This window comes from Asticcacaulis sp. W401b, from assembly GCF_046503825.1.
In the GTDB taxonomy this organism is placed as follows: Bacteria; Pseudomonadota; Alphaproteobacteria; order Caulobacterales; family Caulobacteraceae; genus Asticcacaulis.
The window spans coordinates 342,267-568,015 of record NZ_JBKFEE010000002.1; the positions used below are offsets into that span (position 1 = coordinate 342,267).

Genomic DNA, 225,749 nt, shown 5'->3' on the forward strand with positions numbered 1-225,749 from the left:
ATGACGGTCGAAGGCGAAAAGGACGACATTTCCGGCGTCGGTCAGACTCAGGCCGCCCATGAGATGTGCAAGAACATCCCGCAGGAGATGCGCGAGCTTTATGTGCAGCCGGGGGCGGGCCACTATGGCGTGTTCAATGGCCGCCGTTTCCGTCAGGAAATCTATCCACGCATCCGCGACTTCATCGCCCGCAGCGAGGCCGCGCTTTAGGTGTTGGGGCTCAAGCGGGCAAAACCGGCCTATGGGGCGGGTCAGGTCATCGACTGCGGTGACTTCCGTCTGCGTCTGAAGGTCAATGCCCGCGCCCGCCGTATCTCTTTGCGCATCGATAACAAGACGGGTGAGGCGGTGGTGACCGCGCCGCGCCCGCGTGATCTGGCTCAGGCCGTCGATTTTGCCCTCAGCCGCGCCCAGTGGATCATCGAACATCAGGCGGCGCGGCCCGACAGGCTGTTCTTCACGCCCGACAGCGATATTCCCTATCTTGGGGCGCAACTGCGTCTGGTTCACTCAGGCAATGCCGCCGCCGCGCGCATGGTGGGCGGCGTTCTGACCGCGGGCGGCGAGGGCGAGGCCTTCCACCGCCGCATCGAGCGCTTTTTGCGCAAAGAGGCGCTGGAGTTTGCCCAGACCCATACGGAGATCTACGCGCAAAAGCTCGGCTATGCCGATGTGAAGGTGTCGCTGTTCGACGCCAAGGGCCGCTGGGGCTCGTGCACGCCGGGGCGCAAGGCCATCCGCCTGAGCTGGCGGCTGATCCTCGCGCCGGAGCCGGTCTTTGCCTATGTCTGCGCCCACGAAGCCGCGCACCTACGTCATCCCGACCATTCCGACCGCTTCTGGGCCGAGGTCGAAAGGCTTTATGGCGACTACCGAGCGGCCCGCCGCTGGCTGAAGACCGAGGGCGTGCAGCTCTTTGCCTATGGGGCTTGACTCATCGTTTTAACGCGCGTACTTAACCGATAAGTTATTTAACATTTCGGTTAAGTGTATGCCTGCGTCTCCCGACCACCTGTCTGTGACCCTCAATGCCTTGGCCGATCCGACGCGCCGGGCCATTCTGGCGCGGCTGTCGCTGGGCGAAACGACGGTCAATGATCTGGCGGAACCGTTCGATATGAGCCTGCCGGCGGTCTCCAAACATCTGAAAGTGCTGGAAAGGGCCGGTCTGATCAGCCGGGGCCGTGAAAAGCAGTGGCGGCCCTGCCGGCTGGAACCGGAACCGCTGAAGGAGGTCGACATGTGGCTCGCCAAATATCGCGCCATGTGGGAGGCGCGGCTCGACCGACTGGAGGCCTATCTGACCCAGCTTCAGGCCGCCGCCGATACGCCTGCGCCGCCGGTGGTCAAAGACAAACCCGATGATACCCCAAAGGATGACCGCACATGATCACCCTGGCCCCCCGCCCCTCGGCCATGCTGTCGGATTTCGAGGTGACCTTCCCCAGCGAAATCGACATCGTGATGTTCCGCACCTTCAAGGCGCCGCGCGCTCTGGTCTGGGAGATGTGGACCAAGCCGGAGCACGTGCGCCAATGGTGGGGCCCGCACGGTTTCCACAACGACACCTGTGAGATGGATGTGCGTCCCGGAGGCCGCTTTCGCCTTGGCATGGCGGCTCCGGACGGTACGCCCTGTCCCTGCGAAGGCACCTTTGTCGAAGTCATTGCGCCGGAACGGCTGGTCTATGAAGGGATGCCGCACGTGCATCCATGCGGTTCCGGCCTGCCGCCGGAATCGCGCGTGACTATAACCTTCAAGGAGGAGGAGGAGGCGACCCGCCTGACCCTGCACGCGCGCCTTCTGTCGCCGGAACGCAAGGACGCCGCCATTGAACAGGGCTTTGCCGTCGGCTGGGCCGATGCCTTTGAACGCATGGAGACTTTGATGTCGGAACAACCCGCCGGGTTTGTGATCGTCACTTCGCACCGTTATGCCGCGTCCCCTGAAGCCCTGTTTGCGCTGTTTGCCGATCCGCAGCACCTCAAGCAGTGGTGGGGACCGGACGGCTTTACCAACTCTATCCCGGTGTTTGAGTTCCACGAAGGCGGCGAATTTCGCATTATCATGCACGGGCCGGATGGGCGCGATCACGACAATCACAAACGCTTTGTCGAGATCGTTGAGAACCAGCGCATCGTCTTCGATCACCTTCAGCCGACGCATCAGTTTCGTATGACGGTCGAATATGTCGCGGACGGCGATCATACTGACATGATCTGGCGCATGGATTTTGCACCCTCCGAACAGGAGGAACTGCTCAAGACCTTCATTCCGCAGGCCAATGAACAGAACTTCCTGCGTCTGGAGACCTATCTGAAAACCGGGAAAATCTGAGGGGGAGCAAATGCTGACATTCATTCTGGGCCTGATCGGCCTTGCCATTGCCGGGGTGTTGCTGGTCGCCGCCTTACGCCCCAACCACTTCCGGCTTCAGCGCACGGCGACCATCGCGGCATTGCCGGAGTCTATCTATGCCGAACTGGAGGACCTGCGCCGCTGGCAGACATGGTCGCCGTGGGAAGATATCGACCCGGCGCTGCGCCGTACCTATAGCGGCCCCGCCACCGGCACGGGGTCTGTCTATGAGTGGGCGTCAGATAATGCCAAGGCCGGTGGAGGGCGCATGACCATCACCGAAGCCCTTGTGCCGAGCAAGCTGGTCATACAGCTCGACTTTATCAAGCCCATCCGCGCCACCAATACCGCCGAATTCACCTTGCAAGCGCAAGACGGCGGCACCGTGGTGACCTGGGCGATGTATGGGCCATCGCCCTTTGTCTCGCGTCTGTTCGGCCTGATCTTCAATATGGACAAGATGATCGGGGCGGATTTCGAAAAAGGCCTGTCACGCCTCAAAGCGCTGACGGAAAACCGATAAACCCCAAGAGGAGAACGTGCCGTGCGTATTGATGTCTATCTGAGTTTCAATGGCCAATGCGCCGAAGCCTTCGCCTTTTATCAGTCCGTGCTGGGCGGCGAACTGATGACCTTCCCGTTTTCGGCCGCGCCCGACATGCCCGTTGATCCGGCCTTGAAGGACTGGGTCATGCACGCCACCCTGAATACGGGTGAGGGGATCATTCAGGGCGCGGACTGCCCGCCGGAATACGGTCCAGCCAACCCCTCCGGTTTCTGCGTGTCCATTCAGCCCCATACCGTCGAAGAGACGCAGCGCATCTGGGACGGCCTGACGAAAGAGGCGAAGGCGGTGAACATGCCGCTTGCGCCCACCTTCTGGTCGCCCCTTTTCGGCATGTTTATCGACAAATATGGTCAGCCGTGGATGATCAATACGGTGGCTGACGAAGCCTTCGTCGCTGCCAACACTCCACAATAACAACACTCACAAAACAAGAATCCCTGCCGCCCTTCCGTGACCCGGAAGGGGAGGGCGGCGCTGTGTCTAGAGCGGAATGATTTCTACCGGAATCATTACGCTTAAGCCGCCATTGAGGCGGCGGCCAAGGTGGCGAAGCCTCCGCCCGGCGAGGGGCTAAACAAAAATCTAGATCATTATGTTTCCACGAGAAATCATAATGATCTAAAGCGTAATCCGATAAAGTGGGCATCACTTTTCGGAAAAATTGCGCGAATAAACAAAAACTTAGAGCCATTCAGCGGCTCAACTTAGCCGACGAATGCTCTAATTCTCAAAGGAAATGAAAAATGACCCCGCAACCCGCTACTCCGATTGCCGAGCGTGAACTGGTGCTGGAACGCCTGTTGAAGGCCCCCCGCGCGCTGGTCTGGCGCTGCTGGACCGACCCGAAGCTGCTGGCCGAATGGTTCTGCCCCAAGCCGTGGTATATTGATCAGGTCGAACTGGACGTGCGCACAGGTGGCAGCAATGCCTTCGTCATGCACGGACCCAATGGCGAGATCGTCCCCAATCGCGGCGTCTATCTCGAAGTGATCGAGAACGAAAAGCTGGTCATGACGGACGCCTACGTGACGGCGTGGGAGCCCTCGGAAGCCCCCTTTATGACCGCCATCATCACGCTGGAAGACACATCTGAAGGTCATACGCGCTATGTCGCCAAGGCCCTGCACTGGTCGGTCGAGACGCGCCAACAGCATGAACAGATGGGCTTTCATGAGGGCTGGGGCATTGCCACCGATCAGCTCGAAGCCCTCGCTCAGTCCTTAAACGCATAGGTGACCCATGCGCCTTCTGCCCTTTACCTTCGGCCTTCTGGTGATGAGCGCCGGACTGACGGCCTGTTCGCAGCCGCCGGCGGAGACAACGCCAGACGCTTCCGCTCCCAAACCCGCCCCCGCCACGCCGGTGTCCAAAGACTTCCCGGCGGGTCTCTACAAACTCGATGCCTCGCACGCCAGCCTGGCCTTCACGGTCAGCCATCTCGGCTTTTCGACCTACACGGCGGGCTTCGACCGTTTCGATGCGACGCTGGAGATCGACCCTTCTCACCCGGAAGCGGCCAAACTCAGGGCCACGGTCGATGTCAAATCGCTCGACCTGCCCGCTCCGCCCAAAGGCTTCCACGACAGCCTGATGTCAGCGCAGTGGTTCGATGCGGCGACACATCCGCAAATGACCTTTGTCTCTACGAAGATTGAAAAGACCGGCGATTATTCGGCGAAGATTTACGGTGACCTGACCCTGCGCGGCGTCACCAGGCCGGTGGTACTCGATGCGGTGCTTAACGGCGGCTATCCCGGGTTTGCCCCCTATGACCCCAATGCCCGTATCGGATTTTCGGCCAGGGGTGAGATCAAGCGTTCAGACTTCGGCATGGCCTTTGGCATTCCGGAACCGGGCAGCACGATGGGTGTCGGTGACACGGTCGGCATCGTCATTGACGCCGAATTTTCCGGCCCGCCGCTCAAGGCCAAGTAGGAGGACGCCCCATGACCCGTTCGATGACCCCGCACACTATGCGCCTGACCCGCAACCTGGCCTTTCCGGTCGAAACCGTCTTCAAGGCGTGGTCGGACCCGGTGGCAAAGGCTCAGTGGTTCACCGGCCCGTCGGACTGGGAAAGCGACCCGCACGCGCTTGATTTCCGCGTCGGCGGGCATGAGCGCAGCAGCGGCGGTCCCAAGGGACAGCCGCGCCACATCATGTCGGCCGTCTTTCACGATATTGTGCCGCCCGAAGACGGGCCTCAAGGCAGAGTAGCGCGCATTATCTCCAGCTTCACCATGCACGTGGGAGACACCCTGCTCACCGCTTCGCTTCTGACACTGGAATTCAGCACCACGGCGACCGGTTCACGGCTTAGCCTGACCGAGCAACTGGCCTTCCTCGACGGCTGCGACCACATTGCCGACCGCGAGGCCGGAACCCATGCCCTGCTCGATATGCTGGAAGCGTGGCTCAATCGGCACTGACCATGACCCGATCTGTCTCTGCCATCAGAAGGTTGTTAAAGTGGTTGCGTGTTTCAGGCGCTATCGCAGCGGTTGCTCATGCAAGTGGGGTAGATTAAGGTGGTGGCTATGACCACGCCCCTTGGCCAAGCCATTGAAAATCTATACGAGGCTTTTGAGACGCCGCGCCCAAAGCATATTGACGGTTGCCCGTGTTGTTCGGATCGCAAGAAAGTACGCAATGATCACAAGCCGTTACGTGAATTAGCGGCTGACGATCTTGGCGCTTACACTGTGTCCTTGTTTCTGACAGTGGGTAGCGTCGTGGACTTCAAATACTTTCTGTCGCGGATTTTTGAAATCAGCACCACCGATGAGGATTGGTGGCCATCCGTCGAAATCGTACTCGACAAGCTGCGGCTTGGTGAGTGGCTAAAATGGCCACAGTTTGAGAAGCAAGCCATTCAGACTTTTCTCGACAGTTGGTTTCAGGAGCGCCTTGATGACACAACTGCTGAAATAGACGAGTTTAATCTGGATCAACGCCTCGATGATTTGTTGTGTGGGTTTTCAAAAGCGGGAATCGTTTTGAAGCCATATCTCAATCGCTTATCGACATATGAAAAGGCCTTGAAGACTGTCTGGCATGTGAACGCCGGTACACTCGAAAGCCATAACCGCCTATCCAATGCTTTTTGGGAGGCGGACTCAAAAGATGCCAACGAGGTCATGGCTTTCCTTAGGTCGCCTGAGGTTCAGGCGATTGTGAAAGCCTAAATCCACCCGTCGGCCTTGAGCACCTTCTGATAGGAGCGGCTGACGGGGGCTTCGATATCGCCGCGCAGGGTGAGGCTGACGCGCCCGTCCTGCCGGCGGATGTCTTCGATGGCGTCGCGGGCCACCCACCACGAACGGTGCGTCTGCGAACCTTCGATCCCCTCGAGTTCGCGGATGGCGTCGTAAAGCCGCATCAGGATCAGCGTGCTTCCCGCGCTGGTATGCACGCGCAGATAATGGTCCTCGGCCGATAGGGCATAGATGTCGGCCTTCTGATGCTTGAACGGTAAGCGCTCACGAAAAGCGACGCGCGCCGGGTCAGCCTGGCTTGCTAACTCGGCGGGCGGGGGTGGCGCGAAGGCATGGCTTTGCTGCGGTTCGCGGTTGCTCAACACATTCAGCGTCGTCATGGCGGCAGAGATCACGCCGACCGGAACAAAGAAGCGCGGATAGAGAGAAATGTCCCAGCGCATGTGGCCGAACAGAGGAGTAATCGCCCAGACAGCCAATGAGATGGACGGCGTCAGAAGCACGGTCAGCACGATACCGTACAGCCACGGACGCCCTTCCATATGCAGGCGATGGCGGATCACCTTCATGCCTAAACGATCAACGCCCACCGCCACTAGCGATCCGGCGAGCATCAACGCCGCCCAATAAAGGAAGCGCATGACGAAGGGAATCTGGCCTGTATTGAACGCATTAATCAGGCTTAAGAACAAAGCCATGCCCAGCGAGGCCGCCAGAATGCGACCGACGCCGGACAGGGTCTCTGACCATGGCAGACATGCTATTGGCGAAGCGTGAACGGTCGATCCCGTCGTTTCGCGCAGTAACGCCTTCTGTTCGCGCATCCGTCTCCCCATAGCCGATAAGCCCTGTCTAATTGCCGTGAAGCGGTCACCCCGCACAAGTCAATTTTCACGGAAACCCCTGATGTCCGCCCCTGAAACCGCCTCAAAGCCGCGTTCGGCCTATTCATTTGTCTGGAAATTCATCAGCGCCCTGATCCTGACGGGTGGTCTCATCCTGATGAGCGCCCTTGCCTCCGGCGGCGATTTCAGCGCCTTTGCCCGGGTTGTTGAGGGAGCCCATCTGCACGCCCCGAACCTGCGCGCCATTGCTGAGTCGTCACTGGCGACGCAAATCCATCTGAGCGCGGCGATGACGGCCTTTGTCATCGGCCTTTATCAATTGCTGGGACCGAAGGGGCGCACGCCGCACCGTCTGCTGGGCTATATCTGGCTGGCCCTGATGTTAACGACGGCCATATCGAGCTTCTGGCTGCGCGGGCTCAACCACGGCATGTTCAGCTTTATCCATATCCTGTCGGGCTGGACGGTGGTGGTCGCGCCGATGATCCTCTACGCGGCGCGCACCAAAAACATCAAACGGCATCGCACTATGGCCACGAGCCTGTTTATGGGCGGGCTGGTTGTGGCGGGTCTGTTTGCCTTTATGCCGGGCCGCCTGCTGTGGCACGTCTTTTTCGGATAACCGGAATAACCCGCCTTAGGCGTTTGGATTTTCAAAACGGCGTGCTAGGTTTGGTTTCGTAATTTGGCGGGACCCGCACTATGACCGATCAGACGCAACCGGCCCTTCCGGGATGGAAAACGCACCTCTGTCTGGTTCTGCTGCTGATCGTCTATATTTTTAACTTTGTTGATCGCCAGATCCTCTCGATCCTCGCTCAGCCGATCAAGGCCGAACTGAAGCTAAGCGATGCGCAACTGGGCTGGCTGGGTGGTTTCGCCTTTGCCTTCGTCTATACCCTGCTCGGTATTCCGGCGGCGATGATCGCACAGAGGGTCGGGCGGGTGCGGCTGATCACGGCGGCCCTGATTGTGTGGAGTGCAGCCACGGCGGCCTGCGGTCTGGCCACCTCGTGGCTTGCCCTGGCGCTGGGGCGGTTCGGCGTCGGTGTCGGCGAAGCGGGCGGCGTCGCCCCGTCCCAAAGCCTGATCAGTGACCTCTATCCGCCGGCCCACCGCGCCAGAGCCATGGCCGTCTTTTCGCTAGGTGTGCCGCTGGGATCGGGCCTGGGCATTATGTTCGGCGGGCTTCTGGCGGCGACCTTCGACTGGCGGCACGCCTTCGTCACCATTGGACTGGCGGGCGTCGTGTTTGCGCCGCTGTTCTTCTTCGGCACGCGCCGTCATGACGTTCAGACGCGAACCGATACCGTCCCGGCGCTGGACCGACTGCGTCGCCTGATGCGCAATCGCTCGCTGTGGCTGACTTCGCTGGGCGCTTCGCTGTCGTCCGTGATTGGCTATGGGCTGATGTTCTGGCTGCCCTCGGTCTTTATGCGTTCGTTCAAGGCGACGCTGATGTCCGCCTCTTTCAGCTTTGGCCTGATCGTCCTGATCGGGGGTGCCATAGGTATTCTGGGCGGCGGCTTTGTCGCGGATCGCTTAGGCGCAAAATCGCCACGTGCCTTCGCGCTGGTGCCTGCGGTGGCCTATCTTCTGTGCATCCCGACCTACGGGCTAGTGCTGCTGATGCCGGGTCTGGCCTTCGATACGGCGGCAGGGTTTGCTTTGCTGATCCTCGCTCAGGCGCTCGGTCTGGTGTGGATGGGGCCGGTGATCGCCAGCCTGCACCACGTGGTCGAACCGCAGGACCGCGCGCTGGCTTCGGCCCTGTTTCTGTTTGTCACCAATATCATCGGCCTCGGCTTCGGCTCGTGGATTATGGGCGCGATTTCAGATTATTTATCATATAATTATGCGGCAAATGCGTTGAAAATGGCCGTGACCGGCGGCCTTGTCTTCTACGCGCTGGGGGCCGGGTGCTTTCTTCTGACAGCGCTTACCCTCAGGCGAGACTGGAAAACAGCCCCGATTTCCGTCTGAGCCTGCCCCGAGCACGGCAAAAATCAGCGATCTTGCGGTTGCACAACGCCGGACGGGTCTTTATAACCCCAACCCGTCGGTGCGGGCAAAGACGTCCGTGCCCCCAAGGTCGCCGAGCTGTGCGCCGCACGGCTTGTATTTCCTCGCTGGTATCGCTAACACGGGCCAGCATCCCATTTGACAAGACCGGTTCCATGAACATTCACGAGCATCAAGCCAAGGCCGTACTCAAGGAGTTCGGCGTCGCCGTTCCGCGCGGCTATCCCGCCTTTTCGCCCAAGGAAGCCCTTGAGGCCGCCAAGAATCTGAAGGACGATTCCACCAAGGTGTGGGTCGTCAAGTCGCAAATCCACGCCGGTGGCCGTGGTAAGGGCCGCTTCGAAGGCCTGGGCCCCGACGCCAAGGGCGGCGTGCGCGTCGTCAAGTCGCCGGCCGACGTCGAAGCCAATGCCGATGAAATGCTGGGCCGCGTTCTCGTGACCCATCAGACGGGTCCGGCGGGCAAGCAGGTCAACCGCCTGTACATCGAAGAAGGCGCGGACATCAAAAAGGAGCTGTATCTGTCGCTCCTCGTCGATCGAGTCACTTCGCGCGTGTCGGTTGTTGCCTCGACCGAAGGCGGCATGGACATCGAAGAAGTCGCCCATTCGACCCCGGAAAAGATTCACTCCTTCACCATCGACCCGGCGACCGGCGTGTTCCCGACCCACGGTCGTACCCTGGCGCACGCTCTGGGTCTGAAGGGCGATCTGGCCAAGCAGGGCTTCAAGCTGCTTCAGCAACTGTACGCGGCGTTCAACGCCAAGGACATGGATATGCTGGAAATCAACCCGCTGATCATCACCGGCGACGACCAGCTTCTGGTGCTGGACGCCAAGGTGTCGTTCGATTCCAACTCGCTGTTCCGTCACCCGGACATTCAGGCCCTGCGCGACCTGAGCGAAGAAGATTCGAAGGAAATCGAAGCCTCGAAGTTCGACCTCTCCTATATCGCCCTTGACGGCGAAATCGGCTGCATGGTCAACGGTGCCGGTCTGGCCATGGCCACGCTCGACATCATCAAGCTCTATGGCGCGGAACCGGCCAACTTCCTCGACGTCGGCGGCGGCGCCAACAAGGAAAAGGTCACCGCGGCCTTCAAGATCATCACCTCGGACCCGAACGTGAAGGGTATCCTGGTCAACATCTTCGGCGGCATCATGCGTTGTGACATCATCGCCGAGGGCGTTATCGCCGCGGTGAAGGAAGTCGGCCTGAAGGTGCCTCTGGTGGTGCGCCTCGAAGGCACCAATGTCGAACTCGGCAAGAAAATCATCAACGAAAGCGGCCTGAACGTGATCGCCGCCGACGATCTGGCCGATGCGGCCGCTAAGATCGTCAAGGCTGTGAAGGGCTAAGGTTAGAGCAATGTCCGTACTGATCAATTCGCAAACCAAGGTCATCACGCAGGGCTTCACCGGCGCGCAAGGCACCTTCCACTCCGAACAGGCCATCGCCTACGGCACCAAGGTCGTTGGCGGCGTGACCCCCGGCAAGGGCGGCACCACCCACATAGGCCTGCCGGTGTTCGACTCCGTTGCCGAAGCCAAGGAACGTACCGGTGCCGACGCCTCGGCCATCTACGTGCCGCCGCCCTTCGCGGCTGATGCCATCCTAGAGGCCATCGAAGCCGAAATCCCGCTGATCGTCTGCATCACCGAAGGCATTCCGGTGCTGGATATGGTGAAGGTGAAGCGCGCCCTGTCGGGTTCCAAGTCGCGCCTGATCGGGCCGAACTGCCCCGGCGTCCTGACGCCGAACGAGTGCAAGATCGGCATCATGCCGGGCAACATCTTCTCCAAGGGTTCGGTCGGCGTTGTCTCGCGTTCGGGCACGCTCACCTATGAAGCGGTGTTCCAGACGACCAATGCCGGTCTGGGTCAAACGACCGCCGTCGGTATCGGTGGTGACCCGGTCAAGGGCACCGAGTTCATCGATGTGCTGGAAATGTTCCTGGCAGACGACGAAACCAAGTCGATTATCATGATCGGTGAAATCGGCGGCTCGGCCGAAGAAGACGCCGCTCAGTTCCTGATCGACGAAGCCAAGCGCGGCCGTAAAAAGCCGATGGCCGGCTTTATCGCGGGCCGCACGGCGCCTCCGGGCCGCCGCATGGGCCACGCCGGTGCCATCATCTCCGGTGGCAAGGGCGGCGCGGAAGACAAGATTGCAGCCATGGAAGCGGCGGGCATCAAGGTGTCTCCGTCTCCGGCGGCGCTCGGCGAAACCCTGCTCAGCGTGCTGAAGGGTTAAGACCTGTTATACCTCCCCAGCTTGCTGGGGAGGGGGACCGCACGACGCGCGAAGCGCTAGATGCGGTGGTGGGGGCCCTTAACGTCCCCTGACCTGCCGCCCGGCTCCCCGTCGGTGCAAGTAGCCAGAGGTTTTGTGGCTTGCCATATACTCGTCACGAAAAGCGCGTAGCCTCCGGGTTGCGCGCTTTTTTGTTGCCGCCGAGGCATGACGGGCGCATAATGTGAGCGCTAACATTTTGCCCAATAAATCGTATACGATGTTTCCGGCTTAAGAGGTTCTCAACACCTCTCAAAGAGAGTATAGACCTTCCTGTCAGGCGGTGTCGTTATTGGCCGCCTCAACCCAAGTACGAAAGGGAGACGGTGTCGTAATTGGCCGTCTCGCAAGGTATAGAATGGCGGACGATTCCGGTCGGCTGAACCAGGTTTTCGCGGAAACCTCGTTCCTTTATGGCGGCAACGCCCTGTTCATCGAACAGATTCAGGAGCAGTGGGCAAAGGACCCCAGCTCTGTCACTCCGGCCTGGCGGGCCTTCTTCGATCAACTTATGGACAACCCGACCAACGTGGCGCAGAACGCCTCGGTGGGTGGTTGGGCGCGCCCCGTCGTGGAAAAGCGCGATGAGCTGACCTCGGCGCTGGACGGGTTCTGGCCTGCCGTCGAAGCCAAGGCTGCCAAGGGTATTGCCGAAAAGAACGCCAAGGACGCCGCCGCCGGTAAGGCCGCGCCGGCCTCCGCCGCCGACCTGCAAAACGCCGCGCGCGATTCCGTGCGCGCCCTCATGCTGATCCGCGCCTACCGCATCCGCGGTCACCTTCAGGCCAATCTCGACCCGCTGGGTCTGGAGCCGAAGGGCGAGAATCCGGAACTGCTGCCGGAACACTGGGGCTTTAGCGCCGCCGACATGGACCGCCCGATCTTCATCGACGGTGTGCTGGGTCTCGAAACGGCGACGCTGAAAGAAATCATCCAGATCCTGCGCCGCACCTACTGCGCCAATGTGGGCGTGCAGTACATGCACATCTACGACACGGCCGAAAAGGCGTGGATTCAGGAGCGTATCGAAGGCCGCGACAAGGAAATCACCTTCACCAAGGAAGGCAAGATCGCCATCCTCAAGAAGCTGATCGAGACCGAAGGCCTCGAACGCTTCCTGCACCGCCGTTTCCCCGGCACCAAGCGCTTCGGCCTCGACGGCGGTGAAGCCCTGATCCCGGCGATGGAACAGATCATCAAGCGCGGTGGCAATCTGGGCGTGAAGGACCTCATTCTGGGGATGCCGCACCGGGGCCGCCTCAACGTGCTGACGGCCGTGATGGGTAAGCCCTATCGCGCCCTGTTCCACGAATTCCAGGGCGGTTCGACCGTGCCGCTCGACATCGACTCGACCGGCGACGTGAAATACCACATGGGGGCGTCTTCGGACCGCGCCTTTGACGGCAACAATGTCCACCTGTCTCTGACGGCCAACCCGTCGCACCTTGAAATCGTCAACCCGGTGGTGCTGGGCAAGGCCCGCGCCAAGCAGGCGGCGCACATCAAGGCCAAGGGTGACGGTCAGCTCGACCGCAGCCAGACCATCCCGCTGATCCTGCACGGCGATGCCGCCTTTGCGGGTCAGGGCGTGGTGGCCGAATGCTTCGCCCTGATGGGGCTGAAGGGGTACAAGACCGGCGGCACGCTGCACATCATCGTCAACAACCAGATCGGCTTTACCACCGCGCCGCGCTTCTCGCGCTCTTCGCCCTATCCGTCAGATCAGGCACTGGGCGCGCAGGCTCCGATCCTGCACTGTAACGGTGACGATCCCGAAGCCGTGGTCTATTGCGCCAAAGTCGCCACCGAGTTCCGGCAGAAGTTTGCCAAGGATGTGGTGATCGACATGTTCTGCTATCGCCGCTTCGGTCACAACGAAGGCGACGATCCGACGTTCACACAGCCGATCATGTACGCCAAGATCAAGGACCATCCGTCCACGCGCGAACTGTACGGTCAGCGCCTGATCGCCGAAGGCGTGGCCACGCAGGCCGAAATCGACGGCTGGATCGCTGAATTCGACGCCTTCCTCAACGCTGAGTTCGAGGCAGGTAAGGAATATAAGGCGACCAAGGCCGACTGGCTGGACGGCAAGTGGTCGGGCCTTGGCCTGCCCGAAGACGATGAGCGTCGCGGCTTCACCTCGGTGCCGCGTGCCAAGCTGGAAGAGATCGGTCGCAAGATCACCACCATCCCCAACGAGATCGAGGCGCACAAGACGCTGCGCCGCGTCATCGAAGGCCGCCGTCAGGCCATCGACAGCGGCGAAAATATCGACTGGGCGCTGGCTGAGCATCTGGCCTTCGGGTCGCTGCTCGACGAAGGCTTCGACGTGCGCCTGTCGGGTCAGGACTCGATCCGCGGTACCTTCTCGCAACGCCACTCGGCCTTTATCGACCAGCGCACGGAGGAGCGTTACTTCCCGCTCAACCATTTGCGCGAAGGTCAGGGCGCTTACGAAGTGATCGACTCGGCCCTGTCGGAAGAGGCGGTGCTGGGCTTCGAATACGGCTACTCGCTGGCTGATCCCAACACGCTGGTCATGTGGGAAGGTCAGTTCGGCGACTTCGTCAACGGGGCTCAGGTCGTGATTGACCAGTTCATCTCGTCGGGCGAACGCAAGTGGCTGCGCATGTCGGGACTCGTCATGCTGCTGCCGCACGGTTACGAAGGTCAGGGCCCCGAACACTCTTCGGCGCGCCTTGAACGCTTCCTGCAACTGTGCGCCGAAGACAATATGCAGGTCGCCAACTGCACGACGCCGGCCAACTACTTCCACATCCTGCGCCGTCAGATCCACCGTCCGTTCCGCAAGCCGCTGATCATCATGACGCCGAAGTCGCTTCTGCGTCACAAGAAGGCGGTTTCGACCCTCACCGACATCTCGGAAGGCTCGTCCTTCCACCGCGTGCTGCACGACGACGCCGAGCGCCGTCCCGACGTGGCAGGTGTCAAGCTGGTGGCCGACGACAAGATCCGTCGCGTCGTGCTCTGCTCTGGTAAGGTCTATTACGACCTGCTGGATGAGCGCGAAAAGAAGGGCATCAAGGACGTCTATCTGATGCGTCTGGAGCAGTTCTATCCGTGGCCTATGAAGTCCCTGCTGACCGAGCTGGGCCGCTTCAAGAACGCCGAACTGGTGTGGTGTCAGGAAGAGCCGAAGAATATGGGCGGCTGGTCGTTCGTCGATCCGTGGCTTGAACTGACGCTCGACAAGCTGAAGATCAAGGCCAAGCGCGCCCGCTACGTCGGTCGCCCGGCCTCGGCCTCGACCGCTGCCGGTGTCATGAGCCGCCACCTGAAAGAGCTGGAAACCTTCCTGAACGAGGCCTTCGCGTAACCGCGCAGGCTGCCTGAACGAAGTTTCCTGAACCCGTCCCTATGAAGGGCGCTGCCATTGAACCCTGAGCGCGCCCTTCACCCCCTGAATTTGAAAAGATAAATCGGAGCCTATACCCATGGCCGACATCCTTACCCCCGTCCTCGGCGAATCTGTTTCCGAGGCCACCATTGCCAAGTGGACCAAGAAGCCCGGCGACGCCGTGAAAAAGGACGAAATCCTCGTCGAGCTGGAAACCGACAAGGTTTCGCTCGAAGTGGCTGCCCCCGCTGACGGCACCCTGACCGAAATCCTCGCCGGTGAAGGCGATACCGTCACCCCTGGTGCCGTGTTGGGCCGTATCGGCGCCGCCGGTGCCGCCGTCGCTTCCGCCCCGGCGGCTGCGCCTGCCGCGGCTCCGGCTCCCGCAACTACGGCGGCGAGCGGTGCCCTGCTCGACGTCAAGACCCCGGTGATGGGCGAGTCGGTCGCCGAAGGCGCCATCTCGCGCTGGGCCAAGAAGGTCGGCGAATCGGTGAAGAAGGACGAAATCCTCGTCGAAATCGAAACCGATAAGGTCGCCGTCGAAGTGGCCTCTCCGGCCGATGGCGTCATCGCCGAAATCGTCGCCGCAGACGGTGCGACCGTCACGCCGGGTCAGGTCATTGCCCGCATCGCCGCGGGCGCTTCGGCGGGTTCTGTAGCCGCTGCCCCTGCTGCCGCTCCGGCTCCGGCGGCTGCCCCCGCTGCGGCCCCGCAAAAGGCCTCTGAGCACCTGTCGCCCGCCGTTCAGCGCATCGTCTCCGAAACCGGCCTGAGCACCGCCGGCATCGCCGGTACGGGTAAAGACGGCCGCATCACCAAGGGCGACGCCCTGGCGGCCCTGGCTACCCCGGCGGCGGTTGCCGTGGCTCCGGTGGCCGCAGCCCCCTCCGCTCCGGTCGCCCCGCGCGAAGTCGGCCCGCGTGAAGAGCGCGTCAAGATGACCCGCCTGCGTCAAACCATTGCTCGCCGTCTGAAGGAGTCGCAAAACACCGCGGCTCAGCTCACCACCTTCAACGAAGTGGACATGTCCACCGTGATGAGCCTGCGCAACGCCTATAAGGACGTCTTCGAAAAGCGCCACGGTGTGAAGCTGGGCTTCATGTCCTTCTTCGCCAAGGCCGTCGTCGCCGCCCTGAAGGACATCCCGGCGCTCAACGCCGAAATCGAAGGCACGGACATCATCTACAAGAACCACTACGACCTCGGCGTCGCCGTGGGTACGGAAAAGGGTCTGGTCGTGCCGGTCCTGCGTGACGTCGATGACCTGTCGCTGGCCGGTATCGAAAAGGGCATCGCCGCGCTGGGTAAGCAGGCGCGTGACGGCACCCTGTCGCTGGATCAGCTGCAAGGCGGCACCTTCACCATCACCAATGGCGGCATCTATGGCTCGCTGATGTCCACGCCGATCCTCAACATGCCGCAGGTCGGCATTCTAGGGATGCACGCCATCAAGGAACGCCCGATGGTCGTCAACGGTCAGATCGTCGCCCGCCCGATGATGTACCTGGCCCTGTCCTACGATCACCGCATCGTGGACGGCAAGGAAGCCGTGACATTCCTCGTCCGCGTCAAGGAAGGGTTGGAAGACCCGCAACGTTTCGTCCTCGATGTGTAATGTCGCGTGAGGACGTGACCTATTGGAAAGCCGTTCCGTTCCACGGGGCGGCTTTTCTTTTATTTAGAGCCGCGGTTTATCCACAGGTGGCCCCATGCTGAAACGTCTTGTCCTGATTGTTATGGCCTTTAGCCTGAGCGGATGTCTGACGCTTCAGCGCACCGAGACGGAGTACCCACGCGCGGCGGACTATCAGCCGGTGGGTTTCCCCAATGTGCGCTTTTCGGCCACCGATCCCAACATTCCCGCCCGCCTCGAAGCCGATGCGCGCAAGGACATGCAACTGAACGGGATGCAGCGCTTCGACGTCCTGGCCCTGTCCGGTGGCGGTGCAGACGGGGCCTTCGGGGCCGGGGTTCTGGTCGGGTGGAGCAAGCGCGGTGACCGCCCGCAGTTTCGCATGGTCACCGGGGTTTCAACCGGGGCTCTGATCGCGCCCTTCGCCTATCTGGGCCCCGCCTATGATGAGAAGTTGAAAGACGCCTATACCAGCGGCGTGGCCGACAGCCTGACCAAGTCACGCGGCCTGTTGTCGCTGTTCACGCCGGGTGTGTTGGACTCCAAGGCCCTCTACGGGCTCGTCAGCACCTATGTCGATGAGACCATGGTGCGCGATATTGCCCGCGAACACCTCAAAGGGCGGCGCTTGCTGGTCGGTACGACCAATCTCGATGCCCAGACGGGCGTGCTGTGGGATCTGGGGGAAATCTCGGCCATTGCCGTTCGCGACGGCTCAGCCGGCAAGATGCGCGAGGCCATCGACCTGATCCGTCAGGTGCTGGTTGCCTCGTCTTCGGTCCCGGCCGCCTTCGCGCCGGTGATGATCACGGTCGAGCCGGTGCCGGGCGGGCACGGCGTGCCGACCGGTCCGCGTCCGTTTCAGGAAATGCACGTCGATGGCGGCGTGACCCTGCCCTTCTTCATCCTGCCCGAGTCCATGATGAACTGGACCGTGCCCAAAGGCCTGATCAGTGGCGGGCACATCTACGTGATCATCAACGGCAAGATTACGCCGCAGCCCGCCATCACTCCGTACAATGCGCTGGAAATCATGGGCCGCTCGCTCGACACCCTGACCAAGGCGCAGGCGCGCGGGACTTTGATCAGCCTCTACGCCTTCGCCCAGCGCAGCCAGATGGACGTATCCGAAGTCGCCCTGCCGGATGAATTTATCGAAGGCGGGCTTCTGGCCTTTGAAAAGGACTCGATGCGCCGCGTCTTCTATTACGGCTATCAGTTGGGGGCGTCGGACAAACTATGGAAGCCAGACGCGCCAGCCAATTGAACCGAACGGGCAATCGTGTTTTAGAGCATTCGTCGGCTCAGTTGAGCCGCCGAATGGCTCAAATATTTTGTTGTGTCGCGCATTTGATTCCGAAAACCGTTGCACACTTTTCGGAATGCGCTTTAATAAAACCAAATATAATTATTCCTGTCAGGGGGAGCCTTCATGTCTGTTCTGTTCCGCGCGGCTGTGACCGCCACTGCCGCCTTTTGTCTGCTGGTGTCCCCGGTCGCGCAGGCCGCCACCAACAGCAAGGCGGGCACCTTTAATTCCGCCGCGTCGCGCAAGGCCTGGCCGCACATCCAGCGCGCCATGACCGGCGATATGGCCGACATGGCCGACAAGGCGACGGAGCTGAAAGCGGAATATGTGCTGTCTTACGGGCTGGCGCTGGAGATGGGGCGCGAACCGGTCAGCCTCACCAGCCTGCAAAAATCGCGCATCCAGAATGTGTTTCAGGACTTCCTGAACATGTACATCCGCAAATCTGACAATATCAAACTGGATGGCCGTGAAGAGGCCCTGCTGGGGCAGCCGGATTTCTGGATCATGGTGGCGCGTGAGCTGGGGCGGCCGCAAACCCTGGCCATGATGCGTGAAATCCCGCTGCCGGGCATGGATGGCATGTCGGGCAGTGGCGGTTCAGCCTTCTTCACCGGGGGCGGCGGCGTGGACAATCAGTTCAGCAAAGAAGACTATACGCTGAAAGGCGACAAGGTGCTGAACCGCTACATGGTTTATGCGTCGCAGTCCTGCGTCATCTATGCCCGCACGGCGCAACGCATGAAGCGCGTGCTGGCCATTCCGGCCTCGGAAACACCGCACCTGACGGCTGCGGCCTATAAGCAGACCTATGATACGGCGCTTATGCTCTACAAGGACGCCAACCGTCAGGGACCGCAGGCCTGCGGGTCGCGCGACTTCTATAATCAGGTCCTCACCTATGCCGACCGCAATATGGGGGGGCTGGAAAAGCTGAAGGCCGATCCGACACTGGCCGCTGCGGCCATCGGTGAGGCGGACACCTCCTCTCAGGCGAATAAGCCATAGGCAAGACCCGCCGCATGGGTTAAAACAGCGTTAACCCTGTTCTGCGGAGCGCCTGTCCATGAAGTACGTGCGTTGGTTTATCGCCCTGATTGTTGTGGCCTATGTCGGCTGGATCGCCTTTCCGGTCATCAAATCGGCCCTGACCCCCAGCTATGCACCGCAGGTTTCCATGCGGCAGGCTGATGTCGATACGCATGTCGGCGGGGCCAGTATCCTGAGCGCCGATGACTCCTACGGAGCCGATGTGACGGCCGTGCCCTCCGACTCCATTCAGGGCGAAACCGCCGTCGCGGCCATAGAGACCGACAACAAGCCGGTCATCTGGCTGTGGGGTGGGGTGATCGTCTTCTATCTGATCGCGGCGTTTCTGTTTGCCAAGGGCAATGTGCGCGCGGCTCTGGCCTATGCCGCGGCCTTTGTGGCCGACGTGGTGCTGACCTTCCTGACCAAGGGCGAGGCGGGATCGGGCCTGTTTGACCGCATCCTCGAAATCCTCTCCGGTTGGGACCCGCGCTATACGCTGACCCTGGTGGCCATGGTGCTGGGCTTCATCATCCTGATGGCGCGCGGCCGCCCGTTGCCAAAGCGCCATCTGGCTTACGAAAACTAGCGTTTCCTCTCAAAATACCCACATAGGGCTTGACCCCCGCCGCTTGGAATTTTACGGCAGGGCAGGAAGTCTTATGCGCTAAATTAAGGGCCATCGCCATGTCTCAGGACCAAAGCTTCGACGTCGTCATCATCGGGGGCGGCCCCGGCGGCTACAATGCCGCTATCCGCGCCGGTCAACTGGGTCTCAAGACCGCCATCGTTGAATCGCGCGGCGTTCTGGGCGGGACCTGCCTGAACGTCGGCTGTATGCCGTCGAAGGCCCTGCTGCACGCTTCGGAACTGTTCGAAGCCGCCCAGCACGAATTCAAGACCATCGGCATCGAGGTCCCCGCGCCGACGCTCAACCTCGTCCAGATGATGAAGGCCAAGCAGGACAGCGTGACCGCCCTGACCAAGGGCATCGAATTCCTGATGAAGAAGAACAAGGTCACCTACTTCGTCGGCTTCGGCAAGATCGAAGGTCAGGGCAAGGTGTCGGTCACGGCGCAGGACGGTTCGGTCCAGCACCTGACCACCAAAAATATCGTCATCGCCACGGGCTCTGAGCCGACCCCGCTGCCGGGTGTCACCGTTGATCAGAAGCAGATCGTGGACTCGACCGGTGCCCTGTCGCTGCCGGCGGTGCCGAAGCACCTCGTCGTTGTGGGCGCGGGCATTATCGGCCTCGAACTCGGTTCGGTGTGGCGTCGCCTCGGCGCCAAGGTGACGGTGGTGGAATTCCTCGACCGCATCACGCCGGGCATGGACACCGAAGTCGCCACGGGCTTCCAGAAGATTCTGGCCAAGCAGGGCTTTGCCTTCAAACTGGGCACCAAGGTCACCGCGGCCAAGACGGGCACCAACGGTGTCACCCTGTCGCTGGAAGCGGCCAAGGGGGGTAACCCCGAAACCCTCGAAGCCGATGTGGTGCTGGTCGCCATTGGTCGCCGTCCGTTCACGCAAGGTCTGGGCCTCGAAAGCGTGGGGATTACCACCGATCAGCGCGGCTTCATCCCGACCAACCATTTCAAAACCGCGGCACCGGGCGTGTGGGCGATTGGTGACGTGATCACTGGCCCGATGCTGGCGCACAAGGCCGAAGAAGACGCCGTAGCTGCCATCGAGCTGATCGCTGGTAAGGCCGGTCACGTCGATTATGATCTGGTCCCGTCGGTCGTCTATACCTTCCCGGAAGTGGCTTGGGTCGGCAAGACCGAAGACCAGCTCAAGGCGGCGGGCGTCCAGTACAAGGTCGGCAAGTTCCCGTTCATGGCCAACAGCCGCGCCAAGATCAATCACGAAACCGATGGCTTCGTGAAGTTCCTGGCGGATGCCAGGACGGACCGCGTCTATGGCGTGCACATCATGGGTCCGCAGGCGGGTGAAATGATTGGCGAAGCCTGCGTGCTGATGGCGTTTGGCGGCGCTTCGGAAGACCTAGCGCGCATCTGCCACCCGCACCCGACCCGTTCGGAAGCCGTGCGTCAGGCGGCTATGGGCGTCGAAGGCTGGACGATGCAGGCGTAAACTCTTTGGGGCGTGGGGCCAAAGAAAGTATCTTGGGGTCCCACTAACCTTTTATTCAAAGAAAAACCCCTTCGGTTTCGCCGAAGGGGTTTTTCTTTGAAGGAGAAGACTTGGGGCCGCAGGCCCCAAACCCCGAAACAGGTTTCAGCCCTTCGGATGCGCCGTCGCATAGGCGCTGAGCAGGCGTTCGGCATCGACCTGCGTGTATTTCTGTGTCGTGGACAAGGACGCATGGCCCAGCAGTTCCTGAATCGAGCGCAGGTCCGCCCCTGAGCCCAGCAAGTGCGTGGCAAACGAATGTCTGAGGGCGTGCGGCGTGGCGCGATCCGACAGGCCCAGCCGTGAGCGCAGATGCTGCACGCTCAGTTGCACATGGCGCGGGCTGAGCGGCCCGCCGCGCGGTGCGCGAAACAGCGCGTCTTCTGCTGTTAGCGTAAAGGGCTGGAGGCGCTTATAGGCGTCCACGGCCTCGCGCACGGCCTCAAGCACGGGCACCAGCCGCGTCTTGTTGCCCTTACCCACAATGCGCATTGTCTCGCCCAGTGGCGTGTCCTTGACCGTCAGCGACAGGGCTTCGGAAATGCGCAAACCGCAGCCATAGAGCAGCAGCAGTACGGCGCGGTCGCGCGCTGCCGCCCACTCGGACTTGTCGGCATCCAACTCGATCTCGGTCAGCAGACCCTGCGCCTGATCCTCATTCAGCGGGCGCGGCAGGCTGGTCTTCAGGCGTGGCCCCTGAGTGAGCGCCACCTGCGCATTGGCATAGCCCAGATGCAGATCAAGATAGCCGTGAAACGACTTGATGGCCGACAGGTGCTGCGCCAGAGACCTCGCCGATAAGGGCTCATCCTTGCCGCGCAGATAGGCCATCCAGCCGCGAATATCGGCAGAGGTCAGATGTGCCAGGTCGGTCAGGTCGATGTCAGCGCCTAACGCTTTGCGCAGATGGCCGATATAGAGGGCAAAGGCATGGCCATAGGCTTCCAGCGTGCGCGGTGACACACGCTTTTGCGCCTTGAGATACAGGAGCCATTGCAAACGGGCATCGTCGATGGTCATGCCTTCACTGTATAGGGCAATCGTCACCAATTATTTACCCTAACCACTGCGCTCCAGCGCCAGACTTTTCTTTGAGTTACAATACGGGCCAGCGTTCGGCGACGCGCTCAACGACGCGGGCGATAAAGGCGACCAGTTCGGCCCCCATGTCCGGGCTGAAACCTTCCCAGTCGGCAGAGCCGAAAGCGACCGCGCCGGGGCGGCCTTCGCGCCACATGGCGGTGCGGATGACGGCGGCGGATTTGATGCGGCGAACCTCATCCCCGAACAGGGCGCGGCACACCCCATCCGGCCCCAGCAGCGACAGGCCGGTTTCACCGATAATATAGTCCACGCCGCCGTAATCGAGCGTCATCCAGCCCAGCGGAATGGGGGCCGTGTCTTCCAGCGCGATGGTGGCGCAGACAAGGCCGAAGCGGTTGCGCACCTCTTCGTTGAGGCGGCGGGCCAGATCGGAATGGTTGCGCGCCTCCATCAGCGACAGGGCCATGGCGTGCGCCTGCCCCTGAGCGTCGAAATTGGCGCGGGCCGTCGCCTCGATCTGGCGGCGCATGTCGAAATCGCGTATGGCCTTGGCCTCCAGCCGCGAGAGAGCGGCCGGGCCGAAGTCGATCAGGTTGCGCGTTTTGGGCTGAAGCCCCAGCTTGTCCAGCAGTTCGCGATCCTGCTTCAGTTCCTGCACAAAGTCCGGCAGGAGACCGCGCAGGGTCTGGTAATCCATCAGGGCGGCGAGGCGCTCGGTCGTCGTCGGGTCGCGGAAATCTGAGGACATGTGGGCTATCGGGTGTGGTAAACGGCCGGTTAAACTTGGCGTTGACACAAGTGATGGCATAAAAAAGCCGTGGGGATGAGTCAATTCTATGGTTAATGCTTAAAATCTTATGGACAGTCCCGCCAACAGCCTGATCGAAGCCCCCGCCGTTGCGACCCGGCGGGCAAAGGTCGTGGTGCTGGCCCCCATGGACACGGCGCTCGACTACCTGATTGCGGACGATTTCGACATCAGTGTAGGCGATCACGTGTGGGTGCCGCTGGGCCACGCCAAAGTGCGCGGCGTGGTGGTCGAGCTGTACGACAGCGCCGAAGCCGCCAAGCTGAAACCCGTTGCTGCGCGCATCGACGACCCGCGCGTGCCGGAGGCGAGCCTGCGCTTCTGGCTGTGGGCGGCGGCCTGGACCTTGACGGCGCCCGGTACCTTCCTCAAAGGCTGCTTGCAGGCGCTCAAAACCCCCAAGGCGCAAGCCCGCCACGGCTATGTGCGGCGTGCGGTCGAAGCGCTCAAACCGACCGCCAAGCAAGCGCGCGTGCTGGAACTGGCCGTCCTGCCCCTGACAGCGGCGGAGCTGGCACAGGCGGCGGGGGTGACGCCGGGTGTGGTGCAGACGCTTGAAAAGAAGGGTTGGCTCGAAAAGGTCGAGCTGAGCCGCGAAGGTTTCGCCGCCCCCGACCCGGATCATAAGACGCCCAGCCTGAATGCCGATCAGGCCGCGGCCGACCGCCTGCTACAAAACGAATGGGAACGTCAGGGCTTTGCGCCGGTCCTGCTCGATGGCGTTACCGGTTCGGGTAAGACCGAGGTCTATCTCGAAAGCGTGGCGCGGGTCCTGCGCGATGATCCGACGGCTCAAGTGCTGGTCCTCCTGCCGGAAATCGCCCTGACCACGGCGGTGATGGGGCGTCTGCAAAGCCGTTTCGGCGTGCCGCCGGTGCAGTGGCACTCAGCCGTTTCGCCGTCGCAGCGCCGGCGCATCTGGGACGGCGTGGCCACAGGGGAGGCGCGCCTGATCGTAGGCGCGCGGTCGGCCCTGTTCCTGCCCTATACGAATCTCAAACTCATCGTCATCGACGAAGAACACGACGGCTCCTACAAACAGGAAGAGGGTGTGCGCTATCAGGCCCGTGATTTGGCGGTGATGCGCGCTCATCGTGACGGCTTCATGGTGGTGCTGGCTTCGGCCACCCCGTCTCTGGAAACCCTGACCAATGCCCAGAAGGGCCGCTATCAGTGGGTACGGCTGGAAAGCCGCCACGGCACGGCGCAGTTGCCGGATATTGCGCTGATCGACATGAAGGCCCACCCGCCGGAAAAGGGCTTCTGGCTGTCCGACCAACTGGTGGGGGAGATACTGGCCACCCTGCAACGGCGCGAACAGGTGCTGTTGTTCCTCAATCGTCGCGGTTACGCGCCTCTGGTCCTGTGCCGGGCCTGTGGTGAGCGCATGACCTCACCCAAGACCGATTCGTGGCTGGTCGAACACCGGGCGACGGGGCGGCTGGTCTGCCACCTGACCGGCTTTTCGATGAAAAAGCCCGACCGCTGCCCGCATTGCGGCGCGCTCGAAAGCCTGACCGCCATCGGACCGGGGGTCGAGCGCATCCTTGAGGAGGTGCAGGAACGCTTCCCGCACGCGCGCGCCGAAATCTTCTCCTCGGACACCACGCCGGATGCCGACTCGTCGGCGGCCCTGATCAAACGGGTGGAAAACCATGAGATCGACATTCTGATCGCCACGCAGGCCGCCGCCAAGGGGCACAACTTCCTGAATCTGACGCTGGTGGGCATTGTCGATGCCGATTTAGGCCTGAAGGGCGGTGATCTGCGCGCGGCGGAACGAACGTTTCAGCTTCTGGCGCAGGCCGCCGGTCGCGCCGGTCGGGCCGCCAAGCCGGGCCGTGCCCTGCTGCAAACCTACACGCCGGAGCATCCGGTGATGCAGGCCTTGCAGGCGCAGGACCGCGAGGCCTTCTATGCCTATGAGCAGATGAGCCGCGACATCGCGCAATTTCCGCCCTTTGGCCGGCTGGGGGCGGTCATCCTCTCGGCCAAGGACAATGGCCTGCTCAATCGCTATGCGCGCGAACTGGCCCTGGCCATCCCCAATACCGAAGGCATCGACGTCTATGGCCCCGCCGATGCGCCTTTGAGCCTTGTGCGCGGCATGTGGCGCAAGCGGTTTCTCGTCCGGGCTGACCGCAACCGCGACCTTCAGGGCTTTATGAGCGCCTGGCTGAAAAGCCTGAAAGCCCCCAATGCCGTACGCGTAGTGACCGATATCGAGCCGTACAGTTTCCTTTAATTACACCGACGGCTGGATGCGTCAGCATTTTCGGGCGTTGGTATCACGCATAAATAGCGGCGCGGGGGCCATAGACGGCGCGTTCGTCATCCAGTCCCTTGTTGAGGTCCTGAAGCACCTTGTCGATCTCCTCCATATCCTTGCCGGAGGATTTGAAGGCTTCGACCGTGTCCTTGTCCACCTTCTGAAAGGCCAGTTTGATTTTGGCCGTTTCAAACAGGTCCTTCACCACCTTCACCAGACCGCGAACCTGCTTCATGAAGTCATTGACCTCCATCAGTTCGCCCTCGGCGCGCTGACGTTCGGTCTTTACATAGGCTTCGGCGGCACCCTTTATATCGGCAGGGGTCGGGATATAGGGCGCGGGCGCTTCGCCTGAGGCATCCGTTTCAGCGGTGGACGTAGCCTCCGCCGCTGTATCCTCCGTCACGGAGTCCGTGTCGCCGCTTACGGCGACCTCTTTGGCAGCCTCCGTAGATTCGGTTTCAGCGGTCGATTCTGTCTCTGCGTCTGAGTCCGGAACGGGCTGGCTGGCCGTGCTCTGGGCCGCGCTGAAGCCGCTGACATCCATGTCGTTACCACCGGCCTTGGCGTAGTCCTTCACGGCGGCCTTCAGTTCCTTCATCAGATTGGCCAGCATCTTGGCCATGATTTTCGGATCGCTCTTGCCCAGTTCCTTGATGATCTTCAGCCGTTCGACCAGTTGCATCACCTTGGCCTTGGCGCGGGCGCGTGCATCGTCGCGCGTCTTTTTGGGCATCTCATTCAGGGTGTCAGCAGCGGTTTTCTGTGCCTGCGCCTTCTGAGCCTTGGCCAGTTTCAGCCGGTCGTTCAGGTCGGTCAATGTGGCGGACGCGGTGTTCTGACCGCTGATGCCGGAGGTGCCAATATTCATCTGTTGAGCCTTCTGCTAACGCGGTTAGCTTAACGGAACAGGCTTAACCGAGTGTTGAAGACGCAAAACGCCCCCGGCGGCGGGCCGGGGGCGGCATTCGCTGCGATTACTCTGGTAATCAGATCTGCGGATCGGGCGATTGCGCGGCCTTTTTCTTGGCGGCATTGCGCGACAGCATGTTGAGGCCTTCGACCATCGCCGAGAAGGCCATGGCGGCGTAGATGTAGCCCTTTGGCACATGGACGCCGAAGCCTTCGGCGATCAGCACCGTCCCGATCATCAGCAGGAAGCCGAGCGCCAGCATCACAACGGTCGGGTTCTTTTCAATAAAGTGGGCCAGCGGGTCAGACGCCAGCAGCATGACCATGACCGCGACCACGACCGCAATCATCATCACCGGCACGTGCTCGGTCATGCCGACTGCCGTCAGGATGGAATCGACCGAGAAGACCAGATCGAGCAGGATGATCTGCACGATGGCCGCCCCGGCATTGTTGATGGTGGCATTCTTGGCGTCCATTACGTCGTGGGTGGGGGCGGGATCGACCGTGTGGTGGATTTCCTTGGTCGCCTTCCACACCAGGAACAGGCCCCCGGCGATCAGGATCATGTCTTTCCACGAGAAAGACGTCTCGAACATCGGCTCACCGTGTTCGCCCACGGGTCCGACCAGCCCCAGATTGAACACCTCAGCCTTCAGGCCGATGATCCAGCCGATGGTCAGAAGCAGGCCCAGACGCATGATGAGCGCCAGCCCGATACCCAGGCGGCGGGTCTTCTGACGGTCCTGCTCCGGCAGTTTGTTGGACAGGATGGAAATAAAGACGAGGTTGTCGATGCCGAGCACGACCTCCATCACGATGAGGGTGACAAGGGCCGCCCAGACGGCGGGGTCAGACAAAAGGGCCATAAGGTCCATGAGAGCTTTCTCGGAAAGGCTTAAAAACGATTGCTCTTGATAAACGCTGCGACGTAAGGCGGCAATGTTTCGCGTAACTGCGAAATCGATTGCGAACGATAACATCCTTATCTTTTTGCGCTCAGGCGGCTTGTGGTTGAAAAAAGGCGACACGACCTGTGAACGGCGCATGGTCACAGAAAAGTGAAAAATGCTTTTTGGTTGGTTGCGGTGGGTCATACCCCATGCTAAGAGGCGCGCGGCTTGAAAGGCCGGTTGTTTTTGCGCGCCTGTTGTTTTTAGTGCGCCCCGCCGGCTCCCGGAAAAGCCCATTCCACTTATTTCTTTGGCTGGAAGTTATCGTGAGCGATATTTTTAGAGAAACAGAGGTCGGTGAGCGTTACGCCAAGGCCGTATTCGAACTGGCGGATGCCGCCGGTCAACTCGATGCGGTGCAGGCGGACCTCAAGACCCTGAAGGCGCTGCTGATCGAAAGCAAGGATCTGCGCCGTCTCGTTACCTCCCATGCCTTCAAGTCCGAAGACAAACTGAAGGGCCTGACCGCCGTTCTCAACACGGCCACGCCGAACGCCCTGACGCTGAAGGCGCTGGGTCTGATGGCGCACAATGGCCGTCTGGATCAGGTCTTTGGCCTCATCACCGCCTTCACCCGCCTGTACGATGCCAAGAAGGGTATCGTCTCGGCGGTGGTCACTTCCGCCACGGCCCTGACCGATGAGCAGGTGACCGGTCTTCAGGCCGCGCTGCGTACCGCGCTCGGTCAGGACCCTGTCCTCAGCCAGACGGTCGATCCGTCGCTGCTGGGCGGCCTCAAGGTTCGCGTCGGCTCGCGCCTGTTCGACGCTTCGCTTAAAACCAAACTCGACTCCCTTAAATTTGCCCTCAAGCGGGCGTAAGACGCCAAAAAGAGCATGCCAATGGACATTCGTGCTGCCGAGATTTCGGCCATCCTCAAAGCTCAGATTGCCGGTTTCGGCGAAGAAGCCGACGTTTCGGACGTCGGTTCGGTTCTGTCGGTCGGTGACGGTATCGCCCGCGTGCACGGCCTGGATCAGGTTCAGGCCGGTGAAATGGTCTCCTTCCCCAAGGCGGGCGTGAAGGGCATGGCCCTGAACCTAGAAAAGGACAATGTCGGCGTCGTTATTTTCGGCGAAGACCGCGAAGTGCGCGAAGGCGACGAAGTCCGCCGCCTCGGCGAAATCGTGCAGGTGCCGGTCGGCAAGGGCCTTCTGGGCCGCGTCGTCAACCCGCTGGGTGAGCCGATCGACGGCAAGGGCCCGATCGAAGCGACCGAATTCCGCCGCGTGGACGTCAAGGCCCCCGGCATCATCCCGCGCAAGTCGGTGCACGAGCCCGTGCAGACCGGCATCAAGGCCATCGACACCCTGATCCCCGTCGGCCGTGGCCAGCGCGAGCTGATCATCGGTGACCGTCAGACCGGTAAGACCGCCGTCGCCATCGACGCCATCCTGAACCAGAAGGCCGCCAACGCCGGCACCGACGAGTCGGCCAAGCTGTACTGCATCTACGTCGTTATCGGCCAGAAGCGCTCGACCGTCGCCCAGATCGTCAAGTCGCTGGAAGAAAATGGCGCGCTCGACTACACCATCATCGTCGCCGCTACGGCGTCGGAACCGGCCCCGCTGCAGTATCTGGCGCCGTTCGCCGGTTGCGCCATGGGCGAGTTCTTCCGCGACAACGGCATGCACGGCCTGATCATCTATGACGATCTGTCGAAGCAAGCCGTCGCCTATCGTCAGATGTCGCTGCTGCTGCGCCGTCCGCCGGGCCGCGAAGCCTATCCGGGCGACGTCTTCTATCTGCACTCGCGCCTGCTGGAACGCGCCGCGAAGCTGAACGACGAAAACGGCGCCGGTTCGCTGACCGCTCTGCCGATCATCGAAACCCAGGCCAACGACGTGTCGGCCTACATCCCGACCAACGTGATCTCGATCACCGACGGTCAGATCTTCCTCGAAACCGACCTCTTCTATCAGGGCATCCGTCCGGCCGTGAACGTCGGTCTGTCGGTGTCGCGCGTTGGCTCGGCCGCTCAGATCAAGGCGATGAAGCAGGTTGCCGGTTCGATCAAGGGCGACCTGGCCCAGTATCGCGAAATGGCCGCCTTCGCCAAGTTTGGTTCGGACCTCGACGCCGCGACGCAGCGCCTGCTGGCCCGTGGTGCGCGCCTGACCGAGCTTCTGAAGCAGCCGCAATATTCGCCGCTGAAGGTCGAAGAGCAGGTGGCGGTGATCTATGCCGGTACCCGCGGTTACCTCGACAAGGTCGCGGTGGGCGATGTCGGTCGCTTCGAGCGTGAGTTCCTGTCGCTTCTGCGCGGCAAGCACGTCGATCTTCTGACCGCCATCCGCGAGAAGAAGGCCCTGACGCCGGAACTGGAAGAGCAGCTGAAGGCCATCGTGGCCGACTACGCCGCCAACTTCGCCTGAGAATATGGCCTGAGTTTACCTCAGGCCATGACATAAAAAGTCGGATCAAATCGCAGGCCAGTTACAAGTCTTTGGCCCAAGATTTGATCCGCCGATATGAACCAAAATAAAATCGAAGATTTTGTTTTGAGGGAATCTTTTCATGGCAAGTCTTAAGGACATGCGCAATCAGATCGGAAGCGTGAAAGCCACGCAGAAGATCACCAAGGCCATGCAAATGGTCGCCGCCGCCAAGCTCAAGCGGGCTCAGGATGCGGCGGAAAACGCGCGCCCCTATGCCAAACGCATGGCCTCGGTCATCGCCAACCTCGCCAAGGGCGTGTCGGGTGATGCCGCGCCGCTGCTGCTGGCCGGTACGGGTTCGACGCAAAAGCACCTCGTGGTCGTAGCCACCGCTGACCGCGGTCTGGCCGGGGGCTTCAACTCCGCCATTGCCCGCGCCGCGCGTGACCACATCCGTGCGCTGCTGGCCGAAGGCAAGACGGTGCGTGTGATCACCGTGGGCCGTAAGGGCCGTGATCAGCTCAAGCGTCTGTTCGGCGAGTTGTTCGTCGAAAGCTTCGAGCTGGGCAAGGCTTTGGACCTCACGACGGTTCAGCCCATCGCCGAAGCCATCTTCAAGGAATTCGACGAAGGCCGCGCCGACGTCGTCACCCTTTTCTACAGCCAGTTCAAGTCGGTGATCTCTCAGGTCCCGGCGGCCAAGCAGCTGATCCCGGCTCAGATCGAAGCCTCTGCCGAAGATACTTCCGGTGGCGCGGTCTATAGCTACGAGCCGTCGGAAGAAGAGATCCTCGAAACCCTGCTGCCGCGCAATCTGACGGTTCAGATCCTGTCGTCGCTTCTGGAAAACAATGCGGGCTTCTATGCCTCCCAGATGAGCGCCATGGACAATGCGACGCGCAATGCGGGCGAGATGATCAACGCGCTCAATCTTCAATACAATCGTAAACGTCAGGCCCAGATCACGACCGAACTGATCGAGATCATCGCCGGTGCCGAAGCTCTCTAAGGACACTCCCATGACCGCTCATCAGCAAATTACGGCCGGTAAGGGCCGCATCTCTCAGGTCATCGGCGCCGTCGTCGATGTCGAGTTCGACGGCAACCTGCCGGCCATCCTGAACGCGCTTGAAACCACCAACACCGCCTCCGGCGCGCGTCTGGTGCTCGAAGTCGCCCAGCACCTCGGCGAAAACGCCGTGCGCACCATCGCTATGGACGCTACCGAAGGTCTGGTTCGCGGTCAGGAAGTCACCGACCTCGGTGCTCCGATCACCGTGCCGGTTGGCCCGGCGACGCTTGGCCGCATCATGAACGTCATCGGCGAGCCGATCGACGAAGCCGGTCCGATCGAAACCACCTATTTCAACCCGATCCACGCCGACGCCCCGGCCTTCGAAGATCAGGCCACGGCGGCTGAAATCCTCGTCACCGGCATCAAGGTCATCGACCTGATCTGCCCCTATGCCAAGGGCGGCAAGATCGGCCTGTTCGGCGGCGCCGGCGTCGGCAAGACCGTGACCATTCAGGAACTGATCAACAACATCGCCAAGGCCTACGGCGGTTATTCGGTGTTCGCCGGCGTCGGTGAACGTACCCGCGAAGGCAACGACCTCTATCACGAAATGATCGAGTCGAAGGTGAACGAGCACGGCGGTGGCGGCAATTCGCGCTGCACCCTCGTCTATGGTCAGATGAACGAGCCTCCCGGCGCGCGTGCCCGCGTCGCCCTGACCGGTCTGGCTCAGGCCGAGTACTTCCGCGATCAGGAAGGTAAGGACGTGCTGTTCTTCGTGGACAACATCTTCCGCTTCACGCAGGCCGGTTCGGAAGTGTCGGCTCTGCTGGGTCGTATTCCGTCGGCCGTGGGCTATCAGCCGACGCTCGCCACCGAAATGGGCAAGCTGCAAGAGCGCATCACTTCGACCAAGAAGGGCTCGATCACCTCGGTTCAGGCCGTATACGTGCCCGCCGACGACCTGACCGACCCGGCGCCTGCCACGTCGTTCGCCCACCTCGACGCCACGACCGTTCTGTCGCGTTCGATCGCCGAACAGGGCATCTATCCGGCCGTTGACCCGCTCGACTCGACCTCGCGTATCCTTGATCCGCGCATCGTCGGCGAAGAGCACTATCAGGTCGCCACGCGCGTTCAGGAAATCCTGCAACAGTACAAGGCCCTGAAGGACATCATCGCCATCCTCGGCATGGACGAACTGTCGGAAGAAGACAAGCTGATCGTGGCTCGCGCCCGTAAGATCCAGCGCTTCCTGTCGCAGCCCTTCCACGTGGCTGAAATCTTCACCGGCACGCCGGGCGTGCTCATGAAGATCGAAGACACCATCAAGGGCTTCAAGGGTCTGTGCAACGGTGACTACGACCACCTGCCGGAAGCGGCCTTCTACATGGTCGGCGGCATCGAAGAAGCCATCGCCAAGGCCGAACGTCTGGCGGCAGAAGCTTAATTTAAACACCTGCCTGAGCGCCGCACGGCGCTTTGGCAGGGTAGTGTGAAAGGCAGCGATTATGGCTGACAAACTTCACGTTTCGCTGGTGACCCCGGAAAAGGAACTCTTTGCCGGTGACGTCGATCAGGTTATCGCGCCGGGTTCCGAAGGTGAATTCGGCGTTCTGGCGGGCCACGCGCCGCTGATGACGACCCTGACCGAAGGCACGGTGACCATCCTCAACGGCGACCAGAAGCGCATGTTTCAGGTCATCGGCGGCTTCGCCGATGTCAATGCCGAAGGCATCACCATCCTGGCCGAACGCGCCGAGGAATATGTCGAAACGGTCCACTAAACCGTTCTGACAAGCCACTATAAAAAACCCCGTCGGATCGCTCCGGCGGGGTTTTGATTTCTCAGGCTCGCGCGCGCTGATCGAGATTGCGGAGGAAGTCGATAGAGCGGCTGACCTCGGACATGCCTTCGTGGTGTTCCTCGACGACGTGGTTGAGCCCGCCCAGCGTGCGTTCAATATGGCCACTCTGGGCGAAGATGTCCTCGATATGGGCGACCGTGTCGCGATAGCGCTGGCTTTCCTCGCCGAACTGCGTGCGCGTCGCTTCGATGATACCGCCCAGTTGCTGAAGCGAGGCTTCGATGCCGCCGATGGCCGATTGCGTATGGGTCAGGGCCGACTTGGTGTCGCTGGCCAGTTTCTTGACCTCGCCCGCCACCACCGAAAAGCCACGCCCGGCCTCACCGGCGCGCGCCGCCTCGATCGTGGCATTGAGCGCCAGCAAATTGGTTTGCGAGGTGATGGAATCGATGACCGACAGGACCTGACGCAGGTTCGACAGGGCGGTGTTCAGCGTACTGAACTCCTGCGACAATTGTTCGGTGTGGTTGTCCTGACCAGCCACGGCGCGGCGGTCACTGTCCATCGCGTGTTTGATGCCGTCCATCACCTTGCCCACGTCCCCGATCTCGGTCAGGGCGGATTCGATCTTGCCGGTCAGCCCGACGTGCTGGGCGATGGTGTCGATAACCCCGCTACGCAGCTTGTTGAGGATTTCGGCGCGATTGAGCTTGCAGCGGGCGAAATAGTTGACGAAGCGCGCATAGTGGATGGGGAAGTTGTCTATAAAGTCATCCTGATAGGCCGCGTGCCCCACATCGAAAAAGACGATGGCGCTCAGGGTCTGGTTGATATTGATGCCGAACAGTTCGCCGAAGGTCGAAAACCCGGCCACAGGGGCGGGCCAGATGCCCCCCGTCTGGCTGAGGCGGTTGTCATTGGTCACACGACGCAGGATGCAGTCATTGAGAAGGGCTCCGACGGGCTTGGGCTTGTCGCGCAGGAATTGCGCCACATCCTTGCGCGTCTGCTCCACAAAGTCGGTCGTTTCCAGAAGGATCAGCTCGTCGCCCGACCCGACATCGCAATAGAAGGTCACGCTGCCGCTGTCGAAGTCGATCTGCGCCACCGAGCGCACGAACAGCTCGCCGTCGATTTCGATACCGAAAGCGCGGCCTTCCAGCGTCTTTTGCAATTCTGACGGTTTGATGCGCAGGGATTGGCACAGGGCCTCGACAAAGGGCACCACCTGATTGCGCTGCGAATCATAGATGGCGCTGACTGTGCGCTTGTTGGGGTCGGCATCGACCACCACAAAGGCCGGTCCGATCTTGCGGAAATTCTGGCTTTTCAGCACGCCATAGCGCTTGCCGGGGGCCATGCGGACCAGGGCGAAGACCGCGTGGTTTTCCAGCACGCGTTGCCCGTCAAACAGGCATGTTTTCTGAAAGTCCATCTTGCCGCCGGCGGATCCGCCGACAAACAGGCAGGGGAAGCGCCCGCTCTTGTAGACGGCCTCCATGAAATAGCTTTCCGACAGCGAGGCGCCGTCCACAAAGGTCAGGGCGAAGGTCTCCTGCGCGCTGATCGGTGCGGTGGGCGGCAAACGGTTCAGGGCCTCGGCGATCCTGTCCACCCGTTCGGCGCGCAACAGGGTGGCGTGCCCCTTACGGATGTCGTCGCAGTAAAGTGGCACGCTATGGAGGCTGACCCCGGCGATCAGGTCCGGCGAAAAGGCCTGAATGACCACATTGTCCCAACCATTGCCGGCTGGACAATAGGGGGCTTCGCCGTTCTGGGCGCACAGTTCACCTGCGGAAGTGGAAACGATCAGCGGCGCGTCACCAGCAAGGCTTTTGAGGCGGCGGCAGACCTCTTCGAAGGTGACATGCGGCGACACAAAGGCCAGCACCAAAGCGGCGGGTCGTGCCCCGAAGCGGAGTTGTTCGGGCGCGATCTGGCTAAGACGGCTGTCGCTGCGCAGAATGCGGATGGCTTCGGAAGGCAGGCTGGACGGCGGTGGCGGGGCCGCCTCAAGGATCGGCTCAGGCGCGCGCTGCGCCGGAGTGACATTTCTTTTGAAAAACATGAGGCACTTCCCTGATCAGAACGCTTTTGGGCGTATCCTGTGCCTCAGATTATAAACAAAGGTTAACGGCGTTATGCGTAGCGGTACGCCCACACCTGTTTGCCGGTCTGGCGCACCGCTTGATGTTTATATTATTGATAATAATGGATTATTTTGTGTGCCGCATTTTGCGACAGAGCGTCGCAGGGGCTATTCCACGCCTTCGACGACGAGCATGTTGAATTCGGCGGCGTTCAGGCGGTGTTCGCGGGCGGCCTGATATTCCGGCGAGTTATAATAGCCCAGCGCGGCCTCATAAGACGGGAACTCAAGGATCACGACGCGCGGGAAACCTTCGCCTTCCAGCACCTGCGAGCGGCCCCCGCGCGCCAGCGGCGTCATGTTGAAGGCTTCGGCAGGCGCTTTGGTCCCAGCGCCGTATTTGGCGTAGGATTCGGGGTCGGTGACCTTGGCCTGAGCGATGATATAGGCTTTGGGCATGGGGGAGGCTCCTCGATTTTGGGTTGGATGCGTCCCGGTTAGCAAGAATTTCCACAAAAGCCTACATTTTAACGGGCTTTGGGACTATATAGCGGCCAAAGGCTCGCGCCCGAAAGTGGATGTCCGGTTTTGGGCCAACCGCGAGCCGTCTGACACATGACGCGCCCCTTTCTCAAGATGAACGGCCTCGGCAACGATTTCGTGGTCGTCGATGCCCGCCAGGCCCCTTTCAGCCCCTCCGCCGCTCAGGTGAAGGCGTGGGGGGATCGTGCGTCCGGCATCGGCTTCGATCAACTGATCGCGATTGAGGGCTCGGCATCGGGTGACGCCTTCATGCGGGTGTGGAATTCCGATGGCGGCACGGTGGAAACCTGCGGCAATGCCCTGCGTTGCGTGAGCTGGTATCTTGACCGCGACGCCCCCGGTGCCGACCTTCACATCGACACCCTGGGGGGGGCGACGACAGCGAAGGTGCTGGAGCGCGATGCGACAACCGGTATGGCCAGCGTCGATATGGGCGCGCCACGACTCGACTGGACGCAGATTCCTTTGTTGGAAGAGATGAACACCGAACGGCTGGAGCTTCAGGTCGGGCCGATCGACGCGCCGCTTTATCACACGCCATGCGCCGTCTCGATGGGTAATCCGCACGTGGTCTTCTTTGTTGAAGACGTGGCGGCGGTCGATGTCGAACGCACGGGCAGCCTGATCGAAAACCATCCCTTATTTCCGGAAGGGGTGAATGTTGAGTTTGCGCAGGTCATCGACCGCAACACCATCCGTATGCGGGTGTGGGAACGCGGGGCCGGTATCACCAGGGCCTGCGGCACCGGCGCGTGCGCCACGCTGGTCGCCTGCGCGCGACGCGGCCTGAGCGACCGCCACGCCACGGTCATTATGGATGGCGGCCCGCTGCACATCCTGTGGCGGCAGGCGGATGATCACGTCATCATGACGGGCCCGGTCGAGGTCGAATTCGAAGGCCAGCTCAATGGCTGATGGTCATACTCACCCTCACGAAGAGGTTCCCGCTGAACCGCCCGCCACACCCACGGGCGTGACGTCAGGTGTCGAGGTGGTGACCTTCGGCTGCCGCTTGAACTCCTATGAGTCCGAGCAGATTCGCAAGGTTGCCGCCGAAGACGGGCTCGATGGAGCCATCATCTTCAACACCTGCGCCGTGACGGGCGAGGCCGTGCGTCAGGCGCGTCAGGCCATCCGCCGCGCGCGCAAGGAAAACCCGGACGCGCGCCTGATCGTTACCGGCTGCGCGGCGCAGACCGACCCTGACACCTTCGCCACTATGGGTGAGGTCGATTTCATCATCGGCAATGGTGACAAGGCCAAGGCTGGCGCCTATGCGCTGCGGCCCGACTCGGCGCGCATTGCGGTCAACGACATCTTTTCGGTGCGTGAAACCGCCGGTCATCTGATCGACGGACTGAAGGACCGCGCCCGCGCCTATGTCGAGGTGCAAAACGGCTGCGATCACCGCTGCACCTTCTGCATCATCCCCTATGGGCGCGGCAATTCGCGCTCAGCGGCGGCGGGTGATGTGGTGGGTCAGATTTCGCGGCTGGTCGCCGAAGGCTATAATGAGGTGGTTCTGACGGGGGTCGATCTCACCTCCTGGGGTAATGACCTGCCGGGTCAGCCGCAACTGGGGCATCTGGTGGCGCGTATCCTCAAGCACGTACCGGACCTTAACCGTCTGCGCCTGTCGTCTATTGATGCGGCGGAAATCGACGACACGCTGCTGCGTCTGTTCGCCGAAGAAGAACGGCTGGCCCCCTATCTGCACCTGTCCTTGCAGCACGGCGATGACCTGATCCTCAAGCGCATGAAGCGTCGCCACCTGCGCGATGACGCCATAAAACTGGTGCAGCAGGTGCGCGCGTTGCGCCCGGATGTGGCCTTCGGGGCCGATATGATTGCGGGCTTCCCGACCGAAAGCGAAGCGCATTTCGCCAATTCGCTGGCGCTGGTCGATGAGTGTGATCTGGCCTTCCTGCACGTCTTCCCTTACAGCCCGCGCCCGCAGACCCCGGCGGCGAAAATTCCGCAACTGCCACGCGCCCTGATCAAGGACCGCGCCGCGCGTCTGCGTGGCAAGGCGGCGGAGGCCCTGACGCGGCATCTGGATAAGCAGGTGGGGCGCGAGGTGTCGGCCGTCGTTGAAAAGCCCGGCTTTGCCCGCGCAGCGGACTTTACCGAGGTGCTGTTCGAGGGAGACGCGCCAGAGAAAGTAAAGGTCGGGGGTATTGCCTCTTTGCGGATTACCGGCCATGACGGAAAACGCGCGCGGGCTGTGCTGATATAGCCCCTCACCCCGACCCTCTCCCGTAATCGGGCGAGGGGGAGATACTGATGACCGAGAAAAAACCCGGCTGGTTTTCGCGCCTGACGCAGGGCCTGTCGAAGACCTCTCAGCAGCTGACCGAGCAGGTGACGAGCGTCTTCGTCGCCAACAAGACGCTTGACGCCGCCGCCGTCGAGGCGCTGGAGGACATGCTGATCGAAAGCGATTTCGGTCCGCATATCGCCGCCTCTATTGCCGGCAAAATGGCCGCCAAGAAATTCGCTTCGACCGATGACCACGCCGTCAAGGAGGCCTTGGCCGAAGCCATTGCCGAGGAACTGAAAGGCCGCGAAGACAGTTTCGACCCGCTGTCGGGCCCCAAGCCCTATATCGTGCTGTTTGTCGGGGTGAACGGATCGGGCAAGACGACGACTCTGGGCAAGATTGCCGCCTCCCTGACGGCCAAGGGCGCGAAGGTACTGATCGTGGCGGGCGACACTTTCCGCGCCGCTGCCGTCGAACAGCTCAAGGTATGGGCCGAACGCGCCAAGGCCGACTTTATGGGCCGCAAGACCGGGGCCGATGCGGCGGGTCTGGCCTATGACGCCACGGTGCGCGCCAAAGAAGAGGGCTATGATGTCGTGCTGATCGACACCGCGGGTCGCCTTCAGAACAAGCAGCAACTGATGGACGAGCTATTGAAGATCGTCCGCGTCATCAAGAAGGTCGATCCGGACGCCCCGCACGAGACGCTTCTGGTGCTCGATGCCACGGTCGGCCGCAATGCGCTCAGCCAGGAACAGATTTTCGGGCGTCAGGCCTTTGTGTCGGGCCTTGTCATGACCAAGCTGGACGGTACGGCGCGCGGGGGTATTCTTGTGCCCATCGCCAAGGCCTCCGACGCGCCTATCAAGCTGATCGGGGTGGGCGAAGATATAGACGACCTGCAACCGTTCCGCGCCAGTGCCTTTGCCCGCTCGATGGTCGGGCTTGAGCCCCTCGGAGAGTAAAATGACCGCCCCCAAGGAAGACCCGCGTATCGAAATCACCGAGGCTCAGGCCGAGGCCCTGCCCGAAGCCATCGTGCCTGACGCCCCGGAACCGGCAGCGACCAACTGGACCAAGACGGCCATCGACTTCGGGCCCGTTATCGGGTTCGGCCTAAGCTTCTTTATCTTCCGTGCGCTGAAGGTCGGCGGCACGGATGCTACCGCGCCGATGATCTGGGCGACGGGTGTGCTGATCGTTATTTCCATCGTGGCTCTGATCGCGGCCTATATTATCGAAAAGCGCGTGGCGTGGATTCCATTGGTGGCGACCCTGTTCGCCATTCCGATGGGACTGATGACCATCTTCTTCCACGACCCTGTCTTCATCAAGGTCAAGGTGACAGTGATCAACCTGCTGATCGGCGGGATTCTGGCGATCGCTGCCCTGATGAAAAAGTACCCGCTCAAGAGCCTGATCAGCGAAACGCTGAAGCTCAAGGAAGAGGCGTGGCCCAAGCTGACCTGGCTCTATGTCGGCTTTTATGCCGTGATGGCCGTGGCCAATGAGATCGTCTGGCGCACGCAGTCGGACAGTGTGTGGGTGACGTGGAAGATGGCGTCCCTGTTTGGTGGACCCATTGTCTTTACACTGATCCTGACCCCCTTCCTGATGAAGAACATGCTGCCGGAAACGAACCCGTCCGCCTCCTGAATACACTCCGTCAGTATGCGGATGGATTTGTCGTAATTCTGTTGTATAGTGATGCTTAGATAGCGTCGTTCAGCATGGGGACGGCGCATGAAGAAGCATAAGCGTAATCATTTCGAGGGTTCGGACTTGCTGGAAAATTCGCCGTCGCATCTTCTGCATCGGGTGCTGCAAATCGCCCTTGACATCTATACCGAAGAAACCGGCGACAGCGCCCTGACGCAGCGGCAATACGCCCTGCTTCTGGCAGCGGACACGGCGGAAGGGCTGACCCAGACCGACCTGGTTAAGGCCACGGGTATCGACCGCTCAACGCTTGCCGACATGGTGGCGCGCCTGATCGCCAAGGGGCTTCTGGTCCGTGAACGCTCAGTTACCGATGCGCGCGCCAATCTGGTTCGTCTGTCCGACGAAGGGCGCGCCGCTCTCAACGAGATCCGCCCCAAGGTCGAGGCGGCGGATGAGCGTATCCTGTCCCTGCTGTCCCCGCCCAAGCGCGACAGCTTTCTCAAGCTGCTGCGCCGTATTGCCGCTGTCCGCGAAGAGGATGTTGAAGACGCGCCGCGCAAGGCGAAGGGCGAGAAGAAGGCCGACAAGAAAAAGAAGGGCAAGAAGGCCGGCAAAAAGCACAAGGAACCGTTGCCGTTTCCTGCGCTAAACGACGGCATTGCGGCGGAAAAGCAGGACGCCTGATCTTACCTCCCCGGCGCGCCGGGGAGGGGGACCGCACGAGCCGTAGGCGAGGTGCGGTGGTGGGCGCTTCAGAAACCCCGATTTCATAATTCGTACTAAATTCGGATATTGAGCAGGCTGCCCGGACGCAGCATCCGCAGGTCTTCGGGCTTGGTGCCCTGAGCGATCTCGGCAGCCTTGAAGGTGGCGGGCGTGACGCCGGCCGGTTTCGGCGCCGGCTGATCGACGGACGCCGGCTGACCTGTGGCCTGACGGAAAAAGGCCTTCTGCGCCGACAGGGCGTCATTGAAACGCGCAGAGGTATCGGTCGCCGGTTTCTGGGCTGCGGCCGGGGTGGCGGCGCGACCAAGAAGCATCTGGGACAGGGAAGGCGGTATCGTGCTCATATCGCCTTTATGCGGTGATTCAGGTATTTAAATGGTTAATGCCGGTTAAGTCTTTAAACTTTCAACTTGGGGCGCACACGGCTTAGGCCGCCGTCCACGCCCAGCACCTGCCCTGTGATCCAGTCGTTTTGCGGGTCGAGCAGGAAGGCAATGGCGCGGGCCACGTCTTCGGGCTTCCCCAGCCGCCCCAAAGCGTGCATGGACTCAGACACGCGGCGACCGGCGTCTGATCCGACCAGCCCCGCCGTCAGCGGCGTTTCGACCAGACCGGGCGCAATGGCATTTATGCGCAGATTTTGTCCCGCATAGGAGGCGGCGGCTGAGCGCGTCAGGCCAATGACTCCGGCCTTGGCCGCGGCAATGGCTTCGTGGTTGGCCAGCCCTTCCAGAGCGGCGGCCGACGACAGCAACACCACCGAACCGCCTTCGGTCATGTGCCGGGCGGCGGCGCGCACCGTGGCAAAGGCCGTGGTGAGTGAGGCGGTGATGGTGGCATCATACTGGCTGCGGCTGGTCAGACCTGCGGATTTCAGCAGCAGCGACCCGGCCAGATTGACCACCCCGTCCAGCTTGCCCGCCTTGGCAAACACGGCGTCCACGGCGTCGAAATCCGCCGCATCCACAACGTGATCCGGGGTGATCGTGCGGTCGCTGCGGGCGGCGGTGATCACCTCGTGCCCGCCCTGCCGCAGATGTTGTACAAGGCTCTGTCCGATGCCGGACCCTGCTGCAATGATCAGATAACGCGCCATAGCCGAACTCCTGTTTCCGCCTTCTACGGCGGACAGGCGGCCTCAGACCAGTCGCTTGCGCAGCGCCGCAGAGATCAGGTCGATAAGCACCACGGCGGCAACGATAATCAGGGCGATGGCCGACACGCGGGCGTAGTTGAAACTGTTGATATTGTCGAACAGCACCTGCCCGATCCCGCCAGCCCCGATCAGGCCCAGCACCGTGGCCGAGCGGGCGCTCGATTCGAAGCGATAAAGGGCAAACGATGTCCATAACGGCCCGACCTGCGGCAGGATGCCCCAGACGATTTCCTGAAGCCGCGTGCCGCCGGTGGCACGCACCCCTTCGATGGGTGGCTGATCGACGGCCTCAACCGCCTCGGAGAACAGCTTGGCCAGCACGCCGGTATTGTGCAGGGCCAGAGCCAGCACCCCGGCCAGAGGCCCCGGCCCGACGGCCACCAGAAAGGCCGTGCCGATGACCAGTTCGTTGACCGCCCGCAGCGTGTCCATCAAGCGCCGCACCGGAAAGCTGATCCACGACGGCGCGATATTGGTGGCGCACAAAAGTGAGAAGGGAATCGCCAGAAGGATCGACAGCACGGTGCCCCAGATGGCGACCTGCACCGTGACCCACATTTCGCGGATATAGTAGGCGACGGTCGAGGGATCAGACAAATCCGGATGCAGATAGTCGCGCAGATAGGTGCTGGTATTGTCCCAGTTACGCCCCAGCAAGGGCAGGTCACCCATCTGCGCGCCCTTAAAACTGAGCGCCAGCAACAGGCCAAAGCCCAGCCACAACCCCCAGCTCACAAGCTTTTCGGGCAGGGAGGCGCGCGGCGGCTGAAGCGCTTCGGGCGAAGTGGGATGAACCATTATTGCGCGTCGGGTCTTGCGCCGGGCGCAGAGTCGGGCAGGGCCTGCGGGGCAGCCTGACGCGCCGCCGCTTCGCGCGAAATGGCTTTCAGTTCGGCCTCGGCCTTGCGGATGGCGGCCGCATCCCCGGCGTTTTGCGCCTTGATCAGCGCTTCGGCGGCTTCCATCTCGCGCACGGGCAAAAGGTGGGTATCGTCCGCCGGTTTGAACACGCCAAAGATCAGATTGTTCAGTATCTTGAGCTGACGTTGACCTTCGGCATCAGTGCCGGTGCCGTAAGACAGGAAGAAGGAGCGTATCTTCTCCTTGGTCGCCGGATCGAGGTCCTTGCGATAGATGATCGGGTCTTCCGGCAGGGTGGGGGACGTCCAGATAATCTTGATCTGCTTCAGCTTTTCCGGAGAGACCTGCGCCATGCGCTCCAGCGAGGCATTGTTGTTGGTGGCCGCGTCAATCATGCCATTGGCCACGGCCTGGAAATTGGCCTCGTGGCTGCCCGAGCGCACAGTTTTGAAGCATTTGGCCGGATCGACCTTGTGCGGCAGGAAGAAGTAGGTCATCGGCGCCAGCGTGCCGGAGGTCGATTTGACATCGCCCAGGCCAAAAGTGCGTTTACCATCGCATTTCAGCAGGTCTTCGGCGGTCAGCGGGGAATCTGCGCGCGCAATGATGACGCTCTGATAGCCATCGACGCCGGACGGGTCAGACGAGCGCGCAAACACCTCGCCATCGGCGCGGCGCACGGCCTCAAGGCCGGAAGCGTTGGAAAACCAGCCGACCTGCACCTGATTGAAGCGCATGGCCTCGATCAGGGCCGTGTAGTTGGAGCCGAAGAAGGGCTTCACCTTAAGCCCGGTCTGCTTTTCCATGTCGGCCAGAAACGGCCGCCACAGGGGCTCCTGATTCTGCGCGTTTTCGGTGGACAGGATGGAGAAGCTGATTTCCGTCCGCGGACCTTTGGTTTGATTGACCTTGCCGCAGCCCGAGGTCAGGAAGGGCAGGGCGAGGGCCGAAGCCGACAAACCTCTCAGCATAGCCTTGCGCGACAGGGTCATGACGGGTCTCTCCAATAGGCCTGCTCGATCTCAGGGCCATAGATTTCGCTCAGGCGGTCCGCGCACAGGCCGTCGGCGGGACCGTCATATACGATCTTGCCGTCCTTGAGGGCCAGAATACGGTCGCAATATTTCATAGCATAGTCCACCTGATGCAAGGTGACGATGACGCCAACGCCACGGTCTTCGTTAAGATGCACCAGCAGCTCCATCACCTTGCGCGCCGTCACCGGGTCCAGCGAGGCGACGGGCTCATCGGCCAAAAGGAGGCGCGCATCCTGCACGATGGCGCGGGCAATCGCGCCGCGCTGCTGCTGACCGCCGGACAGGGTCCTGGCGCGTTGCGACGCCTTGTCGGCTATGCCGACCGTGTCGAGCGCCTGCATGACGCGCTGCTTTTCTTCGGCGGTCCAAAAGCCGAACAGGCCGCGCAAAGGCGGAATGCGCCCCAGAAGCCCCAGCGCCGCATTGGTAAACAGGCTAAGCCGTCCGACCAGATTGAACGACTGCGCCACCATGCCGAGATCGGCGCGCGCGGCGCGCACCTCAGCCCCCAGGCGACCATCGGCCTGCACCGTGCGGCCCATAACCGTGACGGGACCGGAGCCTTCGTCGCCAACGATCAGACCGGACAGGCTGCGCAACAGGGTGGACTTGCCCGACCCGGACGGTCCGATCAGGCCGATGCGCTGCGGGTGGTCCATGGTGAAGGAGATACTATCCAGCGCCTTGAAGCGACGCGTCGGTGCCTCACCCTGCGCCTTGAGCGCAAAGCTTTTCGACAGCGACTGAACGTCAACAAGGCTCGGCATATGCGCTCACGGGGCAACCCCGCCCCCCCCTGCGCCGACACCTGAACGCAGCGCGGCGTTAACAAAGATGAACGCCGGAGTTTTGCCGAAGTTTGAGCGCTTTGGCAACCATCGCCTTTGCCGCGCGCAAAAGGTCGCAGCGCTTAAGCCGCCATTTGCATCACCTGATGCTGGGTAAAGCGGAAGTCGTTGAGCATATGAACACCGAAGGAGTCCTCCCCGACCCAGATCACGCGCGCATCCACCTCGGCATCCACCAGACGGATCACCACGGTGTCGTCAGGCGTGAGCCCCGGTGTGACGCCGATACGTGCCCCGGTTTCGCTGATGTCATAGAGGCGCAGATTGTGCACCGTGCGGCCTGCCACCTCTATATCCACCGTCTCGGTCGAGGCGTAACGCGCGGCTACCCGTTTATCGACCAACTCATCCAGAAGGGACGCCAGTTCGGTTTGCATATCGCGCGAAGCCCCCGCCATATCCTGAGAAATGGCCTGCATGTCGTCGGCGGTGCGTTCCGTCCGGCGCGTGGCTTCGGGCAGCAGGTTGATAATGCGTTCGGCCTCGCGATTGCCCAGCGCGGCGCGTTCCAGATTCTGACGGATACTGTCAGCGGCCTGGCTCTGGGTCTTTACGGCATCGGCGACCGTGCGCGACGTCTGGGCCACCGACGCGATAATGTCGGTGACTTCTGACACCGAGCCGACCATGCTTTCGGCCGCCAGACGCACATCATTGATTTGGGCTTCGATTTCAGCGGTCGCGCGGCCCGTCTGATTGGCCAGTGATTTGACCTCTCCGGCCACGACCGCAAAGCCTTTGCCCGCATCGCCCGCGCGCGCCGCCTCGATGGTGGCGTTGAGCGCCAGCAGATTGGTCTGGGCGGCGATGTCCTGAATGAGGCGCGACACTTCGCCGATGCGTTCAACGGCCTGCGTCAGGGCCTGCGCCATCTCACGCGAACGCTCCAGTTCTCCGGCCACGCGATCGGTCATTTCCGCGCTTTCGCCGGTGCGACGGGCGATCTCGCCAAAGCTCTGGCTCACCTCGGCCATACTGGCCGACACGCTGTCCACGTCGCGCGCCGATGCGCTCAGACGTTCGATGGCCGCCGTCAGTTCCTCGCGCGTTGTCTTGGCGGTCTGGCTGAATTCACCGGTGGAATCACCGACCGATGAGGACAGGGTCTGTACGGCATCCATGACATCGGTGATGGCATTGCGGATACGTCCCGAAAGGGTATTGATGCGGTCTTTTTCCTTGATGATCAGTTCATTGCGTTTCACATCATTGGCCGCGTCGGCGATTTTTTCGATGGTGCGGCGACGGAAAAACTCCAGTGCGCGCCCGACCTGGCCGATTTCATCCTTGCGCGTCGCTTCGGGGAGGCTGGCATTGAGGTCCCTGTCCGCCAGATGACGGATATTCTGATCGAGCCCATTGATAGCCTTCAGGATCGAATGAGCCAGCCCCAGCGCCATAAACACCGCCAGCAAAGCCGCCGCCACGGTGACGGCCAGCAGGGTATAGAGGGTTGTAGAGAAGCCGCTGATCCGTTTCTGCAAAAGTCGATTCAGCTCATTGGCTGAGGCTTGCCACAGGGCATCGCTTGCCTTGGCGTAGGCGGTTTTGGCGCGGGTGAGTGACGTCAGATCGACGCCTGTCGCATGTCCCTGCGTCTGGATCTGGTGTGCCAGCGTCAGGGCTTCGGCTTCCAAAGCCTGCGCAGAGGCGTGATAGGCGTCGCGCTCGGTCTTGAGCGTGGACAACAGACTACCGTTGGCGGCAATCGCCTTGTCGAGCGAGGTGATCTGACCCTGCCAGGCGGCACTGAACTGCCCCACGCCCACCACAAGGTTGGTCGTTTCCTCGGTGCTCAGGGTGGCCTTGGCCTGATAGGCCGCCATGTCATGTACGACGGCAGAGATACGATTTAAGGCGTCAGGCGCTTTGAAGGCCACGGAGTCCATCACGTAATAGCTGTCGATATCCGGATCGAGCGTCAGATTGGAACGGTCGCTGAGGACGGTGAGCAGCGCCAGTGCCCCTTCGGCGTCCGGTGCTTTGGACAGGGCGTCGGCCTCGCTGGCCGCCAATGCCTTCAGAGCCGGGGCCTGCGGGTCAAGGGCCGGAAGAGGCTCCGAACCGCCGGAAAGCTGCGCGGTTGTGGCGTTCAGAACGGGCCACACGGCGCGCATGGCTTCGACGCCCTGAATTTCCTTGCGCCCGAAATTGATGTCCTTCAGCGATTGCTGCACGAACAGATAGCTCATCAATACAATCGGCACCAGAAAGACCCCGGTCATGATGATGAGCTTGCTGCGAATGCTAAGGGCGGTGAAAGGCATGGCGTAATCCGGGCAGGTAGCGGCTTACAAAACAGAACAGCGTTTTGGTTTCTGTTTCCTTAACGTCAAAGTCAGCTTTCAAATTTAAAAATGATGGCCGCGCCTGTCCCAACTGTCACAAAAAACGCCTTTACAGTCAGGCGAAAATACCCGATATAGCCCTCTTCCGGCGGACCCCGACACACAGGTCGGCGCCCTGGGGCCCCAAGAGGTCGTTTCTCGAAGGGCTGGGCGTCGTTGAAACGCTGCTAACGCCGGTCTGGGTTTAACTTAACTTTACGGGGTATTGGCAGTGGCACACTTCCAATCGGCCCTGGACCTGGTCCGCGAGCAGTCACCGGAAAAGCCCGTCGCCCTTGTGCGACGTGAGCCTGTTTCCGTCGCAGCGCAATGGTTCCAGCGCCACTTCAATGGCGATGTTTTCTACGCGGTCAAGGCGAACCCTTCGCCATGGGTGATTGAAACCCTGCTCGACGTCGGGATCGGTTCGTTTGACGTGGCCTCGATCAATGAAGTCAAGCTGGTACGCGGCCTTGCGCCTGAGGCGCGTCTGGCCTTCATGCACCCGGTCAAGTCGCGACGGGCCATCGCCGAAGCCTATTCCGATTTCGGTGTAAAGACCTTCAGCCTCGACACCCACGAAGAATTGCAGAAGATCCTCGACGCCACGGGTGGCGCGAAGGACCTCAATCTGATCGTGCGTCTGGCGACGTCGGGCGAAGGCTCCAACCTGCCTCTGACCAACAAGTTCGGCGCTCAGCCCTATGAGGCCCCGGCGCTGTTGCTGGCCGCCCGTCAGGCGACACAGGACCGCATGGGCGTCTCTTTCCACGTCGGCTCGCAATGTATGCGCCCGACGGCCTATGCGGCGGCCATGTCGGCGGCGTCGCGCGCGCTGGTTCGCGCCGGCGTGCTGGCCGATATTGTCGATGTCGGTGGGGGCTTCCCCTCGGTCTATCCGGGCATGGTGCCGCCGTCCCTGCCCGAATATATGGACGTTATCCATCGCGCCTTTGATGAAATGAAGGTGCATGAGGCGACGGAACTGTGGGCCGAGCCGGGCCGTTCGCTGGTGGCCGAATCGACCTCGATCCTCGCCCGCGTTGAGTTACGCAAGGGCGACGCGCTTTATCTGAACGATGGGGCCTACGGCAACCTGTTCGACGCCACCCACGCCAAGTGGCCCTTCCCGGTGCGCCTGCACCGTGCGGAAGATGGTGACGAGCAACCGGAACTGAAGCCCTTCCGCTTCTACGGACCGACCTGTGACTCCATCGACCACATGCCGGGGCCGTTCTGGCTGCCCGACGATGTGGAAGAAGGCGATTACGTCGAAATCGGTATGCTGGGGGCTTATGGAGTGGCTATGACCACCGGGTTTAACGGCTATGGTCAGACCGAAACCGTTTTCCTCGACGACGCGCCGATGGCCTCGCTGTTCGGTCTGGGCCCGCGTTCGCTGAACGTGCCGCGCAGCCTGTTCGGCAGCGTCGAAGAGAACAAGGTCGTGCGCCTCAACCGCCCCAAGGGTGGCAAGCGCGGCAAGAAGCGCAGCAAGTAGGCCCTGTCCGAAAACCTTGATTTGCCAAGGCGGTCCCTATGCCCTATAGGGGCCGCGAGTTTTTTTCAGCTTCTCTCCCCATCGCTCCGTCTGGGGGACAAAGAGTGCATGACGGGCGTCCACCTTCTTATCTCCAAAAGGACCAAGAGATGAACGCAACTACCCCCCAATCCAATCAAAAGGCTGCCCTGCTCCAGAACACTGTGGAGCACGTCGATATCACCTCTTACGATGCGCGTCCGATCATCGACTCGATGCGCAAGATGTCGTTTTCGTCGCGCGATACCGCCCGCGCCGCCGACATCTTCAACATGGCGCTGGAAGACAAGGACTGCTCGCCGTGGCTGATCCTGGCCGGTTCAACCTCGGCCGGTGGCTGTATGCACGTCTATCGCGACATGGTGAAGTTCGGCATGATCGACGCCGTGGTCGCCACCGGTGCCTCGATCGTCGATATGGACTTCTTTGAAGCGCTCGGCTTCAAGCACTATCAGGCCGCCGGTCCGGTGGACGATAACGTCCTGCGCGACAACTATATCGACCGCATCTATGACACCTATATCGACGAAGAAGAGCTTCAGGCCTGCGACCACACCATCCTTGAGATCGCCAACCGCCTTGAGCCGCGCGGATATTCTTCGCGCGAATTCATCTGGGAAATGGGCAAGTGGCTGTCGGAAGGTAATGCCAAGAAGGAAGGCTCGTTGATCCAGACCGCCTATGAGCACGGCGTGCCGATCTTCTGCCCGGCCTTTGTGGACTCGTCTGCCGGTTTCGGCCTCGTCAAACACCAAAAGGAACGTGCGGCCGCGGGTAAGCCCTATCTGATGCTCGACGCCATTGCCGACTTCCGCGAACTGACCGACATCAAGATCGCAGCCGGCACAACGGGCCTGTTCATGGTCGGCGGCGGCGTGCCGAAGAACTTTGCGCAGGACACGGTTGTCTGCGCCGAAATCCTCGGCGTCGAAGCCGACATGCACAAGTACGCGGTGCAGATCACCGTCGCCGACGTGCGTGACGGTGCCTGCTCGTCCTCGACGCTGAAGGAAGCCGCTTCGTGGGGCAAGGTTTCGACCACCTACGAACAGATGGTCTTTGCCGAAGCCACGACGGTTGTGCCGCTGATCGGTTCGGATGCCTACCACCGTGGCGCGTGGAAGTCGCGCGAGAAGCGCAACTGGGCCAAGCTGTTTGCTTAAACCCTGAGTAAATGACGCCGATTTTTGAGAATAAGTCTTGTTAATCGTTTGCTTAACGGTATCAAAATGCCATTAACCAAAGATTGGCGTCAGAGATCGCGATTTTTTTTTACTCAGCCTCTTCCCTTTTTTAAAATAGTAGCTATTTAGGCTCTAACGACGGTGACACACGAAATTGAGTCGCTGTCATAAGTTCGTCGCCGGGATCATCCCCCCCCCCCCTCGAATCCGGCGGCATGCGCGGCCCTCTCTGCCCCCCAGAGAGGGCCGTTGTTATTTCGGCGCCCGTGATGGGGGGATTTTTAGTCTTCAGTGTTCACAACACCCATTTTCCGTAGCCATGTCTCGACTCGCTGTGGACATTCGGAAATCGGCAGGTCCGTGGGGCGTAAGCCAAACGCATGGCCGCCCGGCGACCAGAGACTTGCCCTTGCCCGTCTGTTCGGGGCCCTTGGCTCTGGGGTTTCCCATATGGGCAGAGTCCGGCCACAGCGCCACGGTCACGGGCGCAGCCGAAGCCGATGAAGCCATGAGGGAAACGCAGAACATCGCAGTGACTGTTCTGCGGGCCATCCGTTTACGCCGCCCGGCGCAGGCGACGCGGCAGGGCGCGCAACCGCGCCCATAGCTTCTTCTTTTCCGCTTCCGGATAGGGTTCCAGATTGCGGATAAACTCCTCCGCACAGGCGCGCCACGAAAACTTTTCGGCATGACGGCGCACGTGGGCGCGATCGAGCTTCAAAGCCTCGGTAATGGCGACACTGAGGTCGTCGTCGATGACGCCTGCCCCTGTGCCGGGGATCAGGTCAATGGGGCCGTGCGCCGGGAAGGCCGCCACCGGCGTCCCGCAGGCCATGGCCTCTAGAATGACGAGGCCGAAGGTGTCAGTCAGGGATGGAAACACAAACACATCGGAATCGGCGTAGGAGCGCGCCAGTTCCTCGCCAAAGCGGGCGCCGGTAAACACCGCGTCCGGATATTTCTCCTTGAGTTCCTCAAGCTGCGGCCCCTTGCCGACCACCACCTTGGTGCCAGGCAGGTCGAGCGACAGAAAGGCTTCGAGGTTCTTTTCGATGGCCACGCGACCGATATAGGTCATGATGGGGCGCGGCAGATCGCCAAAGATCGGCTCAAGGTCCGGGCGGAACATCTCTGTATCGACGCCGCGCGTCCATGGTGAGATGTTCTTGAAGCCGCGCGCCTCAAGGTCTTTTTGCAGGGTGGGTGTCGCCACCATCACGCGGCCCGACGGCTTGTGGAACCAGCGCATATAGCCATAGCCCCAGCTCAGCGGAATGGGCAGGCGCGCCGACACATATTCGGGAAACTTGGTATGATAGGACGTGGTGAAGGGCATCTTCCATTCCATACACACCCGCCGCGCCGCAAGGCCCACAAAGGCTTCGGTGGCGATATGCACGGCATCCGGCTCATAGTCCTGGATGATTTCACGCACCTCTTCGTAGCAGCCCAGCGCCAGCTTGACCTCAGGGTAATCAGGCCACGACACCGATTTGAACTGGGTATAGTCCACGATCTTGAATTCATGGCCGAGCTTTTCGCATTCGGCGATGACTCGTTTCATCGTCGTGACCACGCCATTGACCTGAGGGTCCCACGCATCGGTCGCCAGTAAGATACGCACAATCGTTTCCGTCTGTTGTCCTGGCCCTCTTGTCTAAAGGGCATCGGACGGTCTGTGAAGCATGATTTTATTTCACACCTGCGACAGTGACCACAGCGGTGGGGGAAATCCGGGGGCTTTTGCGCAGTTGCGAACGGCAAAGGGTGGATTTTTCAGGGCTTGCCGCCGCTTTTGTGAGGAGCGGGTTGTTGCGATGCACAAAAAGGCGCGTATAATCGAGCCTATGGTACAAAGTCGCGTCAAACCCTCCAGCCCCTTGTCAACCGCGACGAATGACCGGAATGTGAGTAGCGTCCGCGCCCGTAAACAACACACCACGGGAGGCCAGCGCGCGGAGGCTGGAAGGCAGCTTATGAGCGATCGACCGAAAGACACGCCCAAGTCCCGCCGCACGCGGGTTCAGATTCTCGACACCGCCATGCGGCTGTTCGCCGAGCTGGGCTACGACCGTGCGGGCAATGCCGCCATAGCCGAAGCCTGCGGCCTGACGCGCGGCGCCATGCTTTATCACTTCCCGACCCGCGAAGCGCTGGTCGAAGCCGCCGCCTGGCATATCCACGCCGCGCGCGAAGCCGCCTTTGAAGCCGAAGCCGGCAAGCTGAAGCCCGGTCAGGACGCGCTGGACGGGGCCATTGATGCCTACTGGCGACTGCTCAGTTCGGTGCCGTTTGCGGCCTTTCTGGCGCTGGAGCGTGCCGCGCGTCAGGATGAGGATGTGGCCAAGGCCATTCGCCCGGCGCAGGAAGCCTTTGACCGCGGGGCCATGGGTCGCGCTACGCCGGGCTTTATCACCGCCGGCGTCGATGCGCGTTTTCAGGCCAGCCGTGATCTGGCTCGCTTTGCGCTGGATGGTCTGCACCGGGCCGCCCTGACCTATGATCAGCCCGAACGCATCGAAAACCTGCTCAATGTCATCAAGCGCGCCGTGCATATGCTGAACCGCAAGGGTGATGTGACGGACCTCTGGGTCGATTGAGAGCGGTCTGAGAAAACGGCTGACTTTCGGGCGCGTAAAAGATATTAGCCACGAAAAACACGAAAAGACACGAAATTCGAGCGCTCACAGGGTTTGTGCCCGAAGGGCATCGGATCGTTTTGCGACGCATACGCGGTCAGGCGCTTCGCGCCAGTCATAACCATAGCGTTCGTGTCTTTTCGTGTTTTTCGTGGCCCATCCTTTTCGAAAGTTCACCATGCGTCAGTTGCTGCGTTCTAAGATCCACAACGCCTACGTCACCGAGGCCAATCTGGCCTATATCGGGTCTATTACCATAGACGAGGACCTGATGGACGCCGTCGGCCTGTGGGAAGGTGAGCGCGTACTGGTGGTGTCCAACACGTCGGGCGCCCGTCTGGAAACCTATGTCATCACCGGTGAGCGCGGCTCAGGCAAGATCGCCATGAACGGTGCCGCCGCCCATCTGATCAACGAATCTGAACAGATAATCATCATGGGTTTTGAGCTGACCGACACTCCGATTATCCCCAGAGTCGTGCTGGTTGATCGTCAGAATCGGGTTGACCGCTACCTCAGCGAAACCCCCTCGACGATTCTCTAACAGGACTCTTTTTTAGGGGTATTTTTGCCTTTCGCGCCCAAACCCTTGTGGCGCTTGGCATAATGTTTTTTTTAGGATTTTGTTAACGAAAAACTTCGCCTCTGCGGCGACTTGGCCGTTGACGATGCGATCCGATTATGGCCCCATATAGGGGCTGACGGCGGTCTTCGACACTATATCTAGTTGTCTTGGGTCTGACCTTCGGTGCTCCGGGGGCGGAGCGGTTTTCTCAGGCATACCAGGTGAGTGTGACGATGTCGGCAAATGATGCGGCGGCGAAGGTTCAGGGTGCGGCGTCTGTTAAGGGTACGCTCAAGGTGCGTCCCAAGGAGCGTCCGGAGTTCAAGCTGATCAAGACGGTCGTGACCGATCCGTCCAAGGACGACAAGCTCACCGACTTTGGCAAGAAGACGCTCGACGACCGTTATCTGCTGGCCGGTGAAACCTATCAGGACATGTTCGCCCGCGTCGCCACGGCCTATGCCGACGACTCCGAACACGCCCAGCGCATCTATAACTATATTTCGAACCTGTGGTTCATGCCGGCGACGCCGGTCCTGTCGAACGGTGGGGCCAAGCGCGGCCTGCCCATCTCCTGCTTCCTCAACGCCGTGCCCGATTCGCTCGAAGGTATCGTGAGCGTGTGGAACGAAAACGTAGCGCTGGCCTCCAATGGGGGTGGTATCGGCACCTACTGGGGCGGCGTGCGCTCCATCGGCGAAAAGGTCAAGGGCGCGGGCCAAACCTCAGGCATCATCCCCTTCATCCGCGTGATGGACTCCCTGACGCTGGCCATTTCCCAAGGCTCCCTGCGCCGGGGTTCGGCCGCCGTCTATATCGACATCTTCCACCCGGAGATCGAAGAATTCCTCGAAATCCGCAAGCCGTCGGGCGACTTCAACCGTAAGGCGCTCAACCTGCACCACGGTATCTCGATCACCGACGAGTTCATGGAAGCCGTCCGCGACGGCGCGCAATTCGGCCTGCGCTCACCCAAGAACAACGAGATCATCCGCTATGTGGACGCGCGCGCCCTGTGGCAGAAGATCCTCGAAATCCGCATGCAGACGGGTGAGCCCTACCTGATCTTTGCCGACACGGTGAACCGGTCCATGGCCCCGCACCAGCGCGAGCTGGGCCTGAAGGTCAAGCAATCGAACCTGTGCGCCGAAATCATGCTGCACACGGGTAAGGACCATCTGGGGCATGAGCGCACCGCCGTGTGCTGCCTGTCCTCGGTCAATGCGGAAACCTTCCTCGAATGGCGCGACGAACCGCGCTTCATCGAAGACATCATGCGCTTCCTCGACAATGTGCTGGAAGATTTCATTCAGTCGGCCCCGGACGCCATGTCGGCCGCCGTCTATTCGGCGCAGCGCGAACGCTCGGTCGGTCTCGGCCTGATGGGCTTCCACTCCTTCCTGCAATCGCAGGGCGTGGCCTTCGAATCGGCCATGGCCAAGTCGTGGAACATGCGCCTGTTCAAGCACCTGCGCCGCGAAGCCGACAAGGCCTCGGTCAAGCTGGCTCAGGAGCGCGGGCCCTGCCTCGACGCCGAAGAACGCGGCGTGATGGAACGCTTCTCGCACAAGCTGGCCATCGCCCCCACCGCCTCGATCTCGATCATCTGCGGCGGCACCTCGGCGGGCATCGAGCCGATCCCGGCCAACATCTATACGCACAAGACCCTGTCGGGCTCGTTTGCGGTGAAAAACCCCTTCCTGCAAAACCTGCTGGCCGAAAAGGGGCTCGACACGCCGGAAACCTGGGACTCCATCGTCGAACACGAAGGCTCGGTGCAGCACATCGACGCCCTCAGCGAAGACGAAAAGGCCATCTTCAAGACGGCCTTCGAAATCGACCAGCGCTGGGTGGTCGAACTGGCCGCCGACCGCGCGCCGGAAATCTGCCAGTCGCAATCGCTCAACATCTTCCTGCCGGGCGATGTCGATAAGTGGGATCTGCACATGCTGCACTGGACGGCGTGGGAACAGGGCGTCAAGTCGCTCTATTATCTGCGCTCCAAGTCGGTCCAACGCGCTGCCTTCGCCGGTTCGGAAGGCAAGGCCGCCGCGGTATCAATGGCCGCAGCCGGGAAGACGGACTACGAGGAATGCCTCGCCTGTCAGTAAGCAGGGCCTCAGGCCCTGCACCCGAAACCGGGAGCAAGTTTGAAAGGCCGGAGCCCCGCTTCGGCCTTTTGCTATGGAATGTTTATGACTGAGATCATTCGCGCAGATTACCGCAACCCGGTCCATGCCAAGGCCATTGTCACACTGATGCAGGCTTATGCGCAGGACCGTATGGGCGGTGGCGAAGCCCTGCCTCTCGACGTGACTTCGGTACTGATCGAGCGTCTGGCAGCCACGCCGGGGGCGATGTCGCTTCTGGCCTTTGCCGACGGGCAACCGGCAGGTCTGCTCAATGCCTTTGCCGGGTTTTCGACCTTTGCTGCGCGGCCCCTGCTTAACATCCATGACCTGATCGTCGCCCCGGCGTTTCGCGGGCAGGGCGTGGCGCGCGCGCTGATGGCTGAGGCCGAAGCGATTGCCCGCGAACGCGGCTGCGCCAAGCTCACCCTTGAGGTGCTGGAAGGCAATGCAACAGCGCAAAGGCTTTATCAGTCTCTGGGCTATGGCGATTACGTGCTGGACCCGGCCATGGGCCGCGCCCTCTTCTGGCAGAAGAGGCTCTAAGCCACCTTCTGAACCGGGCGTTCAGTGGCATCGAAGCTGACCGTGCCCGCCTTTGCGTCGGTCTCGATACGGTCAATGGCCTGTTTCAACGCCTCAAAACAGGTCGGGTCGATGGCATCGCCGACGCTTTGCCCGATGATCTCCAGCGCCTTCCAGATCGGCAGGGCCGGGCGATAGGGGCGGTCGGCGGTCAGGGCGTCAAAAAAGTCCGCCGTCGAAATGATGCGCGTTTCCAGACTGATCTCGTCGGCGCTGAGGCCGTGCGGATAGCCCTTGCCATCCAGGCGCTCATGGTGGGCCCCCGCAATGCGCGCCAGTTCCGAAAAGGCCCCGATGCGCGACAGTATGGTTTCCGTATAGAGGGCGTGGGCCTGCATCTGCGCCCACTCTTCGCCATCCAGCCGCCCCGGTTTGTCGAGAATGGTGTTCGACACGCCCAGCTTACCCACATCGTGCAGCAGGGCGGCGCGTTTCAGCCAGCGCCGCGCGCGGGCGTCGAGCCCCATCACCTCGGCCATCATATCGGTATAGAGGGCAACCCGGGACGAATGACCCGCTGTATAGGGGCTTTTGGAATCGACCACCTGACCAAAGGCAATGGCGATATCGTCGAGATAGTCTTCATCCAGCGCGACTTCGTGGTGCGCCGGTTCCATCGACTGAATACGCTGCACCAGATCGGGTGCGCACAGCCCCTCCCAGAAGCCATTTCGCGACGCCACCTCAAAGAAGGCATCGGCGGCTTCTGGCTCAAACCAGGTCCCGGCGCGATTGAGGATTTCACGCAAGGCAGCCGCCTTGCCCCGGCTTTTGAAAAACACATCGACGCACTGACACAGAAGCGCGATGCGGGCATAGGGGGATATGGCCTGACGCCGCAGACCCTGCGGCTGACCGCGCCCGTCCCAGTGCTCATCCAGATCGCGGATACCGATGGCGACGGCCTCTGGGAAACGCAGTTGCCGCGCAATGTCAGCGCCGCGCGTGCAGCGCGTTTCGATCAGTTCGCGCGAAATCTCGCCGCCGTTCTTGAAAATATTGACCACGGCGCGGAAACGTTCGGCCAGATCGGACTTCAGCCCTGTGTGCGCCATGACAAAGCCCAGCACGTCCGACAGGCCGGTGTCGATGTCCTTGAAATCGCGTTTAAAGCTCAGATCATCGGTCAGGTAAAGCTGACAGATGCGCGCCGCATTGGATGAGCAGCCCAGATCCTTGAGCAGCAGGACGTAATAAAGCTCCCACTTCTCATCCGCCGAAAAGCCCAACTCATCGGCAATGTGCATACCGATATAGCAGCAGCGCACGCAGTGCCCTTCCGGCTGCCCTTCGGTAATGTCTAGCGCATAGGAAAAGGCGCTGATCAGTTCCGACAGTTTCAGCCGGTCAGGTGAGATTTCGGGCAGTTTCGGCGCAGGCATGGGGCCCTCGTTCTGAAGGAAGACTTATCATGGCACACCACGCTTAAGACCGCGTTGACGCCGGGCGCGTGGAAGGCTAGTCCTGCGGCACCCAAAAATGACAACAAAAGCGATTTCTAATGCCAGTGACATTGACCGCCTTCCTCGAAGGCCAGAGCGGCCTGCCGCAAAGCCTGAAAACCCTGATCGCCGCCATGGCCGAGACCTGCGCCGTGATCGGCCGCACCGTGAACCTCAGCGCTGTCAATGATCTTCAGGGCGCGCTGGAACAGGAAAACGTGCAGGGCGAGGTGCAGAAGCAGCTCGATGTCATTGCCAACGACATCATGCTCGAAGAAGCCCGCTGGAAGGGCGTGGTGCGCGGTCTGGCCTCTGAAGAGATGGACGACTATGTGGCCTTCGATAAGGGCGACTATCTGCTGTTCTTCGACCCTATCGACGGGTCGAGCAATGTCGATGTCAACGGCGTGGTCGGCACCATCTTCTCCGTCCTGCCCGCGCCGCAGGGTGATCTGAGCTTAAGCGACTTCCTGCGTCCGGGCCGCGATCAGGTGGCCGCCGGTTACGCGGCCTATGGCCCGCAGACCCTCCTCGTCCTCACCGTGGGCAAGGGCGTCGTGGCCTTTACGCCGGATGCCGACGGCGTGTGGATACAGACCAAGACCGCCATGACGATTCCGGTTTCGACGCGCGAATTTGCCATCAACATGTCCAATCATCGCCACTGGTTCCCCGGCATTCAGCGCTATATCGACGAGTGCGTGGCCGGCAAGGACGGCCCGCGCGGCGCCGATTTCAACATGCGCTGGCTGGCCTCTATGGTCGGTGACGTGCACCGCATTCTCACGCGCGGGGGTATTTTCATGTATCCGGGCGATACCAAGCGCGCCGAGGGCAAGCTGCGTCTGATGTATGAAGCCAACCCTATCGGCTTCCTGATCGAGCAGGCGGGCGGCAAGGCCACCAACGGCACCGCGCGCATTCTCGACCTTCAGCCGACCGGCCTGCATCAACGCACGGGCGTGGTGCTGGGCTCGGCCGAAGAGGTCGAGCGCGTGGCAGAGTATCTTAACGGTTGATACCAAGGGTCATTGGAAATGACTCTTGGTATGCCTTTCGAGAATGTCTCATGTCGCTGATACATATGAGACAGTCTCGTTTTTTCAACGGCCGGATGCGGGCAGCATCTTCGGCCGTTGGTAAAATCAAGCCGTAAAGATCGTCTGAAAGCCGCCATAGATCAGGCGCTTACCGTCAAAGGGCATGTCCATCTCGGCCATGCGCGGATCGGCCTGTGCCTTTTCCCAGGCGATATTACGGACCTCTTTTGACGGCCAGACGACCCACGAAAAGACCACGACCTCGCCCGCTTCCAGCTTTACGGCCATCGGCAGCGAGGTCAGCTTGCCTTCCGGCACGTCATCGCCCCAGTTTTCGACCACGGCCAGCGCGCCCAGTTCCTTGAACAGGGTGGCGGTGACCTGTGCGGATTTCAGATAGGCGTCGCGGTTTTCGACTTTGACCGGACAGACAAAGCCATCGACATAGGTGGTGGGGGTCTCAGACATGGGGGGCGTCTCCTCTGTTGGGAGGCACCAGCCTAAGGCCCTGTGGATAAAATGCCAATGGGTCTGGATCATTATGATTTCTGGTAGAAACATAATAATCCAGATTCTATTTCGCCCCTCGCCGGGCGGTGGCTTGCGCCACCTTGGCCACCGCCTCAATGGCGGCTTGAGTGGAAGGATTACTAAGAAATCATTCCGCTCTATTTTCGACCAGCACCTGAAACCCGCCATAGACCAGCTTAGCCCCGTCAAAGGGCATGTCTTCGCTGGGCTGCATCCGCGGGTCGTCCATGATCTTTTCATTGGCTTCGTCGCGCGCCTCTTTGGAGGGCCACATCACCCACGAAAAGACCACGCTGTCCGACAGCTTGCCGCGCGCCGCATTGCGGAAGGAGACGCCTTCGTCGCCTTCGGGCAGGTCGTCACCCCAGCATTCGACCACCTGAAGCGCGCCATATTCCTTGAACACTTCGGCGGCGGTTTCGGCCATCTTCTTATAGGCGGCGCGGTTTTCCTTGGGCACCGGGATCAGGAATCCATCGACATAGGACATGCTCAGGCCTTTCCCAGCAGGGTTGTCAGTTCGGCAATAACGCTGCGGTAGGAGTCGCGCTTGAAATGCACCACGCGCTCGATCACCTGATCGAGGTCGCACCATTCCCAGCGGTCAAATTCCTGCTCGCCGTGCGCCTGAAGGTTCACTTCGCTGTCGGGGCCATTAAAGCGCACAAAGTACCAGATCTGCTTCTGGCCCTTGAAATTGCGACCGATCTTCTTCTGCGCCAGCACTTCGGGCGGGAAGTCATAGACGATCCAGTCGGAGGTGCAGCCCAGTATGTCGATGGTGCTCAGACCGGTTTCCTCATAAAGCTCGCGCCGGGCGGCGGCTTCAAGGTCTTCGCCGGCATCGACGCCGCCCTGCGGAAACTGCCAGGCGTAGTCGCCGCTCATGCCGAAGCGGTGGCCGATCCACACCTTGTTCTGCGCATTGAGGACGACGATGCCCACATTGGGGCGGTACTCAGATAAATCCTTGCTCATCGCCTCATAATAGCGGAAGCGGGGGCCAGTTGAAGCCCTTTTTGTTCAAGGCTCTGCGTCCATTTGATCGCCACGGCCAGCGTGACCGGATAGGCAAAGCCCGACCCCAGGGCGCGGCCGCGCGCCTTGGCCTGCGCTTCGATGGCCGCCAGTTGCGCATTGATGCTCTGCGAATTGATCTGGGCGTCGATCACGCGATCGGCCGAAGCGCGCGTCCAGCCGCCGCCGACATCGCGCGCCTGACCGTCGTCAATAAAGGCCACGCCGCGCGCCTTCATCACATTGAGAAAGGCCGTCATCGAGCCTTTATCGCGCAAGTAAGCGCTGCCCTGATAATTCATGACGCCGAAATAGCCGGTGGCGCGCCCCATCAGCCAGTTGAGGCTGGCGTTCATATCGTCAGGACGCTGCCCGACCAAAAGCGTGCGCGGGCCGGGATCGGTGTCGGGATAGTTGGTCGGCTCCATCGGAATTTCGATCAGCACCTCATGGCCCTGCGCACGGGCGGCATCGATCCAGCCTTGCAGCCCTTCGGCGTGCGGCACGAAGGACAGGGTGACTTCGGCGGGCAGTTGCTCGATGGCGGCCTTGGTGGTGGTCGGGTTGAGCCCCAGCCCGCCGACGATCAGCGACACCATCGGCTTGCCATTCGACTTGAACGGGCGGGCATAGGCCGAGGCCGGAACGCGGCCATCCGACGCGATGGCGGGCAGCGGGCCGTTGGGGCCATTTTGCGACAGACCGGCAATCGGGGCGGGGGCGAGCGGCGAAGCGGGCAGCTTATTGGCGCTGCCGACCGTTACCGGCGCGCCGTCATTGGGCAGGGTGATGACCGCCGTGCCGTCGGCGGGCCCCGCCTCGCCATTGGCGTTGAACTGATCGGCGGAGGCGTCCTTGAACAGGCCCAGCGAATCGAGCGTGAAGGCCTGAAGCCCTGAGGCCGCGTCATCGGCGGTGGCCGCAGCTGGCGCATGGGCGTCGGCCTTGGGGGCTGCGGTGGTCGCCGCCGCGATCTGAATGGTCGGGTTGCCGGCTTCCGGATCGGACAGGCTCAAAAACAACGCCCCGCCGCCGATAAACAGCCCCAGCGCCATCAGCGGCGCGGTGTAGGGCTTTTTCAGAATGTCGAGTGCGGCGGGACCTAAGCCCTTGACGCGGCTCATCAGCCCGCCGTCCTTACGGAACAGCGGCGAATTGGACAGGGACGGGAGCTTTGGTTTGGCGAACATGGAGCGTGTGTGACCCAAATTTTTGTCGCGCTTCTTGGGTCCGAAAACCGGTGTCCACTTTTCGGGAAGCACGAAAAACCCTGCCCGCACCCACGGCGGACAGGGTTAATATGCGCTAACGGCGGTTAACAAAGCCTAACGCAATCTAAACTGCGTGAAAAATTAGCCTATGCGTTCGCAGTAGGTGTGAAGCGCGAGCCAAATTTCCTGAAACGGGGTCGAGAAACGCATTTTGCGTAAGGCCTCCATTATCTCACTGGCGGCTATCTCTCGACCAGATTCATGTTTTATGAAGCCCGTATTGAGATAAACGAGTAGGCCAAAAACACCTGAATATTTTGACTTGTTTTTTCGTTCTATGGCTTCTGCAACGAGGTGTACGTTTTCGGAAACGGTAAGCCAGTTTTCCGCTGGGTCCATCTGAGACCCTGTTTCATGCACTTCCCGAAGTTCTAAATCTCGTTTCCTATTGGGTCTTAGTACCTCTGTCGCTTCAAAAGAGTAATCCTGAGAGTCTATTGTGAGCCAGAAATCAGGAGGATCATCTCCCAGCCAAACGTGGGTGGCGTTACGTAATGGCGCGAACCGACTGGCTAAAAAAGCTTCTTTGTAAAACCCTGCTTGCGGCGTGCTGATTAGTTGAAAGCCGTATTTTGAACTTACCTTATCAACCAGAGCGGAAAAATCATTCGCACTTTGTTTGATGCTCAATACCCGCCGCATTTCTGGTGCGGCGGATCGTATAAGCATCTTCTGGTCTTCAGTAGTTTTGTTCATATCACCTGAACGGTGGCTCATCGAAGGCGCGGAGTTTGCGCGAATGCAGCTTCGCCCCGGCCTGACGCAGCAGGTTGATCGTCTCAAAACCGATGTCGATATGCTCGGCAATGGCGCGTTCATAGAAGTGGTTGGCCTGACCCGGCAGTTTCAGTTCGCCGTGCAGCGGCTTATCCGACACGCAGAGCAGCGTCCCGTAGGGCACGCGGAAGCGATAGCCCTGAGCGGCCAGTGTCGCCGATTCCATGTCGATGGCCACGGCCCGGCTTTGTGAGAACAAAAGCGCCGAGGACGAATAGCGAAGCTCCCAGTTCCGGTCGTCGGTCGTGACCACCGTGCCGGTGCGCAGGCGCTTTTTGAGGGCGTCGCCGTCCTGACCGGTGATGTTGACCGCGGCCTGTTGCAGGGCGACCTGCACTTCGGCGATGGGCGGGATGGGGATTTCGCGCGGCAGCACATTATCCATCACGTGATCGTCGCGTAGGTAAGCGTGGGCCAGCACGTAGTCACCGATGCTTTGCGACGGGCGCAGGCCACCGCAGTGGCCGATCATCAGCCACACATGCGGGCGCATGACGGCGAGGTGGTCGGTGATGTTCTTGGCATTGGCCGGGCCGACGCCGATATTGACCAGAGAGATGCCCTGACGGTCGGACGACAGCAGGTGATAGGACGGCATCTGGAATTTCCGCCAGGGCGAATTGGCGATCAGCTCCAGCGGGTTGGGCGTGTCCTTGGTGATGACGATGCCGCCGCAGCAGGACAGGGCCGTATAGGGGCTGTCCGGACGCTTGAGCTGCTCCAGCGCGTAGGCGACGAATACATCGACATAGCGATGATAGTTGGTCATCAGGATGTAGGACTGGATATGTTCGGCCGGGGTGCCCGTATAGTGTTTCAGGCGGGCCAGCGAAAAATCGGTGCGCAGGCCATCGAACAAGGCGAGAGGACGATGCCCCTCGGCATCGAGAAGTTCCATGCCGTCGGCGACTTCATTACCGATCAGGGCCAGTTCGGTGGTCGGGAAATGCCGCGCCAGATCGAAGGCCGAGACGCTGTTGAGGTCAAGGCCCGCGCCATCCAGCACGTAAGGGTAAGGGATTTCCTGATCTGAGACGCCGACGCTGATTTCGGCATTATAGTCGGTTTGCAGTAGCTCAAGCTGCGTCCTGATCTCTTCGCCAAACAGGTCCGGGCGGGTGATCGAGGAGGAATAGGTGCCGGGCCGCGAGAAGCGGGCAAAGGCGCGGTTGACGACCGGGTGGCGCAGGTGCAGCGGCGCGTCGTCATCTTCTTCATCGACGCCCTTCCACACCACGATCAGGCGCGGATAGCAGTACCGGCCTTGTTCACGGGCGGCTTTCGACGGTTTGCTGCGGTCAGTGAGATAGGCCTGAAGATCGGTTTGCAGCGCCTTGACGGCGGCGACGTAGATGTCTCTCAGGCGGGCGACGGCCTCGGCGGCGGTCAGATTGTCGAAACGGTGGCTTTCGGCGCCACGAGCCGCTTTTCTTTGCTTTTCCATATTCCATTGTGCCACGCCTTTTTCCCTGTGAAAAGACCATGGCCCACACATTTTGTAACCCGGTTACAGGCGGCGTGAGGAAGATATGGGTCGTTCTTTTTTATACCTCCCCAGCAAGCTGGGGAGGTACAAGGCGTTACAGATTCGCTTTCAGAAAGGCGGCGCAGTCGGCGCGTAGCGGGCCCTTGCCGCGAAACGGAAGGGAATAGGCCGCCGCGCAGTCCGAATGGCTCAACCCCTCATAGACGATCAGTTGCGACGATGTGCCGACCTTTTTGAGCGCCGCATCGAGATTGACCGAATTGCTCAGGCGGCACACCGTGTCGGCGCGGCTGTGCTGAAGCAGAAAGCGGGTCGTGCTTTTGGTGGCGTGCTGGATCGGCTGGGTTTCCAGCGGGCGCGCATAGCGGCCGAAGCTGTTGCGGGTGGCATCCACATCGAAGGGATAAAAATCATAAGGACCAGACACGCCGATGGCCACCCGGATGGGATTGGAGGCCAGCGGATCGAACCGCAGGAACTGCTCATCCAGCGCCAGCATGATGGCGATATAGGCGCCAGCGGAATGGCCCATGACGCCCAGACGCGCGGCATCGCCGCCCCAGGTAACGGCCTGCTTTTGCACATGGCGCACAGCGGCTGCGGCGTCCTGCATGAAGTCCGGGAAGACGACTTCCGGATAGAGGCGATAATCGGCGACGACCACCAGATAGCCCAGCGAGGCCAGCGATCGGCCCATCCAGACATAGTCGGTCTTGCTGCCCGAATCCCAGTTGCCGCCGTAAAAGAAGACCAGAACGGGCCAGCCCTTCGGTGGCTTCGTTCCGGAAGTCGGGGCATAGACGTCGTAGCGCTGACGCGCCTTATCGCCATAGGCGACATCCTGCGCCACGCGGCGGGAGCCGCCATCCTTTGGGGTCAGGGTGTTGAACGCCGACAGGGTGGAACAGCCCGATAGCACCAGACCCAGGCCGCTACCGATGACAAGGCCGCCCAGCAGCCGGCGTTTATTGAGGATCATGCGGAACCTTTGCGACGGATTTTGCGCACAGTTGCGTGAACATGCTAAATTGTGACATTGAGTGTGACCAACACTATCCTAGTATGGCCCTAAGCAGACCATACGGATTTCAGGGAGCTTTGGACGTGCATAAGCGAGACTTTCTTCTGGGCGCCGCGGCGGCGGCCTTTGCGGCCCCTGCGCTGGCGCAAACCCCTGCGGCGAAGGCCGATATCCCGCGGGAATGGATAGACGCCGACACCGGCCACCGCCTTGTGCGCCTGTCGGACGAGGATAATTCCAAATCCCTGTACTTCCATGACAACGCCTTCACGGCGGATGGCAAGTGGATGATTTTCGACAGCCCCTCTGGCATCCAGATGGTCGAGCTGGCGACGCGCAAACTGCGTCAATTGACGCCGAAAGGCTATGGTAGCCTGATGGTGTCGCGCACGAAGAACATCTGCTACGCGCGCAAATTCCCCGGCGGCGAAAAGAAGAGCGCCGACGATAAGGGCCGTGCCGGCATCGAGATCGTCGCCATCGACATGGATACGGGCAAGATCCGCACCATCGCCAAGGATATCAAGGGCTATGTGACGACGGTCAATGCCGACGATACTCTGCTGGCAGGCACCTGGGCCGAACGCGAATACCAGCTCCAGCCGGGGCCGAAGGTCGCCAATACGGATGGCGGTTACAATGCCGTCGGTCCCGACGGCAAGCCGCTCAGCTTTCAGGCCGCCAAGGAGGTGCGTATGGCCGAACGGCTGGCGCAGAACATCCCGATGGAGATTTTCACGCTGGACATTCAGACCGGCGAACGCAAGGTGGTCACCGCCTCGACCGACTGGCTCAACCACGTGCAGTTTTCGCCGACCGATCCGCACCGTCTGATGTATTGCCACGAAGGGCCGTGGCACAGCGTCGATCGCATCTGGACGATCAGGACCGACGGCACGGGCAAGGAAAACGTTCATAAGCGTATGATGAATATGGAGATCGCCGGGCACGAATTCTTCTCGTTTGACGGTGAACGCATCCTGTATGACCTGCAAACGCCGCGCGGTGAAGACTTCTGGCTGGCCAGCTATGACCTCAAAACGCACAAGCGCATCTGGTATCATATGGAGCGCAACGAATGGTCGGTGCACTTCCAGATCAGCCGCGATGGCAAGCTGTTCGCCGGTGACGGCGGCGATGCCGACATGGTGGCCCGTGCGCCGGACGGCAAATGGCTCTATTTGTTCCAGCCGGAGATTATCGACGACCTCGGCGTCTCAGCCCCCAATGCGGCGGAGCTGGTGCGGCCGGGTGTGCTGCGCGCCACCAAGCTGGTGAACCTCAAGACGCATAACTATAACACCGAGCCGAACCTGCAATTCACGCCGGACGGCAAGTGGATCGTCTTCCGCTCCAACATGCACGGCCCTATCCACGTCTATGCGGCGCAGGTGGCGAAAGGGTGAGCGATTTGTGATGTATCAGTACGGAATAGGGCGAATAGGTAGTGAAATGATTTCGCCATATTTCAAAATAGCGGGCTGTACGTCTGCACGCGCAAGTGTTTTTTGCCGCGTGGCCTCACGCGCCAATTGCACAGGTGTTGATTTCTTTTGTGGCAGATAGGTCTGAACATTCATGAGCGCATATGTGCGTGTGTCGGGGTCTTCGAGTTGATCGATAATGACTTTGGCCAGCATGTCGCTATCTTCTGCGCAAAGTAGAGCGGTTTGAAGTGGCGAGTAAGCGGCCTTGGCATTTTGCAGCATAAGGTCCAGAGAGGCTTTCATCTTGTCGGTTTCGCCGGTTTGCGCATATGCGCAAACTTTGACCCCCTCGATTGACATCTGGCCGTAAAGGTTCGCTTGATTGGCTCTGATGTTTCCGACTTCTTTCAAGGCTTCATTTGGACGTGAAAGGGCTGTGTAGAGGGCTCCGAGATTTATTCTCTGACTGACCATATCTCGGCCATCAGCAACAGATACGTCGCGCGCCATCTTTAAAACCTGTTCGGCTTCGGCATGACGTCCCAACTGCCACAAAATACGAGATTTTGTGTCTAAAGCTCAATTGAGTCGGGTGGCCACATCGTCGTAGGGCTTACGATTTACGGGGGCGCGGTCGTGTTTATTCAGAGCCTCATCAATTACTTTTAATGCCTCTTCTGGTCGATCAAGGTCGTTCAGGTCGAGCGCGACAAGATCGGGCCCGGCCAGAAGAGTCGGATTGCGGTAGGCGAAATCCCGATGTCGTGCCAGTTGGGCTTCGTAGGCCGCTGTGATCTGCGCATCCGTCACATGCCGATAAGCGTTGTAACGCTTATCTATGCGCAGCCTGATTAGACTATCGGGTTCAATTAATGCGGCGGCAACGGTTGCGGCTTTCTCGGTCTCGCCCTTTGATACGTAAATTTCAAAAAGCTCGAAAGAAAGCGATTCTACCGAATAACCACTTTCCTGAGGAGTGTAGTGGGCCGATTGCAATGCCTCAAGAAGTCTGCGTTTGCTGGCCTTTCCATCTTGGATTTCATTGCTGGAATAAACAATTGAAAAAACAATATTGCGATCTATTTCCTGAATTCTGTGGGGAAAGCGCGATGCCAAAACAGTCAGGGCCTCCACAGCATCTTGGTGCTTTTTGAGTCTGGGTGCGATGGCTAGACGTAATCGCCAGTACTCATAGTTTGTTGCATCACCGGGGACGTGACGCGCCCTTTCTAAGGCGTCATAGGCCTCTTCGGGTGCATTCGAGTTGAGAAGCGCGATAGAAAGCAGACGGTAGCACAAAACCTGAGTGTCTGGAGGCAGAGAGCCGAATTGTGCATTATCGATAATCGTCCGGAGGGATTTGATTGCCTTCTTGAAGTCTCCGGCTTGCAGATGCGAATCGGCGTCTGCAAGCCACTTTTGCAGATATTGCGATTGATCAGATACGCGCGCTGCTGTGTCCAATGCCGTAGCGCTGACGGGTATCAGCGCGGACGCGCCGACCAAGGCGGCAACAAAAAGAAACTGACGCATGGAGTCCCCCCGGATTTTTTTTAAATCCTATACTCTGTTGCCGCCTCTGTCATCCCCGGACCAGCGTGCACCCGGCGGAATAGACCAGCAGTAGCGACGGGGCCGGGGGTGTCGAGGGCAGGGGCGTGCCGTTTTCGCGATAGGCAAAGCCGCCGATGCGATAGATGCCGGTTTGGGTCTCATCGCGCTGCGCCGTCTGCGGGCGTGCCTGCCCGACGATTTCGACCAGCGCGCGGTCATAGAGCTTAAGGCCGGAAAACTTCGATTTACGCATGGACGCACTCCCTGCACAAACCGTGAACGATCAGGGTTAATGCCGGGTTAACCGACCCGCAAAGGCAGGACTTTCGGCCCGCGCAGCGACAGGCTGGGCTTGAACTGTGGCTCCGCGGTCAGTTCGAGTTTTTTGAAGCGCGACAGAAGCGTCGCAAAGGTAGCCTCCATATTCATGCGCGACAGGTGGTTACCCAGGCAGAAGTGCGGCCCGGCGGCAAAGGCCAGATGGCGGTTGGGCGTGCGTCCAATGTCGAAGTGGTCGGCATCGGCGAAGGCCTCCGGGTCGCGGTTGGCCGAGGCGTAGAGCAGGCCGATCTTTGTGCCCTTGGGTATCTCCCAGCCATTGACTTGCATGTCTTCTGCCGCAAGGCGATGGAAGAAGGGCAGGGGCGCGTCGTAGCGGAACATCTCCTGAATGGCCGTCGGCATCAGGCCGGGATCGGTGCGCAGACGCTGAAGCTGATCCGGGTGGGTCAAGAGCGCCGTCAGGCCGTTGCCCATGGCGTCGATGGTCGAGCCGTGCCCGGCCATCAGGATCAGCATACAGGTCGAGATATATTCATCCTCGCTCAGTTCGTCCGCGTCCCAGCGCCTCAACAGCCGCGAAATCAGATCATCCTGCGGGCGTTTACGTCGCTCATCAGACAGGTCGATCAGGTAGTCATAGAAGGTTTTGGTGGTGCGTTCGGCCAGCGCCTTGCGGTCATTGGTGCGGTCGATATCAAAATACTGCACGATGTCCTCGGACCAGATGCGTAACTGTGCGCAGTCTGCGTCCGGCACGCCCAGAAAGCGGCCGATGACGCGCCCCGGCACATGCACGGCCAGATCGTTGATAAAGTCGAACTCTGAGCCTACCGCGTCGAACAGCTCCGATACATAGGCCTCGGCTCCGGTTTTCAGTCGCTCGACCTGAGACGGGGTGAATTCACCGAACACCAGCCGTCGCAGGCGCTGATGCACGTCCCCATCGGAATTGAGCATCGAAAACTGCACAAAGCGCGCATGATAGGGCATGTCGTGCCAGTTCTGGGCGCGGCGGTCGGCGGCGATCTCTTCGGCGCTCAGACGATGGTCGAGCGACCGCAGCGACAGGGGGTTGAGGGCGGCGGCCTGTACGTCGGCAAAGCGCGAGAACAGCCAGATATCAAACGGCGCAAAGTAATAGGGCGCGCTCAAAGCCCGCAGGCGCGCATAGGCCGGGTAGGGGTTGCGGGTGAATTCGGGCCCCAACGGATCAAAGAGGGCGGGATCGGCGGCAGACGGATCGGGCAAACGCATCGGACAAACCTGTGCGGCGGACCAAGCCGTGTCAAGCGGTCGCGGAGGGTCAAATGAAATGGATTTGCTAAACCGTCCGAATAACAGCATATTGCGAAGTTTGAACATACCCTCAGGGCCCCGCCGGATGACACCGCCTGAGTTGCACATCCTGATTGTCGATGACAATCGCGGCGACGCGGTGTTGCTGACCCGTGCCCTCAAGGCGGCACTGGACGAAGCGGTCATTGAGACAGTTTCATCGGGCGAGCAGGCCTTGCAGCGCCTGCTGGGCGAAGGGGAATATAGCGGAAAACCTGTACCCGTGCTGGTTCTGCTCGATTGCCGTCTGCCGCGCCTCAGCGGGTTTCAGGTGCTGGAAAAGGTGCGCACCGATCCGGCTTTGACACAGGTGCGTATTTTGCTGATGTCCGGACTGGTCACGCCGGAGCATGTGGCCGAAGGCGAGCGCTGCGGTTCGGACGGCCATATCGAAAAGCCCGACACCCCGCACGCCTTTGACGATCTGGCTCAGGCTTTACGCGGGTTCACAATGGACGCCTCCGGTCGCGGCGCGCCTTTTCGTTTCCCGGACGGCCTGCCGCACACTCTCTAAAGCGATGTGCGGAAAAGTGTGAGCTGTTTTCCGCAAAAACATCGCGACAAAACAAAAATTTAGAGCGAAATGGCGTTTCCACCTAAAGTCATTTCGCTCTAAAACTCAGGCCCTGGGCAGGCTGAACGAGATGGCCGTGCCGTCATCCGATGAGCCGATACCGATCTGGCCCCCGTGCATCAGGACGATCTTGCGGGCCAGGGTCAGGCCCATGCCGGCGCCGTCATAGACATCGTCATTGTGCAGCTTGCGTAAGGGGCGGAACACGTCGTCATGGAACATCGGGTCGATACCGATGCCGTTGTCGGTGATCGAAATCCAGTAGGCCTGCTCGGTCTCTTCGCAAGCGATGTCGATGATCAGCGGCTGATTGCGACGGCGGAATTTGATGGCATTGTCGATCAGCATGTAAAACAGCTGGTACAGGCGGTTGGGGTCGCCCGTGACCTCCGGCAGGATGCCGGCGTTGAGCGTCCCGCGAATCATGTCGAGATCGGTCTGACGGTTCATATGCACGCGCGCCACGATCTCTTCCAGATCGACCTTCTGATCCAGCCGCGGCACGGTGTTGAGGCGTGAGAACTGAAGCAGGCCGTGCAGGATTTCCTGTAGCTTCTCCCCGCTTTCCAGAACCATGGACAGGTTGGTGCGCGCGTCGTCCGTTTCGGGCACCGGCGCCTGTTCGACCAGAAGCCGCGAAAACTCGACAAGCGACCGTACCGGTCCGGCCAGATCGTGCGAGACGATATAGGCGAAGTCCTTGAATTCCTCCGCCGGGTCCATCTCGGTCATGCTCCTTATCTGATATTTTTGCATGTCGGGCTCCGTGCCTGTGTGGAAAATTATACCGCTTACTCTGCTCTACCTGTTGTGGCCCTTTAATACGCCTGAACTAGGCTCATGGGTGGCTTTTGCAATCCCATGAACCGGTTACATATACGCTCTCACAACCTTACAGAGATTTAAACGCAAACTGAAAGCACATAAATTTGATTGTTTTTGTTACGGTTATTGCCTTTCATTCGCGTTTGTGAGGCAAAAAAAGCCCCGTCTGTGACGACGGGGCTCATAGCTTGCACCAGAGTGAAATAGAAATTCTATTGGGCTTTTGCCACGCTGACCTGCGGCTTCGGCGGCGCCTTCAAGCCTTCGCCGATAAAGAAGGACGGCCAGGGCGGTTGATTATAGGCGGTGTTCTGCCAGGCGATGGCGGCGCGGTATTGCGGGTCCTGCATCAGGGTGGTGAATTTGTAGGTCGTCGGAATATTAGTCGAATAGATGCGCAGCGATGTGTTGTCCTCGCTACGCAGCATCACCTCTTCGCGCCAGTCGCCGAACAGGTCCGCCGACAGGGCCGGCGTCGATTTGGTGCCGTTGTTCGACGTCGCCCCTTGTGCGTCGAGTATCACCTTCGACTCTGACGTATTCCAGTCCCACTTATAGACCTTGTTGCCGTCCAGCAGCTCGCGCAGCAGATCGCCGTCCCACCACACCATGAAGTTCATCTGGCGGGGGCGTTTGTCCGTTATGACATTACCCTTCACATCGTACAGATTGCCGCTGTTCGAGGCCCAGAATTCGGCCCCCGGATGGCGCGGGTCGATATCGCCTGCGGCACCCCGGCCGGTGTCCTTATCAGCAGGCACCTTGAAGATCACTTCGCCGGTCCGCGCATCGAGCAGCGCCGCGCCAGTATTGCCGGACATCTTCATATTCTCGTGTACGCCCCACTTTTCGAGCCCCGGTCGGTTGGGATCGAGGTCAGAGACGTGCATGGCGTCGCCGTGGCCCATGCCGGTGGTCCACAGCGGCTTTCCTGTGTCATCGAGTGCCATGGCGCCGTAGAGGATTTCCTGCCTCCCGTCGCCATCGACATCGGCGACGCTGAACTGGTGATTGCCCTGCCCGGAATAGCCGGACGGCACCCCGGCGGCTTCGGAGTCGAAGTACCAGCGATTGGTCAGCTTGCCGTTTTTGTAATCAACGGCGGCAATGGTGGTGCGGGCGTAATAGCCGCGCGCGAAGATGGCGCTGGGGTGTTGCCCGTCCAGCCACGCCGTTCCGGCCAGAAAGCGGTCGCTGCGGTTGCCATAGGCATCCCCCCAGCGCGCCGTCGCTTCGGCATCGGTGGGATTGTCGCCGTTCGGGCCGCGCGGTGACGGATAGGGGATGGTATCGACCACCTTGCCCGTCGCGCCTTCGAAGACGCTCAGATATTCCGGCCCCTTGAGCACGCGCCCGGTCAGGCGCGCCATCAGCTTGCCGTCTTCGGTCTGACGCGAACCGGTGCGGTCCTTATTCTCGATCTCACCCGAAGGGATGACCCAGTCCGCAGTGGCGTCACCGATCACCTTGCCCTGCGCGTCGGTGGTGCCGTCCGCCGTCTTGACGATCAGCTCGGCCTTGCCGTCGCCGTCATAGTCGGCCACCTGAAACTGCGTGTAGTGCGCCCCGGCACGGATATTGCGCCCCAGATTGATGCGCCACAGTTGCTTGCCGTCCAGAGTATAGGCATCGAGCAGCACCGGCCCCGTGTAGCCGCCCTGACTGTTGTCCTTGGCATTGGTCGGGTCCCACTTCAGGATGATCTCATAGCGGCCATCGCCATCGAGATCACCGACCGAGGCGTCATTGGCGGTGTAGCTATAGGCCTGCCCGTCCGGTGTCGTGCCATCGGCCGGTTTGTTCAATGGGATAGACAGATAGCCGTCGATCCGCAGGGCTTTGGAGGCGGTGCCTTCCTTGCCCGCCATGACTTCGCGCACCTCATAGGTCGCGGTATTGGAGCCCGCCTCGTCCTTGAAGCTGGTCGTTGTGGTGATGGGCTTAGTGTTCAGCTTGCGACCGTCGCGATAGATATTGAAACCCAGTCTGGCGTCATCCGTCACCAGCGCTCGCCAACTGACCAGCACGCCCTTTTCCGAGGTCACCGCGACCGCGCCACGATCCAGATATTCGACCCTGGCTTTCGGCGCGTCGGCCGCCATCGCCGGTGCTGCGCCCAGCATCAGGGCGACGCCAGCCAGAAGAGAGACTTTGAGTGTCGGGATTGTCATATGTTCCTCCGATGCGTGGCCTTGTTCACGCGTGCCGCCGCTTTCCGGGACGTTTTACGCGCCAGTCAGGCTGATCTGTCGCCAGCGATAGCACAAATTTGTGCCCTTCCAATCGAAATTGATCGAATTTGATTTTTTGAGTGACTTGAGCGGCCCTTCAAAAGCGGAGCGCTCAGCCCGGCGGGCCGGAATGCGGCTATCGCCTTATTGCCTATACAGCACATTGAAACAAAACAACTAAATATGAAAATGACAGCCGGTCAAACGCCGCCCGCAACCCTCGCGTGAGCCGCATAAATGATTGTAAGTTTTGAAAAATTTGTCCAAACGGCCTCAATTGTGTGACATTTGTGTTACTTTTGGGCGGCAATGTGACTCTATTGTCGGACTTAAGGCCAATTATGATCACATTGTGGCTTGACTTATCAGCTTCGATCAATGAGGATCAGCGTCATCCAACAGGTTGTTGCGTCAGAGGCCCGCACAAAAACAAAGGGCCCTGGCAGGGGAGTGAAAAGCCGGAAGGCGATTCCGAACTGACGGGATATGTGTGTGTGCCTGCGCCTCAAAACAAAAGGCGGGGTCTGTTCTGTCGTCTGGAGTCGTTTTTCCGTAATGCGGCGCGCCGTCGTGTGCGTCCGCACGTTTATTCCCCGTGCAGTCTAGGAACCAACACAGTTCTTAAGGGGCATGTCGTTTCGGCGGCATATCGGAGGAATAAATGCAGAAACCACCCTCAAAGTCACCCAAGTCGACTCTCGCAAAATATCTGATGGCCGGTTCGGGCCTTGCCATGCTGGCCGTCTCTGGCGCTGCCTACGCTCAGCAGGCAGCACCTGCTGCGCAAGACGACATTGATACGGTTATCGTTGTTGGCGCTCGCGCATCTCAGCAGTCGGCGATTGACCGCAAGAAGCGAGCTAAGACCGCCACGGACTCTATTGTGGCGGATGATGTTGGTGCGTTTCCGGACCGCAATCTAAATGAAGCCATCTCTCGCGTTGCTGGGACGGCGCTTGCTCGAAATGAGTTTGGTGAAGGGGATGGGGTCAGCATCCGAGGCAATAGTGCCGACCTTTCACGTGTTGAAATCGACGGACTGGGCGTGCAGAACACGGGCAGCCTCGCCTTGGGCGGCGACGGTCGAGCAGCTGACATGCGCGAGCTTCCGGCGGATCTGATTGCCAGTGTGGATGTCGTCAAAGGGACGACCGCTGACATGACCGAAGGGTCGCTGGGTGGCGGTATCCAAATCAAAACGCGCACAGCGCTGGATTTCAAGAAGCCTTATCTTTCGCTTCGCGTTGGGGGGGAGCGGAATTCCCTCGGCAAGAAAATTACGCCGGACATCAACTTGATCGCTTCGCGCAAGTTCATGGATGGCCGGTTAGGTGTGCTGTTTAATGTTTCCGCGCGTCATGTCCAAAATAATGGTCACAACATGGAAACTGTGACCAGTGGGAATGCGGGTTATGCCGCGGCTATCGATTTTGACAACTCGCCGGAAAAGACGTTTACGTTTAACCCCTCGACCGTGACCGGTGACGGCGCCAACGTCGTGATGGCAAACTCGACGGAAAGTCCACTTTCGCTTATCACGAAATCCGCAAACGCGAAAACCAAGGCTGATTGTTTGGCGGCGTTCCCGATCCTTACGACGGGATCAAATAACGTCAAAAATCAACGCGTGTATGAGCAGATTACCTGCTTGAACCAATGGAATGACTACCATCCCTCTTTGATCCGCAGCTTCCTGAATTCTCAGGAAGAGAAGCGTTTGTCCGCTGACTTCCGAGTGGACTATCGTGTGAACGATCACCTCACAGTATACGGGAAGTATGCTATCGCAAATCGTCTAGTCGATGATCAATTCCGCAACCGCAATCTCGGTGGCGTGAATATCGATGTAACGAATACGTGGTTGGCAACAACAGGCAACCCGCGGATTCGTTCGGTCAATCCGGCATATCCTTACCAGTACTACTTATATGACCCGCAATACGGCATCGGTACGTTCGGCAATAACCCGTTCCTTGGGCATACAGTTAACGTCGACCCCGCCAGTGTGAAGGTTGACGCTAACCACCACCTTACCGAGTTCAGCATTTCAGATGGCACGGCAACGATCGACCAGATCGATAACACGATCGATGTAAAGACCAACTATCTTCAGTTTGGTGGCAATTATAAGAACGGACCACTAAAAGTCGATTTCATCGTCGGCCGGTCCGAGGGAGAATCGTCGCGGACCGACACCCGTACAAGCCGCTCGACGACCTATGGACTTGCCACGCTGAAGGTGCTGCCGTCTGGCCTTTGGACCTATGATTTGCCGGCAACGTACAACGAAACCGACCCGGCGGCCTTTGTGCAGCTGTCTCCTCAGGCTGCATCCGCCGCTGTAGCCGCCACAATTAACAATCCAGCTATTCCGGCCTACACAGCCGCGCAGCGTCCGTTGGTAACGCCTAACTTCTCGATCCAGTACTCACCGCGGCTTCAGGAGACCGAGGAAACAACGGCAAAGATTGACCTAACTTACAACCTGAAGGATACGATTCCGTTCTTTACGGGTTTCAAGACCGGGCTTTCCTATCGTAATGCGGTCGCGTCTTCCTGGGGCTTTGGTGGCTACGAGGTAAAAAGCGCCTCTGGAACCTTTGGTCAGCCGGGCTATGTAGCGCCGGTCGTGGTGCCCACCAATGCGCTTCGGGGTAGCTTTAGGGCCTGTCTGCCTACCTCTACGTCGATTGAACCGTGTAACTACGGGTACGTGCCTAGCACGAACTTGCTGCAAACGCGTTACGGTGTTGATACCTTCACACCAGACCAACTTTTGGCTATCATCAGTGACACTATGGAGAAGCCGGACTCTGTCTTCTTCGATGGCTTCCCGAACCGTGGCGACCTGTTTGGAAGCTGGCAGGGCATTAATGTACAACGCCTGTTGGGCTACCTCGGTCAATCGCAGAACTTCAACTTTGATTGTTTGAAGGTCTGTCAGGGTTCAGACGGCAAGATGTATGAGCAACCCAAAGGGTTCTCGGACGAGAAGTTTACTGCCGCCTATTACATGCTCGAATTTGAGCAAGAACTGCCGTTTAACCTGAGCTTTGATGGTAACGTCGGTCTGCGGGTTGTGGACACCGAAGTCAACTCTACGGGTTTCATGACCTTCCGTTCTCGTCGTAAGACAGCTGCGTTTGATCCCCTCAATCCTTACCTCGCCGCCGGTGTTTCGGACACAATTTTCCGTCAAAACGCCAATCTAAGCCGCAAGACGCGCGATTATCTGCCAAGCTATAATTTCGCACTTTGGGTTGTGCCCGATCAGGTCGTATTGCGCTACTACACCGCGAAGACGGTGGCTCGCCCCCCAATTAGCCGCCTCCTTCCGGCCGGCGAATGTATCTTCGATGAAAGAAGCGAAGAATATCTCGCGGCAGATGGCTCAACGCTCAATGACTGCACTGGGCGCGTTGGCAATCCTGAGCTGAAGCCTTATACGGCGAAAGACTCTAATATTTCCGTTGAATGGTATCCCAATAAGGACACCATGATGTCCCTGGCCTACCATAAGCTTGATGTTCGTATCGGAGCGCCAGAAGCGACGACGGTATCCGGTGTGAAGGTCTTCGCGGGTAGTGATCAGGTTGACCCAGTAACGGGACAGCCTGTGTCGGAACTGGAGTTCGATGTGCCTACCTGGCGCAATGGCGATCCATATCAACGTACGGGTTGGGAGTTTTCGATGAAAACGGCCTTTACCTTCTTGCCTTGGTATCTTCGCTACACCGGCGCTGACTTTAACGCGTCTAAACTTGAGGCCGCCAGCAACATCATCCGCGATCCAAACTCGGGCGATGCCATGCCGCCACAGGGGCAGTCGGACTTTTATAATCTCTCGGTCTGGTATGATGACGGAAAAACGAATGCCCGTGTCTCCTACCAGTATCGCACCGAGCGGTTCGACTGCATAACCTCTTGCGGCTCAAATGCACGCAATAACTATCCTGGTCCGTTTGGTATTGCAGCGCGACCTGTACCCTATAGCCCCGGCACCCCCCGGTATATCGACGAATCGGGCTACTTAGATGCGAAGATCACGCACAAGTTGCGCCCAAATGTCGACCTTTATCTGGAGGCGCGTAACCTAACGCGTGAGAGCCAGGCAATTTCGGGTGGGAACTATGCGGGCTTTGCTGACGGCGTGGAAAATCTTTACAAGCTTTCCTACGGTGGGCGCCGCTTCCTGTTCGGTGTGACCTATCGTCTCCAGTAGGTTGGAACGAGAAACAACTTCACAGCCGCCGTCCGGGGTTCCGGGCGGCGGTTTTTTATTAACGGACCGGGTTGCGTGATCAATTTTGGACAAAATTGAGCGATAGTGCGCCGGAAACCACCGCCGTCAACGTTCAAGTCGTTGACTTTATTTAAGGGCTGGGAACCATGACCTCTCTCTCGCGCCGCCATCTTCTGCAATCCGCCGTGGCTTTGTCGGCCCTGAGCGCCCTGCCCGCCGTAGCGCAGGCCGCGGCCTCGGCCAAGGCCACGCCTGTGGCTTCGACCGATCTCAGATGGCTGGACGGGACGCCCGCGGCTTTTGAAGGGGCGACGCTGGGGGTGCCGTGGCCGCGCGGTACGGTGAAGCCTGCCAAGGGCAAGGTGCCGGACTTCAAGCTGGGTGAGGAGCCGGTACAGTCGTGGCCGCTGGCCTACTGGCCCGACGGCTCGCTAAAATGGACGGCGCACGCCGTGCCCGCCGGAACCAAACCCGCAGGCTTATCGCTCGCGCCGGGCAAGGCGGCTGCGCCTGCCAAGACCGTTAGCGTCAAACAGGACACCGTCGCTGTTACGGTGACTTCCGGTGATCTGGTGTGGGTCGTGCCGACCTCGGGTGAGCATCTGATCGCTACCGCCACCCGCGCGGGCCGCCCGACGCTTAAGGAGATGAAGCTGGTCGCCTTGTGGCAGAATGCGCCCGATCTCGACGCCACGGGCAGTGTCAGCCAGCAGAGTTTCAGCAGCAAGATCAGCAAGGTCACGGTCGAGCAGACCGGGCCTGTGCGCGCGGTGCTCAAGATCGAGGGCGTGCATTCCGGAAATGGCCGCGACTGGCTGCCCTTCTCGGTGCGGCTCTACTTCTACGCCGGTTCCGAAAGCGTGCGCATCGTGCACTCCTTCATCTATGACGGTGACCCCTTCAAGGACTTCATCCGCGGTCTGGGCGTCACCGCCAAAACCCCAATGACGGAAGAGACGCACAACCGCCATATCCGCCTGACCGGCGATGGTGTGGGCGTATGGGGTGAGGCGGTGCGGCCGCTGACCGGGCTGCGTCGTCCGGTGGGCAAGGGGCTGGGCGTCGCTCAGGTCGAAGGCAAGGCCGTGGCCGTCGCCGACATGGCCAAGCCGGTGCAGGACGGGCTGAAATGGATACCGGAATGGGGCGATTTCACGCTGTCGCAACTGACGCCCGATGGCTACACCATCAAAAAGCGCACGCGCGCCGGTCACGCCTGGATCGACTCCAATGCCGGGACGCGCACCAAGGGGCTCGCCTATGTCGGTGGGGCGAGCGGCGGCGTGGCGCTGGGCTTCAAGGATTTCTGGCAGCGCTCGCCGACGCAACTTGACGTGCGCAATGCCCATACGGAAATGGCCGAGATCACCGCGTGGCTGTGGTCGCCGGACGCCCCGGCCATGGATGTGCGCCCCTATCGCTCGGCCGACGGCATGGACACCCACCCGGAAGAGATCGAAGGCCTCAACATCACCTATGAGGACTACGAAAAGGGCTGGGACACGGCGACCGGCGTGGCGCGCACCTCGGAACTGAACCTGTGGGTGCTGGGGGCGACGCCCTCGCATCAGGTGTTCTCGGATATGGCCGAGCAGGTCGCCAATCCGGCGCGTCTGGTGCTGTCGCCGGAACGCATCCACTCATGCGGCGTCTTTGGCGACTGGGACGTGGCCAATTCTTCGACGCCGGCGCGCAAAATCCTCGAAGACCGCCTGACCTATCAGATCGACTACTACATGAAGGAGGTCGATCAGCGCCGCTGGTACGGCTTCTGGACCTATGGCGATGTGATGCACACCTATGATGCAGAGCGTCACATGTGGCGCTATGATATCGGCGGCTATGCCTGGGACAATTCCGAACTCTCGACCGACCTGTGGATATGGTACACCTATCTGCGCACGGGCCGCGCCGACGTGTTCAAATTCGCCGAGGCCATGACGCGGCAGACGGGTGAGGTCGATGTCTATCACCTTGGCCGCTTCAAAGGCTTTGGCACGCGCCATGGCGTGCAGCCGTGGTCGGATTCGTCCAAGCAGCCGCGCGTGTCGAACGTCGCCTATCGCCGCATCTACTATTACCTGACCGCCGATGAGCGCGTCGGTGACCTGATGCGCGACCTCAATGAGTCGGACTTCTCACTGAAAAATGTGGACATCTCGCGTAAGCTGCCGCCGTCGCCGGAACGCGAAACGCCAGAAGGCGTGGTAAACTCCTCCTTCGGCACGTCATGGGGCTCGTTCATTTCGGCCTGGCTGACGGAGTGGGAGCGCACGGGGGATACCAAATGGCGCGACCGGATCGTCAACGGCATGACGACAATCGGCAAACTCAAGCGACGCTGGTTCGCCTCTTCAGCCCCTTATGATCTCAAGACGGGTAAGTTCCTGGGTGAAGGCGATTATGTTGCCATCTCGCACCTCAACGGCGTGTTCGGCGTGGTCGAGATGAGTTCGGAACTGCTGAGCCTGATCGACGAACCGCTGTACCGCAAAGCGTGGCTGGAATATTGCCGCTATTATAACGCACCCAATGATGAGCTTAAGGCCTTGTTGGGAAGTGTGCCTGGTGGGCGCAATCTGCGTGATGCCCATTCGCGTCTGACGGCCTATGCCGCCTTCCATGAGAAGGACAAGGCATTGGCGCTGCGGGCGTGGAGCGAGTTCTTCGGCAAGGACGGGCGCGAATCCGATGGCGGGCTGAAACGCCGTACGCGACGCATCGACGGCCGGGCAGTGCTGCGTCCGTTGGACGAAGACCCGACCCTCTCGACCAACGGCACGGCGCAGTGGGGGCTGGCGGCCATCCAGAATATGGCCCTGATCGGCGACAGTCTGGATGAGGCGGCCAAAGCGGCCGGACTTTTGTAGAGACGGAAGCCAGCATAAAAAAACGCACCGACCGGGGAGGGGGCGGTGCGTTTTTGCCTCGTCTTCAGGGGGGGACAAAGAGGGCATGTCGGCCGGAGGGGAACTGCCATTGACTGGCGGTCAAGTCCTGGGCTGGGGGGCTGTTCAGGGGGTGGACCCGACGAACCGATCCGGCCGACACTCATCTTGTATAGGCCAATATGGGCGCCTAAACGGCTGAAATGAGGTCATTTTAGGGTGGGTTCATTTCTTTTGGAAACGTGATCGTGATGCCACCGTTTGCATGGAGCGGTGCTTCAAACCTCTTGTCTTTTTACAGGATCGGGCGACTATAAAACCTGGATTGATGGTGAGCGTCCGGCAAACTGATTTTACGGCTTTTCTTGGCTTTTGGCTTCGATTCGCGCCTGCTCTTTGGCCATTATGCGCTCGATAGCCTCTGGCTCTGAGTAATTTGCCACGAGGAAGCCGCGTAGCCCGCCGTCCCAGTTTCGGGCCTCCTCGAGCATGTCTTCGATGCACTGGATGCCTCGGTCCGTAAAGCCAGTCGCACCATGTTCGGAGCCGTCGCAGATATGGAGCATCTCGCCGTAGTCGATGTTGTCGGGATTGCACGCGATCTCTTCAATGAGTTCGATGTCCTCGTCGAGGAGGTCCGCGACGGCTTTGGTCGTAAAGACGCGAGTCGCGCGCGCCATCAGGCGGCCGCCCCTGATGCTGGTTTCGCCGGTGCCATTACCCAAGGCAACAGTTCATGCAGTCGGTCTTCCGGATAATCCCTGATCACCGTCAGAACGTGGGTGAAGTAGGTCTCGGGATTGTGGCCGTGCATTTTCGCCGTCTCGATGAGCGTCAGTACATTGGCGATGCGCTCGCCTCCCTTGTCGGAGCCGGCGAAGAGCCAGTTCTTTTTTCCAATTCCAATCGGGCGGATGGCCCTCTCAGCTATATTGTTATCGATCTCGACACGCCCATCGTCGATGTAGACACTCAACGCCTCCCATCGCGATAAGGCATAGCGCATGGCCTCCGCCAGCTTCTGCTTCTGCGGGACGGTCGGCAGCATCGCCTCGATCCAGGCCTTGAGACTATCCAGCAACGGCCGGGCATGCTGCTGCCGTAACGCCCGACGTTCCTCGGCTGTCATGCCATGGATGCGCGCCTCTATGTCGTAAAGCGCGCCGATACGGCTCAGGGCTTCCTCGGCCACAGGCGAGGCTTTGAGCTTGATGACGTCATGGAACTTGCGCCGCACGTGCGCCATACACGCCGCCTCGGTAATCTTGTTGCCATATAGCTTCTTGTACCCGCCATAGCCGTCGGCATGCATCACGCCGCTGAAGTCGGCCAGATGCGCCTCAGGGTGGATACCCTTGCGATCGGCACTGTAATAGTAGGCAACAGCCTTTGGCCGGCCATCCTTGTAGCCGCTGCCATCGAAGACGTAGACCCAGAGCCTCCCGGTTGCTGTCGTTCCTCGCCCAGGGTCCAGAACATCCACTGGGGTGTCGTCAGTGTGGATCCGGTCAGTTCCGGCGACATAGGCTTTGACCAACGTCACCAACGGCGCGATCAGAAGCGATACACGCCCCACCCAGTCGGCCATGACGGATCGGGAGATATCAATGCCCATCCGCTCATACATTTCTGACAGGCGGTAGAGCGGGATATGGTCATCGAACTTCGCGACCATGATGTGGGCCAGCAAGCTCGGCCCGGGCTTGCCCTTGGTAATCGGCAGCTTCGGCATCTCGCCCGCCACCGTGGTGTCGCAGTCCTTGCAGATCATGCGCTTTTCGATGTGACGCACGACCTTCACTGAGGCCGGAACATGCTCCATGACATCGACGACCTTATCCGCCGCCTTCAGGAACGAAGCGCTGCCACAAGTCGGACAGTTGCACGGCGCCTCATAGACCTTGTCTTCACGCGGAAGATTGCCAGGCAACGGCTTGCGCTTCGGCGTCTTCTTGTCCTCTTCCGCCTCCGGAAGATCGTCCTTGCCCGAACGTGCTTCGGCTTCGGCCTCGGCCCGCGTCGCCTCGATCTCCTCGAGCATCAGCTCATATTGCTCGATTTTACGCTCGACCTTTTCCGACGACGCCCCGTGAGTGCGATGCCGCAGCAGTTCTAACTGCCCGCGAAGCAGGGTAATGATGGCGTCCCGCTTGGCAACCTCGGCTTCGAGCGCAGCGCGATTTTTGTCCAGTTGCAGGGCCTGCTCAGCCACGAGCGCGCGCAGGGCGGCAAGCTCATCAGAGGCGTTGGCAGACATGATTTCCATGTCCGCAACACTAGCCGATTTGCGATCAAAACGCTAATGATTTCCAGCCTATTTCCCTTATAAAATAAGCGTTTCAGCCGCTTCGCAAAGGCGCCGATGTCCATGCCGGTCGACGCCAGTCTATGGCCTCGACGAGCATCGCCAACTGACCCGCCGTCAGGTGCGCAACCCCGTCCTTCGCCGTCGGCCAGGGAAAATATCCCCGCTCCAGGACCTTGTAATAAAGGCAAAAGCCCTGGGTATCCCACCATAGCAATTTTATCCGGTCAGCCCGCTTTCCCCGGAAGCCAAAGATCGCGCCCGATCCCGGATCCTGTTTGATTACTTCGCGCGCCAACGTCGCCAAACCGTCGATCCCGCGGCGCATATCCGTCACTCCACACGCCAGGTAGACCTTCACATTCCCCGACGGCCCGATCATGACGCCTCCACGCACGCGATCAATGACGACAAAAGCCCTCGATCCAGATCCGCCGGCACCTTCAGGCTGCGACCGTCGCGCACCAAGATCTCAACGATCACCGCAAATCCAGAACCAGGACCTTCAGCCACAGGTAACGACGCGCTAACAGACACGGGCACAAAGATCGGCCCAGCTGCCGCCTGCAGTTGGCGACGCCACTGATAGATCTGCTGGGGACGCACGTCGTGGCGACGTGCAACGTGCGAGACTATCGCTCCCGGCACTGACGCCTCTCGCAAAATCAACGCTTTCTCTTCGCGAGACCGGCGCCGATAGCGCTCAACCCCGCTGATAACCTCATACCGACCCATGCCGAATGCTCCGTCACAAATGAATAACTTCTGACGGAAGTTTCGCTCACAACGAGCCCTCAACAAAATGTGGTCCCCGGACGCTTACGATTGATGAGAGGTTCGCCGCATGAGCTTTCAGGATCAGGGCACAGGGTTTGTTGCCGCGCCGAAAGGGCCGGTCTTCTTTGAACGCCGCGAACTGGAGCTGATCCTCAGACTGTATGGACGTAAGGTGGCGTCGGGCGACTGGCGCGACTATGGCATAGACAGTCTGGCCGACGTCGTGGCCTTCAACATCTTCCGCCGTAGCGGCGAAGCCCCCGTCTATCGCATCGAAAAACGCCCGTCGCTGGCGCGCAAGCAGGGGGCGTTTGCGGTGTTCAATCAGAACGGCATGGTGCTCAAACGCGGGCGTGAACTGGAGCCGGTGCTGAGCGTGCTCGACAAGACGAAGCTGGATGTGATCGGGTAAATAAAAACCCCGCCGGAACATTCCGGCGGGGTTTCGTGTTTAGGCCTGAGCCAGACTTAGTCGCGACGCACGCCCATAAAGGCCAGCAGGAACTGGAACAGGTTGACGAAGCTGATGTAGAGGCTCAGCGCACCATAGTTGGTGGCCATAGCCATACCCGCTTCATTACCACCCAATTCGTAATAGGTGTGCTTGAGGTTCTGCGTCTCAAAGGCGATCAGGGCCGAGAAGATCAGGACGCCCAGACCGCTGACGATGAAGTAGAGCATCGAGCTTTGCAGGAACAGGTTGACCACACTGGCGATAATCAGGCCGATGACCGCCATGAACAGGAACTTGCCCCAGCCGCTCATGTCGCGCTTGGTGGTATAGCCGTAAAGGCTCAGCGCACCGAAGGCGGCGGCGGTGACGAAGAAGGTCGAAGCCAGAGAACCGCCCGTATAGACAAGGAAGTTAGCCCCGGTAGACAGGCCAATCAGAGCCACAACCAGCCAGTACAGGATGCTGGTCGAGGCAACCGTCGGCTGACGCATCACAAAGCCCGACCCCAGAAGGATGACCACCGGCGCGAAGGAGATGACATAACCCATGATCGTATAGCCGGCCAGACGACCATCCGCCGTGACCCGGAACATGAGGTTGGTGATTTCCGGGACGTTGGCGGCGGCCCAGGCGAGCGCGCCGGTCAGCAGAAGGCCCAGAGCCATCTTGTTATAGACGCCCAGCATGAAGCTGCGCAGGCCCGCATCGACCGACATGTCCTGTACGGTCGCATTGGCCGGATTGTGACTGCGATAGTCGTTCATTGTAAATCCCTGTGGGTTGGGCCGGTATGGCCTGTTGAGACCTAATATGAGGCTAAACCCCCATTATGACAAGGGTGAGGCCACGGCCGGAGGCGGAGCGACAATCGATTTAATTCATGCAAAAGATTGCATAATCTGAGGTTTTGGACGGCGCTCACCGGATTGAGGTTTCAGGCGTGGCCAAAGCGGCGTAAAATGCGCGCATGATGCATTTGCCGCTCCGTTCCGTCCTGTTCGTCCCCGCCGCTAATGACAAGGCGATGTCAAAAGTGGCGACGCTGGCGGCCGACGCCCTCATCCTCGATCTGGAGGACTCCGCCGGCGAGGCAGAGAAGGCTGAGGCGCTGAAGCGCGTGGTTCGCGCGCTTGAGGCCGGTGGGTTTGCCGCGCCGGTGGTTCTGGTGCGCGTCGATCCGGCGCTGAAGACGTCGATTTTGCAAGCTCTGACGCGCTTTGTCGGGCACGGGCTGCACGGCTATGTCGTGCCCAAGGTGGGTTTGCCGGTGCACCTGCACGGCTATGAAGCCCCGGTCTGGGCGATGATTGAGACGGCGAAGGGGGTGCTGAATCTGCGTGAGATCTGTACGGCACCGGGGCTTCAGGGCCTGATCGCCGGGCCGAATGATCTGCGCGCTGATCTGCGCGTCTCGGCAACACCGGAGCGCACAGAGTTGCAACTGGCCCTGTCCCACATCGTCCTGCATGGTCGCGCCTTCGGCCTCAGCGTCATCGACGGCGTCTACAATACCTTCCGCGATGAGGAGGGGCTGCGGCGCGAATGCGAAAATGGCCGCGCTCTGGGCTTTGACGGCAAGACGCTGATCCATCCGGCGCAGGTCGCCGTCGCCAATGCGGTGTTTGCGGCGACGGCGGATCAGCTCGACTGGGCCCGCGCCGTGGTGGCGGCCTTTGCGCAGCCTGAGAATGCTGACCGGGGCGTAGTGTCGGTCAATGGCGAGATGGTCGAACGGATGCACCTTGCCACGGCGCGGCGCTGGTTGGCGGCTACGGCTTTGTCTTAGAGCATTCGGCGGCTAAGTTGAGCCGCCGAATGCTCTACGTTTTTGTTTGGTCGCGCAATTCTTCCGAAACGAAGTTCGGCGAAGCCAAAAGTGCCAAGACACTTTTATGGCACTTTATCGGATTGCGCTCGGGGCGTCTCCGCCCCGAACAGGGCGCGGGCCATGACCTGATAGAGATAGGTCGAGTCCACGGTCGAGCGCACCAGATAGGCCTGCGGACCGCGCGCATAGACCGGCACGTCCTCGCCGCCGTGCGCCGCGCTCGGCATGCCGAACAGGGCCGGATTGGTGAAGCCCAGCGCCTCAGTCTCCTCTGCTGTATAGCCGCCCGTGTGCGGGTGCTCGCCGCCGGGGCCGGTGGCGTAGCTGAGCAGCGGATAGGCCTTGTCGCCCTGACCGGACACGCCGTCGATACGCCCGTCGCGCGGCGCGTAGCCTGACAGGGTCAGGCCGTGGCTGTGGTCGGCGGTAATCAGGATCAGCGTGTCCCTGGGGTCGGTCTTGGCCAGGGCAATGCTCACCGCCTTGGCCAGTTCATCGACATCGTGCAGAGCGCGGTGGGCGTCATTCTTGTGATGCCATTTGTCGATCGAGGCGGATTCGACCAGCAGGAAATAGCCCTTGTCATTGCGCGACAGGAGGTCGATGGCCTTTGCGGTCATCTCATCGAGCCCCGGCACATCCTGCGGCTTATCGAGCGGCGAGGGCAGGTCACCCTTGCTGAACAGGCCCAGAACCGGACCGGCGGTTTTGGTGTTCAGCGCCGCAAGCTGCGCCTTGCCCGTCAGGACGGCGGCGTTTTTTTGTGCCTTCCACTCAGACGTCAGGTCGCGCCCGTCCTTGCGCACGCCACCGGCGGTCACCGGCAGGAAGTCTTCGAGATCACCGCCCATGGCGACGTCAAGGCGCAGCGCCGCCGGGGCCTGCACCAGTTGCCGGGCCAGATCGGTGCAGCCCGCCGCCACCGCTTCGGGCGGCAGGTCGGCGTCCGAGCGCCAGTTGCGCGTCGAGGTGTGGCCAAAGGTGCCGGCGGGGGTCGCGTCCGTAATACCGGAAGTGGTGACGGCGCCGGCCGAGCGGCCCGACAGCTTGGCCTGTTCGGCGATGGTCAGGACGCGGGCGGCCGCGACGCCGTCGCAGTTCTTGCTCTTCACATCACCGGTCACGCCGATGGCGCCGTTGATCGTCTTGACGCCGGTGGTGATGGCCGAGATGCCATTGGCGGAGTCGGTGACCAGATTATTGGTCGAATAGGTCTTGGAGAAGGCCGTATAGGGCAGGGCTTCGAATGACAACACGTAGCTGGCCCCGTCCTGACCGCGCACCTGCCCGGCCAGTATGCGCCCGGCGGTGACCGAATTGATGCCCATGCCGTCGCCGATAAACAGGATGACGTTTTTGGCGCGGCCCGTATTGGGCATCTGGGCGGCGGCGGCCTCGATGGCGTCCTTTTGCGCCTTGAAACCGGTGTCCTGCGTCAGGTCGCGCGTGGCGGGCAGGGGAGCCGGCGCGGTTTGCGCAATAGCGGACAGCGGCAGGCTGAGCGTGGCGAAAATCAGGCTGAGGACGCGGACGGACATGGCAGGGGCCCCTGAAAGCGACGGCCCCGGAAGATAGGTGGACCGACAATGGCCGTGCCTGTAACGGCTGCCCATGACAGTCAGGTGACAGAAAAAAGGTCAGTCGGCGACTTTTTCGAGATAGGTCTGCGAGCGCATTTCCTCAAGGCGGGACACGGTGCGCTCAAACTCAAACGCCCCATCGCCCGCTGGATAAAGGGCGGCTGGCTCAGCGGCGGCCAGCACTACCAGCTTGGTGTTGGCCTCATAGAGCGCGTCGATCAGATTGACGAAGCGTTTGGCTTCGTTGCGCTTTTCCGGTCCCAGTTGTGGGATATGGTCGATAAAGATGGTGGTGAAGCGTTCGGCAATGGCCAGATAGTCCGCCGGACCGTTATTTTCGGCGCACAGCTCAGCAAAGCTGGCGCGCAACAGCGGCCCGCAGGTGCGTTTCAGTGTCAGCTTGCGTTCATTGACGCTCAGCGTGGTGGCGACCGCCTTGCCCGGCCCGACCATGTCGCGCCACAGGACGTCATAGGCGGCTTCGGACGCCGCATCGTCCGGCGTGAAATACACGCGCGCGCCTCTCAGGCGATCCAGACGGAAATCCTTTGGCCCCCTGACCTCGTGTACCGTCATCTGGCGGCGGATCATGTCGATGAAGGGCACGAACAGGTCGCGGTTGAGGCCGTTCTTGTACAGGGCTTCGGGCGCGCGGTTGGAGGTGATGACGATGGTGACCTTCTGCGCAAACAGAGCCTCAAACAGTCGCCCCAGAATCATGGCGTCGGCGATATCGGTCACCTGAAGCTCATCGAAACAGAGCAGCTTCGACTCTCTGGCGATCAGTCGGGCGACCGGGGCGACCGGGTCATCGCCCTTCGACGTGCCGAAGACCGACTGGCGTTCTTTCGCATCGCCCTGACGCCACACCTGCACCAGCTCATGCACCTTGGCCATAAAGGCGTGGAAGTGGATGCGGCGCTTGGGCTCAAAGGCGACGTGTTCGTAAAAGAGGTCCATCAGCATGGACTTGCCGCGCCCCGGCTGCCCCCACAGGTACAGGCCGTAGCACTGCGCGCCGCCAAACAGCCCCTGCCAGAAGCCGGCGCTGTCGCGTAAGGTGCGCTCCAGCTTCGATAACACGTCCACGGCTTCGGCCTGCCCCGGATCGGCGGCGATCTGACCCGATTTGATCAGTTGCTTGTAGGCGGATTTAACGGAACCGGGCATCAGGCGAAAGTGTCACGAAATTGTGATAAATGGATATGGGGCCCAAACTAGCAGACAAGTGTGGGTTTGCGGTTAAAAAAATGCTGCATAAGCGTAAATGACGCCGGATCCCTTTAGCGCCCAAGGCGTAGTGAAATCTGCTTGGCGACCTGAATGCCATGCGCCGCCGAGGTGGTCACGCACGGGTGCCAGTAGTCGGTCACCTCGCCACAGGCCCACAGACCGGAAAGGACCGTCTCGCCCTGTCGGTTTACCGCGATGAAACCGTTTTCATTTTTCAACTCAAGGTCTTGAGGCAGGCCTTCGGGCAGTTGCGCCGCAAAGCCATACATGACGCCAAAGGCATCGAAGACCTCTCCATTGACGGTCATGTGTGCCTGATCAGCGGTGTAGGGGCCAATGCGCACCTCTGCCTCCGGGATCATCTGCTGTAGTCCGATTTGCGCTTTCGGGGGCGTGCGAGAGAAAATCGTCACCGATTTTGCGCCGCGTTGCAGCACAAATCGGGCCTGGTCAAAGGCATTATCGCCGCCGCCCAGTATCGCAATTTTACAATTGCGCACCTCCAGGTTTTCCATAGGATAACCGGGTCCGACGGCGACATTGTGCGCCGGACGGAAGTGCCCTCTCACCGGTTGCGTCCCCGTAGCGATTACCAGATGTTGTGTCCCGTAGTGTCCGCGTACAGTCTCGCCTTCGACCCGAAGCCTGAATCCGCCATCGGCGGCTTCGATGCGGCTTACGCGGCTGTTGAGCTGACAGGGCACGCCGATGGCATGGACATGGCGATGCAGGGCACCGGCCACCTCTTCCCCGGTGTGGCCCATAAGGCCGGGAATCCACAAATTTTCGTAGGGGCTGCGCCTTTGCAGACCGCCCAGCGCGTCGCTGGCCTCAAGCAGCAGTGCGCGAACCCCCAGCTTATGCAGCCAGAGGGCGCAGGCGCACCCCGCCGGACCGCCGCCAATGACGATGGCTTCGAAGGCTCCGACATCGGAAGAATTCGTGAAGGACGGGAATGCGGCGGTCATGCGGCTATAAAGCGGCGAAATCACTTATCTGGCAAGGATTTTGCCGATAAATTTATCAGTACCCGTTAGGGAATTGATAGGACTTACATGAAATAAACTGTAACATGGGAGCATGTTTCGTGAGAAGAGACAGTTCCGGAGGAGCGTACCCAGATGAGACTGTTATGCGTTGAGGACAATTCCGCACTGCGTAAGATGATGGATTGCGTCCTGTCCCCCACAGGTATGGATGTGGACTTTGCCGCCAATGGGCGCGAAGCCGTCGAAGCCTATGAAATCTCTGAATACGACGCCATTCTGATGGACGTGGAAATGCCCGTCATGTCCGGTATCGAGGCGGTGCGTGAAATCCGTCAGATTGAGCAGGGTCATAATCTGGGCCATACCCCCATCCTCTTTCTGACCGGTAAGGAACAGGCACGTCTGCGCGAAGTCAGCCAGACGGTTGGCGGCGATGGCCTGTTGCCCAAGCCCTTTACCCGCGAAGCCCTGCTGTCGGCGCTGGATCGTATTCGCCACATGCCGACCACGCCCTCCTATCCGGGCGGCATGGCTGCGCACGCCTGAAATAATCTCAAAAGAAACCAGCAACTCAGTCAGGCGTCACATAAGTCTGACTGAGTTGAAGGCACAGAAAAAAGACGTTTTCCCCTCTGGCTTTCTCTGATAAGGCACGCGCCACCGGCGCGATGCCTTTTTTGTTTATTTGCGCCAACCTCACTCAGTTTTGGAGTTTTCCGATGACCTATCGTGTCGCCGTTGTCGGCGCCACCGGCGCTGTTGGCCGTGAGATGCTTGCCACGCTCGAAGAGGTGGATTTTCCGATCAAGGACATCTACGCCGTGGCGTCGCGCAAATCGCTGGGCGTTGAGGTGAGCTTTGCCAACCGCACCCTGCGTTGCGAAGACCTTGAGCAGTTCGACTTCTCCAAGGTCGATATCGTGCTGATGTCGGCCGGTGGTGACGTGTCGAAGGCGTGGTCGGAAAAGATCGGCAAGCAAGGTCCGATCATTATCGACAATTCGTCGGCCTGGCGCATGGACCCGGATGTGCCGCTGATCGTGCCGGAAGTGAATCCGGACGCCGTCTGGGACTGCAAGAAGAAGAACATCATCGCCAACCCCAACTGCTCGACCATCCAGATGGTGGTGGCGCTGAAGCCGTTGCACGATGCCGCGCGCATCAAGCGCGTCGTCGTCTCGACCTATCAGTCGGTGGCCGGAGCCGGCAAGGCCGGTATGGATGAGCTGTGGGATCAGACCAAGGCCGTATATGGCCTGGGCGAAACCGAGCCCAAAAAGTTCACCAAGCCCATCGCCTTCAACGTCATTCCGCACATCGACGTCTTCATGGAAGACGGTCAGACCAAGGAAGAGTGGAAGATGAAGGTCGAGACGAAGAAGATCCTCGACCCCGATATCGAAGTCTTCGCCACCTGCGTGCGCGTGCCGGTGTTTGTCGGCCACTCCGAATCGATCAATGTCGAGTTTGAAAACCCGCTGGATGAGGCCGAAGCCCGCGAAATCCTGCGCGAAGCCCCCGGCATCGCCGTGGTCGATAAGCGCGAAAACGGCGGTTACGTGACGCCGAAGGAGTGTGTCGGGGAATTCGACACCTTCATTTCGCGCCTGCGCAACGATCCGTCCGTGCCGAACGGTCTCGCCTTCTGGTGCGTATCGGACAATCTGCGCAAAGGCGCGGCGCTCAATGCCGTGCAGATCGCACAGCTTCTCGACGAACGCGGGGTTATCACGCCAGTCACAGCCTAAAGATCACTAACGCAAAGTGATCCTTTAGACCGGCGGACCCCCAGGGTTCCGCCGGTTTTTTCGTTGCCGCGTCATGCTGTGGCGTTAAGAAGTAAAAACTGAAACCAACACGTCTCTTTACTCCCCCGGCGTGCCGGGGGAGGTGGCTGGCCAAAGGCCAGACGGGGGGGCTCGCGTAGGTTTTAACGGGCACCGGGTGTGTTGGCACACTCCGAGCCCCCACCACCGCATCTAGCAGCGCCAGCGCTGCGTCGTGCGGTCCCCCTCCCCAATAAATTGGGGAGGTAAAGAACAGTGATTGGATGTTTCCATGACGACCTCTACGCCGACGACACCGTCTCAGCCGTTTTTCGCTTCGCCCATCGGTCTGGCCATACTGTGCTATGCCGTCTGGGGCTTTGCGCCGCTCGTCTATCTGCCGATGAAAGACTTTGGCGCGGGTGCTTTGGAGATCATGGCGCACCGATCGGTATGGGCGCTGATCTGGTCGGGCGGGCTGGTGCTGATCACCCGGCAGTTTCCGGAAGTGCTGACCATCTTCCGCACACCTAAGGTGGCGCTCACCCTGCTGGTGGCGGCGCTGATGATCGCCATTAACTGGGGCGTCTTTGTGTGGGCGGTGACCAACCACCACACCATCGAGTCGGCGCTGGGCTACTATCTCAACCCGTTGCTGAACATGGCGGCGGGGGCGATCCTGTTCAAGGAGCGCCTTGATAACTGGGGCAAGGCGGCCATAGGTCTGGCCATTGTCGGGGTAGGGATTCAGGCGCTGGCGCTTGGCCATATTCCCTACATCGCGCTCACTCTGGCGCTGTCCTTTGCCACCTATGGCATCATCCGCAAGCAACTGGCCGTGTCGGCTTTGGCCGGGCTGTTTGTCGAATGCGTCTTCCTGTTTGTGCCGTCGATCCTCTATCTGGTGTGGTTCGAAGGGACGGGGCAGGGGCACTTCTTCGGCGGCCTGTCGCACGCCTTCTGGTTCGCCCTGACCGGGCCGGTGACGGTCCTGCCGCTGTTTCTGTTTTCCTACGTGGCGCGTCGTCTGCCGCTTTCGACGATGGGCTTTATTCAGTTCATGGCCCCGACCATTGCCTTCATGATCGGCCTGTTTCAGGGCGAACCGTTCACGCCGCTGCGGGCGCTGTCCTTCGCCTTTATCTGGTTCGGCGCAGGGGTGTTTGCCTTTGGGGCGTGGCGGCGCGCCAGACAGATGCGGGTGGGGTAAAGCGGGGGATAACCCCCCTCCGCCGATTCCGGCGGTATCCCCCCTGATATCAGAGGGGACGCTTAGTTTAGCGCTGCGTACACCTCATTAATCAGCCCGACCGGACGGGGATCGCCGATCAGGTAGTGTGATTGACGGTTCATCACATAGGCGATGCTGAGGCGCTTGTCCGGGTCGGCCATTACGCACGACCCGCCCCAGCCCGAATGACCGACGGCGCGGGCATTGGGGCCATAGATGCCGATGCCGCGATTGCGCAGGAAGCCCGCTCCCCACGACAGGTCGAAGGGCAGGACGCGGTCACGCCCGAAAACCCGCTCCTTGGTAGCGTCGTTCAGCGTCTTTTCCGACAACAGCGGCTGCCCCATCAGCGTACCGCCATTGGCCACCACCTGCATCAGCAGGGCCAGAGCCTCGGCCGTAGCATGGCCATTGGCCGACGGGATTTCCATGCGCCGCCAGTCGGCTGAGCCGCGCCCGGCCGGTGAGGAGCCCTTGTCGAGGAAGGCGGCCTGTTTGATCGCATCCAGCGGGCCGAGGTCCGGGGCGCGCGTGGGTTTCCACATTTCCGAGATGCGGGAAAACTCGCTGTCCGGCGTGCCGATCATCAGGTCGAGCCCGAACGGCGTGGCGATGTCTTCGCGCAGCGCCGTCCCCAGCGTGCGACCATCGGCGCGACGGAAGATTTCGCCCAGCAGATAGCCGATGGTGATGGGGTGATAGCCGGAGCCTACGCCCGGCGTCCACAAGGGTGCCTGATCGCACAGGGCCTCCAGCAGGGCCGGAATGTCGAACCAGGTGGTCGGATCAATCGGCGGGCTGAACCCCGACAGCCCCCCCTGATGCGAGATCAGCTGCCCCAGCGTGATGTTCTCCTTGCCCTTACGGCCAAATTCCGGCCACAGCACCGAGACCTTATAGGCGTAGTCGAGCTTCCCCTGATCGACCAGCCGCGCGATCATCAGGGCGGTCACGGCCTTGGTCGAGGAAAAGACCGGTGTCAGAGTGGTTTCGGTGAAGGCTTCGGTGCCTTCGCGGTTTTTCACCCCGCCCCACAGGTCGAGAATGACCTCATCCGCCTGCACCACGGTGAAACGCGCGCCCTTTTCGCTCAGACCGTCCGGGCCGTCGGCAAAATGCCGGGCAAAGCGGTCCTTGACGGCGGCGAAGCGGGCGGGGGCGGTGCCGTGGATTTCGGTCATAAGGCGGGACTCCGAAGCATAGGCTTATGGTTATAGGGGGGCGGCTGGCCAAGGGCAATGGCCGTCGTGGCCAGTGCGCAACGGTAGCGTGACACCATGACGCAGGCGGTTTTTGCCTGTCCTTGGGCGCTGATTAAACAATTGGGTACAGGCTGTGCGGCTCACCATCCTGTCTGGAGTACCCGCATGTCAGCTTCTTTCTTTTCCGCCACCGCCCTGCACGACCCGCTGGTCGGGGCACGCCGTCTGGCGCTTTATGGCATAGACGGGGATATGTGCCGAAACGTGCGGGCGCACCGGGCGTATCTGATGGACCTGCTGCCGGCGTGTCTGGAACGCTTCTACGCGCATCTGGGGGGCTTTCCGGAACTGGACGATTTTTTCGGCGGTGAGGAGCGGACCGCGCGGCTGATCAGCGGTCAGTTAAGGCACTGGGACTGCGTGTTGTCGGCGGAATTCGACGACGTCTATTCGGCCTCGGTGGCGCGGGTGGGGGAGGCGCATTTCCGCATCGGCTTGTCGCCCAAGCTGCACATAGCTGGCTACAGCCTGATTCTGGACTATCTGTGCGCCGCCATCATGGAGACCTATAGCGCCACCTATCCGGACGCCGAAGCACAGGCCGTAGCCATTCTGATCCGGCATCTGACGCGGCTGGTGGTCTATGATCTGGAATGCGCCATGAGCGTCTATGTCGATCAGTCGTCGAGCGTTTTTATCTGAGCGTGTGCAAACGATAGCTTTGGGGCGTTGCCGCAAAAAGGCCATAATTCGCCGCACCTTGGTCGTCCATCACAGGAGGACTTCCATGCGCCCTGCCCGCACCCTTACCGCCCTTATCGCCGCGACCGGCGCCCTCAGCCTGGGGGCCGTCACGCCCGTTCTGGCCCACGAAGGCCACGACCATCACGAAGCCCACGCCAAGGCCCCGGATGCGGCGCTGAAAGCCGCCATCGACGGCGCGTGGCGTACACCGGAAAACAAGGCGCGCGATCAGTACCGCCACCCGGCAGAGGCGCTGGCCTTCTGGGGTCTCAAGCCCGGCGCCGATATTGTCGAATTCTATCCCGGTGCCAAAGGCTGGTGGACGGAAATCCTGGCCCCCTACGCCCATAAAACCAAAGGGCGCTACACCGGTGTGATGAACAACACCAATGATGCCGCCTTCTGGGCCGAGGTAGCGGACAAGTCGATCTATGGCGAGGTCAGCGCCTCCACGCTCGACGCCCTGCCGGCAGGTAAGGCCGATCTGGTGCTGATCGCGCGCGCCTTCCACAACTGGGCGCGTCAGGATGGGGCGACCGAGCGTCATTTGGAGGCCGCGTTCAAGGCGCTGAAGCCCGGTGGCATTCTGGCGGTCGAGCAGCATCGCGCGCCGGAAGGCTCAGACCCCAAGGCCGGGACGGGCTATGTGCCGGAAAGCTATGTCATTGAGGCGGCGAAAAAGGCGGGCTTCGTGCTGGCCGGCAAGAGCGAGATCAACGCCAATCCGAAGGATGATCATGACCATCCGTTTGGCGTGTGGACGCTGAAACCCATCCGCAGCAGTGGCAAGGGCGACGCCGCCCTGACGCCCGAACAACGCGCGCAGTTTGATGCGATTGGTGAATCCGACCGCATGACGCTGAAGTTCAAAAAGCCGTAACGGCAGACAGCCGCTTCGCATTGACCATTTTCAGCAATTCCGCTGCCGCCATCGCGTCCGACAGGGCGCGGTGATGGTTGGTCAGCTCAATGCCAAACTCACGCGACAGCGGCCCCAGTCCGTAGGCCGCCAGGCCCGGAAAGTGCCGTCGCATCGACGCCACGGTACACAGCTTGGGATAACGGAAGGGGCGTTCCAGCCGCCGATATTCCGCTGACAGGAAGCCGTAGTCGAAATTGACATTGTGGGCGACGAAGACCGTGCCTTTCAGAAAGGCGTCCAAGGCGTCGGCAATGTCGGCAAAGCGCGGGGCGTCCCTGACCATCGCATTGCTGATGCCGGTCAGTTCGGTGATGAAGGGCGGAATGCGGCGTTCGGGATTGATCAGGCTTTGCCAGATGTCGATGATTTCACCATTGCGGATTTTGACCGCGCCGATCTCGGTGACGCGCTCATAGGCCGCCTGTCCACCGGTCGTCTCGATATCCACCACCGTATAGACCTGATCCGGATCGGGGCGGAAGGCGACGCGCAGTATGCCGGCCTCAAATCCCGCCTGCCGCAGCAGGTTGAGCCTTGCCAGTTGATGCCGGCGCACCTGATCGCCTTCGCCCTTGACCTCGATAAATTTGACGCCGCCCGAACCGATGAGCAGCAGGTCAGGAAAGCCGTCGCGCAAGCCCTGAAAATCGCTGCACAGGGCCGCCATTATGTCACGCACGGCCTTTCGCGGGGCGGCGCTCAGAAAGTCACGCAGCAGGTTCCCTAAACCCGGCCACCAGCCGAAGACGCCATTCTCACGGCCTTCGTGGCGGGCGAGGGTATCGGCGATCAGCGGCCAGCCGCGACCCGTTTCGAGCGCATCCAGACGCTCTGTCACGGCGTGCGGGAACAGGGCGGTGAAGCGATTGTCTTTCAGGGCCTGCGGCATCCAGTCGAATTCCGAGGCCAGCGATCCCGGGTGTTCAAACAGTTCGTCCCAGAACAGCAGACCGAACAGGGCCGGCCACAGGCCGTTTTCGACGTGGTGCGCCGTCCAGCCCTGCGCCTCGTAATGGCGGATGGCCGCCAGCTCCGGCAGGCCGCGATAAAGGTCATCGGCACCGATCTCTTCACCGTTGCGCAGCAGGTCGGTAAACGCACTGGTGCGTTTCTTGCCGAACTTGCGGCGGTAAAAGTCGTCGGCGAACAGGAAGGCCTCATCGTGCGCCGGGGCGTCGAGCATGGACTCCAGCAGGCCCAGCACGCGCTCTGTCTCGCCCCGCCCGTGCAGCAACCGGATGGTGCGTTCCTGACTCTCGAACAGGCCCGATTGCGCGTAAAAACCGATGGCCTGATCCGTGTCCTTCCGGCGTTCAAAGAAGCGCCCCAGATCGTGCATCAGCCGGTCGCGCAGGCCTTCGACAAACGGCGTGGCGGGGGTGGGCAGGGTATCGGCGCGTTCGGCCAGTCGCTGATAGTCCTCTGGTGTTGCCCCCTTTAATGACCGTAACGCCTGCGTATAGGCATGGCCGCCCAGCGCCTCCTCACGGCTGACGAAACGCGCCTGATAGGCCGTCTGGCCGCGCACAGAGACGACGCCCAGATCTCGCAGGGTAAAGGCCGTCAGATTGTCGCTCAGCTTGCCGAAATAGAGGTAGAGCAGGAAGCCAACCGTCTCCCGATGCCCCGGCACCCAGGTGGTCTGTGAAAAGCCCGCAGCGAAATCGTCAAACGGCAAGGCCGCCTCGACCGCCCGTGCCACCTGGGCTTTCGACCACTGGCGCGACAGGGCGATGTCATGGTCACGCGCCATCTGCTCCAGCACGGGCCGCGTCAGGGTATCGAGCCATGACCGGTAATCTTCGGCGCAAGCGCGACGCGCGAACCCGGCCTCGGCCAGTTCCTCCAGCCGCCATTCGATCTCAGCGATCTCGGCATAGACGAGGTCAGCGGCCGTAAACACCGGCCGTTTGCGGTTCGACATGCGGATAAACAGGCACTGCGCCTCAAGGCTCAGACCCGTAAAATCCGCAATGAAGTTGTGTTCAGCCTCACCCAGTACGCTGGCATAGACCTCGCGCACAAAGGCCAGCATTTCGCTGAAATGCGCGTGGTAATAGGTCGGCGGCAGGACAGGAAAACGCGACATGATCGACCTTCTGGCGTGTCACCATGTTCTTTATATGTTCCCACCTCGCCGCGCAAGCCGTCGCGACGCCTACTTCTTATGCATCATGTCCATGATGTTGAGAATGGCCGGGCCCAGAATGACGACGAACAGCACGGGCAGAAAGAAGACGATCATCGGCACGGTCAGCTGTGCGGGCAGGGCTGCCCCCTTCTTTTCCGCCGCCGACAGGCGCAGTTCGCGGTTTTCCTTGGCCATGACGCGCAGCGCCGTTCCCAGCGGTGTGCCGTACTTTTCGGCCTGAATCATCGCCGTACAGACGGACTTGATGCCCGGATAGTTGGTGCGGCGCGCCAGCCCCTCATAGGCCATGCGGCGTTCGGGCAGGTAGGACAGCTCCGCCACCAGCAGAGACAGTTCTTCAGCCAGTTCGATGGAGGCCGAACCGATTTCCTGCGACACTTTTTGCAGGGCGGCTTCGATCGACATGCCCGCTTCGACGCAGATCAGCAGCAGGTCAAGCGCATCGGGAAAGGCGGCGACGATCGAGGCGCGGCGCTTGGAGGCGGCATTGCTGATATAGATGTTGGGTGCGTAATAACCCGCAACGAACATGGCAACGCAGATCAGCAGCTTGATGTTCTGCGGCTGACCGAAATCGTTGACCACATTGATGTAGAAGGCCGCAAACGCCCCCAGAACGAAGGGCATCAGGAAACGGAAGAAGTAGAAGGTGGTGACCGGTTTGGGGCCGCGGAAGCCCGCCATGGCCAGCTTGTCCACCACCTTGGGGTCTTCGAGCAGGGTCTTCAGATTCAGGCGATCGACGATGCGCTTATAGAGGCTTTCATCGGTTTGACGCAGGCCGCTGTTGCCGGATTGAACCATGGACTGACGGGCCTGCCGGCGCAGTTCTTCGCGGCGTTGCGCCACGGCCTTCATCCGCTTGTCCAGTTGCTCACCGGACAGGGACGAACGCATCAGCGTCAGCACGGCGAAGAACGCCAGTATCGCAACCACCACGGCGATCAGATTGGCCGGTTGCATCAGGGTGTAGGCCAGGTCTTTCATCTGAAAATCACCCGCCTTAGAATTTGAAATTGATCATTTTGCGCATCATCAGGATGCCGGAGGCCATCCACACGGCCCCGCCCAGCAGCATCAGATTGCCGCGCGGATCAGACAGAAGCGGCGCCATATAGCCGGGATTGGTGATGTAGATCATGGTGCCGACGCCCGGCGGCAGGACGCCAATGATACAGGCCGAGGCGACGGCTTCGGACGACAGGGCCTTGATCTTTTCGCGCATCATGCGCCGTGAACGCAGGACGTGCGACAGGTTGCCCAGCGCTTCGGCCAGATTGCCGCCGGTCTTTTGCTGGATGGCGATGACAATGGTGAAAAAGCGCAGTTCCGGGGTTGGCATGCGCTCGCACATTTTTTCGAGCGCCATGTCCAGCCCCATGCCGATGGCGATGTTTTCGTTCAGGCGCTGAAACTCCGGCCCCAGAGGCGCGGGCAGTTCTCGGGCGATGACCTTCAGGCCGTCATGAACCGGCAGGCCCGACTTGATACCGCGTACCAGGATGTCGATGGCGTCGGCAAAACTGGCGGTGAATTTGGTAATGCGGCGCTTGGCCAGAAATGACAGAACCCAGCGCGGCGCGCCATAGCCAAAGGCGAAACCGGCACCCAGCGCCGCCAGAGCGTTTCGGCTGACGACGAGGACGATCACCGCCGCGATCAGGCCCCCGGCAACGGACCAAATCCAGAAGGTTTTCACATTGGGGGTGAGGCCTGCGTGCTGCAAACGCGCCGTCAGTGACAGACGCGCCTTGCGTTCGCGCTGCTCGGATTCCTTGAGTTGCAGCAAAATCTGCTTGCGGCGCTCCTCAGGGGTGCGGCTGGCGGCGGTGCGCTGGCTCTTGCGCTTGGCGGCTGAGGTGGCGCCTACCGCGATGGCCTGCGCGCGCTTGGTCGCAACCTCGGAGCCGCCACCACCGGTCAGCACGAAGCCGAGCGACGCGAGGATAACAAAGCTCAGAAAGGCGATGAGGACGATCATCATAGCCGGTCACCGGCTTCACAGAAGGAGATGACGGGCTTATTCCGCAGCATCGAGCGCCTCCGCCAGTTCGCGCTCCAGACCATAATAACGCGCGCGGTCCCAGAAGCGCGGACGACCGATCCCGGTCGAACGGTGGCGACCGATGATCTTGCCTTCCTTGTTTTCGCCCTCGATCTCATACAGGAACAGGTCCTGGGTGATGATGACGTCGCCTTCAAGGCCCAGCACTTCGGTAATGTGGGTAATGCGGCGTGAACCGTCGCGCAGGCGGGCGGCCTGAACAATGATGTCCACCGAGCCCACGATCATTTCGCGAATGGTGCGCGACGGCAGGCCATAACCGCCCATGGTGATCATCGATTCCAGACGCGAAATGGCTTCGCGCGGGGAGTTGGCGTGCAGCGTGCCCATAGAGCCGTCGTGGCCGGTGTTCATGGCCTGCAGGAGGTCGAAGGCCTCCGGGCCGCGCACTTCGCCGACGATGATGCGCTCAGGACGCATCCGCAGACAGTTCTTGACCAGATCACGCATGGTGATCGCGCCCTGACCTTCGAGGTTGGGCGGACGGGTTTCCAGACGCACCACATGCGGCTGCTGAAGTTGCAGTTCGGCGGCGTCTTCACAGGTGATGACGCGCTCGGTCGGGTCGATGAAGGCCGTCATGGTGTTGAGCAGCGTCGTTTTGCCCGAACCCGTACCGCCGGAGATCAGCACGTTACAACGCGACGCCCCGATGACCCCCAGCACGCGCGCCCCTTCCGGGCTGATGGAGCCGAACTCCACCAGATTCCGCATGGTCAGCTTGTCTTTTTTGAACTTCCGGATGGTGAGCGTTGGGCCATCGAGCGCCAGGGGCGGCGCGATGACGTTAACGCGCGAACCGTCCGGCAGACGGGCGTCACAGATGGGCGAGCTTTCATCGACGCGGCGACCGACCTGCGACACGATGCGCTGACAGATGTTCATCAACTGCCCATTGTCGCGGAAGCGAACATTGGTCAGTTGCACCTTGCCGGAGACTTCGATGAAGACGCGGCCCGCGCCATTGACCATGATGTCGGCGATGTCGTCGCGCGCCAGCAGCGGTTCGAGCGGCCCATAGCCCAGAACGTCATTGATGATGTCCTGAACCAGCGCGTCCTGCTCGGCGATGGACATGGAGACGTTCTTGATCGTCACCAGTTCCGAGACGATGTCGCGGATTTCCTCTGATGCCGCCTTTTGGTCCAGTTGTGCCAGTTGTGACAGGTCGATGGTGTTCAGAAGCGCGTTGAAGATCGCTGTCTTGGTGGCGTGATAATAGTCCGATTGCTCGCGCACGATCTCGGTAACCGCCTGCGCCTTGTGCATCTGGTCGATACCGGCGGCCAGCTTGCCGCCCTTGACGGCGGGCTTGTCGCTGCTGCGGCGGTCTTCGCTGGCCTGAGGGGTGTCGGCCAAGCCCTGCGGGCGCGTAGCGATATCGCCGGCTGGCTTGGCAGGCGGTGGCGCACCCTTGATGTCCTTGGGCTTATCAGCGGAGGCGTTGCCACCACCCAGCGCCTGAGGGCGCATCTGTGCGGCGGCCTGCGCGCCCGGTGACGGGGCGGCCGCGCGCGCGGCGCCGAAGCCGGCAGGCTTACCCGATGAATCCGTGGGGCGCTTTCCGAACACCTGTCAGCCTCACTTCTTCTTCGGGAAGAATTTCCCGATCAGCGAGGTGGAGGCCGTCTTCTTTTTCGTTTCCGCAGTGCGGCCGGTGATGGTGGCGGTCAGGGTCAGAAGCGCCTCGTGCGCCTTGGACGCCGGGGCGCATTCGCCGATCATCTGGCCGTTATTGGCGGCCTGACCGAAGGTCTTGGCATCGAAGGCGATGGTGCAGGCGGGGGCAACCCCCAGGGCCGCCGTGAAGTCCTTGACCGGGATTTCCGGACGGCCCGGCATATCGACCTGATTGAGGACGACGCGCGGCGGGTTATCGTTCGGGCGGAAGGATTTCAGCAGTTCGATCAGGTTCTTGGCATTGCGCAGACTGGCGAGGTCCGGCGTGGCGACGATCACCACCTCATCGGCGGCGATCAGGCACTTTTTCAACCACGGCGTCCACACGTGCGGCAGGTCCATCACGATGAACGGCGCGACGGAACGCACCTTGCGCGTCACCTCTTCGAAGGCCTCCTCATCGGCCAGATAGTCCTGATCGAGCGAGGCCGGGGCCGAGAACAGCGACAGGCGTTCGGTACAGCGCGTCAGCATACGGTCCAGCAGCACCTGATCGAGGCGGTCGGGCTCGTTCAGAGCGTCGGCCATGCCTTGCAGCGGGTCCTGATTGAAGTCGAGCCCGGCGGTGCCAAACGGCAGATCGTAATCGGCAATGACCGTATTGGCCTGCATCACTTCCGACAGGCTGTGCGCGAAATTATGCGCCAGAACGGAGGAGCCGGCCCCGCCGCGCGCGCCGATAAAGGCAATGGCGCGGCCGACGAACGGCGTTTCCGGATCGTTGAACAGGGTAGAGATGGATTTGATCAGTTGCAGCGGCTTGACCGGTGCGACCATGTATTCCGACACACCCTGACGGATCAGTTCGCGGTACAGAGAAATGTCGTTGTGCGCGCCGATCACGACGACCTTGGTATTGGTGTCGCAGACTTCGGCCAGCCGCCCAAGCTGTTCCAGCAGACCATGCGCCGCCTGCTTCGATTCGACGATCAGCAGCGACGGAGTCGGTTCGTGCTGATAGACAGCGATGGCTTCTTCGATGCCACCGCGGCGGACCAGCGACTGGGCACGCGCCATGCGACGGTCGAGAGCCGCCGTGTCGCAGGCCTGAAGCGTTGCGTCATTTTCGGGGAAGAAGTGGATGCCGATGCGCGGGATGGATACCGCACCGAGTTCATCCGTGGGCTCGACGGCGGCGAAACTGGCGGCGGTCAGGGCCTGACGCGGCAGACCCGGCGCGGGCGTCAGCGGGTGCAGATCCTCTTCGGGCAGATCCTCGAAAGGGTCGCCCAGATCAAGGGCATCTGCCGCCTCGTAATTCTGGGTGAAGCTGTCGTCGGCGTCGTCGAAGCTGTCGAACGGGTCGGTCTGTCTGGCAGTAGAGGACATGGACGGGCTCACTTGATGACCTGGGCGACATTGCTCTTGGCGGCATCATCCTTGGCCGCCGAGGTAACCTCGCCCTTGCGATACTTGTCGATAATGATGCTGCGGCGTCCCGCGTCGCCGGGTGTCGCAGGCTGCGGCGCGGCGATATCGCGCGGATCGTCGATCTGCGCCGCCAGATTGGCATTGATGGCGCAGCCCAGATTCTGTGGCGCGGCATTGTGGCGGGTGGCCGCCAGATTTTCCCATTCCTGATTACAGTCATTGACCACGGCGCGGTATTCCCGCGTGATCAGGCTGACCACATCGGCCGGCTGGCTTGCGCTGGTCGTTTGCGATACGGCGTGGACGCTGACCTGATGGTCGTTGAAATAGGCGCGAATGGCCGCCCCGGCGCGCAGGGCGTCGGGCGTATTGGCGGTCAGGATGGTGATGTCCACCGCCTGGCCGCCGTTCCAACTGGCCTTGCGGGCCACCTGATCAAGGGCGCGGCGCTGATTTTCGGACAGGCCACTCTTGGGGTGGATCTTGAAATGCAGGGCGTCGGTGCGCGACTCGGCCTGAAGCGGATAATGGTCAAGCGGCGTCGGTGCCAGAGACTGAAGGCTGGGCGGGGTGTTTGAGGCGCAGGCCGACAGCAGGGCAGTGCCGAGGACAAGGGCGGTGAGTCTGAAGGTGGCCGGGCGGTTCATGGGCATGTCGCGGGTTCCTATTCGATCACATAGCCGATGGGGGCCTGATAGCTGCCGGCCGGAGGCGGCGCTTCGGCGACTTCACCGCGCTTGGCACGCACGGATTTGTTCAGACGTCCGAGGAAAACGGATTCGAGGTCAGAGGCGACCTGGAAATTGTCGGCCGGGGTCTGGAAGGCGTCCGGCGACTTCGCCGAAACGATATAGGGCGTGACGATGACGACCATTTCCGTTTGCTCATCGAGGAAGTCGCGTGAGCGGAACAGGGCCCCCAGCACCGGTATCGTGGTCATGCCGGGCAGGGCGTCAATGCTCTGCTTGTACTTTGATTGCAGCAGCCCGGCGATCATCAGGGAGCCGCCCGACGGCAGTTCGACGGTGGTTTCAGCGCGCCGCACCGACAGGCCGGGAATGGTGAAGGTGTCATCCAGCGTGAAGGCACCGGTATTGACGATTTCCGAAACCTCGGTCGAAAGCTTCAGTGAGATGGTGCCGTTCGACAGCACCACTGGTGTAAAGCCCAGACCGACGCCGTAGGTCTTGAATTCAACGGTGATGCGACCCTGAGCATCCTTCGCCACGGGCACGGGGAATTCGCCGCCTGCCAGGAACTTGGCCGATTCACCGGAAACCGCAGCCAGATTGGGCTCGGCCAGGGTGCGCACCAGACCGACGCGCTCAAAGGCTTGAAGCGATGCCGACAGCAAGTTGTCGGCATAGCCGATCTTCATGCCGCCCAGCGCCTTGCCATTGGTGCCATAGGTCGGCGTGTTCTGCAGGGCGTACTGCACTTCGCCGGTCTGACCGGACAGGCCGTTGAAGTTGAAGCCCATCTGCTTGATCGAGGACTTCTGGACCTCGACGATGCGCACCTTCAGGCTGACCTGATCCTTACCGGCGATGGCCAGCATGTTGATGATGTTTTCCGGCTTTTCGGCAAAGGCCACCGACAGGCGCTGAATGGCCTCGGACTCGCTGGCGTTCGCCACCACGCCCGACAGGATCACATAGCCATTGACGCTCTGCACCTGCACATCTGACTGCGGATAGAGCTTGCGCACCGTGTCCGACAACTGATCGGTGGAGACGCCAACGCGGACCTGAAGGTTGAGGATCTGACGCCCTGTGGCGTCGAAGAAGATGGCGTCCGACTGACCGGCGGTGACCCCCAGAACAAAGATGCGGCGCGGGGTGCGCAGCACGGCGTCGGCGACCGCCGGATTGGAGACGAAGACGTCGGCAGCGTCCACAGGCAGGTCGATCACCGCCGAGCGCCCTTTGGCGAGGTTGAGCACCTGTGTGCGAGCACCTGAGGTCTGGGTCTGCACGCTCATGGGACTGCCCAGCGAGGTGTAGGGCTTTGGGGCGGCCTGAACGCCGGTGGCCGCCAGACTGCTCATCAGCAGGCCAGCGGCAAAAACGGTGAAGGCGAGAGGGGCGCGTGCCATGTCAAAACGTCTCTTCATCGAAACTCTCATCGGGATACCGGCACATCGGTGCCCTGGCCATTGCGATAGACGACCACCTTGTTGCCGGCGCCGGCTGGGGAAGGCCCGACGCGACCGGAGGGGCCCCCGACATCGGCATAGGAACGCAGCATCAGCGACAACGGCCCCTGCGCCTTGGCCTGTGCCAGAGCCTCGCCTTCTTCGGGGCGAACCTCTAAGGTGGCGGTGGCCCCGATGACCGAGGGCTGATCGGACTTGGCTTCGACCGTCTGATCGACGGCCAGCACCTTGACATTGCGCAGGACCGGTTTGGCCACGTGCGAGCTTTGGCCATTATTCTGGACCTCCATCGATACGACGATATCGACGCGGTCGCCGGGCAGGATGAAGCCGCCCGCCGTGCTTTCGACGGTCACCGGCACGGCCATGGCGCGCATGCCGGGAGCCAGCATGACGGCCATGAAACCGCCCGCATCGGCGCGCACGACCTTGCGCGCCACGATCGGCTCATTGGCCAGCATTTCCTCGCGCACCACTCCGCCCAGCACGGCGTCCATGCCGCGCGTCGGGTTCAGCACCTTATCAGCCGCATCGGCAACCTTAGCGGCCCCGGTCTGGACTTTTTTGTCCAGCGCCTTGTCTTCGGCGGACTTGGCTTCGGCAGCGGCGACGGGCGTTACCGGCCGGTCGGTGAAATAGGACTCGGTGATGCCGTCTTCCGGCCACGCTTTCCACGTCAGGTCGGCTTCGGCGATGCGTTCCCCCACCTTCAGGTGACGCGCGGCGACCAGCACCTTCACGGCGGAGGCCTCGGCTGAAACCTTTTGCGAGGCATTGGCGTTGGATGCGCCATTGCCGCCGATCATGCCGCGCACGACCAGCGCCAGCAGAAGCGCTGCGACCGCGGCTATGCCCATTACGACAAAACGTGACGCCTTCATGGAGGTTCCCCTTCAAAGCCCCGGCGGCGTTCTGGCGCGCACGGATAGCCAGTCAATTGGCAGTTGCGGCGAATCTTGGCTTAACGGTGGTTAACGGGAGCCTAAAGAAAGCTAATGGCCGGACGAATTTGTGAAAATGATACCGGAAACACCCATTTGCACGTCTGATCTGCCTATCCGGCCAGCCTGTTCAGCAACGGCCACAGGTCGCTGTAGGGAATGGCCAGCAGGCCCCCGGCACAGATGGCGACCCCATAGGGGATGTCCCCTTGCGGCTTGAGCAGGGTTTGCAGCCACTGAGGCAGGGTGGGGGTATAGATTTGCAGGAACTGCCGTGCCAGCAGCAGCAACAGGGTAAAGGCCCCGCCCACCAGAGCGGTGTAGGTCAGAAAGGCCAGAACGCCTTCCGGATGAAACCACAGGGCCGTCGCCGCGAGAAGTTTGGCGTCGCCACCGCCTAAAACCTTGAAGGCGAAGGCGGCAAAGCCCACAACGAGAATGCCCAAACCGATGCCGGTATGGAGGGCTATGCTGAGGGGTGACAGGCCCAGAAGCAGGGCGGCGGGAAAAAAGACGCCGGCAAGGATCAGGCTCAGGCGGTTCGGAATGGTCATCGAACGCAGGTCGCTGATGGCCGCCCAGACGAGACAGGCCGGATAGACGACGCAGAAGAGGGCGGGGATCAGAACGGCGGGCATCGGTCAGAGGCTCTCGATGGCGATTTCACAGAGGCTCAGCCATAGACCGAACAGGGTTAAGAGAGTGTTTTACTGCAAATAGAGGCGATAAATTAAAGACCGGACCGCCGGTTCAGTTTGTCAGCGCGCCACCGATTTTGTCGCCGAGCGCCTTATAGTGTTCCTTCATGGAGTCGCCCCAGGCCAGTATAGCCGTCGATGCCACGAGAAAGATCAGGGCCGCAATCAGGGCGTATTCAAGAGCGGTTGCGCCGGTCTCATCTGTCCAGAAGGTTTTGAGCGTGGGCATCGGCGAGGTCCTGAAAAAAAAGGGCCGCAGACATCGATCTGCGGCCCTTCGCCTGGGTTGCTAAACCGCGGTCAATTAGCCGACGGCGTCTTTGATTTCGGTGAACTTGGCTTCCAGGTTGGTGCCGATGGTGGTCAGCACGCTGATCAGGACGACGGCGATCAGGGCGGCGATCAGGCCGTATTCGATAGCCGTGGCGCCCGATTCGTCTTTAGCAAAGTTCTTGATGAGGTTGGTCATGAGAGTCTCCATTAGAGTAGTATGCTAAGCAAGTGAGGTTTAACTTCGGACCGGGGTGGTGAGTTGTTTGGCTCACTTGCTCCCGAACACGAATGCAGAATATGGGATCGCAATTAATATGAAGTAAACAATGGAAATTTTATGAGATTTTTCTATAGTTAATAATGATTTACTGTAAATTTTCGTTAAGGTTAATTCTCATAAACGATGTTGTATATTGAAATTTGGTCAAATTTTTTTCCATTAATATTGCGTTCAGCATTTTTAAACATATCTTGTTTACCTGTGTTCCTAACCTGAAGCTCATATTCCTGAGGCAGGCTGGAAGCTGCGCCGGGGGCACAATCGTCCAGCGCCTTTGCAGATGGAGGCAAAGATGACGAAACAGATGATAATGGCCGCGTGTCTGGCTGTGGCGGCGCTTTTACCCGTCGGTGCGGCCGAAGCCGCCAGCAAGATCGTGGTCGAAAAAAACCACAGCGCACGGGTGGTCCTGCCGGCACCTGCCGGATCGGTGATCGTCGGAAATCCCGATGTGGCCGATGTGACCGTCGTCGATTCGCGCACTATATATATAATCGGTCGGGGCTTTGGCCGGTCTTCGGTTTCGGTCACCGACAGCACGGGCCGCAATATTTTTGACGCCGATGTCATGGTGGGCACACCGGTCGAGGGGGGCGTTACCGTTTATAAGGGCATGAAGTCCAGCACCCTGATCTGTGGTCGTACCTGCATCGAGCAGACCGACGGGATGCAGTCGTCTTCCACCCCCGCGCCGGCACCGCCACCTACCCCGGCGAGTTAATCCTCCAATTTAACCCCCTGTTGACTCCCTCTCGTTTAGGATGTGGACACAGTTCTTTTGATGGGACGGACAGGGTGCGCAGACTGCTGACCAAAACCGCGATTTTTCGCCGCCGCCCCGGAGCGCACGGCGAAAGCCGTTTCACACGTTTCGCAACGCGTGCCAGATTTGGCCTATGGCGTGACCGCCGGGGTTCGACCGCGGTGGAATTTGCCGTTATTGCCCTGCCCTTTTTTGGTTTGATCATGGGCTGCCTCGAACTGGCGATCGTGCTGGTTGCCGGCGTGTCGCTCGATCTGGCCGCCAGCAAGGTGTCGCGTGAGCTGCGGACCGGCCAGTCCACCAAGCCGACCACGTCCAGCGCCTTCATTACCAAGGTCTGCGCGGAAATGGCGTGGCTGGGGTCGGATTGCACATCCAAGATGCGCGCCGATGTCCGCACCTTCACCAATTTCAAAATGGTGACCGAAGCCCCCAACGTCATCGTGAACGGTGAATTTACCAACCTGCAATATACGGCAGGGGGCAGCAGCCAGATCCAGCTGGTGCGCGTCTATTATCCCTGGCGGGTCGTTTCGCCGTTTATGAAGCCCGGTCTCGGCGCTCTGAGCAGCGGGGAAATGGTTGTCTCCTCCACCATCGTTTTCAGAAACGAGCCCTTCTGATGCTGAGATGTCTGGGTAAACACCTGCGGTTTGGCCTCCGGGCGCAAGGCGGTACGGCAGCGGTGGAATTCGCCCTGATCGCGCCGGTTCTCATTGTCATCTACTGGGGGCTGGCCGATCTCAGCCTCGGTCTGATGGCCAGTCGCCGCACGTCGCACCTGGCCGCCAGCATGGGGGACCTGGTCGCGCAGTCCGAAAGCCTGACTCAGGCCAATGTGGACGATATTTTTGAAATCGGCAGCAGTATTCTTGATCCCTTTCCCGCCGAGACCAAGTTACATATGCGTATCTCCAGTGTAACGCGCAATGCGACCACCGGCGTTATCGCGGCGGACTGGACACCGGCTCCGAGCAAAAACTGGCAGGGCACCCTACCGTTTGATACCAAAGGCCTGACCACGGATCAGTTGCCTGCGGGCCAGACCCTGATCGTCACCGAGGTCATCTACGACTTCACGCCGCCGATCGGTAAGTTCCTGCCCATCAATACGACGTTCAAATCGACGACCTACCATCATCCGCGGTCGGGCAGTCAGATCCCGTTGAAACCTTAATATCTGCGCTCCAGCACCTGTCGGAACAGGGACAGCTTGGTTTCGGTTTCGCGGCGTTCATCGGCCGGATCGGAGTCGGCGACAATGCCGCCACCCGCACTGACCCTTAAGTGCCATTGGCCCCTTTCGTCGCGTTCACAGGCGGCCGTGCGGATCAGCACATTCGAGTCCATGGCACCCGACGCATCGACCCAGAACAGCGAGCCACAATAGGGACCGCGCGGCGCCTCCAGCGCCTGAATGACCTTCATGGCCTGCACCTTGGGCGCACCGGAAATCGAGCCGGGCGGGAAGGTGGCCAGCAGCACATCGGCGGCTGTGTGCCCGGCTTTCAGTTGCGCGGTGACGACGGACACCAGATGATGCACATTGGGATAAGATTCCAGCGCGTTCAGGGCTTCGACGCGCACCGAGCCGACCTCGGCGACCTTCGACAGGTCGTGACGCATCAGATCGACGATCATCAGGTTTTCGGCGCGATCCTTGGCGCTGTTCAGCAGTTCCTGACCCAGCTCTGAGTCAGTCTGCGGCGTGTGCCCGCGTGGGCGCGTGCCCTTGATCGGACGGGTTTCCATGCGCCCGTCGGCCTCAAGACGGATAAAACGTTCCGGGCTGTTCGACACCACGGCGCGGTCGCCAAAGCGCATAAAGGCGCCGAAAGGACTGGCCCCTGCTTCGGCCAGCGCCTGTAAAATGTGATCGGGCGTGAGGCCGGGTTTCAGAGCGCCGCGCCAGCCGCGCGCCAGATTGGCCTGAAACAGGTCACCGGCATGGATTTGCGCCACCAGCGTCGCCACCTTCGCCTCAAACTCGGCGTCCGGCGTTTCGCTGAGTAACGGGCCGTCCATCAGGGCGGTGGACCGGCGCGGGGACACCACGGTTTCGGCCTGCGCCACCAGAGCCTCGGCCCGCTGACGCGCCGCTTCGGGCGTTGTGCCACGCCCCAGAACCAGACGCCGCTTCTGATGCAGGTCAAAGGCCAGAACCGCCGAAAAACGCATCAGCACCAGTTCGGGCCACGGTTCAGCCCCCAACTCAAACGCACGCAGCGGCAGGTTTTCCAGCCGCGGGCCCAGCTCAAACCCGGCCAACCCGATCAGCCCGCCGCTAAAGGGCGGCAAATCCGCGATGTCGTTACCGTGGACATGGGTGTTACCCAACGCCTGCGCACAGGCCGTGCGCAACACCTCTTCCGGGTGGCGCGCATCGTCAAAGGCAAACACCTCTGTGTCATCGGGTGCCACACACAGCCACGACCAGCGCCCCAGCGCCCCGCCATCGGACAGGAAACCGGCGCAACGCTCCGACCTCAGCACGCTACCGAAAAAGACTTCGGGCGGCCGGTAGGGCAGCGACACAATATGCAGATGCTCAGGAAACGGGGGCGTCATTGGTGTTCACGGCGGGCGGCTTCAACTCTCACGGCAACTTGATTCGCCCGTTAAGCCATTGAGGATCATTATGATTGCAGGTTTCGCCACACAAGCCTGTCTTTTTAGACACTCTCTGGCATGTATGACGAGTGGCCTATGGATGGAGGTCCATGAGATGTATCCTGACGCCCGGTGCGACGCATCGGGCGTTTTTTTTCAGGTCTTATACGCGCTCTGCCCGTGTGCGGATGTAAAAACCCCCGCCCAAATAAAGGATACCAACGGCCGAAGATGCTGACCGCATCCGGCCGTTGAACACACGAGACTGTCTCATATGTGTCAGTGAGATGAGACCGTCTCGAAAGGCATACCAAGAGCCATTTTCAATGACTCTTGGTATGATGCGGGGGTGTCGCTTACTTCGGTTGCGCCGAGCTTGAGGATGACGACGACGAAGCGGTCGCCGTATTGGGAGCCGCCGCCGGGGCTGGTTTGGCCGGACCGGCCTTTGTCTTGCCGGCAAAGCGCTCGCTCGGCGTATCGACCAGATCGGACATGGCCAGCTTGAGGCCGCGCGGGTGCGCCGCCGCCATCTTCACGTCGCCGCCATAGTTCAGCACGTCGATGGCGCGCGCCAGTTGGAAGTCGCCGGTTTTGACGTCGTAGGAATCCGGCGGCACTTCGGACACAACGTGCGCTTCCTGACGCTTCTTGCCCTCATCGGCATCCAGCGCGTTCTTGTAATCGGCTTCGGAGAAGGAATAGGCGCGGTTGGCGATCACCTTGGCCTGATCGCGCGATTGCGCCACTTCCAGATCGGGCTCGATGCCCGTCTTCTGGATCGAGCGGCCCGACGGCGTGTAATAGCGCGCAATGGTCATCTTCACCGCGCGGTTTTCGCCCAGATTGATGACGCTCTGCACCGAGCCCTTACCAAAGGTGGTCAGGCCGACGGTCGAGGCCCGCTTGTGATCCTGAAGCGCGCCTGCAACGATTTCCGCCGCCGAAGCCGTACCCGGATTGGTCAGCACCACGATCGGCTTGCCGTTCATGATGTCGCCCTTATGGGCCTGATAGCGGGTGATGTCGTCGGGCTTGCGTCCGCGCTGCGACACCACTTCGCCACCTTCGAGGAACAGGTCGGCGACGCCCACCGACTGATCGAGCAGACCGCCGGGATTGTTGCGCAAATCGAGGATCAGCCCCTTCATCTGCGGGTTCTTCGTGCGCAGATCGCTCAGCGCCTCATAGGATTCGCGCGCCGTATTCTCGTTGAAGTTCGAGATGCGCAGATAGCCGTAAGCGCCTTCCATGCGCGCCTTGACCGACTTCACATTGATGATTTCGCGCTTCAGCTTGAGGTCGAACGGCTCGTCCTTGCCTTCGCGGTAGATTGTGAGCGTCAGGTCCGTCTCCGGCGTCCCCTTCATCTTGGAGACGGCCTCGTTCAGGCGCATCCCCAGAATCGAGGTGCCGTCGATGGCGGTGATAAAGTCGCCCGACTGGATACCCGCCTTCATGGCCGGGGTGTCATCCATCGGGGTGACCACCTTCACCGCGCCGTCTTCGGACTGCACCTCAAGGCCGATGCCGCCATAGGCGCCCTTGGTGCGTTCCTGAAGGTCGGTGAAATCATCCGCCGACAAGTAGTTGGAATGCGGATCGAGCGAGGACAGCATCCCCTGAAGCGCGGCTTCAATCAGCTTCTTGTCGTCCACCTCGACCACATAGTTCTGCTTGACCAGCGCCACGACGTCGCCAAACAGCTCAAGCATTTCATAGGTATCGGACTTGGGCGAAAAGGCTGGCTGATTGGCGTAGGCCACCGCACCGATGCTCAGGGCCAGAGCGGCGACGCCGCCCAGGAAGTAATTTCTCATATAGTCCTCGTTAGGGTCACAGACCCTGTAATGGCCACCCGCAAACCTGCGGTGGCACAGACGCTCACTACCCATACTACAGGCTTTTAATGTGGCGTAAACAGGGCCTTTACAGCTTGCTCAGATCGAAGCCGGTGGCCGGATTGACGGGGTTTTCGCCTTGGCGCAGCTCCATATAAAAGACCGTCGGCTTGTCGGTCAGATTGGGCGTGCGCCCCAGCGGCTCCCCCCTGGCCACGGTGCGGTTGGGATCGACATAGACCCGCCCCAGCCCCGTCATCACCACGTGATAGTCATTGCCGATATCGAGAATGATCACCTGACCATACCCGTCCAGCGGCCCGGCATATTCAACGCGGCCATTGCCGGGGCTGCGCACCTGCGCCCCCGGCGTGGTCTTCAGCCGCAGGCCGCGGCTGGTCTGACCGTCCACCGTCTCGCCATAGCTGGCGGCCTTTTCACCCACCACAGGCAGTTGCAGGTCGAGCGTGCGGCTCTGGGCCGGGCGCAGCGGCGAGGGCAGGCCCAGCAGGGTCCGCTGCCGCGCCTCGAGCTCCAGATTGCGCGCCTCAATGGCATCGGCTTCACGCAAAAGCTGGTCTTCCAGCGCCGCCCGATCGGCCATCAGGGTCTCTAACTGCTTCTGTTGCTCCGACACGTCGCTTTCGGAAATAAACAGCGCCTCGTTCTGCAAAGCCGCCTCGCGCCGCACGCGGATCAGGTTGCGGTTCTCCTCTGACAGCACGGCAGCGCGCTTTTTCAGCTCCGGCGTAATCTCTTTCAGCAATATGGCCGCGATCACCGCGTCATTGGCCTTGCGCGTCGAAACGAAAATCGTCGGCGGCGGGTTGCGCGAATAGATCTGCAAGGCGCTGAGCAACCGCGCCTGCTTGTTGCGCAACGTCCCCAGCCGCCGCGTCATATCGGCCTCAAGCAGGCTCAGCGTCTCCAGCCGCGCGCGATAGACCGCCGCCCGCTGCTCCGACGCCCCCTGCGTGCGGGCAATGTCGATCATCTGCGCGCGCAGCCGCTCGATCTCCTGCGCGATCTCCCGCGCCGACTGATGCTTCTGCTCGCGCTTGCGGGCATTGGCGCGCAACTCTGCCCCCAGCGTGTCCAGCTCGGTCTGCGCCTGCTTGCTTAAGGGTTTCTGAACCGGCTGCGCCCCCACCGTGCCCGTGCACAACAGCACGAGCAGCGTCAGCGCAACCGGCTTGGCGGCGCGCAGCAGGGCAGGGTAAGGGATCATCCGCTCAGGCTAACGGGAGAAGGTTAATGCGCCGTTAGGGGAGGTTAATTGATTCAAGATGTGGGGGCGCAGCCCCCACACCCCGATACAAAAAAGCGCCCTATTGCCTGACAATGGAGCGCTTTAAACATCCTGGGTTTGGGGCCAGCGGCCCCAAATCTTTATGCCTTACACATTCACGCCGCGGGTGGCTTCCGAGCGCTTTTTGAGCAGGGTATCGAAAGCGTCCCACACACCTTCGCCGCCGGTCCATGAGCCCTTGGTCGCGGCCTTGGAGTATTCGGTGGCGCGGGCTTCGAAGAAGTTGGCGTGTTCGACGCCCGACAGCAGCACCTGAAGCCAGGGCAGCGGGTTTTCCTGCACGCCGAACACTTCGGGCAGTTCCAGTTGACGCAGGCGCCAGTCGGCGATGTAGCGGATATATTGTTTGATGTCGTCCGGCGTCATGCCTTCGACGGGTCCCATTTCGAACGACAGGTCGATGAACTTGTCTTCGAGGCTGACCACGGTTTTACAGCAATCGACGATGTCATCGGCCACGGCCTTGGTCACCGCGCCGGTTTCCTTGTTGAAGGCGTGGTAGAGCTTGATGATGCCTTCGCAGTGCAGGCTTTCGTCGCGCACCGACCACGAGACGATCTGCCCCATGCCCTTCATCTTGTTGAAGCGCGGGAAGTTCATCAGCATGGCGAAGGAGGCAAACAGTTGCAGGCCTTCGGTAAAGCCACCGAACATAGCGAGCGTGCGGCAGATATCGGCATCGCTATCGACGCCGAACTTCTGCATGAAGTCGTGTTTGTCGCGCATGGCCTCGTATTCCATGAACGCGCCAAACTCGGCTTCGGGCATACCGATGGTTTCGAGCAGCAGGGCATAGGCGGCGATGTGCACGGTCTCCATATTGGCGAAGGCCGACAGCATCATCTTGATCTCGGTCGGTTTGAACACCCGACCGTATTTTTCCATGTAGTTGTCCTGAACCTCGATGTCCGACTGCGTGAAGAAGCGGAAGATCTGGGTCAGCAGGTTGCGCTCATTGTCGTTCAGCTTGGACGCCCAGTCTTTGACGTCTTCGCCCAGCGGCACCTCTTCGGGCAGCCAGTGCACCTGTTGCTGCTTTTGCCAGAAGTCGAAGGCCCACGGATAGCGGAACGGCTTATAGGCAATCGAGGGGGTAAGCAGGCCCGCCTTGGGCTGGGCACCGGGGATGATGAGGCTCATGGCATGACTTCCGAATCGACACTGAACTGAGGCCCCATATCACCACACTTTGTAGTTAACACCAGATGAATATCTACATCTTGTGTGGGCACAATGTCGCGTCTGGGGATAATTGGCCGCGCGGGTGAGTCGCCCGTCGCGCGTGCACCCTAGCACAGGCGCGGGGGCAGACAGGAGTCCCATTCTGGGGTTTTGGCCCGCATTTATCTTACGGGCGGCGCGGTTTTACAGATCACCCGCCCTTGAGGCTGTTCCAGTCGCGGGCCGGGGCCGTGGCGCCGGCGGGTTTCAGCGAGGCCTGAAGCCAGGCGAGGTTTTTATCCGCCACATCCGGCGGCAGGTCCTGCCGCAGCAGTTTTTCCGCCTCGGCCAGCTTGCCCTGCATCCCCAGAACGAGCGCCAGATTCTGACGCACCTGAATAGTGGCGCCGGGCAGGGTGACGGCGCGGCGCAGAATGGTTTCGGCCTGCGCCAGATCGCCATTGCCGGCCTTGTACATGGCCTGATTGGTGAGGACGGCGGGGTTGTCGGGCGACAGGCTGAGCGCCTTGTCCCACATGGTCAGCGCCTCTTCGCTGCGCTTGGTCTGGTCATAGGCCACGCCCAGAAGCGACCAGACGCGCCAGTCATTGGGTTTCAGCGTTGAGGCGGTTCGCAGCGGGTCAATGGCGTAGAAGGCGTCATTATTGGCGATGTGGCCGCGCGCCGCCGCCAGCAAGGCCTCGTAATTTTGCGGCGCGAACAACAGCACGCGGTGCGCCGTATCGGCGGCTTCCTTGGGGTTGCCCAGTGCGCGCTGCGCTTCCGACAGGGCCAGCCCGGCCTCAATATCGGTCGGGTCGTTGACAAATTCGCGGTTGAAGAAGGCCGCGCGCCCCAGCGGGTCGAGGCGCATCGCCGCTTCGCGTTCGGCCCTGGTCGCCTTGACCGGCTTGGGCGGAGCCGGTGTCTCCACCAGCTTGACCGATTTCAGGCCTGATTTTTCGGCCGGTTTGGCGTCTTCGGCGGCCAGAACGGGAAAGGCCAGCAAACCGCCAGCGAGCAACAGAACGGCAAGACGGGTCATGCGACACCCTGAGACGGCCGGAGGCGTTCTGGCCTCGCAAAAACGAATACGGCTTTAAGCTTTGATTTAGACCCCTAAATATATGGTTAAACCCTCTGCTGTTCCTGAGAAGACTGCCATGCCCAAGCCCTTGCCCAACCCGCCCGCCAAAACGCCGGAAAACATCATCTTCGGCCTGTTTGAAGACGAGGTAGAGGCGGCGCTGTCCGCCTTGGAGGCGACGCAGGCGGCGTTTTTGCGGGCGAAGGGCTTTACGGGGAAGGCGGGGGGGCTGGTCGTGCTGCCGCTCAATGGCGGTCTGGCGGCGTGGTTCGGTCTGGGGGTGCGCCGGGCCTATAATCCCCTGGTCTTCCGCGCTCTGCCGGGGCAGTTGCCGTCCGGCGTGTGGCGGCTGAAGGCCGATGAGGGGCTGGATCGCAAGGCCATCCATGTGGCGTTCCAACTGGGGGCTTACGTCTTTGATCGCTATAAGGCAGGCAAGGCCTTACGCGATGAGGTGCGGCTCGACACCAGCGACCTCGATGCCGAGGCGCGCGACGCCGTGGCGCTGGAGGTTTCGGCCCACGATCTGGTGCGCGATCTGGTCAATACGCCCGCCAATGATATGGGCCCGGCGGAGATTGAAGCGGCGGCGAGAGCTCTGGCTTCAGAATTTGGCGCGCAGATCAGCGTCATTACCGGCGATGAGCTGCTGCGCGAAAATTTCCCGGCGGTGCACGCCGTGGGCCGCGCGGCGGTCGAAGCCCGCGCCCCGCGCTTTATCGAAATCGACTGGACGCCGCAGGTCGAGGATATTTCCGATGTCCGCAAGCCGGTGATCGTTCTGGTCGGCAAGGGCGTGGTGTTTGACACCGGCGGCCTGAACATCAAGGGCGGGGCCGGTATGGCCCTGATGAAAAAGGATATGGGCGGCGCGGCGCATGTGCTGGGGCTGGCGCGCCTGATCATGGGGGCCAATCTGCGTGTGCGGCTGCACGTGCTGATCAGCGCCGTGGAAAACGCCATTTCCGGCGACGCCTTCCGACCGGGCGACATCATCGCTTCACGCGCCGGGCGCTCGATCGAGGTCGGCAATACCGATGCCGAAGGGCGGTTGATTCTGGCCGATGCCCTGACGCGGGCGGCAGAGCTGGAGCCCGATCTGACGCTCGATTTTGCCACCCTGACCGGCGCGGCGCGCGTGGCGCTAGGGCCGGAAGTCATCCCCTTCTATACGGACGATGAAGAGATGGCGCGGCGGCTGGAGGTGGCGGCCATTGCCGAGCACGACCCGCTGTGGCGGATGCCGCTGTGGGCCGGGTATCGTGACGCTTTGGAGTCCGATATCGCCGATCTCAGGAACGATCCGCAGGGTTGGGCGCAGGCCGGATCGGTCACCGCCGCTCTTTTCCTGCAAAAATTCGCGCCACAGACGGGGGCGTGGGTGCATTTCGACCTCTACGCCTGGAACCCGCGCGGCCGTCCGGGCTTCCCCGTCGGGGCCGAGGCCCAGACCCTGCGCGCCGTCTTCCGCCTGATCCGCGGGCTGTGACAATCTGCGCCTCGCCGGTCGTGTCATTAACTCCACATTCGCATCTTTGCGCTATGGTCTTGCTCTAAGCCTTTCTCTGTTAAGACTTTTTTACGAAGGTTAAGCAGATCAAACAGGCATGATGGTGAGTTAGAGGCAGCAGAATGGCCCACGACGATTTCGACCCGCGCATGACGCCGTTCAAGGACGGCAAGGCCGATCAGCGCCTTCAGGGGCTGATGCGCGCCGAAACCTTTGTCGTTGGCGAAACCCTCGCCTGCGCCGCACCGGTCAGCGCCATCCGCGCCGCCCCCAGCAACAGCGCCGAGCAACTGGATCAGATTTTGTTCGGGGAGCGCTTCCGCGTGATCGAACGTTCCCGCGACTATGTGTGGGGTCAGGCCCTGCGTGACGGCTATTGCGGCTATGTGCGCGAAGCCGACCTGTCGCGCGACTGGTACGTGCCGACCCACTATGTTTCGACCCTGCGCAGCTACGTCTTCTCGGAGCCGAACCTGAAATCGCAGATCGTCTGCGCGCTCAGCCGCAACGCGTTGGTCAGTGTCACGGGCACGGATGGCAATTATGCGCAGCTCAATGATCTGGGCTGGATCTACCGCGCGCACCTGTCGGATTTTACGGATTTCGACCACGACTATGTCAGCGTCGCCGAAACCTATCTCAACGCCCCCTATCAGTGGGGGGGCCGCGAAAGCGAAGGCCTCGATTGCTCCGGTCTGGTGCAGCAGGCGCTCTACGCCGTCGGTCAGGCCTGCCCGCGCGATTCGGACATGCAGTCGCATATGGGGGAGGCGCTGGACATCGGTGCGGATCTGAAAGGGCTCTATCGCGGCGATCTGGTGTTCTGGAAGGGCCACGTCGCCATCATGCGCGACGAAGACCACATCATCCACGCCAATGGCCACCACATGAAGACGGTCATCGAGCCGCTGCGTGAGGCCGTGGACCGTATCGAAGCGGCGGGCGTGGGCCGACCAATCGCCTTCCGCCGTCTGTAAGAAATCAAGAGTCTGATGCAAAAAACCCGCCGTCTCCGGCGGGTTTTTCTGTGTCTGGCTTATTGTGCAGCCGCGGGAGCCGCAGAGGCCGAGGCCGACCCCGTGGGCAGCGGCCCGCCAGCGGTCGAACCGGTCGGCGGCGTGGCCACCGCGCCTTCTTTCGGCGCGGGCTGGGCTGGAGCGGCACCCGCTGCGGCCGGGGCAGCGCCCGGCTGACGCGAGGGATCGGGGGCGGGGATCGGATAGCCGGTCGAACCCTTGGAATGCAGGTAAGCGATCAGGGCAATGCGCTCTTCCGGCTTCTTGATACCGGCAAAGCCCATCTTGGTGCCCTTGACCCACTTCGCCGGGTTGCCGAGGAAGTGATAGAGCTGATCATAGGTCCAGGTCGGCGCTTCGGCGGCGTGCGCCTTCATGCCGTCGGAATAGGCAAAGCCCGCATGGCCGGCCGTCGCGCGACCCACCACGCCCCACAGGCCTGGACCGGTCATATTGGCATTGGCCGGATCGACATTGTGGCACGAGACGCACTTGCCGAACACCTTTTCACCGGCGGCCAGATCGGCGGTCGGCAGCACCGTGCCCCAATCCGGATCAAGCTCAACGGCAGCCGCGCCGCCACCCGCTTCGGCTTCGGCCACTTCGACGGCGTAGCCTGGCTTGGCCGGCGGTTCTGTGTGGTAAAGGGCATCGACGCCCACGCGCGCCACCACAATAACCAGCGCCGCCGTGAGGCCCGCCGCCATGATCTTGTTAAACTGAAGATTACCGCTCATGCCGCCTCTGACGTCCCGACTCTATATCCCAGCGTTCAGCCGCCTATTTGACCGGACGATCCCCTCGGGGTCAATGCCGGGTAGCGGCTCTTTATCTCTGTTCTCTGACACGAAAAGGCCTCATTGCGCAAGCCGCCTTTCGCGCGGCAAAGCGTCCTCAGAGCTTCTGTGTCAAATCGTCGCAGAACCGCGAAAGCCGCCTGCGCACCTGTTTGCCTCTAAGCCAAATCGCGCCCTATTTCCAGCGCTAGATAGAAATGACTGTGAGGTGAGGGGACATTTCGCTCTAATTTCTTGTTTCACCGCCTGTATTTTCAAAACCTACCTTTCGCTTTAGGCATATAGCTTTGCGCCGAAACCCTTGAAAAACGGCGGAAAGACAGGCACAGACGGCGCTTTCTGTTGTTCAGGGTCTCTCTGCCATGACCGCTTCCCAAAAGATCGCCTATCAGGGCGAACCCGGCGCCTTCAGCCATCAGGCCTGCCGCCGCTGGTTCCCCGACTACACGCCGACCGCCTTCCCGTCCTTTGAGGCGGCCTTTGCGGCGGTGGCGGCGGGCGAGTGCGCTCTGGGCATGATTCCGGTCGAAAACGCGCTGGCCGGGCGGGTGGCCGACGTGCACCACCTGTTGCCGCATTCGGGGCTGAAGATCATCGGTGAGCGCTTCCTGCCCATCGAAATGACCCTGATGGGGACGCCGGACGCCGAACTGTCGGATATCAAGGTGGCCTTTTCGCACACCATGGCCCTGATGCAGTGCCGCAACTCGCTGAACGCCCTGGGTATCCGCCCGGAAATCTATCACGATACCGCCGGTGCGGCCCGCCGCCTCAGCGAGACGCAGGAGCGTGATCGCGCCGCCATCGCGCCGGAAATCGCGGCGGAACTTTATGGCCTGAAAATCCTGCGTCGCAATCTGGAAGACGCGCACAACAACACCACGCGCTTTCTGGTCCTCAGTGCGCAGGCCGAGGTTTCTAACCCCGCGGAGGCCGAGCGTGTCCTGACCAGCTTTGTCTTCGGTGTGCGCAACATCCCGGCGGCGCTGTATAAGGCGTTGGGTGGTTTTGCCACCAACGGCATCAATATGATCCGGCTGGAAAGCTATATCCGCGACGGCATCTTTGCCTCGACCTTCTTCTATGCCGAGGTCGAAGGCCGCCCCAGCGACCGCCTGCTCAAACTGGCCTTTGAGGAACTGACCTTTTTCGCCGAAGAGGTGGAGTTGCTGGGCGTCTATGCCATGGACCCCTTCCGCGCCTCGCAGGGGGTGTAATACCAACGGCCGAAGATGCTGACCGCATCCGGCCGTTGAAGAAACGAGAATGTCTCATATGTATCAGTGATATGAGACATTCTCGAACGGAATGCCAAGGGTCATTCTCCATGACCCTTGATATAATTAGAGCCTCATGCCGAACAGTGCCAAAACACTTTAACTAGGTGCTTTTCGGAAAAAACATGAGGCGTTAGAAATAATTAGAGCATTCGGCGGCTCAACTTAGCCGACGAATGCTCTAATTACGGCAGCTTCGTCCCGTCGCTGACGGCCTTGTATACCGCAGGCACGGTTTCCGGCACGATCGGGCCGGTAATCTTGTCGATCACCACGCCGTCCGCGCCAACGATGAAGGTCTCCGGCACGCCTGAAATCCCCAGATCGAGCCCCATCTGTCCGTCTTCGTCGGACAGTATGCGCGCGTAGGGGTTGCCGTGCTTTTCGATAAAGCTCAGCCCGTTGATCGGTGTGTCCTTATGGTCGATGCCGATAATGATGACGCCTTTGGCCTTCAGATCCATCAGATAGGGGTGCTCGGCCAGACATGGTGTACACCATGAGGCGAAGACATTGACCAGTACCGGCTTGCCCGACGCGCGCGCGATTGCCGGCAAGGAGGCCAGCGACCCGTCGTGCAGATCGGTCAGTTGCCGCGCCGGCAGCGGCTTGCCGACCAGCTCCGCCGGAGCGTAGTCGGTCTTTTTATGGAAATTGTACCAGCCGAGTATGGCCGCAAGCCCCACCAGCAGGACCAGAGGCGCGGCCAGCAGAAGGCGCTTCATGCGTCCACCTTTTGCGCCTTTTCAGCGGCCAGAGTCTCCTGCAACGCCTTGAGCTTCGCCGCGCGGTCACGATGCGCGCGCACGCTCAGCACGGTGAGGCTGAGCAGCGCCAGCGCCGTCACGCCATAGCTGCCCCAGACGAAAAAGGCGTACTTGCCCATATCCAGATCCATTACGCCCCTCCTTCGCGGAAGCCGAGACGCGCCCGCAGCCCGTTATATTTGCGGCTTAGGATTTCCGTGTCGATGCGGATCAGCCACAGCCACACGAACAGCGTCTTATAGGCCAGCGCCATCACCAGCAGCGGCCACAGCATAGCCGGCGCGACGGTGGGGCCATCCGGCCGGAAAACCGAAGCGCCCTGATGCAGGGTGTTCCACCAATCGACCGAAAACTTGATGATGGGCAGGTTGATCAGGCCGATCAGGGCCAGAATGGCGGTTGATTTGGCCGCCCGCTGTTCGTCTTCGATCGAGGCGTGCAGGGCGATATAGCCGATATAGAAGAGGAACAGCACCAGCACCGAGGTCATGCGCCCGTCCCATTCCCACCAGGTGCCCCACATGGGCTTACCCCACAAGGAGCCGGTGATCAGGGCCAAAGCCGTGAACACTGCGCCGATGGGGGCGGCGGCCTTGGCGGCGGCATCGGCCAGAGCGTGACGGAAGATCAGGCCGAAGAAGCTCGCCACGCCCATGACGAGGTAGGTAAACAGCGCCATCCACGCCGCCGGGACGTGGATATACATGATGCGCACCGTGTCGCCCTGCTGATAGTCTTCGGGCGAGGCGAAGCAGAGATAAAGCCCCCACGCAAACAGCACGAGGCTCAGCCCCGCCACCCACGGGCGCACGGGGGCAAACACCTTCGAGAAACGGTCCGGATTGGCCAGCCAGCTTATGATCATGGGTGTCTCACATAGGCGGTTTCACGAAGAGCGACAAGTCTGTCAATTTAACGCACTGCGCAGCGCCGCGCCCATGGCGATGGGGCCCAGCGCCAGCGCAAACAGACCGTAGGCGCAGAGAAGGCTAAGCGCCTGAAACACGGGCGCGCCGGTGACGAAGGCCTGCATCAGGCCCGCACCGAAAATGACCGGCGGCACATAGAAGGGCAGGACCAGCAGGGCGATCAGCACCCCGCCTTTACGCGACCCCAGAGTCAGAGACGCCCCCGCTCCGCCGATCAGGGCAAAGCTGAGCGAGCCGATGAGGGCCGCCACCAGCGCCCAACCGGCTACGCCCACGGGCGCGCCCAGCAGGATCATCACCACCGGCGTCATCAGTGACAGGATCAGGCCCGTGCCCAGCCACTGGGCCAGACATTTGAGAAAGGCTACCCATTCGAGCGCCAGTGGCCCGGTGCGCAACAGGTCGAACACCCCGTCTTCGTAATCGCGCTCAAACAGCCGTTCCAGCGACAAGAGCGAGGCCAGCGCCAGACACAACCAGGTCAGGCCGGGCGCGATCTTCGACAGGGTTTGCGCCTCCGGGCCGAGGCTGAGCGGCACCATGGCCATCAGGGTCAGGTAGAACCCGGCGGCCAGCACCGGCCCGCCGCCGCGTGCCAGAGACAGACCCAGATCGCGCTTTAACAGGGCAAGGGAAGGGGAGGGCGGTCTCGCCTTTAACTCACCCATAGACCGCCTCCATCGCCGGTGCCGTCAGTCGCAGTTCGCGCACCTCAAACGGCAACGGATCGTGCACGGCGCAGACAATCAGCCCGCCCGCGCTCAGATGCGCCCGCATCAGCTCGGCCAGCTTCGCCCGGTGTTCGGCATCGAGCGGCGACATGGGCTCATCGAGCAGCCAGACGGGGCGCTTCGCCATGATCAGCCGCGCGCACGACAATCGCCGCTTCTGCCCCGCCGACAGCATCCGTGTTTCCAGGTCCAGCAGGGGCGACAGGTTCAGCCGCCGGATCGCCTCGGCCTGTCCCGCCGCCGTGCCCCCCAGAAAGGTGCGCTGAAAGTCCATTTCCGCCCCGGCCAGACGCCCCGGCGACAGGGCTTCGGCGTGACCGAGATAATGGGCCTGCGCCGCCATTGACCCCTCCGGATCAACGCCGTCCACATAGCGCACGCGGCCGCCGTCGGGGCGGATAAACCCGGCCAGTGTGCGCAGCAGCGTCGTCTTGCCCACCCCATTGGCCCCGGTGAGGGCGACGCACTCACCGGGTGCGACGGAAAACGACAGGTCATGGATCAGATGGCGGTAGCCTTTTTTCAGGCTTAGCGCGTCCACCGCAAGAGAGAGGGCCATCAGGCGAAAACTTCCGAACAAATTCCCCACGGCGGGGGCTTCTTCATAGACGAGTAGCCGGAAGCGGTTTAGAAGGCAATTGACCGCGCCATCGGCCGGTAACCGTGCGACCCCGGACAGGACCCTGTGCGTCCGTCAGGGCGGAACGCGCGACGCCGGTTTCAGGCCCATTGGGGGCCGCGATGTTCCCACCTTACGCGGTCGGAAGGAAAAGCGACCATGTCCCTCGACAGCTTTATTTCTAAGGCCGAACTCACCGTCGGCGACCACACCTACACCTATTTTGACCTGAAGGCCGCCGAAGCCAACGGCCTGCCCAACATCTCGCGGCTGCCCGCCTCGCTGAAGGTGCTGCTGGAAAACCTGCTGCGCAACGAAGACGGCGTGTCGGTGACCAAGGCCGATATTCAGGCGCTGGCCAACTGGATCGACAATAAGGGCTCGGTCGAACACGAAATCGCCTTCCGCCCGGCGCGCGTCCTGATGCAGGACTTCACCGGCGTTCCGGCGGTGGTGGATCTGGCGGCCATGCGCGACGCCATGGTCAAGCTGGGGGCCGATCCGGCCAAGATCAATCCGCTCAACCCGGTGGACCTCGTCATCGACCATTCGGTCATGGTCGATTATTTCGGCACGGCGGATGCGGCCAAAAAGAATGTGGACCGCGAATATGAGCGCAATATGGAGCGCTATAACTTCCTGCGCTGGGGCTCCTCGGCCTTTAACAATTTCCGCGTCGTGCCGCCGGGCACCGGCATCTGCCATCAGGTCAATCTCGAATATCTGGCGCAGACCGTGTGGACCAGCGTCGCCGCCGGCGGCGATGTCGCCTATCCGGACACGGTGGTCGGCACCGATTCGCACACCACCATGGTCAACGGCCTGAGCGTGCTCGGCTGGGGCGTCGGCGGCATCGAGGCCGAAGCCGCCATGCTGGGTCAGCCCATCCCCATGCTGATCCCCGAAGTGATCGGCTTCAAGCTGACGGGCAAGCTGCCGGAAGGGGCCACCGCTACCGACCTCGTCCTGACCATCACCCAGATGCTGCGCAAAAAGGGCGTGGTGGGCAAGTTCGTCGAATATTTCGGCGAAGGCCTCACCACCCTGTCGCTGGAAGATCAGGCGACCATTGCCAATATGGCTCCGGAATATGGCGCGACCTGCGGCTTCTTCCCGGTGTCGCAGGCGACCATCGACTATCTGACGGCCACCAACCGCGAGCCCGCCCGCGTCGCTCTGGTCGAAGCCTATGCCAAACAGCAAGGCCTGTGGCTCGATCCGGAAAACGATCCGGTCTTCACCGACACGCTGGAGCTTGACCTCGGCGGCGTGCTGCCGTCTCTGGCCGGTCCCAAGCGTCCGCAGGACCGCGTGCTGCTGACCGACGCGGCATCGGAATTTGCCAAGGCCCTGAGCGGTGAGTTCAACAAGGCGGGCGATGAAACCCGCTCGGCCGCCGTCGCCGGCACCGACTACAGCGTCAAACACGGCGATGTGGTCATTGCCGCCATCACCTCGTGCACCAACACCTCCAACCCGTCGGTGCTGATCGCCGCCGGTCTGGTGGCACGTAAGGCCAAGGCGCTGGGCCTCAGCGTCAAGCCGTGGGTCAAGACCTCGCTGGCCCCCGGTTCTCAGGTCGTCACCGATTACCTCAATGCCGCAGGACTGACCGCCGATCTCGACGCGCTGGGCTTCAACCTGACCGGCTATGGCTGCACCACCTGTATCGGCAATTCCGGCCCGTTGCCCGAAGCGATTTCGGCGGCCATCAACGAAGCCGATCTCGTCGCCTGCTCGGTCCTGTCGGGCAACCGCAATTTCGAAGGCCGTGTGAACCCCGACGTGCGCGCCAACTATCTGGCCTCGCCGCCGCTGGTCGTGGCTTACGCGCTGGCCGGGTCGCTGAACGTCAATCTGACGACCGATCCTCTGGGCACCGGCAGCAACGGTGAGCCGGTCTATCTCAAGGACATCTGGCCCACCAATGCCGAGATCGCCGAGATTCAGCGCGCCAACGTCACCCATGACAAGTTCAGCGCCCGCTATGCCGACGTCTTCAAGGGCGATGAGCACTGGCAGGCCATCTCTGTGTCGGGCGGTCAGACCTATCAGTGGGACGCCACCTCGACCTACGTCGCCAACCCGCCCTATTTTGAGGGCATGACCATGACGCCGGAAAAGGTCACCGACATCGTCGAAGCCCGCGTGCTCGGCATCTTTGGCGACTCGATCACCACCGACCACATTTCGCCGGCCGGTTCGATCAAGAAGACCTCGCCCGCCGGTCAGTGGCTGACCAACCACGACGTGCCGGTGTCGGAGTTCAACTCCTACGGCGCGCGTCGCGGTCACCACGAAGTCATGATGCGCGGCACCTTCGCCAATATCCGCATCCGCAACAAGATCACGCCGGACATTGAAGGCGGGGTGACCAAGCACTTCCCGTCGGGCGACGTGATGGCCATCTATGATGCCGCCATGCGCTACAAGGCCGAAGGCCGCAGCATGGTCATCTTCGCGGGTAAGGAATACGGTACCGGTTCGTCGCGCGACTGGGCGGCCAAGGGCACCAAGCTTCAGGGCGTGCGCGCCGTCATCGCCGAGTCGTTCGAGCGCATCCACCGCTCCAACCTGGTCGGCATGGGCGTCCTGCCCCTGCAGTTCAAGATCGACGGCTGGCAGAAGCTGGGCCTGACGGGTGAGGAAATCGTCACCATCCGCGGCCTCGAAAACGTCCAGCCGCGTCAGGAACTGATCGTTGAGCTGTTCCGCGCCTCGGACGGCAAGGTGGCCCGCTTCCCCGTCCGCTGCCGCATCGACACCCCGACCGAGCTTGAATATTTCAAGAACGGCGGCGTCATGCCCTACGTGCTACGCAATCTGGCCCGCGGTTAGAATTGAAGAGAGAAGAGGCGGGGGGCTTGCCCCCTGCCCCCCGATTGAGGAGCCCCGTCGTCACCGGCGGGGTTCTTTTTTTACAGCAACCCCTCCGCCTGTAACCGCTGCTGCCACAGGTCTTTGCGGCGTTTCAGATCGTCCTTGCGCGCCATGTCGGAATAGTCCTCTGGCACGCGATCCAGCGCCTCATAGCGAAACTCTGTCTCGCCATGCGCGTTCCAGGCGGCTTGCAGGCTGGCGTGGCGATGGCTGCCCAGTCGCAACGTAAACCACAGGCCGTTCTGCTGCGCCTCCAGATTACGGCTGGCCCCCACCCACGTCTCGCCCGTGGCGTTGCAGATCACCGCATAGACCCCGCTCACCGCCTTGCGTTCCTTATAGGCCGCGATGGCCGCCTTCTTTTCATGGCTGTCCATGATCTCCTCCTTTGACAGCGGCGCTGATAACGCATAATTTTATCCGGGTAAAATAAATTCTGAGAACCTGATGACGTCCGAACCCCTCTACGCCGTGTTTCAGGCCACCCGCCGCCTGACCGTTGGCCCGCCCGCCGAAGCCGCACGGGCTGCCCACAAGGCCCTTGCGGCTCAGCCCGACGCCCCCGTTATCGTCCTTGATCGCGCCACGGGTCAGGTGATCGATCTCGACCTGCGCGGCGACGCGGCGGCCATTCAGGCGCGCTATGCCCCCACACCTGAAACCTCGCCTGAAACCGTCAAACGCGGACGGCCAAAGCTGGGGGTCGTGCCGCGCGAAGTCACGCTTCTGCCGCGCCATTGGGAGTGGCTGTCGCAGCAGCCGGGGGGCGCCTCGGTGACCTTGCGCAAGCTGATCGACGCGGCGCGCAAAGGCGGCCCGGACCCGAGGGCGCGCCTCAATGCTGCCTATCGCGTCATGGTCACTCTGGCGGGCGATCGTGAGGGCTTTGAAGAGGCGTCGCGCGCCCTGTTTGCCGGGGATCGTGCCGCACTTCGTCAGCGCCTTGCCCTCTGGCCCACCGATATTGGGCAGGAGGTTCTGGCCTGTCTCGACACCGAGCCGCCCAGCGCCTGAGGCACGCATCATGGCCAAAAGCCCCGTTCAGGAGTGAAAAACAAACTTCACCCGTGCAAATTTCTGCGCCGTTTCACGCCCATTTTACCCCTGTGGCCTATGCAAGGCTTCGCGCCTGCGATATGCGCCAAACCAAGGACTCTATAAGTCCGTCCCCAGACCCTTTCCAAAGGTGTACCGATGCTTGAAGCCTATCGTGCCCATGTGGCCGAGCGCGCCGCGCTTGGCATTCCGCCCCTCCCGCTGACCGCGCAGCAAACCGCCGAAGTGATCGAACTGATCAAGAACCCGCCCGCCGGCGAAGCGGAATTCCTCCTCGACCTGATCACCTATCGCGTGCCGCCGGGCGTCGATGATGCGGCCAAGGTCAAGGCCTCCTTCCTGTCGGCGGTGGCGCATGGCGACTTCCCGGTTGCGCTGATCAGCCGTGAAAAGGCGACCGAGCTTCTGGGGACCATGGTTGGCGGTTATAACGTCAAGCCGCTGATCGACCTGCTGGGCGACGCTGTGGTTGGTAAGATCGCCGCCGAAGCGCTGAAAAAGACGCTTCTGATGTTCGACTTCTTCCACGACGTGGCGGAACTGGCCAAGGCCGGTAATGAGAACGCTAAAGACGTGATCCAGTCGTGGGCCGAAGCCGAATGGTTCACCTCGCGCCCCAAGGTCGCCGAAAAGATCACCGTCACCGTGTTCAAGGTCACGGGCGAAACCAATACGGACGACCTGTCGCCCGCGCCAGACGCCTGGTCGCGCCCGGACATCCCGCTACACTATCTGGCCATGCTGAAGAACGCCCGCCCCGGCATCACGCCGGAAGAGGACGGCAAGCGCGGCCCGATCCAGTTCATCGAAGACCTGAAAGTCAAAGGCAACCTCGTCGCCTATGTCGGGGACGTGGTCGGCACCGGTTCGTCGCGTAAATCGGCGACCAACTCGGTCATCTGGGCCACGGGCGAAGACATCCCCTACGTGCCGAACAAGCGCTTTGGCGGCGTGACGCTGGGTGGCAAGATCGCCCCCATCTTCTTCAACACGCAGGAAGATTCCGGCGCCCTGCCCATCGAAGTCGATGTGTCGCAGATGGATATGGGCGATGTCATCGACATCTACCCCTATGAAGGCAAGGTCGAAAAGGCCGGTCAAAAGATCGCCGACTTCCAGCTCAAGTCGCACGTTATTCTGGACGAAGTGCAGGCCGGGGGCCGTATCAACCTGATCATTGGTCGCTCGCTGACCGCCAAGGCGCGTGAGTTTCTGGGCCTGCCGGCTTCGACCGCCTTCCGCCTGCCGGTCGCCCCGGTCGATTCGGGCAAGGGCTTCACGCTGGCGCAAAAGATGGTCGGCAAGGCCTGCGGTCTGGCCGAAGGGCAGGGCATCCGTCCGGGCACCTATTGCGAACCCAAGATGACCACGGTCGGCTCTCAGGACACCACGGGCCCGATGACCCGCGACGAACTGAAAGACCTGGCCTGCCTCGGCTTCTCCGCCGATCTGGTCATGCAGTCCTTCTGCCACACGGCGGCCTATCCGAAGCCGGTCGATGTCAAGACGCACCGCGAACTGCCGGCCTTTATCTCCAACCGCGGCGGCGTGGCCCTGCGCCCCGGCGATGGGGTCATCCACTCGTGGCTGAACCGCCTGCTGCTGCCGGATACGGTCGGCACCGGCGGCGATTCGCACACCCGCTTCCCTATCGGGATTTCCTTCCCCGCCGGTTCGGGCCTTGTGGCCTTTGGTGCGGCGACGGGCGTCATGCCCCTCGACATGCCCGAATCCATCCTTGTCCGCTTCAAGGGTGAGCTTCAGCCGGGCATCACCCTGCGTGACCTCGTCCACGCCATCCCCTACTACGCCATCAAGCAGGGCCTGCTGACCGTCGCCAAGGCCGGTAAGGTCAACGCCTTCTCCGGCCGCATCCTCGAAATCGAGGGCCTGCCGGACCTGAAGGTTGAACAGGCGTTCGAACTGACCGACGCTTCGGCCGAACGGTCGGCGGCGGGCTGCACCGTGAAGCTCAACAAAGAGCCGATCATCGAGTACATGACCTCGAACATCGTGCTGATGAAAAACATGATTGCCGACGGCTATCAGGACGCCCGCACGCTGTCGCGCCGCATCAAGGCGATGGAAGACTGGCTGGCCAATCCGGTGCTGATGGAAGCCGATGCCGACGCCGAATACGCGGCGATCATCGACATCGACCTCAACGACATCAAAGAGCCGATCCTGTGCGCCCCGAACGATCCGGACGATGCGCGCCTGCTGTCTGACGTGCAGAACACCGCCATCGACGAAGTCTTCATCGGCTCGTGCATGACCAATATCGGCCACTTCCGCGCCGCCTCCCTGCTGCTCAACGGCAAGAAGGACATCCCGACGCGCCTGTGGGTCGCGCCGCCGACCAAGATGGACGCCGCCGAACTGACCAAGGAAGGCCATTACAACGTGCTGGGCACCGCCGGGGCGCGTATGGAAATGCCGGGCTGTTCGCTGTGCATGGGCAATCAGGCGCAGGTGCGCGAAGGGGCGACCGTCGTTTCGACCTCGACCCGCAACTTCCCCAACCGTCTGGGCAAGAACACCAACGTCTTCCTCGCCTCGGCGGAACTGTCGGCCATTGCCTCAAAGCTGGGCCGCCTGCCCACCGTCGAGGAATACCTCTCCGACATGGGCGTCATCAATGCCAAGGGCGCGGAAGTCTATCGCTATATGAACTTCGACCAGATCGAAGAATATGCCGATGTGGCGTCTACGGTGGCGGCTCAGTAAGCCCGGTTAGATAGCGCAGGGGTCGCAGACCCCTGCACCCCGATACAAGGAGCCTCGCTGGCAACAGCGGGGCTCTTTTTTTACCTCCCCGCCAAAGGCAAATGTAGCAAAGCCCTCCGGACGACACCGGAGGGCTTTGTAATTTATCGGGTGAAGGGGCCAGTCGGCCCCTTCCTCTTTAAGCAAACCCCAAAACCTTACAGCTTATAGGCCGCCTTGGGCAGGTTATAGGTCAGGTCCTTGATCGTCTCGGCCGCGTCTTCCAGTTCCAGACGATGCTCGACCACCAGACGCGCCAGGAAGTTGGCGTCGATGCGGCGGGCGACGTCGTGACGCGCCGGGATCGACAGGAAGGCGCGCGTATCGTCGTTGAAGCCGACCGTATTGTAGAAGCCGGCGGTCTCGGTGACCTGTTCGCGGAAGCGCGTCATGCCTTCGGGCGAATCGTGGAACCACCACGACGGGCCGAGTTTCAGGATCGGATAGTGTCCGGCCAGCGGGGCCAGTTCGCGCGAATAGGAGGTCTCATCCAGCGTGAACAGGATGACCGTCAGGGTCTTTTCGTTGCCGAAAGCATCCAGCAGCGGCTTGAGATCATTGACGTAATCGGTGGCCAGCGGGATGTCGCAGCCCTTGTCGCGCCCGAAAGTTTCAAAGATCGTCTGGTTGTGGTTGCGGAACGAGCCAGGGTGAATCTGCATGGTCAGCCCGTCATCGAGGCTCATGCGCGCCATTTCGGTCAGCATCTGGGCGCGGAACAGCTCGGCATCGGCAGGGGTAAATTCCCCGACGATGATGCGGTTGAACAGGGCCTCGGACTCGCTGGCCGACAGATTGGCGGTCTTCGCCGTCGGGTGGCCGTGGTCGGTTGAGGTCGCGCCCATCTCCATAAAAAAGTCACGGCGTTTGCGGTGCGCGGCCAGATAACCCTTCCAGCTATAGACGTCTTCGCCGGAAAGCTCGGCAAACACTTTCAGCTTGTCGCGGAAGTCCTCGTGTTCGGCATCAATCACCGGGTCGGGGCGGTAGGCGGTGACGACGCGACCCTTCCAGCCGGACGCGCGAATTTTCTGATGGTGCTCCAGCGTGTCGGTCGGCGATTCGGTGGTGGCCAGAAGCTCGATATTAAAGCGTTCAAACAGGGCGCGCGGCTTATAGGCGTCAGACGCCAGAAGCTCACCGATGCGGTCGAAATAATCATCCGCCGTTGTCTCATCGAGGCGCTTGTCAAAGCCCATGATGTGGCCAAAGACGTGGTTCATCCACATGGCGGTCGGCGTGCCGCGGAACAGATGCTGATTGGCGGCAAAGATTTTCCACGCCGTGCGCGGATCGGCGGTCGAAGGCCCGGCTTTTGAGCCCACGCCCAGATCATTCAGATCATAGCCCTGCGAATAGAGCATGCGGTAGATGTAGTGGTCCGGCGCCAGAAACAGCTCGGTTGCGCTGCCGAAATTGGCATTATCGGCGAACCATTGCGGGTCCGTATGACCGTGCGGCGACAGGATGGGGTAATCCTTGATCAGCGCATACAGCTCGCGGGCCACCGCGCGCTGCGCCGGGTCTGCCGAAAACAGACGGTCTTCGTTCAAAATCAAAGGCTTGGACATATGATAGATACCGAAACAAAGCGAAACCGTGGACCGTTCTGTCTGAACTTTGTGACGGTCTTCGGGCTCATGATCTCCCGCTGCAACAGGTAACCGGTGTCATGGCTTTTATCAATGTCTAATTTAGACTCGTTCGCAAAAACAGGTTCAGGGCTTGAACGACGGGTCAGCCGGGCCGGTCGATTCCCGCACGATCAGGGCCGTATCGAAGACGGTGCTGTCCTTGCGGTTTTCCGCCAGCAGGGCATCGGCGGCCGCGCGGCCGATGTCGCGGATGGGGGCGCGCACGCTGGTCAGGCCGGGGGTGACGCGGGCGGCGATGGGGGCGTCGTCATAGCCGACCACGCTGAGGTCGTCGGGGACGCTGAGGCCCAACTCGGCGGCGGCCTTATAGACACCGACCGCCATTTCGTCGTTGGAACTGAAAATGGCAGTCGGGCGCGGTGATTGCGACAGCAGTGCCTTACCGGCCACGTAACCCGACTCGAAGGTATATTCCCCCTGCACGATCAGGGCGCTATCGAGCGTCAGGCCGCGCGCCTCAAGCCCTTCATCGAAGCCCTGTCGCCGTTGACGCGCCGAGGCGTAACCCGCCGGGCCGGAGATGAAGCCGATGCGGCGGTGCCCCAGATCGGCCAGATGCTCCGCCGCCGCACGGCAGCCCATGCGGTCGCGCGACACCACCTGCGACGAGACGATAGGCGGCGTGTTTTCTTCGCCGGGCATGGCGGTGATGCGCACATAGGGCACGTCGAGATCATCGAGCGCGGCCAGCAGTTGACGGTTTTCGGCGATGGGCGGCAGGACGATCACGCCGGACAGGCGCTGCAACTCCACGAAGTCTCGGATTTCGTCGATAAAATCCGCGCTGTTCTTGTCGCACGGGTGGACCACCAGCTCGGTGCCCGACCCGCGAATGCAATCCAGCACGCCGTTCTGGATATTGATGACGTACTGGGCATTGGGGTTGTCATAGACGAGGCCCAGCAGGAAGGAGCGGCGAAAGGCCAGGCCGCGCGCCTGCGGATCCGGCTTGAAACCGATGCGGGCGATGATGGCATTGACCTGATCGCGGGTTTCGGCGCGCACCGACGGCGAATGGTTGATCACCCGCGACACTGTCTTCTTCGAGACGCGCGCCAGAGAGGCCACATCGTTGATCGTCGCCTTCTTGCGGCGCTTCAGGAAATCTTCGACGGGATCAGGGGCGCCTTCGGGAAGAGCGGTCGTGGTCATCTGTGGGTTTTGCTTCCGGCCTGAATTGCGAAACGGTCACATACAAAAGTCCGTTTCATCTGTTATATTTAGCGGTAAATGGCGGCTGCGGGCAAGCGCGCAGATTTTCCGTCCATAGCCCTGTTACGCCTCTTGCCTATCTACCGCGTTCAGAGGTATGACACCGGTTACCAACCGTCAACATAAAAAACAGCGTTCGCGATCTCGCCTCTGAGGGCGTCGAACGTCAGAAAGACAGCGATTATGCCCGACGACTCTTCCTCCTGCGCGGCCCTTGGGCCTAAGGACACAAAAGCCCCGGCTATGGTGCGCTATGTGCGCGTGCACGCCACCGATGATGTGGCGATTGCGGTCGAAGCGCTGAGCGCCGGGGAGGTGCTGAATTTTGGTGATGTGCAACTGACGCTCGGAACCGACATCCCCAAGGGGCACAAGATCGCCCTGCGTGACATCGCCGTGGGCGTGCCGGTGCTGAAATTTGGGTTTCGTATCGGGCACGCCATCGCACCGATCAAGGCCGGTGAGCACGTCCATACGCACAATCTGGCCACCTCTCTGACGGGGGTCGAAGACTATGACTACGCGCCCGTGGCCGCCAAAGGGCCCGGTTCCCACCCCGATGCGCGCACCTTTAAGGGCTATCGCCGCGCGGATGGCAGGGTGGGTATCCGCAATGAAATCTGGATCTTGTGTACGGTCGGCTGCGTGGCGCGCACCTCTGAGCGGCTGGCCAGGGTGGCAAGCGAGCGCTTTAAGGGCCGCGTCGATGGCGTCTATGCCCTGACCCATCCGCTCGGCTGCTCGCAATTGGGCGACGACCTCAACCATACGCGCAAGCTGCTGGCGGCGCTGGCGGCGCACCCCAATGCCGGCGGCGTGCTGATCGTCGGTCTGGGCTGCGAAAACAATCAGCTCAGCGCCCTGATCGGTGAGATCGAAGGCCGCACGCCCGACCGCCTCAAATATTTCGCCGCCCAGATGGTCGAGGACGAGCACGAGGCGGGCCTTGAGGCGCTGGAAGAACTCGTGAAGGTGGTCGAAAAGGATCAGCGCGAGCTGTGCCACGTTTCGGACCTCGCCATCGGCGTCAAGTGCGGCGGCTCGGACGGTTTTTCGGGCCTGACCGCCAATCCGCTGGTTGGACGTGTGGCCGACATCGTTGCGCTGGCCGGTGGTCAGTCGATCATGACCGAAATCCCCGAAGTCTTCGGGGCCGAGCGCATCCTGATGGCCCGCGCCAGGGACGAAGGGGTGTTTTATCAGGTCGTCGATGTGGTCAACGACTTCAAGCAATACTTCCTCGACAACAACCAGCCGGTGTTTGAAAACCCGTCGCCGGGCAACAAGGCCGGGGGCATCACCACGCTTGAAGAAAAATCGCTGGGGGCGGTGCAAAAGGGCGGCCTCAGCCAGTTGACCGAGGTTCTGCGCTATGGCGAGCGCGCTACGCAGCCGGGCCTGTCGCTGCTCGAAGCGCCCGGCAATGACGCCGTGTCTTCGACGGCGCTGACGGCGGCCGGAGCTGTGATCGTGCTGTTCACCACGGGGCGCGGCACGCCGCTGGGCTTCCCTGCGCCGACGCTGAAAATCGCCTCCAATACCGCTCTGGCCGAAAAGAAGCCGCACTGGATCGACTTCAATGCCGGTCAGGCGCTGGAGGGCAAGACGCTGGACGAAACGGCCGATGACCTGATGGACCTTATCCTGCGCGTGGCGTCGGGTGAGCGCGCCAACAACGAAAAGAATGATGAGCGCGAAATCGCCATCTGGAAGAATGGCGTCACTTTGTAGGTATCATGGGGAAAACAGCGTTTCCCCTGTGCACCGCCTTCGCTATAATAGAGAAAATTCCTTGGGGCGGCCCGGCGGAATTTTTCAAAGTTTAGCCGATTTAACAGTCTGAAAGAAAAAACCGCATGACCCGCCTGTCGCCTGCCACGCTCGACGCCCTGAACTCCGATGTCATCAAACCCGCCTATGATCCGGCAAAGATCGCGGTCGGGATTGTCCATTTCGGTCCTGGTGCCTTTCACCGCGCCCATCAGGCGGCCTTTGTCGATGCGCTGCTGGCCACAGACCCGCGCTGGGGCATCTGCGGTGTGTCGCTGCATTCCAAGGGTGTGCGCGATGCGCTGGCCCCGCAGGACGGCCTCTACACCCTGGCTATTCTCGACGAAAAGATCGAATATCAGATTCTCGGTTCGATGCGCGAAGTGCTGGTCGGGCCCGAGGATATCGACGCCGTGCTGGAGCGCCTGACGCGCCCCGAAGTGCAGATCGTTACCTCGACGGTCACCGAAAAGGGCTACTGCCTCGATCCCAACTGGGAACTCGATTTCGCCCATCCGGACATCGTCCACGACCTCGCCCACCCGCAGACGCCGAAATCCTATATCGGCTATGTGGCCGAAGGCCTGCGCCGTCGCTATGCGGCGGGCCTTTCGCCCTTTGTGCTGATCCCCTGCGATAACCTGCCCAAGAATGGCCACCGCCTGAAGGCCGCCGTTGTGGCCTTTGTGGCGAAGACGGATGCGGTACTGGCGGCTAAGATCGAAGCCGATCTGGCCTGTCCCTGCACCATGGTGGACTCCATCACCCCGGCCACCGACGACGCCCTGCGTGAGCGCGTCAAGGCAGCGATTGGCCTCGAAGACGCCTGGCCGATCCAGCGCGAAGCCTTTACCCAGTGGGTGATTGAGGAACACGTTCACGACGGCGGCCCAGACTGGGCCTCGGTCGGCGTCATCCTGACCGACAATGTCCCGGCCTATGAACGCGCCAAGCTGCGCCTGCTCAACGGCCCGCACTCGACGATCGCCTATACCGGCCTGCACAAGGGTATCGAGAGCGTGTCGGAAGCCATGAAGGATGCCGAACTGGCGCAACTGGCGCGTGACCTGATGCTGAGCGACGTGGTGCCGCTGCTGGAAGCGCCAAAGGGCCTTGACCTGAGCGCCTATTCCGAAGCGATTTTGAAACGCTTCCGCAATCCGGCCATCCGTCACCTGCTGTCGCAAATCGCCTGGGACGGCTCGCAAAAGCTGCCGATCCGCCTCTTGTCGTCCCTGTCCGAGGCACTGGAAAAGGGTCAGGACGTGAGCCGCTTTGGCGTGCCGCTGGCCGCGTGGATGCGCTTTATCCGCGCGAAGGCCGTGGCCGGTGAGACGATCACCGATCCGCTGGCCGATGAACTGATCGCCATGGGCAGGGGGCTGAAAGACGACCTGTCGGACGTGGCGACCTTCCTTGCCTACCGCAAGGTCTTCCCGGAGGCGCTGGCGAAGGACTCCCGTGTCATTGCCGCCGTCGAAGGGGCCTATCAGACGCTTCTGTCGCGCGAACAGGTGGCCGCGTAATCGCATGGGCGGGGAGGGATAAGAAGGTTGACGCCTCTGCGCCCCGGCATTACCGCTTGCCCGGATAATACCAAGAGGCATTGAAAATGACTCTTGGGATGCCTTTCGCGACTGTCTCATGTCGCTGACACATATGAGACAGTCGCGAGTTTTCAACGGCCGGAGGCGGTCAGCCTCTTCGGCCGTTGGTATAAAAAGGACAAGCCCATGCCGAACCCCCGCCTTGTTTTGCCCGTCGAAGCCCCCACACCCGACCGCGTGATTGCGCTGTCCGACGGCGCGCCCAATGCGCCGGAAGGGCAATGGCCGGATCGCGTGCATAAGCAGGTCACGCGCGCCGAACTGAGCGCATTTAAATCACCGAATCCGGCGCGGGCGCGCGCCCTCGTCTATGGGGGTGGCGGCTATATCAACCTTGTGCACGACCGCGAAGGGGTGGAGGTCGCCCTGTGGCTCAATGCGCAGGGTATCGACGCCTATGTGCTGACGCATCGTCAGCCGGGGCAGGCGGATGCGGATGGCGGCGTGTGGCCTTACGATATCGCTCTGAACGACGGCCTCAAGGCGCTCGATTATCTGCAAAGCCTGACGCCCCTGCCACTGCTGCACGTGGGCCTGTCGTCGGGCGGGCATCTGGCCGGCGTCATGGCCTGTCAGACCCACGCACAAAAGGCGAAGGGCGTGCTGATCGCCTACGCCCCCATCAATGCCAATCACCGCGATTATAAGGCCCCGGCGGGCAAGCCCGACTATCCGCCCGCCGAAAAGCAGGCCTTTTACGACGCCTGGCCCATCGGCATAGCCGGGGAACCGCACGGTATCCCGCACATGCCGGTGTTTTTGGCCTACGCCCTGCACGATCAGATCGTACCCATCGATCACGCCCTGAACCTGATCAAGGCCATGCAGCAGACGGGGGGCGACGTCGATGCCCACATCTTCCCGCAGGCCCCGCACGGCTTTGCGGTGCGTGAGCTGAACGGCACGCACGATCAGTGGCCGTCACTGGCGGCCCGCTGGATCGACAAGGTGCTGGGGTGATCCGCCCGGCGAGCACCGCCGATGTCGCCGCCCTGACGCGCATCTGGGAAGAGTCGGTGCGCGCCGCCTATGATTTCCTTGCTGAGGGCGATATCGACTTTTACCGCCCCTACCTGCTGGCCGGGCTGATGGACGGCGAGGTGTGGGTGGCCGAAGACGACGGTGCCCCCGCCGGCTTTTGCGTGCTGGCAGGTGACAACACGCTGGCCATGCTGTTTGTCGATCCGACGCAGCAACGGCGCGGTGTGGGTCGCGCCCTGATCGCCCATGCCCACGTGCTGAAAGGCCCGCTGATCGTCGAGGTCAACGAACAGGTGACGGGCAATGTCACCTTCTATCAAAAGTGCGGATTTGCGGTGACCGGTCGTTCCGACACCGACGCGGCGGGCAATCCCTATCCGATTGTGTTTATGGCGCAGTGACTTTCAACGGCCGGATGCGGTCAGCCTCTTCGGCCGTTGGTATCAGTTAAGTGCCAGACTGGATAAACGGCACCTTTTCAAACAGCTTGCGTTCTTCGCCGCGCGGGTCATTGGCCATTTGCGGCGTCAGGTCCATCAGCATGGTCTGGCGCTCCGGCAGGCCATAGGGCGTCCAGTCGGGCAGGGCGGGGGTCTGCGGTGAGCCGTTGCGCGCAAAGGCGATAAAGGCGCCGGAGAACAGGTCGGCCATGCGCCGGGCCTGCGGGCTGTCGGTCGAGATGGCGTCCGGCACGGCGGTGGTGCGGAAGACCAGCGGAATGTCGATCGTGTGTGGCGCGCCCAGCCGCCCGCCGTCTTTCGGCGTCTTCCAATCGACCTGATAGACAAAGGTTTTGGCCCCGGCCTTGGCGCGTTCTTCGGCCTCGATAATCGCCCCGCGCCAAGACCGCCCCGCGGTCGTCGCCGCGAAATAGACATCGCTCGGCGTCATCTGCGGATAGAGTTTGCGATAGGTGTCGATGACGCGCCACGGGTCGATATCGACGCGGTAATTGGGCGGCAGTTTTTCCGGCAGCTCTTCCCAGGTCAGGTTCTGAAAGGCCGGATTAGTCCCCTGAAAACCGCGCGTTTCGTCGTGCGTATTGCCGATCATCATCGGGATGTGCCGCGATTGTGGCGCCGCGTCCGGATAGAAGGGGTGACGCATCAGGATGGCTTCATCAAGCACCGGGCCCATATAGACGCCGCCGGACCCCAATACCGGATCGGTGACCTTCAGCGCCGCGACCAGCGTTTCCCACGGCAGGGTCTGCACGGCCTTCAGCCCTTCGGCATCGGGCATTAGCCCCAGCGCCCCCAGAAACGCCTTCGCCCGCGCCGTGGCATTGCCGGGGCCGGAGGCGGTCACCTGCTGGCCGCTCATGGTCGCGGCCTTGTGGAACAGGCCGTCGGCTTTCGGCGTGGCCATCAGGGTGGCGATCTTGGCCCCGCCACCGGATTGCCCGAACACCATGACATTGCCGGGATCGCCGCCAAAGGCCGCGATATTGTCGCGCACCCATTGCAGCGCCAGAATGAGATCAAGCTGCCCACAATTCCCCGAAAAGGTCAGCGGGCCCGGTTGCTTCAAAATCAGCCGCTCCAGCCGCGCCAGATAGAGGTAGCCGAAGACATTAAGCCGGTGATTGACGGTCACCACCACCACATCACCGCGCTGCGACAGGTTTGTGCCATCATAGAGCGGGTCGGAGCCTGACCCGTTGGCATAGGCCCCGCCGTGAAAATAGACCATTACCGGGCGTTTTTGCTGTGTGGAAGCCTGCGGCGTCCACACATTGAGGAACAGGCAGTCCTCGCTCTTGCCATAGGCGTCGGGTTTGGATTGTTGGGGGCAGGCCGTGCCATAGCGATCCGCCCTGACCGGCTTGATCCACGGCTGTGGTGGGCGCGGCGGCAGGAAGCGATAGGGCGGCGCGGTCGTTTCGCCATACCGCAGGCCGAGAAACACCGCCGTGCCCGCCCGGACCTGCCCGATCACCGGGCCATTGGTGGTCTTGACCGTGACGGATTTGGGCTTGGACGACGCGGCTGATACCGGTGTCACGAAGGCTGACAGGGTCAGGGCGGACAGGCCCGTAAGGGCATCACGGCGTTTCATGTGGGCATTTCCTTTGGGTTCTGATTTTGAGGCAAGGTGGCCCCGCCACACGCAAATGTAAAGCCATCCGAAAGGGTAAACCCTTGTCCTGACCGCGAATTTCCGGCTATGCAAGGCTATGCGTTCCGAACCCGCCCTGATCGACGCCTATCATCGCCGCATCTCCTATGTGCGGATTTCGGTGACGGACCGCTGCGACCTGCGTTGCACCTACTGCATGTCAGAAAGACAGACTTTTCTCCCTCGTGAAAATCTGCTTAGTTTTGAAGAGCTTGAACGCCTGTCCCTGTTCCTGATCGAGCAGGGGGTAACACGGCTGCGCATCACCGGCGGGGAGCCGCTGGTGCGGCGGGGAATTCTGGATTTCCTGAAACGTCTGGGCGCGCAGGTGCATACGGGGCGTCTGAAAGAGCTGACCCTGACCACCAATGGCACGCTTCTGGCCGAGGCGGCGCCGCATCTGGCCGAGGCCGGTATTCGGCGCATCAATGTGTCTCTGGACAGCGTGGATGCCGACACCTTCCGTCGCATTACGCGCGGTGGCGACCTCAAAAAAGTGCTGGATGGCATAGACGCGGCGCAAAAAGTGGGCCTGAAAGTCAAGCTGAATACGGTCGCCCTGCAACAGGACAATCGCGCCCATCTGCCGGAGATGATCCGCTTTGCGCACGCCAACGGCATGGACATTTCGCTGATCGAGACCATGCCGCTGGGCGAAGAGATCGCCGGGCGCGAAGACCAGTTCGTGTCCCTGCGCGACGTGATGGCCGATTTGCAAAGTTTCTGGGACATCACGCCTTTGAGCGACACGACGGGCGGGCCATCGCGCTATTACCACGTAGCGGAAACCGGCGGCCGGCTGGGCCTGATCACGCCGCTGAGCCATAATTTCTGCGACACCTGCAACCGCGTGCGTATCACCTGCACGGGGCAGCTCTATATGTGCCTGGGTCAGGACGACCATGTCGATTTGCGCGCCGCCCTGCGCGAAGACGCCAGCAATGCCGCCCTCAGTGCCGCCCTGGCCGAAGCCTTGCGCCATAAGCCTAAGGCACACGACTTTTTCATCGGGGCGCAGGCCCCGCACACCGCCTACACGCCGCGCCGGACCATGTCCGTCACCGGAGGATAGAATGGAACTAACGGATAAAGAAAAATCGTACATCGGCGCGGGGCGCATAGACTTCGAGCGGCCGTTCAAGCCGGTCAATATCGCCGTCCTCACCGTGTCGGACAGCCGCACGCCCGACACCGATACCTCCGGTGACCTGCTGGACGCGCGCATCACGGCGGCAGGCCATCACATGGCGGCGCGCGAGCTGGTGCGCGACGACAAGGATCATATCCGCACGGTCATCACCAATTGGATCGACTCCGGTAATGTCGATGTCGTCATCTCGACGGGCGGCACTGGCATTACCGGGCGCGACGTGACCCCGGAAGCGGTCGAGCCTCTGTTCGACAAGCGCATCGAAGGCTTTTCGACCATCTTCCATATGGTCAGTTTCCAGACCGTGGGCCTGTCCACCCTGCAATCGCGGGCGCTGGCCGGGATCATCCGCGGCGTCTTCGTCTTCTGCCTGCCGGGCTCCAACGGCGCGTGCAAGGACGGCTGGGACAAGGTCATCCGCTGGCAGCTCGATTCGCGCCACGGACCGTGCAACATGGTCGAACTGATGCCGAGGCTGCTGGAAAAATGACGCGCAAGGGTATCCCCGTTGATGAGGCCGTCACTTTTATGCGCGCGGCGGCTCCGGCGCCGCAGACGCGCAAGGTCGCTCTGTCGAAGGCCTTGGGCCGTGTCCTGAGCGAGCCGGTCATCGCGACGCGCGACCAGCCGCCGTTTGATGCCTCGGCCATGGATGGCTATGCCATCTGCAAGTCGCTGACCGACCCGGTGGCGCAGGGCGCGCCGCTGCGCCTGATCGGTGAAAGTGCCGCCGGGCGACGCTTCGAAGGCCGCATTGAATGGGGCGAATGCGTGCGCATCTATACCGGCGCGCCGGTCCCTGACGGGGCGAAGGCCGTGGTCATTCAGGAAAACGTCCGCGTCACCGATATGGGCGTGTTTATCGAGCCCGACGGCTGGAACGACCCCAAGACGCATATCCGCCCCAGAGGTCAGGACTTCAAGGCCGGGCACGAACTGCTCTCGGCGGGGGTGCGCCTCGATGCCTGGCGGCTGTCTCTGGCGGCGGCGGCCGGTCAGAAGACGCTGAAGGTGGCGCGCCGTCCGCGCATTGCCATCCTCTCGACCGGTGATGAACTGGTCGCACCCGGCACAGAGCCGCGCGAGGATCAGATTTTTGAGTCCGGCTCCTTTGCGCTATTGGCCATGTGCCGTCAGTGGGGGGCGAAGGCGCAGTTTGTCGGCGTCGAAAGCGATGATCTGGACGGTATTTACGACGCGCTGAAAGACACCGAGGCCGACCTGATCGTCACCATCGGCGGGGCCAGTGTCGGCGATTACGATCTGGTCAAACCGGCGCTGGAGCGGCTGGGACTCCAGATCGACTTCGGCAGCGTCAATATCCGGCCGGGTAAGCCGACCTGGACGGGTGCGCTCAGCGACGGTCGCCGCGTGCTGGGCCTGCCTGGCAATCCGGCCTCCAGCATGGTGTGCGCGCAACTCTTCCTCAAGCCGTGGATCGAGGCGGCGTTAGGCCAGGGCGGGCGCGACACGCTTTTAAGCCTGCCTGCCGCCGTCGATATTGCCGCCAATGGCCCGCGCGAAACCTGGCTGAGGGGGCGCATCGTCACAGATGACAAGGGCTGCCCGGCGCTTCGGCCCTTTGCCGATCAGGACTCGTCGCTGATCGCCGTCTTTGCCCAAAGCGACGTGCTGATCCGCCGCCTGCCGCAGGCGCCAGCGATCAAGGCGGGCGATCTGCTGACCTATGTAGCCCTGGACAGATACTGAAAACACGCGATTGACCCCCGACGCGGGCTGACCGACTATGCGGCACCGTTCACTGCTCAGGGGAGTTGCCATGTCCACCGTCGAAACCACCGCCCGTCCGCCGCTTTTGGCGCGCATCAAGGGCATCCTGCTGCGCCCGTCGCCGGAGTGGGAAAAAATCGCCGTCGAGCCGACCAGCAAGGCCGCCCTGACTACCGGCTATGTGATGATTCTGGCGGCTATCCCGGCCATTGCCGGTTTTGTCGGCAACAGTCTGGTCGGCATGTCCTTTATGGGCATCAGCAGCAAGTTACCGGTGGTCAGCGGTCTGATCATTGCGGTGGTGGGCTATGTGCTGTCGATCGTGTCGGTCTATATCGCGGCCTTTGTCATCAACGCGCTGGCCCCCAATTTCGGCGGCGTCAAGGACGATGTGCAGGCCTTCAAGGTCGCGGCCTATGCGATGACGGCCGGGTGGCTGGCGGGGATTTTCGCCCTGTTGCCGATGCTGGGAGCGCTGGGTCTGCTGGGGCTTTATGGTCTCTACCTGCTGTACACCGGCTTGCCGCGCCTGATGCAGTCGCCCAAGGAAAAAAGCATGGGCTACACGGCGGTGGTTATCGTGGTCATGATCGTCATTCAACTGATCATCGGCGGCATTACCGGAGCCATTATGGCAACGGGGATGATGGCGGGCGGGGCGCCGAACCTGACCGGAGCCATGAAGGTCGATACGCCCAACGGCTCGGTGCAGGTCAATGGCAATGACCTCGAAGCGGCCGCGAAGAAGTTGGAGGCCGCGGCCAGGGCCATGGAAGAGGGCAAGGCCACCCCGGCGGTGGAGCCGGCCAAGCTCGACGCCCTGCTGCCCGCCTCCTTCATCGGCGCGGCCAAGAGCGAGGCCGGGGCCTCCGGCGGTGGTACGGGCAGCTATTCGGCCTCTGAGGCGCACGCCGTCTATGCGCAGGGCGACAAGCGCGTTGAGCTGAAGGTGTCTGACATCGGGGCCATGGGGGCGCTGGCGGCCTTTGGCACGGCGATGAACGTGTCGTCGTCCAGCCAGAGCGGCAACAGCTACGAAAAGGTCCACTCGGACAAGGGCCGCATCATCAGCGAGAAGTGGGACGGCGATACGCAGTCGGGCAGCTATTCGGTGGTCATCGGTGAGCGGCTGGTAATCGAAGCCAGCGGCAAGGCCGATATGGCCACGTTAAAGGCCGCCGTGGCCGCCATCAACGAAGGTCAGGCGCTGAGCTTAGTGAAGTGAGCTGAGCCACCTGTCATAGACATCATAAACACCGGCGCGGGTGAGGGTCGAATGGCCTTCGCCCGCCATACGTTTGAAGGTCTTGGGCTGCGGGGCCAGCGCATACAGGCGCTCCCCGTGCGCAAAGGGGATCATGTCGTCGCGGTCGCCGTGCACAATCAGGATCGGCATATGCACAAAGCCGATGCGGTCGCGGTTGGCAAATTTGTCCAGCATCAGCCATTGCACCGGGATATAGGGGTAACGCTCCTGCGCCACGTCGGACGCCGCCGTGAACGGGGCTTCGAGGATCAGGCCCTTGGCCGGGCGCTGGGTCGCCACATAGGTCGCCACGCCTGAGCCCAGCGAATGGCCGTGAATGACGATCTGCTGCGGCTGATAGCCGGCCTTTTTCAGCCAGTCATAGGCGACCAGCCCGTCCATGAACAAACCGTCTTCGGACGGTTTACCCGTCGAACCGGAAAAGCCGCGATAGGCCAGCGCCAGAAAGCCGTCGCCACGTTTCGACATCGCGATATGGCGGTGGCTTTGTTCGTCCAGCCGTCGCCCTTGCCCCGCAAACAGCAGATAGATAGGCCTGCCCGGCTTGGGCGGCAGATACCAGGCCTGAAGCGTCTCGCCATCCGGCGTTTTAAGCCGCAGGTCCTGAATGCCCGGCACTTCGGCGAGGTTGGGCCGGATATCGGCGTGCGGGGCCAGATAAAGCTTGTCGCGCTGTACCACAAACAGGTAGCCGCAGGCCCCTGCATAGGCCAGACCCGCCATCAGGACCAGCGCCATCAGCAGCCGTCCGATCCACCTCATCAACGTTTTCATAAAGTCCCCATCCGTCCGTTCTGCACCTGTTATCATTAGGGACGGTGACAGCCGGATTACAAGGGGCGGTCAGGCGCTTTTTCGCACCTGCACAGGCGTCGCCTTGAAGGACGGGGTACGGCTGCGCGGATCGACCGCCGTGCCGGTCAGCACATTGGCTTCGGGGTAGTAGGCCATGACCGAACCGCGCGCCAGATCGAAGACCCGAACCCGCGCGCCGCTCATCACGCCGTGTTCGGATTCCACCACCACGGCGTCGCCATCGCTAAGGCCCAGCCCCGCCATGTCTTCGGCATTCATCATCACGTCCAGGCGGTCCATTCCGCGATAGCTGTCCGTGCGCTCATAGATGATCGAGTTGAACTGCCCCTCTGAGCGCACGGTGGTCAGAAGGAGCGCCCCCGGCATAGGCGGCAGGTCGCGCACAATAAAGCGCCCGCGCCCGGATGCGGTTTTGAACTCTAGTGCGTGCAGGATGCGGCCGCGGATATGGAATTCGCGTTTGGCAATGTCGATATCGGCCAGATCCTCCAGACCCGGCACGATGCGCGCAATGGCTTCGCGGATGGTGCGATGCTCCTTGAAGGCTTCGAAATCGACCGGACTGTCGGGCAGGAGCTGCCGCGCCAGCTCACACAGGATTTCCGTTTCCGGGCGCACCGATTTCAGCCGGCAGATGCCGCCGTCGGAGAGGCGCACGAAGTTGAACATGGATTCCTGCGTCGTCGGCTGCCACTCCTCGTCGCGCGCCGTCACCGGAAGGATCAGGGCTTCGCTGTCGTCGTGGCCGTGGATGTGGCCGCGATTGAGCGTGGTAGTCAGGAACAGCTTGAACCCGATCCGCGCAAAGGCTGCCTCGGCAAAGGCGCTGTTGGGATTGGCCTCATACAGGTTGCCACCCATGATCAGGGCGGCGTCGATCTCGCCGCGATGCGCCGCCTCCATGCCGCGCATGGTGTCGAGCCCCTTTTCGCGCGGCAGAGTAACCCCCAGGGTCTCTTCCATGCGTGCCAGCACCTCGGCCGCCAGCACCGGCTTGACGCCGATGGTGCCGATGCCCTGCACATTGGAATGGCCGCGCAGGGGCAGGAGCCCGGCCCCCGGCCGCCCGATCTGTCCGCGCACGAGGCACAGATTGGCGATATATTCGACATTATCGACGCCATTGAGGTGATGCGTAATCCCCATGCCCCAGGCGATCACCGCCGACTTGGCCCGCGCATAAAGACCCGCTACCCGCTCGATGTCGGCCTGAGTCAGACCCGTGCGCGCCTCGATCTCCGTCCAGTCGGTGGCCGCAATATCGGCGCGCAAGGCCGCAAAACCCTCCGTATGATCGGCGATAAAATCGTCGTCCTGCGCCCCATTCTCCAGGACCGCCTTGATCAGCCCCTTGAGCACGGCAAGGTCCGACCCGATACGCGGTTGCAGATAGTCAGAGGCGATCCAGTCGCCGCCCAACACCATCGACTTCACGCTTTTCGGCAAGGCAAAGCGCACCAGCCCCGGCTCCTTGGCCGGGTTGATGATCACCACCTCGCCGCCGCGATCACGCACGCCTTTGAGTTTGTGAATAAAGCGCGGATGGTTGGACGACGGATTGGCCCCGATAACCAGAATGAAATCACAGCGGTCGAGGTCTTCCATCTCCACCGTCGCCGTGCCGGTGCCGATGGTGCTATCGAGCCCGACCCCCGTCGCCTGATGGCAGTAGTAGGAGCAGTTATTGACATTGTTGGTGCCATAAAGCCGCGCCAGCAATTGCAGCACAAACCCCGCCTCGTTCGACGAACGCCCCGACGAATAGAAGAAGCTGCGCTCAGGCTTCGTCGCCGTAAACCGCTGCGCCGCCAGATCGAGCGCAAAGTCCCAGTCCACCGGCACATAGCGGTCCGAGCTCGCTGCCTTATAGATGGGAAAGGCCAGCCGCCCCAGATGCTCCAGCTCATGCCCGTCCAGTTCGCGCAGGTCCGACAGGCTGTGGTCGATCACCTCCGGCGGGATGCCCGGCTGAATATCGGTCGATTGCGCCTGAATCGACTTGTTGCATACCGAGGGGAATTCGCCTGCCTCATTGGTCATGCCGCCCTTCTGCCCGCCCATACCCAGCGCGCAGGCCTTGCAGGCATTCTTGGCCGTCAGCGCCTTGGCCGTATTGTCGAGGCCGATGCGCGTAGCGGTTTTCAGGGCGTACAGCACCTTTTTGGCGCCACCGCCGACAACGGGTTTGCTCGGTTTGTTCATAGGGCCAGTCTATCGCCCCGGACAGGCGAGGTATAGAGCGGAATGATTTCCGATGAAATCATTCCGCTCAAGCCGCCATTGAGGCGGCGGCCAAGGTGGCGGAGCCACCGCCCGGCGAGGGGCTAAACAAAAATCTAGATCATTATATTTCTACCAGAAATTATAATGATCTAGCGGGAAGCGAGGGGCAAGGGCACGGCTCCTGCACCCGAAAATAAAATCTATCCCCTCTGTTTTTGCGCGGTCTATGCTCGTCCCATGACCCAGACGCAAAGCCCCTCACGCCCCTTGTCCGCCGAAGACCGGCGTAAGCGTCTGCGCGCCTTTGCCGACCGTATGCTGATCGGTCTCGATAAGCTCGATGATCCCGAAACCGGCGAAGACATTGAAAAAGGTATTCGTCGCGCCCTGATGATCGAACGGCTTTACGCGCGCGTCGATGCCGCCGAAGGGCGCGGCTGGCGCTACGCCGTCGAAGCGACCCCGCGTCGTGACGCACCCAGACCGGCGGTATCACTTGGCCCGGTAGATGCCCAGACGAAGGCGCTCACTCAGGCCGAGATCGCCGCCCGCGCTTTGGCCCTGAAACCTCAGCCGGGCATGTCGCGTGAGCAGATCGAAGAGATGTTGCAGATGCTGGGCGGGCTGATGTCCGATGAGGAGATCGACGCCCTGCTCACCGCCGAAGATGACGACAGTTCGTAAAATCACCCCCTCTCCGTCAGGGGAGGGGGTGGGGCGGCTTACCCCACCATATCGTCGCTGAGCGGTTCACCGCGTCCAATGTCGCGGCTGGCCGGTTTGCCCAGCACGTCCCACAGGCGCGCGGGCGGCAGGCCCAGCCCCGGACGCACAGAGCGCACATTGGCTTTGGTGAACACATCCCCCGCCTTGACGTCCCCAACGACATAGAGCGAGCGGCGGAAGGTCTTCGAGCCGCGCTCAGAGCCCAGCGTGTCGTAATGGACGTGCCCCAGTGCCGCCCAGGCGTCCTTGCAGTCCTTCACCAGCGCGGTGAATTCCGCCGGTTCCAGCGAAAAGCCTGAATCTGGCCCGCCATCGGCGCGCGCCAGCGTGAAGTGCTTTTCGATGACACAGCCGCCGACCGCAATCGCCGCCACCGAAGCCGCCGTGCCGAACGTATGGTCGCTGAGGCCGGACGGGCAGCCGAACTTCGCCCCCAGATCGGGGACGACGCGCACATTGGCGTCGCGGATGTCGGCGGGGTATTCGCTGACGCAATGTAAAAGCACGATCTCACCCGTGCCGTACTGACGCGCCGTGGCCACAGCCGCTTCGATTTCGGCCAGATTGGCCATGCCGGTGGACATGATCAGCGGCTTGCCCTTTGACGCGGCATAGGCAACCAGCGGCAGGTCGATCAGCTCAAACGAAGCGATCTTGAAGGCCGGCGCGCCCAGATCATTGAGAAAATCGACCGCCGTATCATCAAAGGGCGATGAAAACATCGTCACGCCGCGTTTGGCCGCCCGCTCAAACAAAGCCGGGTGCCAGTCCCAGGGCGTATGGGCTTCCTCATAGAGGTCATAGAGCGAATAGCCGTCCCACAGGCCGCCCTTCAACTGAAACTCCGGACGGTCGGATTTCAGCGTGATGGTGTCGGCGGTATAGGTCTGGAGTTTGATAGCGTCACAGCCGGTATCGGCGGCGGCATCGACCAGCGCCAGCGCCCGATCAAGCGAGCCATTATGGTTCCCCGACAGCTCGCAGATGATGTAGGGGCTGTGGGCCGTGCCTATCTTGCGGCCGGAAATGCTGATTTCGGGCGTGATTTCGGGGGTCAAGCCAGCACCTCTTTCAGCACTTCGACGACGCGCGCCGGGTCGCTGTCGGCCATGTCGGGATAGAGCGGTAGCGACAGGGTGGAACGGTAGAAGGCATCGGCGCCCGGCAGGTCGCGCGGGCTCACTTGCTGCGTTTGCCAGTACGGCTGACGGTGCACGGGGATATAGTGGACCTGCGTGCCGATGCCGCGGTCGCGCAAGGCCGACATCACCTCGGCGCGGGTCTTACCCACCGCCGCGAAGTCGATGCCGGGGGCGAACAGGTGAAACACCGGATCATCGCCCGCCGCCGGGGCCACCCACGTTACGGGCAGATTGGTCTGAGCCAGCGCGGCCTGATAGGCCGCCACCAGCGCCTTACGCCGTTTGATAAAGCCCGGCAGGCGCTTCAGTTGCGCCACGCCCAGCGCGCAATTGATGTCCGGCAGGCGGTAGTTGAAGCCCAGCGCCTGCATCTCATAGACCCACGGGCCAGTGTCGTCGCCGTCGCCATAGCCCAGCCCTTCAAAGCGGGCCGGATCGCGCTCGATACCGTGGCTGCGCAACAGGCGCAAACGTCGCGCCAGTTCAGGGTCATTGGTGGTTATGGCCCCGCCTTCGCCGGTGGTCAGGGTCTTGACCGGATGGAAGGAGAAGTTGGCCATGTCCGACGCCGCGCAGGCCCCGATAGGGCCTTGCGGCCCTGTGCTGCCCAGTGCGTGGCAGGCGTCTTCGATGACAAAGGCCCCACGCGCACGCGCCACAGCGGAGATATGGCTAAGATTGACCGGACGCCCGGCGTAGTGGACGGGGATCACCCCGGCAAAGCGCTGCGACGGGTCGATCAGCGACAGGGCCGCGTCAAACGTCTCATCGGTGATCAGGCCAGTCAGGGGATCGACGTCGGCGAAAATCACCTGCGCCCCGCAATAGCCGACGCAATTGGCCGAGGCCGCGAAGGTGATCGACGGCACGATGACCACATCCCTGGGCGTCAGGTCCTGCGTCAGGATACACAGGTGCAGGGCCGCCGTGCCGTTCGATACGACCACGGCCTCTTTGGCCCCGACCGTGGCCGCCAGTGCGCGCTCAAAGCGTTCGACCATTGGGCCGGTGGTCAGGTAGTCGGAACGCAGGGCCTCAACCACCGCCTCTATATCGCTCTCGGCGATGGACTGCCGTCCATAGGGCAGGAACGGGGTGGTCGTCACGCGAGATAGGCCTTCATCAGGTCGCGAATACCCTCGACATCCAGCCGTTCGGGATTGATGTCGCTGGAATAGGCAAAGCCCTCATCGACCCTGACCGCGCTGGTCGTCGTGGCCGGCTGGCGGGCGTATTCGACGAATTCCGGCTCGATGAAATAACGGTCCGGCAATTCCCAGGTCGAGCGCGAATCGTCGGCGGAAATCATGATTTCGTGTAGCTTTTCGCCCGGCCGGATACCGATGACCTTGTGGCTGGCCTGCGGGGCCATGGCGGTGGCCAGATCGCATACCGTGGTGGCCGGGATCTTGGGCACGAAGATTTCGCCGCCGCGCGTGGTCTCAAGGCACGACAGGACGAAATCGACGCCCTGATGCAGCGAAATCCAGAAGCGCGTCATGCGCACATCGGTGATGGGCAACTCAGTCGCGCCCTGCGCCACCAGGCGGTTGAAATAGGGCACCACCGACCCCCGTGAGCCGACCACATTGCCATAGCGCACGACGCAGAAGCGCGTGCCGATGTCGCCGGAAAGATTGTTCGCCGCCACGAAAATCTTGTCCGAGGCCAGCTTGGTCGCGCCGTAGAGGTTGATCGGCGAACAGGCCTTATCGGTGGACAGCGCCACCACGCGCTGCACCCGCTGTTGCAGGCACGCCCAGACGACGTTTTCCGCGCCATTGACATTGGTGGCGATACATTCGGACGGGTTATATTCGGCCGCCGGCACCTGTTTCAGTGCGGCGGCGTGCACCACCACATCGACGCCGCGGAAGGCCAGTTCCAGCCGCTGCCGGTCGCGGACATCGCCGAGGAAAAAGCGCAGCTTCGACAGCTTGTCGGCGTCATAGCGTTCTTCCAGCGCCTGACGCATCTCGTACTGCTTCAATTCGTCGCGCGAGAAGATGATCACCTTGCGCGGGTCGTAGCGGCTCAACAGCGTGTCCACGAGCTTGCGCCCGAAACTGCCCGTCCCGCCGGTAATCAGCACCACCTTGCCCTGAACCGGGTCACCGCCGGGGGCAAAATCTCGCAGAAGCTCACTCATAACACACCCTCACGCTGTCACAGCGTCAGTCAGGGATTGTGGCGCGCGCCGCTTTCATATTGGTTAACGGGCGCACGGCGACGGCGGAACAGATCTGACAGGGCGCAGGGGATCAGTGTCCACGGTTCGATGAAATAGCGGCTGAACAGGCGTTTGGGTTCGTGGGCAAAGCGCACCAGCCACTCAATACCCCATCGCCCGGCCCAGCGCGGCGGCGTGTACATCACCCCGGCTTCGTAATCGAAGGCCGCTCCGACCGGCAGGATGGCGCACGGCGGCAGACGGTCGAGCGCATTGAGAATCCACAGCTCCTGACGCGGCATCCCCATGCCGACCAGCAGCACATCGGGCTTATGCGCAGCAATGTCTTTAAGCAGGGCGTCGTTTTCGGGGCCCTTGACGTCGAAATAGCCGCTACGCACCTCAAGCTTCACGCGCGGGTGACGGCGCAGGATGGCCTCTTTCGAAAGGCCGTTATGTTCCGGGGCCCCACCCACATGAAACACGCGCCAGCCCTCTTGCGCGGCGCGCGCCCAGAAGTCTTCCCGAAAATCGAGATAGGTGCAGCGATGGGCGCGGCTCATCTCGTGCCCCATCAGCTTGCCCCACAGGATCAGCGGGGTGGAGTCAATCTCGATCAGGTCGGCCTGCGCGTAAAAGCGGCGCATCTCGGCGCTTTTCTGAAAGAGGTAGAGGCTGTGCAGATTGTGGTTGGCGATAATGGTCTGCCGCCCGCGTGTGCCGGCGATAAAGTCCATGACCATATCGGGCGTCACGACGTCCATCTGCGCCCCCATAAGGGCGACACGATGCACAGGCAAAAGGCGGCATGAGGGTTTCATGCCGCCAGTCTATTTCAGAGCCGTTGCGATACCGCTACTAAAAAGCGTTAACGAACCCTATTCCTGCACCGGGCGTAGCGTAATCTCCACACGGCGGTTCTTGGCGCGGCCTTCCGGCGTGGCGTTCGAGGCGATCGGCTGACGCGAGCCCATGCCGGCGACGAACAGGCGCTGATTGACCACGCCGCGGCTGGTCAGGTAGGCCGCCGTCGAGTTGGCGCGATCTTCCGACAGCGGCTCATTGATGGCGTCAGAGCCGGTCGAGTCGGCGTGACCGACAATATCGACATAGGTGGACGGGTACTTGTTCAGGATCGACGCCACGTCGTTCAGCACCGGGTAGAAGCTGGAGTCGATCGAGGCGCTGCCCGACGCAAAGGTCACGTCCGACGGCATGTTGAGGATGATGTTGTCGCCATTGCGCGTCACGGTAACATTGGTCCCGGCCAGTTCACGGCGCAGTTCGGCCTGCTGCTTGTCCATGTATTGCCCGACGGCCGCACCGGCCAGCGCGCCGATACCCGCGCCGATGACGGCGTTCTTGCGGCCCTGCTCACCCTTGTTGGTGTTGGTGGCGTAGCCGAGGCCCGCGCCGACAGCGGCCCCGATGATGGCATTGGTCTTGGTGTTGTCGCGCACGACTTCGCCGGTGACCGGGTCGGTGGTGGTGCAGGCGGCGGTCATCAGGGCGACACCCGCCAGGGCGATCAGAGCCTTATTACGCATAGTTGTCTCTCCAGTGTGCTGTGCGTTGCGGCGAGGAAGCCGTTAGAGCGTCATGCCGAAAAGTGGACCCCACTTTTCGGAAAAACATGAGGCGTTAGAAAATTTAGAGCGATGAGGCGGCTCGACTGAGCCGACGCATGCTCTAAGTGCAGTTAAGCGCGTTCACATGAACCTAGGATGAAGCCCGTAAACAGCCAATATTCGGGAAATAAGGATTGACCGCAAATCCGGTAAATTTCAGGCGCACGCCTGTAAGAAATCCGTAAGGGTGGCGCGAATCAGGGCTTGGGCGCGGTCGGTTCCGGCGCCTTGCGGCACTTCCACACGGTTTCGGTTTCCGGTGCGAAGGTGAGGAAGGATTGCGCCAGTTGCCGCACCTTGCGCATATTGTCCTTCAGCGCCTCGGCCTGCCCCGCATCCTTGCCCGATGCGCAGCGCAGCGACCCCAGAGCCGCCCGCTGAGCCACATAGTCGCGGTGCTGTTCGGGCGTCAGGCGATAGTCGCTGCGTTTGAAGGTCAGGCCGTCGCGCGACAACTCAAGCCGCGCCGCCGTAGGCTCTGAGTCGGACACGGTAAAGCGCAGCAGGGTGCCATTGGCCTGCACTTCGTAAGGCGTGCGGCCATTGACGCAGGCATGGGCCGCATCAAATTCAAAATCCGTCGGTCCGACGCCGGCCAGCGGCTTGGGCGAGGCCTTGAGGTCCACATCGCAGGTCAGGCGCACCGGCCCGACCTTTGCGGCATCGACCTCGGCCTTTTGCGACATCTTCTGCACCACCGGGCTTTCGCGCAGCACAAAAGCGGCGGCGATCAGCACCACAAACACGGCCAGCGCGACCCAGCCCCACGGGAAGGGGTGTTTGTGGTGCACCTTTTCGGCCTTGGCCTTGTGCGGATGCGTGTCGGCGTGCGGTGCCTCGGCCTCGGTATGCGGTGTCTTCGGCTTCGGCGGATGGCGGCGGCGGATGATCAGCGCGATCAGCACCACGACCAGCACCGACAGCAGGACCAGAACGCCCAGTTGCAACTGATCCATCAGGGCGTTCATCTGCTCGGCCTTGCGCTGCTCCTCCAGGCGCTTGGCCTGCGCATCGCGATAGGCGGCCAGCGCGCGTGACAGGCCGTCATCCTTGATGATCTCGTCTTCCGACTTGGCGTAGCAGGGCTCAGAGGTCGTCTGCACCGACACGCCGGTCGATTGCAGGAAGGTGTAGAGCGCCGACACGTGGGTCGCCACATACTGCCCCGCCGGCACGTCCATATCGCCGGTTTCCGACAGGGTGGACACTGCCGACCAGGTGTTGACACCCACCACCTGACCGCATTCATCCATCAAAGGACCGCCGGAATTGCCGGGATTGATCGGCGCGGTGTGGAACAGGGTATCGACGCGCGAACCGTCCGGATTGGTCGAGGCAAACAGGGCGATGGAGCCTTGCGTCACATAGGCGTCGGCGGGCTCCAGCAGCTCGGTGCCGCCGCGCTTCAGCAGGCGGTCGGTAATGCCCGGATAGCCCATGGCCACGATGCGCTGGTTCTTTTGCGGCACCAGAGACAGTTTGAGCGGCGGGATTTTCAGCCCGTCGGCGCGCAACAGCGCCAGATCGCCCTCCAGCCACGGCTTGACCAGCGTCACCTGCTGATAGGCGGCCCCGGTGCCCTTGTGCGGCACGATATAGATTTCGGCCGAGGTGGCTTCGGGCGGCGTTTCGATGACGTGGTAGTTGGTAACGATATAGCCCGGTGCCACCACAAAGCCCGACCCCATACCGACCGAGTCGAGCGGCACCCCGCCATAGCCGCGATAGACGACCAGAACGCGCACCACCGACTGTTCCGAGGCGCTCAGGGCCTTGGTCGAATTGACGGGTTGCAGGGCCGGGTCAATCGCGGCCAGCGGCTCGGCATCGGCGGGAGGTGGGGGCAGAATCTGAGCGGCAACGGGCGCACAGACAAGCGCCGTCAGGGCCACTATCCCCGCCGCCAGCACACGACCTATACTCTGAATGGACCTGCCCACCGTACCGCCGGACCCGATATAAACACCACGATTACGCAAAGAATCGCTTCACGGCATCAAAACGACACCTGAGCGACCGGCGCAATCGAAAAATCGCCTGACAGTGTATATGTAAGGCCGACTGTGATAAAGTTATTCGCATAACAAGGGCGCGCCTTTGTTATGGCCGCCGCGGCCCCGCCCGCCGATGCGGCATCAGGCCGCTTGCGTCGGTGACACGCAAACGTCATAAGAGCAAATATTAAACGTTTCATCTGCAAAGACCAAAGGCCCTCCCGCATGATGTCGTCGCCCACCGCGCTTTACGATTCCGCCCCGCTGTCCACCGCGCCGTCCATCGAGCCCGTGCCTCTGTCTCTGTACGACAGCGATGTGGACGCCTTTGCGCAGAAGCTGGGCGCGTCGTTTGAACGTTATGGCTTTGCGGTGCTGTCGGGCCTGTTTGAGCCGAACGGCGCGGGTCTCGACAAGAGGCTGGTCGATAAGGCCTACGCCCTGACCAAAGACTTCTTCGATCTGCCGGTCGAAACCAAGTTGCAATATGATGGCCGCAGCGGCGGCGGTCAGCGCGGCTATACCGCCTTTGGCATCGAAACGGCCAAGGGCTATAAGGCGCATGACCTGAAGGAGTTCTGGCACGTCGGGCGTGACCTGCCGGCCGATCACCCCTATCGCGACCATATGGCCGACAATGTGTGGCCCGCCGAAGTGCCGGAGTTCAAGCCGACCTTCCAGACGCTGTACGCCGAGATGGACGGGCTGGGCAAAAAGGTGCTGAAGGCCATCGCCATCCACCTCAAACTCGCGCCGGACTTCTTTGATGATAAGGTGAAGTACGGCAATTCCATCCTGCGGATGCTGCACTATCCGCCGGTGACCGAGGCGGGCGCATCGGTGCGCGCCGGGGCGCACGGCGACATCAACGCCATCACCCTGCTTATGGGGGCCGAAGAACCCGGTCTGCAACTGCTGGATCGTGACGGCTCGTGGCTGCCCATCACGCCGCCGCCGGGGGCCATCGTCATCAATATCGGCGACATGCTGTCGCGCCTGACCAACCACGTCCTGCCTTCGACCATCCACCGCGTGGTCAATCCGGCCGAAGCGCGCAAGGGCTTCTCACGCTATTCGATGCCCTTCTTCCTGCATTTCGAAAGCCCGTACCTGATCGAGACCCTGCCGGGCTGCATCTCCGAAGACCGCCCGGATCAGTATGCCGGTCAGTCGATCACGGCCCATGACTTCCTCCAGCAACGCCTGCGGGAAATCAAGCTGGCGTAGCCGAAAGCCTCCTCCCCATGCCTTCGGCACAGGGAGGAGGGTATCTTACCACCCGCAGTTTTGCCCGGCGTTTTGCTTGATCAGCCACTCATTGAGCGGCTTGAAATAGGCCGCGACCGCCGAAGCATCGCCTTCGCGCTGACCCGTAAAGGCCGCCATGGCTTCGGGCCACGGCTTCGACTGACCCATTTCCAGCATGGCGTTCAGCTTCTGGCCGACCTCCTTATGGCCATAGATCGAGCAGCGGTGCAGCGGGCCTTTCCAGCCGATCTGATCGCAGGCGGCCTGCTGGAACTGGAACTGATAGATGTGGGCCAGGAAGTAGCGCGTATAGGGCACATTGCCCGGCACGTGATACTTGGCCCCCGGATCGAAGGCGTCGGTCGGACGCACGCCCGGCGGCACAAGGCCCTGATACTGCTGCACCAGCTCCCACCAGCGGGCATTGTACTGCGCCGGGGTGATCTTTCCGGAATAGACTTCCCAGCGCCAGCGATCGACCATCAGGCCGAACGGCAGGAAGGCCACCTTTTGCAGGGCCATTTTCAGCAGGTAGGGGATGTCCTCTTCCTCCCCCGGCACCTTGTCCAGAAGGCCGATCTGGTTGAGATAGACCGGCGTCACCGACGACAGGCCGATAAAGTCACCGATGGCCTCATGGAAGCCGTCATTGGCGCCGTTCTTGAACAGGAAGGGCTGATCCTTATAGGCGCGCTGATAATAGTTGTGCCCCAGTTCGTGGTGGACCGTATAGAAGTCCTCCGCATTGACCTGCGTACACATCTTGATGCGGATGTCGTCGCGGTTATCGAGGTCCCAGGCCGAGGCGTGGCAGACGACTTCGCGGTCTTTCGGACGGGTGATCTGCGAGCGCTCCCAGAAGGTCTGGGGCAGGGGCGGCAGGCCGATCGAGGTGTAGAAGCCTTCGCCGGTCTTGACCATCTTTTCCGGCGTGTACTTCTTTTGCACCAGCAGCTTGTCCAGAGAATAGGACGAGCCCTTCATGCCCTTGGGGGCCACGATGTCATAGATGTTGGCCCAGTCCTGCGCCCACATATTGCCGAGCAGGTCGGCACGGATGGGGCCGGATTTCGGCTGCACCGCATCGCCATACTTCTCATTGAGGCGGCTGCGCACATAGCAGTGCAGGTTCTTGTAGAAGGGCTCAACCTGCCCCCACAGACGGTCGGTATCGGCCGCAAAGGCATCGGGCGGCATGTCATAGCCGGAGCGCCACAGGGCCCCTGTGTCGGCAAAGCCTAGGCCCTTCGCCCCTTCATTGGCCAGTTCGGCCAGGCGCGTATAGTCGCTCTTCATCGGCACAGACACGGTGCGCCAGCCTTCGAACATGGCGCGAAGCAGGGCGGGGTCGCGGGATTCGGCCATCACGTTCGAGGCGTCGTCCAGCGTATAGACCTTGCCCTTATAGCTGAACTTGCCCGTAGCGTAGGTGGAATCGAGCGAGGTCGAGAGCTTGGCCATCTCATCGGCGGCCCCCGGACGGTCGGCAGCGGGCAGGACCAGAGACAGGCGCAGCAGGTTCAGCTTGCGCCGCGTGACGTCATCGACGGCCACGTCGTTGAACTTCGCGGCCCCCATGGCATATTTGACGCCCTCTTCGGTCAGTTGCGCATTGGCCTTCGATTCCAGCCACATGGTGTCGTGGGTGATGTAGGTGGCGCGCACCCACGCCACGCGGGCGGCGTACTCACCAAGGTCACCCAGCTTCTGTTCCGCCTCTTCGACATAGGCCTTGGCGTCGGCAGCGGTCGGCGCGGCGGCGGGAGCCGGGGCGGGAGTCTCGGTCAGGGCCGGAGCCTTTGGCGCTTCGGTTTTGGGGGTGTCGGCAATCGGGGCCGCGGCGGGCACCGTCGCACAGCCTGATAATACCACACCGGCCACCAGCGCCGGACCTGCTACGGAAACCAGAAGACGCCGCATCATCCATACCCTCCTGAAGGAAAAACCGGACGGAGGGTGACGCCTGTTTTAACCATTCGTCAAGAGCGGTTGAGGATGAAACCGGTGGTCTATGCGCCCCGCTCACGGTTTCAGCCGGCGCGCCTTGACCACCACCTGATCGAGGGTTTGCAGAAACTGCGAGCGGTTGGCGGCGGAAAAGGGCGGTGGCCCGCCGGTGATTTCACCGGTCGAGCGGATATGCTCCATCAGGGTGCGCTGCGACAGGGCCGCGCCGATGGAATCGGGCGTAAAGGCGCGACCATTGGGAGCGATGGCATAGGCCTGTTTAGCCAGCACCCGCCCGGCCAGCGGAATGTCGTTGGTGATGACCACATCGTGCGCGGTCACCTGATCCGCGATCCAGTCGTCGGCAATGTCCGGCCCGGCATCGACGATCATGCGTTCGATCAGGGGCGATTTGGGGATCTGGATAAAGCTGTTCGACACCACGACGGTGTGCAGGCCATACCGCCCGGCGACCTTATAGGTCTCGTCCTTTACCGGACAGGCATCGGCGTCGATATAGAGGGTGATGGGCAGGGGAGAACTCCTGAGACCTTAGCGCCTCCCCTGAAATCAGGTGAGGTGTCGGCGAACATAGTGAGACGACGGTGGGGTTAAAGCGGCGCGAGTTAACCCCACCGTCGTTTGTCGCGTCGCTCCTAAATCCACCTCCCCTGAAATCAGGGGAGGTGCTTTGATTTTCAGACGCCTTACCCTATTCCAGAACACAGGTCCCGATGCCGTTGCGGCGCACCACCCCGGCATTGGCGCGGATTTTGCCTGAGCGGCCCTTGACGTACTTGCCCGACTTGGCGGCCTTCCATTTCAGCGGGCTGGGCAGGATGGCCGCCAGACGCGAAGCCTCGGCCTGAGTGAGATCGTCCGCCGACTTGCCGAACCAGTATTGCGAAGCGGCCTCCGCCCCATAGATGCCGGGGCCCCATTCGGCGCTGTTGAGATAGACTTCCATGATACGCGACTTCGGCCACATCGTCTCGATCAGCAGCGTATAGTAAGCCTCAATCCCTTTGCGTACATAGGAGCGCTGCGGCCACAGGAAGGCATTCTTGGCGGTTTGCTGAGAGATGGTCGAACCGCCGCGCACCTTGCGCCCGCGTGCATTGTTGCGCTGCGCCTTCTCAATGGCGTTCATGTCAAAGCCATAGTGCGAGCAGAACTTGGCGTCTTCGGCGGCGATCACCGCCACCTTGAGATTGTCCGATATGCGTGAGGCGGGCACCCATTCGTGGTGGTAGCCCTTGCCCTCGAAAATCCGCTGCACCATCAGAAAGGTGATCGGCACGGGCAGGAACCGATGCACGGCCACCGACGCCACGCTGAAGGCAAAGCCGCCCACGATCACAAAGACGAGCAGTCGCCCGATGCCGATTTTCGCCTTGGCCCCCGCCACTGTTCGCAACTCCATGGCCCTCGCAAGGCGAGGGCTCAAAAATGCCAATCCGGACGCAGAGCCGCCTCAAGTCCGGATTGTCGATACCCACCCATAATCGGTCCCGCCGTCAGGCGGACCAGATTATGAAGCTTCAAATACCCACAGGTTGCCGTCTTCGTCACCAAAGATCAAGCGGTTGGCCTCATTGGCGATGGCCAGCGCCGTGATGGGCGCGCCCTTTTCGCGGCGAATCCAGTCGATCCCGGTCGATTGCAGCTCAGCCAGCCACACGCGCCCGTCTTCGAGCCCGGCCGCCAGCAGCGTCTCTTCGGGCGCGCCGGCGACGACCGACACCATGGTCGATTCTTCGGCGTTGATTTCCGACGCTTCTTCGCCCATCGGCCCGTTGGCCTTCAGGAAGGGCCACACCACCGCGCCATTGGCCCCGGAGGTGGCCAAAAGCTTGCCCTTGGCGAAAAAGCCCATCGACTTGATCTTGGCCGGATAGCCGCCCATCCGCATATCCTTGGCATCGCTGATGCGCCAGCCGTGCAGGGCGTTTTCCTGCATGGCGGTCATGACGAACTTGTCGTCGGGCGAAATGGCGATCCTGGTGTGCGAACCGGCCCATTTGAGCAGGGTCGGCTTTTGCTGTGCGATACGGGAGAACCACACGGCCACGCCATTATAGGTCGCGGCATAGAGCTTACGCCCCTTGGCATCGAAGGTGATGTCCGACAGGCTGGACGTGTGCTCAAAGATCACCGCCGTCTTCTTCTGCGCATCATAGACGTGCACTTTTTTGCCCGCAGCGGCCGCAATCAGCAGCGCCGCGTCGCTGACGGCCAGGGCATCGAACCACGCGCCCTTGGCGGCAAACAGCTCGACCGGACCGGACTCCTTGGTCGTCCACACCACGCGGCCGTCATCGCCACCGGTGACGATACCGACGCCCGACGGGTGGATGGCGGCGCTTAAGATGCCGCCATTGGGGTGGGCTTCGAAGGTGGCATCGGCGTCCGGAAACACGACGCGCCCGTCACCGAGCGCCGCTACGGGCTCATCGGCGGAATCGAACAGGGCGGCAACGACGTATTCGTCGAAATGTTTTTCATAAGCGAAGGGCATATCTGATCTCTCATACTCCCCCAGCTTGCTGGGGGAGGTAGATTTGGCCTAGAGCGTTTTTCGCTCAAGTGGATACCAGTTGAACGTGAAAAAACGCGACAAACAAAAATTTAGAGCCTTATTTGGCTACGCCGAACGCCGTTCGATTCAGAATGAACGAAATGCGCTCTAAAGCAAAAGACGGAGGGGGCTTACACGGGAGGAGGGGCAAACGCCAGAGCTTGCCGTTGGATCGCAAGATACCCCACCACCACGCGCTACCGGGCGCGGTCCCCGGCTCCGGCCGCCCGGCTCCCCAGCAAGCTGGGTAGGTATAAATTTGGCTTACTGCGCGATACACGCCTCAAAACCGGCGCGCAGGGCGGCCTCATCGAGGTGGCGACCGATAAACACGGCGCGGCTCAGACGGTGTTCACCCTCTTTCCACGGCTGTTGCAGTTCGCCTTCGAGGATCATGTGCACGGCCTGAAACACCAGACGCTTCTCCTCGCCCTTGATGCTGAGGATGCCCTTGGCGCGCAGGATGTCCTGCCCCTTTTCGGCCAGCAGCTTATCGAGCCAGCGGGTGAACTTCACCCCATCGACCGGCGCTTCCGACGACAGGGAGACCGAGCGGATTTCATTATCGTGGATGGGGTTCAGATGGCCGTGCGCGTGATGAGAGTGGTCATGGTCATGATGGTCGTGGCCGCAGTGTTCGTCGTGCACGTGACCGGGCTCACCATGCGCCGGGTTATGGCCGTGGTGGTGATGCCCGTGATCATGCCCATGATGGTGGTGATCATGCCCGTGGTCATGATCGCAATGGTCGCCGCAATCGGGGCCATGCTCATGGTGATTGGCGACCGATTCCATCTTGTCGAGATCGAACCGGTGCTGGTTCAGCAGGCTTTTGATCTCCACGCCTGAACGTTCGGCGCGCTCAATAGTGGCCAGCGGGTTGAGGCCACGGATGCGCGCTTCGACCTCATTCAGCTCTTCCGGCGTCGCCAGGTCGGTCTTGTTGAGGATGACGTGGTCGGCAAAGGCGATCTGTTCCTTGACCACACGGTCGGTCTCCAGCGCCGAACGGAAGTGTTTGGCATCGACCAGCGCCGTCACCGAGTCGAGATAGGTGCGCGCCTTGACCTCTTCATCGACAAAGAAGGTCTGGGCCACCGGGCCGGGATCAGCCAGGCCCGTGGTTTCGACGATAATGGCGTCAAAGCGGCCTTTACGCTTCATCAGGCCGGACAGAATGCGGATCAGGTCGCCACGCACCGTGCAGCAGACGCAGCCATTGTTCATTTCGAACACTTCTTCGTCGGCCCCGACGATCAGATCGTTGTCGATGCCTATTTCGCCGAACTCATTGACGATGACCGCGTATTTCTGCCCGTGGTTTTCGGACAGGATGCGGTTCAGAAGCGTCGTCTTACCGGCCCCCAGATAGCCGGTAAGGACGGTAACGGGTGTTCTGGCGACGGAAGCGGCGGTATCGGCCATGGGGATTACCTGACAATCTATATAAGGGGCTATATAATTTGAGGCTTAAGTAGGCTTTTGCCGGGGGAAATCAAGCCTCGCACGGACCTGGTGTCAGATTCCTGCGGCACGGGCATAAACAGGCGTTGACTCACTGAGCAAAAACTATATAAAGCGCCCCTCTCTTCCGAGGGTCCTGCCCTGCGGAAAACCTGAAATTTTGCGCGAACCATTGGTTTTTATACCGGTCGGGTTTGCCAGTCACTAAAGCTTAGAGGCTAAACCGATGTATGCGGTAATCAAGACCGGCGGTAAGCAGTACCGCGTTGCGGCGGGCGATCTGCTCGTCGTTGAAAAGCTGGAAGGCGACGCTGGCGCTGCCATCCGTTTCGAAGAAGTGCTCCTCGTCGGTGACGAAGCCGGTGCCGTGGTTGGCGCGCCGCTCGTTGAAGGCGCTGTGGTCGAAGGCACGCTGATCGAAACCCGCAAGGGCAAGAAGGTGAAGATCTTCAAGAAGATCCGCCGTCAGGGCTATCGCCGCACCACCGGCCACCGTCAGCCGGAATCGGTCATCCGCATCACCGCGCTGAATGGCGCGGGTAAGTCGGCCGCCTGGGAAGGTACTGTCTCGCTGGTGACCAAGGCTGAGCTGGACGCCCGCGCTCGCGGTCTGGCCCCGAAGGCTCTGGCTGAAGCCATTGAGGCTCCGGTCGTGGAAGCGCCGGTGGCTGAAGAGGCTCCGGCCCCGAAGAAGAAAGCCGCTCCGAAGAAGAAGGCTGCCGAAGCCTCTTCCGAAGACGCATAATCGCAACCGTTTAGAGGAGTTCAACAATGGCTCACAAAAAGTCCGGCGGCTCGTCGCGTAACGGCCGCGATTCAGAATCGAAGCGCCTTGGCGTAAAGCGTTTTGGCGGTGAAAGCGTCCTCGCGGGCAACATCATCGTCCGTCAGCGCGGCACCAAGTTCTTCCCCGGTGACAATGTCGGCCTTGGCCGCGACCACACCCTGTTCGCCACCGCGAACGGCAATGTGAAGTTCACCACCAAGCGTGACAACCGTTGTTACGTGTCGATCGTGCCGCTCGCCGAAGCCGCCGAGTAAGCGACCTGATACAGATGCTTCAGGTCGCGCTTAGTCACTAAGCCGATCTGGACATGGCCTTTGAACGGGGAGTCCGGATCAGTTTCCGGGCTCCCTTTTCTTTTGGAGCAAGCGTCGAAAAAGGGGATACCGGTTTTTCGGGCCCCGCTTGCGACCCCGAAAAAGAGGCCCCTTCTCTTGTTCCCCGTTCGTCAGGCCCCATCTGGGGCGCAGTGGCCTCGCTAGAGGTCTCGGCGTCACAGGCATTTGCGAAAAGCTTATTTTTGCAGGGGCACGGGCGGCGGAAATTTTATGCGGTCTGTGTCACCTTCGGACCACATAAAAACCGAAACCTCCCGACATCCTAAATTGGGTCTGAAGACTATCGGACCCATCGCACGCCGGCGTCTTTCCCGAAGCGAAAGCCGTCCTTCGTCTTTATCTTTAAAGGAACGGGGTATCATCATGATCATCAGAACACCCGAAGCCCATGGATTCACTGGCTCTCATCCGGCTGTGGCAGGCCTCAAGCGCGAAGACCTGCGCGCCGGCCGCAGCGGTTACGCCGTGCAGACCAAGCGCCTTTATCTCAGCCCGCTGTGCCTGGATGATGTGGACGATGTAAAGGCGATCTTTGGCCATCAGTCGGTGGCGCGCATGACCCACGCCATCGCCCATCCGTTCAGCGACGCCGATGCGCGGGCCTATGTCGAAAAGGCCCGGCACAATTCTTCGCCGCGTCTGCCGGTGTTTGGCATCCGTGACGCCGACGAAACCCTGATCGGGGTGGTCGGTCTGGAGCGCACGACCTGCGGTCAGGCGTCGGGCCTGCATCAGTTCGGCCCGTCCGTCGGCATCTGCATTGCCCCCGAGCATCAGGGGCAGGGCTTTGGCGTCGAAGCGCTGGAGGGCCTGATCGGCTATGCCGAACGCTTTGGCGGTCACCGGGTGCTGCACGCGGCGCACTTTGCCGACAATGCGGCCTCGGCGCGGATGCTGGTGCGGGCGGGCTTCCTGTACACGGGCCGCCGCACACCGGAAACCTCGCTGGCCCGTCAGGGCACGCACGAGGCGTTGCACATGATCCGGCTGCTTTAATGATCAAATTGAGCATAAGGCCTTTCGCAAAAATTTGATCTTCCCTTCAACTTGGTTCACAAAGGCGGCTTCCGCTTCCCGGCGGTAGCCGCCTCGCTTTTTGATCACCTCTCGCCCCTGATACCCCCCTCATGAAATTCCTGGACCAGTGTAAAATCTTCATCCGCTCCGGCAATGGCGGCGCGGGCTCCGTGTCGTTCCGCCGCGAAAAGTTCATCCCGAACGGTGGGCCGGACGGCGGTGACGGCGGCAAGGGCGGTTCGGTGTGGGTTGAGGCGGTCGAAGGGCTGAACACCCTGATCGACTACCGCTACCAGCAGCATTTCAAGGCCAGCACCGGCACGCACGGCATGGGCCGTCAGATGCACGGCGCCAATGCCGAAGACCTCGTGCTGCGCGTACCGGTCGGCACTCAGGTGTTTGAGGAAGACCACGAAACCCTGATCGTCGATCTCGACACGCCGGGGCAAAAAGTCATGCTGCTCAAGGGCGGCAATGGCGGCTGGGGCAATACGCGCTTCAAAGGCCCGGTCAATCAGGCCCCCGACTTCGCCCTGCCCGGTCAGGAGGGCGAAGAAAAGTGGATCTGGCTGCGGCTGAAACTGATCGCCGATGCCGGTCTTCTGGGCCTGCCCAATGCCGGGAAATCGACCTTCCTTGCGGCGTCGTCTGCTGCGCGTCCCAAGATCGCCGATTATCCCTTCACCACCCTGACCCCCAATCTGGGCGTCATTGATCTGGGGGCCGAACAGCGCTTTGTCATTGCCGACATTCCCGGCCTGATCGAAGGCGCTTCGGAAGGGGCCGGGCTCGGCACGCGCTTTCTGGGCCACGTTGAGCGCACCAAGGTGCTGATCCATCTGGTCGATGGCACGCAGGAAGACCCGGTCAAGGCCTATAAGGTCATCCGTAACGAGCTGGCCGCCTATGCCGAAGACCTGGCCAGGCGCCCGGAAATCGTCGCCATCAACAAGGTGGACTCGCTCGATGCCGAGGCGCGCAAGGACCTCAGTAAAAAGCTAAAAAAAGCATCGGGCCAGACGCCCTACCTCATTTCCGGCGTTACTGGCGAAGGCGTGCGAGACCTGTTGTTTGCTGCCCATGCCAAAATCGTCGAGGGCGAGAAGGCCGAAAAGGCCGGCGACTCACCCGCCCCTTCCACCTACGATCCGTGGGATAGATAAGGCGTGCTGTGGGGCGTCTCAGCGATTGGTCTTTCGTCCTCTTCCCCAACTGTGCAGGGGAGGAGCGCTTAAGCATGTGGTTCGCCGGTCCTGCTCCCATATTTCACACGCTGAGCCACGGTGCCTTGCGGCCGGGATTCCATCTCGAACGCGGCATGAAGATCGGCCTGTTCGGCGGGTCATTCAACCCGGCGCACGAAGGCCACGCCCATGTGGCCGAAACGGCGCGCATGCGTCTGGGGCTCGATCGCATCATCTGGCTGGTTTCGCCGCAGAACCCGTTGAAATCGAAGCGCGATACAGCCCCTCTGAGCGAACGGATCGCCGCCATCCGTCCCTTTGTCGGGCCCAAGGACATTATTTCGGATTTTGAGACCCGCATCAGCGCCACCTATACGCTCGATACTCTGCGCGCTTTGAAGGCCCGCTATCCGGGGGTGCAGTTCGTGTGGATCATGGGCGGGGATTCGCTGGCCAGCTTCCACCGTTGGCGCGGCTGGGTACAGATCGCGCGCATGATCCCCATTGCCATCGTCTCGCGCCCCGGCGTCCTGATGAAAAGCCGACTGTCGCCCACGGCCCGCCGCTTCGCCCACTACCGGCGCAAGGAGCGCGAGGGCCGCATTCTCAGCGGGCTTCCGGCCCCGGCCTGGGCCTATCTCAAAGGGCCACTGCACAATATCTCTTCGACGGCCCTGCGCGCCCAACGCAAGAAGGCCGCCGAGGGGGAAATCCCGCCCTCATTATAAAATTGCCGGCGGCTGCATTACTAACCGTGACCTTGGCCCCTGTCTGTGCTAGGGTGAGGTCAACTTATCCACATATGGAGTAAAACCCTGTCTCGTCAGCTTGCGCAAGACGCGCATTCGGAACCCGCCGCCCCCCCGGCGGACATCGACCAAAGTACCGCCGATTTCGAGGAAACCTCGCTCGAAACCCTCATCCTGAACAAGCTGGATGATGATAAGGCGCAGGACATCGTGTGCATCGACCTGCGCGGCAAAAGCTCGGTGGCCGACACCCTGATCATCGCTTCGGGCCGTTCGCATCGCCACGTCGGCGCTCTGGCCGATCACGTCATGCGTGCGCTGAAAGACGCGGGCTTTGGCAAGGCGCGCGTCGAAGGTCTGCCGGCCTGCGACTGGGTGCTGCTCGATGCCGGGGACGTGGTGGTCCACCTGTTCCGTCCGGAAGTGCGCAGCTTCTACAATATCGAAAAGATCTGGTCGGTGTCGTCGAACCACACGGTCGATAGCCACTAACCTCTTTATACCTCCCCAGTTTGCTGGGGAGGGGGACCGCACGAGCTGGCGTAGCCAGTGAGATGCGGTGGTGGGGGCCTCTCGGCTCCCTTTTCATTTCATCCTTCCATGAAACTTATCCTCGCCGCCGTCGGCAAGCTCGGCAACACCCCGGAAAACACCCTGACGCGCGACTATCTCAGCCGCGCCACCCTGAGCGGACGCCCGCTGGGGCTGGGGCCGGCGGAGTTGCTGGAGATCGAGCCAAAAAAGACCGCAAAGTCTCAGGACTCCGCGCTCAACAAGGCGCGGGAAGCCGAGGCCATTCGCGCGGCACTGGGCGACGGCGTGCGCCTGATCACCTGCGACGAACGCGGCGAGCTTCTGACCTCGCGTCAGATTGCCCAGCGCGTCGATAAGCTGAAAGATTCCGGTGAGCGCAAGCTGGCCTTTCTGATCGGCGGGGCGGACGGGCTTGATGCCGAACTGGTTAAATCGGCGCGCTTTTCGCTGGCCTTCGGGCCGCAGACCTGGCCGCACGCGCTGGTGCGGCTGATGCTGGCTGAGCAGATGTACCGGGCGACGACGATCCTCGGCGGATCACCCTACCATCGGGATTAAAATAGCTTTTCCGGCCGCTTCTGGAGCGTGCAATAGCCTTCTTCGTATTCACCCGGCCCCTCCTTGATCACGGTCGAGCCCCCCAGCGGCAGCTTGCCGTCGGTACGTCGCGCCAGATAGGCCCCCGTATGACGATCCAGCGTCACGCGCAACTGCGCGCCGCGTTTGGTGCGCGCATTATAGAGGTCGAAATAGTTGGCGCTGATCGTCACGCGACAATCGAGCGTTTCGCAGGCCGTGTCCTTCAGCAGGCTCTGATGGCGCGGGTCGGCCATCACCATTTTGAAGCGCGCCGTATTTTCCGGAAAAACGTCAGACAGCGCCACTTCCAGATAGAATTGCCCTTTCGAGATCAGCCCCTTGGGGCCAACGACCTGGGTTTCGCACCTCAGATCGTGGGTGATGCTGGGGCTCAGCGGCAGGGCCTCAGGCGGTTCGGCGGGCTCAGGCACAGGGGCCACCGCGATCACCGGCGGTGGTGGGGGCGGCGCAGGCGGCACGGCGTGCGTCACCGGCGCGACCGGTATCGCCACAGGCGCAGGATGGGCGTCGGTTTTGGCCACCGGGGCCCCCTGTAACTGCGCATAGGGGATCGGCCCCTCCGGCAGCTTGGGCGCAGGCGCGACGGCCTTGGGCTTGGGTTTCGGCTTGGGGCGTGGCTTGGGCTTGGGCCTTGGCGAGCTCTCGTCCCCCACCGGTCCCGACGCACCCTCGCCATCGGGCGGCTCGGCATAGGCGGCGCTGCTCAACAGCGCACAGGTGAGGAGGAGGGCGAGACGTTTCATATCAAGACTCTTCCCCGAAGCGGTCGGACACCAGCGCCACCAGCGCCTCGACGGCGGCCTGCGCCTGTTCGCCCTCGGCCTCAATGTCGATAAAGGTACCCTTGGACGCCGCCAGCATCAGCAGGCCCATGATCGACTGCGCATCGACGCGCGACTCGTCTTTGAGCACGTAAATCTGTGCGTCGAACTGTGCCGCGGTCTTGACGAACTTGGCAGAGGCGCGGGCGTGCAGCCCCTTGTCGTTGACGATTTCGACGCGCGCCGTGATGGGAGTGGTGTCGCTCATGGGGCCCTGTACCGGTAGTGCGGCGATTTTTACCGCCTCTGTCTTAGCGGGGCGTTAACACCTGTTTACCCTAAGCGCAAATCCCCTTGGACGCACAGGGTGCGTAGAGAAGATTGGCCACGAAAAACACGAAAAGCACGAAAACGGGGCTGATCTCCCGGCGCGAAGCGCCCGACATTATCCCTGCCGCACGTAGGTAAAGGCCCTTCGGGTAAGACAGGTTCAACAGCGCTTTTCGTGCTTTTCGTGTTTTTCGTGGCCAAAAACCTTTCGTGCCCTCTCACCCTCTCGGTTCGAGGTACTGGGTTTGCATGGAGCGCTGGGTGTCGTCGAGGGCCATGCGGATGAGGGATTCCATGCACCAGCGGGCGGCGCCTGAGTCCTGACGTTTGATGGCATCAAACACGCGGCGGTGGTCGGGGATGGGGTCGCGGGTCAGGGCCTGATGGCGCTGTTTGAAGCGCGTGGACCAGGCGACCGCCGCGCCGATCGAATGGCTCAGCGAGGCGAGGGCTTCGTTGTGCGTGGCGTGCATCAGCGCGTCGTGGAAGTCGAGATCGGCCTTACGCCCGGCCTCGGTGGCCAGGGTCTCGGCCTCCATCAGGTCGAGCGCCTTGTCCATCAGGCGCAGGTGCTCGTCCGTGCGGCGCAGCGCCGCCAGTTCGGCCGCCGCCGGTTCGGTGATCAGCCGCAGCTCAAACAGGCCCTTGATGAAGTCCTCCGACGGCTCCGTCTCGAACATCCAGCCCAGCACCTCCGGATCGAGCACGTTCCAGCGGCGGCGCGCCGTGACGCGCGTCCCGGCCTTGGGGCGGCTTTCGACCATGCCCTTGGCCGCCAGAATGCGGATGGCCTCCCGATAGGCCGAGCGCGAGATGTCGAGGGTTGAGGACGAGTCGATCTCATTGGGCAGGACCTCGCCGGGCTGATAGACGCCCTTGAGGATGTCCACCCCCAGCCGGTGGGCCAGCGCCCCGTGCAGGCGGCCTTGGAAATGCACGCCGTAAGCGGAACTTTCGGTAACCGGGGAGCGGTCAAACGTCGCGGCGGGTCGGGTATCGGTCATGCAGGTCCCTGTGTGTTTTATTCCTCGGTCATCGGACGGAGCCGGTTTAAAGCCTCCCCCCTGATGTCAGGGGGGATACCGGCTGAAAGCCGGAGGGGGGTTATACGTCGGTATTAACCCCACCGTCTTCGATACCAAAGGCATCGAATCCACCTCCCCTGAAATCAGGGGAGGCGCTTTAAAGCGGGCTCGTAAAATCCTGTCGAGCCGATAGAAACGAGTCTGATCATAAACACGATTTGACAAACGGCAAAGGCGGGCCTAAGTCACAATCAATTGTCTGAGTTTTAAGAGCAATATTTGTTGGGAGTTCGTCATGACCCTTCGCCTGATCCAGTTTGTCGATGCCCACGGGACGCGCGGTGTGGCCGCTGCCGAAGATGACGGGTCGGCGAAGATTATTCTGGGCGTGACCACGACCTATGAGCTGGCCAGGGCCGCCATCGCCGCCAAGCGCTCGATCGCCGATCAGGTGGCGCAGCAGGGTCTGGGTGAGGCGGTGGATATCGCGCTGGCCCTGTCCGAAGGGCGCGTTCTGGCCCCCATCGACCATCCGGACCCGGCGCACCTGCACCTGACCGGGACGGGCCTGACGCACCTGGGTTCGGCTGAGGGCCGCGACAAGATGCACGCCAAGGCCAAAGACGCGGGCGGCGAAGAGAACCTGACCGACTCCATGCGTATGTTCCTGATGGGCGTGAAGGGCGGCAAGCCGGCTTCGGGCACCGCCGGGGCGCAGCCGGAATGGTTCTATAAGGGCAATGGCTATGCGCTGGTCGGACCGGGCGCCGAGCTGGTGTCGCCGGGCTTTGCCGAAGACGGCGGCGAGGAGCCGGAAATGGCCGGCATCTACGTCATTGGCGAGGATGCGCAGCCCTATCGCATCGGCTTTGCGCTGGCCAACGAGTTCTCGGACCATGTGACCGAGAAGCAGAACTATCTGTGGCTGGCCCACTCCAAGCTGCGTCCGGCGAGCCTCGGTGTCGAGATCCTGACCGGCGACCTGCCCAGCCACGTCGAAGGCACGTCGAAGATCGTGCGCGGCAATGAAGTGATCTGGGAGAAGCCGTTCATCTCCGGCGAGGACAACATGTCCCACACGTTTGAAAACCTTGAGCACCACCACTTCAAGTACGAACTGTTCCGTGTGCCGGGCGATGTGCACGTGCACTGCTTCGGGACGGCGACGGCGAGCTTTGCCGACGGTGTGAAGACGCAAGAAGGCGACGTGTTTGAAATCGACGCCCGCCCCTTCGTCCACCCGCTCAGAAACCCCCTCAAAACCACTGAACCGCTCGCCAGCACCGCCAAGGTGGTGCGGCTTTGATTTGTCAATCATTCGCGTTAGGATAGGACTCTAAACTCAGAGGCCCTGATCATGCGCGTGGAACTGGACAAGGACATTGAGGCTCGCGTCAACCGTCTGGCGCAAAGCCGAAATCAGAGCGTCAGCGAGGTCGTGACCCGCGCCGTCGAGCAGTATCTGGAACGGGCGGATCAACGGCGCGCTACCCTTGGTGACGTGATGGCGGCGTGGGAGGCTTATCAGGCCGATGGTTTGCACGTCGATGAGGGCGCGGCGGATGCGTGGCTGTCGGCTCTTGAGCGTGGGGATATGCCGGACCTGCCTCCAGCGCGTAACTGAACCATGCGGCTGGTCTGGTCGCCAAGAGCCTTGCGTGATGTCGACCGTGTGTATCGGTTTCTGGCTGACACCCATCCGGGCGCGGCGAAGCGTGCCGCCTCGGCTATTCGCAAAGGTGTAAGTCCCTTGCGTGAGTATCCGCAGATGGGACGAGTGGTGCCGGATATGCCCGCTGGGTTTCGTGAGTGGCTGGTGCCCTTCGGCCAAAGGGGTTACGTCGTCTTTTATCATTCAGATGAAGCACAGGTCACGATCCTGGCCGTTCGGCACATGAGCGAAGCCGGGTATTAGAGCGAAATGACTTTAGGTGGAAGCGCCATTTCGCTCTAAATTTTTGTTTTGTCGTGATGTTTTTGCGGAAAACCGCTCACACTTTTCCGCACATCGCTCTAAAACGGAAATGCCGTGGCCGACTTGATCCACTCATCGACGGACAGGGTCTTGGTCACCGGCGGAGCGGCGCGTTCGCGGCAGTTGGGGCGTTCGCACAGCCGGCACATGGGGCCGGTTTCGACCGCTGCCGGGTTGTTGAGGTCGAGCCCCTTCGCATAGACCAGCTTTTCGGCGTATTTCAGCTCACAGCCCAGCCCCAGCGCCTGCTCGCTATAGGCGCCGCCGTCCCAGCCGCGCAGGCCCCGGTCGAGCGTGCGCGCCAGCGTGAAATAGCGCGACCGCTCGCCGCTCGGGCTTGCGGGGGTTTCGATCACCTGGGTGAGGATGCGGCCCGGCGACTGAAAGGCCTGATGCAGGTTCCAGCGCGGGCAGGCCCCGCCAAAGCGCGAAAAGGGGAATCTGCCCGCTGCAAAGCGTTTGGAGACATTGCCTGCTGAGTCTATCCGCATCATGAAAAAGGGCACGCCGCGGCGGCCGGGCTGCGACAGGGTGGTCAGGCGATGCGCCGCCTGTTCAAAGCTGACGCCGAACGGGGCGCGTAAAAGCTCCAGATCGTAGCCACAGGCTTCGGCCGCGTCGTGAAAGTGGCCATAGGGCATCAGGGTCGCCGCCGTCAGATAGTTGAGCAACGCAATCTTGAACAGGCGCGCCGAAGCGAGGTCCGGGGCCTTGGCGCGTTCGACACGCGCATTCAGTTCCGTGCCGTATAGCGACAGGGCCAGTTGATAGACGATGGCGAAGACGCGCGAGGAGGGGGCCAGCGTCTCCGACAGCATCAGCCGACGCCGGTGCGGATCGTAGCGCCGCTGATAGATCAGCATGACCGAGGCCGGCATGAAGCGCACCCCGATGCCGAACTCGCTTTGCAGCCGGCGTTCGGCGGCGGCTTCGAGCGTGTGCGGATCAGCACCCAGCGCCTCGAACAAAGCCTCGCCGCGTTCATCGAAGTCCGGGAAGTGGTTATTGGCGGCCTGCACCTGATCGCGCGTCCAGTCGGCGGGCGAATGTTCGTTGAGGATTTCCGCCGAACTGAGGTCGATCACCTCTCGCACCTTGCGCTCCTTATAGGCGCGGTACAGCCGCAGCATGGCCTCGGCCACCGTGGGGGAGGCGGCGACCAGATCGGCGATTTCGCGGCGCGGCGCGTGCAGGTCTTTGAACAGCGGATCGCTCAGCACCTCGGCCAGATCGGCCTCACCCGACGGATCGGCCTCCGAGGTGAAGCTGCGCATATCGAGATCATAGGTCGAGGCCAGCTTCAGCAGCACCTGCGCCGTCACCGGGCGCTGATTGCGCTCCAGATGGTTGAGATAGGAGGGCGACACGCCAAGGTCTTCGGCCATGCGCGTCTGGGTCAGGTTCAGGTCGTGCCGCAGGCGTTTGAGGCGGCCGCCCAGGAAGAGTTTGCGATCAAGTTCCGACATGGCTTAGTCCACGACCTTCAGCTGAATCTGCCCGCCATTCGGTACATCTTTAATCTGAAAAGCGACATGGCCCGCCGAAGCAATCACCTGATCAGTGGGGGCTTGAGCTATATTGTCCGCTACATATTCGCCGCCCAGAGGTGTCCAGAGCTTAAGACAGTAGCTGTAGCCCTCATGCAGATCGCCAATGGTGTCGCGTGCCATTTCGACCAAGCATCCCATTTTCCAATCCAACTGAAAATCCGCGTCCTGTAACAACAGCCTGTAATCTGCCTCCCCACTGGCAATAGGTTCGCACAAAAGGTCTTCGGGGCATATTCTCCAGCGCTGGCCATCCATAGAGCTAAACAGAACATTTCCGAAGGCGTTCACCTCCAGCACCTGATCGACTTCGAAGCCAAGCCAGCCCCATTCCTTTTGAATGATATCGCGCATGTTCATAACGGCCTAAGCAAGGGTGATGTTGCGGTCATTTGGTCACAAATTTACAAAACGGACAAGGTCGCGTTTTGCCAAATGACGCGGCATTTACCCGCTAATCTCTACTTTTTCGCTGATTTTCGGCGCTTAATCGTCCCATCAACAGCGCGGCCCGGCCGCCGGAAAGGAGACGCATTATGACAAATTCACCCATCTTCACACTGTTCCTGAGCCCGTTCGACCTTGTGGCCGTCTATGCGTCCTCGTTCGGCGCGGCGGCCGTCCTGTCGCGTCAGGCCGCCCTGATGGCCCATCGCGAAAGCCTCAATCCCACCACCCCCCGGCCTGAGCGTCGGGATATGGAGACCCTGTCATGACCACTTTCGAACACCTGGTGCCCAATGCCCCCAAGGGGCGCTTCGACGGCATTACCCGTCCGTACACGCCGCAGGAGGTCGAAAAGCTGCGGGGTTCGGTCCTTGTGCACAATACGCTGGCCGAGCGCGGGGCCAACCGCCTGTGGCAACTCCTGCACGAGGAGCCGTTTATCAATGCGCTGGGGGCCGTCACCGGCAATCAGGCCATGCAGATGGTGCGCGCCGGGCTTAAGGCCATCTACCTGTCTGGCTGGCAGGTGGCGGCGGATGCCAACACCGCTTCGGCCATGTATCCGGATCAGTCGCTGTACCCGGCCAATGCCGCCCCGGAACTGTGCCGCCGCATCAACCGCACGCTTCAGCGCGCCGATCAGATCGAGCATTCTGAAGGTGGCGCGAAACGTGACTGGTTCGCGCCCATTGTCGCCGATGCCGAGGCTGGCTTCGGCGGGCCGCTCAACAGCTTTGAGATCATGAAGGCCTTTATCGAGGCCGGGGCGGCGGGCGTGCATTTCGAGGATCAACTGGCTTCGGAAAAGAAGTGCGGCCACCTCGGCGGCAAGGTGCTGATCCCGACCCAGGCGCATGAGCGCAACCTGATCGCGGCGCGTCTGGCGGCCGATGTGATGGGCGTGCCGACGCTGACCGTGGCGCGCACCGATGCGGAGTCGGCGCAACTGATCACCTCGGACATTGATGAGCGCGACCATCCGTTCATCGACCGCGACAGCCGCACGCCGGAAGGCTTTTTCCGCCTGAAGGCCGGGACGGGGCTCGATCACTGTATCGCGCGCGGTCTGGCCTATGCCAAATACGCCGATCTGCTGTGGTGGGAAACCTCGCACCCGGACCTCGACGACGCGCGCCGCTTTGCCGAGGCCGTGCACAAGGTCCATCCGGGCAAGCTCTTGGCCTATAACTGCTCGCCGTCCTTCAACTGGAAGGCCAAGCTGGACGAGGCGACCATCGCCAAGTTCCAGCGCGAGTTGGGGGCTATGGGCTACAAGTTCCAGTTCGTAACGCTGGCTGGCTTCCACTCGCTGAATAACGGCATGTTCGAACTGGCCTCCGGTTACCGCGACCGCGGCATGGCGGCCTATTCCGAGCTTCAGCAGCGCGAATTCGCCAATGAGGCGGCGGGCTATACCGCTACCCGCCACCAGCGCGAGGTCGGCACCGGCTATTTCGACAAGATCGCCATGACCATCACCAATGGTCAGTCCTCGACCACCGCGCTGAAGGACTCGACCGAAACCGCTCAGTTTCAGGCTGAGCCCGCAGAGTAACCCCCTTCATAGTAAAACCCGCGCAGTAATTCCGAAAGGAATGCTTCAGCATTTCTTTCGGCAAGGCCGACTGGCCGCCCGAGCTTATGCGAGGAGCCATGCGGCGTTTGAGCACAACAAAGGAGAGTGCCGTATGAACGCCTACACCCGTCCTGATGCCATTATCGACTTCTGCCTCGCGCCGCTGAACCTCAATGCGGATGCGGCCGCCACGCAGGAAACCCGTCGTCGCCTTGAACACGTACTGCGCACCTATCAGCTCAGGCTCGCGCAGCCGGTCGAGGTCGATTTCACCCGTATGCCGACCCTGACCATCAATGAGGCGGCCCACGGGTACGAGTAGGGGCGTCACCCCTGACAGAAATGACGCCTTTTCCACCTGCCCCTTCGCTGAACCTCGGCGGAGGGGCTTTGTTCATTTGACGCGCGGCGCGGCTTTCAGTAAGGCTTGGCCTGATCTCCCTGAGTTAGCTGGGCCTTATATCTATGAGCACCGTTCCTCCTCCCGAAGTCATCTATGTCGATGGTCACAAGGTCGCCTGCAATGGCGGCGGTGGCGCGCTGGGTCACCCGCTGGTCTATCTGGAACTGGGGGCCAATGGTGAGGTCGAATGCGGCTATTGCGACCGCAAATTCGTGCATAAGGACCTCGCGCACGAGTACCAAAGCCCGGCACCGCGCCCCGAAGGCGATCACTAAAGCCAGCCGATCTGAGGGCATCAGATCGGCGCTTTCGTTTTTTTGTTTAGCGCACTTTTTCATCCAAAAAGTGCGTCCCACTTTTTGGAAAGTGCTCTGATGAGATACCTTCACACCATGGTTCGTGTGAAAGATCTGGACGCGGCGCTCGATTTCTATTGCCGCGGTCTGGGTCTGTTTGAGGTGCGCCGCACGGTGAGCGAAAAGGGCCGCTTTACGCTGGTCTTTCTGGCCGCGCCGCTCGATTCGGCCACAGCGACCGTCAATGGTGGCGACCGCGCCGCGCCGCATGTCGAGCTGACCTATAACTGGCCCGACGAAAACGGTAAGGTCGAAGACTATACGGGCGGGCGTAATTTCGGGCACCTGGCCTATGAGGTCGATGACATCTACGCCGCCTGTCAGCACCTGATGGATATGGGCGTGGTGATCAACCGCCCGCCGCGCGATGGCAATATGGCCTTTGTGCGCTCTCCGGATGGTATCAGCATCGAACTGCTGCAAAAGGGGGCACCCAAGGCCCCGCAGGAACCGTGGGCCAGTATGCCCAATACGGGGAGCTGGTAGGGTTTTAGCCACGAAGAACACCAAAAGCCGTTCGGAATTCCGGGCGGCTTTTTTAATGGTCGATGAACTTCGGCATCCCTCCCGGCCGGACACGGGGAGGGACTCCATGCCTTAGACCAGTTGAGCCTCAAGCGCGATCGGCACCGAGGCCAGCGCCTTGGAGATGGGGCAGTTGGCCTTGGCCCCGGCGGCCAGTTCCTCAAACTGGTCGGCCGACACACCCGGTACCTGAGCCTTAAGTCTCAGCGTGATGGCGGTGATGGAAAAGCCCGCTTCGGAGGGCGTGACCTCAACCACGGCTTCGGTTTCCAGCAGTTCCGCCGTGAACCCGGCCTTGGCCAGGGCAAATGACAGGGCCATGGTGAAGCAGCCGGAATGCGCAGCTGCGATCAGTTCTTCCGGATTGGTCCCGGCCTTACCCTCTTCATCGCCGAAGCGGGTTTTGAAGCTGTAGGGCTGGGCCGTGAAGGCGCCGCTTTGGGTGGTGAGCGTGCCGGTGCCGGTCATGCCGTCGCCGCGCCATTGGGCTGTTGCCGTGCGTTTCATCAGAAGTCTCCATCGAGAGCCTCATGCCGAAAAGTGTGAAGGGGTTTTCGGAAACACATGAGGCGTTGCAAAAAACAAAGCGGCCCCAACGCGGCCAATACCGGAACGATTGGTAGACCGGGATGTGTAAACGGGCAATCCTGTTGCGTATCTCTTCTTACCCAACGCGATAGAAAGCCTCGTTTGCCGGTTGGGGCGTTCGCCTGTTACAGGTGAGACGAGACTTACGTTCGGGTATTGAGACATGTGCGAACTTCTGGGCATGAGCGCCAATGTGCCCACCGACATCCGCTTTTCCTTTACGGCGCTGGCCAAACGCGGTGGAGCCACCGGTCCGCACGCCGATGGCTGGGGCATCAGCTTCTATGAGCAAAAGGGGTGTCGTAATTTCCACGACCCGAACCCGTCGGCGACGTCCGAGCTGGCGGCTCTGGTGCGTGACTACCCCATCAAGTCCAAGACGGTCATCGCCCATGTGCGCAAGGCCAATCGCGGTCGCGTGGCGCTGGAAAACACCCACCCCTTCACCCGCGAACTGTGGGGTCGGGCGTGGACCTTCGCCCACAATGGCCAGCTCAAAGGCGTCAAAGCCCTGCCGCTGAGCTTTTTCCGCCCGATCGGCACCACCGATTCCGAACACGCCTTCTGCTGGATACTCGATCAACTGGTCCGCAAATATATGGACTATCCGCCGGCCCGCGTGCTGGACAAGGAGGTCAAGCGGCTGTTCAGTGAGCTGCGCAAGATGGGCGTTTTCAATGCCTTGCTGACCGATGGACGGTCGCTTTACGCCAGTTGCTCAAAAAAACTGACATATATTCAGCGCCGCGCGCCGTTTGGCCGCGCTACCCTGATCGACGCCGAAATGCAGGTCGATTTCGCGCAGGAAACCACACCGAACGACAAGGTCATCATCATCGCCACCCAGCCCCTCACCCACGATGAGGTGTGGACAGCGGTCGAACCGGGATCATCGCTTATTTTCCGCTCGGGCGAGGTGGTTTAATCTCCTCCCTGCGCCTTGGCGTGGGGAGGTGGATTTTGGAGCGTAGCGACAAAAGACGGAGGGGGCGAAGCCTCGGAGTCAGCCCCCTCCGTCATCGCCATAAATGGCGCTGACACCTCCCCATTGCTGCGCAACAGGGAGGAGGAAAGAAACGATTATGACCATAGCCATTCGCGTGCATCAAACCGGCGGACCGGAGGTCCTCAGCGTCGAACAGATCGAGGTCGGCGATCCGGGGCCCGGTGAGGCGCGCGTGCGTCACACCGCCATCGGCGTCAACTTCATCGACACCTATTTCCGTTCGGGCCTCTATAAGACCGCTCTGCCCTTTGTGCCTGGCAATGAAGGGGCGGGCATAGTTGAAGCCGTGGGCAAAGGCGTCGATTTTATCGAACCCGGCGACCGGGTGGTCTATTCGGCGACGCCCGGCGGCTATGCGCAAACGCGCCTGATCGCTGCCGACAAGCTGATCCCCATTCCCGACGGCATCAGCGACGAAGTGGCGGCGGCGGCCTTTCTCAAAGGCCTGACCGCGCAATATCTGTTGCGCCGCACCTTTCGCGTCGGGCCGGGACATACGGTCTTGCTCCACGCGGCGGCCGGGGGCGTCGGGCTGATCGCCGGACAATGGGCCAGGGCGCTGGGGGCCACGGTGATCGGCACCGCCGGTTCTGAGGCCAAGATCGAACTGGCGCGCCAGAATGGCTATGACCATCTGATCAACTACCGCACCGAAGATTTCGTCGCCCGCGTTCTGGAGATTACGGACGGACGCAAGGTCGATGTGGTGTACGACTCGGTGGGCAGGGACACGTTTGACGGATCGCTGGATGTGCTCAAGCCGCTGGGCCTGATGGTATCGTTCGGACAGTCGTCGGGGGCCGTGCCGCCGGTGGATATTTCGGTGCTGAATACGAAGGGTTCGCTGTTCCTGACGCGGCCTTCGGTTTTTGGTTATAACCGCGACCGGGCAACGCTTCTTGAGTCCGCTGCGGACCTGTTTGAGGTCATCCTGAACGGCAAGGTCCGTGTACGGATTGATCAGCGTTTTGCCCTGACCGAGGCGCGCGCGGCCCACGAAGCGCTGGAGAGCCGCGCCACCACCGGCAGCACCTTGCTTATCCCTTAACCTACCGGATCGCGCGGCGTGAGGGCGAGCGGATCGGCCCGATCGTCTGTGTGCGGAGCCAAATCGGGGATGTCCAAATCGGCATGGCCGTGGTCGCCGGGGTCGGCGCGTTCACCCGTGGCCAGGGCCTGAAGGAAGGCGATGCCGGCGGCAATCAGGCCGGGGCTGTCCCAGAATTCGGCCTCGCTGGCGTCGAACCGCAGCAGGCGCAGGTTGGGATCGTCCTTGCCGCCGGGGAACCACGCCTTGTCCGCCGCCGACCACAGTTCGTCGATAATGGCCGGGTCGCGGCTGATGCTCACCGTACCGTTCAGGGCGACATAGTTGTGACCCTTGGGGTCAGAAAAGGTCAGCAGCGCCGCCGGATTGGCGTCGATTTCCGCCATCTTGCCCGTATCGGCCCCGGTGAAAAACCACAGAACGCCGTCAAAGGCCTTGTCTTCGGGGTGGCGGATCTGCGGCATCATGGGCCGCGCGTGCAGCAGGCCGGTCGCGGCGTGCGTCGCCAGCATGGCCACCTTGGTGTCCTTGATCAGGGACCAGATACGTTCGCGGGCCTCTTGGCCATACAGGGTCGTCATGCGTTGCCTCTTTTGGTTTACTGGCGCCCCACCGCCGCTGTCTATTTGCGGTGCGTGCCCGTAAAATAGCCATAGGAAGGGACGCCCCGCGCATATAGTCTGCCGACAAAACGGAGACACCTCATGGCCCATGCCCGCGCCCATATCGGCACCACAGACTTGCTCACCACCATCGACACCGGCGGACGCACCCTCAGCGCCGACGAGCCCGAAGCTCTGGGGGGCGGCAATGCCGGGTTTGCCCCTTACGACCTGCTGCTGGCTTCACTGGCCGCCTGTACCTGCATCACGCTGCGCATGTACGCGGCGCGCAAGGGCTGGCCGCTGGAGGCTATTGATGTGGAACTGCACCACAGCAAGGACGACAAACGCTCAAAAATCACGCGCGTCCTGACCCTGAGCGGGGCGCTGGATGAGGCCCAGAGAGCGCGACTGGCCGAGGTGGTCGAACGCACGCCGGTCACTCTGACGCTCAAAGAAGGTGCGGATATCGCCACCACGTTTAATTAAATGGCCAGCGACAATTGCTGAGGTTCGGCCTGCGCCTCCGTGCCGCCCAGCGACGACAGGCTGACGCCCAGCAGACGGATGCCTTTGGCGATCGGAAAGACGCTTTCGAGCAGGCTACCCGACAGGCGCGCCAGTTCGTCCTTGTTGAGCACGGTAGCGGCCGCGGTGTGGCTGCGGGTGATCTGCTGGAAGTCGGTATATTTGACTTTCAGCGTCACAGTACGCCCGCGCGTGCCGTGCTGATCGCAGTAGCGCCACACCTTGTCCACGATGGGGGAAAGGGCTGCGCGCGCGGCTTCCAGCGAAAAGATGTCCTGAAAGAAGGTATTTTCCGCCCCCACCGACTTGCGCACCCGGTCGGGCTGCACGCGGCGATGGTCGATGCCGCGCGCGATATTGTAGTAATAGTCGCCCGACACGCCGAAATGCTTTTGCAGAAAGGCCAGGTCCTGCGCCTTGAGATCGGCCCCGGTCAGGATGCCCAGCCGGTTCATCTTCTCTTCGGTGGCCGGGCCGATGCCGTGGAAGCGCCCCACCATCAGGGTTTCGACAAACTCAGGCCCCATGCGCGGCGTGATGACGTAAAGCCCGTCCGGCTTGCGATAGTCCGAGGCCATCTTGGCCAGAAACTTGTTATAGGATACGCCCGCCGAGGCCGTCAGCCCGGTCGCCAGCTTGATCCGTGCCCGGATTTCCTGCGCGATCAGGGTCGCCGAGGCGATGGCCTTGTGATTGTGCGTAACATCAAGATAGGCCTCATCGAGCGACAGCGGTTCCACCAGCTCCGTATAGTCCTCGAAAATCTCGCGGATCTGCTTCGATACGGCTTTGTAGGCGTCAAAGCGCGGCTTAACGAAGATCAGGTCCGGGCATTTGCGTCGCGCCGTCACCGACGGCATGGCCGAGCGGATGCCGTATTTGCGCGCCTCATACGAGGCCGCCGCCACGACGCCGCGTTCCAGCCCGCCCACCGCCACGGGCTTACCGCGCAGATCGGGATTATCGCGCTGTTCCACAGAGGCGTAGAAGGCATCCATATCCACATGGATGATCTTGCGCAGGGGTTCGATGTTCTCGTTTTCCATGGTGCGGTTCCGCAGCGTCATTAGAACGTAATGCGAACATAGCACAAAAAGAGAACAAATCAAGCGGTGAGCCTAACGTTCCGCCGCCAGCAGCGCCGCTTTGCGTTCTACGCCCCAGCGATAGCCCGACAGGCTGCCGTCGGTACGCACCACGCGGTGACAGGGGATGGCCACGGCGATCTTGTTGGCGGCGCAGGCCGAGGCCACGGCGCGCACCGCGGCGGGCAAACCGACCCGTTCGGCCAGTTCGCTGTAGGAGACGCGCGTGCCGGCGGGCAGGGCCTGAAGCGCGGCCCACACCTTCTGCTGGAACAGGGTGCCGCGAATATCGAGCGGCAGGTCGAGCGCGGTTTGCGGCGCTTCGATCAGTCCGGCCACACGCGCCATGGTCTCTTCAAACGCCGCGTCCCCACCGATCAGTTCGGCCTTGGGAAAGGCGTCCTGAAGGTCGCGTACCAGCGCCTCCGGGTCGTCGCCCAGAAACACCGCACAGACCCCCTTCTCACTGCGCGCCACCAGCAGCGCCCCCAGACGCGACTGCCCCACGGCGAAGCGGATCACCTCGGCCACGCCGCCCTTGCGGAAGGTGCGCGGTGACATGCCCAGCGCCTGGGCCGTATCGGCGTAGAAGCGGCTGGGGGCATTGAAGCCGGCCTCGTAGATGGCTTCGGTCACGCTGCCGCTGGTCTTCAGCGCGGCGCGCATCCGGCCACTGCGATGGGCGCGGGCATAGGCCTTGGGCGTCAGACCGGTGGCGGCCTTGAACACCCGGTGAAAATGAAAGGGGCTGAGGCCCGCCCGCTGGGCCAGCGTTTCGAGTTTCGGCTCGACCTCGGCGGTTTCGATTTCGCGGCAGGCCTCGGCGATGCGCTGCGCCTGAAGGGCGCGCTGACCGCCCTGATCGGGCTGGCAGCGCATGCAAGGGCGAAACCCAGCGGTCTCGGCCTCCGGGCCAGTGGCAAAAAAGCGCACATTCTCAGGCTTTGGCCGCCGCGATGCGCAGGTGCAGCGGCAATAGACGCCGGTGGTCTTCACGGCATAGACAAAGGCGCCGTCCTGCGTCGCATCGCGAGTGGTCACGGCGCGCCAGCGCGGGTCTTCGATCATGGCAAAGGCAGCGGTCATGGATGGTTCCTCACTCACCGGATACCTCCACTGTGAACGTTTTGAGCCCCCTGCGCGTCCCGCCGCTTGCGGTCAAATTCGGGTGGTCAGATTCGGGCGGTCACGCTCAGTTGTCACCCGACAGGACGTAAGAGGCGACGGTGACGTATTTGCGCCCGGCCTCCTGCGCGTGTTGCACGCAATCGGCCAGGGCCTCCAGCTTGCGCAGCGTCGCCAGCTTGATCAGCATGGGCAGGTTGAGCCCGGCGATCACCTCGGCCTTGGTCTGCTCCATGACGGAGATGGCCAGATTCGACGGGGTGCCACCGAACATGTCGGTCAGCAGGATCACGCCGTCGCCGCTGTCATTGGCAAAGGTGGCCTTGAGGATGTCCTGACGGCGCTGAGCCACGTCGTCTTCAGGCCCGATACAGATGGCCGTCACCTGATCCTGCGGTCCCACAACGTGTTCCATGGCGGATACAAACTCTTCCGCCAGACCGCCGTGGGTCACGATCACCAGTCCGATCATATAGACGTCATCCCTACACGTGACCGCCCGATTGTCCCGGAGGGGGAGTCCGGGGAGCGGCACAAGAGCCCGATTATAGACCCAATTCACTGCACTGCAAAAAGGTCTTTCGATTTAGGACGAAAATGCGACGGTGCCAAGGGCGATCCGTGGGATCACGACAGAAGACGCAGCCGGGTGAGCAGTTTGGCCACAGTCGAAGCTTCCCTTGGGTTAAGTCTGAGGGTGGGTAAATCATACCCCAGAACGGGGGTCAACTCGGCTTCGGGCAGGCGCTGAGGGGGCGATAATTGGCAATGCACACAAAGGCTTACGCGGGTCAGGGGGCGCCGGGGCTGCGGCGTTATGCCGATACCGCGCACCTCCATTCGCCCGGCAATGGTATCCGGAGCGCTGGCGAAAATGTGATCGCCCGACGCCCACAGGACCGAGTAGTCGTCGCTCACAAGCTGAAACCCAGCCTCAAGCGCGCGCAGGGCGAGATCACTCTTGCCGATGCCCGATGGCCCCATCAGCAGCACGCCCCGCCACTGGCCCCGAATGGGCACGGTCAGCGACGTGGCGTGGAGGATGATTCGGGACAAGTACGGGCTCCGGATAATCATACCTCCCCGCCGAAGGCAGGGAGGTATAGGGATGGGTCACTGATACACGTTCGGCAGGGTGATGGTAAAGCGCGCGCCGGCGATGGTGTTATCGCCGTTCAGGCGGTTCGCGGCCCAGATACGGCCACCCTGCGCCTCAATAATCTGCCGCGAGATCGACAGACCCAGACCCGAATTGCGCCCGAAATCCGTGCCCTTGGGCCGCGAGGTATAGAAGCGCTGGAAGATGGTCTCCAGATTTTCCGCCGGGATGCCGGGGCCGTCGTCCTCGATCACGATGTGCACCGGGCGCTTCGGGTCGGCGTCGGAATAGGCGACGCAGACGCGCACCGTACCGCCTTCGGGCGAGAAGGAGCGCGCATTGTCGATGACATTGCGGAAGACCTGCCCCAGCGGCCCTTCGCGGCCCATCACCTTCGACGCCGCCGGGGTCAGTTTGCGCTCCAGACTGACCGCCGCCCCCTCGGGCATGTGCTGATAGAGGGAGACAATGTCTTCGAGCAGGGCGCCGACATCGACGGGTTTGGGCACATCGCGCGCCAGTTCGGCATCAAGGCGTGAGGCGTTGGAAATGTCGGTGATCAGCCGGTCGGCGCGGCGCACATCCTGCTGGATGACGGCCATCAGGCGCGCCTTGGCGGCCTCATCCTTCACCAGGCTAAGCGTTTCCAGCGCGCTGCGGATCGAGGTCAGGGGGTTCTTGATCTCATGCGACACGTCGGCGGCGAAGCGGTCGATATCGTCCATGCGCTTTTGCAGCGCTTCGGTCATGGATTGCAGCGAACGCGCCAGAATCCCCACCTCATCGTGGCGCGACTCCAGATCGGGCAGGGAGAAGGTGCGCGCCTTCTGCATCCGCACCGCATCGGCGGCGTCGGACAGGCGGTGGATGGGCCGGCTGACCAGCCAGTGCAGCAGCAGCGACGAAAACAGGCTGACGCCCAGCGCCACCAGAATAAAGGGCAGCATGGCCCAGCGCTGCGCCGCGACGATGGTGTCCACATCACCGGCTTCGATGGTCAGCACGCCCAGTATCGCTTTGACGCGCTTCAGCGGCACCGAGACGGAAACGACCTTTTCGCCCTTTTCGTTATAGCGCACCGAAGCGACCGGCTCACCGCTCAGGGCCTGTTTGACCTCGGCGTCCAGCGCCTCACGCGCCTTTTCCTGCCGCAGGTTGCGCGCCTTGCGCCGCTCGGTATCGGGGAGGGTGTCCTCGACCGGCGGCAGGCTGCGCACATCGATCTGTTCGGAGACGGAATAGGAGTCGGTGAGGACGTGCCCTTTGGCATCGAACAGGCGGGCGCGCTGCTCTGCGGGGATGAAGCGGCCCAGCACCAGCACGGCGTATTGCGGCTCCAGATAGGGCTCAGGATCACCGGCGGTGGCGACCTCGGCGATGATCTCGCCCATGGTCTCCGCCTGCGCCATCAGCGACTCCTTGCGGTTGTCGATGAGGCCCTGACGGAATTCATTGAGCACCAGCGCGCCGGTGATCAGCACCAGCAGCCCGGCCAGATTGAGCAGCAGGATCAGCCGCCCCAGCCGCGCCCGGAAAAAACCGATGCGCGCAAAGGGCGGCAGAAGGCGACGCTGCGGGGTTTCGGTGCCGGACATACTCTATGCCTCCCCAAGGGACTGGGGAGGTGGACGCAACAAGCCCCCCCACCGCCACACGTCTCCGCCAGCGGCGGCCCGTGCGGCACCCCTCCCCGGCCAGGCCGGGGAGGTATAAGGGAAGCGGGCAAACGGCATGGGTTACACTTCGCGGTAGCGATAGCCTACGCCATAGAGGGTTTCGATGGAGTCGAACTCCTGATCAACAAGACGGAACTTCTTGCGCATGCGCTTGATGTGGCTGTCGATCGTGCGGTCATCGACATAGACCTGATCGTCATAGGCGGCGTCCATCAGGTTGTCGCGGCTTTTGACGAAGCCCGGACGCTGCGCCAAGGCGTGCAGCAGCAGGAATTCGGTGACGGTCAGGCGCACCGGCTTGCCGTCCCAGGTGCATTCGTGGCGGGCGGCGTCCATGACCAGCTTGCCACGCTTCAGCGACTTGGCGTTCAGCGCTTCCTGCGTTTCCGGCGGCTCGGACTGATCGACGACGCCGGCGCGGCGCAGCACGGCCTTGACGCGCTCCAGCAGCAGGCGCTGCGAGAACGGCTTGTGCATATAGTCGTCGGCGCCAAGGTTGAAGCCCAGCACTTCGTCGATCTCATCGTCCTTCGACGTCAGGATGATCACCGGCAGGTTGGAATTCATACGCAGGCGACGCAGCACCTCCATACCGTCCATGCGCGGCATCTTCACATCAAGGATGGCCAGATCGGGCGGGTCCTTTTCCAGTGCAGCCAGACCGGTCGCGCCGTCGTGATAGGCCTGCACCGTATGTCCGCCGCTTTCCAGCGCCAGCGAAACGCTGGTGACAATGTTTTCGTCATCATCGACAAGGGTAATTCTGGCCATAAGCCCTCCGGTTGTCTTACCTGTGGCGCACCATATAACGCCGTTTACGCCAAAACACTCAATTATTGACCAAATATAGGCCGCTCCGGGGTGATAATCAGGCCCAGACGACCCTTCAACGTTAATTTAACAGGATTCGTCCATATTTCGACGTGAATGGCAGGGTTTGTGACACGCGGGTCATAAAGAGCCAATTATTGACGTCACGCTTGAGGCTTTATGGCCGGTCAGATCCACTACGAAATCTTTTCGCGCAAGACGCCGCAATCGGGCTGGGTGCTGCAAAACGCGCTGGAAGACCGAGACGCCGCCATCGCGCAGGCGCGTGAGCTGCTCAACGCCCGTCGCGCCGCCGCCATCAAGGTGACCAAGGAAGTCTTTTCCGACGATACCGGGGAATTTCGCACCTATACCGTGCTGACTGAGGGGCTGCCGGAAACACGCAGCAAGCCCAAGGTCGCCAGCAGTGCCGAGCCTGTCTGTACCTCGCCGCAGGACCTCTATAGCCGCCACGCCCGCGAAACCATTGCCCGCGTGCTCGAAGACTGGCTGCGCCGTCAGGGGGCCACCGTGTTCGAACTGCTGCACAGCCCCGTCCTGTGTGAGCGGCTCGACGTTTCGACCAATGACCTGACCCACGCCATCCAGAAGGTCGCCATCCCCGAATCCGAGGAAACGGGGGCCTCGATCCACGAGATCATGCGCCGCTGGACCAATCTGACGGACAGGGCCCTCAACCGCGTCATCGGCGACGGGCGCAAAAAGGTGTTCGGTGACATCGACCTCAGCGGCGATATCGCGGCTCAGGTTGCGCGTATCGGGCAATCACCTGAGCGCGGCTACGCGTTTGGCGGCGCGGTGGCGAAGCTGATGGTCGCGGACCGCAGTGCCGGGCGCAAGCTGATGCCGCTGACGCGTATCGCGGCCGCCATCGTCAGCAAGCCGGAGCTGAAATGGGCGCTCGACGTCATCGAAATGCCGTTGGTCGAACTGTTTGCGCGCAAGGGCGGACTGGCCGAAATTCTGGGCAGCGATATCACTCTGGGGCAGGGTCTGGCTTTTCTGACCCATATGGTCAGCGGTGAAGCCATCGAACGCCTCAGTCAGGTCGATACGGGCATTGGGCGCGCCTTACCGCCACCGCCCGCCCACCTCGAAGAGTTTGCGCGCCTGATCCGCGACGGCCATTTCCGCGACCTGCGCCTTCAGGCCTTTCGCAATGTGCTGGGCGAACTGCGCGGCGTAAAGCGGCTGATGCCGGACAATCCGGTGGGCGAAATCGACCTTCTGCGCGCCATGGCGCTGGCGCTCACGGCCGGCAGCCAGCAGCAGGTCGAGCGCGAAGACATTTCCGACGCCTTTATCGAACGCTCCAAAATGCTGGTGTCGAGTGCTTTTGTCGAAGGCCTGACGCGCGGCGCGCCGCACTGCCTCGAAGAGATCGAGCGCCTGTTGTGGCTGTGCGAGAACGTGGTCGGGGCGGCCAATAAAAAACAGGCGGCGCGCTGGCTGTTGTCGGCCCTGACGGCGCATCGCTTTGAAACCGACCTGCGTGATCCCAAACGCCCGGCGGCGCAGCGGCTTCAGTTGCTGGCCCTGCTGCAACGCCGCATCAGCAAGGCGGCGTTGGGGGAAAGCGATACCGAAGCCGCTCATACGCGACTGGGGCAGATCGGCGCGCAGATTGCCGGGGATGTGCAGCTTTTGCCGCAAATCCTAAAAGGCTCCAAGTCACCACTTCAGCGCATGGCGGCCCTGCTGGGGCTGGCCACCGGGCAGTCGGGGCCGCTGGGCGCGCTCAGCGAACTGGCCAAGGCAGAGATCATGAAGCAGTTGCGCGCCCCCGATGTGCGCGCCAGCCTGATGGAAGACCCGGCGGCGCTGGTGCGGCTCAAACCCCTGCTGGTACAGGCCGGTCTGGCGGCATAGGCACCAAACCGGATCAGGCGGCGCGCACCTGCGCCAGGAAGCCGTTGACCTGCGCCTGCAATTTCGCCGCCTGTTGCGCCAGTTCGGACGAAGCGCTCAGCACCTGAGACGCGCCTGTGCCGGTTTCTTCGGCCATGCGGGCGACGCCCGTGATGTTTTGCGTCACCTCAATCGCGCCGGTGGACGCCTGAGTTACGGACAATACGATCTCGCTGGTGGCGGCACCCTGCTGCTCTACCGCGGCGGCGATGGTGGCGGAGGACTCGTTGATGATGCGGATGGTCTGCGAGATGTTTTCGATGGCGCGCACCGCCTGTTCGGTGGTCGCCTGAATACCCGCGATCTGCTGATTGATCTCAGTCGTCGCATGAGCGGTCTGGGTAGCCAGCGTTTTCACCTCGGCGGCCACAACCGCAAAACCCTTACCTGCTTCACCGGCCCGCGCCGATTCGATGGTGGCATTGAGCGCCAGCAGGTTGGTTTGCGAGGCGATGCTTGAGATCATGTCCACGATGCTGGTGATACGGCCTGCCGCACCTGACAACTCATTGACGATAGCATAGGTGGCTTCGGCCTCGCCCACCGCTTCGCGCGCCTTGCTGAGCGAGTGTCGCACCTGACGGCTGATTTCAGAGATCGACGCCCCCAGTTCTTCGGCTGACCCCGCCACGGAGGTGACACTGCTGCCGGCCTGTTCGGCCGCAGCCGAAACGGACTGCGCCTTTGCCGAGGATTCCTGTGCTGACGCCGACAATTGCGCTGCCGTCGCCTGCATTTCGGTTGCGGCGGAGGACACCATTTCGACCACGCCGCCAATAGCCCCTTCGAAATCGGCCGCCAGATCGCGCATCGCCTGCCTGCGCTGATGCTCGGCGTCTTCGCGAGCCCTGGCCGCTTCGGCTTCCAGCGCCCGGTTGCGGATCAGGCCGTCGCGGAACACTTCGACGGCCGCAGCCATCTGCCCGATTTCGTTGCGTTCGCCCAGATGAGGCACTTTTACCTCGGTCTGACCACCGGACAGAACCTTCATCACGTCCGACATGCGCGCGATCGGCACAGAGACGGCGCGGATCATCAGGAAGCCGATCAGGGCGGCACACAGCGCCGTCACGCCCAGCGCGATCAGGATCAGGGTGCGGGCCGTCGCGCCCTGTTCCATGCCATGAGCGGCGGCCTTGTCGCCGGCCTCCACCTGATAGGCGCGGGCGTCCTGAATATAGTTGCGGAGTTCGCGGGCCTGTGTACGCATCTCTTGCGAGAAATAGGCCTGAGCCGCGGCCATGTCACCGGTATCAATCAGCCCGGCATAATGCGCGCTATTGGCCATATAGGTTTTCAGTTCTGCACGGATTTTTTCCGACTGCGCCCGCTCCTCAGGGCTGGTCAGGTGGCGCGTACTGCCTTCAATGGCTTGCGACAGTTGAGCCAGTTCCTGATTAACGCTGTCGCGAATTTCCGCGCGTTCGGACTCTGGAACGGTCGTAAGCTGAAGCTGACGAAATCGGGCCAGCTCAAAACTCTGACCGGCTTCGCCCAGACCATGAGAGGCCGGCAGCCAGTGGGTGGCAAGATCATTAAGGGACGCGTTGACGGTGGCCAGACGGTTGATGGCAAACAGACCCAGTCCCAGCGTGCAGGCAAGGACAACCGAAAAGGCAGAGATAATCCGCATACGGACAGAGATATGTCTGAACATTGTTCCCCCTCTTGATAATTGCAGGCACGCATTCGAACAATTCAAAGAGGAGTGTTATGTGAAAGTGTAAAAACACGGTTAAAGGATTGTATATGCGGGCTGCAAAACCTGAGGGGGAAATGCGGCGTGAACTGAAAGGGCGCATACCAAGGGTCATCGAAAATGACCCCTGGTATGCCTTTCGAGAGAGTCTCGTGTCTTCAACGTCCAGATGCAGTCAGCATCTTCGGCCGTTGGTATTAGAGCGATGTGCGGAAGCGGAGTTCGGCGAAGCCAAAAGTGTGAGCGGTTTTCCGCAAAAACATCGCGACAAAACAAAAATTTAGAGCGAAATGGCGTTTCCATCTAAAGTCATTTCGCTCTAGTTCCCGATGGAGCCTGCCCCCAGAGTCGCCTTACGCCGCGCGGACCTGCGCCAGGAAGCCGTTGACCTGTGCCCGCAGCGTCTCCGCCTGTTGCGCCAGTTCGGAGGAGGCGTTCAGCACCTGAGACGCGCCCATGCCGGTTTCTTCGGCCAGACGGGCGACGCCGGTGATGCTTTGCGTCACCTCGGTCGTGCCCATAGAGGCCTGATTAACCGCCTGTACGATCTCGCTCGTCGCCGCGCCCTGCTGCTCCACCGCGGCGGCGATGGTGGCGGAGGATTCGTTGATGATGCGGATGGTTTGCGAGATGTTTTCGATGGCGCGCACCGCCTGTTCGGTGGTCGCCTGAATGCCGGCGATCTGCTGATTGATCTCGGTGGTCGCGCGGGCCGTCTGGGTAGCCAGCGTCTTCACTTCGGCGGCGACGACGGCGAAGCCCTTGCCCGCCTCACCGGCGCGCGCCGATTCGATGGTGGCATTCAGCGCCAAAAGGTTGGTTTGCGACGCAATGCCCGAAATCATGTCCACGATCCCGGTGATGCGGCCTGCCGCTTCTGACAGTTCGTTGACGATGGCCGAGGTGGCTTCGGCCTCGGTAACGGCTTCGCGCGCCTTGACCAGCGAATGCTGCACCTGACGGCTGATTTCTGAGACAGAGGCCCCCAGTTCCTCAGCCGAACCGGCCACCGAGGTCACATTGGTGCCGGCCTCTTCGGCGGCTGCCGACACCGACTGTGCCTGCGCCGAGGATTCCTGCGCCGAAGCCGTCAGTTGCGCCGCCGTCGCCTGCATCTCCGTCGCGGCGGAAGACACCATTTCGACCACGCCACCAATAGCGCCTTCGAAATCGGCGGCCAGATCACGCATCGCCTGCTTGCGCTGATATTCGGAATCTTCGCGGGCCTTTGCCGCTTCGGCTTCAAGGGCGCGGTTGCGGATCAGGCCGTCGCGGAAGACTTCGACAGACGCCGCCATCTGACCGATTTCGTTACGTTCGCCCAGATTGGGCACCTTCACATCCGCCTGACCGCCGGACAGGGCCTTCATCACGTCCGACATGCGCGCAATCGGCACAGAGACGCTGCGGATCATCAGGAAGCCGATCAGGGCGGCAAACACCGCCGTCCCCGCCGGAGCGATCAGGATCAGGGTGGCGGCCGATTTGCCCGTAGCGATGCCCTGAGCCGCGGCCTTGTTGCCTTCCTCGACCTGATAGGCGCGGTCGGCACGGATAGCCTCGCGCAGGGTGCGGGCCTGAGCCTGCATGTCGTTCATAAAGACGGTTTGTGCGCCCGCCATATCGCCCGCAGCCACCAGATCGAGATAGCGCTGGCTGTTGGTGCGGTAGCCCTCCATCGTGCCGTAGATCTTGTCGGCCAGCGCCTGCTCCTCGCTGTTGGCGATCATCGTCTTGTAGCTTTCGAGCGTCGCTTCGAGGTCCTTTGACGCCTTGGCGATATTTTCGATGATCTCCGGACGCTCGGCTTCAGCGACGATCAGCAGTTGCGACTGGCGCAGGCGCATCAGTTCGAAGGTTTGCGAGGCGTCCCCCAGTGTATTGGCCGTCGGCAGCCAGTTGGAGCCCAGATCATCGACCGAGCGGTTGACGGCATTCAACTGACTGATGCTGAACACCCCCAATCCGACCGTAGCGAAGAGGATAAGAGCGAAGGCCGCGACGATACGCGCGCGAATAGTGAGATTTTTGAACATTGAGCACACGGAAATACGGGGAGGATACAGAGTATACGCTTCCCGCTTTTTCCGTATTAATGCTGAATGGAAGGTTAACTATAGTATAGATGAGAGTTTTAAAACGAAATCCCCATATGGCGTTTTGTAAATAATGAAATATCACCCGCGGAAATTGAGTTCCAGTAGCACATTGTTAGGGTCTGCGACAAATATCTGTCGCAAAGAAATACGCGCAATATCATTGGTAGCGTAGTAGAGCCCCATAACCTTAAGTTTGTCCACGGTCTCTTCATAGCCGTCGCATTCAAAGGCGATATGGTGGATCGCCCCGGTCGGGTTACCGGGCACCACCTCACGCGGTATGGTGTTATCGGTGCCAAAACGGTTGAGGTGGATCACGGCACGGTCACCGGAGTCGTAAAGCCACATGCGGTCCGCCGGGTCGCGCTCTGGCGCCGTGCGGGCCTCAAGGTTCAGCAGATCGGCATAAAAGGCGATGGTGCCCGCCATGTCGTGGGTTTGGATATTGAAGTGGTCGAGGCGTTTTACAGTGGTCATCAATGCGCCTCGTCCCAGTTGTCGGCTGCCTTGGCTTCGACCTCCAGCGGCACGGAGATGTCGAGCGCCGGGAGGGCTGCGTGTTTCATCACCTTGACGATCACCACCTTGGCCGCTTCGACCTCGGCTTCGGGGGCCTCGAAAATCAGTTCGTCGTGCACCTGAAGCAGCATGGTGGTGGTCAGGCCCGCCGCTTCGAGCGCGCCCGGCATACGGATCATGGCGCGGCGGATGATGTCGGCGGCGGTGCCCTGAATAGGCGCATTGATCGCCGCGCGTTCGGCAAAGGCGCGCTGGCCCGCCGACTTGGCGTGGATGTCGGGGATGTGGATGCGCCGGCCGAAGATGGTTTCGACATAGCCCGTCGCCTTCACCTGTTCTTTCGCCGCGTCCATATAGGCCTTGATGCCGGGGAAGCGCTCGAAATAGGTCTTGATGTAACGACCGGCCTCCTGATTGTCGATGCCGAGCTGATTGCCGAGACCAAACGCCGAAATGCCGTAGATGATGCCGAAATTGATGGCCTTGGCGCGACGGCGTACCTCGGACGGCATACCTTCGACCGGGACGCCAAACATTTCCGACGCCGTCAGGGCGTGGATGTCAATGCCGTCCTGAAACGCTTTTTTGAGCTGTCCGATGTCACCGATATGGGCCAGCAGGCGCAGCTCAATCTGCGAATAGTCGGCCGAGATCAGCTTGTGGCCCGGACGCGCCACGAAGGCGGTACGGATCTTGCGCCCTTCCAGCGTGCGGATGGGGATGTTTTGCAGGTTGGGTTCGTTGGACGACAGGCGACCCGTGGTGGTTGACGCCAGTTGGTAGGAGGTATGGATGCGGTGGGTCTGCGCGTCGGCATATTCGACTAGAGCGTCCGTATAGGTGCCTTTCAGCTTGGCCATCTGCCGGTAATCGAGCAGCAGACGGGCCAGACGCTGGCCCTGATCGTGCGTGCCCTTTTCGGCGATCTCTTCCAGCACCTTGACGTCAGTCGCCCACTGCCCCGTCGCGGTCTTCTTGCCGCCGGGCAGGGCCATTTCATCGAAGAAGATGGCCCCCAGTTGTTGCGGCGAATTGAGGTTGAACGGATGGCCGGCCACGCTGTGCGCCTCGGCCTCGATCTCGCCCATGCGCACGCCAAAGTCCTGCGACAGAAGGCGCAGCACCTGCGGGTCGATGCGCACGCCGGCCAGTTCCATGTCCGACAGAACCGTCGGCATGGCGCGTTCCAGCGTCTCATAGACGGTCAGAAGCCGCTTTTGCGCCAGTTGCGGCTTGAGCACATGCCACAAACGCAGCGTGATGTCGGCGTCTTCGGCGGCGTATTCGGTGGCCGGTTTCAGATCGACGAATTTGAACGATTTGGCGCTCTTGCCCGTGCCGGCCACCTGCTTGAACGGGATGGGCGTGTGGCCCAGATGCAGCTCCGACAGCTCATCCATGCCGTGCCCGTGCAGGCCGCCTTCGAGCACGTAGGAGATCAGCATGGTGTCGTCATAGGGCGCGACGCGGATGCCATAACGCGCAAAGACCGACAGGTCGTATTTGATATTCTGCCCCACCTTGAGCACTGTCGGGTCTTCGAGCAGCGGCTTCAGTTCGGCCAAAGCCTCGACCAGAGCAATCTGTTTCAGCTCATCCCCGGACAGAGCCAGACCGCCGTCGTCCGACTGATGCGCCAGCGGAATATAGACCCCCGATCCCGGCGCGCAGCTCAGAGACACGCCGACCAGCCCCGACGCCGTGGCCGACAGCGAGTCGGTTTCGGTATCGACGGCAAACACACCTGCCGCGCGGCATTGAGCCAGATAGGCCTTCAGCATCTCGATGTCCTGAACGCACTGATAGGCGCTGTAATCGACCGGTGTCAGCAGCGCTTCGGGGGTGGCCGGGCGCGGCGCGCTCACCTGAGCCGTGGTGCCGAACAGGGGCTTGGACACAGGCGCCGTGAGGTCGCGCGGGGTGGCCTGCGCCGTTTCGAGCGTCGCCAGCGACCCACCGACGCGACGCGCCAGAGAGGTGAACTCCATCTCGGCCAGAAACGCCCCCAGTTCGGCGGCGTTCGGGTCTTTCAGCGCAAATTCCTCGATCGGGCACGGTGGCGGCACGTCGCAGCGCAGACGCACCAGCTCACGCGACATCAGGATCTGATCGCGGAAGTCGGTCAGGGCCTCGCGACGCTTGGGCTGTTTGATCTCGTGCGCGCGCTCAAGCAAGGCATCAAGCGAACCGTATTCGAGGATAAGCTGAGCGGCGGTCTTGATGCCGATGCCGGGCGCACCGGGGACGTTATCGGTCGAATCGCCGATCAAGGCCTGCGCATCGACGACCAGTTCCGGCGGCACACCGAACTTTTCGATGACCTGCTCGCGCCCGACGTGCGTGCCCTTGACCGGATCGAGCATGGAGACGTGGTCATTGACCAGTTGCATCAGGTCCTTGTCGGACGAGATGATGGTGACTTCGAAGCCCTGCTGCACGGCCAGATGCGCATAGGTGCAGATCAGGTCATCGGCTTCAAAGCCCAGAAGCTCGACATTGTGGATGCCAAAGGCCTTCGTCGCCTGACGGATCAGGGGGAATTGCGGGATCAGGTCTTCGGGGGGCGGCGGGCGGTGCGCCTTATACTGATCATAGAGGTCGTTGCGGAAGGTGTGCGCCCCGGCGTCAAAAATCACCGCCAGATGCGACGGCGCATCGTCACCGCGGTTCTCTTTGATGAGCTTATACAGCATGTTGCAAAAGCCCGACACGGCCCCGACCGGCAGGCCATCGGACTTGCGCGTCAGGGGCGGCAGGCCGTGATAGGCGCGGAAGATATAGCCGGAACCGTCGATCAGGACGAGGCGTTTGGGGGACATGAGGGCTCGCTTCAAGAAGGGTGTGCAGGCTTCATAAAGCCATCCGCGCACGATGCCAATTCCCCATACCTAGTCTGTGCGTCAGGGACTGGCCGAAAGACGGGGTCCGTCCCGATCATTATGATTTCGGGCAGTCACATGGTTTTATACCAACGGACGAAGATGCCGACCGCATCCGCCTGTTGAGCTTCGACCCTAACTGAACAGTTCCCGTTCGCCCGCGATCACCCGGTCGTAGCCGAAGACGATGTTGGCATCGGGAGCGGGGACGTCGTGAGAATAGGCGGGACAGCCCAGATTGTGCAGGACGTGGCGGATAATGTTGAGCCGTGCGTCTTTTTTCTTGTCGGTCTTGACGCAGGTCCACGGGCCGCCCGCATGGTGTGAGCGGCGCAGCATCTCATCGCGCGCGGCCGAATAAGCGTCCCATTTCTCCTGCGCCACCGCATCGAGCGGCGATACCTTCAGGCGCTTGAGCGGGTCCGACCGCCGGTCATCCAGCCGCTCTTTCTGCTCTTTTTTGGAAATATCCAGCCACAGCTTGATCAGGATGATCCCGGCATCGTCCAGCATGGTCTCAAACGGCGTCACATCGCGCAGGAAAATCTCCTGCTCCTGCGGCGTGGAAAAGCCCATCACCTTTTCGACCCCGGCGCGGTTGTACCACGAGCGGTTAAAGATCACCCATTCCCCGGCGGCGGGCAGGTGCTCGGCATAGCGCTGAAACCACCATTGGCTTTTTTCACGATCAGACGGTTTGGGCAGGGCGATGACGCGCGTCTGCCGCACCGACAGGTGCTCGGTAATGCGTTTGATGGCCCCGTCCTTGCCCGCGCTGTCGCGGCCCTCAAAAACAAGGCAGATCTTCTTGCCCTCGGCCACGGCCCAGATCTGGGCATCGACCAGAGCCCCCTGCAAGCGGGCCAGCTCGGCTTCGTATTCGTCCTCGGTCATGGGCGCTCCTTCTCAGACAGAGAGGCTCACCCGCCGTGACAAAAAATTCAATAGCAAATCCCGTTTACGCCACGCGGCGGTGGTCGTTCAGCACGATCAGGCGCGTCTGGCCATTGGGGGCTGTGGGCTGTGTGTTTTCGATCTGGGCCGCGAGCAGGCTCAGCTTGCCGGCCAGCGGGGCCTCGATATCGAGCGGGTGGACGCTGGCAAAGTGGCGCGGCCAGCCGCTATGCAGGGCATAGACCCCGGCAAAGCGATCGACAAGGCCCTCGTCATTACGCAGCGGCACCAGCATCAGCTCACCCGTAGCGTCCATGGTTTCAAGCGGCACATGGACCTTGAGACACACCGCCTCTTCGCGCTGCCGTGCCAGGGTCAGGCTGGCCACCACCAGCGCCGCGTGCGCTTCGCCAAACAGTTCGGTAAGGGCGCGCCCCTTGAGGTGCGTGCCGTGCAGGCGTTCGACGCGTTCCCCGATCAGGCGGAAGCGAAAGCCGTCGCGCGCCGTCAGTATAAAGGCGGACGGCAGAAGGGCGTTCAGATGAATGGGGTCAAGGTCCGAACGCAGCGGCGTCTGACCGGCCTTGCGACGCAGCGCCTGCCAGTAGCTGAGAAATGTCCCTGTGTCATTGTGAGCCATGGCGGCCTCCTCTGAGGCGTACACAGCAAGAATCCGGCCTGTCTGGCCCCATGCCGATGCAGAGCCGAAAAAAAACCGGCCCGGCGCACCCGCAGGGGGAAAGCGGTTCTCTTTTCGCGTCAGGCGCTTAATACTACCGCAAGACACCTGTGCTACGACGACAGAAAGCCTTTTTGTCCGCCGTCTCAGCGGTCCGGTACGGATCTTGCTCAGACGACGGCAGAACGGGTCCCGTTTGTGCCAGACTGGCGCATTTTAGGACCGTTGCGGACCACAGATCATTCAGCGGCAGCCGGGCCTGTATTACGGCGGCCTGCCCCAGACACTCAGGAGCGTGATATGCGCGTTAGCTTTGCGAAAACCCTTGCCGCCGTGGTCGGGTTCGGCATGATGATGACGGCCAGCGCGGCTCTGGCCGGCGCGGGCTGCAACAGCGGCTGCACGCCGCCGGCCCCGCCCAGCCCGCCGACCCATCCGGGTAAGCCCAACATGCCGTGCGGCGGTGGCCGCTGCGGTGGCGGCGGTGGCGGCAATGTCGACGTCAACGTCAATGTGAACGTCAACGCCAATGCCAGCGCGCGCGCCTATGGTCCCGGCGCCTTCAACGGTTCCGGTTCGGGTGCGGTCTATTACGGCGGCGGCTACGGCAACTGGTCGCAGGCGCAGGGTATCCCCTCGACCATGGGCCTCAACGTCGAAGGCGGCGAAATGCGCGCCATGGAATCCTATCAGGCGTCGCGCAGCTCGACCCGCCTGATGATTATCGAAGCTGCTTGCATCGACGACAAGGGCGTGCCGCATCCGGCCTCTCAGGTCTTTGGCGGTAAGGACGTGGCGGGCAGTTATGCCGGCGAAGTCTATCGCTGTATCGCCGGGACCAAGATGCGCTACACCCTGCGCGACAAGGACGGCGGCGAAGGCAAGTCTTACGATTGCCGCAAGAGCGAGGCCCTGTGGCACGAAGGCGGTCAGGTCCGCTGCAAGGTGCAACTGGCGGCGCGCGACTGTAACGAACGCTCGCTGCTGCGCAAGTTCGGCGCCGGTATCAAGGTGCTGACCCTGACCACCACCGAAAACTATATGGCCCAGCGCGAAGTCGTGAAGCAGTCGTCGGCTTCGTACAGCTCGACGATGGTCTTTGATGGTGGCGTCGGCGGGTTTGTCCAGTAAACAAACACAGCTTTCTATAACCAGAAACGCGACTGAAATCTTCCAAGCCCCGCCTCGTCAGAGCCGGGGCTTTATTCATGCTCGAACGTCGGGAAGAGAATTGGCCACGAAAAACACGAAAAGCTGGAAAAGAGGACGGTGCGGACGCCTCGACAGACGAGCCCTTTAGGGTAAGACTCCGCCACCGTTTTCGTGATTTTCGTGGCCGAAAATCGGCGTCAATACTGTGCCGGTGGATCGGTCTTCAGGCCCAGCACGGTCAGGGCATGGATGATCAGGAAGATGCTGACCGTCGCCGCCAGCAGCATCACGAAGCGCCACGGGATCAGCCGGGGATTTTCCTTGCGCAGGTCGGGCGGACGCGCCCCCAGCCAGCCGGAAAGGACGGTCAGTCCGGCAAATACAGCCAGCAGGATGAGGGTCAGGGGCAGGTTCAGGTCCATGCCCGGCATATGGGCCTCGTGAGGCGCAGACGCGCAAGAGGTGTTGCGTTTTTTTGTGGATAAGCGGTATGCAGGGACTGGCTTCGCCAGAAAAGCGATTCGTTTCGGCGCATCTTCCACAGAAGAATAATGTTCTCCCAGATATTGGGGTTAACAAAAGGTTTACACCCCAGATGATGCGTATTAGCCTTTACCGCAAAGGTTGATAGGGGATTCGGATGAGCGGCACGCCTTGGAGCGTAAAAGGCATCGACGCCAAGGCGAGAGAAGTGGCCAAGGAATTGGCGCACCGCTCTGGCATGACGTTGGGCGAATGGCTCAATCAGATGATTCTCAAGGGCGAAGACGTCGATGCGGCGATCCGCCGTGAGCGTCAGCGCGCGGCCCGTAACCCGGCCCCGCGCACCCGTCGTGCCCCTGAGCCCGTTTACGCCGAAGACGACTACGACGACGATATGTACGCGCCGCGCGATGTGGCCCCTCAGCCCGCGCCGGCGCGTCGTCCGGCCCCCTATTCCATGGCCGCTGAGCGTCAGCGCCGCGCCCCCGTGGCCCCTGCCTATTACGACGAAGCGCCGTCGGGTCAGGCGTCGGGGGGCGACATCGGCAAGGTGACGCGCGTGCTGGAAACCCTGGGGTCGCGTCTCGAAAATTCCGAACTGCGCTCGGCTTCGGCCGTGCGCGGTGTGTCTCAGGCCGTGGAGGCCCTGCTCAACCGTCTGGAGCGCTCCGAAAGCACGCTGGCCGAGACGGTGGCCGAAACCGAAGCGCGCATGAGCGATACGGCGCGTGAAGTGCTCGACAGCGTGGCCGATTCGCGTGAGTGGCTGGCGCGTGGCGATGCCGACCGTCAGGCCCTGTCTGAGCGTCTGGAAACGGCGGAACGTCTGGTCGATGCGCAGGCCGAGCGTCTGGAGGGTCTGTCTGGCCATCTGCGCGAGGAGCGTGAACGCGTGGCGCGTCTGGAGGCCGAGCTGAAGGCCAATCCGGCGCAGGCGGCGTTTGAAACGGTCGAGGCTGCCGTCGGGCGTCTGGCCAATCAGCTTTATGAAAACGACGTCCGCTCACGCGATGTGCTTAAGGATGTGCGCGGCGATCTGGTCGGCCTGTCGCACCGCCTGAGCCAGCTTGAACTGCGCGACCCTGACGCGGCGGCGCAGGCGTTGGTGGACCGCGTGGCCGCGCAATTGTCGCAACGTCTTGAGGCCGCCGAAGCGCGCACCGCCACCGCCATGCGGGGTCTGGAGCAGGCCTTTACGGCGCTGGATGCGCGCCTGAACCGCGCCGAGGCGCAGGGCGATGTGACCGACCCGGAATCGGTGCAGTCGCTGAGCCGTCTGTCGGCCGATCTGACGCGTCGTGTCGAAGAGTCGCGCTTTGAAGTGATGCGTCTTCTGGAAGACAGCCAGCAGCGCTCCGCCGAGGAGACGCTGGCGGTGGTAGAATCGCGTCTGGCGGCGGCTGAGTCGCGTCAGGCCCGCGCCATTGAGACCCTGGGGCAGGACGTCCTGAAAATTGCCGATAACCTCAACCGTAAGGTGGCGGCCGTGCAGAGATCGGGTAATGAGGCGGTCGCCCACATGGCCGCGGATATGAAGCGCCTGAACGATCAGGTCGAGTCGCGCTTTGCCGCGGCGGATGCGACCCACGCCAGCGCTCTTGAGCGCCTGAGCGGGGAAATCGCCCGCATTTCCGAGAGCCTGACGCGCAAGATCGTCGAGACCGAAAAGCGCACCACTCAGGTGCTGGAAGGCGTTGGCGAAGAACTCGATACCCGTCATCAGCGCGTCCATTCCGACATTGCCGAGCGCATTCGTCAGAGCGAGGAGCGCACGCAAAAGCTGCTCGACGAGGCGCGCAACAAGATCGACGCGCGTCTGGGGCAGGCCCAGACCCAGTCCCTGCTGCGCGAAGCCGAACGCGACGCCCCGCAGGCGCCGCTCTATGCGCCGACCGAACTGCAGCAAAAGCCGTTTTCGGCCTTTGAGCATGGCTTCGAAGACGAAGCGCCCGCGCCGGTCGCTGAGGCCGCCCCGGAACCGGTGATCCAGACAGGGGTCAGGCGCGCGTCGTCGGACGATGACCTGACCGGGCGTCTGCTGGAATCGGTGACGCAGTTTGGCGCTGATCCGTTTGAGGACGATCCCTTTACCGATATCGTTGAGCCAGCCAAAGGCCTGGCCTCTGATCCGTTTGCCGAGGCCCTGATCGCCGAAACGCGGGCGCAGGGGGCGCTGAGCGAAGAGGATGGCCGCGACATGCAGGCCCCGCTGAAGCCGCGCGCGGCGCGTGCCGCCGCTGACCCCTTTACCGATGATTTCGACCTCGACCCCTTTGCCGACGTCGATGCGTCGCGCAAGGTGGCCCCGGCGGCCCTGTCGGGCGCGGCCTACGAAGACGCGACAAACCTGTCCACGCGTGACGCTCTGGCGGCGGCGCGCGCGGCGGTACGCGCCTCGATCGAAGGGGTCGACACCAAGAAGCCTCTGGGGCTGAAACTCGGCACCTCGCGCACGCGCGAAGCCCAGCCGAAGCCCGAAAAGGCCAAGGGCAAGACCCTGCTGAACGCCTTTAAGGCCTCGTCCATCGCCATCGTGGTGACAGCGGGGGCGGTCGGCGGTTACTACGCCTTCCGTGACAAGGACGAACCGGCGGCGCAAAAGCCCACCCTGGCGGCGGCGGCGATCACGACGCCCCAGCCGAAGGCGCAGACGGCGCAGGACATGAAGCGTCTCAAGGCCATGTACGAGGCTGCGTCTCTGGCGCTGGATGCCAACGACCCCAAGGCGGTTGAGGCCATGCGTACCGTCGCCGATCTCGGTTATCCGGTGGCGCAGTACGAGATGAGCACCCTCTATGACGGTGGGCGCGACGGGCTGGTCGTGGCCGATAAGGCGCAGGCGCGCCAGTGGGCCGAACGCGCGGCCAGGGCGGACTATCCGCTGGCCATGTATAAGTTTGGTCTGATGAACTATAATGGCGAAGGCGGCCCGCTCGATTACAATGCGGCAGCGAGCTGGATTCGCAAGTCGGCCGAATACGGCGTGCGCGATGGTCAGTTCGGTATCGGCGTCATGTATATGCAGGGCACCGCCATCCCGGAAAACGCCCCGGAAGCCTATAAGTGGCTGTCGATTGCGGCAAATAATGGCGACCGCGAGGCCGAGTCCATGCTCAAGGAGCTGCGCGCGCGTCTGAAGCCGGAACAGGTGGCCACGGCGCAGACCGCCGCACGCGCCTTTACGCCGCTGAAAAGCAAAACAGACGACACCAGCTTAGCGGCGCGTTAACCTTGCGGGGCCAATAAGATATGGCCCCCTCCGGTCGTCTGTGACAGACTTGGCATGGCCGGAAATCTGGTTACCCGAAAGGCCCTGACGTGGAAATCTACCTGCCCATCGCCGAGATGTCGGTGAATGTCTGGCTGATGGCCGGGCTGGGTGTGGTTGTGGGGTTTCTGTCGGGTCTGTTTGGCGTCGGGGGCGGCTTTCTGATGGCCCCGGTGCTGGTGGCGCTGGGCATACCGCCGTCGATTGCGGTGGCGTCTCAGGCCGGGCACGTTCTGGCCACCTCGACCTCTTCCGTCATGAGCTATGGCCGCGAAGCCAGCGTCGATTACCGCATGGGTGCGGTCATGGCCGCGGGCGGCATCGCCGGGGCGGTTGCGGGCGTCGAAGTCTTCCGCCTGCTGCGCCTCCTGGGGCAGGCCGACCTGATGGTCGCCATACTCTACCTGCTGCTGCTGGGCACCATCGGCGGCATGATGCTCAATGAAAGCCTGCGGGCCCTGTTGCGGGCGCGCGACGGCCTGCCTGCCGAACGCCCCAAGGTCAAACGCCCCGGCTGGCTCTACGCCCTGCCGTACAAGATGCGCTTTCCGGTATCGGGCCTCTACATTTCGGTGATTCCCCCGATTGCGATTGGCTTTGTCGTCGGTCTTCTGGCGGCCTTGATGGGGGTCGGCGGCGGCTTTCTGATCGTGCCGGCCATGATCTATCTGCTGCGTATGAAGGCCTCGGCGGTGGTGGGCACCAGCCTGTTTCAGATCGTCATTACGACGCTGGTCACCATGATCCTGCAGGCCGTGCGCAACCATACGGTCGATGCGGTGCTGGCCTTTATCCTGCTGATCGGCGGGGTGATCGGCGGCCAACTGGGTATCCGCGCTGCCACGCGATTCCGCGCCGAACAGATGCGGGTGGTACTGGCCATTATTATTTTAATGGCCGGTTTGCAGATGGGCTTTACCCTGTTTGTACCGCCGGAAGACCCGTTCATTCTGGCCCCCACCAACGGATAGGGGCAGGATATGGTTGCCGCCTCCCTGCCGCCCGACGTCACCGCCCCCGCGCCCCCGGTGCCCTACATCGAGACGCAACCGGCGGCGGGCGTGTCGGCTGACCTCCTGTCCACCGACCTGACCCAGAACCGTATCGAGGTCTCCTCCTCGTTTCAGGGGGCCAAGGTTATCCTTTATGGGGCCGTGTTTCAGCCCGAAGACCAGCCGTCCGACGTGGTGGTGATCATCCGCGGGCCACAGGCTTCGATGCGCCTGATCCGCAAGGTCAAGGCCGGGGCCGTATGGCTCAATTCGCGTCCCGTCGTCTTCGAAGGCGCGCCCGGCTACTATATGGCGGCCTCGTCGCAACCGCTGGACCGCATTACCGATTTTTCGCACCGGCGGCTTCTGGGGCTGGGGCTCGACTATATCGCCATGGACACCTCGCGCGAAAACAAGGTGGTGACGCGCTATGGCGTCAAGGATGTGGTCGTCAACGGCATCGAAGACGACTATCTCGACTGGCGGCGGGCGGTCATCCGGCTGAAATCGAAGGCCGGGCTTTATAATGATAATCCGCTGGGCGTGCGCTTTGTTGATAAGAACCTGTTTCGCGCCGAAGTGACCCTGCCCTCGGAAGCGCCCATTGGCGACTATACGGCGGAGGTCTGGCTGTTCCGCGACGGTCAGCCGGTCGGCTATAGCGAGAAAAAGCTGACGGTGGAAAAGGTCGGGTTTGAGCGCTTCGTCTATACGGTCGCGCACCGTCATGCCTGGCTTTATGGGCTGGCCTGCGTCTTTATGAGCATGGGCATGGGCGCGCTGGCGTCGCGGTTGTTCCGGCGGGGGTGAGTGCTCCCGTTTCCCTCAAGGTGGGGCGAAGGTGTGAAGGATGCCACCCATGCTTGTCACGCTTGGTTCAGCGCTCTATATCTCACGAAACTTAGAGGGGGAGGGGGCTGTGGCGTTCGTAATAATTCTTGTCCGTTCAGTCATCATGACGCTGATCGGAGCCAGTGTTCTGGCGCTTTACAAGATCAATAACGGCCTGTTTGATCCGCTGCGTTACAGTGCGTCGGTCATCGTTCTGGCGTTGGTTTGTTTGGCCCTGAATGGGGTTGAACACTACTGGAAAAGTCATCGGGCCGCGCAAAAGACAGGCCGGATGCGCTGGCAAGCCATCCATGTTGGTTTGGAAAAAGATGGCTTGCTTATTCAAGGGGTAGATGTCTGGAACGAGGATTGGCGCAAAGTGGACGCGCCTTCTTTAAAACTGCCCCACCCAGAGCACACGCAGCAGCGACATACCTATCAAGTCTATGAAATTGGCCCGGTTGATCGCCCTGTTCGCTTTGCGGCGGGTGAACTATCGAACGGTGTCTGGGGCTTCTACATCCCAACGGTTTAGATCGAAATGATTTTAGATGGAAACGGCTTATCGCTATAGCGCCTCCCCTGATTTCAGGGGAGGGTGGCCCGAAGGGCCGGGTGGGGTTAAAGCGGTGGTATTAACCCCACCGTCTTTGACGCCTGTGCGGCGTCAAATCCACCTCCCCTGAAATCAGGGGAGGTGCTTGAATGAAGTTTCCATTTAAAATCATTCAGGTCTAACCGGGGGTCATTATCCGTATGTGTGCGGAGAGGGGGCTTTTGTTAGTCGTCCATAACGACTACATTGCCCGCGTGAGTCCCGATCTTCCCGACATCGCCGATCAGACGCCGTCCGCCGACGCGGTGGCATCCCTGCGCGCGCACTTACCGGCGCAGGGCTTTGCGCTTTTGCCGTCGAGTGGGGCGTTCAGCGACGGGCACGTGTCGCGGCGCATCGGGGCCCCGGAAGCGCGCGAAGCCTGGGGGCGCGAACCCCTGCTGATCGTCAATGCCCCCCTGATGCGGCAGCGCCTGTTCGGACAGCGCTCTTTCCGTGAAGCCAGGCATTTTGACCTTCTGGAGCTGTTTGCCTTTGTGCGCCCGGCGCGTTTTGCCGCCCCGTCCGTGGCCGGTCTGGCGCTGGCCATGGGCTATGGCGAGCCGGAAGGGGCCGAGGCGCAGGCCGCTGTCGTCTATCAAGTGGCGTTGGCTCTGGCGCGGGAGCTGTCCGACGCCCCTCTGGCCTTTCGGCTGATGGCGCGCTCGTCGCTTGAGTTCATGCAGCGTCAGGGCTGGGTCTGGGCCCCTTTCGTGGACGCGGCGTTGAGCCAGAAGCCGGTGCCGGAGGGCTATGTCGCGCCGCCGCCGCTGGAGGTATGGTCGCTGCTCGAAGAATGGGAGGAGCAGGCCCCCGCCGGCGATGCGCGTCAGGTCAGCCTCGGCGAAGACGAGGTGCTGAAAGGCCTGAAGGACAATCTGCATCGCGCCGGTCTTCAGGAGGGCCGCCCCGAACAGCAGGCCTTTGCGCTGAAAACGCGCGAGATGTTTGCGCCCAAATGGGCCTCGGAGCAGCCGAACATGCTGCTGCTGGAGGCCGGGACGGGCACGGGCAAGACGCTGGGTTATCTGTCGCCGGCGCGCCTGTGGGCCGAAAAGGCACAAGGCCGGGTGTGGGTTTCGACCTATACCAAGGCCCTGCAAAAGCAGATCTATAACGACACCCGCGCTCTCTTCGACACCGAGGGCGAGCGCGAAAACAAGGTCGCCATCCGCAAGGGGCGCGAAAACTATCTGTGCCTGCTGAACTGGCAGGAGCGGCTGGCCCCGCTGACGCAAGGGCCGGGCGAGGCGATTGTCGCCGCTCTGGTGGCGCGCTGGATCGTCTATAGCCGGGATGGCGATATTGTCGGCGGTGACTTTCCCACCTGGCTGCCGTCGCTTCTGCCCGCAGGCTCGGCCGCGGCCATGTTCGGGGCGCTCAATCCGGCCAATCTGGTCGATCGGCGCGGCGAATGTATCTATAGCGCCTGCGCCCACTACCGCACCTGTTTCGTCGAAAAGTCGATCCGCAAGGCCAAGTCGGCGCAAATCATCATCGCCAATCACGCGCTGGTCATGGCGCAGGCGGCCTATGATCTGCGCGAGGCCGCCAAGGCCGAACAGGGCGAGGTGACGGTGGAGCCCGAAGCGCCCGGCCTGTCGCGGCTGGTCTTCGACGAAGGCCACCATGTGTTCGAAGCCGCCGACGGGGCCTTTTCGTCGGAACTGTCGGGCTTTGAGGCCTATGAGCTGCGTCGCTGGATACGCGGCAATGAGGGGCGCGGGCGGCGCTCACGCGGGCTGGAACAAAGGCTGGGCGACCTTCTGGCGACGCGCGAAGTGGCGCAAAACGCCCTGAAAGACCTGATCCGCGCGGCGCACCTGCTGCCGTCCGAAGGCTGGTCGCAGCGCCTGACCACGCGCACCCAGTCGGGGGAGATGATGGCCCCTTTGGGCCCCATCGAGGCCCTGCTGGCCGCCGCCCTGAAACAGATCGAGGTGCGGGGGCAGGAAAGCGCCAGCAAGAGCCGCTATCGCCCCGAAGCTGATAATGCCGAATGCGAGGCCCATCCCTGCCTGCCCGAAGTGTCCGAGGCGGCCTCGGCGGCGGCCAAGGCCTTACAGGCCATCGAAGCGCCGTTGCTGGCCCTGGTACGCGCCATTGAGGATGTTCTGACCGGCGAGGAAGAGATCGATCTGGCCGAACGCACGCGGCTCGATGGGGCCCTGCGCGGGCTGGAGCGACGGGCGCGCATGACGCTGCCGGCGTGGCGCAGCCTGTTGCAGCAACTGGCCTATGCCGAGGACGAAGACCCGACGCAACCTTCCCCCTATGTCGACTGGTTCGCCACCATCACGCATGGCGGGCGGCTGGTCGATGTGGGGCTGCACCGCCATTTTGTCGATCCCTCCGTGCCGCTGGCTGACTATGTGCTGAAACCGGCGCACGGGGTGTTGATGGCCTCGGCCACCTTGTCGGACAAGGCTTTGGCGGAACAGCCCGACGAAGACCCGTTTGCTCTGGCGCGGCAACGCACCGGCGCTGCGCACCTGTCGATGGGGGCCAAGTCACTGCGCATCGCCTCGCCGTTTGATTACGAGGCGCAGGCGCGGTTGTTCGTCGTCACTGACGTGCCGCGCGATGATCCGCGCGCCGTGGCCACCGCCATGAAGGCGCTGTTTCTGGCGGCCGGGGGCGGGGGGCTTGGCCTGTTTACCGCCATTCGCCGCCTCAAGGCCGTCTATGAGCAATTGTTCCGGCCGCTGGGCGAGGCGGGGATTTCGCTCTATGCCCAGCACGTCGATCCGCTGGATGTCTCGGACCTGATCAGCGTGTTTCGCTCTGAGCGCCATTCGTGCCTGTTGGGGACCGATGCGGTGCGCGACGGCGTCGATGTGCCGGGTCAGGCCCTGCGCCTGATCGCCTTTGACCGCATCCCGTGGCCGCGCCCGGACGCCCTGCACAAGGCGCGGCGGGCGCATTTCGGGGCCAAACTCTATGACGACGCGCTGGTGCGCGCCAAGCTGGCTCAGGCCTTCGGGCGGCTGATCCGCCGCGCCGATGACCGGGGCGTGTTTGTAATGCTCGATTCGGCGGCCCCCACGCGGTTATTTGCCTCCCTGCCCGACGGGGTGGTGGTGCAGCGCTGTACCTTGGCCGAAGCCGTTACGGCGATTGAGGGCTTCCTGCCGAGGGAGTAGGTCCGGATTGGGGGCCAAAGACGCCGACCCTTTGTGCGCGCTGAAAACCATAGCTTCGCCCCCTCCGTCAGCTCATTTCATTCGCTGCCACCTCCCCATTGCTGCGCAACCGGGAGGAGGGAATGTCATTGACCCCCTATCTTTCAGCGCCTAAGAGTGCGCGCATTAGCCCCTCCCCTGATTGCAGGGGAGGTGGATTTTGATGCGAAGCATCGAAAGACGGTGGGGTTAACTACCGGCGTATAACCCCCCTCCGGCTAAAGCCGGTTTCCCCCCTGATATCAGGGGGGACGCTTCCCCGTTGCGCCTCAGAGTCCTTTGCCATGATGCTCAAAAATCCCGCCAGCAAGTATCGCCCCTTCGTCTTCCCCTTCGACATGTCCGACCGGACCTGGCCGTCGAAGACCATCGAAAAGGCGCCGCGCTGGCTATCGACCGACCTGCGCGACGGCAATCAGGCGCTGGCCGACCCGATGGACGTCGAAAAGAAGATGCGCTTCTGGAAGACGCTGATGCAGATCGGCGTCAAGGAGGTCGAGGTGGGCTTCCCTTCGGCGTCGCAGATCGAATTCGATTTTGTGCGCAAGCTGATCGAGGAAGATAACGTCCCCGACGATGTGACCATTCAGGTGCTGGTGCAGGCGCGCGAAGACCTGATCCTGCGCACCTTTGAGTCGCTGAAAGGGGCCAAAAAGGCCTGTATCCACTTCTATAACGCCACCTCGCCCCTGTTCCGCCGCGTGGTGTTCGGGCTGGAAAAGTCAGACGTGCTGGCTCTGGCGGTCAAGGCGGCGCAACTGATCAAGGACTGCGCGGCGAAGCAGCCGGACACCGATTGGTCGTTTGAATATTCGCCGGAAACCTTCTCGGCCACCGAGCCTGACTTTGCGGTCGAGGTGTGCGAGCGGGTGATGGATGTGTGGGAGGCCTCGCCCGAAAAGCCGGTCATCCTCAACCTGCCGGCCACGGTCGAAGTGTCGTCGCCCAACATCTATGCCGATCAGATCGAGTGGTTCTGCCGTCAGTTGACGCGCCGCTCGTCGGCCATTATCTCCCTGCACCCGCACAACGACCGGGGCACGGGCATTGCGGCGGCGGAGCTGGGGATTCTGGCCGGGGCCGACCGCATCGAAGGCTGCCTGTTCGGCAATGGCGAGCGCACGGGCAATGTCGATCTGGTGACGCTGGCGCTCAATCTCTATACGCAAGGGGTAAGCCCTGAGCTTGATTTTTCGGACATCCGCTCGGTGGTCAATACGGTCATCCACTGCAACAATATCCCCGTGCACCCGCGCCACCCTTACGCCGGCGAACTGGTCTTCACGGCCTTTTCCGGCTCGCATCAGGACGCCATCAAGAAGGGCTTTGCGGTGCATGAGACGCGCAATGACGGCGTGTGGGAAATGCCCTACCTGCCCATCGACCCGGCCGATCTGGGCGAAAGCTATGAGGCCGTCATCCGCGTCAACTCGCAGTCGGGCAAGGGCGGCATCGCCTGGATTCTGGAGCAGGACAAGGGGCTGAAACTGCCGCGCCGTCTTCAGGTCGATTTTTCGCGCAAGGTGCAGGAAATTGCCGATGCGACGGGCAAGGAGATGCAGGCCGCCGATATCTGGCACGCCTTTGAGGACGCCTATTACCTCAAGGGCACGCCGAAATACGAACTGGTCGAATACATCGACTCCGGGGCGCGCCGGGCGGGCGTCGATCGCCTGTTTGCCGGGCGCATCATCCATGACGGCATCGAAACCCCGGTCACCGGGCGCGGCAATGGCCTGATGGCCGCCGCCGTCGATGCGCTCAATGCCGCCTATGCGCTGGGGATCGAGGTGCTCGACTATCACGAACACGCGCTGAGCCGGGGGACGGACGCTAAGGCCGTGGCCTATGTCGAATGCCGTACCGCCGATGATCGTAAGGTCTTCGGTGTCGGCATGGACGTTGATAGCGCGACGGCCTCGGTCAAGGCCATCCTTTCGGCGGCGAATGCCTTGTAAAACGCCTCAGGCCTTGTAAGTTTGGGTTAACAGGTAAGACCCCCTCTCCCTTGAGGGAGAGGGTGGCCCGTAAGGGCCGGGTGAGGGGGCTTTCCCGCGCCGGTTTCCCCCTCACCCCAGCCCTCTCCCTCAAGGGAGAGGGGGTTGAACGGAGCCCTCATGGCCGAAAATCAGGTTGACGTTGCCAAACCCAAAAATAAGCACTCGCGGCTGGGTCTGTTCCTGCCCATCGGGTTGTTCCTGATCGCGGCGCTGCTGTGGAGCGGCTACTGGTTCTTCACCGCGCATCAGATCGAAACCCGGCTGGCCGAGCAAGCGAAGACCCTGACGTCAAAGGGCTATCAGGTCGCCCACGCGCCGTTCAGGGTGGAAGGCTATCCCTTCCGCATGTTTCTTCAGTTGAAAGACGTGCGGTTGATCGCGCCCAATGGCAAGGGGCTGGCCGTTCCGGCGCTGGAGGCCGAGGCCTCGGCCTTCGCGCTCGACAAATGGATGTTTGTCGCCACCAAGGGACTGACGCTCTATCGCGGGCAGGGGGCGGGTCAGAGCGATCTGGGGCAGGTGGCCGTCACCGGTGACGCCCTGCGCGTCAGCGTGTCGGGCTGGACGCAACCCCTTCAGACCATCGGCCTTGAGGGGCTGAACGCCACCTTCGCGCCCTCAAAGCCCGAACACCCCTTCGTCCTGCAAAGCGCCCAGCGCCTCGAAGGGCGCGTGACGCCGACGAAGGACGGGGTGGATACGGTCGATTTCATCTGGCGCGCGTCGGGGGCTCAGGCGCATCCGCAGAGCCTGCTGGGGCGGCTGGGGCAGGGGCAGAATTTCGACATGGCCTTTCAGGGGCGCATGGCGCAGGCCTCCAAATTCCGTGGTGATCTGAATGGCTGGCGCGAGGCCGGCGGGGCCGTGCGTCAGGTGCAGGCCTCTCTGCATGTGGGGGAGCTTGAGGTGTTTGGCCGTTCTGAGGCCCTGTTGCTCGACCCCAATCTGGCGCTCAGCGGGCCTTTGGGGCTGGAAGTCAAGGGCACGGGCGACCCGTTTGCGTTTCTGCTGGGGGCGGGGCTGATCTCTGCGGAATACGAACCGCTGGCGCGCGCCTTTGTCGGCACAAAAATGACGGCAGACAAGCCGGTGAAGCTCGATTTCGTCTTCCGTGAGGGCGGGGCCTATGTCGGGCCGTTGCGCGTGGCGTCGGCACCGGTTATTCGCTAAATTTGCGATCTATATTGTAAAAAATATCGTTTTGTACTGTAATCAGCAGAGCTACACTTTGGTATCTTTGGAAACCAAAGGGACGGCTGTGTATAGTTTTGAAAAGACCCCACCGGCAATGCCGTCACCGGGTCACGGAGACCGAGCTTGGCCCTCAATGCCCGCGCGCAGACCCCACCGTCACCCCTGTCGCTGACTGAGTTGCGACTGCGGATCGACGCGATTGATGCCGAGCTTCTGCGTCTGGTCGATGAGCGTTCGGCGTTGGCGCGTGACATTGCGGCGGCCAAGGCGCGCGAAGGCGGTGACGCCAATGCCTGCCTGCTGCGCCCTGACCGCGAGGCCATGCTGCTGCGCAAGCTGACGGGTAAGCCGCGCGTGGCCGCTTCGGATGCGGCGGTGGTCGCTATCTGGCGCGAACTGATCTCGGAATCGCTGCGCATCCAGGGTGAAGATCAGGGTGGTCTTCACCTTGATTTTTGGGCGGGTGACTCGTCGACGCAACTGGTCAAATGGAGCCGCGAACGCTTCGGGGCTGCGCCCTCTGAGGTCGGTCTGGCCGAGCCGGTGCAGGTCATCGCCGCCGCCCGCGACCCCCGCCATATCGGTATACTGAGCCTTGATCCCCGCGCTGGCGCGTGGTGGGCGCGCCTGCTGGCCGAACCGCAGGTGCGGGTCATCTGCGCCCTGCCGGAGCGCACGCCGGAGCGCCCGAAGGGCTTTGCCATTGCCGCCCTGAAACCCGAACCGACGGGCGATGACGTCAGCTATTGGGTGACGGACAGCCGCCTGTCAGAAGCCGCCCTGACCGAGCTTCTGGGGCAGCGCGGGCTGGCCGCCGAATGGCTGGGCTCGACCGGCGGGATGAAGCTGTTTGGCCTGTCCGGTTTTGTGCAGGAAGACGACAGTCGCCTCGACCCCAAGGCGGAAAAGGCGCTGGGGTCGCTGTCCGGTGTGATCGGGACATCCCCACGAATTTAGCGATACCTCCTCCCCTGCGATCGCGGGGGAGGTGTCAGCGAAGCTGACGGAGGGGGCAACCCGCCGTGCCAACATGGCATTGAACCGGCTGCCCCGTGGTGCTAACCAGCACCTAGTGTCCTGAATCTGAAATTCGCATGTGATTGATATCGTCCACTGGCGAATTTCAGATTCAACAGGACACTACCAAATTATTGTATCTAGTATCGTTTTTTGAATTTGAAGTTCGCCCGGCTCTCGATATCAGAATGAAGCGAACTTCAAATTCACGATACGAGTAAAATTCGCACGCGCAGGAACATCCCGATGGATACCGTTTCGCCCCCCGCCGCCCAACCTGAACCGAAATCCGGTATCTGGGAGATTGCCGCCTATGTCGGAGGCAAGTCGAAGATCGAAGGCGTGGCCGAACCGATCAAGCTGTCGTCTAATGAAAACGCGCTGGGCAGTTCGGCCAAAGCTGTCGAGGCCTTCGAAGCCGCGCGCGCCAAGCTGTTCCGCTATCCCGACGGCCACGCCGCCCCGCTGCGTGAGGCCGTGGCCGCCTATCACGGCCTTGAGCCGCACCGCCTGATCTTTGGCAACGGCTCGGACGAGGTGTTCGGCGTGCTCAATCAGGCTTGGCTCGAAGCCGGGGACAATATCGTCACCGGTGAACACGGCTTCCTTGCCTACCGCATCAGCGCCGAGGCCTGTCAGGCCGAGGTGCGTCTGGCCCCCGAACCGGCTCAGCGCGTCGAAATCGAACGCCTGCTGGAGCTGGTCGATGCGCGTACCAAGATCGTCTATATCTCCAACCCGGCCAATCCGACCGGCACCTGGAACACACCGGAAGAGATTGCCGATCTGCGCAGCCGTCTGGCGCCGCACATCCTGCTGGTCATCGACGAAGCCTATGCGGAATTTGCTGACGAGCCGACCTATCAAAGCGCCTTTGCGCTGGCGCGCAATTGCGACAACATGATCGTCACGCGCACCTTCTCGAAGATTCACGGACTGGCCGGGTTGCGCGTCGGCTTCGGCTACGCCCCCGTGCGGGTGATCGAAGCGCTGGATCGCATTCGGATGCCATTCAATATCAATCTGCCGGCCCAGTACGCCGCTGTGGCGTCACTGGCCGATCAGGCGCATCTGGACGCCTCGCGCACGCAGGTACTGCAATGGCGGCCGCGTTTCTATCAGGCGGTGCGGGCGCTGGGCTATCGCGTCGATGTCAGTCAGGGCAATTTCGTCCTGATCCACTTCGCCGACGAAGCGCAGGCCGTGCGCGCCAATGACCACCTGATGCGCAAGGGCTTTATCGTGCGTCATGTCGCCAATTACGGTCTACCGCACTGTCTGCGCGTGACCATTGGCAAGGATCACGAAAACGAAGGCTTCCTTGCGGCAATGGGCGCGTTCCCCGGTTAGCCGGTGCGACAAATAATCGCTTTTGGCGACGGCGCGCGCTGAACTATAGTCACTCTTTCCGCCCGTTTTGTGATATCGTTTGCCCATGCCTGATCAGTCCGCCCCGCCCATCGCCAAAGAACGTCTTGTCTTCGGGCAGGGCTTCCTCCGCGACGCCTGGTATTTTGCGGCACTGGCCGATGATCTGAAGCCCGGCAAGCTGCAACGCTACGAGATTTTGGGCGAGCCGGTGCTGCTGGCGCGCGACACGCAGGGCAAGGCCTATGCGATGCGCGACATCTGCCCGCACCGCGCCGCGCCCTTGTCCGCCGGCAAGATGATCCCTGACCCCCAGACCGGTCAGCCGGTGGTGCAGTGCCCCTATCACGGCTGGACGTTTGGTACGCATGGGGGCTGCACGGCGGTGCCCTCCCTGACCGCCGATCAGCCGATGGACGTCGAACGCATCCGGGTGCGATCCTACGCCGTTAAGGAACAACAGGGCATCGTCTGGATCTACATGACCGCCGATGCGCGACGCCCGACCGAGCCCGATCATGAGCCGCCCCTGCTGCCCGGTGTGGTCGGTGGCAAACCCATTATCGTTGAGAGCATGGATTTCGACAGCCACATCGACCACGCGGTGGTGGGGCTGATGGACCCGGCGCATGGCCCCTATGTGCATCAACAATGGTGGTGGCGCTCCTCCAAGAAGCAGCTCGAAAAGGCCAAGGCTTTTGAGCCGCGTGAGTTCGGCTTTGCGATGGTGCGCCACGCGCCGTCAAAAAATTCGCGCGCCTATCGTATTCTGGGCGGCGCCCCGGCGACCGAGATCACCTTCCGCCTGCCCGGCGTGCGTTATGAGCATATCGAGATCGGTGAGCGTCAGATTCTGGGCCTCACCTGTCTGACGCCGGTGCACGCCACCAGGACGCGCATCACGCAGATCTTCTGGTCGGATCACGCCATTTTCCGCGCCATTGCGCCGATATTCAAATACGGCACCCGAGCCTTCCTCAAGCAGGACGGCGACATGGTCAATCTGCAAAACGAAGGGCTGAGATACGATCCATCACTCCTGTGGATCGACGACGCCGACACACAGGCCAAGTGGTACCAGCAACTAAAAAAAGAGTGGATGGCGCACCGTTCCGAAGAACGCCCCTTCGCCAACCCGCTGAAACCCGCCACGCTGAAATGGACCAGTTGAGTCTCCATAGTTCCGAAATGAAAAAGCCGCCGGAGAGACCCCGGCGGCTTTTTCATGGGAGGAGAGAGTTGGCTTACGCCGCCTTCAGGCCGGACACGATCAGTTCGATCTGAAAGCGCAGACGCTCGCCCATCGAGACAAACGCCTGCCCGTCGCGATGAGCGCGGCGCAGGTTGGAGAAGGTGAGGTCTTCGATGATCTCAGCGCCGTGCTCGATGTCGGCCTGGGCCGGCAGTTCGTTTTCGCTTTGGGCGTGGCGCAGGGTTTCCAGAATCACCTGACGCGTCATGTCGGTGAGGCTGGCGATATCGGCCAGACCGGCATTGGCTTCGGCGTCGCTGGTCTGACCGCTCCAGTTCATCACGAAGGCCGACAGGATCAGGCGCGCATTGCCCTCTGCCGCTTCATAGGCCGCCATAAGCTGACGGTGCAGACGATCGGCCAGCGGGCGCGTCGTGTCGTGCGCGTCGATGGCTGCGGTGATGACGCGTGCGGTTTCTTCTTCGACGACCTTCACGAAGATCTCGTTCTTGTCGGCGAAGTTGGCGAAAACGGCACCCGTGGACAGGCCCGCTTCGCGCGCGATGTCGCGTAGGGTGGCCGCCTCATAGCCGCGCTCCCGGAACAGAGCTTTGGCGGAGGCAAGGATTTTGAGGCGGTTCAGTTCCTTGGAACGCGCGCGCGCGCCCAGAGGGAGTGCCGTCTCTTCCTGAGTGAGTTTGTCTTTCAGTTCATACGCCTGATACATGTTCATTTATCGAGCTGTGCTGAGGGCGGTGCGGGCCGCCGGATGGAACCTGTACCCATAAATGGGATAGGGTTTTAGGGAATTCAATGGGTTACGCGGTTTAATACCTATCGGGTCTGTAGGGCAAGCCCCAAAGGGCGTTAACGCAGGGAATTCGGTGAGAAACGCGTACCACACCCGTAGGGGTGAAGTCTGATGTATCCATAACGAGAATGATCGTTCATTCCGTCGTATACAGAACTTCATTACGCCGAAAAACAGGCAAAAAATAGACCTGACCTCTAAAAAAGTGTAACCCTGTAACATGAAGTGGCCTGTCCGGAGAATTCCTCGGGTGCGTTGTTTTAAACAACACGCATGACGATCTGGATTTTTTGGCGTTAACATGGTTGATACAGGCCGGTTATTTCCTCAAAGCCTGTTGCTGAGCGAGCCTGCGATGAGCACTTTTCTTCTGATTGCCGCCTTGCTGGCGATGTTTGCGGTCCTTGTCGTGCTGGGCATAGGCGTGTTCAGCCTCTATCGCGGTGGCCGGTTTGGCGAGCGCTGGTCGAACAAGCTGATGCAGTGGCGCGTCATGCTTCAGGCCGTGGCCATCGGCCTTCTGTGCCTGCTGGCCTGGTGGAAGGCGGGGCACTGAGCCGTCTATGGTCAAGATCAACAGGATTTACACGCGCACCGGCGATGACGGAACGACCGGTCTGGGCGACGGGGCGCGGCGACTGAAAACCGATGCACGCGTCGTGGCCATGGGCAGCGTCGATGAGGCCAATGCGGCGCTGGGCGTGGCGCGCCTGTTCGCGGACGGGGCGGTCGATGCCCTTCTGGCGCAGGTGCAGAACGATCTGTTCGATCTGGGGGCCGATCTGGCCGTCCCCGATGACGGTCAGCCCAAAAGCTGGACGCCGCTGCGGCTTGATGCGCAGCGCGTGGCGGCGCTGGAACAGGCGATAGATCGCTATAATGGCGAAATGGAACCCCTCAGTTCGTTCATTTTACCTGCCGGGTCGCCGTTAAGCGCGCATCTGCATCTGGCCCGCACGATTGCGCGACGGGCCGAGCGCGATTGTGTGGCGCTGACGCAGGTGGCGGATGAGGTGGTGAGCCCACCGGTGACGACCTATCTCAACCGGCTGTCGGACCTGCTGTTCGTGCTGGCGCGCCACGCCAATGAACAGGGCCGTGCCGATGTGCTGTGGGTGCCGGGCAAGGTCTAGGCTTTGGCCACGAAAAACACGAAAAGCACAAACTTCTTTGCGGGGATAGTCCGCATATAGAGCGAAATGACTTTAGGTGGAAACGCCATTTCGCTCTACATTTTTGTTTTGTCGCGATGTTTATGCGGAAAACCGCTCACACTTTTCCGCACATCGCTTTAGCGCGGTAACACTCAGTGTGTGGGAAGCGCCGTCAAGGCCCTTCGGGCACAAGCCGTCACACACACACGGTTCGTGATTTTCGTGTTTTTCGTGGCTAAACCCTACTTCGATGCAGCCGACGCGCTTGTCGAAGCTGACGAAGCCGCCGGCTGATCCACCGGCCTGGGCGAACCGTTAGACGCGCCTTTGGCGTCTTCGGTCGGCCACAGGATCTTTTGCGGCTCACCCGCCTTGCGTTTGGTCAAAAGCGGCAGATAGACCGGCGTTTTACACGCGCGGTACTTGTCCGACCACCAGCCGCCATTGGCCTCACACTTGCGGCGCGGCATTTCGTACAGCGCGCCATAGACCAGAATGCCGATGCTGGCCACTATGAAGACCCCCAGCGCGATTAACTTGACGCGAAGGATAAGATTTTTGTCGGTTTTCATACGGCAGGCTTCCGCAACGGCGCGATCAGTTGAGTGCCCGTTTCCATGCCTTCAAACCGCGCCTCAGGCAAGCGAAATGGTTGCCGTTGAGATCGGAAAGCCAATAAAATGCGCGGGTTTCCGCCACGACACCGATTGACTTTGAGGGGCAGCGGCGTCAGTAAACGTCATCGAATTATAGCTTGCTGCGAGGAAAGCTCACCATGAAGGTACTGGTACCCGTCAAGCGGGTGTTGGACTACAATGTCAAGGTCCGCGTCAAGTCTGACCAGACCGGCGTCGATCTGGCCAATGTCAAGATGGCCATGAACCCCTTTGACGAAATCGCCGTCGAAGAGGCGGTGCGCCTCAAGGAAAAGGGCACGGTGACCGAGATCGTCGCCGTCTCCATCGGCGTCGCGCAGTGCGAGGCGATCCTGCGCACGGCTCTGGCCATGGGTGCCGATCGCGGCCTCTTGATCGAAACCGATCAGGACCTTGAGCCGCTGGCCGTCGCCAAGGTGCTGAAGGCCGTAGTGGCTCAGGAAACGCCGGACATCGTCCTGATGGGCAAGCAGGCCATTGATGGCGACAACAACGCCACCGGTCAGATGCTGTCGGCCCTGCTCGACTGGCCGCAGGCGACTTTCGCTTCCAAGGTGGAGATCGCAGGTTCCGAAGCGCTCGTCACCCGCGAAGTCGATGGCGGTCTGCAAACGCTTGGCGTGCAGCTTCCGGCGGTCATCACGACCGATCTGCGCCTCAATGAGCCGCGCTACGCCTCTCTGCCCAACATCATGAAGGCCAAGAAGAAGCCGCTCGATACCAAGGCTCTGGCCGATTACGGCGTCGATGCGGCGGCGCGCCTGACGGTGGCCAAGGTCACTGAGCCGGCCAAGCGCTCGGCGGGTATCAAGGTCGATAGCGCCGATGCCCTTATCGCTAATCTCAAGACGGCAGGAGTTCTCTGATGGCGGTTCTGGTTATTGCCGATCACGACGGCGCGCACCTGCGCGACACGACGCTGAAGGTCATCACGGCGGCGCAAAAGCTGTCGGGGGATATCGACGTGCTGGTCTATGGCGAAGCGTCTGCCGTGGCCGCTCAGGCCGCTGCGGCGGCGGGCGTGCGCAAGGTGCTGACCGCTGAAAGCCCCGAGCTGAAGGCCGACATTGCTGAGGCCGTTTCGGCCCTGATCGTGTCGCTGGCCGGTGGCTATGACGCCATCGCCCTCCCGGCTACGGCTTCGGGCAAGAATGTCGCGCCGCGCATCGCTGCCGCGCTGGACGTTTCGATCATTTCCGACGTCATCGACGTAGTGGCGGGCGACACCTTCGTCCACCCCATCTATGCCGGCAATGCGCTGGAAACCGTTAAGACAGCGGACGCCAAAAAGGTGCTGACCGTGCGCCCGACGGCCTTTGCGCCGGTGGCGGCGACGGGCGGTTCGGCGACGGTCGAAGCTGTGGCCGTTCCGGCGGTGACGCTGAAGACGCGCTTTGTGTCGGACGAAAAGGTCGTCTCGGACCGTCCGGAACTGGGTGCGGCCAAGGTGGTGGTGTCCGGTGGCCGGGCGCTGGGGTCGGCCGATGAGTTCAAGGCCGTGCTGGAGCCTCTGGCCGACAAGCTGGGGGCCGCGGTCGGCGCCTCGCGCGCGGCGGTCGATGCGGGCTATGCCCCCAACGACTATCAGGTGGGGCAAACCGGTAAGGTCGTGGCCCCGGAGCTTTACATCGCTGTCGGTATTTCGGGCGCTATCCAGCACCTGGCCGGTATGAAGGACTCCAAGGTCATCGTCGCCATCAACAAGGACCCGGAAGCCCCGATCTTTCAGGTCGCCGATTTCGGTCTGGTCGAAGATTACAAGACCGCCGTCCCGGCTCTGCTCAAGGCGCTGGGTTAGAGGTGACAATTTAAGATTTAACGCGGCTATTTTCTCCTCCCTACGAAGTGGGGAGGTGGCAGCGAGCGAAGCGAAGCTGACGGAGGGGTATTACCGTCCGTAAGATACCCCTCCGCCTCGTAAACTCGGCACCTCCCCATTCAATGGGGAGGAGGAAGACCGTAAACGTTAAATCATCACCAGAGCCTAAACCATCGCCATTGTGCCCTTACCGTATCCCCGGCGTCTCAGCGCCGGGGATTTTTTATTGTAACCCTTGATTACCCGGTGGGGCGGTTTAAGCTCCTGCCCTAATAACAAGTACCGCGGGTTCAAAATGACAGAGATCAAAGTCGTCGGCGTTATCGGGGCAGGGCAGATGGGGTCGGGCATTGCGCAGGTGTGCGCGCAGGCAGGCTACGACGTCTTCCTCTACGATCAGCAGGCCGCCGCCATCGCCAAGGCGATCGAAAAGATCAACAAGGGCATCGCCCGGTCGGTCGAAAAGGGCGTCATCACGGCTGAGACAGGCGCGAATGCGGTCAAGCTGGTCAAGCCGGCGGCTATGGCCTCGGAACTGGCCGACTGCGATCTGGTCATCGAAGCGGCGACCGAAAACGAGGACATCAAGAAGGCCATCTTCCAATCGGTGTCCGAACACCTGAAACCCGAAGCCATTCTGGCGTCGAACACCTCGTCCATCTCGATCACGCGACTGGCCACGGCTTCGGATCGTCCGACGCGCTTTATCGGCCTGCACTTCATGAACCCGGTGCCGATCATGAAGCTGGTCGAAATCATCCGCGGCATCGCCACCGAGACCGACACCTATGAGGCGGCGGTGCGCTTTGCCGAAAGCCTCGACAAGATCACCGCCAATGCGCAGGACTATCCGGCCTTTATCGTCAACCGCATCCTGATCCCGATGATCAATGAGGCCATCTACACCCTGTACGAAGGGGTGGGGACGGTCGAAGCCATCGACACGGCCATGAAGCTGGGGGCCAATCACCCGATGGGGCCGCTGGAGCTGGGCGATTTTATCGGTCTGGATACGGTGCTGGCCATCATGAACGTGCTGTATGACGGCCTGTCGGATTCTAAATATCGCCCCTGCCCGCTGCTGGTGAAGTATGTTGAGGCCGGCTGGTATGGTCGTAAGACCGGGCGTGGCTTCTATGATTATCGCGGCGAAAAGCCCGTTCCGACAAGGTAGGTTGCGCGTGCTTACGGCCCGCCGCCCGCTGTTCCTGTGGTTTGGTCTGGCGCTGCTGGCGGCGTCGATCCTGCACGCCTGCGTGTGGTTCGCGGCGCGCGTCTTTGCGGCGCAGGGCCTGCTGGCCGCCAGTGAGGGCGCGCGTCAGATGGGCCTGTCCCTGTTCTGGATGGTGTGCGCGACGTCCCTGTGGCTCATTCAGGGGCCGAAGAACCGTCTGCACGCGGTTGGTCACGTGATCGGTTGCGCTTTCCTTGTCTGTTCGCTGGGATCGGTCATGGCCTTCAGCAACCTGACCCTCAGCCAGAATTTCGAACTGAGTGTCAGCAATCTGCTGGTCTTTACGCTGGTGGCCGTGCCGATGGTCGCCAGTCAGGTCCTGCTGGCCGTGCCGTCCGCCGTGCTGTTCCAACTGATCCTGCTCAGGAGCCCGCCGCAGGTCGCAGCCGAGGCCCCCGCCGCATGAGTGCCGAGCGCTATCCCGCCCTTGACTATATTCGCGGGTTCGCGCTGCTGGGCATATTGATCGTCAATGCCCCGGCCTTTGGCTGGCCGCTCGAAGTCTATATGAACCCGGCACGCGCGACGATCCCGTTGAGCGACGCCGACCGTCAGGCGTGGTGGGTCATCCATACCTTTTTCGAGTCGAAATGCCTGACCCTGTTTGCCATGCTGTTTGGCGTCAGCCTGTTTCTGGTCGGGCAAAAAGACGCTCCGACGACGCCGGTGACGCAGACCGTGCGCTTTCGGCGTCTGGTCTGGCTGGCCCTGATCGGCGTCGGCCACGGCGCGGCCATCTGGGTCGGCGATATCCTGCTGATGTATGCCCTGTGCGGCCTGTTCTATATCCTGACCATTCGCACGCCGCACCTGTTGCGCTGGGGGATTTTCGCCTGGGCCCTGGGCGGCCTTATGGTGGTGGGGGCCGGGTTTATCCTGAGCTTTGTGCCGCGGGAGCAACTGGGGGAGGCCCTCAGCGGCAGCGATGGCCTGAGCTTTGCCGAAACGATCCGCCTGATGCAGGGGACATTTGCCCAATCCCTGCACGCCAATTTCGTCATGTGGGCGATGAGCATATTCTCTCAGATCGCCGTCTTTGCGCCCAAGGTCATCGGTCTGATGATGATTGGACTGGGCCTGTTCAAGGTGGGCTATTTCGATCCGCGCCGCACCCTGTGGCACGTTGTGGCGATCATTTTGGGGGCGGGGGCGCTGAGCCTCATCGGCTGGCAGAACCTGATCATCCTGCGCGAAAACTTCCCGGAGCCTGAAATCTATGGCTCGCACCGCGCGGCGGCGGAATTCCTCAGTATCTTCGTCAGTCTCGGCTATGCCAGTGCCCTGATGCTGCTGAGCCGCCTGCCGGTGGCGAAGGGGGTGACGGCCCTGCTGAGCCCGGTGGGACGCATGGCCTTTACCAACTATCTCAGCCAGTCGCTGATCATGACGGCAATCTTCTATGGCGGGCGCGGGCTGGGCCTCTACGGGCAAGTGTCGCTGTCGCAGATGGTGCCAATCGTGGCCGCTATCTGGCTGTTTCAGATCTTGGTCAGCGCCCTGTGGCTGCGCGTATTCCGCTATGGCCCGTTTGAATGGGTGTGGCGCTGCCTGAGCCACGGCCGCTGGGTGGCCATTCGCTGAATTGCCTCCCTCGCTACGCAGGGGAGGAGCTTTACTTCGCCAGCGCGTCCAGCAGCGCCTTGACCTCCTGTGCGTCCCACTTGGCCTCACCGCCAAGGCGCGCCACTTCCTGACCGTTTTTATCGAGAATGATCGTCGTCGGCATTCCGACAATGCCCCATTTGCTCATTGGCTGAATTTCGGAGTCCATATAGACGGGCAGGCCGCCGCTGAGCTTCAGTTCCTTTTCAACCGCCGCCTTGTCCTCGGCCTTGTCGATGCTGAGCGGCAGGACCAGCACCTTTTGCGGGTCATAGCCCTTTTGCAGATTGGCCAGGGTCGGCATCTCGACCTTGCACGGCGCGCACCACGTCGCCCAGACGTTCAGCACCACCACGCGGCCTTTGAAATCCGACAGCTTGACCGTCTTGCCCTCGCCATCAAGGAAGCTGATGTCTTCGATGGGGCGCGGGGCGGCGTGGGTTTCCAGCTTGGCCAGCGCGCCGGTGGCGTAGGCCTTGAGCGGCCCTTCGGCCACCGGCCCGCTTTCGGCGGCGACCGTCCCGTCAGTCTCGGCTTGACGGAACAGCACCACAGCCGCTACGGAGACGGCGATTATCAGGACCAGCAGGCCCGCGACGATCAGGTTGAATTTCAGCTTGCGCGGCGGTCTGGTCCGCTCTGTCTGCGGGGCCTGCGCTTCGGCGTTCGCCGTGTCCGTGTTTTCGTCCAGAGGCTCATTCATGACCGATCCTTCGCAATCCCCCAATTCCGCCGGGCAGAAAATGTGGGGTGGACGATTCTCTGCCCAACCTGACGCCATTATGCAAGCCATCAACGTCTCGATCGAGGTTGACAAACGTTTGTGGGCGCAGGACATCGCCGGATCACGGGCCCACGCCGCCATGCTGGCCAAACAGGGCATCATCAGCGCCGAGGCGGCTGAGGAGATCGACGCCGGGCTGCAAACCATCATCGCTGAGATCGAAGCCGGGACCTTCCCCTTCCGCGCCGAATACGAAGACATCCATATGAATGTCGAGGCGCGTCTGCGTGAGCTGATCGGCGCGACGGCCGGCCGTCTGCACACGGCGCGCTCACGCAATGATCAGGTGGCGACCGACTTCCGCCTGTGGGTACGCGACCGTGTGGACTATACGATTGCGCAACTGCGTGACCTGCAAAAGGCGCTGGTGACGCGCGCCGAAGACTATGCGGACGCCCTGATGCCAGGCTTCACCCACCTGCAACCGGCGCAGCCCGTGACCTTTGGCCACCACCTGATGGCCTATGTCGAAATGTTCGGCCGTGACGCCACGCGCTTTGAAGACGCGCGCAAGCGTATGAACGAAAACCCGCTGGGCTCTGCCGCTCTGGCCGGGTCGCCGTTTCCTATCGACCGCCACATGACGGCGCAGGCGCTGGGCTTTGACCGCCCGACGGCCAACAGTCTGGACGGCGTCTCCGACCGCGATTTCGCGCTGGAGTCTTTGAGCCACGCCGCCATCTGCGCCGGGCACCTGTCGCGTCTGGCCGAAGAAATCGTCATCTGGACCACGCCGCAGTTCGGCTTCATCCGCCTGTCGGACGCCTTCTCGACCGGTTCTTCCATCATGCCGCAAAAGCGCAATCCCGACGCGGCTGAGTTGGTGCGCGCCAAGACGGGCCGCATCAACGGGGCGCTGATCGCGCTGACCACGGTGATGAAGGGCCTGCCTCTGGCCTATTCCAAGGACATGCAGGAAGACAAGCCGCCGGTGTTTGAGGCCTTTGAATCGCTCGATCTGGCGCTGGCGGCCATGACCGGCATGGTGCGCGACCTGAGTGCCAATCTGGAGCGCATGAAGGCGGCGGCCTCATCGGGCTTTTCGACAGCGACGGACCTGGCCGACTGGCTGGTGCGTACCCTCAACATGCCGTTTCGTGACGCGCACCATGTTACCGGCGCGGCGGTCAAGCTGGCAGAAGGGCAGGGTGTGGACCTTTCGCAACTGTCGCTCGCTGATCTGCAAAAACTGGAGGCGGGGATTACCGAAGACGTATATAGTGTCCTCACGCCCGAGGCCTCGGCGGCTTCGCGCCTGTCCTATGGGGGCACCTCGCCTGTGCGGGTGCGTGAACAGATCCAGCGTTGGAAGGAAATTTTGGCATGACCGCTACCGTATCGCGTTCGTTTGTGAAGGCCGCCCTGTTGCTGGCCGCGATTTCCGGTCTGGGTCTGACCGCCTGCGCTAAGAAGGGCGATCTGGAACGCGCGCCGCCTCTGTGGGGTAAACGCGCTCAGGAAGAGGTCGCGGCCAAAAAGAAGGCCGAGGCCGAGGGCAAGGCCACCGAGCGCGCCCTGCCGCGCAAGGAGTTCAAGAACGAAATGCCAGACCCCTATCAGCAGAACAGCAAGGTCGCCGACGCGCCGCTCGAAGGCACGGGCAACGCCCAGCGCCAGTAAAAAATCGCTCCTCCCTGTCGCGCAGCGATGGGGAGGGGGACCGCACGAGCCTTCAGGCGAGATGCGGTGGAGGGGGAATAGCCCCTCCGCTTAAAAGAGTTTCAAATGAACCATTTTGACATCCGTGACGGCGAGATGCACGCCGAGGGCGTATCCGTCCGCGAACTGGCTGAGCGCGTCGGCACGCCGCTCTATGTCTATTCGTCCGCCACCTTTGAGCGGCATTTTCAGGTTTTCTCTCAGGCCCTGTGGGCGCAGGACGCCCTGCAAAGCCCCAAGAACGAAGCCCCGCTGATCGCCTATGCGACCAAGGCCAATTCCAATCTGGCCGTGCTGCAAACGCTTGCCGAACAGGGGGCCGGGGCCGATACGGTGTCCGAGGGCGAAATCCGCAAGGCCCTGACCGCCGGTATTCCGCCGGAACGCATCGTCTTTTCGGGCGTGGGTAAGACCGACGAAGAAATGGCCTTCGCGCTGAAGACCGGCATCTATCAGCTCAATGTCGAATCGAAGCCCGAACTGGAACGCCTCAGCCACGTCGCGGGGTCTCTGGGCGTGGTGGCCCCGATCGTTATCCGCATAAATCCGGGCGTCGGTGCGGGCGGCCATGCCAAGATCACCACGGGCGGGGCCAAGGACAAGTTCGGCGTGTCGGCCCGCGAAGCCATCGCCCTCTATGCTCAGGCGGCCGCCGACCCCAACATCGCGCCAATGGGTATTGCCTGCCATATCGGCAGCCAGATCACCGACCTTGCCCCCATGCAGGCGGCCTTCTCGAAGATGAAGGGCTGGGTGCAGGAGCTACGGGCGGGTGGTCTGAGCGTCGAGCGCCTCGATCTGGGCGGCGGGCTGGGTGTGCCCTATTTCAATATGCCCGAACCGCCGTCTCCCGGAGATTTTGCGCAGATAGTGGCGCTGACGGTCGGCAATCTGGGGGTGCGCTATACCTTTGAGCCGGGTCGCCTGATCGCCGCCAATGCCGGGATACTGGTGTCGCGCGTCATCCATATCCATGAGCGCGAAGACTCAGGCCAGAAGTTCCTGGTCGTCGATGCGGCGATGAACGACCTGATCCGCCCCGCCATGTACGATGCCTATCACGACATCCGCCCGGTGACGGCGGGTCAGACCAACGAAACGGCCACCTACGATGTGGTGGGACCCGTTTGCGAAACCGGCGACACCTTTACGCGCGGCCGCGACATGCCGGCGCTGAAAGCCGGTGATCTGGTCGCCTTCATGTCGGCCGGGGCCTATGGGGCGGTGATGGGCAGCGAATATAATTCGCGGCCGCTCGCCCCTGAGGTGTTGGTGCGTGACACCAACTGGGCGGTGGTGCGTTCTCGTCCCTCCTATGAGGAGATGATGAACCGTGAGGTCTTGCCGGAATGGTTAAGACCGCATAGGGTACGCGCGGATTAAATCCGCACGTCTATGGGGGACGGCATGAAGCTGCAACGGACAAAACCCTTATCGAAGTTAAACCGGGCGCTGTTCTGGACGCACGTGGTGATGATCTGGGAGCAGATCCTGCCCGCCCTGACGCCGTTTCTGCTGCTGGCCGGTGCCATTGCCGTGGCCGCGCAGTGGGGGGTGTTTGCGGCCTTGAGCCCGCTGGGGCATCTGGGCGTTCTGGCGGCGGGTGTTGTGGTGGCCGCCATTGCGGCTGTGCTGAACCTGCGCGGCTTCAGACAGCCGAGCTTTACCGAGATCAATACACGACTGGCGCTCGACAATGGCGTGACGCCCGACGTGCTGATCGGCCTGCGCCACAAGACGAAGCAGCCCTCATTGAAGATCGGTAAGGCCAAGGCTGGTATGGCTAAGGGTGACCCGCTGGCTCTGCGCTATCTCATGCTTATTCTGTTTGGCTTCGGCTACCTGACGCAGGGGCCAGTGCCCCTGAGCCAGATCGCCTCGGCCTATATGCCCCTGTACAAGGGCGCGCCGATGGTGCTGGCGCAACTGGATGCCTCCCGCTGAGGCGGTGGGCCTGTCTGCTGATGCTGGCCGCGCTGGCGGCGTGTAAACCCGCGCCGTCTGCATCGCCGCAAGACCCCAAACCGGAAACTGTAACGCTTAGCGGCGAAGCCGAGGCCATAGACGGCGATTCCCTGCGCGTGGATGGCGTTGAGGTGCGCCTCGAAGGCGTCGATGCCTTTGAATATGATCAGCGCTGCGGGACCTTTGCCTGCGGGGAAGCCGCCAGTCAGCAACTGAAACGTCTGGTGGCCGGGGCCGAGGTGGTCTGCGAGCCGCAGGGCGACGACCGGTACGGGCGCATACTGGCCTTTTGCGCCGTCGAAGGCCGCGATCTGGGGGAAGCGCAGGTACGGGCCGGGCTGGCTCTGGCCTATCGCCGCTATTCCGACCGCTATGTCGCCGCCGAAGAGGCGGCCAAACGCGCTCGCACCGGAGCCTGGGCCTATGAGGTCAGGGCCCCGGAGGATTTCCGGCACAGTCAATAATCGCCCCACGAAAAGGAAATAGAGCCGTGGGAGCTGTGCTGTGCAAGGAAAATGGTCTCTGAGTGCCTTATGTTTGGGGAACCACAGATTTCACAGATTTCACAGATGAGTGCTTCGCGCCTTTGCGGCTTTGGTCGCGATGACTTTATGTTAAAGACATCTTAATCTGTGAAATCTATGGTTTGACCTTATACCAACGGCCGAAGAAGGTTATTTCAACTCCGGAAACCCATGCTCCCGCAAAAAGGCCTTGGTGGCTTCGACGTCTGGCCCGGCGATCAGCCCCAGTTGCAGAGCCCCCAGCCACAGCACCAGCGCCGTCAGGACTGCCGTCGCGATCTGCCACGGGCGCGCCGGATGGAAGCGCGCGGCCTTGCGGATCGAGGCCGGATTGACACCGTAAGAGCCGGTTTCCAGCGCAAAGGCCATTTCGAATCCGTCCTGAAAACGCTCATCCGGGTTGGGGGCCAGAGACTGAAGGATGATGCTTTCCAGCCAGCCCGGCGCGTCATGGCGTTTGTGGGTCAGAAGATCCGGACGTTTCAGCGTCGGCTTGGTGAAGGGCTCGCTTTCGCCATAGGGGAAGGTGCCGCCGGTGAACAGGCGGTGCAGGGTGACCCCCAGCGCGAAGATGTCTGACCGCTCATCCCCCCACTGACCATCGAACAGCTCAGGGGCCATGTAGTTATTGGTGCCGGGCGGCAGGACGCCGGTCTTTTCGTCGAGCGCGGGCAGGCGCGCAAAGCCCAGATCGACCAGTTTCAGCCCGCCGTCTTTCAGCAGGATCACATTATCCGGCTTGACGTCACGATGGATGACGCCCGCCCGGTGCAGCGAGCCCAGCGCCTTGGCCAGCTTGGTGGCGATGTCGATGCCTTCGCTCAGGCCAATGGCCGGTTTGCGCGACAGGCGTTTTTCCAGCGTTTCGCCCTCATAGAAGGGCTGCGCCACATAGAGGCAGGTCTGGCGCTTGGGCGGCAGTTGCAGGACCGAGCCGATCCACATGTGCTGCACGCGGCTGGCTACCCAGGTTTCGCGCACGAAGGCCTGCCGGGCCAGGGTTTCGGCCCCCAGATTGTGCGGCTTGGGGAATTTGAGCACCACGGTCGAAAGCGGGCCGGTGGCCGACAGGTCGCGCGCCTTGAACACGCGGCTGTACATGCCGTCGGCCAGCATGACCTCCAGCCGGAAGTCGTCGATGGTTTCGCCCACCTCTGGCGGTTCGCGCATCGGCAGGCGCGAAATGGCGGCGTCGAGGTCCTTGACGGTGGCGGGGGGCAGTTCGAAGATGTCGATGATCAGCACGGTGGCGTTGTCATCGCCGCCATTGTGGATGGCCATATCGACCAGCTTCTGCGCCGTATCATCGGCCGATAGCCGTTCGGACAGGATGGCGTTGATCTGGGCTTCCGGCACCTTACCGTGCATCCCGTCGGAACACAGCAACAGCCGGTCGTGCGGGAAGATGTCGTGGATGCGGTAGTCGATGCGCACCACCTCTTCGAAGCCGATGGCGCGGGTGAGGTAGGGCGAATCTTCGCCGCCTTCGGGCTTGTGATCCTGCGTCATCTGACCCAGATAGCCCTCGCGCCAGCGATAGAGGCGCGTGTCACCGACGTGGAAGGAGTGCAGGCGGTTGCCCTTGATCACCACGCCGGTGAAGGCGCAACTCATGCCGCGGACGTTTTCGTCCTTCTGCCCCTGACGGTGGAGCCAGTAGTTGATGCTTTCCAGCGCGCGCCCGGCGGTCTTTTGCGGCGACAGGGCCTCGGTCTGGCTGAGATAGTCGTCGATGAAGGAACGCACGCTCAGTTCAGCCGCGACGCGCCCGCCCTTGCGCCCGCCAACCCCATCAGCCAGCGCCGCCACCAGCCCATGATGCGACCCGTCATCGGCCAGACACGAGGCCGCAAAGTCCTGATTGTCCTCGCGGCGGCCGATATGGCTGGCGAACCCGACGGCGGCCTTGAGACGGGTGGCGGTAGGCAGGCTGGCCATGCAGTGTCCTGTGTTTCGGACGCTCTTTGTGCCTGCGCCCGCGTGGGCCGGTATGCAAGACGTCCATCCTTCTGTCACAGAACGATAAAACGAAAACCGCGATTATGGCAAAAAATTAAAGCCGGATACCGATTCTAAATCCGCCCCAGTGTCTTCCGTGCACGATTATGGGCGCAGAGACGTCCTTCATCATGACAAATTCGCCATTGCCCATATCGCGGCGATAGGCCTGCACCAGAGGCGGGCCGTTGTTTTGCCCGGCACGCAGGCCGACGCGATCATTGAACAGGCGGCGATTGCGGCAATGGGCCGTGTTCCATTCCGGATCGTTGGGCCGCTGAGGCTGTGAGAATTTGCGGTTGTGCGTCGGCAGGAAACCATTGCGATCCACGGCGGCACAGAAGGCAATCTGAGGGTCGCTGCTGAGGATGGCTTCCTGAAGATCGGGCAGCAGACGGTCGGTCAGGGCCACAAATCGCGTCATGACCTGGGCGGGGTTTGTGCCGGGGATGGGGCGGTAATCGGCGTCAAACAGATCGGCCTGAGCGATCTCGCCCCTGGCCAGAGCGGCTTCGAACATCTGACGTATGCGCTCGGCGGCGTCTGTGGCCTTGCGCACAGTGGCGCTGTCGGCGTTTTCGACACCCGCCGATGATGTCAGTTGCATG

General features: G+C 61.6%; 210 protein-coding genes and 1 pseudogene (2 of these 211 cut by a window edge). 110 read left to right on the forward strand and 101 right to left on the reverse strand.

Going from position 1 to position 225,749, the window contains the following annotated elements; genetic code table 11:
- The 10 genes from ACK8OE_RS06290 to ACK8OE_RS06335 all read left to right on the forward strand — a co-directional run.
- A protein-coding gene (locus ACK8OE_RS06290; RefSeq protein WP_126421919.1) for a polyhydroxyalkanoate depolymerase crosses the window boundary here: on the forward strand, positions 1–210 show its 3' end. Its footprint begins 1,041 nt before the window's first position; only the last 210 of its 1,251 coding nucleotides appear in the window; the start codon falls outside the window, past its left edge; it ends in the stop codon at positions 208–210.
- Entirely contained in the window at positions 211–933 is a 723-nt protein-coding gene (locus tag ACK8OE_RS06295; protein WP_410271845.1) for a M48 family metallopeptidase, read from the forward strand.
- 58 nt (positions 934–991) lie between these two features.
- Entirely contained in the window at positions 992–1,390 is a 399-nt protein-coding gene (locus tag ACK8OE_RS06300) for an ArsR/SmtB family transcription factor (RefSeq protein ID WP_410271846.1), read from the forward strand.
- On the forward strand, positions 1,387–2,337 hold the full coding sequence (locus ACK8OE_RS06305) for an SRPBCC domain-containing protein (RefSeq protein ID WP_410271847.1): 951 nt from the start codon (positions 1,387–1,389) through the stop codon (positions 2,335–2,337). Before ACK8OE_RS06300 ends, ACK8OE_RS06305 begins: the two co-directional genes overlap by 4 nt.
- A gap of 10 nt (positions 2,338–2,347) precedes the next feature.
- Entirely contained in the window at positions 2,348–2,881 is a 534-nt protein-coding gene (locus ACK8OE_RS06310) for an SRPBCC family protein (RefSeq protein WP_410271848.1), read from the forward strand.
- A gap of 21 nt (positions 2,882–2,902) precedes the next feature.
- Positions 2,903–3,340: a VOC family protein gene (locus ACK8OE_RS06315; protein ID WP_410271849.1), complete on the forward strand. Its 438-nt coding sequence runs from the start codon at positions 2,903–2,905 to the stop codon at positions 3,338–3,340.
- Positions 3,341–3,669: 329 nt separating this feature from the next.
- Entirely contained in the window at positions 3,670–4,158 is a 489-nt protein-coding gene (locus ACK8OE_RS06320; protein ID WP_410271850.1) for an SRPBCC family protein, read from the forward strand.
- A 7-nt stretch (positions 4,159–4,165) separates the two neighbouring features.
- On the forward strand, positions 4,166–4,861 hold the full coding sequence (locus tag ACK8OE_RS06325; RefSeq protein ID WP_410271851.1) for a YceI family protein: 696 nt from the start codon (positions 4,166–4,168) through the stop codon (positions 4,859–4,861).
- A gap of 11 nt (positions 4,862–4,872) precedes the next feature.
- Positions 4,873–5,355, forward strand: coding sequence for an SRPBCC family protein (locus tag ACK8OE_RS06330; RefSeq protein WP_410271852.1), 483 nt, complete (start codon positions 4,873–4,875; stop codon positions 5,353–5,355).
- Between the two features lie 108 nt (positions 5,356–5,463).
- A complete protein-coding gene (locus ACK8OE_RS06335; RefSeq protein ID WP_410271853.1) occupies positions 5,464–6,111 on the forward strand; it encodes a hypothetical protein in 648 nt (215 codons plus the stop codon).
- On the opposite strand, the gene ACK8OE_RS06340 is transcribed toward ACK8OE_RS06335, so the two are convergent.
- The gene (locus tag ACK8OE_RS06340; RefSeq protein ID WP_410271854.1) at positions 6,108–6,965 is read right to left on the reverse strand and encodes a LytTR family DNA-binding domain-containing protein; all 858 of its coding nucleotides are present in this window, start codon (positions 6,963–6,965) and stop codon (positions 6,108–6,110) included. The genes ACK8OE_RS06335 and ACK8OE_RS06340 overlap by 4 nt on opposite strands.
- Before the next feature lie 82 nt (positions 6,966–7,047).
- On the opposite strand from ACK8OE_RS06340, the gene ACK8OE_RS06345 reads away from it, so the two are divergent.
- From ACK8OE_RS06345 to lpdA, 10 genes are all read left to right on the forward strand, one after another.
- Positions 7,048–7,608, forward strand: coding sequence for a DUF2306 domain-containing protein (locus ACK8OE_RS06345; RefSeq protein ID WP_410271855.1), 561 nt, complete (start codon positions 7,048–7,050; stop codon positions 7,606–7,608).
- 80 nt (positions 7,609–7,688) lie between these two features.
- Positions 7,689–8,969: a spinster family MFS transporter gene (locus tag ACK8OE_RS06350; protein ID WP_410271856.1), complete on the forward strand. Its 1,281-nt coding sequence runs from the start codon at positions 7,689–7,691 to the stop codon at positions 8,967–8,969.
- A 194-nt stretch (positions 8,970–9,163) separates the two neighbouring features.
- A complete protein-coding gene (gene sucC, locus ACK8OE_RS06355) occupies positions 9,164–10,366 on the forward strand; it encodes an ADP-forming succinate--CoA ligase subunit beta (RefSeq protein ID WP_126421900.1) in 1,203 nt (400 codons plus the stop codon).
- A 10-nt stretch (positions 10,367–10,376) separates the two neighbouring features.
- On the forward strand, positions 10,377–11,261 hold the full coding sequence (gene sucD, locus ACK8OE_RS06360) for a succinate--CoA ligase subunit alpha (RefSeq protein WP_013477770.1): 885 nt from the start codon (positions 10,377–10,379) through the stop codon (positions 11,259–11,261).
- Positions 11,262–11,658: 397 nt separating this feature from the next.
- Positions 11,659–14,640, forward strand: coding sequence for a 2-oxoglutarate dehydrogenase E1 component (locus tag ACK8OE_RS06365; RefSeq protein WP_126421898.1), 2,982 nt, complete (start codon positions 11,659–11,661; stop codon positions 14,638–14,640).
- 118 nt (positions 14,641–14,758) lie between these two features.
- Complete coding sequence (gene odhB / locus ACK8OE_RS06370; RefSeq protein ID WP_410271857.1) at positions 14,759–16,279, forward strand: 2-oxoglutarate dehydrogenase complex dihydrolipoyllysine-residue succinyltransferase; 1,521 nt, start codon at positions 14,759–14,761, stop codon at positions 16,277–16,279.
- Positions 16,280–16,373: 94 nt separating this feature from the next.
- Positions 16,374–17,564, forward strand: coding sequence for a patatin-like phospholipase family protein (locus ACK8OE_RS06375; RefSeq protein WP_410271858.1), 1,191 nt, complete (start codon positions 16,374–16,376; stop codon positions 17,562–17,564).
- Between the two features lie 165 nt (positions 17,565–17,729).
- A complete protein-coding gene (locus ACK8OE_RS06380; protein ID WP_290797124.1) occupies positions 17,730–18,614 on the forward strand; it encodes a hypothetical protein in 885 nt (294 codons plus the stop codon).
- 58 nt (positions 18,615–18,672) lie between these two features.
- Positions 18,673–19,224 (forward strand): hypothetical protein, encoded by a 552-nt coding sequence (locus ACK8OE_RS06385; RefSeq protein ID WP_410271859.1) that lies wholly within the window; start codon positions 18,673–18,675, stop codon positions 19,222–19,224.
- Between the two features lie 98 nt (positions 19,225–19,322).
- Positions 19,323–20,732: a dihydrolipoyl dehydrogenase gene (gene lpdA, locus ACK8OE_RS06390; protein WP_410271860.1), complete on the forward strand. Its 1,410-nt coding sequence runs from the start codon at positions 19,323–19,325 to the stop codon at positions 20,730–20,732.
- Between the two features lie 144 nt (positions 20,733–20,876).
- On the opposite strand, the gene ACK8OE_RS06395 is transcribed toward lpdA, so the two are convergent.
- The gene (locus tag ACK8OE_RS06395; protein WP_410272029.1) at positions 20,877–21,791 is read right to left on the reverse strand and encodes a tyrosine recombinase XerC; all 915 of its coding nucleotides are present in this window, start codon (positions 21,789–21,791) and stop codon (positions 20,877–20,879) included.
- A gap of 76 nt (positions 21,792–21,867) precedes the next feature.
- Positions 21,868–22,563 carry a DUF484 family protein gene (locus tag ACK8OE_RS06400; protein WP_232037030.1) on the reverse strand — a complete coding sequence of 232 codons (696 nt, stop codon included), beginning with the start codon at positions 22,561–22,563 and terminating at the stop codon, positions 21,868–21,870.
- A gap of 109 nt (positions 22,564–22,672) precedes the next feature.
- Here ACK8OE_RS06400 and ACK8OE_RS06405 point away from each other — a divergent pair, with 109 nt between their 5' ends.
- The gene (locus ACK8OE_RS06405; RefSeq protein WP_410271861.1) at positions 22,673–24,868 is read left to right on the forward strand and encodes a primosomal protein N'; all 2,196 of its coding nucleotides are present in this window, start codon (positions 22,673–22,675) and stop codon (positions 24,866–24,868) included.
- Between the two features lie 43 nt (positions 24,869–24,911).
- Here the strand turns inward: ACK8OE_RS06405 and ACK8OE_RS06410 are convergent, their stop codons facing one another.
- Positions 24,912–25,763 (reverse strand): hypothetical protein, encoded by an 852-nt coding sequence (locus ACK8OE_RS06410; protein WP_410271862.1) that lies wholly within the window; start codon positions 25,761–25,763, stop codon positions 24,912–24,914.
- Positions 25,764–25,881: 118 nt separating this feature from the next.
- Positions 25,882–26,682 carry a TerC family protein gene (locus ACK8OE_RS06415; protein WP_410271863.1) on the reverse strand — a complete coding sequence of 267 codons (801 nt, stop codon included), beginning with the start codon at positions 26,680–26,682 and terminating at the stop codon, positions 25,882–25,884.
- A 341-nt stretch (positions 26,683–27,023) separates the two neighbouring features.
- Between ACK8OE_RS06415 and ACK8OE_RS06420 the strand changes: the two genes are divergently transcribed.
- The 5 genes from ACK8OE_RS06420 to ACK8OE_RS06440 all read left to right on the forward strand — a co-directional run bounded on the left by ACK8OE_RS06420 (position 27,024) and on the right by ACK8OE_RS06440 (position 31,937).
- Positions 27,024–27,578: a F0F1 ATP synthase subunit delta gene (locus tag ACK8OE_RS06420; RefSeq protein ID WP_290797148.1), complete on the forward strand. Its 555-nt coding sequence runs from the start codon at positions 27,024–27,026 to the stop codon at positions 27,576–27,578.
- Positions 27,579–27,599: 21 nt separating this feature from the next.
- Positions 27,600–29,132 (forward strand): F0F1 ATP synthase subunit alpha, encoded by a 1,533-nt coding sequence (atpA, locus tag ACK8OE_RS06425; RefSeq protein WP_126421875.1) that lies wholly within the window; start codon positions 27,600–27,602, stop codon positions 29,130–29,132.
- Between the two features lie 142 nt (positions 29,133–29,274).
- A complete protein-coding gene (locus tag ACK8OE_RS06430; RefSeq protein WP_126421873.1) occupies positions 29,275–30,144 on the forward strand; it encodes a F0F1 ATP synthase subunit gamma in 870 nt (289 codons plus the stop codon).
- A gap of 10 nt (positions 30,145–30,154) precedes the next feature.
- Positions 30,155–31,600, forward strand: coding sequence for a F0F1 ATP synthase subunit beta (gene atpD, locus ACK8OE_RS06435; RefSeq protein ID WP_126421871.1), 1,446 nt, complete (start codon positions 30,155–30,157; stop codon positions 31,598–31,600).
- Positions 31,601–31,661: 61 nt separating this feature from the next.
- Positions 31,662–31,937, forward strand: coding sequence for an ATP synthase F1 subunit epsilon (locus ACK8OE_RS06440; RefSeq protein ID WP_013477796.1), 276 nt, complete (start codon positions 31,662–31,664; stop codon positions 31,935–31,937).
- A 61-nt stretch (positions 31,938–31,998) separates the two neighbouring features.
- Here ACK8OE_RS06440 and ACK8OE_RS06445 read toward each other — a convergent pair whose 3' ends face one another.
- Together ACK8OE_RS06445 and ACK8OE_RS06450 are read right to left on the reverse strand one after the other, a co-directional pair.
- Positions 31,999–34,026, reverse strand: a complete 2,028-nt coding sequence (locus ACK8OE_RS06445) for a methyl-accepting chemotaxis protein (RefSeq protein WP_410271864.1) — start codon at positions 34,024–34,026, stop codon at positions 31,999–32,001.
- 189 nt (positions 34,027–34,215) lie between these two features.
- The gene (locus tag ACK8OE_RS06450; RefSeq protein WP_410271865.1) at positions 34,216–34,506 is read right to left on the reverse strand and encodes a DUF1330 domain-containing protein; all 291 of its coding nucleotides are present in this window, start codon (positions 34,504–34,506) and stop codon (positions 34,216–34,218) included.
- A gap of 156 nt (positions 34,507–34,662) precedes the next feature.
- On the opposite strand from ACK8OE_RS06450, the gene dapF reads away from it, so the two are divergent.
- From dapF to ACK8OE_RS06475, 5 genes are all read left to right on the forward strand, one after another.
- A complete protein-coding gene (gene dapF, locus ACK8OE_RS06455; RefSeq protein WP_410271866.1) occupies positions 34,663–35,505 on the forward strand; it encodes a diaminopimelate epimerase in 843 nt (280 codons plus the stop codon).
- Positions 35,498–36,826: a tRNA (N(6)-L-threonylcarbamoyladenosine(37)-C(2))-methylthiotransferase MtaB gene (gene mtaB / locus ACK8OE_RS06460; protein ID WP_410271867.1), complete on the forward strand. Its 1,329-nt coding sequence runs from the start codon at positions 35,498–35,500 to the stop codon at positions 36,824–36,826. Before dapF ends, mtaB begins: the two co-directional genes overlap by 8 nt.
- A 47-nt stretch (positions 36,827–36,873) precedes the next feature.
- Positions 36,874–37,815: a signal recognition particle-docking protein FtsY gene (gene ftsY, locus ACK8OE_RS06465; RefSeq protein ID WP_410271868.1), complete on the forward strand. Its 942-nt coding sequence runs from the start codon at positions 36,874–36,876 to the stop codon at positions 37,813–37,815.
- 1 nt (position 37,816) lies between these two features.
- Positions 37,817–38,506, forward strand: a complete 690-nt coding sequence (locus tag ACK8OE_RS06470) for an inner membrane-spanning protein YciB (protein WP_410271869.1) — start codon at positions 37,817–37,819, stop codon at positions 38,504–38,506.
- Between the two features lie 87 nt (positions 38,507–38,593).
- Entirely contained in the window at positions 38,594–39,196 is a 603-nt protein-coding gene (locus ACK8OE_RS06475) for a MarR family winged helix-turn-helix transcriptional regulator (protein WP_410271870.1), read from the forward strand.
- Between the two features lie 95 nt (positions 39,197–39,291).
- Here the strand turns inward: ACK8OE_RS06475 and ACK8OE_RS06480 are convergent, their stop codons facing one another.
- The 6 genes from ACK8OE_RS06480 to ACK8OE_RS06505 all read right to left on the reverse strand — a co-directional run bounded on the left by ACK8OE_RS06480 (position 39,292) and on the right by ACK8OE_RS06505 (position 45,407).
- On the reverse strand, positions 39,292–39,582 hold the full coding sequence (locus ACK8OE_RS06480; protein ID WP_410271871.1) for a hypothetical protein: 291 nt from the start codon (positions 39,580–39,582) through the stop codon (positions 39,292–39,294).
- Between the two features lie 53 nt (positions 39,583–39,635).
- Complete coding sequence (locus tag ACK8OE_RS06485) at positions 39,636–40,334, reverse strand: SDR family oxidoreductase (protein WP_410271872.1); 699 nt, start codon at positions 40,332–40,334, stop codon at positions 39,636–39,638.
- Between the two features lie 42 nt (positions 40,335–40,376).
- On the reverse strand, positions 40,377–41,192 hold the full coding sequence (gene phnE / locus ACK8OE_RS06490; RefSeq protein WP_410271873.1) for a phosphonate ABC transporter, permease protein PhnE: 816 nt from the start codon (positions 41,190–41,192) through the stop codon (positions 40,377–40,379).
- The gene (phnD, locus tag ACK8OE_RS06495; RefSeq protein WP_410271874.1) at positions 41,192–42,247 is read right to left on the reverse strand and encodes a phosphate/phosphite/phosphonate ABC transporter substrate-binding protein; all 1,056 of its coding nucleotides are present in this window, start codon (positions 42,245–42,247) and stop codon (positions 41,192–41,194) included. The genes phnE and phnD overlap by 1 nt, the downstream gene beginning before the upstream one ends.
- Positions 42,244–43,059 carry a phosphonate ABC transporter ATP-binding protein gene (locus ACK8OE_RS06500; protein ID WP_410271875.1) on the reverse strand — a complete coding sequence of 272 codons (816 nt, stop codon included), beginning with the start codon at positions 43,057–43,059 and terminating at the stop codon, positions 42,244–42,246. The genes phnD and ACK8OE_RS06500 overlap by 4 nt, the downstream gene beginning before the upstream one ends.
- Positions 43,060–43,202: 143 nt before the next feature.
- Positions 43,203–45,407, reverse strand: coding sequence for a methyl-accepting chemotaxis protein (locus tag ACK8OE_RS06505; RefSeq protein WP_410271876.1), 2,205 nt, complete (start codon positions 45,405–45,407; stop codon positions 43,203–43,205).
- A gap of 292 nt (positions 45,408–45,699) precedes the next feature.
- On the opposite strand from ACK8OE_RS06505, the gene ACK8OE_RS06510 reads away from it, so the two are divergent.
- Both ACK8OE_RS06510 and ACK8OE_RS06515 read left to right on the forward strand, forming a co-directional pair.
- Positions 45,700–46,968, forward strand: coding sequence for a type III PLP-dependent enzyme (locus ACK8OE_RS06510; RefSeq protein ID WP_410271877.1), 1,269 nt, complete (start codon positions 45,700–45,702; stop codon positions 46,966–46,968).
- A 149-nt stretch (positions 46,969–47,117) separates the two neighbouring features.
- Entirely contained in the window at positions 47,118–48,170 is a 1,053-nt protein-coding gene (locus ACK8OE_RS06515) for a 1,9-bis(guanidino)-5-aza-nonane synthase (protein ID WP_272739920.1), read from the forward strand.
- Positions 48,171–48,747: 577 nt separating this feature from the next.
- On the opposite strand, the gene ACK8OE_RS06520 is transcribed toward ACK8OE_RS06515, so the two are convergent.
- Entirely contained in the window at positions 48,748–49,815 is a 1,068-nt protein-coding gene (locus tag ACK8OE_RS06520) for a glycosyltransferase family 4 protein (RefSeq protein WP_126421838.1), read from the reverse strand.
- A 352-nt stretch (positions 49,816–50,167) separates the two neighbouring features.
- On the opposite strand from ACK8OE_RS06520, the gene ACK8OE_RS06525 reads away from it, so the two are divergent.
- From ACK8OE_RS06525 to ACK8OE_RS06540, 4 genes are all read left to right on the forward strand, one after another.
- Positions 50,168–50,791 carry a TetR/AcrR family transcriptional regulator gene (locus tag ACK8OE_RS06525; RefSeq protein WP_126421836.1) on the forward strand — a complete coding sequence of 208 codons (624 nt, stop codon included), beginning with the start codon at positions 50,168–50,170 and terminating at the stop codon, positions 50,789–50,791.
- Positions 50,792–51,008: 217 nt separating this feature from the next.
- On the forward strand, positions 51,009–51,374 hold the full coding sequence (gene panD, locus ACK8OE_RS06530) for an aspartate 1-decarboxylase (protein ID WP_290797221.1): 366 nt from the start codon (positions 51,009–51,011) through the stop codon (positions 51,372–51,374).
- A gap of 254 nt (positions 51,375–51,628) precedes the next feature.
- Positions 51,629–53,506, forward strand: a complete 1,878-nt coding sequence (locus tag ACK8OE_RS06535) for a ribonucleoside-diphosphate reductase subunit alpha (RefSeq protein ID WP_410271878.1) — start codon at positions 51,629–51,631, stop codon at positions 53,504–53,506.
- Between the two features lie 84 nt (positions 53,507–53,590).
- On the forward strand, positions 53,591–54,070 hold the full coding sequence (locus ACK8OE_RS06540; protein WP_410271879.1) for a GNAT family N-acetyltransferase: 480 nt from the start codon (positions 53,591–53,593) through the stop codon (positions 54,068–54,070).
- Here the strand turns inward: ACK8OE_RS06540 and ACK8OE_RS06545 are convergent.
- Complete coding sequence (locus tag ACK8OE_RS06545) at positions 54,067–55,491, reverse strand: HD-GYP domain-containing protein (protein ID WP_410271880.1); 1,425 nt, start codon at positions 55,489–55,491, stop codon at positions 54,067–54,069. The two genes, ACK8OE_RS06540 and ACK8OE_RS06545, sit on opposite strands and share 4 nt — an antisense overlap.
- Before the next feature lie 119 nt (positions 55,492–55,610).
- Between ACK8OE_RS06545 and ACK8OE_RS06550 the strand changes: the two genes are divergently transcribed.
- Entirely contained in the window at positions 55,611–56,570 is a 960-nt protein-coding gene (locus ACK8OE_RS06550; protein ID WP_410271881.1) for a class 1 fructose-bisphosphatase, read from the forward strand.
- A 126-nt stretch (positions 56,571–56,696) separates the two neighbouring features.
- On the opposite strand, the gene ACK8OE_RS06555 is transcribed toward ACK8OE_RS06550, so the two are convergent.
- The 7 genes from ACK8OE_RS06555 to ACK8OE_RS06585 all read right to left on the reverse strand — a co-directional run bounded on the left by ACK8OE_RS06555 (position 56,697) and on the right by ACK8OE_RS06585 (position 62,652).
- Positions 56,697–57,059: a DUF1428 domain-containing protein gene (locus ACK8OE_RS06555; RefSeq protein ID WP_290797235.1), complete on the reverse strand. Its 363-nt coding sequence runs from the start codon at positions 57,057–57,059 to the stop codon at positions 56,697–56,699.
- 190 nt (positions 57,060–57,249) lie between these two features.
- Positions 57,250–57,612 (reverse strand): DUF1428 domain-containing protein, encoded by a 363-nt coding sequence (locus ACK8OE_RS06560; RefSeq protein ID WP_126421822.1) that lies wholly within the window; start codon positions 57,610–57,612, stop codon positions 57,250–57,252.
- A gap of 2 nt (positions 57,613–57,614) precedes the next feature.
- Positions 57,615–58,100, reverse strand: a complete 486-nt coding sequence (locus ACK8OE_RS06565; RefSeq protein WP_410271882.1) for an RNA pyrophosphohydrolase — start codon at positions 58,098–58,100, stop codon at positions 57,615–57,617.
- Complete coding sequence (locus tag ACK8OE_RS06570; RefSeq protein WP_410271883.1) at positions 58,097–59,329, reverse strand: divergent polysaccharide deacetylase family protein; 1,233 nt, start codon at positions 59,327–59,329, stop codon at positions 58,097–58,099. Before ACK8OE_RS06570 ends, ACK8OE_RS06565 begins: the two co-directional genes overlap by 4 nt.
- A 162-nt stretch (positions 59,330–59,491) precedes the next feature.
- Positions 59,492–60,106, reverse strand: coding sequence for a hypothetical protein (locus tag ACK8OE_RS06575; RefSeq protein WP_410271884.1), 615 nt, complete (start codon positions 60,104–60,106; stop codon positions 59,492–59,494).
- A 1-nt stretch (position 60,107) separates the two neighbouring features.
- Entirely contained in the window at positions 60,108–61,631 is a 1,524-nt protein-coding gene (locus ACK8OE_RS06580) for an AMP nucleosidase (RefSeq protein WP_410272030.1), read from the reverse strand.
- Between the two features lie 136 nt (positions 61,632–61,767).
- Complete coding sequence (locus ACK8OE_RS06585) at positions 61,768–62,652, reverse strand: alpha/beta hydrolase (protein WP_410271885.1); 885 nt, start codon at positions 62,650–62,652, stop codon at positions 61,768–61,770.
- A 125-nt stretch (positions 62,653–62,777) separates the two neighbouring features.
- Here ACK8OE_RS06585 and ACK8OE_RS06590 point away from each other — a divergent pair, with 125 nt between their 5' ends.
- Complete coding sequence (locus tag ACK8OE_RS06590; RefSeq protein ID WP_410271886.1) at positions 62,778–64,100, forward strand: oligogalacturonate lyase family protein; 1,323 nt, start codon at positions 62,778–62,780, stop codon at positions 64,098–64,100.
- Positions 64,101–64,115: 15 nt separating this feature from the next.
- Here ACK8OE_RS06590 and ACK8OE_RS06595 read toward each other — a convergent pair whose 3' ends face one another.
- The 4 genes from ACK8OE_RS06595 to ACK8OE_RS06610 all read right to left on the reverse strand — a co-directional run bounded on the left by ACK8OE_RS06595 (position 64,116) and on the right by ACK8OE_RS06610 (position 67,211).
- Positions 64,116–64,631 carry a hypothetical protein gene (locus ACK8OE_RS06595; RefSeq protein ID WP_410271887.1) on the reverse strand — a complete coding sequence of 172 codons (516 nt, stop codon included), beginning with the start codon at positions 64,629–64,631 and terminating at the stop codon, positions 64,116–64,118.
- A gap of 69 nt (positions 64,632–64,700) precedes the next feature.
- On the reverse strand, positions 64,701–65,654 hold the full coding sequence (locus ACK8OE_RS06600; protein ID WP_410271888.1) for a hypothetical protein: 954 nt from the start codon (positions 65,652–65,654) through the stop codon (positions 64,701–64,703).
- Positions 65,655–65,703: 49 nt separating this feature from the next.
- Positions 65,704–65,928 carry a hypothetical protein gene (locus tag ACK8OE_RS06605; protein WP_410271889.1) on the reverse strand — a complete coding sequence of 75 codons (225 nt, stop codon included), beginning with the start codon at positions 65,926–65,928 and terminating at the stop codon, positions 65,704–65,706.
- Positions 65,929–65,975: 47 nt separating this feature from the next.
- A complete protein-coding gene (locus tag ACK8OE_RS06610; protein ID WP_410271890.1) occupies positions 65,976–67,211 on the reverse strand; it encodes a cytochrome P450 in 1,236 nt (411 codons plus the stop codon).
- A 127-nt stretch (positions 67,212–67,338) separates the two neighbouring features.
- Between ACK8OE_RS06610 and ACK8OE_RS06615 the strand changes: the two genes are divergently transcribed.
- Positions 67,339–67,806 (forward strand): response regulator, encoded by a 468-nt coding sequence (locus ACK8OE_RS06615; protein ID WP_290797264.1) that lies wholly within the window; start codon positions 67,339–67,341, stop codon positions 67,804–67,806.
- A 105-nt stretch (positions 67,807–67,911) separates the two neighbouring features.
- On the opposite strand, the gene ACK8OE_RS06620 is transcribed toward ACK8OE_RS06615, so the two are convergent.
- A complete protein-coding gene (locus ACK8OE_RS06620; protein WP_410271891.1) occupies positions 67,912–68,598 on the reverse strand; it encodes a sensor histidine kinase in 687 nt (228 codons plus the stop codon).
- A 305-nt stretch (positions 68,599–68,903) separates the two neighbouring features.
- A complete protein-coding gene (locus ACK8OE_RS06625; protein WP_410271892.1) occupies positions 68,904–70,862 on the reverse strand; it encodes a rhamnogalacturonan lyase in 1,959 nt (652 codons plus the stop codon).
- Positions 70,863–71,583: 721 nt separating this feature from the next.
- On the opposite strand from ACK8OE_RS06625, the gene ACK8OE_RS06630 reads away from it, so the two are divergent.
- Positions 71,584–75,144 carry a TonB-dependent receptor gene (locus ACK8OE_RS06630; RefSeq protein WP_410271893.1) on the forward strand — a complete coding sequence of 1,187 codons (3,561 nt, stop codon included), beginning with the start codon at positions 71,584–71,586 and terminating at the stop codon, positions 75,142–75,144.
- 167 nt (positions 75,145–75,311) lie between these two features.
- Positions 75,312–78,035, forward strand: coding sequence for a Tat pathway signal sequence domain protein (locus tag ACK8OE_RS06635; protein ID WP_410271894.1), 2,724 nt, complete (start codon positions 75,312–75,314; stop codon positions 78,033–78,035).
- Positions 78,036–78,406: 371 nt separating this feature from the next.
- On the opposite strand, the gene ACK8OE_RS06640 is transcribed toward ACK8OE_RS06635, so the two are convergent.
- The 4 genes from ACK8OE_RS06640 to tnpA all read right to left on the reverse strand — a co-directional run bounded on the left by ACK8OE_RS06640 (position 78,407) and on the right by tnpA (position 81,093).
- A complete protein-coding gene (locus ACK8OE_RS06640; RefSeq protein WP_410271895.1) occupies positions 78,407–78,733 on the reverse strand; it encodes a hypothetical protein in 327 nt (108 codons plus the stop codon).
- Entirely contained in the window at positions 78,733–80,319 is a 1,587-nt protein-coding gene (tnpC, locus tag ACK8OE_RS06645) for an IS66 family transposase (protein WP_410271896.1), read from the reverse strand. Before tnpC ends, ACK8OE_RS06640 begins: the two co-directional genes overlap by 1 nt.
- A gap of 73 nt (positions 80,320–80,392) precedes the next feature.
- A complete protein-coding gene (gene tnpB / locus ACK8OE_RS06650) occupies positions 80,393–80,740 on the reverse strand; it encodes an IS66 family insertion sequence element accessory protein TnpB (protein WP_410271897.1) in 348 nt (115 codons plus the stop codon).
- Entirely contained in the window at positions 80,737–81,093 is a 357-nt protein-coding gene (tnpA, locus tag ACK8OE_RS06655; protein ID WP_410271898.1) for an IS66-like element accessory protein TnpA, read from the reverse strand. The genes tnpB and tnpA overlap by 4 nt, the downstream gene beginning before the upstream one ends.
- 109 nt (positions 81,094–81,202) lie before the next feature.
- On the opposite strand from tnpA, the gene ACK8OE_RS06660 reads away from it, so the two are divergent.
- Positions 81,203–81,547 (forward strand): DUF2794 domain-containing protein, encoded by a 345-nt coding sequence (locus ACK8OE_RS06660; protein ID WP_126421797.1) that lies wholly within the window; start codon positions 81,203–81,205, stop codon positions 81,545–81,547.
- A gap of 56 nt (positions 81,548–81,603) precedes the next feature.
- On the opposite strand, the gene ACK8OE_RS06665 is transcribed toward ACK8OE_RS06660, so the two are convergent.
- Positions 81,604–82,353, reverse strand: coding sequence for a Bax inhibitor-1/YccA family protein (locus ACK8OE_RS06665; RefSeq protein ID WP_410271899.1), 750 nt, complete (start codon positions 82,351–82,353; stop codon positions 81,604–81,606).
- A 203-nt stretch (positions 82,354–82,556) separates the two neighbouring features.
- On the opposite strand from ACK8OE_RS06665, the gene ACK8OE_RS06670 reads away from it, so the two are divergent.
- Positions 82,557–83,375 (forward strand): HpcH/HpaI aldolase/citrate lyase family protein, encoded by an 819-nt coding sequence (locus tag ACK8OE_RS06670; RefSeq protein WP_410271900.1) that lies wholly within the window; start codon positions 82,557–82,559, stop codon positions 83,373–83,375.
- A gap of 104 nt (positions 83,376–83,479) precedes the next feature.
- Here ACK8OE_RS06670 and ACK8OE_RS06675 read toward each other — a convergent pair whose 3' ends face one another.
- The 3 genes from ACK8OE_RS06675 to ACK8OE_RS06685 form a co-directional block, all read right to left on the reverse strand.
- Complete coding sequence (locus tag ACK8OE_RS06675; protein ID WP_410271901.1) at positions 83,480–84,955, reverse strand: alkaline phosphatase; 1,476 nt, start codon at positions 84,953–84,955, stop codon at positions 83,480–83,482.
- Positions 84,956–85,054: 99 nt separating this feature from the next.
- A complete protein-coding gene (zapE, locus tag ACK8OE_RS06680) occupies positions 85,055–86,167 on the reverse strand; it encodes a cell division protein ZapE (RefSeq protein WP_410271902.1) in 1,113 nt (370 codons plus the stop codon).
- 113 nt (positions 86,168–86,280) lie between these two features.
- Complete coding sequence (locus ACK8OE_RS06685; protein WP_410271903.1) at positions 86,281–87,198, reverse strand: NAD(P)/FAD-dependent oxidoreductase; 918 nt, start codon at positions 87,196–87,198, stop codon at positions 86,281–86,283.
- A gap of 153 nt (positions 87,199–87,351) precedes the next feature.
- Between ACK8OE_RS06685 and ACK8OE_RS06690 the strand changes: the two genes are divergently transcribed.
- The 3 genes from ACK8OE_RS06690 (at position 87,352) to rarD (ending at position 90,195) form a co-directional block, all read left to right on the forward strand.
- A complete protein-coding gene (locus tag ACK8OE_RS06690; protein WP_290797299.1) occupies positions 87,352–87,765 on the forward strand; it encodes a response regulator in 414 nt (137 codons plus the stop codon).
- 173 nt (positions 87,766–87,938) lie between these two features.
- Positions 87,939–88,967: an aspartate-semialdehyde dehydrogenase gene (locus tag ACK8OE_RS06695; RefSeq protein WP_410271904.1), complete on the forward strand. Its 1,029-nt coding sequence runs from the start codon at positions 87,939–87,941 to the stop codon at positions 88,965–88,967.
- Between the two features lie 310 nt (positions 88,968–89,277).
- Complete coding sequence (gene rarD, locus ACK8OE_RS06700; RefSeq protein ID WP_410271905.1) at positions 89,278–90,195, forward strand: EamA family transporter RarD; 918 nt, start codon at positions 89,278–89,280, stop codon at positions 90,193–90,195.
- A gap of 62 nt (positions 90,196–90,257) precedes the next feature.
- On the opposite strand, the gene ACK8OE_RS06705 is transcribed toward rarD, so the two are convergent.
- A complete protein-coding gene (locus ACK8OE_RS06705; RefSeq protein ID WP_410271906.1) occupies positions 90,258–91,397 on the reverse strand; it encodes a serine hydrolase domain-containing protein in 1,140 nt (379 codons plus the stop codon).
- A gap of 186 nt (positions 91,398–91,583) precedes the next feature.
- Here ACK8OE_RS06705 and ACK8OE_RS06710 point away from each other — a divergent pair, with 186 nt between their 5' ends.
- Both ACK8OE_RS06710 and ACK8OE_RS06715 read left to right on the forward strand, forming a co-directional pair.
- Entirely contained in the window at positions 91,584–92,120 is a 537-nt protein-coding gene (locus ACK8OE_RS06710) for a protoglobin domain-containing protein (protein ID WP_410271907.1), read from the forward strand.
- Positions 92,121–92,205: 85 nt separating this feature from the next.
- A complete protein-coding gene (locus ACK8OE_RS06715; RefSeq protein ID WP_410271908.1) occupies positions 92,206–93,042 on the forward strand; it encodes a class I SAM-dependent methyltransferase in 837 nt (278 codons plus the stop codon).
- On the opposite strand, the gene ACK8OE_RS06720 is transcribed toward ACK8OE_RS06715, so the two are convergent.
- The 11 genes from ACK8OE_RS06720 to ACK8OE_RS06770 all read right to left on the reverse strand — a co-directional run bounded on the left by ACK8OE_RS06720 (position 93,029) and on the right by ACK8OE_RS06770 (position 104,615).
- Entirely contained in the window at positions 93,029–95,173 is a 2,145-nt protein-coding gene (locus tag ACK8OE_RS06720) for an exonuclease domain-containing protein (protein WP_410271909.1), read from the reverse strand. The two genes, ACK8OE_RS06715 and ACK8OE_RS06720, sit on opposite strands and share 14 nt — an antisense overlap.
- Before the next feature lie 69 nt (positions 95,174–95,242).
- On the reverse strand, positions 95,243–96,223 hold the full coding sequence (locus ACK8OE_RS06725; RefSeq protein ID WP_290797322.1) for a type II secretion system F family protein: 981 nt from the start codon (positions 96,221–96,223) through the stop codon (positions 95,243–95,245).
- 16 nt (positions 96,224–96,239) lie between these two features.
- A complete protein-coding gene (locus tag ACK8OE_RS06730; protein ID WP_290797325.1) occupies positions 96,240–97,220 on the reverse strand; it encodes a type II secretion system F family protein in 981 nt (326 codons plus the stop codon).
- A gap of 36 nt (positions 97,221–97,256) precedes the next feature.
- Positions 97,257–98,873, reverse strand: coding sequence for a CpaF family protein (locus tag ACK8OE_RS06735; protein WP_290797327.1), 1,617 nt, complete (start codon positions 98,871–98,873; stop codon positions 97,257–97,259).
- A gap of 9 nt (positions 98,874–98,882) precedes the next feature.
- On the reverse strand, positions 98,883–100,310 hold the full coding sequence (locus ACK8OE_RS06740) for a pilus assembly protein CpaE (RefSeq protein ID WP_410271910.1): 1,428 nt from the start codon (positions 100,308–100,310) through the stop codon (positions 98,883–98,885).
- A gap of 8 nt (positions 100,311–100,318) precedes the next feature.
- Positions 100,319–101,005 (reverse strand): CpaD family pilus assembly protein, encoded by a 687-nt coding sequence (locus ACK8OE_RS06745; protein WP_290797333.1) that lies wholly within the window; start codon positions 101,003–101,005, stop codon positions 100,319–100,321.
- Between the two features lie 11 nt (positions 101,006–101,016).
- Entirely contained in the window at positions 101,017–102,447 is a 1,431-nt protein-coding gene (locus tag ACK8OE_RS06750; RefSeq protein ID WP_290797336.1) for a type II and III secretion system protein family protein, read from the reverse strand.
- A 26-nt stretch (positions 102,448–102,473) separates the two neighbouring features.
- Complete coding sequence (cpaB, locus tag ACK8OE_RS06755; RefSeq protein ID WP_410271911.1) at positions 102,474–103,388, reverse strand: Flp pilus assembly protein CpaB; 915 nt, start codon at positions 103,386–103,388, stop codon at positions 102,474–102,476.
- 173 nt (positions 103,389–103,561) lie between these two features.
- Positions 103,562–104,086 (reverse strand): prepilin peptidase, encoded by a 525-nt coding sequence (locus ACK8OE_RS06760; RefSeq protein WP_290797342.1) that lies wholly within the window; start codon positions 104,084–104,086, stop codon positions 103,562–103,564.
- A 112-nt stretch (positions 104,087–104,198) separates the two neighbouring features.
- A complete protein-coding gene (locus ACK8OE_RS06765) occupies positions 104,199–104,375 on the reverse strand; it encodes a Flp family type IVb pilin (RefSeq protein ID WP_410271912.1) in 177 nt (58 codons plus the stop codon).
- Positions 104,376–104,450: 75 nt separating this feature from the next.
- Positions 104,451–104,615: a Flp family type IVb pilin gene (locus ACK8OE_RS06770; RefSeq protein ID WP_290797348.1), complete on the reverse strand. Its 165-nt coding sequence runs from the start codon at positions 104,613–104,615 to the stop codon at positions 104,451–104,453.
- A 376-nt stretch (positions 104,616–104,991) separates the two neighbouring features.
- Between ACK8OE_RS06770 and ACK8OE_RS06775 the strand changes: the two genes are divergently transcribed.
- From ACK8OE_RS06775 to ACK8OE_RS06785, 3 genes are all read left to right on the forward strand, one after another.
- Positions 104,992–105,420, forward strand: coding sequence for a pilus assembly protein N-terminal domain-containing protein (locus tag ACK8OE_RS06775; protein ID WP_290797351.1), 429 nt, complete (start codon positions 104,992–104,994; stop codon positions 105,418–105,420).
- A gap of 203 nt (positions 105,421–105,623) precedes the next feature.
- Entirely contained in the window at positions 105,624–106,085 is a 462-nt protein-coding gene (locus ACK8OE_RS06780; RefSeq protein WP_410271913.1) for a TadE/TadG family type IV pilus assembly protein, read from the forward strand.
- Positions 106,085–106,639 (forward strand): TadE/TadG family type IV pilus assembly protein, encoded by a 555-nt coding sequence (locus tag ACK8OE_RS06785; RefSeq protein ID WP_410271914.1) that lies wholly within the window; start codon positions 106,085–106,087, stop codon positions 106,637–106,639. Before ACK8OE_RS06780 ends, ACK8OE_RS06785 begins: the two co-directional genes overlap by 1 nt.
- On the opposite strand, the gene ACK8OE_RS06790 is transcribed toward ACK8OE_RS06785, so the two are convergent.
- The 5 genes from ACK8OE_RS06790 to ACK8OE_RS06810 form a co-directional block, all read right to left on the reverse strand.
- Positions 106,636–108,030 (reverse strand): anthranilate synthase component I family protein, encoded by a 1,395-nt coding sequence (locus ACK8OE_RS06790; RefSeq protein ID WP_410271915.1) that lies wholly within the window; start codon positions 108,028–108,030, stop codon positions 106,636–106,638. The two genes, ACK8OE_RS06785 and ACK8OE_RS06790, sit on opposite strands and share 4 nt — an antisense overlap.
- A gap of 398 nt (positions 108,031–108,428) precedes the next feature.
- Complete coding sequence (locus tag ACK8OE_RS06795) at positions 108,429–109,892, reverse strand: S41 family peptidase (protein WP_410271916.1); 1,464 nt, start codon at positions 109,890–109,892, stop codon at positions 108,429–108,431.
- A 109-nt stretch (positions 109,893–110,001) separates the two neighbouring features.
- The gene (locus ACK8OE_RS06800) at positions 110,002–111,141 is read right to left on the reverse strand and encodes a murein hydrolase activator EnvC family protein (RefSeq protein WP_410271917.1); all 1,140 of its coding nucleotides are present in this window, start codon (positions 111,139–111,141) and stop codon (positions 110,002–110,004) included.
- Positions 111,142–111,309: 168 nt separating this feature from the next.
- Entirely contained in the window at positions 111,310–112,362 is a 1,053-nt protein-coding gene (locus tag ACK8OE_RS06805) for a ribonucleotide-diphosphate reductase subunit beta (protein WP_410271918.1), read from the reverse strand.
- A gap of 232 nt (positions 112,363–112,594) precedes the next feature.
- Entirely contained in the window at positions 112,595–113,428 is an 834-nt protein-coding gene (locus ACK8OE_RS06810) for a tetratricopeptide repeat protein (protein ID WP_410271919.1), read from the reverse strand.
- A 118-nt stretch (positions 113,429–113,546) separates the two neighbouring features.
- On the opposite strand from ACK8OE_RS06810, the gene ACK8OE_RS06815 reads away from it, so the two are divergent.
- A complete protein-coding gene (locus tag ACK8OE_RS06815; RefSeq protein WP_410271920.1) occupies positions 113,547–114,959 on the forward strand; it encodes a leucyl aminopeptidase family protein in 1,413 nt (470 codons plus the stop codon).
- Between the two features lie 143 nt (positions 114,960–115,102).
- Positions 115,103–115,957 (forward strand): NlpC/P60 family protein, encoded by an 855-nt coding sequence (locus ACK8OE_RS06820; protein ID WP_410271921.1) that lies wholly within the window; start codon positions 115,103–115,105, stop codon positions 115,955–115,957.
- A gap of 59 nt (positions 115,958–116,016) precedes the next feature.
- On the opposite strand, the gene ACK8OE_RS06825 is transcribed toward ACK8OE_RS06820, so the two are convergent.
- Positions 116,017–116,733, reverse strand: coding sequence for a c-type cytochrome (locus ACK8OE_RS06825; RefSeq protein WP_410271922.1), 717 nt, complete (start codon positions 116,731–116,733; stop codon positions 116,017–116,019).
- A 422-nt stretch (positions 116,734–117,155) separates the two neighbouring features.
- On the opposite strand from ACK8OE_RS06825, the gene ACK8OE_RS06830 reads away from it, so the two are divergent.
- Positions 117,156–118,010, forward strand: a complete 855-nt coding sequence (locus tag ACK8OE_RS06830; RefSeq protein WP_410271923.1) for a prephenate dehydratase — start codon at positions 117,156–117,158, stop codon at positions 118,008–118,010.
- 245 nt (positions 118,011–118,255) lie between these two features.
- Here ACK8OE_RS06830 and ACK8OE_RS06835 read toward each other — a convergent pair whose 3' ends face one another.
- Genes ACK8OE_RS06835 through ccmA form a run of 5 tightly spaced genes read right to left on the reverse strand, consistent with a single transcriptional unit; the run spans position 118,256 to position 121,056 of the window.
- Positions 118,256–118,795 carry a DsbE family thiol:disulfide interchange protein gene (locus tag ACK8OE_RS06835; RefSeq protein ID WP_410271924.1) on the reverse strand — a complete coding sequence of 180 codons (540 nt, stop codon included), beginning with the start codon at positions 118,793–118,795 and terminating at the stop codon, positions 118,256–118,258.
- Positions 118,792–118,968: a heme exporter protein CcmD gene (gene ccmD / locus ACK8OE_RS06840; protein ID WP_290799276.1), complete on the reverse strand. Its 177-nt coding sequence runs from the start codon at positions 118,966–118,968 to the stop codon at positions 118,792–118,794. Before ccmD ends, ACK8OE_RS06835 begins: the two co-directional genes overlap by 4 nt.
- Positions 118,968–119,702: a heme ABC transporter permease gene (locus tag ACK8OE_RS06845; protein ID WP_410271925.1), complete on the reverse strand. Its 735-nt coding sequence runs from the start codon at positions 119,700–119,702 to the stop codon at positions 118,968–118,970. The genes ccmD and ACK8OE_RS06845 overlap by 1 nt, the downstream gene beginning before the upstream one ends.
- A 42-nt stretch (positions 119,703–119,744) precedes the next feature.
- Positions 119,745–120,434: a heme exporter protein CcmB gene (gene ccmB / locus ACK8OE_RS06850; protein WP_410271926.1), complete on the reverse strand. Its 690-nt coding sequence runs from the start codon at positions 120,432–120,434 to the stop codon at positions 119,745–119,747.
- Entirely contained in the window at positions 120,427–121,056 is a 630-nt protein-coding gene (ccmA, locus tag ACK8OE_RS06855) for a heme ABC exporter ATP-binding protein CcmA (protein WP_410271927.1), read from the reverse strand. Before ccmA ends, ccmB begins: the two co-directional genes overlap by 8 nt.
- Before the next feature lie 219 nt (positions 121,057–121,275).
- Between ccmA and acnA the strand changes: the two genes are divergently transcribed.
- Positions 121,276–123,954, forward strand: a complete 2,679-nt coding sequence (gene acnA / locus ACK8OE_RS06860; protein WP_410271928.1) for an aconitate hydratase AcnA — start codon at positions 121,276–121,278, stop codon at positions 123,952–123,954.
- Positions 123,955–124,034: 80 nt separating this feature from the next.
- Here the strand turns inward: acnA and ACK8OE_RS06865 are convergent, their stop codons facing one another.
- On the reverse strand, positions 124,035–124,373 hold the full coding sequence (locus tag ACK8OE_RS06865) for a GIY-YIG nuclease family protein (protein WP_410271929.1): 339 nt from the start codon (positions 124,371–124,373) through the stop codon (positions 124,035–124,037).
- Positions 124,374–124,443: 70 nt separating this feature from the next.
- On the opposite strand from ACK8OE_RS06865, the gene ACK8OE_RS06870 reads away from it, so the two are divergent.
- Together ACK8OE_RS06870 and acnB are read left to right on the forward strand one after the other, a co-directional pair.
- Positions 124,444–125,010 (forward strand): DUF2239 family protein, encoded by a 567-nt coding sequence (locus tag ACK8OE_RS06870; RefSeq protein ID WP_410271930.1) that lies wholly within the window; start codon positions 124,444–124,446, stop codon positions 125,008–125,010.
- Positions 125,011–125,190: 180 nt separating this feature from the next.
- A complete protein-coding gene (gene acnB, locus ACK8OE_RS06875) occupies positions 125,191–127,779 on the forward strand; it encodes a bifunctional aconitate hydratase 2/2-methylisocitrate dehydratase (protein WP_410271931.1) in 2,589 nt (862 codons plus the stop codon).
- 197 nt (positions 127,780–127,976) lie between these two features.
- Here acnB and uxaC read toward each other — a convergent pair whose 3' ends face one another.
- Together uxaC and ACK8OE_RS06885 are read right to left on the reverse strand one after the other, a co-directional pair.
- On the reverse strand, positions 127,977–129,389 hold the full coding sequence (uxaC, locus tag ACK8OE_RS06880) for a glucuronate isomerase (RefSeq protein WP_410271932.1): 1,413 nt from the start codon (positions 129,387–129,389) through the stop codon (positions 127,977–127,979).
- Positions 129,390–129,536: 147 nt separating this feature from the next.
- A complete protein-coding gene (locus tag ACK8OE_RS06885; protein WP_410271933.1) occupies positions 129,537–130,625 on the reverse strand; it encodes a LacI family DNA-binding transcriptional regulator in 1,089 nt (362 codons plus the stop codon).
- A 303-nt stretch (positions 130,626–130,928) separates the two neighbouring features.
- Here ACK8OE_RS06885 and ACK8OE_RS06890 point away from each other — a divergent pair, with 303 nt between their 5' ends.
- The 4 genes from ACK8OE_RS06890 (at position 130,929) to ACK8OE_RS06905 (ending at position 135,444) form a co-directional block, all read left to right on the forward strand.
- Complete coding sequence (locus ACK8OE_RS06890; protein ID WP_410272031.1) at positions 130,929–132,416, forward strand: UxaA family hydrolase; 1,488 nt, start codon at positions 130,929–130,931, stop codon at positions 132,414–132,416.
- Positions 132,417–132,541: 125 nt separating this feature from the next.
- Positions 132,542–133,981: a mannitol dehydrogenase family protein gene (locus tag ACK8OE_RS06895; RefSeq protein ID WP_410271934.1), complete on the forward strand. Its 1,440-nt coding sequence runs from the start codon at positions 132,542–132,544 to the stop codon at positions 133,979–133,981.
- A gap of 207 nt (positions 133,982–134,188) precedes the next feature.
- Positions 134,189–135,022: an alpha/beta hydrolase family protein gene (locus tag ACK8OE_RS06900; protein WP_410271935.1), complete on the forward strand. Its 834-nt coding sequence runs from the start codon at positions 134,189–134,191 to the stop codon at positions 135,020–135,022.
- Positions 135,019–135,444 carry a GNAT family N-acetyltransferase gene (locus ACK8OE_RS06905; protein ID WP_410271936.1) on the forward strand — a complete coding sequence of 142 codons (426 nt, stop codon included), beginning with the start codon at positions 135,019–135,021 and terminating at the stop codon, positions 135,442–135,444. Before ACK8OE_RS06900 ends, ACK8OE_RS06905 begins: the two co-directional genes overlap by 4 nt.
- A 46-nt stretch (positions 135,445–135,490) precedes the next feature.
- On the opposite strand, the gene ACK8OE_RS06910 is transcribed toward ACK8OE_RS06905, so the two are convergent.
- Positions 135,491–137,101 (reverse strand): carboxylesterase/lipase family protein, encoded by a 1,611-nt coding sequence (locus ACK8OE_RS06910; protein ID WP_410271937.1) that lies wholly within the window; start codon positions 137,099–137,101, stop codon positions 135,491–135,493.
- A gap of 118 nt (positions 137,102–137,219) precedes the next feature.
- Between ACK8OE_RS06910 and moaA the strand changes: the two genes are divergently transcribed.
- From moaA to ACK8OE_RS06930, 4 genes are all read left to right on the forward strand, one after another.
- Positions 137,220–138,233, forward strand: a complete 1,014-nt coding sequence (moaA, locus tag ACK8OE_RS06915; protein ID WP_410271938.1) for a GTP 3',8-cyclase MoaA — start codon at positions 137,220–137,222, stop codon at positions 138,231–138,233.
- 1 nt (position 138,234) lies between these two features.
- Positions 138,235–138,801: a molybdenum cofactor biosynthesis protein B gene (moaB, locus tag ACK8OE_RS06920; RefSeq protein WP_410271939.1), complete on the forward strand. Its 567-nt coding sequence runs from the start codon at positions 138,235–138,237 to the stop codon at positions 138,799–138,801.
- Positions 138,798–140,021 (forward strand): gephyrin-like molybdotransferase Glp, encoded by a 1,224-nt coding sequence (gene glp / locus ACK8OE_RS06925; RefSeq protein ID WP_410271940.1) that lies wholly within the window; start codon positions 138,798–138,800, stop codon positions 140,019–140,021. The genes moaB and glp overlap by 4 nt, the downstream gene beginning before the upstream one ends.
- Before the next feature lie 70 nt (positions 140,022–140,091).
- Positions 140,092–141,267 (forward strand): Yip1 family protein, encoded by a 1,176-nt coding sequence (locus ACK8OE_RS06930; RefSeq protein WP_410271941.1) that lies wholly within the window; start codon positions 140,092–140,094, stop codon positions 141,265–141,267.
- Here the strand turns inward: ACK8OE_RS06930 and ACK8OE_RS06935 are convergent.
- Both ACK8OE_RS06935 and ACK8OE_RS06940 read right to left on the reverse strand, forming a co-directional pair.
- Positions 141,256–142,083 (reverse strand): alpha/beta hydrolase, encoded by an 828-nt coding sequence (locus ACK8OE_RS06935; protein ID WP_410271942.1) that lies wholly within the window; start codon positions 142,081–142,083, stop codon positions 141,256–141,258. The genes ACK8OE_RS06930 and ACK8OE_RS06935 overlap by 12 nt on opposite strands.
- A 69-nt stretch (positions 142,084–142,152) precedes the next feature.
- On the reverse strand, positions 142,153–144,327 hold the full coding sequence (locus tag ACK8OE_RS06940; protein WP_410271943.1) for an FdhF/YdeP family oxidoreductase: 2,175 nt from the start codon (positions 144,325–144,327) through the stop codon (positions 142,153–142,155).
- A 258-nt stretch (positions 144,328–144,585) separates the two neighbouring features.
- Here ACK8OE_RS06940 and ACK8OE_RS06945 point away from each other — a divergent pair, with 258 nt between their 5' ends.
- Positions 144,586–145,032, forward strand: coding sequence for a hypothetical protein (locus ACK8OE_RS06945; protein ID WP_410271944.1), 447 nt, complete (start codon positions 144,586–144,588; stop codon positions 145,030–145,032).
- Between the two features lie 38 nt (positions 145,033–145,070).
- Here the strand turns inward: ACK8OE_RS06945 and pseI are convergent, their stop codons facing one another.
- From pseI to ACK8OE_RS06975, 6 genes are all read right to left on the reverse strand, one after another.
- Positions 145,071–146,132 carry a pseudaminic acid synthase gene (gene pseI, locus ACK8OE_RS06950; RefSeq protein ID WP_410271945.1) on the reverse strand — a complete coding sequence of 354 codons (1,062 nt, stop codon included), beginning with the start codon at positions 146,130–146,132 and terminating at the stop codon, positions 145,071–145,073.
- Positions 146,129–147,322, reverse strand: a complete 1,194-nt coding sequence (gene pseC / locus ACK8OE_RS06955) for a UDP-4-amino-4,6-dideoxy-N-acetyl-beta-L-altrosamine transaminase (protein ID WP_410271946.1) — start codon at positions 147,320–147,322, stop codon at positions 146,129–146,131. The genes pseI and pseC overlap by 4 nt, the downstream gene beginning before the upstream one ends.
- Positions 147,319–148,365: a UDP-N-acetylglucosamine 4,6-dehydratase (inverting) gene (gene pseB, locus ACK8OE_RS06960; RefSeq protein WP_410271947.1), complete on the reverse strand. Its 1,047-nt coding sequence runs from the start codon at positions 148,363–148,365 to the stop codon at positions 147,319–147,321. The genes pseC and pseB overlap by 4 nt, the downstream gene beginning before the upstream one ends.
- Before the next feature lie 29 nt (positions 148,366–148,394).
- Positions 148,395–149,207, reverse strand: a complete 813-nt coding sequence (locus tag ACK8OE_RS06965; protein ID WP_410271948.1) for a WecB/TagA/CpsF family glycosyltransferase — start codon at positions 149,205–149,207, stop codon at positions 148,395–148,397.
- Positions 149,208–149,264: 57 nt separating this feature from the next.
- Positions 149,265–149,933 (reverse strand): OmpA family protein, encoded by a 669-nt coding sequence (locus ACK8OE_RS06970; protein WP_410271949.1) that lies wholly within the window; start codon positions 149,931–149,933, stop codon positions 149,265–149,267.
- 278 nt (positions 149,934–150,211) lie between these two features.
- Entirely contained in the window at positions 150,212–151,993 is a 1,782-nt protein-coding gene (locus ACK8OE_RS06975) for a S1C family serine protease (protein WP_410271950.1), read from the reverse strand.
- A 240-nt stretch (positions 151,994–152,233) separates the two neighbouring features.
- Here ACK8OE_RS06975 and ACK8OE_RS06980 point away from each other — a divergent pair, with 240 nt between their 5' ends.
- Positions 152,234–153,235, forward strand: a complete 1,002-nt coding sequence (locus ACK8OE_RS06980) for an isopenicillin N synthase family dioxygenase (RefSeq protein ID WP_410271951.1) — start codon at positions 152,234–152,236, stop codon at positions 153,233–153,235.
- A gap of 45 nt (positions 153,236–153,280) precedes the next feature.
- Here ACK8OE_RS06980 and ACK8OE_RS06985 read toward each other — a convergent pair whose 3' ends face one another.
- The 5 genes from ACK8OE_RS06985 to ACK8OE_RS07005 form a co-directional block, all read right to left on the reverse strand.
- Complete coding sequence (locus ACK8OE_RS06985) at positions 153,281–155,176, reverse strand: M2 family metallopeptidase (RefSeq protein ID WP_410272032.1); 1,896 nt, start codon at positions 155,174–155,176, stop codon at positions 153,281–153,283.
- Positions 155,177–155,278: 102 nt separating this feature from the next.
- Complete coding sequence (locus tag ACK8OE_RS06990) at positions 155,279–155,737, reverse strand: YaiI/YqxD family protein (RefSeq protein WP_410272033.1); 459 nt, start codon at positions 155,735–155,737, stop codon at positions 155,279–155,281.
- Between the two features lie 178 nt (positions 155,738–155,915).
- Positions 155,916–156,626: a monofunctional biosynthetic peptidoglycan transglycosylase gene (mtgA, locus tag ACK8OE_RS06995; protein WP_410272034.1), complete on the reverse strand. Its 711-nt coding sequence runs from the start codon at positions 156,624–156,626 to the stop codon at positions 155,916–155,918.
- 108 nt (positions 156,627–156,734) lie between these two features.
- A complete protein-coding gene (locus ACK8OE_RS07000; RefSeq protein ID WP_410271952.1) occupies positions 156,735–157,721 on the reverse strand; it encodes a WD40 repeat domain-containing protein in 987 nt (328 codons plus the stop codon).
- A 324-nt stretch (positions 157,722–158,045) separates the two neighbouring features.
- Positions 158,046–159,206, reverse strand: coding sequence for a CobW family GTP-binding protein (locus ACK8OE_RS07005; protein WP_410271953.1), 1,161 nt, complete (start codon positions 159,204–159,206; stop codon positions 158,046–158,048).
- A gap of 265 nt (positions 159,207–159,471) precedes the next feature.
- On the opposite strand from ACK8OE_RS07005, the gene rplU reads away from it, so the two are divergent.
- The 7 genes from rplU to rlmH all read left to right on the forward strand — a co-directional run bounded on the left by rplU (position 159,472) and on the right by rlmH (position 164,409).
- Positions 159,472–159,990 carry a 50S ribosomal protein L21 gene (gene rplU, locus ACK8OE_RS07010; RefSeq protein WP_410271954.1) on the forward strand — a complete coding sequence of 173 codons (519 nt, stop codon included), beginning with the start codon at positions 159,472–159,474 and terminating at the stop codon, positions 159,988–159,990.
- A gap of 26 nt (positions 159,991–160,016) precedes the next feature.
- On the forward strand, positions 160,017–160,286 hold the full coding sequence (rpmA, locus tag ACK8OE_RS07015; protein ID WP_126421658.1) for a 50S ribosomal protein L27: 270 nt from the start codon (positions 160,017–160,019) through the stop codon (positions 160,284–160,286).
- A gap of 444 nt (positions 160,287–160,730) precedes the next feature.
- On the forward strand, positions 160,731–161,363 hold the full coding sequence (locus ACK8OE_RS07020) for a GNAT family N-acetyltransferase (protein ID WP_410271955.1): 633 nt from the start codon (positions 160,731–160,733) through the stop codon (positions 161,361–161,363).
- A gap of 131 nt (positions 161,364–161,494) precedes the next feature.
- Positions 161,495–162,547, forward strand: coding sequence for a GTPase ObgE (gene obgE / locus ACK8OE_RS07025; protein ID WP_410271956.1), 1,053 nt, complete (start codon positions 161,495–161,497; stop codon positions 162,545–162,547).
- A 74-nt stretch (positions 162,548–162,621) separates the two neighbouring features.
- Entirely contained in the window at positions 162,622–163,296 is a 675-nt protein-coding gene (locus tag ACK8OE_RS07030; RefSeq protein ID WP_410271957.1) for a nicotinate-nucleotide adenylyltransferase, read from the forward strand.
- Between the two features lie 144 nt (positions 163,297–163,440).
- Entirely contained in the window at positions 163,441–163,809 is a 369-nt protein-coding gene (gene rsfS / locus ACK8OE_RS07035) for a ribosome silencing factor (RefSeq protein ID WP_041658436.1), read from the forward strand.
- Between the two features lie 108 nt (positions 163,810–163,917).
- Positions 163,918–164,409 (forward strand): 23S rRNA (pseudouridine(1915)-N(3))-methyltransferase RlmH, encoded by a 492-nt coding sequence (rlmH, locus tag ACK8OE_RS07040; protein ID WP_410271958.1) that lies wholly within the window; start codon positions 163,918–163,920, stop codon positions 164,407–164,409.
- Here the strand turns inward: rlmH and ACK8OE_RS07045 are convergent.
- From ACK8OE_RS07045 to ACK8OE_RS07055, 3 genes are all read right to left on the reverse strand, one after another.
- Positions 164,406–165,194 carry a hypothetical protein gene (locus ACK8OE_RS07045; RefSeq protein ID WP_410271959.1) on the reverse strand — a complete coding sequence of 263 codons (789 nt, stop codon included), beginning with the start codon at positions 165,192–165,194 and terminating at the stop codon, positions 164,406–164,408. The two genes, rlmH and ACK8OE_RS07045, sit on opposite strands and share 4 nt — an antisense overlap.
- Position 165,195: 1 nt before the next feature.
- A complete protein-coding gene (locus tag ACK8OE_RS07050; protein WP_013477925.1) occupies positions 165,196–165,480 on the reverse strand; it encodes an HPr family phosphocarrier protein in 285 nt (94 codons plus the stop codon).
- A gap of 280 nt (positions 165,481–165,760) precedes the next feature.
- The gene (locus ACK8OE_RS07055; protein ID WP_410271960.1) at positions 165,761–166,546 is read right to left on the reverse strand and encodes a FadR/GntR family transcriptional regulator; all 786 of its coding nucleotides are present in this window, start codon (positions 166,544–166,546) and stop codon (positions 165,761–165,763) included.
- Positions 166,547–166,862: 316 nt separating this feature from the next.
- Between ACK8OE_RS07055 and araD1 the strand changes: the two genes are divergently transcribed.
- The 3 genes from araD1 to ACK8OE_RS07070 are packed head-to-tail and all read left to right on the forward strand — an operon-like array spanning position 166,863 to position 168,482.
- Entirely contained in the window at positions 166,863–167,873 is a 1,011-nt protein-coding gene (gene araD1 / locus ACK8OE_RS07060; RefSeq protein ID WP_410271961.1) for an AraD1 family protein, read from the forward strand.
- Between the two features lie 51 nt (positions 167,874–167,924).
- A complete protein-coding gene (locus ACK8OE_RS07065) occupies positions 167,925–168,191 on the forward strand; it encodes a ribbon-helix-helix protein, CopG family (protein ID WP_410271962.1) in 267 nt (88 codons plus the stop codon).
- A gap of 3 nt (positions 168,192–168,194) precedes the next feature.
- Positions 168,195–168,482 carry a type II toxin-antitoxin system RelE/ParE family toxin gene (locus ACK8OE_RS07070; protein WP_410271963.1) on the forward strand — a complete coding sequence of 96 codons (288 nt, stop codon included), beginning with the start codon at positions 168,195–168,197 and terminating at the stop codon, positions 168,480–168,482.
- Between the two features lie 98 nt (positions 168,483–168,580).
- On the opposite strand, the gene ACK8OE_RS07075 is transcribed toward ACK8OE_RS07070, so the two are convergent.
- Both ACK8OE_RS07075 and ACK8OE_RS07080 read right to left on the reverse strand, forming a co-directional pair.
- Positions 168,581–170,008 (reverse strand): short-chain fatty acyl-CoA regulator family protein, encoded by a 1,428-nt coding sequence (locus ACK8OE_RS07075; RefSeq protein WP_410271964.1) that lies wholly within the window; start codon positions 170,006–170,008, stop codon positions 168,581–168,583.
- A gap of 3 nt (positions 170,009–170,011) precedes the next feature.
- Complete coding sequence (locus ACK8OE_RS07080) at positions 170,012–170,443, reverse strand: hypothetical protein (RefSeq protein WP_410271965.1); 432 nt, start codon at positions 170,441–170,443, stop codon at positions 170,012–170,014.
- A gap of 182 nt (positions 170,444–170,625) precedes the next feature.
- On the opposite strand from ACK8OE_RS07080, the gene ACK8OE_RS07085 reads away from it, so the two are divergent.
- The 5 genes from ACK8OE_RS07085 (at position 170,626) to ACK8OE_RS07105 (ending at position 173,357) form a co-directional block, all read left to right on the forward strand.
- Positions 170,626–170,805, forward strand: coding sequence for a hypothetical protein (locus ACK8OE_RS07085; protein ID WP_410271966.1), 180 nt, complete (start codon positions 170,626–170,628; stop codon positions 170,803–170,805).
- Positions 170,802–172,091: an isocitrate lyase gene (gene aceA / locus ACK8OE_RS07090; protein ID WP_410271967.1), complete on the forward strand. Its 1,290-nt coding sequence runs from the start codon at positions 170,802–170,804 to the stop codon at positions 172,089–172,091. Before ACK8OE_RS07085 ends, aceA begins: the two co-directional genes overlap by 4 nt.
- Before the next feature lie 133 nt (positions 172,092–172,224).
- Positions 172,225–172,434: a hypothetical protein gene (locus ACK8OE_RS07095; RefSeq protein WP_272742530.1), complete on the forward strand. Its 210-nt coding sequence runs from the start codon at positions 172,225–172,227 to the stop codon at positions 172,432–172,434.
- Positions 172,435–172,577: 143 nt separating this feature from the next.
- Complete coding sequence (locus ACK8OE_RS07100) at positions 172,578–172,790, forward strand: zinc-finger domain-containing protein (protein WP_410271968.1); 213 nt, start codon at positions 172,578–172,580, stop codon at positions 172,788–172,790.
- A 99-nt stretch (positions 172,791–172,889) separates the two neighbouring features.
- On the forward strand, positions 172,890–173,357 hold the full coding sequence (locus tag ACK8OE_RS07105) for a lactoylglutathione lyase (RefSeq protein WP_290799752.1): 468 nt from the start codon (positions 172,890–172,892) through the stop codon (positions 173,355–173,357).
- A 111-nt stretch (positions 173,358–173,468) separates the two neighbouring features.
- On the opposite strand, the gene ACK8OE_RS07110 is transcribed toward ACK8OE_RS07105, so the two are convergent.
- A complete protein-coding gene (locus ACK8OE_RS07110) occupies positions 173,469–173,903 on the reverse strand; it encodes an OsmC family peroxiredoxin (RefSeq protein WP_290799754.1) in 435 nt (144 codons plus the stop codon).
- Positions 173,904–174,147: 244 nt separating this feature from the next.
- On the opposite strand from ACK8OE_RS07110, the gene ACK8OE_RS07115 reads away from it, so the two are divergent.
- The gene (locus ACK8OE_RS07115) at positions 174,148–174,909 is read left to right on the forward strand and encodes a class II glutamine amidotransferase (RefSeq protein WP_410271969.1); all 762 of its coding nucleotides are present in this window, start codon (positions 174,148–174,150) and stop codon (positions 174,907–174,909) included.
- A gap of 157 nt (positions 174,910–175,066) precedes the next feature.
- Positions 175,067–176,038 (forward strand): quinone oxidoreductase family protein, encoded by a 972-nt coding sequence (locus ACK8OE_RS07120; RefSeq protein ID WP_410271970.1) that lies wholly within the window; start codon positions 175,067–175,069, stop codon positions 176,036–176,038.
- On the opposite strand, the gene ACK8OE_RS07125 is transcribed toward ACK8OE_RS07120, so the two are convergent.
- Positions 176,035–176,619, reverse strand: a complete 585-nt coding sequence (locus ACK8OE_RS07125; RefSeq protein WP_410271971.1) for a pyridoxamine 5'-phosphate oxidase family protein — start codon at positions 176,617–176,619, stop codon at positions 176,035–176,037. The two genes, ACK8OE_RS07120 and ACK8OE_RS07125, sit on opposite strands and share 4 nt — an antisense overlap.
- A gap of 123 nt (positions 176,620–176,742) precedes the next feature.
- Here ACK8OE_RS07125 and ACK8OE_RS07130 point away from each other — a divergent pair, with 123 nt between their 5' ends.
- Positions 176,743–177,129, forward strand: a complete 387-nt coding sequence (locus ACK8OE_RS07130; protein ID WP_410271972.1) for an OsmC family protein — start codon at positions 176,743–176,745, stop codon at positions 177,127–177,129.
- On the opposite strand, the gene dinB is transcribed toward ACK8OE_RS07130, so the two are convergent.
- The 6 genes from dinB to ACK8OE_RS07160 all read right to left on the reverse strand — a co-directional run bounded on the left by dinB (position 177,126) and on the right by ACK8OE_RS07160 (position 182,924).
- Positions 177,126–178,214: a DNA polymerase IV gene (dinB, locus tag ACK8OE_RS07135; RefSeq protein ID WP_410271973.1), complete on the reverse strand. Its 1,089-nt coding sequence runs from the start codon at positions 178,212–178,214 to the stop codon at positions 177,126–177,128. The two genes, ACK8OE_RS07130 and dinB, sit on opposite strands and share 4 nt — an antisense overlap.
- Before the next feature lie 72 nt (positions 178,215–178,286).
- Complete coding sequence (gene ada / locus ACK8OE_RS07140) at positions 178,287–179,339, reverse strand: bifunctional DNA-binding transcriptional regulator/O6-methylguanine-DNA methyltransferase Ada (protein ID WP_410271974.1); 1,053 nt, start codon at positions 179,337–179,339, stop codon at positions 178,287–178,289.
- 106 nt (positions 179,340–179,445) lie between these two features.
- Positions 179,446–179,850, reverse strand: a complete 405-nt coding sequence (locus ACK8OE_RS07145) for a PTS sugar transporter subunit IIA (RefSeq protein WP_013478000.1) — start codon at positions 179,848–179,850, stop codon at positions 179,446–179,448.
- Between the two features lie 155 nt (positions 179,851–180,005).
- Positions 180,006–180,434, reverse strand: coding sequence for an HPr kinase/phosphorylase (locus ACK8OE_RS07150; RefSeq protein ID WP_410271975.1), 429 nt, complete (start codon positions 180,432–180,434; stop codon positions 180,006–180,008).
- Positions 180,435–180,491: 57 nt separating this feature from the next.
- Positions 180,492–182,072, reverse strand: a complete 1,581-nt coding sequence (locus ACK8OE_RS07155; protein WP_410271976.1) for a stimulus-sensing domain-containing protein — start codon at positions 182,070–182,072, stop codon at positions 180,492–180,494.
- Positions 182,073–182,213: 141 nt separating this feature from the next.
- The gene (locus tag ACK8OE_RS07160) at positions 182,214–182,924 is read right to left on the reverse strand and encodes a response regulator transcription factor (protein ID WP_290799773.1); all 711 of its coding nucleotides are present in this window, start codon (positions 182,922–182,924) and stop codon (positions 182,214–182,216) included.
- Between the two features lie 219 nt (positions 182,925–183,143).
- Between ACK8OE_RS07160 and ACK8OE_RS07165 the strand changes: the two genes are divergently transcribed.
- Positions 183,144–184,853, forward strand: coding sequence for a hypothetical protein (locus ACK8OE_RS07165; protein ID WP_410271977.1), 1,710 nt, complete (start codon positions 183,144–183,146; stop codon positions 184,851–184,853).
- Positions 184,854–184,866: 13 nt separating this feature from the next.
- Here the strand turns inward: ACK8OE_RS07165 and ACK8OE_RS07170 are convergent, their stop codons facing one another.
- The 6 genes from ACK8OE_RS07170 to ACK8OE_RS07195 form a co-directional block, all read right to left on the reverse strand.
- Positions 184,867–186,549: a methyl-accepting chemotaxis protein gene (locus tag ACK8OE_RS07170; protein WP_410271978.1), complete on the reverse strand. Its 1,683-nt coding sequence runs from the start codon at positions 186,547–186,549 to the stop codon at positions 184,867–184,869.
- A 395-nt stretch (positions 186,550–186,944) separates the two neighbouring features.
- On the reverse strand, positions 186,945–188,627 hold the full coding sequence (locus ACK8OE_RS07175; RefSeq protein WP_410271979.1) for a methyl-accepting chemotaxis protein: 1,683 nt from the start codon (positions 188,625–188,627) through the stop codon (positions 186,945–186,947).
- A 141-nt stretch (positions 188,628–188,768) separates the two neighbouring features.
- Complete coding sequence (locus tag ACK8OE_RS07180; RefSeq protein ID WP_410271980.1) at positions 188,769–189,167, reverse strand: VOC family protein; 399 nt, start codon at positions 189,165–189,167, stop codon at positions 188,769–188,771.
- Entirely contained in the window at positions 189,167–192,028 is a 2,862-nt protein-coding gene (gene polA / locus ACK8OE_RS07185; protein ID WP_410271981.1) for a DNA polymerase I, read from the reverse strand. Before polA ends, ACK8OE_RS07180 begins: the two co-directional genes overlap by 1 nt.
- Before the next feature lie 195 nt (positions 192,029–192,223).
- Positions 192,224–192,982: a polyphosphate kinase 2 gene (ppk2, locus tag ACK8OE_RS07190; RefSeq protein ID WP_410271982.1), complete on the reverse strand. Its 759-nt coding sequence runs from the start codon at positions 192,980–192,982 to the stop codon at positions 192,224–192,226.
- A 64-nt stretch (positions 192,983–193,046) separates the two neighbouring features.
- Positions 193,047–193,622 carry a PAS domain-containing protein gene (locus tag ACK8OE_RS07195; protein WP_410271983.1) on the reverse strand — a complete coding sequence of 192 codons (576 nt, stop codon included), beginning with the start codon at positions 193,620–193,622 and terminating at the stop codon, positions 193,047–193,049.
- A gap of 339 nt (positions 193,623–193,961) precedes the next feature.
- Between ACK8OE_RS07195 and ACK8OE_RS07200 the strand changes: the two genes are divergently transcribed.
- Positions 193,962–194,792 carry a hypothetical protein gene (locus ACK8OE_RS07200; RefSeq protein WP_410271984.1) on the forward strand — a complete coding sequence of 277 codons (831 nt, stop codon included), beginning with the start codon at positions 193,962–193,964 and terminating at the stop codon, positions 194,790–194,792.
- 218 nt (positions 194,793–195,010) lie between these two features.
- Here ACK8OE_RS07200 and ACK8OE_RS07205 read toward each other — a convergent pair whose 3' ends face one another.
- Entirely contained in the window at positions 195,011–195,244 is a 234-nt protein-coding gene (locus ACK8OE_RS07205) for a hypothetical protein (RefSeq protein WP_410271985.1), read from the reverse strand.
- 209 nt (positions 195,245–195,453) lie between these two features.
- On the opposite strand from ACK8OE_RS07205, the pseudogene ACK8OE_RS07210 reads away from it, so the two are divergent.
- The 10 genes and pseudogenes from ACK8OE_RS07210 to ACK8OE_RS07255 all read left to right on the forward strand — a co-directional run.
- Positions 195,454–198,378, forward strand: a pseudogene (locus ACK8OE_RS07210) (hypothetical protein); the annotation flags it as partial.
- A 236-nt stretch (positions 198,379–198,614) separates the two neighbouring features.
- Positions 198,615–199,535 carry a sulfite exporter TauE/SafE family protein gene (locus tag ACK8OE_RS07215; protein ID WP_410271986.1) on the forward strand — a complete coding sequence of 307 codons (921 nt, stop codon included), beginning with the start codon at positions 198,615–198,617 and terminating at the stop codon, positions 199,533–199,535.
- Between the two features lie 9 nt (positions 199,536–199,544).
- Complete coding sequence (locus ACK8OE_RS07220; RefSeq protein WP_126421622.1) at positions 199,545–200,366, forward strand: TIGR02186 family protein; 822 nt, start codon at positions 199,545–199,547, stop codon at positions 200,364–200,366.
- 49 nt (positions 200,367–200,415) lie between these two features.
- Positions 200,416–200,922, forward strand: a complete 507-nt coding sequence (locus ACK8OE_RS07225; protein ID WP_410271987.1) for a hypothetical protein — start codon at positions 200,416–200,418, stop codon at positions 200,920–200,922.
- Between the two features lie 242 nt (positions 200,923–201,164).
- Complete coding sequence (locus tag ACK8OE_RS07230) at positions 201,165–204,125, forward strand: ATP-dependent DNA helicase (RefSeq protein WP_410271988.1); 2,961 nt, start codon at positions 201,165–201,167, stop codon at positions 204,123–204,125.
- A 323-nt stretch (positions 204,126–204,448) separates the two neighbouring features.
- Entirely contained in the window at positions 204,449–206,122 is a 1,674-nt protein-coding gene (leuA, locus tag ACK8OE_RS07235; protein WP_410271989.1) for a 2-isopropylmalate synthase, read from the forward strand.
- Positions 206,123–206,281: 159 nt separating this feature from the next.
- Entirely contained in the window at positions 206,282–207,334 is a 1,053-nt protein-coding gene (locus tag ACK8OE_RS07240; protein ID WP_410271990.1) for a DUF2125 domain-containing protein, read from the forward strand.
- A gap of 147 nt (positions 207,335–207,481) precedes the next feature.
- Positions 207,482–208,315, forward strand: a complete 834-nt coding sequence (locus ACK8OE_RS07245; protein WP_410271991.1) for a chorismate mutase — start codon at positions 207,482–207,484, stop codon at positions 208,313–208,315.
- Between the two features lie 306 nt (positions 208,316–208,621).
- Positions 208,622–209,725, forward strand: a complete 1,104-nt coding sequence (hisC, locus tag ACK8OE_RS07250; RefSeq protein ID WP_410271992.1) for a histidinol-phosphate transaminase — start codon at positions 208,622–208,624, stop codon at positions 209,723–209,725.
- A gap of 85 nt (positions 209,726–209,810) precedes the next feature.
- Positions 209,811–210,914: a Rieske 2Fe-2S domain-containing protein gene (locus tag ACK8OE_RS07255; RefSeq protein WP_410271993.1), complete on the forward strand. Its 1,104-nt coding sequence runs from the start codon at positions 209,811–209,813 to the stop codon at positions 210,912–210,914.
- Positions 210,915–210,987: 73 nt separating this feature from the next.
- On the opposite strand, the gene ACK8OE_RS07260 is transcribed toward ACK8OE_RS07255, so the two are convergent.
- Positions 210,988–211,662, reverse strand: coding sequence for a TetR/AcrR family transcriptional regulator (locus ACK8OE_RS07260; RefSeq protein ID WP_410271994.1), 675 nt, complete (start codon positions 211,660–211,662; stop codon positions 210,988–210,990).
- A gap of 439 nt (positions 211,663–212,101) precedes the next feature.
- On the opposite strand from ACK8OE_RS07260, the gene ACK8OE_RS07265 reads away from it, so the two are divergent.
- On the forward strand, positions 212,102–212,302 hold the full coding sequence (locus tag ACK8OE_RS07265) for a twin transmembrane helix small protein (RefSeq protein WP_290799531.1): 201 nt from the start codon (positions 212,102–212,104) through the stop codon (positions 212,300–212,302).
- Positions 212,303–212,309: 7 nt separating this feature from the next.
- Positions 212,310–212,879, forward strand: coding sequence for a cob(I)yrinic acid a,c-diamide adenosyltransferase (locus ACK8OE_RS07270; RefSeq protein WP_410271995.1), 570 nt, complete (start codon positions 212,310–212,312; stop codon positions 212,877–212,879).
- A gap of 263 nt (positions 212,880–213,142) precedes the next feature.
- Here ACK8OE_RS07270 and ACK8OE_RS07275 read toward each other — a convergent pair whose 3' ends face one another.
- Positions 213,143–213,472, reverse strand: a complete 330-nt coding sequence (locus tag ACK8OE_RS07275) for a hypothetical protein (protein WP_410271996.1) — start codon at positions 213,470–213,472, stop codon at positions 213,143–213,145.
- 203 nt (positions 213,473–213,675) lie between these two features.
- Between ACK8OE_RS07275 and ACK8OE_RS07280 the strand changes: the two genes are divergently transcribed.
- The 5 genes from ACK8OE_RS07280 (at position 213,676) to ACK8OE_RS07300 (ending at position 218,190) form a co-directional block, all read left to right on the forward strand.
- The gene (locus tag ACK8OE_RS07280; RefSeq protein ID WP_410271997.1) at positions 213,676–214,422 is read left to right on the forward strand and encodes an electron transfer flavoprotein subunit beta/FixA family protein; all 747 of its coding nucleotides are present in this window, start codon (positions 213,676–213,678) and stop codon (positions 214,420–214,422) included.
- Positions 214,422–215,354 carry an electron transfer flavoprotein subunit alpha/FixB family protein gene (locus tag ACK8OE_RS07285; protein WP_410271998.1) on the forward strand — a complete coding sequence of 311 codons (933 nt, stop codon included), beginning with the start codon at positions 214,422–214,424 and terminating at the stop codon, positions 215,352–215,354. Before ACK8OE_RS07280 ends, ACK8OE_RS07285 begins: the two co-directional genes overlap by 1 nt.
- 316 nt (positions 215,355–215,670) lie before the next feature.
- Positions 215,671–216,549, forward strand: coding sequence for a 3-hydroxybutyryl-CoA dehydrogenase (locus tag ACK8OE_RS07290; RefSeq protein WP_126421612.1), 879 nt, complete (start codon positions 215,671–215,673; stop codon positions 216,547–216,549).
- A 7-nt stretch (positions 216,550–216,556) separates the two neighbouring features.
- On the forward strand, positions 216,557–217,015 hold the full coding sequence (locus ACK8OE_RS07295) for a hypothetical protein (protein ID WP_410271999.1): 459 nt from the start codon (positions 216,557–216,559) through the stop codon (positions 217,013–217,015).
- Positions 217,012–218,190 carry a DUF418 domain-containing protein gene (locus ACK8OE_RS07300; protein ID WP_410272000.1) on the forward strand — a complete coding sequence of 393 codons (1,179 nt, stop codon included), beginning with the start codon at positions 217,012–217,014 and terminating at the stop codon, positions 218,188–218,190. Before ACK8OE_RS07295 ends, ACK8OE_RS07300 begins: the two co-directional genes overlap by 4 nt.
- A gap of 31 nt (positions 218,191–218,221) precedes the next feature.
- On the opposite strand, the gene ACK8OE_RS07305 is transcribed toward ACK8OE_RS07300, so the two are convergent.
- Positions 218,222–218,914: a TlpA family protein disulfide reductase gene (locus tag ACK8OE_RS07305; protein ID WP_410272001.1), complete on the reverse strand. Its 693-nt coding sequence runs from the start codon at positions 218,912–218,914 to the stop codon at positions 218,222–218,224.
- Between ACK8OE_RS07305 and argH the strand changes: the two genes are divergently transcribed.
- From argH to ACK8OE_RS07330, 5 genes are all read left to right on the forward strand, one after another.
- Positions 218,913–220,322: an argininosuccinate lyase gene (gene argH / locus ACK8OE_RS07310; protein ID WP_410272002.1), complete on the forward strand. Its 1,410-nt coding sequence runs from the start codon at positions 218,913–218,915 to the stop codon at positions 220,320–220,322. The two genes, ACK8OE_RS07305 and argH, sit on opposite strands and share 2 nt — an antisense overlap.
- The gene (locus ACK8OE_RS07315) at positions 220,319–220,615 is read left to right on the forward strand and encodes a hypothetical protein (RefSeq protein ID WP_290799541.1); all 297 of its coding nucleotides are present in this window, start codon (positions 220,319–220,321) and stop codon (positions 220,613–220,615) included. Before argH ends, ACK8OE_RS07315 begins: the two co-directional genes overlap by 4 nt.
- A 105-nt stretch (positions 220,616–220,720) precedes the next feature.
- Positions 220,721–222,037, forward strand: coding sequence for a diaminopimelate decarboxylase (lysA, locus tag ACK8OE_RS07320; protein ID WP_410272003.1), 1,317 nt, complete (start codon positions 220,721–220,723; stop codon positions 222,035–222,037).
- A 24-nt stretch (positions 222,038–222,061) separates the two neighbouring features.
- On the forward strand, positions 222,062–222,598 hold the full coding sequence (locus ACK8OE_RS07325) for a DUF4175 family protein (protein ID WP_410272004.1): 537 nt from the start codon (positions 222,062–222,064) through the stop codon (positions 222,596–222,598).
- Between the two features lie 20 nt (positions 222,599–222,618).
- Positions 222,619–223,083, forward strand: coding sequence for a thermonuclease family protein (locus ACK8OE_RS07330; protein ID WP_410272005.1), 465 nt, complete (start codon positions 222,619–222,621; stop codon positions 223,081–223,083).
- Positions 223,084–223,293: 210 nt separating this feature from the next.
- Here the strand turns inward: ACK8OE_RS07330 and ACK8OE_RS07335 are convergent, their stop codons facing one another.
- A complete protein-coding gene (locus ACK8OE_RS07335) occupies positions 223,294–225,081 on the reverse strand; it encodes a bifunctional protein-serine/threonine kinase/phosphatase (RefSeq protein ID WP_290799545.1) in 1,788 nt (595 codons plus the stop codon).
- 115 nt (positions 225,082–225,196) lie between these two features.
- A protein-coding gene (locus tag ACK8OE_RS07340) for a methyl-accepting chemotaxis protein (protein WP_410272006.1) crosses the window boundary here: on the reverse strand, positions 225,197–225,749 show its end. 887 nt of this gene lie beyond the right edge of the window; the window shows 553 of its 1,440 coding nt (coding positions 888–1,440); its start codon lies off the right edge, out of view — the gene reads right to left on this strand; the stop codon is at positions 225,197–225,199.

Coding starts and splice junctions, on each gene's coding strand:
- ACK8OE_RS06300 (WP_410271846.1), top strand. CDS start 992: ATGCCTGCGTCTCCCGACCACCTGTCTGTGACCCTCAATGCCTTGGCC.
- ACK8OE_RS06305 (WP_410271847.1), top strand. CDS start 1,387: ATGATCACCCTGGCCCCCCGCCCCTCGGCCATGCTGTCGGATTTCGAG.
- ACK8OE_RS06310 (WP_410271848.1), top strand. CDS start 2,348: ATGCTGACATTCATTCTGGGCCTGATCGGCCTTGCCATTGCCGGGGTG.
- ACK8OE_RS06320 (WP_410271850.1), top strand. CDS start 3,670: ATGACCCCGCAACCCGCTACTCCGATTGCCGAGCGTGAACTGGTGCTG.
- ACK8OE_RS06325 (WP_410271851.1), top strand. CDS start 4,166: ATGCGCCTTCTGCCCTTTACCTTCGGCCTTCTGGTGATGAGCGCCGGA.
- ACK8OE_RS06330 (WP_410271852.1), top strand. CDS start 4,873: ATGACCCGTTCGATGACCCCGCACACTATGCGCCTGACCCGCAACCTG.
- ACK8OE_RS06335 (WP_410271853.1), top strand. CDS start 5,464: ATGACCACGCCCCTTGGCCAAGCCATTGAAAATCTATACGAGGCTTTT.
- ACK8OE_RS06340 (WP_410271854.1), bottom strand. CDS start 6,965: ATGCGCGAACAGAAGGCGTTACTGCGCGAAACGACGGGATCGACCGTT.
- ACK8OE_RS06345 (WP_410271855.1), top strand. CDS start 7,048: ATGTCCGCCCCTGAAACCGCCTCAAAGCCGCGTTCGGCCTATTCATTT.
- ACK8OE_RS06350 (WP_410271856.1), top strand. CDS start 7,689: ATGACCGATCAGACGCAACCGGCCCTTCCGGGATGGAAAACGCACCTC.
- sucC (WP_126421900.1), top strand. CDS start 9,164: ATGAACATTCACGAGCATCAAGCCAAGGCCGTACTCAAGGAGTTCGGC.
- sucD (WP_013477770.1), top strand. CDS start 10,377: ATGTCCGTACTGATCAATTCGCAAACCAAGGTCATCACGCAGGGCTTC.
- ACK8OE_RS06365 (WP_126421898.1), top strand. CDS start 11,659: ATGGCGGACGATTCCGGTCGGCTGAACCAGGTTTTCGCGGAAACCTCG.
- odhB (WP_410271857.1), top strand. CDS start 14,759: ATGGCCGACATCCTTACCCCCGTCCTCGGCGAATCTGTTTCCGAGGCC.
- ACK8OE_RS06375 (WP_410271858.1), top strand. CDS start 16,374: ATGCTGAAACGTCTTGTCCTGATTGTTATGGCCTTTAGCCTGAGCGGA.
- ACK8OE_RS06380 (WP_290797124.1), top strand. CDS start 17,730: ATGTCTGTTCTGTTCCGCGCGGCTGTGACCGCCACTGCCGCCTTTTGT.
- ACK8OE_RS06385 (WP_410271859.1), top strand. CDS start 18,673: ATGAAGTACGTGCGTTGGTTTATCGCCCTGATTGTTGTGGCCTATGTC.
- lpdA (WP_410271860.1), top strand. CDS start 19,323: ATGTCTCAGGACCAAAGCTTCGACGTCGTCATCATCGGGGGCGGCCCC.
- ACK8OE_RS06395 (WP_410272029.1), bottom strand. CDS start 21,791: ATGACCATCGACGATGCCCGTTTGCAATGGCTCCTGTATCTCAAGGCG.
- ACK8OE_RS06400 (WP_232037030.1), bottom strand. CDS start 22,563: ATGTCCTCAGATTTCCGCGACCCGACGACGACCGAGCGCCTCGCCGCC.
- ACK8OE_RS06405 (WP_410271861.1), top strand. CDS start 22,673: ATGGACAGTCCCGCCAACAGCCTGATCGAAGCCCCCGCCGTTGCGACC.
- ACK8OE_RS06410 (WP_410271862.1), bottom strand. CDS start 25,763: ATGAATATTGGCACCTCCGGCATCAGCGGTCAGAACACCGCGTCCGCC.
- ACK8OE_RS06415 (WP_410271863.1), bottom strand. CDS start 26,682: ATGGACCTTATGGCCCTTTTGTCTGACCCCGCCGTCTGGGCGGCCCTT.
- atpA (WP_126421875.1), top strand. CDS start 27,600: ATGGACATTCGTGCTGCCGAGATTTCGGCCATCCTCAAAGCTCAGATT.
- ACK8OE_RS06430 (WP_126421873.1), top strand. CDS start 29,275: ATGGCAAGTCTTAAGGACATGCGCAATCAGATCGGAAGCGTGAAAGCC.
- atpD (WP_126421871.1), top strand. CDS start 30,155: ATGACCGCTCATCAGCAAATTACGGCCGGTAAGGGCCGCATCTCTCAG.
- ACK8OE_RS06440 (WP_013477796.1), top strand. CDS start 31,662: ATGGCTGACAAACTTCACGTTTCGCTGGTGACCCCGGAAAAGGAACTC.
- ACK8OE_RS06445 (WP_410271864.1), bottom strand. CDS start 34,026: ATGTTTTTCAAAAGAAATGTCACTCCGGCGCAGCGCGCGCCTGAGCCG.
- ACK8OE_RS06450 (WP_410271865.1), bottom strand. CDS start 34,506: ATGCCCAAAGCCTATATCATCGCTCAGGCCAAGGTCACCGACCCCGAA.
- dapF (WP_410271866.1), top strand. CDS start 34,663: ATGACGCGCCCCTTTCTCAAGATGAACGGCCTCGGCAACGATTTCGTG.
- mtaB (WP_410271867.1), top strand. CDS start 35,498: ATGGCTGATGGTCATACTCACCCTCACGAAGAGGTTCCCGCTGAACCG.
- ftsY (WP_410271868.1), top strand. CDS start 36,874: ATGACCGAGAAAAAACCCGGCTGGTTTTCGCGCCTGACGCAGGGCCTG.
- ACK8OE_RS06470 (WP_410271869.1), top strand. CDS start 37,817: ATGACCGCCCCCAAGGAAGACCCGCGTATCGAAATCACCGAGGCTCAG.
- ACK8OE_RS06475 (WP_410271870.1), top strand. CDS start 38,594: ATGAAGAAGCATAAGCGTAATCATTTCGAGGGTTCGGACTTGCTGGAA.
- ACK8OE_RS06480 (WP_410271871.1), bottom strand. CDS start 39,582: ATGAGCACGATACCGCCTTCCCTGTCCCAGATGCTTCTTGGTCGCGCC.
- ACK8OE_RS06485 (WP_410271872.1), bottom strand. CDS start 40,334: ATGGCGCGTTATCTGATCATTGCAGCAGGGTCCGGCATCGGACAGAGC.
- phnE (WP_410271873.1), bottom strand. CDS start 41,192: ATGGTTCATCCCACTTCGCCCGAAGCGCTTCAGCCGCCGCGCGCCTCC.
- phnD (WP_410271874.1), bottom strand. CDS start 42,247: ATGACCCTGTCGCGCAAGGCTATGCTGAGAGGTTTGTCGGCTTCGGCC.
- ACK8OE_RS06500 (WP_410271875.1), bottom strand. CDS start 43,059: ATGCCGAGCCTTGTTGACGTTCAGTCGCTGTCGAAAAGCTTTGCGCTC.
- ACK8OE_RS06505 (WP_410271876.1), bottom strand. CDS start 45,407: ATGCCTTTCACCGCCCTTAGCATTCGCAGCAAGCTCATCATCATGACC.
- ACK8OE_RS06515 (WP_272739920.1), top strand. CDS start 47,118: ATGAACGCAACTACCCCCCAATCCAATCAAAAGGCTGCCCTGCTCCAG.
- ACK8OE_RS06525 (WP_126421836.1), top strand. CDS start 50,168: ATGAGCGATCGACCGAAAGACACGCCCAAGTCCCGCCGCACGCGGGTT.
- panD (WP_290797221.1), top strand. CDS start 51,009: ATGCGTCAGTTGCTGCGTTCTAAGATCCACAACGCCTACGTCACCGAG.
- ACK8OE_RS06535 (WP_410271878.1), top strand. CDS start 51,629: ATGTCGGCAAATGATGCGGCGGCGAAGGTTCAGGGTGCGGCGTCTGTT.
- ACK8OE_RS06540 (WP_410271879.1), top strand. CDS start 53,591: ATGACTGAGATCATTCGCGCAGATTACCGCAACCCGGTCCATGCCAAG.
- ACK8OE_RS06545 (WP_410271880.1), bottom strand. CDS start 55,491: ATGCCTGCGCCGAAACTGCCCGAAATCTCACCTGACCGGCTGAAACTG.
- ACK8OE_RS06550 (WP_410271881.1), top strand. CDS start 55,611: ATGCCAGTGACATTGACCGCCTTCCTCGAAGGCCAGAGCGGCCTGCCG.
- ACK8OE_RS06555 (WP_290797235.1), bottom strand. CDS start 57,059: ATGTCTGAGACCCCCACCACCTATGTCGATGGCTTTGTCTGTCCGGTC.
- ACK8OE_RS06560 (WP_126421822.1), bottom strand. CDS start 57,612: ATGTCCTATGTCGATGGATTCCTGATCCCGGTGCCCAAGGAAAACCGC.
- ACK8OE_RS06565 (WP_410271882.1), bottom strand. CDS start 58,100: ATGAGCAAGGATTTATCTGAGTACCGCCCCAATGTGGGCATCGTCGTC.
- ACK8OE_RS06570 (WP_410271883.1), bottom strand. CDS start 59,329: ATGTTCGCCAAACCAAAGCTCCCGTCCCTGTCCAATTCGCCGCTGTTC.
- ACK8OE_RS06575 (WP_410271884.1), bottom strand. CDS start 60,106: ATGAACAAAACTACTGAAGACCAGAAGATGCTTATACGATCCGCCGCA.
- ACK8OE_RS06580 (WP_410272030.1), bottom strand. CDS start 61,631: ATGGAAAAGCAAAGAAAAGCGGCTCGTGGCGCCGAAAGCCACCGTTTC.
- ACK8OE_RS06585 (WP_410271885.1), bottom strand. CDS start 62,652: ATGATCCTCAATAAACGCCGGCTGCTGGGCGGCCTTGTCATCGGTAGC.
- ACK8OE_RS06595 (WP_410271887.1), bottom strand. CDS start 64,631: ATGGCGCGCGACGTATCTGTTGCTGATGGCCGAGATATGGTCAGTCAG.
- ACK8OE_RS06600 (WP_410271888.1), bottom strand. CDS start 65,654: ATGCGTCAGTTTCTTTTTGTTGCCGCCTTGGTCGGCGCGTCCGCGCTG.
- ACK8OE_RS06605 (WP_410271889.1), bottom strand. CDS start 65,928: ATGCGTAAATCGAAGTTTTCCGGCCTTAAGCTCTATGACCGCGCGCTG.
- ACK8OE_RS06610 (WP_410271890.1), bottom strand. CDS start 67,211: ATGCGTTTGCCCGATCCGTCTGCCGCCGATCCCGCCCTCTTTGATCCG.
- ACK8OE_RS06615 (WP_290797264.1), top strand. CDS start 67,339: ATGACACCGCCTGAGTTGCACATCCTGATTGTCGATGACAATCGCGGC.
- ACK8OE_RS06620 (WP_410271891.1), bottom strand. CDS start 68,598: ATGACCGAGATGGACCCGGCGGAGGAATTCAAGGACTTCGCCTATATC.
- ACK8OE_RS06625 (WP_410271892.1), bottom strand. CDS start 70,862: ATGACAATCCCGACACTCAAAGTCTCTCTTCTGGCTGGCGTCGCCCTG.
- ACK8OE_RS06630 (WP_410271893.1), top strand. CDS start 71,584: ATGCAGAAACCACCCTCAAAGTCACCCAAGTCGACTCTCGCAAAATAT.
- ACK8OE_RS06635 (WP_410271894.1), top strand. CDS start 75,312: ATGACCTCTCTCTCGCGCCGCCATCTTCTGCAATCCGCCGTGGCTTTG.
- ACK8OE_RS06640 (WP_410271895.1), bottom strand. CDS start 78,733: ATGGCGCGCGCGACTCGCGTCTTTACGACCAAAGCCGTCGCGGACCTC.
- tnpC (WP_410271896.1), bottom strand. CDS start 80,319: ATGGAAATCATGTCTGCCAACGCCTCTGATGAGCTTGCCGCCCTGCGC.
- tnpB (WP_410271897.1), bottom strand. CDS start 80,740: ATGATCGGGCCGTCGGGGAATGTGAAGGTCTACCTGGCGTGTGGAGTG.
- tnpA (WP_410271898.1), bottom strand. CDS start 81,093: ATGGGTCGGTATGAGGTTATCAGCGGGGTTGAGCGCTATCGGCGCCGG.
- ACK8OE_RS06660 (WP_126421797.1), top strand. CDS start 81,203: ATGAGCTTTCAGGATCAGGGCACAGGGTTTGTTGCCGCGCCGAAAGGG.
- ACK8OE_RS06665 (WP_410271899.1), bottom strand. CDS start 82,353: ATGAACGACTATCGCAGTCACAATCCGGCCAATGCGACCGTACAGGAC.
- ACK8OE_RS06670 (WP_410271900.1), top strand. CDS start 82,557: ATGATGCATTTGCCGCTCCGTTCCGTCCTGTTCGTCCCCGCCGCTAAT.
- ACK8OE_RS06675 (WP_410271901.1), bottom strand. CDS start 84,955: ATGTCCGTCCGCGTCCTCAGCCTGATTTTCGCCACGCTCAGCCTGCCG.
- zapE (WP_410271902.1), bottom strand. CDS start 86,167: ATGCCCGGTTCCGTTAAATCCGCCTACAAGCAACTGATCAAATCGGGT.
- ACK8OE_RS06685 (WP_410271903.1), bottom strand. CDS start 87,198: ATGACCGCCGCATTCCCGTCCTTCACGAATTCTTCCGATGTCGGAGCC.
- ACK8OE_RS06690 (WP_290797299.1), top strand. CDS start 87,352: ATGAGACTGTTATGCGTTGAGGACAATTCCGCACTGCGTAAGATGATG.
- ACK8OE_RS06695 (WP_410271904.1), top strand. CDS start 87,939: ATGACCTATCGTGTCGCCGTTGTCGGCGCCACCGGCGCTGTTGGCCGT.
- rarD (WP_410271905.1), top strand. CDS start 89,278: ATGACGACCTCTACGCCGACGACACCGTCTCAGCCGTTTTTCGCTTCG.
- ACK8OE_RS06705 (WP_410271906.1), bottom strand. CDS start 91,397: ATGACCGAAATCCACGGCACCGCCCCCGCCCGCTTCGCCGCCGTCAAG.
- ACK8OE_RS06710 (WP_410271907.1), top strand. CDS start 91,584: ATGTCAGCTTCTTTCTTTTCCGCCACCGCCCTGCACGACCCGCTGGTC.
- ACK8OE_RS06715 (WP_410271908.1), top strand. CDS start 92,206: ATGCGCCCTGCCCGCACCCTTACCGCCCTTATCGCCGCGACCGGCGCC.
- ACK8OE_RS06720 (WP_410271909.1), bottom strand. CDS start 95,173: ATGTCGCGTTTTCCTGTCCTGCCGCCGACCTATTACCACGCGCATTTC.
- ACK8OE_RS06725 (WP_290797322.1), bottom strand. CDS start 96,223: ATGAAAGACCTGGCCTACACCCTGATGCAACCGGCCAATCTGATCGCC.
- ACK8OE_RS06730 (WP_290797325.1), bottom strand. CDS start 97,220: ATGATGATCGTCCTCATCGCCTTTCTGAGCTTTGTTATCCTCGCGTCG.
- ACK8OE_RS06740 (WP_410271910.1), bottom strand. CDS start 100,310: ATGTCCTCTACTGCCAGACAGACCGACCCGTTCGACAGCTTCGACGAC.
- ACK8OE_RS06745 (WP_290797333.1), bottom strand. CDS start 101,005: ATGCCCATGAACCGCCCGGCCACCTTCAGACTCACCGCCCTTGTCCTC.
- ACK8OE_RS06750 (WP_290797336.1), bottom strand. CDS start 102,447: ATGGCACGCGCCCCTCTCGCCTTCACCGTTTTTGCCGCTGGCCTGCTG.
- cpaB (WP_410271911.1), bottom strand. CDS start 103,388: ATGAAGGCGTCACGTTTTGTCGTAATGGGCATAGCCGCGGTCGCAGCG.
- ACK8OE_RS06760 (WP_290797342.1), bottom strand. CDS start 104,086: ATGCCCGCCGTTCTGATCCCCGCCCTCTTCTGCGTCGTCTATCCGGCC.
- ACK8OE_RS06765 (WP_410271912.1), bottom strand. CDS start 104,375: ATGCCCACGCTCAAAACCTTCTGGACAGATGAGACCGGCGCAACCGCT.
- ACK8OE_RS06770 (WP_290797348.1), bottom strand. CDS start 104,615: ATGACCAACCTCATCAAGAACTTTGCTAAAGACGAATCGGGCGCCACG.
- ACK8OE_RS06775 (WP_290797351.1), top strand. CDS start 104,992: ATGACGAAACAGATGATAATGGCCGCGTGTCTGGCTGTGGCGGCGCTT.
- ACK8OE_RS06785 (WP_410271914.1), top strand. CDS start 106,085: ATGCTGAGATGTCTGGGTAAACACCTGCGGTTTGGCCTCCGGGCGCAA.
- ACK8OE_RS06790 (WP_410271915.1), bottom strand. CDS start 108,030: ATGACGCCCCCGTTTCCTGAGCATCTGCATATTGTGTCGCTGCCCTAC.
- ACK8OE_RS06795 (WP_410271916.1), bottom strand. CDS start 109,892: ATGAGAAATTACTTCCTGGGCGGCGTCGCCGCTCTGGCCCTGAGCATC.
- ACK8OE_RS06800 (WP_410271917.1), bottom strand. CDS start 111,141: ATGATCCCTTACCCTGCCCTGCTGCGCGCCGCCAAGCCGGTTGCGCTG.
- ACK8OE_RS06805 (WP_410271918.1), bottom strand. CDS start 112,362: ATGAGCCTCATCATCCCCGGTGCCCAGCCCAAGGCGGGCCTGCTTACC.
- ACK8OE_RS06810 (WP_410271919.1), bottom strand. CDS start 113,428: ATGACCCGTCTTGCCGTTCTGTTGCTCGCTGGCGGTTTGCTGGCCTTT.
- ACK8OE_RS06815 (WP_410271920.1), top strand. CDS start 113,547: ATGCCCAAGCCCTTGCCCAACCCGCCCGCCAAAACGCCGGAAAACATC.
- ACK8OE_RS06820 (WP_410271921.1), top strand. CDS start 115,103: ATGGCCCACGACGATTTCGACCCGCGCATGACGCCGTTCAAGGACGGC.
- ACK8OE_RS06825 (WP_410271922.1), bottom strand. CDS start 116,733: ATGAGCGGTAATCTTCAGTTTAACAAGATCATGGCGGCGGGCCTCACG.
- ACK8OE_RS06830 (WP_410271923.1), top strand. CDS start 117,156: ATGACCGCTTCCCAAAAGATCGCCTATCAGGGCGAACCCGGCGCCTTC.
- ACK8OE_RS06835 (WP_410271924.1), bottom strand. CDS start 118,795: ATGAAGCGCCTTCTGCTGGCCGCGCCTCTGGTCCTGCTGGTGGGGCTT.
- ccmD (WP_290799276.1), bottom strand. CDS start 118,968: ATGGATCTGGATATGGGCAAGTACGCCTTTTTCGTCTGGGGCAGCTAT.
- ACK8OE_RS06845 (WP_410271925.1), bottom strand. CDS start 119,702: ATGATCATAAGCTGGCTGGCCAATCCGGACCGTTTCTCGAAGGTGTTT.
- ccmB (WP_410271926.1), bottom strand. CDS start 120,434: ATGGGTGAGTTAAAGGCGAGACCGCCCTCCCCTTCCCTTGCCCTGTTA.
- ccmA (WP_410271927.1), bottom strand. CDS start 121,056: ATGGCCCTCTCTCTTGCGGTGGACGCGCTAAGCCTGAAAAAAGGCTAC.
- acnA (WP_410271928.1), top strand. CDS start 121,276: ATGTCCCTCGACAGCTTTATTTCTAAGGCCGAACTCACCGTCGGCGAC.
- ACK8OE_RS06865 (WP_410271929.1), bottom strand. CDS start 124,373: ATGGACAGCCATGAAAAGAAGGCGGCCATCGCGGCCTATAAGGAACGC.
- ACK8OE_RS06870 (WP_410271930.1), top strand. CDS start 124,444: ATGACGTCCGAACCCCTCTACGCCGTGTTTCAGGCCACCCGCCGCCTG.
- acnB (WP_410271931.1), top strand. CDS start 125,191: ATGCTTGAAGCCTATCGTGCCCATGTGGCCGAGCGCGCCGCGCTTGGC.
- uxaC (WP_410271932.1), bottom strand. CDS start 129,389: ATGTCCAAGCCTTTGATTTTGAACGAAGACCGTCTGTTTTCGGCAGAC.
- ACK8OE_RS06885 (WP_410271933.1), bottom strand. CDS start 130,625: ATGACCACGACCGCTCTTCCCGAAGGCGCCCCTGATCCCGTCGAAGAT.
- ACK8OE_RS06890 (WP_410272031.1), top strand. CDS start 130,929: ATGGTGCGCTATGTGCGCGTGCACGCCACCGATGATGTGGCGATTGCG.
- ACK8OE_RS06895 (WP_410271934.1), top strand. CDS start 132,542: ATGACCCGCCTGTCGCCTGCCACGCTCGACGCCCTGAACTCCGATGTC.
- ACK8OE_RS06900 (WP_410271935.1), top strand. CDS start 134,189: ATGCCGAACCCCCGCCTTGTTTTGCCCGTCGAAGCCCCCACACCCGAC.
- ACK8OE_RS06910 (WP_410271937.1), bottom strand. CDS start 137,101: ATGAAACGCCGTGATGCCCTTACGGGCCTGTCCGCCCTGACCCTGTCA.
- moaA (WP_410271938.1), top strand. CDS start 137,220: ATGCGTTCCGAACCCGCCCTGATCGACGCCTATCATCGCCGCATCTCC.
- moaB (WP_410271939.1), top strand. CDS start 138,235: ATGGAACTAACGGATAAAGAAAAATCGTACATCGGCGCGGGGCGCATA.
- glp (WP_410271940.1), top strand. CDS start 138,798: ATGACGCGCAAGGGTATCCCCGTTGATGAGGCCGTCACTTTTATGCGC.
- ACK8OE_RS06930 (WP_410271941.1), top strand. CDS start 140,092: ATGTCCACCGTCGAAACCACCGCCCGTCCGCCGCTTTTGGCGCGCATC.
- ACK8OE_RS06935 (WP_410271942.1), bottom strand. CDS start 142,083: ATGAAAACGTTGATGAGGTGGATCGGACGGCTGCTGATGGCGCTGGTC.
- ACK8OE_RS06940 (WP_410271943.1), bottom strand. CDS start 144,327: ATGAACAAACCGAGCAAACCCGTTGTCGGCGGTGGCGCCAAAAAGGTG.
- ACK8OE_RS06945 (WP_410271944.1), top strand. CDS start 144,586: ATGACCCAGACGCAAAGCCCCTCACGCCCCTTGTCCGCCGAAGACCGG.
- pseB (WP_410271947.1), bottom strand. CDS start 148,365: ATGAGTGAGCTTCTGCGAGATTTTGCCCCCGGCGGTGACCCGGTTCAG.
- ACK8OE_RS06965 (WP_410271948.1), bottom strand. CDS start 149,207: ATGAAACCCTCATGCCGCCTTTTGCCTGTGCATCGTGTCGCCCTTATG.
- ACK8OE_RS06970 (WP_410271949.1), bottom strand. CDS start 149,933: ATGCGTAATAAGGCTCTGATCGCCCTGGCGGGTGTCGCCCTGATGACC.
- ACK8OE_RS06980 (WP_410271951.1), top strand. CDS start 152,234: ATGATGTCGTCGCCCACCGCGCTTTACGATTCCGCCCCGCTGTCCACC.
- ACK8OE_RS06985 (WP_410272032.1), bottom strand. CDS start 155,176: ATGCGGCGTCTTCTGGTTTCCGTAGCAGGTCCGGCGCTGGTGGCCGGT.
- mtgA (WP_410272034.1), bottom strand. CDS start 156,626: ATGGAGTTGCGAACAGTGGCGGGGGCCAAGGCGAAAATCGGCATCGGG.
- ACK8OE_RS07000 (WP_410271952.1), bottom strand. CDS start 157,721: ATGCCCTTCGCTTATGAAAAACATTTCGACGAATACGTCGTTGCCGCC.
- ACK8OE_RS07005 (WP_410271953.1), bottom strand. CDS start 159,206: ATGGCCGATACCGCCGCTTCCGTCGCCAGAACACCCGTTACCGTCCTT.
- rplU (WP_410271954.1), top strand. CDS start 159,472: ATGTATGCGGTAATCAAGACCGGCGGTAAGCAGTACCGCGTTGCGGCG.
- rpmA (WP_126421658.1), top strand. CDS start 160,017: ATGGCTCACAAAAAGTCCGGCGGCTCGTCGCGTAACGGCCGCGATTCA.
- ACK8OE_RS07020 (WP_410271955.1), top strand. CDS start 160,731: ATGATCATCAGAACACCCGAAGCCCATGGATTCACTGGCTCTCATCCG.
- obgE (WP_410271956.1), top strand. CDS start 161,495: ATGAAATTCCTGGACCAGTGTAAAATCTTCATCCGCTCCGGCAATGGC.
- ACK8OE_RS07030 (WP_410271957.1), top strand. CDS start 162,622: ATGTGGTTCGCCGGTCCTGCTCCCATATTTCACACGCTGAGCCACGGT.
- rlmH (WP_410271958.1), top strand. CDS start 163,918: ATGAAACTTATCCTCGCCGCCGTCGGCAAGCTCGGCAACACCCCGGAA.
- ACK8OE_RS07045 (WP_410271959.1), bottom strand. CDS start 165,194: ATGAAACGTCTCGCCCTCCTCCTCACCTGTGCGCTGTTGAGCAGCGCC.
- ACK8OE_RS07050 (WP_013477925.1), bottom strand. CDS start 165,480: ATGAGCGACACCACTCCCATCACGGCGCGCGTCGAAATCGTCAACGAC.
- ACK8OE_RS07055 (WP_410271960.1), bottom strand. CDS start 166,546: ATGACCGATACCCGACCCGCCGCGACGTTTGACCGCTCCCCGGTTACC.
- araD1 (WP_410271961.1), top strand. CDS start 166,863: ATGACCCTTCGCCTGATCCAGTTTGTCGATGCCCACGGGACGCGCGGT.
- ACK8OE_RS07065 (WP_410271962.1), top strand. CDS start 167,925: ATGCGCGTGGAACTGGACAAGGACATTGAGGCTCGCGTCAACCGTCTG.
- ACK8OE_RS07070 (WP_410271963.1), top strand. CDS start 168,195: ATGCGGCTGGTCTGGTCGCCAAGAGCCTTGCGTGATGTCGACCGTGTG.
- ACK8OE_RS07075 (WP_410271964.1), bottom strand. CDS start 170,008: ATGTCGGAACTTGATCGCAAACTCTTCCTGGGCGGCCGCCTCAAACGC.
- ACK8OE_RS07080 (WP_410271965.1), bottom strand. CDS start 170,443: ATGCGCGATATCATTCAAAAGGAATGGGGCTGGCTTGGCTTCGAAGTC.
- ACK8OE_RS07085 (WP_410271966.1), top strand. CDS start 170,626: ATGACAAATTCACCCATCTTCACACTGTTCCTGAGCCCGTTCGACCTT.
- aceA (WP_410271967.1), top strand. CDS start 170,802: ATGACCACTTTCGAACACCTGGTGCCCAATGCCCCCAAGGGGCGCTTC.
- ACK8OE_RS07095 (WP_272742530.1), top strand. CDS start 172,225: ATGAACGCCTACACCCGTCCTGATGCCATTATCGACTTCTGCCTCGCG.
- ACK8OE_RS07100 (WP_410271968.1), top strand. CDS start 172,578: ATGAGCACCGTTCCTCCTCCCGAAGTCATCTATGTCGATGGTCACAAG.
- ACK8OE_RS07105 (WP_290799752.1), top strand. CDS start 172,890: ATGAGATACCTTCACACCATGGTTCGTGTGAAAGATCTGGACGCGGCG.
- ACK8OE_RS07110 (WP_290799754.1), bottom strand. CDS start 173,903: ATGAAACGCACGGCAACAGCCCAATGGCGCGGCGACGGCATGACCGGC.
- ACK8OE_RS07115 (WP_410271969.1), top strand. CDS start 174,148: ATGTGCGAACTTCTGGGCATGAGCGCCAATGTGCCCACCGACATCCGC.
- ACK8OE_RS07120 (WP_410271970.1), top strand. CDS start 175,067: ATGACCATAGCCATTCGCGTGCATCAAACCGGCGGACCGGAGGTCCTC.
- ACK8OE_RS07125 (WP_410271971.1), bottom strand. CDS start 176,619: ATGACGACCCTGTATGGCCAAGAGGCCCGCGAACGTATCTGGTCCCTG.
- ACK8OE_RS07130 (WP_410271972.1), top strand. CDS start 176,743: ATGGCCCATGCCCGCGCCCATATCGGCACCACAGACTTGCTCACCACC.
- dinB (WP_410271973.1), bottom strand. CDS start 178,214: ATGGAAAACGAGAACATCGAACCCCTGCGCAAGATCATCCATGTGGAT.
- ada (WP_410271974.1), bottom strand. CDS start 179,339: ATGACCGCTGCCTTTGCCATGATCGAAGACCCGCGCTGGCGCGCCGTG.
- ACK8OE_RS07145 (WP_013478000.1), bottom strand. CDS start 179,850: ATGATCGGACTGGTGATCGTGACCCACGGCGGTCTGGCGGAAGAGTTT.
- ACK8OE_RS07155 (WP_410271976.1), bottom strand. CDS start 182,072: ATGTCCGGCACCGAAACCCCGCAGCGTCGCCTTCTGCCGCCCTTTGCG.
- ACK8OE_RS07160 (WP_290799773.1), bottom strand. CDS start 182,924: ATGGCCAGAATTACCCTTGTCGATGATGACGAAAACATTGTCACCAGC.
- ACK8OE_RS07165 (WP_410271977.1), top strand. CDS start 183,144: ATGGCCGGTCAGATCCACTACGAAATCTTTTCGCGCAAGACGCCGCAA.
- ACK8OE_RS07170 (WP_410271978.1), bottom strand. CDS start 186,549: ATGTTCAGACATATCTCTGTCCGTATGCGGATTATCTCTGCCTTTTCG.
- ACK8OE_RS07175 (WP_410271979.1), bottom strand. CDS start 188,627: ATGTTCAAAAATCTCACTATTCGCGCGCGTATCGTCGCGGCCTTCGCT.
- ACK8OE_RS07180 (WP_410271980.1), bottom strand. CDS start 189,167: ATGACCACTGTAAAACGCCTCGACCACTTCAATATCCAAACCCACGAC.
- polA (WP_410271981.1), bottom strand. CDS start 192,028: ATGTCCCCCAAACGCCTCGTCCTGATCGACGGTTCCGGCTATATCTTC.
- ppk2 (WP_410271982.1), bottom strand. CDS start 192,982: ATGACCGAGGACGAATACGAAGCCGAGCTGGCCCGCTTGCAGGGGGCT.
- ACK8OE_RS07195 (WP_410271983.1), bottom strand. CDS start 193,622: ATGGCTCACAATGACACAGGGACATTTCTCAGCTACTGGCAGGCGCTG.
- ACK8OE_RS07200 (WP_410271984.1), top strand. CDS start 193,962: ATGCGCGTTAGCTTTGCGAAAACCCTTGCCGCCGTGGTCGGGTTCGGC.
- ACK8OE_RS07205 (WP_410271985.1), bottom strand. CDS start 195,244: ATGCCGGGCATGGACCTGAACCTGCCCCTGACCCTCATCCTGCTGGCT.
- ACK8OE_RS07220 (WP_126421622.1), top strand. CDS start 199,545: ATGGTTGCCGCCTCCCTGCCGCCCGACGTCACCGCCCCCGCGCCCCCG.
- ACK8OE_RS07225 (WP_410271987.1), top strand. CDS start 200,416: ATGCTTGTCACGCTTGGTTCAGCGCTCTATATCTCACGAAACTTAGAG.
- leuA (WP_410271989.1), top strand. CDS start 204,449: ATGATGCTCAAAAATCCCGCCAGCAAGTATCGCCCCTTCGTCTTCCCC.
- ACK8OE_RS07240 (WP_410271990.1), top strand. CDS start 206,282: ATGGCCGAAAATCAGGTTGACGTTGCCAAACCCAAAAATAAGCACTCG.
- hisC (WP_410271992.1), top strand. CDS start 208,622: ATGGATACCGTTTCGCCCCCCGCCGCCCAACCTGAACCGAAATCCGGT.
- ACK8OE_RS07255 (WP_410271993.1), top strand. CDS start 209,811: ATGCCTGATCAGTCCGCCCCGCCCATCGCCAAAGAACGTCTTGTCTTC.
- ACK8OE_RS07260 (WP_410271994.1), bottom strand. CDS start 211,662: ATGTATCAGGCGTATGAACTGAAAGACAAACTCACTCAGGAAGAGACG.
- ACK8OE_RS07265 (WP_290799531.1), top strand. CDS start 212,102: ATGAGCACTTTTCTTCTGATTGCCGCCTTGCTGGCGATGTTTGCGGTC.
- ACK8OE_RS07270 (WP_410271995.1), top strand. CDS start 212,310: ATGGTCAAGATCAACAGGATTTACACGCGCACCGGCGATGACGGAACG.
- ACK8OE_RS07275 (WP_410271996.1), bottom strand. CDS start 213,472: ATGAAAACCGACAAAAATCTTATCCTTCGCGTCAAGTTAATCGCGCTG.
- ACK8OE_RS07280 (WP_410271997.1), top strand. CDS start 213,676: ATGAAGGTACTGGTACCCGTCAAGCGGGTGTTGGACTACAATGTCAAG.
- ACK8OE_RS07285 (WP_410271998.1), top strand. CDS start 214,422: ATGGCGGTTCTGGTTATTGCCGATCACGACGGCGCGCACCTGCGCGAC.
- ACK8OE_RS07290 (WP_126421612.1), top strand. CDS start 215,671: ATGACAGAGATCAAAGTCGTCGGCGTTATCGGGGCAGGGCAGATGGGG.
- ACK8OE_RS07300 (WP_410272000.1), top strand. CDS start 217,012: ATGAGTGCCGAGCGCTATCCCGCCCTTGACTATATTCGCGGGTTCGCG.
- argH (WP_410272002.1), top strand. CDS start 218,913: ATGACCGATCCTTCGCAATCCCCCAATTCCGCCGGGCAGAAAATGTGG.
- ACK8OE_RS07305 (WP_410272001.1), bottom strand. CDS start 218,914: ATGAATGAGCCTCTGGACGAAAACACGGACACGGCGAACGCCGAAGCG.
- ACK8OE_RS07315 (WP_290799541.1), top strand. CDS start 220,319: ATGACCGCTACCGTATCGCGTTCGTTTGTGAAGGCCGCCCTGTTGCTG.
- lysA (WP_410272003.1), top strand. CDS start 220,721: ATGAACCATTTTGACATCCGTGACGGCGAGATGCACGCCGAGGGCGTA.
- ACK8OE_RS07325 (WP_410272004.1), top strand. CDS start 222,062: ATGAAGCTGCAACGGACAAAACCCTTATCGAAGTTAAACCGGGCGCTG.
- ACK8OE_RS07330 (WP_410272005.1), top strand. CDS start 222,619: ATGCTGGCCGCGCTGGCGGCGTGTAAACCCGCGCCGTCTGCATCGCCG.
- ACK8OE_RS07335 (WP_290799545.1), bottom strand. CDS start 225,081: ATGGCCAGCCTGCCTACCGCCACCCGTCTCAAGGCCGCCGTCGGGTTC.